The 230,686-nt window shown below is 71.3% G+C and carries 204 protein-coding genes, 6 tRNA genes and 1 riboswitch (2 of these 211 running past the window's edge); of the genes, 129 read left to right on the plus strand and 81 right to left on the minus strand.

The features are described 5' to 3' along the window. The 5 genes from EDF51_RS05130 to EDF51_RS05150 form a co-directional block, all read left to right on the plus strand. Positions 1-1,888, plus strand: the 3' portion of a protein-coding gene (locus EDF51_RS05130; RefSeq protein WP_243698029.1) for a trypsin-like peptidase domain-containing protein. Its footprint begins 164 nt before the window's first position; 1,888 of the gene's 2,052 nt are visible here — the last part of the coding sequence; its start codon lies beyond the left edge, outside the window; its stop codon occupies positions 1,886-1,888. A gap of 183 nt (positions 1,889-2,071) precedes the next feature. Beyond that, entirely contained in the window at positions 2,072-3,115 is a 1,044-nt protein-coding gene (locus EDF51_RS05135) for a glycosyltransferase family 2 protein (protein ID WP_123294079.1), read from the plus strand. Between the two features lie 4 nt (positions 3,116-3,119). Continuing rightward, on the plus strand, positions 3,120-3,941 hold the full coding sequence (locus tag EDF51_RS05140) for a CDP-alcohol phosphatidyltransferase family protein (protein ID WP_123294078.1): 822 nt from the start codon (positions 3,120-3,122) through the stop codon (positions 3,939-3,941). A 71-nt stretch (positions 3,942-4,012) separates the two neighbouring features. Continuing rightward, positions 4,013-4,921 (plus strand): glycosyltransferase, encoded by a 909-nt coding sequence (locus EDF51_RS05145; protein WP_243698044.1) that lies wholly within the window; start codon positions 4,013-4,015, stop codon positions 4,919-4,921. A gap of 54 nt (positions 4,922-4,975) precedes the next feature. Further along, positions 4,976-6,208, plus strand: a complete 1,233-nt coding sequence (locus tag EDF51_RS05150) for a CDP-glycerol glycerophosphotransferase family protein (RefSeq protein WP_133936882.1) — start codon at positions 4,976-4,978, stop codon at positions 6,206-6,208. A 17-nt stretch (positions 6,209-6,225) separates the two neighbouring features. Here the strand turns inward: EDF51_RS05150 and EDF51_RS05155 are convergent, their stop codons facing one another. The 4 genes from EDF51_RS05155 to EDF51_RS05170 all read right to left on the minus strand — a co-directional run bounded on the left by EDF51_RS05155 (position 6,226) and on the right by EDF51_RS05170 (position 8,979). Then, positions 6,226-6,528 carry a hypothetical protein gene (locus EDF51_RS05155; protein WP_111085009.1) on the minus strand — a complete coding sequence of 101 codons (303 nt, stop codon included), beginning with the start codon at positions 6,526-6,528 and terminating at the stop codon, positions 6,226-6,228. 116 nt (positions 6,529-6,644) lie between these two features. Next, complete coding sequence (locus EDF51_RS05160) at positions 6,645-7,415, minus strand: ABC transporter ATP-binding protein (RefSeq protein ID WP_133936880.1); 771 nt, start codon at positions 7,413-7,415, stop codon at positions 6,645-6,647. Beyond that, on the minus strand, positions 7,415-8,215 hold the full coding sequence (locus EDF51_RS05165) for an ABC transporter permease (RefSeq protein WP_123939022.1): 801 nt from the start codon (positions 8,213-8,215) through the stop codon (positions 7,415-7,417). Before EDF51_RS05165 ends, EDF51_RS05160 begins: the two co-directional genes overlap by 1 nt. Positions 8,216-8,283: 68 nt before the next feature. Continuing rightward, positions 8,284-8,979: a phosphocholine cytidylyltransferase family protein gene (locus tag EDF51_RS05170; RefSeq protein WP_111085011.1), complete on the minus strand. Its 696-nt coding sequence runs from the start codon at positions 8,977-8,979 to the stop codon at positions 8,284-8,286. A gap of 297 nt (positions 8,980-9,276) precedes the next feature. Between EDF51_RS05170 and EDF51_RS05175 the strand changes: the two genes are divergently transcribed. From EDF51_RS05175 to EDF51_RS05185, 3 genes are all read left to right on the plus strand, one after another. Next, the gene (locus EDF51_RS05175; RefSeq protein WP_243834026.1) at positions 9,277-10,617 is read left to right on the plus strand and encodes an ABC transporter ATP-binding protein; all 1,341 of its coding nucleotides are present in this window, start codon (positions 9,277-9,279) and stop codon (positions 10,615-10,617) included. Further along, positions 10,593-12,164 carry an ABC transporter permease gene (locus EDF51_RS05180; protein WP_133936878.1) on the plus strand — a complete coding sequence of 524 codons (1,572 nt, stop codon included), beginning with the start codon at positions 10,593-10,595 and terminating at the stop codon, positions 12,162-12,164. Before EDF51_RS05175 ends, EDF51_RS05180 begins: the two co-directional genes overlap by 25 nt. 61 nt (positions 12,165-12,225) lie before the next feature. Then, the gene (locus tag EDF51_RS05185; protein WP_111033217.1) at positions 12,226-12,486 is read left to right on the plus strand and encodes a DUF3039 domain-containing protein; all 261 of its coding nucleotides are present in this window, start codon (positions 12,226-12,228) and stop codon (positions 12,484-12,486) included. A gap of 98 nt (positions 12,487-12,584) precedes the next feature. Here EDF51_RS05185 and EDF51_RS05190 read toward each other — a convergent pair whose 3' ends face one another. Next, positions 12,585-13,874 carry a nicotinate phosphoribosyltransferase gene (locus EDF51_RS05190; RefSeq protein WP_133936876.1) on the minus strand — a complete coding sequence of 430 codons (1,290 nt, stop codon included), beginning with the start codon at positions 13,872-13,874 and terminating at the stop codon, positions 12,585-12,587. Between the two features lie 116 nt (positions 13,875-13,990). Here EDF51_RS05190 and murI point away from each other — a divergent pair, with 116 nt between their 5' ends. The 3 genes from murI to rdgB all read left to right on the plus strand — a co-directional run bounded on the left by murI (position 13,991) and on the right by rdgB (position 16,223). Then, positions 13,991-14,830, plus strand: a complete 840-nt coding sequence (murI, locus tag EDF51_RS05195) for a glutamate racemase (RefSeq protein ID WP_131878384.1) — start codon at positions 13,991-13,993, stop codon at positions 14,828-14,830. Positions 14,831-14,904: 74 nt separating this feature from the next. Beyond that, positions 14,905-15,636 (plus strand): ribonuclease PH, encoded by a 732-nt coding sequence (gene rph / locus EDF51_RS05200; protein WP_123340732.1) that lies wholly within the window; start codon positions 14,905-14,907, stop codon positions 15,634-15,636. Further along, positions 15,633-16,223 carry an RdgB/HAM1 family non-canonical purine NTP pyrophosphatase gene (rdgB, locus tag EDF51_RS05205; protein WP_133936874.1) on the plus strand — a complete coding sequence of 197 codons (591 nt, stop codon included), beginning with the start codon at positions 15,633-15,635 and terminating at the stop codon, positions 16,221-16,223. The genes rph and rdgB overlap by 4 nt, the downstream gene beginning before the upstream one ends. Positions 16,224-16,287: 64 nt before the next feature. Here the strand turns inward: rdgB and EDF51_RS05210 are convergent, their stop codons facing one another. The 3 genes from EDF51_RS05210 to EDF51_RS05220 form a co-directional block, all read right to left on the minus strand. Then, the gene (locus EDF51_RS05210; RefSeq protein WP_123294071.1) at positions 16,288-16,989 is read right to left on the minus strand and encodes a DedA family protein; all 702 of its coding nucleotides are present in this window, start codon (positions 16,987-16,989) and stop codon (positions 16,288-16,290) included. A gap of 118 nt (positions 16,990-17,107) precedes the next feature. Further along, positions 17,108-17,188: transfer RNA gene (locus tag EDF51_RS05215), tRNA-Leu, on the minus strand. Between the two features lie 177 nt (positions 17,189-17,365). Next, the gene (locus EDF51_RS05220) at positions 17,366-18,658 is read right to left on the minus strand and encodes an MFS transporter (RefSeq protein WP_123294070.1); all 1,293 of its coding nucleotides are present in this window, start codon (positions 18,656-18,658) and stop codon (positions 17,366-17,368) included. Between the two features lie 56 nt (positions 18,659-18,714). Here EDF51_RS05220 and mnmA point away from each other — a divergent pair, with 56 nt between their 5' ends. The 9 genes from mnmA (at position 18,715) to EDF51_RS05265 (ending at position 31,717) form a co-directional block, all read left to right on the plus strand. After that, entirely contained in the window at positions 18,715-19,821 is a 1,107-nt protein-coding gene (gene mnmA, locus EDF51_RS05225) for a tRNA 2-thiouridine(34) synthase MnmA (RefSeq protein WP_133936870.1), read from the plus strand. A 66-nt stretch (positions 19,822-19,887) separates the two neighbouring features. Next, on the plus strand, positions 19,888-22,221 hold the full coding sequence (ligA, locus tag EDF51_RS05230) for an NAD-dependent DNA ligase LigA (RefSeq protein ID WP_132099604.1): 2,334 nt from the start codon (positions 19,888-19,890) through the stop codon (positions 22,219-22,221). A 182-nt stretch (positions 22,222-22,403) separates the two neighbouring features. Beyond that, positions 22,404-23,771, plus strand: coding sequence for an alpha/beta hydrolase (locus EDF51_RS05235; RefSeq protein WP_123938932.1), 1,368 nt, complete (start codon positions 22,404-22,406; stop codon positions 23,769-23,771). Positions 23,772-23,972: 201 nt separating this feature from the next. Next, positions 23,973-26,294 carry a transglycosylase domain-containing protein gene (locus EDF51_RS05240; protein WP_133936868.1) on the plus strand — a complete coding sequence of 774 codons (2,322 nt, stop codon included), beginning with the start codon at positions 23,973-23,975 and terminating at the stop codon, positions 26,292-26,294. 145 nt (positions 26,295-26,439) lie between these two features. Continuing rightward, entirely contained in the window at positions 26,440-26,739 is a 300-nt protein-coding gene (gene gatC, locus EDF51_RS05245; protein ID WP_111085021.1) for an Asp-tRNA(Asn)/Glu-tRNA(Gln) amidotransferase subunit GatC, read from the plus strand. Beyond that, positions 26,736-28,280, plus strand: a complete 1,545-nt coding sequence (gene gatA, locus EDF51_RS05250) for an Asp-tRNA(Asn)/Glu-tRNA(Gln) amidotransferase subunit GatA (RefSeq protein ID WP_111085022.1) — start codon at positions 26,736-26,738, stop codon at positions 28,278-28,280. The genes gatC and gatA overlap by 4 nt, the downstream gene beginning before the upstream one ends. Further along, complete coding sequence (gatB, locus tag EDF51_RS05255; protein ID WP_123340738.1) at positions 28,280-29,785, plus strand: Asp-tRNA(Asn)/Glu-tRNA(Gln) amidotransferase subunit GatB; 1,506 nt, start codon at positions 28,280-28,282, stop codon at positions 29,783-29,785. The genes gatA and gatB overlap by 1 nt, the downstream gene beginning before the upstream one ends. A 133-nt stretch (positions 29,786-29,918) precedes the next feature. After that, complete coding sequence (locus EDF51_RS05260) at positions 29,919-30,998, plus strand: type III polyketide synthase (RefSeq protein ID WP_133936866.1); 1,080 nt, start codon at positions 29,919-29,921, stop codon at positions 30,996-30,998. Then, positions 30,995-31,717: a methyltransferase domain-containing protein gene (locus tag EDF51_RS05265; RefSeq protein ID WP_134194061.1), complete on the plus strand. Its 723-nt coding sequence runs from the start codon at positions 30,995-30,997 to the stop codon at positions 31,715-31,717. Before EDF51_RS05260 ends, EDF51_RS05265 begins: the two co-directional genes overlap by 4 nt. A gap of 3 nt (positions 31,718-31,720) precedes the next feature. Here EDF51_RS05265 and EDF51_RS05270 read toward each other — a convergent pair whose 3' ends face one another. Both EDF51_RS05270 and EDF51_RS05275 read right to left on the minus strand, forming a co-directional pair. Continuing rightward, positions 31,721-32,167 (minus strand): cytotoxic translational repressor of toxin-antitoxin stability system, encoded by a 447-nt coding sequence (locus EDF51_RS05270; RefSeq protein ID WP_208320941.1) that lies wholly within the window; start codon positions 32,165-32,167, stop codon positions 31,721-31,723. Next, entirely contained in the window at positions 32,160-32,603 is a 444-nt protein-coding gene (locus EDF51_RS05275) for a prevent-host-death protein (RefSeq protein ID WP_133936862.1), read from the minus strand. The genes EDF51_RS05270 and EDF51_RS05275 overlap by 8 nt, the downstream gene beginning before the upstream one ends. Positions 32,604-32,696: 93 nt before the next feature. Here EDF51_RS05275 and EDF51_RS05280 point away from each other — a divergent pair, with 93 nt between their 5' ends. Then, a complete protein-coding gene (locus tag EDF51_RS05280) occupies positions 32,697-33,647 on the plus strand; it encodes a DJ-1/PfpI family protein (RefSeq protein ID WP_133936860.1) in 951 nt (316 codons plus the stop codon). A 111-nt stretch (positions 33,648-33,758) separates the two neighbouring features. Continuing rightward, positions 33,759-34,763 (plus strand): type I glyceraldehyde-3-phosphate dehydrogenase, encoded by a 1,005-nt coding sequence (gene gap / locus EDF51_RS05285; protein ID WP_134194063.1) that lies wholly within the window; start codon positions 33,759-33,761, stop codon positions 34,761-34,763. A gap of 177 nt (positions 34,764-34,940) precedes the next feature. On the opposite strand, the gene EDF51_RS05290 is transcribed toward gap, so the two are convergent. From EDF51_RS05290 to EDF51_RS05320, 7 genes are all read right to left on the minus strand, one after another. Continuing rightward, positions 34,941-36,053 carry a BadF/BadG/BcrA/BcrD ATPase family protein gene (locus tag EDF51_RS05290; RefSeq protein WP_243837075.1) on the minus strand — a complete coding sequence of 371 codons (1,113 nt, stop codon included), beginning with the start codon at positions 36,051-36,053 and terminating at the stop codon, positions 34,941-34,943. Next, positions 36,017-37,324, minus strand: a complete 1,308-nt coding sequence (locus EDF51_RS05295) for a 6-phospho-beta-glucosidase (protein ID WP_123340745.1) — start codon at positions 37,322-37,324, stop codon at positions 36,017-36,019. The genes EDF51_RS05290 and EDF51_RS05295 overlap by 37 nt, the downstream gene beginning before the upstream one ends. Before the next feature lie 8 nt (positions 37,325-37,332). Next, positions 37,333-38,223: a carbohydrate ABC transporter permease gene (locus EDF51_RS05300; RefSeq protein WP_133936856.1), complete on the minus strand. Its 891-nt coding sequence runs from the start codon at positions 38,221-38,223 to the stop codon at positions 37,333-37,335. Next, positions 38,223-39,263 (minus strand): sugar ABC transporter permease, encoded by a 1,041-nt coding sequence (locus EDF51_RS05305; RefSeq protein ID WP_207913218.1) that lies wholly within the window; start codon positions 39,261-39,263, stop codon positions 38,223-38,225. Before EDF51_RS05305 ends, EDF51_RS05300 begins: the two co-directional genes overlap by 1 nt. Next, on the minus strand, positions 39,263-40,621 hold the full coding sequence (locus tag EDF51_RS05310; RefSeq protein ID WP_243837076.1) for an extracellular solute-binding protein: 1,359 nt from the start codon (positions 40,619-40,621) through the stop codon (positions 39,263-39,265). Before EDF51_RS05310 ends, EDF51_RS05305 begins: the two co-directional genes overlap by 1 nt. Before the next feature lie 143 nt (positions 40,622-40,764). Continuing rightward, entirely contained in the window at positions 40,765-42,006 is a 1,242-nt protein-coding gene (locus tag EDF51_RS05315; RefSeq protein WP_134194065.1) for an ROK family transcriptional regulator, read from the minus strand. Between the two features lie 137 nt (positions 42,007-42,143). Continuing rightward, entirely contained in the window at positions 42,144-43,193 is a 1,050-nt protein-coding gene (locus tag EDF51_RS05320; protein WP_123673174.1) for an alcohol dehydrogenase catalytic domain-containing protein, read from the minus strand. Between the two features lie 78 nt (positions 43,194-43,271). Here EDF51_RS05320 and EDF51_RS05325 point away from each other — a divergent pair, with 78 nt between their 5' ends. Beyond that, the gene (locus EDF51_RS05325) at positions 43,272-44,216 is read left to right on the plus strand and encodes a DUF3097 domain-containing protein (protein ID WP_123340804.1); all 945 of its coding nucleotides are present in this window, start codon (positions 43,272-43,274) and stop codon (positions 44,214-44,216) included. 71 nt (positions 44,217-44,287) lie between these two features. Further along, positions 44,288-44,941 (plus strand): spermidine/putrescine ABC transporter substrate-binding protein, encoded by a 654-nt coding sequence (locus EDF51_RS05330; RefSeq protein ID WP_133936852.1) that lies wholly within the window; start codon positions 44,288-44,290, stop codon positions 44,939-44,941. A gap of 108 nt (positions 44,942-45,049) precedes the next feature. Here the strand turns inward: EDF51_RS05330 and EDF51_RS05335 are convergent, their stop codons facing one another. Both EDF51_RS05335 and EDF51_RS20130 read right to left on the minus strand, forming a co-directional pair. Then, positions 45,050-46,063 carry a LacI family DNA-binding transcriptional regulator gene (locus tag EDF51_RS05335; RefSeq protein ID WP_131878405.1) on the minus strand — a complete coding sequence of 338 codons (1,014 nt, stop codon included), beginning with the start codon at positions 46,061-46,063 and terminating at the stop codon, positions 45,050-45,052. Further along, the gene (locus EDF51_RS20130) at positions 46,060-46,482 is read right to left on the minus strand and encodes a DUF3054 domain-containing protein (protein ID WP_235035981.1); all 423 of its coding nucleotides are present in this window, start codon (positions 46,480-46,482) and stop codon (positions 46,060-46,062) included. Before EDF51_RS20130 ends, EDF51_RS05335 begins: the two co-directional genes overlap by 4 nt. A 121-nt stretch (positions 46,483-46,603) precedes the next feature. Here EDF51_RS20130 and EDF51_RS05345 point away from each other — a divergent pair, with 121 nt between their 5' ends. The 9 genes from EDF51_RS05345 (at position 46,604) to EDF51_RS05385 (ending at position 56,700) form a co-directional block, all read left to right on the plus strand. After that, positions 46,604-47,554, plus strand: coding sequence for a hypothetical protein (locus EDF51_RS05345; RefSeq protein WP_131878409.1), 951 nt, complete (start codon positions 46,604-46,606; stop codon positions 47,552-47,554). Positions 47,555-47,838: 284 nt separating this feature from the next. Continuing rightward, the gene (locus EDF51_RS05350) at positions 47,839-48,996 is read left to right on the plus strand and encodes an extracellular solute-binding protein (protein ID WP_131878411.1); all 1,158 of its coding nucleotides are present in this window, start codon (positions 47,839-47,841) and stop codon (positions 48,994-48,996) included. Then, positions 48,993-50,033, plus strand: a complete 1,041-nt coding sequence (locus EDF51_RS05355; RefSeq protein WP_123294050.1) for an ABC transporter permease subunit — start codon at positions 48,993-48,995, stop codon at positions 50,031-50,033. Before EDF51_RS05350 ends, EDF51_RS05355 begins: the two co-directional genes overlap by 4 nt. After that, positions 50,030-50,842, plus strand: coding sequence for an ABC transporter permease subunit (locus tag EDF51_RS05360; protein WP_132099616.1), 813 nt, complete (start codon positions 50,030-50,032; stop codon positions 50,840-50,842). Before EDF51_RS05355 ends, EDF51_RS05360 begins: the two co-directional genes overlap by 4 nt. 26 nt (positions 50,843-50,868) lie before the next feature. Continuing rightward, positions 50,869-51,945 (plus strand): ABC transporter ATP-binding protein, encoded by a 1,077-nt coding sequence (locus EDF51_RS05365; protein ID WP_235036063.1) that lies wholly within the window; start codon positions 50,869-50,871, stop codon positions 51,943-51,945. Next, a complete protein-coding gene (locus EDF51_RS05370; RefSeq protein WP_133936850.1) occupies positions 51,942-53,540 on the plus strand; it encodes an inositol monophosphatase family protein in 1,599 nt (532 codons plus the stop codon). Before EDF51_RS05365 ends, EDF51_RS05370 begins: the two co-directional genes overlap by 4 nt. 430 nt (positions 53,541-53,970) lie before the next feature. Next, positions 53,971-54,792, plus strand: a complete 822-nt coding sequence (locus EDF51_RS05375) for a hypothetical protein (RefSeq protein ID WP_243648888.1) — start codon at positions 53,971-53,973, stop codon at positions 54,790-54,792. A 61-nt stretch (positions 54,793-54,853) separates the two neighbouring features. Further along, on the plus strand, positions 54,854-55,855 hold the full coding sequence (locus tag EDF51_RS05380) for an ATP-binding cassette domain-containing protein (RefSeq protein ID WP_123294046.1): 1,002 nt from the start codon (positions 54,854-54,856) through the stop codon (positions 55,853-55,855). Next, complete coding sequence (locus EDF51_RS05385) at positions 55,852-56,700, plus strand: ABC transporter permease (RefSeq protein ID WP_123294045.1); 849 nt, start codon at positions 55,852-55,854, stop codon at positions 56,698-56,700. Before EDF51_RS05380 ends, EDF51_RS05385 begins: the two co-directional genes overlap by 4 nt. A 70-nt stretch (positions 56,701-56,770) precedes the next feature. Here EDF51_RS05385 and EDF51_RS05390 read toward each other — a convergent pair whose 3' ends face one another. After that, a complete protein-coding gene (locus tag EDF51_RS05390) occupies positions 56,771-57,433 on the minus strand; it encodes a response regulator transcription factor (protein WP_131878417.1) in 663 nt (220 codons plus the stop codon). Next, positions 57,430-58,686: an ATP-binding protein gene (locus EDF51_RS05395; protein WP_133936846.1), complete on the minus strand. Its 1,257-nt coding sequence runs from the start codon at positions 58,684-58,686 to the stop codon at positions 57,430-57,432. Before EDF51_RS05395 ends, EDF51_RS05390 begins: the two co-directional genes overlap by 4 nt. A 114-nt stretch (positions 58,687-58,800) precedes the next feature. On the opposite strand from EDF51_RS05395, the gene EDF51_RS05400 reads away from it, so the two are divergent. From EDF51_RS05400 to EDF51_RS05415, 4 genes are all read left to right on the plus strand, one after another. Further along, positions 58,801-60,204, plus strand: coding sequence for a PspC domain-containing protein (locus EDF51_RS05400; RefSeq protein ID WP_165932312.1), 1,404 nt, complete (start codon positions 58,801-58,803; stop codon positions 60,202-60,204). Positions 60,205-60,215: 11 nt separating this feature from the next. Continuing rightward, entirely contained in the window at positions 60,216-60,488 is a 273-nt protein-coding gene (locus EDF51_RS05405) for a hypothetical protein (protein WP_131878423.1), read from the plus strand. Between the two features lie 155 nt (positions 60,489-60,643). Next, positions 60,644-62,545, plus strand: a complete 1,902-nt coding sequence (locus EDF51_RS05410) for an amino acid transporter (RefSeq protein WP_243692406.1) — start codon at positions 60,644-60,646, stop codon at positions 62,543-62,545. Next, the gene (locus tag EDF51_RS05415) at positions 62,542-63,510 is read left to right on the plus strand and encodes an EamA family transporter (RefSeq protein ID WP_134194067.1); all 969 of its coding nucleotides are present in this window, start codon (positions 62,542-62,544) and stop codon (positions 63,508-63,510) included. Before EDF51_RS05410 ends, EDF51_RS05415 begins: the two co-directional genes overlap by 4 nt. 36 nt (positions 63,511-63,546) lie before the next feature. Here the strand turns inward: EDF51_RS05415 and EDF51_RS05420 are convergent, their stop codons facing one another. After that, on the minus strand, positions 63,547-65,232 hold the full coding sequence (locus tag EDF51_RS05420) for a long-chain-fatty-acid--CoA ligase (protein WP_134194069.1): 1,686 nt from the start codon (positions 65,230-65,232) through the stop codon (positions 63,547-63,549). Positions 65,233-65,358: 126 nt separating this feature from the next. Between EDF51_RS05420 and EDF51_RS05425 the strand changes: the two genes are divergently transcribed. Further along, positions 65,359-66,282, plus strand: coding sequence for an oxygenase MpaB family protein (locus tag EDF51_RS05425; protein ID WP_134194071.1), 924 nt, complete (start codon positions 65,359-65,361; stop codon positions 66,280-66,282). Between the two features lie 94 nt (positions 66,283-66,376). Here EDF51_RS05425 and EDF51_RS05430 read toward each other — a convergent pair whose 3' ends face one another. The 4 genes from EDF51_RS05430 to EDF51_RS05445 form a co-directional block, all read right to left on the minus strand. Next, entirely contained in the window at positions 66,377-67,408 is a 1,032-nt protein-coding gene (locus tag EDF51_RS05430) for an aldo/keto reductase (RefSeq protein WP_134194073.1), read from the minus strand. Further along, entirely contained in the window at positions 67,405-67,971 is a 567-nt protein-coding gene (locus tag EDF51_RS05435; RefSeq protein WP_111086825.1) for a TIGR03086 family metal-binding protein, read from the minus strand. The genes EDF51_RS05430 and EDF51_RS05435 overlap by 4 nt, the downstream gene beginning before the upstream one ends. A 605-nt stretch (positions 67,972-68,576) precedes the next feature. Continuing rightward, on the minus strand, positions 68,577-69,137 hold the full coding sequence (locus tag EDF51_RS05440; protein WP_111086826.1) for a YceI family protein: 561 nt from the start codon (positions 69,135-69,137) through the stop codon (positions 68,577-68,579). Positions 69,138-69,246: 109 nt separating this feature from the next. Beyond that, positions 69,247-70,179, minus strand: coding sequence for a hypothetical protein (locus tag EDF51_RS05445; protein WP_134194075.1), 933 nt, complete (start codon positions 70,177-70,179; stop codon positions 69,247-69,249). 495 nt (positions 70,180-70,674) lie between these two features. Here EDF51_RS05445 and EDF51_RS05450 point away from each other — a divergent pair, with 495 nt between their 5' ends. From EDF51_RS05450 to EDF51_RS05485, 8 genes are all read left to right on the plus strand, one after another. Next, complete coding sequence (locus EDF51_RS05450; RefSeq protein ID WP_131845390.1) at positions 70,675-71,679, plus strand: aldo/keto reductase family protein; 1,005 nt, start codon at positions 70,675-70,677, stop codon at positions 71,677-71,679. Between the two features lie 282 nt (positions 71,680-71,961). Continuing rightward, positions 71,962-72,432, plus strand: a complete 471-nt coding sequence (locus EDF51_RS05455; RefSeq protein WP_243649870.1) for a GtrA family protein — start codon at positions 71,962-71,964, stop codon at positions 72,430-72,432. Continuing rightward, the gene (locus EDF51_RS05460) at positions 72,429-73,949 is read left to right on the plus strand and encodes a glycosyltransferase family 2 protein (protein ID WP_208321819.1); all 1,521 of its coding nucleotides are present in this window, start codon (positions 72,429-72,431) and stop codon (positions 73,947-73,949) included. The genes EDF51_RS05455 and EDF51_RS05460 overlap by 4 nt, the downstream gene beginning before the upstream one ends. Continuing rightward, the gene (locus tag EDF51_RS05465) at positions 73,946-75,934 is read left to right on the plus strand and encodes a glycosyltransferase family 39 protein (protein ID WP_132099623.1); all 1,989 of its coding nucleotides are present in this window, start codon (positions 73,946-73,948) and stop codon (positions 75,932-75,934) included. The genes EDF51_RS05460 and EDF51_RS05465 overlap by 4 nt, the downstream gene beginning before the upstream one ends. A gap of 182 nt (positions 75,935-76,116) precedes the next feature. Further along, entirely contained in the window at positions 76,117-76,938 is an 822-nt protein-coding gene (locus tag EDF51_RS05470; protein WP_134194077.1) for a DUF4397 domain-containing protein, read from the plus strand. 101 nt (positions 76,939-77,039) lie between these two features. Beyond that, a complete protein-coding gene (locus EDF51_RS05475) occupies positions 77,040-78,194 on the plus strand; it encodes a glycosyl hydrolase family 8 (RefSeq protein WP_123938903.1) in 1,155 nt (384 codons plus the stop codon). Beyond that, positions 78,191-78,889 carry a class F sortase gene (locus EDF51_RS05480; RefSeq protein ID WP_166673495.1) on the plus strand — a complete coding sequence of 233 codons (699 nt, stop codon included), beginning with the start codon at positions 78,191-78,193 and terminating at the stop codon, positions 78,887-78,889. Before EDF51_RS05475 ends, EDF51_RS05480 begins: the two co-directional genes overlap by 4 nt. Positions 78,890-78,934: 45 nt before the next feature. Further along, on the plus strand, positions 78,935-79,729 hold the full coding sequence (locus tag EDF51_RS05485) for a polyprenol monophosphomannose synthase (protein WP_123294027.1): 795 nt from the start codon (positions 78,935-78,937) through the stop codon (positions 79,727-79,729). Positions 79,730-79,908: 179 nt separating this feature from the next. Here the strand turns inward: EDF51_RS05485 and treZ are convergent, their stop codons facing one another. The 3 genes from treZ to glgX are packed head-to-tail and all read right to left on the minus strand — an operon-like array spanning position 79,909 to position 86,392. Further along, positions 79,909-81,663 carry a malto-oligosyltrehalose trehalohydrolase gene (gene treZ, locus EDF51_RS05490; RefSeq protein ID WP_134194079.1) on the minus strand — a complete coding sequence of 585 codons (1,755 nt, stop codon included), beginning with the start codon at positions 81,661-81,663 and terminating at the stop codon, positions 79,909-79,911. Continuing rightward, positions 81,660-84,161 carry a malto-oligosyltrehalose synthase gene (gene treY / locus EDF51_RS05495; RefSeq protein WP_134194081.1) on the minus strand — a complete coding sequence of 834 codons (2,502 nt, stop codon included), beginning with the start codon at positions 84,159-84,161 and terminating at the stop codon, positions 81,660-81,662. The genes treZ and treY overlap by 4 nt, the downstream gene beginning before the upstream one ends. Then, the gene (gene glgX, locus EDF51_RS05500) at positions 84,158-86,392 is read right to left on the minus strand and encodes a glycogen debranching protein GlgX (RefSeq protein WP_123294024.1); all 2,235 of its coding nucleotides are present in this window, start codon (positions 86,390-86,392) and stop codon (positions 84,158-84,160) included. Before glgX ends, treY begins: the two co-directional genes overlap by 4 nt. Positions 86,393-86,521: 129 nt before the next feature. Here glgX and EDF51_RS05505 point away from each other — a divergent pair, with 129 nt between their 5' ends. The 4 genes from EDF51_RS05505 (at position 86,522) to EDF51_RS05520 (ending at position 90,858) form a co-directional block, all read left to right on the plus strand. After that, positions 86,522-86,842, plus strand: a complete 321-nt coding sequence (locus EDF51_RS05505; protein WP_134194083.1) for a hypothetical protein — start codon at positions 86,522-86,524, stop codon at positions 86,840-86,842. Between the two features lie 99 nt (positions 86,843-86,941). Next, positions 86,942-87,053, plus strand: a riboswitch (TPP riboswitch). Then, a complete protein-coding gene (locus EDF51_RS05510; protein ID WP_134194085.1) occupies positions 87,049-87,687 on the plus strand; it encodes an ECF transporter S component in 639 nt (212 codons plus the stop codon). (Overlaps the previous riboswitch by 5 nt.) A 2-nt stretch (positions 87,688-87,689) precedes the next feature. Then, on the plus strand, positions 87,690-90,269 hold the full coding sequence (locus EDF51_RS05515; protein WP_243837077.1) for an ATP-binding cassette domain-containing protein: 2,580 nt from the start codon (positions 87,690-87,692) through the stop codon (positions 90,267-90,269). Continuing rightward, the gene (locus EDF51_RS05520; protein ID WP_133936829.1) at positions 90,262-90,858 is read left to right on the plus strand and encodes an ATP-binding protein; all 597 of its coding nucleotides are present in this window, start codon (positions 90,262-90,264) and stop codon (positions 90,856-90,858) included. The genes EDF51_RS05515 and EDF51_RS05520 overlap by 8 nt, the downstream gene beginning before the upstream one ends. Positions 90,859-90,942: 84 nt before the next feature. Here the strand turns inward: EDF51_RS05520 and EDF51_RS05525 are convergent, their stop codons facing one another. Further along, positions 90,943-92,310: an MFS transporter gene (locus EDF51_RS05525; RefSeq protein ID WP_134194089.1), complete on the minus strand. Its 1,368-nt coding sequence runs from the start codon at positions 92,308-92,310 to the stop codon at positions 90,943-90,945. Between the two features lie 102 nt (positions 92,311-92,412). Here EDF51_RS05525 and EDF51_RS05530 point away from each other — a divergent pair, with 102 nt between their 5' ends. Both EDF51_RS05530 and EDF51_RS05535 read left to right on the plus strand, forming a co-directional pair. Further along, a complete protein-coding gene (locus EDF51_RS05530) occupies positions 92,413-93,846 on the plus strand; it encodes an LLM class flavin-dependent oxidoreductase (RefSeq protein WP_134194091.1) in 1,434 nt (477 codons plus the stop codon). Continuing rightward, positions 93,843-95,108, plus strand: a complete 1,266-nt coding sequence (locus EDF51_RS05535; protein ID WP_134194093.1) for an acyl-CoA dehydrogenase family protein — start codon at positions 93,843-93,845, stop codon at positions 95,106-95,108. The genes EDF51_RS05530 and EDF51_RS05535 overlap by 4 nt, the downstream gene beginning before the upstream one ends. A gap of 141 nt (positions 95,109-95,249) precedes the next feature. On the opposite strand, the gene EDF51_RS05540 is transcribed toward EDF51_RS05535, so the two are convergent. The 5 genes from EDF51_RS05540 to EDF51_RS05560 form a co-directional block, all read right to left on the minus strand. Beyond that, positions 95,250-95,594 carry a metallopeptidase family protein gene (locus EDF51_RS05540; RefSeq protein ID WP_134194290.1) on the minus strand — a complete coding sequence of 115 codons (345 nt, stop codon included), beginning with the start codon at positions 95,592-95,594 and terminating at the stop codon, positions 95,250-95,252. A 125-nt stretch (positions 95,595-95,719) separates the two neighbouring features. After that, a tRNA-His gene (locus tag EDF51_RS05545) sits at positions 95,720-95,795 on the minus strand. A gap of 75 nt (positions 95,796-95,870) precedes the next feature. Further along, positions 95,871-96,509: an oligoribonuclease gene (orn, locus tag EDF51_RS05550; RefSeq protein WP_123294017.1), complete on the minus strand. Its 639-nt coding sequence runs from the start codon at positions 96,507-96,509 to the stop codon at positions 95,871-95,873. A gap of 788 nt (positions 96,510-97,297) precedes the next feature. Further along, complete coding sequence (locus tag EDF51_RS05555; protein WP_134194095.1) at positions 97,298-98,539, minus strand: MFS transporter; 1,242 nt, start codon at positions 98,537-98,539, stop codon at positions 97,298-97,300. Further along, positions 98,536-98,976 (minus strand): MarR family transcriptional regulator, encoded by a 441-nt coding sequence (locus EDF51_RS05560; RefSeq protein ID WP_123294015.1) that lies wholly within the window; start codon positions 98,974-98,976, stop codon positions 98,536-98,538. The genes EDF51_RS05555 and EDF51_RS05560 overlap by 4 nt, the downstream gene beginning before the upstream one ends. An 81-nt stretch (positions 98,977-99,057) precedes the next feature. Here EDF51_RS05560 and EDF51_RS05565 point away from each other — a divergent pair, with 81 nt between their 5' ends. After that, positions 99,058-99,348, plus strand: a complete 291-nt coding sequence (locus tag EDF51_RS05565; RefSeq protein ID WP_131845404.1) for an oligoribonuclease — start codon at positions 99,058-99,060, stop codon at positions 99,346-99,348. A gap of 29 nt (positions 99,349-99,377) precedes the next feature. Continuing rightward, positions 99,378-99,638 carry a thioredoxin family protein gene (locus EDF51_RS05570; RefSeq protein ID WP_123313641.1) on the plus strand — a complete coding sequence of 87 codons (261 nt, stop codon included), beginning with the start codon at positions 99,378-99,380 and terminating at the stop codon, positions 99,636-99,638. On the opposite strand, the gene EDF51_RS05575 is transcribed toward EDF51_RS05570, so the two are convergent. From EDF51_RS05575 to EDF51_RS05585, 3 genes are read right to left on the minus strand one after another with little or no spacing between them, the layout of a single operon-like run. Beyond that, a complete protein-coding gene (locus EDF51_RS05575) occupies positions 99,582-101,150 on the minus strand; it encodes a DUF6716 putative glycosyltransferase (RefSeq protein WP_134194097.1) in 1,569 nt (522 codons plus the stop codon). The two genes, EDF51_RS05570 and EDF51_RS05575, sit on opposite strands and share 57 nt — an antisense overlap. 56 nt (positions 101,151-101,206) lie before the next feature. After that, positions 101,207-102,079: an N-acetylneuraminate synthase family protein gene (locus EDF51_RS05580; protein ID WP_123294011.1), complete on the minus strand. Its 873-nt coding sequence runs from the start codon at positions 102,077-102,079 to the stop codon at positions 101,207-101,209. Then, a complete protein-coding gene (locus EDF51_RS05585) occupies positions 102,076-102,903 on the minus strand; it encodes an acylneuraminate cytidylyltransferase family protein (protein ID WP_134194099.1) in 828 nt (275 codons plus the stop codon). Before EDF51_RS05585 ends, EDF51_RS05580 begins: the two co-directional genes overlap by 4 nt. A gap of 112 nt (positions 102,904-103,015) precedes the next feature. Between EDF51_RS05585 and EDF51_RS05590 the strand changes: the two genes are divergently transcribed. After that, positions 103,016-103,088 (plus strand) — tRNA-Arg (locus tag EDF51_RS05590). Positions 103,089-103,184: 96 nt separating this feature from the next. Here the strand turns inward: EDF51_RS05590 and EDF51_RS05595 are convergent. Both EDF51_RS05595 and EDF51_RS05600 read right to left on the minus strand, forming a co-directional pair. After that, positions 103,185-104,501 carry a hypothetical protein gene (locus EDF51_RS05595; protein WP_134194101.1) on the minus strand — a complete coding sequence of 439 codons (1,317 nt, stop codon included), beginning with the start codon at positions 104,499-104,501 and terminating at the stop codon, positions 103,185-103,187. An 89-nt stretch (positions 104,502-104,590) separates the two neighbouring features. Then, entirely contained in the window at positions 104,591-104,857 is a 267-nt protein-coding gene (locus EDF51_RS05600; RefSeq protein WP_134194103.1) for a hypothetical protein, read from the minus strand. Between the two features lie 158 nt (positions 104,858-105,015). Here EDF51_RS05600 and msrA point away from each other — a divergent pair, with 158 nt between their 5' ends. The 3 genes from msrA to EDF51_RS05615 all read left to right on the plus strand — a co-directional run bounded on the left by msrA (position 105,016) and on the right by EDF51_RS05615 (position 106,597). After that, positions 105,016-105,543 (plus strand): peptide-methionine (S)-S-oxide reductase MsrA, encoded by a 528-nt coding sequence (gene msrA / locus EDF51_RS05605; RefSeq protein ID WP_123294007.1) that lies wholly within the window; start codon positions 105,016-105,018, stop codon positions 105,541-105,543. Between the two features lie 37 nt (positions 105,544-105,580). Beyond that, entirely contained in the window at positions 105,581-105,784 is a 204-nt protein-coding gene (locus EDF51_RS05610) for a methyltransferase (RefSeq protein WP_123294006.1), read from the plus strand. Between the two features lie 123 nt (positions 105,785-105,907). Beyond that, entirely contained in the window at positions 105,908-106,597 is a 690-nt protein-coding gene (locus EDF51_RS05615) for a single-stranded DNA-binding protein (RefSeq protein ID WP_134194104.1), read from the plus strand. 23 nt (positions 106,598-106,620) lie between these two features. Here EDF51_RS05615 and EDF51_RS05620 read toward each other — a convergent pair whose 3' ends face one another. Then, complete coding sequence (locus EDF51_RS05620) at positions 106,621-107,346, minus strand: hypothetical protein (protein ID WP_134194106.1); 726 nt, start codon at positions 107,344-107,346, stop codon at positions 106,621-106,623. 190 nt (positions 107,347-107,536) lie between these two features. Between EDF51_RS05620 and ettA the strand changes: the two genes are divergently transcribed. Then, positions 107,537-109,222 (plus strand): energy-dependent translational throttle protein EttA, encoded by a 1,686-nt coding sequence (gene ettA / locus EDF51_RS05625; RefSeq protein WP_111086790.1) that lies wholly within the window; start codon positions 107,537-107,539, stop codon positions 109,220-109,222. Between the two features lie 32 nt (positions 109,223-109,254). After that, complete coding sequence (locus tag EDF51_RS05630; RefSeq protein ID WP_131878467.1) at positions 109,255-109,710, plus strand: thioesterase family protein; 456 nt, start codon at positions 109,255-109,257, stop codon at positions 109,708-109,710. Here EDF51_RS05630 and EDF51_RS05635 read toward each other — a convergent pair. Continuing rightward, positions 109,697-110,560, minus strand: a complete 864-nt coding sequence (locus EDF51_RS05635; protein ID WP_123294002.1) for an acyl-CoA thioesterase II — start codon at positions 110,558-110,560, stop codon at positions 109,697-109,699. The genes EDF51_RS05630 and EDF51_RS05635 overlap by 14 nt on opposite strands. 47 nt (positions 110,561-110,607) lie before the next feature. On the opposite strand from EDF51_RS05635, the gene EDF51_RS05640 reads away from it, so the two are divergent. Together EDF51_RS05640 and EDF51_RS05645 are read left to right on the plus strand one after the other, a co-directional pair. Beyond that, the gene (locus tag EDF51_RS05640; protein WP_131878469.1) at positions 110,608-111,309 is read left to right on the plus strand and encodes a hypothetical protein; all 702 of its coding nucleotides are present in this window, start codon (positions 110,608-110,610) and stop codon (positions 111,307-111,309) included. A gap of 37 nt (positions 111,310-111,346) precedes the next feature. Beyond that, positions 111,347-112,189, plus strand: a complete 843-nt coding sequence (locus EDF51_RS05645; protein WP_134194108.1) for an NAD-dependent epimerase/dehydratase family protein — start codon at positions 111,347-111,349, stop codon at positions 112,187-112,189. A 181-nt stretch (positions 112,190-112,370) separates the two neighbouring features. Here EDF51_RS05645 and EDF51_RS05650 read toward each other — a convergent pair whose 3' ends face one another. The 3 genes from EDF51_RS05650 to pepN all read right to left on the minus strand — a co-directional run bounded on the left by EDF51_RS05650 (position 112,371) and on the right by pepN (position 116,586). Further along, entirely contained in the window at positions 112,371-112,865 is a 495-nt protein-coding gene (locus tag EDF51_RS05650; protein ID WP_279432377.1) for a globin, read from the minus strand. Next, positions 112,862-113,929 (minus strand): mechanosensitive ion channel domain-containing protein, encoded by a 1,068-nt coding sequence (locus EDF51_RS05655; RefSeq protein ID WP_123938881.1) that lies wholly within the window; start codon positions 113,927-113,929, stop codon positions 112,862-112,864. The genes EDF51_RS05650 and EDF51_RS05655 overlap by 4 nt, the downstream gene beginning before the upstream one ends. Positions 113,930-114,006: 77 nt before the next feature. Then, on the minus strand, positions 114,007-116,586 hold the full coding sequence (pepN, locus tag EDF51_RS05660) for an aminopeptidase N (RefSeq protein ID WP_131921650.1): 2,580 nt from the start codon (positions 116,584-116,586) through the stop codon (positions 114,007-114,009). Positions 116,587-116,708: 122 nt separating this feature from the next. Here pepN and EDF51_RS05665 point away from each other — a divergent pair, with 122 nt between their 5' ends. Further along, positions 116,709-117,374, plus strand: a complete 666-nt coding sequence (locus tag EDF51_RS05665) for a DsbA family protein (RefSeq protein ID WP_131878475.1) — start codon at positions 116,709-116,711, stop codon at positions 117,372-117,374. Between the two features lie 52 nt (positions 117,375-117,426). Here the strand turns inward: EDF51_RS05665 and EDF51_RS05670 are convergent, their stop codons facing one another. Continuing rightward, positions 117,427-117,954: a GNAT family N-acetyltransferase gene (locus tag EDF51_RS05670; RefSeq protein ID WP_134194110.1), complete on the minus strand. Its 528-nt coding sequence runs from the start codon at positions 117,952-117,954 to the stop codon at positions 117,427-117,429. Here EDF51_RS05670 and EDF51_RS05675 point away from each other — a divergent pair. Genes EDF51_RS05675 through EDF51_RS05685 form a run of 3 tightly spaced genes read left to right on the plus strand, consistent with a single transcriptional unit; the run spans position 117,953 to position 120,020 of the window. Further along, positions 117,953-118,561 carry an XRE family transcriptional regulator gene (locus EDF51_RS05675; RefSeq protein ID WP_123673322.1) on the plus strand — a complete coding sequence of 203 codons (609 nt, stop codon included), beginning with the start codon at positions 117,953-117,955 and terminating at the stop codon, positions 118,559-118,561. The two genes, EDF51_RS05670 and EDF51_RS05675, sit on opposite strands and share 2 nt — an antisense overlap. A 22-nt stretch (positions 118,562-118,583) precedes the next feature. Then, positions 118,584-119,081 (plus strand): ribose-5-phosphate isomerase, encoded by a 498-nt coding sequence (locus EDF51_RS05680; RefSeq protein WP_123293994.1) that lies wholly within the window; start codon positions 118,584-118,586, stop codon positions 119,079-119,081. A gap of 9 nt (positions 119,082-119,090) precedes the next feature. After that, complete coding sequence (locus EDF51_RS05685; RefSeq protein WP_123293993.1) at positions 119,091-120,020, plus strand: DNA-formamidopyrimidine glycosylase family protein; 930 nt, start codon at positions 119,091-119,093, stop codon at positions 120,018-120,020. Positions 120,021-120,026: 6 nt separating this feature from the next. On the opposite strand, the gene EDF51_RS05690 is transcribed toward EDF51_RS05685, so the two are convergent. Together EDF51_RS05690 and EDF51_RS05695 are read right to left on the minus strand one after the other, a co-directional pair. Beyond that, on the minus strand, positions 120,027-121,496 hold the full coding sequence (locus tag EDF51_RS05690; protein WP_134194112.1) for an amidohydrolase family protein: 1,470 nt from the start codon (positions 121,494-121,496) through the stop codon (positions 120,027-120,029). After that, positions 121,493-122,152 (minus strand): FMN-binding negative transcriptional regulator, encoded by a 660-nt coding sequence (locus tag EDF51_RS05695; RefSeq protein ID WP_134194114.1) that lies wholly within the window; start codon positions 122,150-122,152, stop codon positions 121,493-121,495. Before EDF51_RS05695 ends, EDF51_RS05690 begins: the two co-directional genes overlap by 4 nt. Before the next feature lie 158 nt (positions 122,153-122,310). On the opposite strand from EDF51_RS05695, the gene EDF51_RS05700 reads away from it, so the two are divergent. The 7 genes from EDF51_RS05700 (at position 122,311) to EDF51_RS05730 (ending at position 130,864) form a co-directional block, all read left to right on the plus strand. Beyond that, a complete protein-coding gene (locus EDF51_RS05700) occupies positions 122,311-123,897 on the plus strand; it encodes an ABC transporter substrate-binding protein (RefSeq protein ID WP_216834645.1) in 1,587 nt (528 codons plus the stop codon). An 11-nt stretch (positions 123,898-123,908) separates the two neighbouring features. Continuing rightward, on the plus strand, positions 123,909-125,330 hold the full coding sequence (locus EDF51_RS05705; protein WP_134194116.1) for a M14 family zinc carboxypeptidase: 1,422 nt from the start codon (positions 123,909-123,911) through the stop codon (positions 125,328-125,330). After that, positions 125,330-126,271 carry an ABC transporter permease gene (locus EDF51_RS05710; protein ID WP_123293990.1) on the plus strand — a complete coding sequence of 314 codons (942 nt, stop codon included), beginning with the start codon at positions 125,330-125,332 and terminating at the stop codon, positions 126,269-126,271. Before EDF51_RS05705 ends, EDF51_RS05710 begins: the two co-directional genes overlap by 1 nt. Then, positions 126,268-127,158, plus strand: a complete 891-nt coding sequence (locus EDF51_RS05715) for an ABC transporter permease (RefSeq protein WP_123938873.1) — start codon at positions 126,268-126,270, stop codon at positions 127,156-127,158. The genes EDF51_RS05710 and EDF51_RS05715 overlap by 4 nt, the downstream gene beginning before the upstream one ends. An 84-nt stretch (positions 127,159-127,242) precedes the next feature. Beyond that, the gene (locus EDF51_RS05720) at positions 127,243-128,652 is read left to right on the plus strand and encodes a serine hydrolase (protein ID WP_243837078.1); all 1,410 of its coding nucleotides are present in this window, start codon (positions 127,243-127,245) and stop codon (positions 128,650-128,652) included. Then, complete coding sequence (locus EDF51_RS05725) at positions 128,649-129,215, plus strand: MarR family transcriptional regulator (RefSeq protein ID WP_134194118.1); 567 nt, start codon at positions 128,649-128,651, stop codon at positions 129,213-129,215. Before EDF51_RS05720 ends, EDF51_RS05725 begins: the two co-directional genes overlap by 4 nt. Then, positions 129,212-130,864: an ABC transporter ATP-binding protein gene (locus EDF51_RS05730; RefSeq protein WP_134194120.1), complete on the plus strand. Its 1,653-nt coding sequence runs from the start codon at positions 129,212-129,214 to the stop codon at positions 130,862-130,864. The genes EDF51_RS05725 and EDF51_RS05730 overlap by 4 nt, the downstream gene beginning before the upstream one ends. A 66-nt stretch (positions 130,865-130,930) precedes the next feature. Here the strand turns inward: EDF51_RS05730 and EDF51_RS05735 are convergent, their stop codons facing one another. Beyond that, the gene (locus EDF51_RS05735; protein ID WP_134194122.1) at positions 130,931-131,512 is read right to left on the minus strand and encodes a hypothetical protein; all 582 of its coding nucleotides are present in this window, start codon (positions 131,510-131,512) and stop codon (positions 130,931-130,933) included. Positions 131,513-131,613: 101 nt separating this feature from the next. Beyond that, entirely contained in the window at positions 131,614-132,456 is an 843-nt protein-coding gene (locus EDF51_RS05740; RefSeq protein WP_166673496.1) for a helix-turn-helix domain-containing protein, read from the minus strand. Between the two features lie 133 nt (positions 132,457-132,589). Between EDF51_RS05740 and EDF51_RS05745 the strand changes: the two genes are divergently transcribed. Genes EDF51_RS05745 through EDF51_RS05755 form a run of 3 tightly spaced genes read left to right on the plus strand, consistent with a single transcriptional unit; the run spans position 132,590 to position 135,725 of the window. Beyond that, complete coding sequence (locus EDF51_RS05745) at positions 132,590-134,146, plus strand: sensor histidine kinase (protein ID WP_123293985.1); 1,557 nt, start codon at positions 132,590-132,592, stop codon at positions 134,144-134,146. 39 nt (positions 134,147-134,185) lie between these two features. Beyond that, positions 134,186-134,848: a response regulator transcription factor gene (locus EDF51_RS05750; protein WP_111084503.1), complete on the plus strand. Its 663-nt coding sequence runs from the start codon at positions 134,186-134,188 to the stop codon at positions 134,846-134,848. Between the two features lie 13 nt (positions 134,849-134,861). After that, entirely contained in the window at positions 134,862-135,725 is an 864-nt protein-coding gene (locus tag EDF51_RS05755; RefSeq protein WP_134194126.1) for an EamA family transporter, read from the plus strand. An 8-nt stretch (positions 135,726-135,733) separates the two neighbouring features. Here the strand turns inward: EDF51_RS05755 and EDF51_RS19800 are convergent, their stop codons facing one another. From EDF51_RS19800 to EDF51_RS05765, 3 genes are all read right to left on the minus strand, one after another. Next, a complete protein-coding gene (locus EDF51_RS19800; RefSeq protein WP_165901332.1) occupies positions 135,734-135,886 on the minus strand; it encodes a hypothetical protein in 153 nt (50 codons plus the stop codon). A gap of 102 nt (positions 135,887-135,988) precedes the next feature. Continuing rightward, positions 135,989-136,321, minus strand: coding sequence for a hypothetical protein (locus EDF51_RS05760; RefSeq protein ID WP_123293983.1), 333 nt, complete (start codon positions 136,319-136,321; stop codon positions 135,989-135,991). 101 nt (positions 136,322-136,422) lie between these two features. Further along, positions 136,423-137,454, minus strand: a complete 1,032-nt coding sequence (locus tag EDF51_RS05765; RefSeq protein ID WP_131845431.1) for a LacI family DNA-binding transcriptional regulator — start codon at positions 137,452-137,454, stop codon at positions 136,423-136,425. Between the two features lie 115 nt (positions 137,455-137,569). Between EDF51_RS05765 and EDF51_RS05770 the strand changes: the two genes are divergently transcribed. From EDF51_RS05770 to EDF51_RS05800, 7 genes are all read left to right on the plus strand, one after another. Continuing rightward, the gene (locus tag EDF51_RS05770; RefSeq protein WP_123293981.1) at positions 137,570-138,862 is read left to right on the plus strand and encodes a sugar ABC transporter substrate-binding protein; all 1,293 of its coding nucleotides are present in this window, start codon (positions 137,570-137,572) and stop codon (positions 138,860-138,862) included. Beyond that, a complete protein-coding gene (locus tag EDF51_RS05775) occupies positions 138,862-139,740 on the plus strand; it encodes a sugar ABC transporter permease (RefSeq protein WP_111084508.1) in 879 nt (292 codons plus the stop codon). The genes EDF51_RS05770 and EDF51_RS05775 overlap by 1 nt, the downstream gene beginning before the upstream one ends. After that, complete coding sequence (locus tag EDF51_RS05780; protein WP_207896044.1) at positions 139,737-140,711, plus strand: carbohydrate ABC transporter permease; 975 nt, start codon at positions 139,737-139,739, stop codon at positions 140,709-140,711. The genes EDF51_RS05775 and EDF51_RS05780 overlap by 4 nt, the downstream gene beginning before the upstream one ends. Further along, positions 140,711-142,114, plus strand: a complete 1,404-nt coding sequence (locus EDF51_RS05785) for a cellulase family glycosylhydrolase (protein WP_134194128.1) — start codon at positions 140,711-140,713, stop codon at positions 142,112-142,114. Before EDF51_RS05780 ends, EDF51_RS05785 begins: the two co-directional genes overlap by 1 nt. A 43-nt stretch (positions 142,115-142,157) precedes the next feature. After that, positions 142,158-145,157 carry a glycoside hydrolase family 38 C-terminal domain-containing protein gene (locus tag EDF51_RS05790; RefSeq protein ID WP_131845433.1) on the plus strand — a complete coding sequence of 1,000 codons (3,000 nt, stop codon included), beginning with the start codon at positions 142,158-142,160 and terminating at the stop codon, positions 145,155-145,157. 49 nt (positions 145,158-145,206) lie between these two features. Further along, positions 145,207-146,124, plus strand: a complete 918-nt coding sequence (locus EDF51_RS05795; RefSeq protein ID WP_131845434.1) for an endo-beta-N-acetylglucosaminidase H — start codon at positions 145,207-145,209, stop codon at positions 146,122-146,124. Positions 146,125-146,349: 225 nt separating this feature from the next. After that, positions 146,350-146,640: a DUF1905 domain-containing protein gene (locus EDF51_RS05800; protein WP_123673347.1), complete on the plus strand. Its 291-nt coding sequence runs from the start codon at positions 146,350-146,352 to the stop codon at positions 146,638-146,640. A 142-nt stretch (positions 146,641-146,782) separates the two neighbouring features. Here EDF51_RS05800 and EDF51_RS05805 read toward each other — a convergent pair. Continuing rightward, positions 146,783-146,853 (minus strand) — tRNA-Gly (locus tag EDF51_RS05805). Positions 146,854-146,906: 53 nt separating this feature from the next. On the opposite strand from EDF51_RS05805, the gene EDF51_RS05810 reads away from it, so the two are divergent. The 5 genes from EDF51_RS05810 to EDF51_RS05830 all read left to right on the plus strand — a co-directional run bounded on the left by EDF51_RS05810 (position 146,907) and on the right by EDF51_RS05830 (position 150,197). Beyond that, a complete protein-coding gene (locus EDF51_RS05810; RefSeq protein WP_134194130.1) occupies positions 146,907-147,182 on the plus strand; it encodes a hypothetical protein in 276 nt (91 codons plus the stop codon). 93 nt (positions 147,183-147,275) lie between these two features. Continuing rightward, a tRNA-Pro gene (locus EDF51_RS05815) sits at positions 147,276-147,352 on the plus strand. A gap of 52 nt (positions 147,353-147,404) precedes the next feature. Beyond that, positions 147,405-148,712 (plus strand): trigger factor, encoded by a 1,308-nt coding sequence (gene tig / locus EDF51_RS05820; protein ID WP_159572754.1) that lies wholly within the window; start codon positions 147,405-147,407, stop codon positions 148,710-148,712. Between the two features lie 169 nt (positions 148,713-148,881). Then, positions 148,882-149,511, plus strand: a complete 630-nt coding sequence (locus EDF51_RS05825) for an ATP-dependent Clp protease proteolytic subunit (RefSeq protein WP_111084515.1) — start codon at positions 148,882-148,884, stop codon at positions 149,509-149,511. 26 nt (positions 149,512-149,537) lie between these two features. Next, positions 149,538-150,197: an ATP-dependent Clp protease proteolytic subunit gene (locus EDF51_RS05830; protein WP_111075987.1), complete on the plus strand. Its 660-nt coding sequence runs from the start codon at positions 149,538-149,540 to the stop codon at positions 150,195-150,197. A gap of 62 nt (positions 150,198-150,259) precedes the next feature. On the opposite strand, the gene EDF51_RS05835 is transcribed toward EDF51_RS05830, so the two are convergent. Both EDF51_RS05835 and EDF51_RS05840 read right to left on the minus strand, forming a co-directional pair. Next, positions 150,260-150,865, minus strand: a complete 606-nt coding sequence (locus EDF51_RS05835) for a copper resistance CopC family protein (protein WP_166673497.1) — start codon at positions 150,863-150,865, stop codon at positions 150,260-150,262. Between the two features lie 50 nt (positions 150,866-150,915). Further along, a complete protein-coding gene (locus tag EDF51_RS05840) occupies positions 150,916-151,644 on the minus strand; it encodes a YcnI family protein (protein ID WP_131845437.1) in 729 nt (242 codons plus the stop codon). Between the two features lie 233 nt (positions 151,645-151,877). Here EDF51_RS05840 and clpX point away from each other — a divergent pair, with 233 nt between their 5' ends. Further along, complete coding sequence (clpX, locus tag EDF51_RS05845; RefSeq protein ID WP_017886000.1) at positions 151,878-153,158, plus strand: ATP-dependent Clp protease ATP-binding subunit ClpX; 1,281 nt, start codon at positions 151,878-151,880, stop codon at positions 153,156-153,158. A 199-nt stretch (positions 153,159-153,357) separates the two neighbouring features. Here clpX and EDF51_RS05850 read toward each other — a convergent pair whose 3' ends face one another. Together EDF51_RS05850 and EDF51_RS05855 are read right to left on the minus strand one after the other, a co-directional pair. Continuing rightward, positions 153,358-155,382, minus strand: coding sequence for a M3 family metallopeptidase (locus EDF51_RS05850; RefSeq protein WP_134194134.1), 2,025 nt, complete (start codon positions 155,380-155,382; stop codon positions 153,358-153,360). A 234-nt stretch (positions 155,383-155,616) separates the two neighbouring features. Beyond that, positions 155,617-156,216 carry a TetR family transcriptional regulator gene (locus tag EDF51_RS05855; RefSeq protein ID WP_131845439.1) on the minus strand — a complete coding sequence of 200 codons (600 nt, stop codon included), beginning with the start codon at positions 156,214-156,216 and terminating at the stop codon, positions 155,617-155,619. 122 nt (positions 156,217-156,338) lie between these two features. Here EDF51_RS05855 and EDF51_RS05860 point away from each other — a divergent pair, with 122 nt between their 5' ends. Then, entirely contained in the window at positions 156,339-157,175 is an 837-nt protein-coding gene (locus EDF51_RS05860; protein WP_131845440.1) for an alpha/beta hydrolase, read from the plus strand. A gap of 81 nt (positions 157,176-157,256) precedes the next feature. Here EDF51_RS05860 and EDF51_RS05865 read toward each other — a convergent pair whose 3' ends face one another. Beyond that, positions 157,257-157,508, minus strand: coding sequence for a hypothetical protein (locus EDF51_RS05865; RefSeq protein WP_123293970.1), 252 nt, complete (start codon positions 157,506-157,508; stop codon positions 157,257-157,259). 65 nt (positions 157,509-157,573) lie between these two features. Then, entirely contained in the window at positions 157,574-160,168 is a 2,595-nt protein-coding gene (gene valS, locus EDF51_RS05870) for a valine--tRNA ligase (protein WP_166673498.1), read from the minus strand. A gap of 213 nt (positions 160,169-160,381) precedes the next feature. On the opposite strand from valS, the gene EDF51_RS05875 reads away from it, so the two are divergent. Continuing rightward, the gene (locus EDF51_RS05875) at positions 160,382-161,626 is read left to right on the plus strand and encodes a glycosyl hydrolase (RefSeq protein ID WP_134194136.1); all 1,245 of its coding nucleotides are present in this window, start codon (positions 160,382-160,384) and stop codon (positions 161,624-161,626) included. A 153-nt stretch (positions 161,627-161,779) separates the two neighbouring features. After that, positions 161,780-163,366 carry a glycine betaine/L-proline transporter ProP gene (gene proP / locus EDF51_RS05880; RefSeq protein ID WP_243837079.1) on the plus strand — a complete coding sequence of 529 codons (1,587 nt, stop codon included), beginning with the start codon at positions 161,780-161,782 and terminating at the stop codon, positions 163,364-163,366. A 148-nt stretch (positions 163,367-163,514) separates the two neighbouring features. On the opposite strand, the gene EDF51_RS05885 is transcribed toward proP, so the two are convergent. From EDF51_RS05885 to EDF51_RS05900, 4 genes are read right to left on the minus strand one after another with little or no spacing between them, the layout of a single operon-like run. Further along, a complete protein-coding gene (locus tag EDF51_RS05885) occupies positions 163,515-165,209 on the minus strand; it encodes an ABC transporter ATP-binding protein (RefSeq protein WP_134194138.1) in 1,695 nt (564 codons plus the stop codon). Next, positions 165,206-166,102, minus strand: a complete 897-nt coding sequence (locus tag EDF51_RS05890; protein ID WP_243837080.1) for an ABC transporter permease — start codon at positions 166,100-166,102, stop codon at positions 165,206-165,208. The genes EDF51_RS05885 and EDF51_RS05890 overlap by 4 nt, the downstream gene beginning before the upstream one ends. After that, complete coding sequence (locus tag EDF51_RS05895; protein ID WP_134194140.1) at positions 166,099-167,100, minus strand: ABC transporter permease; 1,002 nt, start codon at positions 167,098-167,100, stop codon at positions 166,099-166,101. Before EDF51_RS05895 ends, EDF51_RS05890 begins: the two co-directional genes overlap by 4 nt. Positions 167,101-167,105: 5 nt before the next feature. After that, on the minus strand, positions 167,106-168,725 hold the full coding sequence (locus EDF51_RS05900; RefSeq protein WP_131845443.1) for an ABC transporter substrate-binding protein: 1,620 nt from the start codon (positions 168,723-168,725) through the stop codon (positions 167,106-167,108). Positions 168,726-168,757: 32 nt separating this feature from the next. On the opposite strand from EDF51_RS05900, the gene EDF51_RS05905 reads away from it, so the two are divergent. Next, the gene (locus EDF51_RS05905; RefSeq protein WP_134194142.1) at positions 168,758-169,357 is read left to right on the plus strand and encodes a TetR/AcrR family transcriptional regulator; all 600 of its coding nucleotides are present in this window, start codon (positions 168,758-168,760) and stop codon (positions 169,355-169,357) included. Positions 169,358-169,380: 23 nt separating this feature from the next. Here EDF51_RS05905 and EDF51_RS05910 read toward each other — a convergent pair whose 3' ends face one another. Further along, positions 169,381-170,415: a cation diffusion facilitator family transporter gene (locus tag EDF51_RS05910; protein WP_123938848.1), complete on the minus strand. Its 1,035-nt coding sequence runs from the start codon at positions 170,413-170,415 to the stop codon at positions 169,381-169,383. Between the two features lie 244 nt (positions 170,416-170,659). Between EDF51_RS05910 and ileS the strand changes: the two genes are divergently transcribed. From ileS to EDF51_RS05935, 5 genes are read left to right on the plus strand one after another with little or no spacing between them, the layout of a single operon-like run. Continuing rightward, a complete protein-coding gene (gene ileS / locus EDF51_RS05915) occupies positions 170,660-173,914 on the plus strand; it encodes an isoleucine--tRNA ligase (protein ID WP_134194144.1) in 3,255 nt (1,084 codons plus the stop codon). Next, positions 173,911-175,377, plus strand: coding sequence for a folylpolyglutamate synthase/dihydrofolate synthase family protein (locus EDF51_RS05920; RefSeq protein WP_208321820.1), 1,467 nt, complete (start codon positions 173,911-173,913; stop codon positions 175,375-175,377). Before ileS ends, EDF51_RS05920 begins: the two co-directional genes overlap by 4 nt. Beyond that, positions 175,374-175,790: a DUF4233 domain-containing protein gene (locus tag EDF51_RS05925; protein WP_134194147.1), complete on the plus strand. Its 417-nt coding sequence runs from the start codon at positions 175,374-175,376 to the stop codon at positions 175,788-175,790. Before EDF51_RS05920 ends, EDF51_RS05925 begins: the two co-directional genes overlap by 4 nt. Before the next feature lie 38 nt (positions 175,791-175,828). After that, a complete protein-coding gene (gene ndk / locus EDF51_RS05930; RefSeq protein ID WP_134194149.1) occupies positions 175,829-176,248 on the plus strand; it encodes a nucleoside-diphosphate kinase in 420 nt (139 codons plus the stop codon). 19 nt (positions 176,249-176,267) lie between these two features. Then, positions 176,268-177,116, plus strand: a complete 849-nt coding sequence (locus tag EDF51_RS05935) for a thioredoxin domain-containing protein (RefSeq protein WP_134194151.1) — start codon at positions 176,268-176,270, stop codon at positions 177,114-177,116. A gap of 72 nt (positions 177,117-177,188) precedes the next feature. Here EDF51_RS05935 and EDF51_RS05940 read toward each other — a convergent pair whose 3' ends face one another. Next, the gene (locus EDF51_RS05940; RefSeq protein WP_134194153.1) at positions 177,189-178,040 is read right to left on the minus strand and encodes a thioredoxin domain-containing protein; all 852 of its coding nucleotides are present in this window, start codon (positions 178,038-178,040) and stop codon (positions 177,189-177,191) included. 122 nt (positions 178,041-178,162) lie between these two features. Beyond that, the gene (locus EDF51_RS05945; RefSeq protein ID WP_243837081.1) at positions 178,163-178,765 is read right to left on the minus strand and encodes a vitamin K epoxide reductase family protein; all 603 of its coding nucleotides are present in this window, start codon (positions 178,763-178,765) and stop codon (positions 178,163-178,165) included. A 349-nt stretch (positions 178,766-179,114) separates the two neighbouring features. On the opposite strand from EDF51_RS05945, the gene EDF51_RS05950 reads away from it, so the two are divergent. Further along, the gene (locus EDF51_RS05950) at positions 179,115-182,021 is read left to right on the plus strand and encodes an Rne/Rng family ribonuclease (protein ID WP_133936708.1); all 2,907 of its coding nucleotides are present in this window, start codon (positions 179,115-179,117) and stop codon (positions 182,019-182,021) included. A gap of 2 nt (positions 182,022-182,023) precedes the next feature. Next, positions 182,024-182,986, plus strand: a complete 963-nt coding sequence (locus EDF51_RS05955) for a hypothetical protein (RefSeq protein WP_134194154.1) — start codon at positions 182,024-182,026, stop codon at positions 182,984-182,986. Between the two features lie 459 nt (positions 182,987-183,445). Here the strand turns inward: EDF51_RS05955 and EDF51_RS05960 are convergent, their stop codons facing one another. Continuing rightward, positions 183,446-183,718: a DUF4031 domain-containing protein gene (locus EDF51_RS05960; protein WP_123313478.1), complete on the minus strand. Its 273-nt coding sequence runs from the start codon at positions 183,716-183,718 to the stop codon at positions 183,446-183,448. A gap of 179 nt (positions 183,719-183,897) precedes the next feature. On the opposite strand from EDF51_RS05960, the gene rplU reads away from it, so the two are divergent. The 15 genes from rplU (at position 183,898) to EDF51_RS06035 (ending at position 200,310) form a co-directional block, all read left to right on the plus strand. Next, entirely contained in the window at positions 183,898-184,206 is a 309-nt protein-coding gene (gene rplU, locus EDF51_RS05965; RefSeq protein ID WP_111084536.1) for a 50S ribosomal protein L21, read from the plus strand. Between the two features lie 12 nt (positions 184,207-184,218). Continuing rightward, positions 184,219-184,470, plus strand: coding sequence for a 50S ribosomal protein L27 (rpmA, locus tag EDF51_RS05970; RefSeq protein WP_071257351.1), 252 nt, complete (start codon positions 184,219-184,221; stop codon positions 184,468-184,470). Between the two features lie 158 nt (positions 184,471-184,628). After that, the gene (gene obgE, locus EDF51_RS05975; protein ID WP_131878560.1) at positions 184,629-186,215 is read left to right on the plus strand and encodes a GTPase ObgE; all 1,587 of its coding nucleotides are present in this window, start codon (positions 184,629-184,631) and stop codon (positions 186,213-186,215) included. Between the two features lie 7 nt (positions 186,216-186,222). Next, entirely contained in the window at positions 186,223-187,041 is an 819-nt protein-coding gene (gene proB / locus EDF51_RS05980) for a glutamate 5-kinase (protein ID WP_216834657.1), read from the plus strand. A gap of 378 nt (positions 187,042-187,419) precedes the next feature. After that, positions 187,420-188,685, plus strand: coding sequence for a glutamate-5-semialdehyde dehydrogenase (locus EDF51_RS05985; protein WP_133936707.1), 1,266 nt, complete (start codon positions 187,420-187,422; stop codon positions 188,683-188,685). A gap of 41 nt (positions 188,686-188,726) precedes the next feature. Then, complete coding sequence (locus tag EDF51_RS05990; protein WP_123293955.1) at positions 188,727-188,927, plus strand: hypothetical protein; 201 nt, start codon at positions 188,727-188,729, stop codon at positions 188,925-188,927. A gap of 10 nt (positions 188,928-188,937) precedes the next feature. Beyond that, positions 188,938-189,537: a nicotinate-nucleotide adenylyltransferase gene (nadD, locus tag EDF51_RS05995; RefSeq protein WP_111084540.1), complete on the plus strand. Its 600-nt coding sequence runs from the start codon at positions 188,938-188,940 to the stop codon at positions 189,535-189,537. After that, the gene (locus EDF51_RS06000) at positions 189,534-191,057 is read left to right on the plus strand and encodes a hypothetical protein (RefSeq protein ID WP_134194156.1); all 1,524 of its coding nucleotides are present in this window, start codon (positions 189,534-189,536) and stop codon (positions 191,055-191,057) included. Before nadD ends, EDF51_RS06000 begins: the two co-directional genes overlap by 4 nt. A 131-nt stretch (positions 191,058-191,188) precedes the next feature. Continuing rightward, the gene (gene rsfS / locus EDF51_RS06005; protein ID WP_131921679.1) at positions 191,189-191,563 is read left to right on the plus strand and encodes a ribosome silencing factor; all 375 of its coding nucleotides are present in this window, start codon (positions 191,189-191,191) and stop codon (positions 191,561-191,563) included. A 108-nt stretch (positions 191,564-191,671) separates the two neighbouring features. Next, positions 191,672-191,747: transfer RNA gene (locus EDF51_RS06010), tRNA-Ala, on the plus strand. Positions 191,748-191,825: 78 nt separating this feature from the next. Then, the gene (locus EDF51_RS06015; RefSeq protein WP_134194158.1) at positions 191,826-192,749 is read left to right on the plus strand and encodes an aldose 1-epimerase family protein; all 924 of its coding nucleotides are present in this window, start codon (positions 191,826-191,828) and stop codon (positions 192,747-192,749) included. After that, complete coding sequence (locus tag EDF51_RS06020; protein WP_134194160.1) at positions 192,728-194,272, plus strand: anthranilate synthase component I family protein; 1,545 nt, start codon at positions 192,728-192,730, stop codon at positions 194,270-194,272. Before EDF51_RS06015 ends, EDF51_RS06020 begins: the two co-directional genes overlap by 22 nt. Before the next feature lie 36 nt (positions 194,273-194,308). Then, positions 194,309-195,199, plus strand: coding sequence for a hypothetical protein (locus EDF51_RS06025; protein ID WP_134194162.1), 891 nt, complete (start codon positions 194,309-194,311; stop codon positions 195,197-195,199). 34 nt (positions 195,200-195,233) lie between these two features. Next, positions 195,234-196,862, plus strand: coding sequence for a DNA polymerase Y family protein (locus tag EDF51_RS06030; RefSeq protein ID WP_134194164.1), 1,629 nt, complete (start codon positions 195,234-195,236; stop codon positions 196,860-196,862). Between the two features lie 22 nt (positions 196,863-196,884). Beyond that, positions 196,885-200,310, plus strand: a complete 3,426-nt coding sequence (locus EDF51_RS06035; protein ID WP_134194165.1) for an error-prone DNA polymerase — start codon at positions 196,885-196,887, stop codon at positions 200,308-200,310. A gap of 57 nt (positions 200,311-200,367) precedes the next feature. Here EDF51_RS06035 and EDF51_RS06040 read toward each other — a convergent pair whose 3' ends face one another. After that, positions 200,368-201,879: a HAMP domain-containing sensor histidine kinase gene (locus EDF51_RS06040; RefSeq protein ID WP_123293948.1), complete on the minus strand. Its 1,512-nt coding sequence runs from the start codon at positions 201,877-201,879 to the stop codon at positions 200,368-200,370. Next, on the minus strand, positions 201,876-202,553 hold the full coding sequence (locus EDF51_RS06045; protein ID WP_131845459.1) for a response regulator transcription factor: 678 nt from the start codon (positions 202,551-202,553) through the stop codon (positions 201,876-201,878). Before EDF51_RS06045 ends, EDF51_RS06040 begins: the two co-directional genes overlap by 4 nt. A 225-nt stretch (positions 202,554-202,778) precedes the next feature. Here EDF51_RS06045 and EDF51_RS06050 point away from each other — a divergent pair, with 225 nt between their 5' ends. Next, positions 202,779-203,117 carry a hypothetical protein gene (locus EDF51_RS06050; RefSeq protein ID WP_131845460.1) on the plus strand — a complete coding sequence of 113 codons (339 nt, stop codon included), beginning with the start codon at positions 202,779-202,781 and terminating at the stop codon, positions 203,115-203,117. Positions 203,118-203,185: 68 nt separating this feature from the next. Here EDF51_RS06050 and EDF51_RS06055 read toward each other — a convergent pair whose 3' ends face one another. After that, the gene (locus EDF51_RS06055) at positions 203,186-204,259 is read right to left on the minus strand and encodes an aromatic acid exporter family protein (RefSeq protein ID WP_123938833.1); all 1,074 of its coding nucleotides are present in this window, start codon (positions 204,257-204,259) and stop codon (positions 203,186-203,188) included. Positions 204,260-204,339: 80 nt separating this feature from the next. Here EDF51_RS06055 and EDF51_RS06060 point away from each other — a divergent pair, with 80 nt between their 5' ends. Next, on the plus strand, positions 204,340-205,584 hold the full coding sequence (locus EDF51_RS06060) for an aminoglycoside phosphotransferase family protein (protein ID WP_111084551.1): 1,245 nt from the start codon (positions 204,340-204,342) through the stop codon (positions 205,582-205,584). Between the two features lie 623 nt (positions 205,585-206,207). Further along, positions 206,208-208,334 carry a DEAD/DEAH box helicase gene (locus EDF51_RS06065; protein ID WP_165901102.1) on the plus strand — a complete coding sequence of 709 codons (2,127 nt, stop codon included), beginning with the start codon at positions 206,208-206,210 and terminating at the stop codon, positions 208,332-208,334. A 115-nt stretch (positions 208,335-208,449) separates the two neighbouring features. Here EDF51_RS06065 and EDF51_RS06070 read toward each other — a convergent pair whose 3' ends face one another. After that, positions 208,450-208,722, minus strand: a complete 273-nt coding sequence (locus EDF51_RS06070) for a mycoredoxin (RefSeq protein WP_134194167.1) — start codon at positions 208,720-208,722, stop codon at positions 208,450-208,452. A gap of 68 nt (positions 208,723-208,790) precedes the next feature. Here EDF51_RS06070 and EDF51_RS06075 point away from each other — a divergent pair, with 68 nt between their 5' ends. From EDF51_RS06075 to EDF51_RS06085, 3 genes are read left to right on the plus strand one after another with little or no spacing between them, the layout of a single operon-like run. After that, a complete protein-coding gene (locus EDF51_RS06075; RefSeq protein WP_134194169.1) occupies positions 208,791-209,117 on the plus strand; it encodes a helix-turn-helix transcriptional regulator in 327 nt (108 codons plus the stop codon). After that, entirely contained in the window at positions 209,114-209,953 is an 840-nt protein-coding gene (locus EDF51_RS06080; RefSeq protein ID WP_134194170.1) for a hypothetical protein, read from the plus strand. The genes EDF51_RS06075 and EDF51_RS06080 overlap by 4 nt, the downstream gene beginning before the upstream one ends. Then, positions 209,950-211,479, plus strand: coding sequence for a CYTH domain-containing protein (locus EDF51_RS06085; protein WP_133936701.1), 1,530 nt, complete (start codon positions 209,950-209,952; stop codon positions 211,477-211,479). Before EDF51_RS06080 ends, EDF51_RS06085 begins: the two co-directional genes overlap by 4 nt. A 90-nt stretch (positions 211,480-211,569) precedes the next feature. Here the strand turns inward: EDF51_RS06085 and EDF51_RS06090 are convergent, their stop codons facing one another. Then, a complete protein-coding gene (locus tag EDF51_RS06090; RefSeq protein ID WP_134194172.1) occupies positions 211,570-213,714 on the minus strand; it encodes a S9 family peptidase in 2,145 nt (714 codons plus the stop codon). Positions 213,715-213,723: 9 nt separating this feature from the next. After that, positions 213,724-215,136 carry a Fic family protein gene (locus EDF51_RS20135; RefSeq protein ID WP_134194174.1) on the minus strand — a complete coding sequence of 471 codons (1,413 nt, stop codon included), beginning with the start codon at positions 215,134-215,136 and terminating at the stop codon, positions 213,724-213,726. Positions 215,137-215,210: 74 nt separating this feature from the next. Here EDF51_RS20135 and EDF51_RS06100 point away from each other — a divergent pair, with 74 nt between their 5' ends. Further along, complete coding sequence (locus EDF51_RS06100; RefSeq protein WP_111084558.1) at positions 215,211-216,410, plus strand: amidohydrolase; 1,200 nt, start codon at positions 215,211-215,213, stop codon at positions 216,408-216,410. 111 nt (positions 216,411-216,521) lie between these two features. Here EDF51_RS06100 and EDF51_RS06105 read toward each other — a convergent pair whose 3' ends face one another. Continuing rightward, positions 216,522-217,412, minus strand: coding sequence for an aminodeoxychorismate lyase (locus EDF51_RS06105; protein ID WP_133936698.1), 891 nt, complete (start codon positions 217,410-217,412; stop codon positions 216,522-216,524). 63 nt (positions 217,413-217,475) lie between these two features. Next, on the minus strand, positions 217,476-217,826 hold the full coding sequence (locus EDF51_RS06110) for a tryptophan synthase subunit alpha (protein WP_123294181.1): 351 nt from the start codon (positions 217,824-217,826) through the stop codon (positions 217,476-217,478). Positions 217,827-217,890: 64 nt separating this feature from the next. Between EDF51_RS06110 and EDF51_RS06115 the strand changes: the two genes are divergently transcribed. Continuing rightward, positions 217,891-218,409, plus strand: coding sequence for an 8-oxo-dGTP diphosphatase (locus tag EDF51_RS06115; RefSeq protein ID WP_159573127.1), 519 nt, complete (start codon positions 217,891-217,893; stop codon positions 218,407-218,409). Positions 218,410-218,431: 22 nt separating this feature from the next. Here EDF51_RS06115 and EDF51_RS06120 read toward each other — a convergent pair whose 3' ends face one another. The 3 genes from EDF51_RS06120 to EDF51_RS06130 form a co-directional block, all read right to left on the minus strand. Continuing rightward, a complete protein-coding gene (locus tag EDF51_RS06120) occupies positions 218,432-218,719 on the minus strand; it encodes a hypothetical protein (RefSeq protein ID WP_123341059.1) in 288 nt (95 codons plus the stop codon). 230 nt (positions 218,720-218,949) lie between these two features. Then, entirely contained in the window at positions 218,950-220,338 is a 1,389-nt protein-coding gene (locus tag EDF51_RS06125; protein WP_134194176.1) for an ABC transporter permease, read from the minus strand. Between the two features lie 231 nt (positions 220,339-220,569). Next, positions 220,570-222,258 (minus strand): sodium:proton antiporter, encoded by a 1,689-nt coding sequence (locus EDF51_RS06130; protein WP_131878592.1) that lies wholly within the window; start codon positions 222,256-222,258, stop codon positions 220,570-220,572. Between the two features lie 117 nt (positions 222,259-222,375). Between EDF51_RS06130 and EDF51_RS06135 the strand changes: the two genes are divergently transcribed. The 3 genes from EDF51_RS06135 to EDF51_RS06145 all read left to right on the plus strand — a co-directional run bounded on the left by EDF51_RS06135 (position 222,376) and on the right by EDF51_RS06145 (position 225,733). Then, the gene (locus EDF51_RS06135; RefSeq protein WP_123938824.1) at positions 222,376-223,632 is read left to right on the plus strand and encodes an inorganic phosphate transporter; all 1,257 of its coding nucleotides are present in this window, start codon (positions 222,376-222,378) and stop codon (positions 223,630-223,632) included. Continuing rightward, positions 223,632-223,928, plus strand: coding sequence for a hypothetical protein (locus EDF51_RS06140; RefSeq protein WP_123293936.1), 297 nt, complete (start codon positions 223,632-223,634; stop codon positions 223,926-223,928). Before EDF51_RS06135 ends, EDF51_RS06140 begins: the two co-directional genes overlap by 1 nt. 314 nt (positions 223,929-224,242) lie before the next feature. Then, positions 224,243-225,733 carry an aspartate ammonia-lyase gene (locus tag EDF51_RS06145; protein WP_134194178.1) on the plus strand — a complete coding sequence of 497 codons (1,491 nt, stop codon included), beginning with the start codon at positions 224,243-224,245 and terminating at the stop codon, positions 225,731-225,733. Between the two features lie 28 nt (positions 225,734-225,761). Here EDF51_RS06145 and EDF51_RS06150 read toward each other — a convergent pair whose 3' ends face one another. Together EDF51_RS06150 and EDF51_RS06155 are read right to left on the minus strand one after the other, a co-directional pair. Further along, a complete protein-coding gene (locus EDF51_RS06150) occupies positions 225,762-226,847 on the minus strand; it encodes a YihY/virulence factor BrkB family protein (RefSeq protein WP_131878596.1) in 1,086 nt (361 codons plus the stop codon). A 237-nt stretch (positions 226,848-227,084) separates the two neighbouring features. After that, a complete protein-coding gene (locus EDF51_RS06155) occupies positions 227,085-228,404 on the minus strand; it encodes an MFS transporter (RefSeq protein ID WP_123293933.1) in 1,320 nt (439 codons plus the stop codon). A 69-nt stretch (positions 228,405-228,473) separates the two neighbouring features. On the opposite strand from EDF51_RS06155, the gene EDF51_RS06160 reads away from it, so the two are divergent. The 3 genes from EDF51_RS06160 to EDF51_RS06170 form a co-directional block, all read left to right on the plus strand. Next, positions 228,474-228,845 (plus strand): FKBP-type peptidyl-prolyl cis-trans isomerase, encoded by a 372-nt coding sequence (locus EDF51_RS06160; RefSeq protein WP_134194180.1) that lies wholly within the window; start codon positions 228,474-228,476, stop codon positions 228,843-228,845. Then, positions 228,845-229,681, plus strand: coding sequence for an aldo/keto reductase (locus tag EDF51_RS06165; protein WP_134194182.1), 837 nt, complete (start codon positions 228,845-228,847; stop codon positions 229,679-229,681). Before EDF51_RS06160 ends, EDF51_RS06165 begins: the two co-directional genes overlap by 1 nt. Positions 229,682-229,770: 89 nt before the next feature. Further along, positions 229,771-230,686: the start of an AAA family ATPase gene (locus EDF51_RS06170; protein WP_243837082.1), read on the plus strand. Its footprint extends 1,328 nt past the window's final position; 916 of the gene's 2,244 nt are visible here — the first part of the coding sequence; its start codon is at positions 229,771-229,773; its stop codon lies off the right edge, out of view.

The raw sequence follows: 230,686 nt of genomic DNA on the forward strand, positions 1-230,686 counted from the left end.
GCAGCCCGAGAACGCCGAGCGGTCCGACGACGCCACGAGCGCCGACCACACCGACGTGATCCCGTCGGCGACCGACCACCCCACGGACCGCTACACGGCCCCGTACCCGACGCTCTCGGGCGACCAGCAGCGCGATGCCGGCCAGCAGCCGGCCGGGTACGGCCAGCAGACCTCCCCGTACGGGCAGGCGTCCCAGTACGGCCAGCAGCCCGCCGCAGACCAGACGAGCCAGTACGGGCAGGCCCAGCAGAGCCAGTACGGGCAGAACCAGCAGCCGCAGTACGGGCAGGCCCAGCAGAGCCCGTACGGCCAGCAGTCGCAGTACGGCCAGGGCCAGCAGTCCCAGTACGGCCAGAGCCAGCAGTCCCAGTACGGTCAAAACCAGCCGAACCAGCAGTCCCAGTACGGTCAGCAGTCGCAGTACGGCCAGCAGGGCCAGTACGGCCAGGCCCAGCAGCCGCCGTACGGCCAGCAGCCGACCGCGGGCCAGCCGCGGTACGGCGAGTACGCCCAGCCGGCCTCCGCCGCTGCCCCCGCGTCCTCGTCGGAGTACGCGACGGCGTCGGCGCAGGCACCGCAGTCCGCCACGAGCGCCTTCGGCGACGTGGACGGCGCGAACCAGCGCAACGGCCACTACTTCGCCGACGGAACAGCGGGTGCCGCTGCCACCACGACCACCACCCGTTCCGGGCGCAGCAAGCTCGTCCTGCCGATCATCGCCGGACTGGTCGTCGCGGGTCTGGTCGGCGGCGGCGCCGGGTGGCTCGCCGGGTCGTCGCAGGGCGGCACCGTCACGTCGTCCTCCGGTTCGTCGCAGGGCGGCAACCTCACGGTCAACGACTACGACTCCGCGACGGTCGTCACCGCGGTCGCTGCTCAGGCGACGCCGTCGGTCGTGACGATCAACGTGTCGTCCAGCAACGAGGCCGGCACCGGTTCGGGTGTCGTGATGAGCAAGGACGGCTACATCGTCACGAACACCCACGTGGTGACGCTCGACGGCGACAGCTCGAACGGTTCGATCACCGTGACGACCTCGAACGGCAAGATCTACGAGGGCAAGCTCATCGGCACCGACCCGACGGTCGACCTCGCGGTCATCAAGATCGACGCGACCGACCTCAAGCCGATGGAGTTCGCCGACTCCACGAAGCTCAACGTCGGTGACACCGCGGTCGCGATCGGTGCGCCCCTGGGCCTGTCGAACACGGTCACGGACGGCATCGTCTCGACCCTGAACCGCAGCATCCAGGTCACGTCGAGCGCTCCCAGCGAGGGCGGCGACTCGAACGAGGGCGGCAACGGCGGCAGCGGCCCGTTCGACTTCTGGGGCAACGGCGACAACGGCAGCAGCTCGTCCGCGAACACCACGGTCTCGCTGCCCGTCATCCAGACCGACGCGTCGATCAACCCGGGCAACTCCGGTGGTGCCCTGCTCGACGCGAAGGGCAAGCTGATCGGCATCAACGTGGCCATCGCCTCGGCCGGCAGCTCGTCGTCGTCGGACTCGGCGGCCGGCAGCATCGGCGTCGGCTTCTCGATCCCGTCGAACCTGGTGAAGCGCGTCGCGAACGAGATCAAGGACAAGGGCTCGGCCACGCACGGCCTGCTCGGTGCCACGGTCGGCGACGCCTCGGAGAACGCGAGCGCGACCCAGATGGGTGCGCTCATCAAGTCGGTCTCGTCCGGCGGTGCGGCGGCCAAGGCCGGTCTGCAGAAGGGTGACGTCGTCACGAAGATCGGTTCGGCGACCGTCTCGGACGCCACCGACCTGACGGCGCAGGTCCGCTACTTCGCAGGCGGTGCGTCGACGACGATCAGCTACCTCCGGAACGGGCAGTCCCGCGAGGCGGACGTGACCCTGGGCACGTACGACAGCAAGGGCTGACGCCACCACGGACAGGACGGGAGGCCCGGTGCACGACGTGCGCCGGGCCTCCCGTCCGTCTGCGGGTCGCGTCGCGGGCGCCCCGCAGGTTCCGGGTTCGGGTCTTGATAGGCTCATGGTCGCTCTGCGGGGCGGCACCGCCCCGGTGCGTCCCGTGCACCCAGCCAGCACCCCGAGGTACGCATGCAGACAGACGGACAGCCCCTGCCGGGCGTCTCGTACGTGATGCCCGTGCTCAACGAGGTCACCGAGGTCCGCGCTGCGGTCGCCAGCCTGCTCGACCAGGACTACACCGGCGTGTTCGAGGTCATCCTCGCGCTCGGCCCCTCGATCGACGGCACGAACGAACTCGTGGCCGAGATGAGCGCGGCCGACCCACGCATCCGGGCGATCGACAACCCGGTCGGGTCCACGCCGGCCGGCCTGAACGTCGCGATCACGGCGTCGGTGCACCCCGTGGTGGTCCGCGTCGACGCGCACTCGGTGCTGCCACCGGACTACACGCGCATCGCCGTCCGCACCCTGCTCGAGTCCGGTGCGGACAACGTCGGCGGCATCATGCGCGCCGAGGGCCGCAGCCCGTTCGAGCGGGCCGTCGCGTTGGCGTACGGCAGCCGCGTCGGCCTCGGCGGCACCCCGCACCACGTCGGTGGGACCGCCGGCCCGGCCGAGACCGCGTACCTCGGCGTCTTCCGCCGCGACCGCCTGTTCGAGGTCGGCCTGTTCGACGAGGGCATCAAGCGCGGCCAGGACTGGGAACTGAACCGACGCCTGCGCCAGACCGGCGGCACGGTGTGGTTCACGCCCGAGCTGGTCGTCACCTACCGCCCGCGACCGAGCCTGAAGCGCCTGGTGCGGCAGTTCGTCGCCACCGGGTTGTGGCGAGGCGAGCTCGCCCGTCGGTTCCCCGCGAACAACGGCCTGCGGTACTTCGTGCCGCCCGCGATGGTCGCCGCCATGGCCGTCGGAATCCTCGCCGGCGTCGTCGGTGTCGTCGGCGCAGCCCTCGGCAGCCCGGTCGCCTGGGCGCTCCTCGGGTTCGCCGTGCCCGCCGTGTACCTGCTCTTCGTCGTCCTCGGGTCGGTCGCCGTCGCGCGCCGGTCCGGGGTGGCGACCTTCCTCTGGTTGCTCGTGGTGCTGCCCTGCATCCACGTGGGATGGGGGCTCGGTTTCATCATCGGGTTCCTCACCCGTACCTCCGAGCTGACCACCCACACCGGACGGTGACCCCATGACCGACCCCGCCACCCACGGCCGCGGATCCGCACGCCCGACGTCGATCGCCGAGCTGCGGGCCGTCGCCCAGCCGGACGAGGTCCGCGCCCGCGCCAACGCCGAGCACTGGACGGCGTCGCTGTACCTGCGCGACGTCTCGCCGTACCTGACCTGGGTGCTGCTGAAGACCCGCGTCAGCGCCAACCAGGTGACCGGCCTGATGATCCTGGTCGGGTGGAGCATCGCCGCGGCCCTGCTCATCCCCGGCATCTGGGGCGCAGCGCTCGCCCTGGTGCTCGGACAGCTGCAGATGCTCGTGGACTGCTGCGACGGCGAGGTCGCACGGTGGCGTGGCACCCGCTCGCCCGCCGGGGTGTTCCTGGACAAGGTCGGGCACTACACGACCGAGGGACTGATCCCGGTGGCGCTGGGCATCCGAGCCGCCACCTGGCCGATCCACGGCGCCGACTGGATGTGGACCACGATCGGCTGCGCACTCGGCCTGGTGATCGTGCTGAACAAGGCCCTCAACGACATGGTGCACGTCGCCCGGGCGAACGCGGGGCTCGACAAGCTCGTCGACCGACGCGACGCCTCGACCGCGCCGTCCGGCCGGAAGCTCGCCTCGCTCCGCCGCCTGGCGCGGTTCCTGCCGTTCCACCGCCTGTACCACTCGGTCGAGCTGAGCATGCTCGCGTTCCTGTTCGCGCTCATCGGACTGGCGATCGGCGACACGCTCGCCAGCCGGATCCTGGTCGGGGCGCTGCTGCCGCTGGCCGTGCTGGCGACCGTCGGACACTTCCTGGCGATCATCGCGTCCAAGCGGGTCAAGGCGTGACCGACGACGCGGTGCCCCACGACGCGGTGCCCCACGACGCGGTGCCCGACGGCGCGGTGACCGATGGCACCGTGACCCCGAGCACCGTTCGTCGCCACGCGGTCGCGCACCCGAAGCGACCCCGTGTCGCCGTCGTGAGCCTGTCGCAGGGCACCCGGCCCGACGACCTGCGCCGCGGGCTCGACAGCGTGCTCGCGCAGCAGGGCGTCGAACTCGACGTGGTCTGCGTCGGCAACGGCTGGGAGCCGACCGGCCTGCCGGACGGGGTGCGGACGCTGGCGCTGCCGGAGAACCTCGGGATCCCGGCCGGCCGCAACGCCGGTGCCGAGGTCGTCGACGGGGACTACGTGTTCTTCCTGGACGACGACGCCTCGATCCCCTCGGTGACGTTCCTGCAGGACGCCGTCGGCCGCTTCGAACGCGACCCCTCGCTCGGACTGCTCCAGCCCCGCGTGGTCGACCCGACCGGCGCTGCCAACCCGCGGCGCTGGGTCCCGCGCATCCGCAAGGGCGAGCCGGACCACTCGTCGCCGGTGTTCTCGGTGTGGGAGGGCGCCGTCGTGCTGCCGATGGACGTGTACCGGATCGTCGGGGGCTGGGGAGCGGAGTACTTCTACGCGCACGAGGGCATCGAACTCGCGTGGCGCGTGTGGGACGCCGGTCGACGTGCTTGGTACGCCGGCGACCTGGTCGCCCACCACCCGGCCATCGACCCGGCGCGGCACACCGAGTACTACCGCCTGAACGCCCGCAACCGGGTGTGGCTGGCCCGACGGAACCTGCCGGCACCGCTCCGACCGCTCTACGTCGGTTCGTGGGCCGCGATCCAGGTCGCGCGCTGGTGGCGACACCCGCGACGCCTGACGACGTGGTTCGCCGGCATCCGCGAAGGACGGACCACCGACTGCGGACCGACCCGACCGATGAGCTGGCTGACCGTCGCCCGGATGACGCTCGCCGGGCGCCCGCCCGTCGTCTGACCACCCCGAACCCCACCGCCACCGCCACCGCCACCGCAGAACGGGAGACAGTCCATGCCGATCACCAGTGACGTGCGGACCGCCGTGCGCCTGGCCCAGCGCCTGCTCGCCTCGCGCCGGAGCCGCCGGGAGCTCGCCCGTCGCCTGCCGTCGGTCGCGGCGCCGGCGCCCGGCACGATCGAGATCGCGGTCTACTTCGCCGACGGCCCCGTGAACATGTACCAGGTGCGCCAGTGGTACGCGCCGCTGGCCGAACTGGCGAAGACGCACCCGGTCGCGATCATCGCGCGCAGCCCGGGCACGATGACCACGCTCATCGACGAGTCGCCGGTCCCCGCCGTGTACGCCCGTCAGGTGGTCGACCTGGAGCAGTTCGTCGAGACCCAGGCGCCGAAGGTGGTGCTCTACGTCAACCAGAACGCCCGCAACTTCCAGATGATGCGGTACGGGCGCATGTGGCACGTCTTCGTCAACCACGGCGAGAGCGACAAGATGTACATGACGACGAACCAGTTCAAGGCGTACGACTACGCGTTGATCGCCGGGGACGCCGCACGTGGCCGGCTCGCCGAGGCGCTGTGGGACTACGACCTCGACGCCAGGACCATCGCGATCGGCCGCCCCCAGGCCGACCACTTCGCCGGCGCGGCACCGTACCCCGCCGACGACCGGACCGTCGTGCTGTACGCACCGACGTGGGAGGGCGACCGCGGCGCCGCAGCGTACGGCTCGATCGCGTCCCACGGCACCACCATCGCCGAGCAGGTGCTCGCGTCGCCCCGCCACCGCCTGGTGTACCGCCCGCACCCGCGGAGCGGCGTGCTCGACCCGGCGTACCGAACGGCACACGAGCGGATCGTCGCGGCGATCACGGCGGCGAACGCGGCCGACCCCACCGCGCACCACGTCCACGACGAGGGCGGCGAGCTCGGCTGGCAGCTGGCCGACGCAGACGTGGCGATCACCGACATCAGCGCGATGATCTACGACCGCCTGGCGGTCGGGAAGCCCCTCATCGTGACCCGCCCGGTGTCGCCGGAGGCCGATGTGGACGAACGCGGCTACCTGAGCGACGCCAACTGGCTGACCGCGGCCGACGCGCCGACTGTGCTCGCGCGGATCGACGCCGCCGTGGGGGACGCCGCCGAGCTCGCCAAGCTGCAGCAGTGGGTGGCGCGCTACTTCGGCGACACCACGCCCGGTGCCGCGACGGCCCGGTTCCACGCTGCCGTCGAGTGGCTGCTGGAGCGCTGGCGCACCGTCGCTGCCGAGCGCGGCGAACGCTGAGCCCCGTCCGGACACGGTCACGGGTGCAGCCCCTGACCGACCAGTGACATCCGCCACACGTACTCGGAGCGGTCCGGACGGCGCCAGCGGACGATCACGACGCCGGTGTCCTGCGGATCCGCGCCGAACACGGCGACGGACAGACGTCGACCCGGTTCGAGCCGGTGCACCGCCAGCGGCGGGCTGTAGCCGTTGCCGAGGTGGGTGAGGGTCAGGCCGTCGACCGGTTCGTCCCCGGTGTTGACGAGGTCGTACCGGCGCGGGGCCTGCGAGCGGTCGATGGTGAACGGGACGGCGTACGCGGGTGCTGGGTGGTGCATGGGGGGAACGCTAGGGGGAGGGTCCGACGGTGGGGCCCCGGCGCAGCACCCGGGAACCCGTCGCTGTGGAGGGGGCACCGTGGTGCCCTGGTTGTGTAGGGGGAGTACCCGACCGGTCAGACGCCGTAGTCGGCGGAGTACTGCGCCAGCGCTTCCTCGATGGTGCCGTCGAGCTGCAGCCGGCCCTTGTCGAGGTACAGACCGCGGTCGCAGAAGCGGCGCAGGTCCTTGTCGCTGTGGGACACGAAGAAGAGCGTCCGACCGCCGGCCAGGAGCTCCTCGATCCGCTTGTAGCACTTCTCGCGGAAGGCCTTGTCACCGACGGCGAGGACCTCGTCCACCAGGATGACGGGCTCGTCGAGCCGCGAGATCACCGCGAACGCGATGCGCACCTTCATGCCGCTCGACAGGTGCTTGTACGGGGTGTCGACGAAGTCCGCGATCTCGGCGAAGTCGATGATCTCGTCGAAGGCGGCACGGATCTCGGCGCGCGACATGCCGTGCAGGCCGGCGGTCAGGTAGACGTTGTCGCGGACGGACAGGTCGCCGACGAAACCACCGGTGATCTCGATGAGCGGCGCGACGCCGGCCCCGACGTCGATCCGGCCCTCGTCCGGCAGCATCACCTGCGCCACGAGCTTCAGGAGCGTGGACTTGCCCTGACCGTTGCGACCGACGACGCCGATCGCCTCGCCCGGACGGACGTCGAACGACACGTTGCGGAGCGCCCAGAACTCGTCGGCACGCTTGCGGCGGCCGCGTCCGCCGAAGAGGTCCTTGAAGTTGCGGCTCGCCCGTCGGTTGCGTTTGAAGCAGATGCCGGCGTCGCGCACAGTGATCACCGGCGCGACGGTCTCGGTACGTCGGGTCTGGTCGGTGGCGGTCATCACAGCTCCTTCAGCACGCGGTGCTCGCTGCGTCGGAACACCGCGAAGCCGATGACCAGGACGATGCCCGTGATGACCACCGACGCCCCGACCTCGAGCCAGTCGAGCTGGCTCGGGAAGAACGCGGCGCGGTACATCCCGAAGATGCCGGTGAGCGGGTTGACCGCGGCGATGGGGCGCAGGGCGTCGGGCAGCGCGTGCGTGCCGTAGATGATCGGCGATGCGTAGAACAGGAAGCGCAGGACGAGCTTGGTCGCCCGCTCGAGGTCGCGGAAGAAGACGACGAGCGGCGCGACGATCAGGCCGAGGCCGTACACCAGCGCGCACTGCAGCACGATCGCCAGCGGGAAGAAGACGACCTGCCAGTGCAGGTGCGCACCCGTCGCGATCGCGAACGCCGCCAGCACCGGCAGGCTCAGCAGGAACTCGATGCCCTTCGACGCGTCGATCCGCGCGACCCAGATGGTGCGGGGGATCGTCGTCGAGCGGATGAGCTTCGACTCCTTGATGAACGCCCGCGTGGAGTCCGAGACGCCCCCGGTGAACCACATCCACGGCAGCAGCGCGGAGAGCAGGAAGACGATGTACGGGTCTTCACCGACCGAGCCGCGGTGGAACACCTGGGTGAAGACGAACCAGTAGATCGCCGACATCACGAGCGGGTCGAGGATCGACCAGACGTACCCGAGCGCCGACGTCGAGTACCGGACCCGGAGGTCGCGGACGGTCAGCAGCCAGAGGGCATGACGGTAGCGCCGACCGGCGCTCCGGGTCGCCGCTGGTGCGGCAGCCGCGGGCACGGTCGGCGCGCTCGCTGTGGTCACGGTTTCCCTTCGGGCGGAACCGCCGAAGGGGTCCTGACGGAGGTTCAGGCGAACAGGTTGTTCGCGCGCTCGAGGTCCTCGGCGAAGTCGATCTCGACCGCGTACAGGTCGGAGATGTCGATCGGGGACCAGCGTAGCCCGTCCTCGGCGATGGCAGCCTCGATGCCGCCCTCGAAGTACTCCTGGTCGTCGACGCGACCGAGCTGACGGATGAGGGCCTGCTTGTCGTTCGCCGACACGTAGTTGATGCCGACGGCTTCGCCGAGCCCGCCGACGACCTGCTTGGAGAGCTTGTGGATGAAGCCCTCGGCGTCGACGGTGTACTTGACCTCTTCGTCGGAGACCTTGTCGGTGTTGACGCTGACGAACGAGTGGTCCTCGTCGATCATGTCGGCCGCTCGGACGAGCGCCATCGGGTCGAAGACCACGTCGCCGTTCATCCAGAGGACACCGCTCTTGCCGGTCGCCTTGAGGGCGCGCAGCAGGCTCTTCGAGGTGTTGGTGGAGTCGTAGGACTCGTTGTAGACGAAGGACGCGTCGGGGAAGGCCTCGACGATGTGCTCCGACTTGTAGCCGACGACGATCGTCACGCGGGCGCTCGAGCCGAACGCGGCGCGGATGTTGTCGAACTGCTGCTGCATGATGGTGCGGCCGTCACTGAGCTCCGTGAGCGGCTTCGGCAGGCTGCGGCCGAGCCGGCTGCCCATCCCCGCTGCGAGGATCACGATCTGCGTGGTCATGCTGGTCCCTTCTGGTGTCCGCCCGCGCGCCCTGGGGCACGGGCGGGCCTCGTCGAGTCTGCTCGCGGAACGTCCGAGTTCGCCGAGAACCGGACGCCGCGGGCCACGAGGGCGGCCGCTGCACGGTGTCGGAGAGCCCGCCGGAGCAGGTTTCCAAGTGGTGAACACTTCTTCGTGCCCTGGTGAATGATACGGAAACACCCGCTCAAGGGGTAGGTCCGCCGCGCTTCGTACTCATTTCGTGACACTGGAGCGGGCGGTTCCCCGCTGTCCGGAGAGCGTTGGTACGGTTGGGCGATGGCCGCCAGAGCAGAGAACGAGGACGTGTACGCCACGACCGACGCTGCCTGGATGACCGAAGCGAGTGACACCGACGAGCAGGACGCCGACGAGCGTGCCGCCGACCGGGTGGACGCCGCGGCGGGGGACGACGCCGACGACGACGACATGGGGGAACCGGATGCGCGCGACGCCTCCGTTGATGACGAGATGACCGACGACACCACGGCTGCCGACACCACGGCCGCCGACACCGATCCGGTCACCGAGCCGCAGTCGGACGCAGTGCCCGGTACCGCAGTGCCCGGTCCCGCGGCCCGTGCCGCGGCAGCGGCCCCGACGACGACCACCGGCGCCCGACCCGCCAAGGCGCGCACCACGAAGCAACGCACCAAGCGACCGGCGAAGGGCGCCGGCACGACCGGCACCGTGCCTCCCGGCCCCGCGTCGAGCGACGCGACGTCCGCGACGGACGCGACCGTGCACGCAGCGCAGGGCGCACCGGAGACGGACGCACCGGAGGCGGACGCCGCGACGAGCCCCGCCGCGAAGAAGCGTGCTCCCCGGGCCACCGCGCCCAAGGCCCCGCAGAAGCTGCAGCCCGTCGTGCTCGCCGCCGACGGCCTCGTCAAGCGGTACGGGCAGACCCTCGCCGTCGACGAGGTCGACCTCGAGATCCGCCAGGGCTCGATCTTCGGCGTGGTCGGCCCGAACGGCGCCGGCAAGACGACCACCCTGTCGATGATCACCGGTCTGCTGCGTCCCGACGCCGGGTCCGTGACGGTCCTGGACCACGACGTCTGGGCCGACCCCACGGCCGCCAAGCGCAGCCTCGGCGTGCTGCCGGACCGCCTGCGGCTGTTCGACCGCCTCACCGGTGCGCAGCTGCTCTACTACTCGGCCACCCTGCGCGGTCTCGACGGTGCCACGGCTCGTGAGCGCAGCACCGACCTGGCCGAGGCGTTCGGGCTCGGCGAGGCGCTCGGTCGCCAGGTCGCCGACTACTCGGTGGGCATGGCGAAGAAGATCGCCCTTGCCGCCACGCTCATCCACTCGCCGCGGGTCCTCGTGCTCGACGAACCGTTCGAGTCGGTCGACCCCGTCAGCGCTGCGACCATCACCGACATCCTTCGCCGCTACACGCGCGGTGGCGGCACCGTCGTGCTCTCCAGCCACTCCATGGAGCTCGTGCAGCGCACCTGCGACTCCGTCGCCATCATCGTCGGCGGCAAGGTCCTCGCCTCGGGGACCATGGCCCAGGTGCGCGGTCGCAAGAGCCTCGAGGACAAGTTCGTCGAACTCGCGGGCGGCCGCGTCGTGGCAGAGAGCATGGAATGGTTGCACAGCTTCTCCGGCTGAGGGCCGACCTGCTCGCGGGCGAGGTCCGCGGCAGCGCCCGCCGGTCCGTGCTCGTCGTGCTCGGCAGCCTCGTCGGGCTCCTCGCCGCCGTGTTCGTCGCGACGCAGACGGTCGCGCTGCGCTCCGCCGACCCCGACACGGCCCGTGCGGTCACCGTGCCGGTCGGCACGCTCATCGCGTTCGCGTTCACCGTCGTCCCGCTTGTCGTCGGACGGAGCGACCAGCTCGACCCGCGGCGCTTCGCGGTGTTCGGCATCGGCCGTCGCGGGCTCGCGATCGGCCTCGTCGTCGCCGGGCTGATCGGCGTCCCGGTGATCGGGGTCGTCGTCGTGGCCGTCGCCCAGTCGATCGCCTGGGCGCGTGACGCCGGCACCGGTGTGCTCGCGGTCATCGGCGGCTTGCTCGCGATCGCCACCTGCGCGCTCCTGGTCCGCGTGTGCTGCACCGTCGGCTCGCGGCTGATCGGTCCGCACCGGTCCCGCGACGCCGGGTGGCTCGTCGCGCTCGTGATCATCGTGCTCGCGATCCCGGCGGTCTCGCTGCTGCTCCGCGTCGACTGGCTCGACCCCGAGGGCACCGAGATGCAACGCGTCGCGGACGTCGCGGGGTGGACACCGTGGGGCGCCGCCTGGGCCGTGCCCGCCGAGGTCGCCAGCGGCCACGTCGGCACCGGGTTCCTCAAGCTGCTCGTCGCGATCGCCGTCGTCGCCCTGCTCACCTGGGCGTGGTGGACGCTCGTCGGTCGGGCGCTCGACACCGTCGACGGTCGCACCCGGACCCGGCGCTACCAGGGGCTCGGCTGGTTCGACCGGCTCGGCTCGACACCGGTCGCCGCCGTCGCCGCCCGCGCCCTGACCTACTGGGTGCGCGACCCGCGGTACCGCACCTCGTACCTGATCATCCTGTTCGTCCCGCTCGTCGTCATCCCGCTCGGGGTCGCCGGGGTGCCGTGGCACTGGACCGCGCTCGTGCCGTTGCCGCTCATGGCGCTGATCGCCGGGTTCCTGCCGCACAACGACGTCTCGTACGACAACACCGCGGTGTGGCTGCACGTCGCCTCCGGGGCTCCCGGGTGGAGCGACCGTCTCGGCCGTGTCGTCCCGGTCCTCGTCGTCGGTGCGCCGGCGATCGTGGCCGGCTCGGCGGTGTCCGCCTGGTTGTTCGACGACTGGACGGTGTTCCCGCTGCTGATCGGCGTGAGCGCCAGCGCCCTGCTGTCCGGACTCGGGCTGTCGAGCGTCGTGTCCGTCCTGCTGCCCTACCCGACCGTGCGGCCGGGCGACCACCCGTTCCAGCAGCCACAGGCCGCGGGTGTGACGGCGACGGTCGCGCAGTCGATGATGGTGATCGGCATCGTGCTCTGCACCGTCCCGGCGGCGTGGCTCGCGGTGCTGGCCTTCGTCCGCGGCGCCGAGCCGTGGTCGATGCTGACGCTCGCGGTGGGCATCGGGGTCGGCGTGGTCGTGCTCGTCATCGGGATCTTCGCGGGCGGGCGGCTGTTCGACCGGCGCGGCCCGGACCTGCTGGCCGCGGCGCAGCGCAACTAGCGTTCCGGAACGAGCGCGAGGTGCGCAGACCAACGTGCGCAGACCGTCGTACCCTGGACCCATGAGCATGACGGAACCAGGCGGCGGCCTCGACGTGATGGACCGGGAGCTCGAGAAGCTCCTCGAAGACGAAGCGATCGAACCCGGCGACCACGAGCGGTTCTCGCACTACGTCAAGAAGGACAAGATCCTGCAGTCCGCCCTGTCCGGCAAGCCGGTCAAGGCGCTGTGCGGCAAGAAGTGGATCCCGGGCCGCGACCCGGAGAAGTTCCCGGTGTGCCCGGACTGCAAGGCCATCTACGAGAAGATGAAGTCCGAGTAGGCGCAGCCTGCGCTTGGTGAGCAGAAATGGTCGGGTCACCTTCGGGGTCCCGACCATTTCTGCTCACCAAGCGATGCGCTGCGGCGCGCAGCGGCGCGCTAGATCACCAGGGTGGGGATCGCGGGGTCGCCGCGACCGATGCGCGCGGCGTCCGCCGGCAGCTCGGCCTTCGCCCGCTTGTGGTGCGCCCGCGCGGCCTCGACACCCTGTGCTCCGAGGAACGCCGGATCGACCTCGCCGCCGGTGACCACGGGCACGAGCAGCGGGCGCTCGTCGGGGCCGACCTGTCCGGCGGTGAGCACGACCTCGGCCGTGGCGACACCGTTGCGCAGGCGTCGGCCGGCTTCCTTGCGCCCGCCGATCGAGGCCTTGTCCGCCGACTTCTTCGCCACGGCGACCCAGTCGTCGCCGTCGGCGGACTGGTGCGCCACGAGCTTGAAGACCATGCCGGCGGCCGGGTGCCCCGAGCCGGAGACAACCGAGGTGCCGACGCCGTACGAGTCGACCGGGGCCGCACGGAGGGCCGCGATCGTGTACTCGTCCAGGTCGTTCGTGACCGTGATCTTGGTGTCGGTCGCGCCGAGCCGGTCGAGCTGCGCCCGGACGGCCGCGACGACCGAGGGCAGGTCGCCGCTGTCGATGCGGACACCGCCGAGCTTGCCGTCGGTCAGCCGGACGGCGGTCTCGACGGCCTGCTCGATGTCGTAGGTGTCGACGAGCAGCGTCGTGCCGTTGCCGAGGGCGTCGAGCTGCGACCGGAACGCCTCTTCCTCGGAGTCGTGCAGCAGGGTGAACGCGTGCGCCGCGGTGCCCATCGTCGGGATGCCCCAGGTGCGGCCGGCCTCGAGGTTGCTCGTCGCGCCGAACCCGGCGATGTACGCGGCCCGTGCTGCGGCGACGGCGTTCCACTCGCCGGTGCGGCGGGAGCCCATCTCGGCGAGCGGACGACCGTCGGCGGCGGAGACCATGCGCGCGGCGGCCGAGGCGATGGCGGAGTCGGCGTTGAAGACCGACAGGGCGAGCGTCTCGAGCACGACGGCCTCGGCGAACGTGCCCTCGACCTGCAGGATCGGGGAGTTGGGGAAGTACACCTCGCCCTCGCGGTACGCCCGGACGTCCCCGGTGAACCGGTAGTCGGCGAGGAAGGCTGCGGTGCCCTCGTCGATGACCCCGCGGTCGCGCAGGAACCCGATCTCGTCGTCGCCGAAGCGGAAGTCGCCGAGGGCGGTCAGGAACCGGCCGAGGCCGGCCGCGACGCCGTAGCGACGACCGTCGGGCAGTCGCCGGGCGAACACCTCGAAGACGCACCGCCGGTGGGCGGTCCCGTCCTTCAGGGCCGCGTCGACCATGGTGAGTTCGTACTGGTCCGTCAGGAGCGCGCTGGTCACGCTGTCGACACTAGTGACGTGACCTCCTGGAGGCCCGGATCGCCTCGGGCGCCCGGCCCGCGGCGCGCAGGCGGTCGGTCCCGACGTCCGCAGCGCGCGTCGGTACGCTGGTCACCGTGACGGATGCACCGATCGGAGTCTTCGACAGCGGGGTCGGCGGGCTCACGGTGGCCCGCGCGATCATCGACCAGCTGCCGCGCGAGAGCATCCGGTACGTCGGCGACACCGTGCACTCGCCGTACGGCCCGAAGCCCATCGCCGACGTCCGCCGCTACGCGCTCGAGGTCATGGACGACCTGGTCGAACTCGGCGTCAAGGCCCTCGTCATCGCCTGCAACACGGCGTCGTCGGCCGTGCTCCGCGACGCCCGTGAACGGTACGAGCAGGCGTACGGCATCCCGGTGGTCGAGGTCATCCAGCCCGCCGCCCGCGCCGCCGTGAAGCAGACCCGGACCGGGCGCATCGGCGTCATCGGCACGGTCGGCACCATCACCTCGCGCGCCTACGAGGACGCCTTCGCGGTGGCCTCCGACGTCGGCCTGACCCTGGCGGCGTGCCCGCGGTTCGTCGAGTTCGTCGAGGCGGGGGACACCTCGTCGCCGGAGCTGCGCGAGGTCGCCGCCGGCTACCTCGACCCGATCCGCGCCGCCGACGTCGACACCCTCGTGCTCGGCTGCACCCACTACCCGCTGATGTCCGCCGCCATCCAGTACGTGATGGGCCCGGACGTCACCCTGGTGTCGAGTGCCGAGGAGACCGCCAACGACGTGTACCGGCGGCTCGTCGAACACGGCCTCGAACGCACCTCCACCACCGCCCCGACGTACTCGTTCGAGTCGACCGGCGACGACGAGGACGGGTTCCTGCGGCTCGCCCGCCGGTTCCTCGGCCCCGAGATCGTCCGCGTCGGCCACCTCGAGACCGGCGCCATCACGCTGCCCCGTGGGCGGGCCTGAGCGGCGACCAGCCGCCAGCCGCCGCCCGCCCCGATGACCCGCACCGCGCCTCCAGGCCGGACCGAAAGGACACCATGACCACCCGCATCGACGGCCGCCAGGCCGAGGAACACCGTCCCGTCACCATCGAGCGGGGGTGGAGCACGCAGGCCGAGGGCAGCGCGCTCATCTCGTTCGGCAACACCAAGGTGCTCTGCACCGCCTCGTTCACGAACGGCGTGCCCCGTTGGCTCGCCGGCAAGGGCACCGGCTGGGTCACTGCCGAGTACTCGATGCTGCCGCGGTCGACGAACGAGCGCATGCAGCGCGAGTCGATCAAGGGCAAGGTCGGCGGCCGCACCCACGAGATCTCCCGGTTGATCGGGCGTTCGCTCCGCGCCGTGGTCGACACGAAGGCCCTCGGCGAGAACACCCTGGTCATCGACTGCGACGTGCTGCAGGCCGACGGCGGCACCCGCACGGCGTCGATCACCGGCGCCTACGTGGCCATGGTCGACGCGATCGAGTGGGGCCGGGGCAAGGGCTTCATCGGCAAGAAGGCCACCCCGCTCACCGACAGCGTGCAGGCGATCTCGGTCGGCATCGTCAAGGGGGAACCGATGCTCGACCTGGCGTACACCGAGGACTCCGCCGCCGACACCGACATGAACATCGTCACGACCGGGTCGGGCAAGTTCATCGAGGTGCAGGGGACCGCCGAGCACGCGCCCTTCGACCGCGACGAGCTGAACGTCCTGCTCGACCTGGGGCTGGCCGGCAACCAGTCGCTCGCGGCGATCCAGAAGACCGTGCTGGGGCTGGCGTGACCGGCACCGTCGTCCTGGCCACCCACAACCAGGGCAAGGTCGTCGAGCTCCGCGAGATCCTCGGGTCGGCGCTTGGCGAGGGTGTCGAGCTGGTCGGGTACGACGGCCCCGAGCCGGTCGAGGACGGCGACACCTACGCCGCGAACGCCCTGATCAAGGCCCGTGCCGCGGTCGCCCACACCGGACTGCCGGCGCTCGCCGACGACTCCGGCATCGCGGTCGACGCGCTCGACGGTGCCCCGGGCATCCACTCGGCGCGGTACGCGGGCACCCGGTCGGACGCCGACAACATCGCGCTGCTGCTGCAGAACCTCGACGGCGTCGTGGAGCGGACCGCCGCCTTCGTGTGCGCGGCCGCGTTCGTCACGCCCGACGGGTTCGAGCACGTGGTCGAGGCGGTGTGGAGCGGCGAGGTGCTGACCGCGCCGGTCGGCGACGGCGGACACGGCTACGACCCGGTGTTCCGGCCGGACGACGCCGACCGCTCGTCGGCCGAGCTCACCCGCGAGGAGAAGAACGCGCTGTCGCACCGCAGCAAGGCGTTCCGGGGCATCGCGCCGGTCGTGCGGGAGCACTTCGGGCTCTGAACTGCCCACCTGCGACGACGACAGGCCCACACCGAACGGTGTGGGCCTGTCGTGTTCGGTCCGGCTACAGCTGCGGGTCGACGGCCGTCGACTCGGCCTGGTGCTCGCGCTTCTTCGCCTTGCGGGCGTTCCGGATGTAGGTCAGCGCCATCGGCACGACGGTGACCAGGACGGCGGCGAGCAGGATGATGTCGATGTACTCGCGCACGATGTGGGCAACGAACGGGATGTGCCCGATGAAGTACCCGAGGAACGTCACACCGACGCCCCAGACGACGGCGCCGATCGCGTTGTAGAGCGAGTACTTCTTGTAGTCCATGCGGCCGACGCCGGCAGCGATCGGCGCGAAGGTGCGGACGACCGGCACGAAGCGCGCCAGGATCACCGCGAGCGGGCCGAACCGGTGGAAGAACGCGTTGGTCCGCTCGACGTTCGCCTTGGAGAACAGACCGCTCTCCTTGCGCTCGAAGATCGGCGGGCCGGCCTTCTTGCCGATGTAGTAGCCGAGCTCCCCGCCGAGGAACGCCGCAGCGCCGATCATCAGGGCCGCGACCCAGATCGGGATGCCGCCGATCTCGCCGCCGCGGTCGAACGCGAACAGGCCGGTGATGACGAGCAGGCTGTCGCCCGGGAAGATGAAGCCGATCAGCAGACCGGTCTCGGCGAAGACGATCGCACAGACGACGAGCACTGCGACTGCCCCGAAGTGGTCGAGGATGTACTGCGGATCCAGCCATGGGATCAGGGCGAGTGCGACGGAGTGCATGTCTCTTCCGGTCGTGCAGATGCGGTGACGGGAGGGTCACCCGCACGACGAGGGTACCGTCCGCGCGTGACCGGAACGTCCCTCGGTGGTATGAGATGCGCGAGCACGCAACGGTCGGTGCGGAAGGAGGGACTCGAACCCTCACGCCTGGGGCACAGGAACCTAAATCCTGCGTGTCTACCGATTCCACCACTCCCGCGAGCAGCGGCAGTCTACCGAGCGGCGCCTGGTCGGCGGACGTCGGCCGGCGTCGGCGGACGTCGGTGGACGTCGGTGGTGCGAGGTTGATCACTCCGTGCGGCGCAGAAAGCGCGCACCGAGTGGGCAACCTCGCACCGAGTCGTGGGAAACGGCTGCGCGCAGCGCGCGGCGCGCGTCAGCGGAGCTGGCGCGGCAGGTACCGCGGCACGTACCGCAGCAGCACACCGGCACCGATCAGGCCGAGCACGCCCATCACGCCGCTGGCCACCGCGATCGTCGCGACGGCCGTCACCCCGGAGATCACGAGCGGCGCAGCAGCGGACCCGAAGTCGCCGGTGAAGCGCCAGGCTCCGAGGAACGGCGCCGGGTCGTCGCGCGGGGCGAGGTCGGCACCGAGCGTCATGAGGATGCCGGAGCCGACGCCGTTGGCGAGCGACATCCCCATCGCGATCCCCACGAACCAGCCGACCCGCGCGTCGAGGTGCCCGCTCCAGGCGAGCAGGAAGTAGCTGATGCTCAGCCCGAGCATGCAGGGGAGTGCGCTCGCCAACCGCCCCCAGCGGTCCATGATCTGGCCGCTCGTGTAGAACAGCGCGAAGTCGACGGCACCGGCGATGCCGATGATCAGAGCGGCCGTCGAGTCGTTCAACCCGACACTGACCGCCCACAGCGGCAGGATCACCTGGCGTCCGGCGCGCATCGCGCCGATGAGCGCGGCGCCGCTGCCGAGCCGCAGCAGCACGGCCCGGTTCGTGCGCAGGGTGCGGAAGAGGCCGTGCGCCTCCTTGCCGACGAAGACCGCTCCGGTGTCGGTGGACGGCTCGGTCACGCCGGTCGCGTCCGACCCCGACCGGGAGGCCCGTGGCGGCAACCGCAGACCGCGTGCGCCCGTCGCCGGGTCGCGCAGCACCAGGAGCACGGTCGCCGCCGCCAGGCAGCACACGACGTGGATCCAGAAGGCGCTCGCGGTGGTGCCGGTCAGGTGGATCACGCCGGCGGCGAGGAACGGCCCGACGAAGTACCCGAAGCGGAACACCCCGCCCAGGCTCGACAGCGCCCGGGCCCGGATGCGGACGGGGATCGCGGTGGTCATGTACGCGTGCCGCGCCAGGGCGAACACCGCGGTCGAGACGCCGACCAGGAACACCCCGAGGGCGAGCACCCACGCGTTCGCCGCGGTCGTGCAGACGACGAGGCCGCCGACCGACACCAGGGCGGCGCCGATCATCGCGTTCCGCTCGCCGATCCGCGCGACGACGATGCCGGACGGCACGTCGCCGATGAGTTCGCCGACCAGGATCAGCGACGCGACGAAGCCCGCGAACGCCAGGGTCGCGCCGAGGGAGTCCGCGGCGATCGGGATGATCGGGATGATCGCGCCCTCGCCGATGGCGAACAGTGCCGCGGGCAGGAACCCGGACAACAGGACGGACCGGAAGTCGAATGAGTCGTTCCCCGTCGTGGCCATCGCTCGACCAACGGTACGCCAGCGGTACGGGTTCGTCGGCGGGTTACCCTGGAGGCATGCGTGTTCTGGCGGCGATGAGCGGTGGGGTCGACTCGGCGGTGGCTGCTGCCCGGGCGGTCGACGCCGGGCACGACGTGGTCGGTGTGCACCTGGCGTTGAGCCGGATGCCGGGCACGCTCCGCACCGGCAGTCGCGGGTGCTGCACGATCGAGGACTCGATGGACGCCCAGCGCGCCGCGTCCGCCCTCGGCATCCCCTACTACGTGTGGGACTTCTCGGCCCGGTTCAAGGAGGACGTCGTCGACGACTTCGTCGCCGAGTACCAGGCCGGCCGCACCCCGAACCCCTGCATGCGGTGCAACGAGCGGATCAAGTTCGCGGCGCTGCTCGAGAAGGCGCTGGCCCTGGGCTTCGACGCCGTCGCGACCGGGCACTACGCCTCGATCGTCACCGGCCCGGACGGCTCCCGCGAACTCCACCGATCGGCCGCGTGGGCGAAGGACCAGTCCTACGTGCTCGGGGTCCTGACCGCCGAGCAGCTGCAGCACGCGATGTTCCCGCTCGGGGCGACCCCGTCGAAGGACGAGGTCCGGGCCGAGGCCGCCGAGCGTGGGCTGACGGTCGCCCAGAAGCCCGACTCCTACGACATCTGCTTCATCCCGGACGGCGACACCCGCGGCTGGCTCGCCGACCGTGTCGGCAGCGAGACCGGCGACGTCGTCGAGCGCGACGGCACCGTGGTCGGTTCCCACGACGGCGCGCACGGCTACACGGTCGGGCAGCGCCGCGGACTGTCGCTCGGGCGCCCCGCCGCCGACGGCAAGCCGCGGTTCGTGCTCGAGATCCGCCCGAAGGACAACACCGTCGTGGTCGGTCCGAAGGAGGCCCTGGCCGTGTCGTCGATGTCGGGCTCCCGCTTCACGTGGGCCGGCACCGCACCGGCCGAGCCGCAGACGCCGTTCGCGTGCGACGTGCAGATCCGGGCGCACGCCGACCCGGTGCCGGCGACCGCGCGGGTGCAGGACGACGCGCTCGTGATCGACGTCGACGAGCCGCTGCACGGGGTCGCCCCAGGGCAGACGGCCGTGGTCTACGTCGGCACCCGGGTGCTCGGACAGTGCACGATCGACAGCACCGTCAGCGCCGTCCCCGTCGACGCCTGAGACCGCCGCTCCCGGGCGGTGGGTCCGCTGCACGCGCCGTCGGTGGCACACGGTAGAACTGATGGCATGAGCGAGACCGACGCCACGTTCGAGACCATCGACCCCGACGGGCTCGACGCCGCCCAGGCCGGGCGCGAGGTCGACCGGCTGCGGGCCCGCATCAACGAGCTGCGACAGGCGTACTACCAGGGCGACAACGGATCACCGGAAGCCGATGCCGACTACGACGTGCTGGTCCGACGGCTCGCCGCGATCGAGCAGCGGTTCCCGGAGCTCCTGACCGAGGACAGCCCGACCCAGACCGTCGGCGGGCAGGCGCAGACCACGCAGTTCGCGCCGGTCGAGCACGCCGAGCGGATGCTGTCGCTCGACAACGTGTTCAGCCCGGACGAGCTCACCGAGTGGGCCGTCAAGGTGCAGCGCGACGCCGGTGCCGAGCGTGTCCGGTTCCTGACCGAGCTGAAGATCGACGGCCTCGCGATCAACCTGCGCTACGAGCACGGCCGGTTGGTGTCGGCGGCGACCCGTGGTGACGGCGTCGTGGGCGAGGACGTCACCGGCAACGTCCGGACGATGGGCACGATCCCGGACCGGCTGTCGGGGACGGGCCACCCGCCCCTGGTCGAGGTCCGCGGCGAGATCTTCTTCCCGGTCGCCGAGTTCGACGAGCTCAACGCGAACCAGCGCGAGGCGGGGGAGCGCGTCTTCGCCAACCCGCGCAACGCCGCCGCCGGGTCCCTCCGCCAGAAGGAAGAGGGCAAGTCCGAGGCGAAGCGCGCGCTCATGGTCGACCGCCTCCGGCGCTTGCGGATGCTCGTGCACGGCATCGGCGCGTGGCCCGTGCGCGAGCTCGAGCAGGAGACCGACGTCCGCTCGCAGTCCGAGGTGTACGAGCTGCTCGAGACCTGGGGCCTGCCGACGAGCAGCCACTACCGGGTCTTCGACACGATCGACGAGGTGAACGCCTTCGTCCGCTCCACGGGCGACCGCCGTGCCTCGGTCGAGCACCAGATCGACGGCGTCGTCATCAAGGTCGACGACCTCGCCCTGCACGAAGAGCTCGGCTCGACGTCTCGTGCACCCCGGTGGGCGATCGCGTACAAGTACCCGCCGGAAGAAGTCCACACCAAGCTCGTCGACATCGTCGTCAGCGTCGGGCGGACCGGGCGAGCGACCCCGTTCGCGGTGATGGCCCCGGCCGAGGTCGCCGGGTCGGTCGTCCGCCAGGCCACCCTGCACAACCAGCAGGTGGTCAAGGCGAAGGGTGTCCTGATCGGCGACACCGTCGTGCTGCGGAAGGCCGGCGACGTCATCCCCGAGGTCCTGGGGCCGGTCGTCGACCTGCGCGACGGCACGGAGCGCGAGTTCGTGATGCCGACGCACTGCCCGGAGTGCGGCACCGAGCTCGCCCCCGCGAAGGAAGGCGACATCGACCTCCGCTGCCCGAACGCGAAGAGCTGCCCCGCGCAGGTCCGCGGTCGTGTCGAGCACATCGCATCGCGCGGTTCCCTCGACATCGAGGGCCTCGGCGAGGTCGCAGCCGCAGCGCTCACGCAGCCGCTGCACCCGGAGACCCCGCCGCTCGTGACCGAGGCCGGGTTGTTCGACCTGACGATGCAGGACATCGTCCCGATCGAGGTGATCGTCCGCGACGCCGAGACCGGCATGGAGAAGGTCGACGACGCCGGTGCCCCGAAGCGCGTGACCCCGTTCAGCCGCGCGCGCAAGAAGACCGACCCGCCGTTCGACCCCGAAGCGCGCGGTGCGGACTACACCGGCGAGCCGAGCCGCTTCCCGTCGAAGAACGCGTTCGAGATGCTCGCGAACATCGACGCGGCGAAGACGAAACCGCTCTGGCGCATCATGGTGGGGCTGAGCATCCGCCACGTCGGACCGGTCGCGGCGCGGGCGCTCGCGAACCACTTCGGGTCGCTCGACCGGATCCGCAGCGCCTCGCGCGAGGAGCTCGCGGCGGTCGACGGGGTCGGCGGGATCATCGCCGACGCCCTGCTCGCGTGGTTCGAGGTCGACTGGCACCGCGAGATCATCGACCGCTGGACGACGGCGGGCGTGCAGTTCACCACGCCGGACCACCCCGGCCCCGGGGGCGCGGCGGTGGAGGGCGGTGTCCTGAGCGGCGTCACGGTCGTGGCGACCGGGTCCCTCGAGGGGTACACGCGAGAGGGCGCGCTCGAGGCGATCATCACCGCCGGCGGCAAGGCGGCGTCGAGCGTCAGCAAGAAGACCGACTTCGTGGCCGCGGGTCCCGGGGCCGGGTCGAAGCTCACGAAGGCCGAGCAGCTGGGGCTCCGGATCATCGACGCCGAGCAGTTCCACCTGCTCGTGACCGAGGGGCCGAGCGCGCTCCCCGAGCCGGAGGTCGCCGCGCCCGAGGGGTGAGCCGGGGCAACGAGCACGCCGGCGACAAGGGCGCACACCGCGGCGCGCCGCGCGACGCACCCAGTTCGGGGGACAAGTTGCATCGCGCATGACCGATCCTCGGGCATTCTCCTTACACTCGACAGAGCATCACCCGTCGTCTGCAGGGAGACGGCGGGACGGCCTTCCAGGGGGAGACCCGATTGCTGCTCATCGCCGCGGCTCTGCTCACCGCCTCGATGCACTCGCTCGGAGTGATCGAGGCCCCCGTCGCGCCTCCGACCCATGCCGCCACGGCCACCGTGACGGTCGCGCTCGTCTCCGAGCGCCACGCGGTGCCCCAGCCGGTCATGACCGGGGGACAGATCGACGTCGACACCGTCGCCGACGCGCACGGTCGGGCGTTCCTCGACGACCTCGGGGTCCTCGGCGCCGGTGACCTGCGCCGCGCGGCCGACGACCGCCGTGTCGTGGCGACCGCGCAGGACGACCCGCCCGCGGCGGCCGTCGTCGCGCAGTGGTGGGCGGGACTCGGCGCCGACGAACAGGGCACGCTCCTGGTCCACGCGCCGTCGATCATCGGCAACCTCGAGGGCGTGCCGTACGCCGTCCGCGACCGCGCGAACCGGTCGACCCTGACCACGGGACTCGCCGACCCCGACACCGGAGCCGCGCACGCCGCGATGCTCGGACAGGTCCGGGACTCGTTGCGGCGCGAACCCGGTGACCCGCAGCGGTTCCTCATCACGCTCGACACCCGGGCGGCGGGCCGAGCGGCGATCAGCATCGGAGACCTCGACACCGCGGCGGACGTCACCGTCATCGTCCCCGGGATGTTCTTCACCGTGACCGGGCAGATGGCCGACTTCACGAACACCGCCAACGACCTGGCGAGCGAGCAAGCGACCCTCGCGCCGCTGGCCGCCGGTGGCTCCGGCGACGGGACGGGCGTCGCCGTCGTGGCGTGGATGGGCTACCGCACGCCCGACCTGTCGAACATCATGTCGCTCAGCCTCGCCGACTCCGGGGCGCAGCGACTCGAGCGCACCGTCGACGGCCTGCGGCAGATCCGCGACGGCGACCAGCCCCGGCTGAACATCGTGGCGCACTCGTACGGGTCGACGACGGCGCTCATGGCGCTCGCCTCCGGACGGATGAGCGCCGACACCCTCACCGTGCTCGGGTCACCGGGCAGTGACGTCCGGTCGGCGGCGGACCTGGACGTCGCCTCGGACGAGGTGTTCGTCGGTGTCGCGCACAGCGACCCGATCGCGGGGTCCGGGTACTACGGCACGGACCCGGGTGGTTCGTCGTTCGGCGCCACCGTGATGAACCTGGCCGGCGGTGCCGACGCGCTGGCCGCCGGCGACCTGTTCCGCCGTCCGGTCGGGCACAACGACTACCTCAAGCCGGGGACCGCATCGCTGCACGACGTCGCCCTGATCGGGATCGGCCGCGGTGACCTCGTCCGCGAGCAGGTCCGACGCGGCAGCACCGGTGACGACGGTGTCGTCGGTGCGTCGGTCGACATGTACCTGGTCCGTCCGCAGGACCTGCAGCCGCGCGACTGACGGGGCGAGGCCCTGGGCGTGACCGGATCGTGACCGGCGGCCGACGTGCCGGGGCCGCACCGGGCCTCCCGGCCGGATCCGCGACCCCGCGCGGATCGCGACCCGCGACAGGTGGTGCCTGAGCGGCAACCTGAGCGACGGCGCAGCCTCAGTCGGTTCCACGGCAGAACCAGTACAGCCCGCCTCCCTACGGTTCGGGGCATGCGTGTGGTGCGATGGCCTGGTGCTCTCCTGATGTTCGTGGTGATGTCCGTGCTCGCCGGCATGCTCGTCGCCGTCGCGGTGACGCCCGCGGTCGCCGTCGCGGGTGAGGGCACCTCGGGTGCGGTCGCGTTCTTCGAGGACCTCCCGAGCTACCTCGACGTGCAGACGCCGCAGCAGGTCTCGTCGGTGTACGCGACGAAGGGCGGCAAGCAGGTCAAGATCGCGTCGTTCTACGCCGAGAACCGGACGAACGTCACGGCCGACCAGATGGCGGACACGCTCAAGCAGGCCGCCATCGACACCGAGGACCCCCGCTACTACGACGAGGGCGGCATCGACGTCCTCGGCACGCTGCGCGGAGTCGCCGCCACCGTCGTCGGCGGCGACGTCCAGGGCGGATCGAGCATCACGCAGCAGTACGTCAAGAACGTCCTCGTGCAGCAGTGCGAGGAGCTCACCGGCAAGGACCAGGCCGCCACGGCGAAGAAGGTGGAGGCCTGCTACGAGGACGCAGCCGGCGTCACCCCGCAGCGGAAGCTGCAGGAGATGCGGTACGCGATCGCGGTGAACAAGAAGTACTCGAAGGACGACATCCTGACCGGGTACCTGAACATCGTCGGGCTCGGCGGTCGGGTGTACGGCGCCGAGGCCGGTGCCGAGTACTACTTCGGCGTGCACGCGAAGGACCTGTCGCTCGTGCAGTCGGCCACGCTCGTGGCGATCCTCAACAACCCCTCGAACCTGCGCATCGACGTGCCCGGTGACAAGGCGAACGGCCAGGCGAACGGCTACGCGCTCACCAAGGAGCGACGCGACTACGTGCTCCGCCGCATGCAGGCGCACGGGTCGATCACGAAGGCCGAGATGACGAAGGCCATCGCGACCCCGGTCACGCCGAAGATCACCGAGACCGCGAACGGCTGCTCGACCGCGGCGACGAACTACGACGCCGGCTACTTCTGCGACTACGTCCGCGACCAGGTGCTGCAGGACCCGGCGTTCGGCAAGACCGCCGCGGCGCGCATCGCGACGCTCGACACCAAGGGCCTGCAGATCCACACCTCGCTCGACCTCGACCTGCAGGGCCAGGCGCAGACCGCACTGTCGACCTACGTGCCCGCCACGATGGCGGGCGTCGACGTCGGCGGTTCCAACGTCACCGTCGAGCCCGGCACCGGACGCATCATGTCGATGGTGCAGAACACGTCGTACACGCAGGGCGACAACGCCGCAGCGGGGTCGACCGCGGTGGACTACAGCGCGGACTCCGGCTACGGCAACTCCGGCGGGTTCCAGACCGGCTCCACCTACAAGGTGTTCACCCTGGCCGAGTGGCTCGCGACCGGCCACACGCTCTCCGAGTCGGTGTCGACCACCGAGCACACGTTCCAGAACTCGGAGTTCACGAACTCCTGCCAGAACGTCAGCGGCGGGACGTGGCCGGTCGCGAACGCCGAGTCCGTGCCGGCGTCGATGACCGTGCAGGCCGCCACCGTCGAGTCGATCAACACCGCCTTCGGCGCGATGGGCAAGCAGCTCGACCTCTGCAAGATCGCGCAGCTCGCACAGTCGATGGGGATCCACCGCGCCGACGGCGGTGCCCTCGGGCAGACCCCCTCGTCGATCCTCGGCGTCAACGAGCTGTCGCCGATCGACCTGGCCGAGGCCTACGCCGGCTTCGCGAACGGCGGCGTCGTCTGCACGCCGACCGCGATCGACTCGGTCACCGAGTCGGACGGCACGAAGATCACCCCGACGCCGTCGTCCTGCACGCAGGGGGTATCGGCGGACGTCGCCGGCACCGTCGACTACGCGCTGCAGGGCGTGCTGTCCGGCTCCGGCACCGCCGCCAGTGCGAACCCCGGCGACAGCGTGCCGAAGTTCGCGAAGACCGGCACCACCGACGGCGACGTGCAGAACTGGCTCGTCGCGTCGTCGACGAAGTACACGAACGCCACCTGGATCGGGAACGTGCAGGGGAGCGTGAGCCTGGCGAACTGGCCGTTCCTGCAGGGCACCACCGGGTACAGCGCGAAGTTCGGGGTCGGGAAGTCGATGATGGCCTACCTGGACCAGACGGTCGGCGGGGACGCCCTGCCCACGCCGAGCCAGGCGATGATCGGGCAGGCGAGCCACCCGTCGCAGTCGTCGCAGTCGCAGTCCTCGGCGTCGTCGGGATCCGGCGCGTCGCAGGCCGACCAGTCGACGCCGACCACGCCGACGCAGACCGCTGCACCCGCTGCACCGGCTGCTCCGGCGGAACCGGCGGCACCCGCCGCCACGGCGGCTCCGACAGCGGGTGACCAGAACGGGAAGTGACGGCTCGGGTCCACGCCGACTGGAGGCCCGTCACCGGTCCGCCGGACCGGTGACGGGCCTCCAGGCAGCCGTCCACAGCCGCGCCTGCGTGATCGACCGCAGCCAATAGACTGTCGGACGTCCACGAACCGATCGACGGAGCACCATGCCTGACATCACGAGCGAGCAGGTCGCGCACCTGGCGAACCTCGCACGTATCGCACTCACGCCCGATGAGATCGAGAAGCTGACCGGGGAGCTGTCGCACATCGTCGAGAGCGTCGCCAAGGTCGCCGAGGTCGCGACCGACGACGTCCCGCTGACGAGCCACCCCGTGCCGCTCGGCAACGTCACCCGACCCGACGTCGTCGGCCAGACGCTGACGCAGGAGCAGGCGCTCTCCGGAGCGCCGGACTCCGACGGCGAACGGTTCCGAGTGACCGCCATCCTGGGAGAAGAACAGTGACCGACATCACGCGGATGAGCGCCGCGGCGCTCGCCGACGCCCTCGTGGCGCGCGACGTCTCGAGCGTCGAGGCCACGCAGGCCCACCTCGACCGCATCGCCGCCGTCGACGGCGACGTGCACGCCTTCCTGCACGTCAACCAGAACGCCATCGCCGTCGCGAAGTCGATCGACTCGCGTCGCTCGGCCGGCGACGACCTCGGGCCCCTCGCCGGTGTCCCGATCGCGATCAAGGACGTCCTGTGCACGCAGGACATGCCGACCACCTCGGGCTCGAAGATCCTCGAAGGGTGGATGCCGCCGTACGACGCCACCCCGGTCGCGAAGCTCCGCGCCGCCGGCCTCGTGCCGCTCGGCAAGACCAACATGGACGAGTTCGCGATGGGCTCGACCACCGAGTTCTCAGCGTACGGACCGACCCACAACCCATGGGACCTCGACCGCATCCCCGGCGGGTCCGGCGGTGGCTCGGCCGCTGCCGTCGCCGCGCACGAGGCACCCATCGCCCTCGGCTCCGACACCGGTGGCTCGATCCGTCAGCCCGGCGCCGTCACCGGCACCGTCGGTGTGAAGCCGACCTACGGCGGGGTCAGCCGCTACGGCGCGATCGCCCTGGCGTCCAGCCTCGACCAGATCGGCCCGGTCGCCCGCACCGTCCTCGACGCCGCGCTCCTGCACGACGTCATCGGCGGGCACGACCCGCGCGACTCCACCTCGATCCCCGACGCCTGGCCCTCGATGGCCGCCGCCGCCCGCGAAGGACTGCAGGCGGACACGCTGCGCGGCCTGCGCGTCGGCGTGGTGAAGGAACTCGCCGGGGGCGACGGCTTCCAGGCCGGGGTCACCCAGCGCTTCCAGGAGACCGTCGCGCTGCTCGAGTCGGCCGGTGCGGTCGTCGTCGAGATCGACGCCCCGTCGTTCGCCTACGCGATCAGCGCCTACTACCTGATCCTGCCGGCCGAGGCCTCGTCGAACCTGGCGAAGTTCGACTCGGTGCGCTTCGGCCTGCGCGTCACGCCGGAGAACGGTGCGACGGTCGAGGACGTCATGGCCGCCACGCGCGAAGCCGGGTTCGGTCCCGAGGTGAAGCGTCGCATCATCCTCGGCACCTACGCCCTGAGCGCCGGGTACTACGACGCCTACTACGGCTCGGCGCAGAAGGTCCGCACGCTCGTGCAGCGCGACTTCCAGGCCGCGTTCGACCAGGTCGACCTGCTCATCAGCCCGTCGGCCCCGACGACCGCGTTCCCGATCGGTGAGCGCATCGACGACCCGCTCGCGATGTACCTCAACGACCTCACCACGATCCCGGCGAACCTGGCGGGCGTGCCCGGCATGAGCATCCCGAACGGCCTCGCGCCAGAGGACGGCCTGCCCGTCGGCGTCCAGCTGATGGCCCCGCAGCGCGAGGACGCCCGCCTGTACCGCTACGGTGCGGCGCTCGAGCGTCTGCTCGAACAGCAGTGGGGAGCCCCGCTCATCGACCGGATCCCGGACCTCGACCAGAGTCAGCAGTCGGCTGCGCAGGAAGGTGTGATCTGATGGCGCAGAAGGACGCGCTCATGGACTTCGACGAGGCACTGGAGCGCTACGAGCCGGTGCTCGGCTTCGAGGTGCACGTCGAACTCGCGACGAAGACCAAGATGTTCTCGGACGCGCCGAACTTCTTCGGTGGCGAGCCGAACACGAACGTGACGCCGGTCGACCTCGGGCTGCCCGGGTCGCTGCCCGTCGTCAACGCGCAGGCCGTCCGGTACTCGATCCAGCTCGGGCTCGCGCTCGGCTGCTCGATCGCCGAGTCGTCGCGGTTCGCCCGGAAGAACTACTTCTACCCGGACAACCCGAAGAACTACCAGGTCTCGCAGTTCGACGAGCCGATCGCGTTCGAGGGCGAGGTCGAGGTCGAACTCGCCGACGGCACGATCTTCAACATCCCGATCGAACGCGCCCACATGGAAGAGGACGCCGGCAAGCTGACGCACGTCGGTGGTGCCACCGGCCGCATCCAGGGTGCCGAGTACTCGCTCGTCGACTACAACCGCGCCGGTGTGCCGCTCGTCGAGATCGTCACGAAGCCGATCTTCGGTGCCGAGCACCGTGCCCCCGAGCTCGGTGCCGCGTACGTGCAGGTCATCCGCGACCTCGTGCGCGCACTCGGTGTCTCCGAGGCCCGCATGGAGCGCGGCAACCTGCGCTGCGACGCCAACATCTCGCTGCGCCCCCGCGGCCAGGAGAAGCTCGGCACCCGCACCGAGACGAAGAACGTCAACTCGTTCCGTGCCGTCGAGCGTGCGATCCGCTACGAGATCCAGCGCCAGGCCGCGATCCTGGCCGACGGCGGCTCGATCACGCAGGAGACCCGTCACTGGCACGAGGACACCGGCCGCACCTCGGCCGGCCGTCCGAAGTCGGATGCCGACGACTACCGCTACTTCCCCGAGCCCGACCTGCTGCCGGTCGTGCCGGACCCCGCGGTCGTCGAGGAGCTCCGTGCGTCCCTGCCCGAGGCCCCGGTGGCTCGCCGCCGTCGCCTGAAGGGCGACTGGGGCTTCGCCGACCTGGAGTTCCAGGACGTCGTGAACGGTGGGCTGCTCGACCAGGTCGAGGGCACCGTCGCCGCCGGCGCCGCGCCGCAGGCGGCCCGCAAGTGGTGGACCGGCGAGATCAGCCGTGTCGCGAACGCCCAGGACGCCGAGCCCGGCGACCTCGTGTCGCCGCAGCACGTCGCCGAGGTCATCGCCCTCGTCGAGTCCGGCGACCTGACCGACCGCCTTGCCCGCCAGGTGCTCGAGGGCGTCATCGCCGGCGAGGGCTCGCCGGCCCAGGTCGTCGAGGCCCGTGGGCTCAAGGTCGTGTCCGACGACTCGGCGCTCACCGCCGCGGTCGACGAAGCACTCGCCGGCCAGCCGGACGTGCTCGCGAAGATCAAGGACGGCAAGGTCCAGGCCGCCGGCGCCATCATCGGTGCCGTCATGAAGGCCATGAAGGGCCAGGCGGACGCCGCCCGCGTCCGCGAGCTGGTGCTGGAGCGCGCGCAGCAGGCGTAGTCGCCGTTCCGTGCAGTTCCGTTCCGCGGAACCAGGTTCCGGACACAGCACCGTGGGAAACCACGGTGCTGTGTCCGTTCCGCGGTGTGGGAGAACCTGGGGACGCGTCAGCGACCCGGTGACAGGATGAGTCGTGTCCGCAACGATCCGCGCCATCGGAACCGCCGTCCCGGAGACGACGCTCGAGCAGGCTGCCGTGCGAGACCTCTTCGCTGCGCAGCCCGAGCTCGGTCGTCTCGGCCGGCGGCTCGTCCCCGCAGCCTTCGACGCCTCGGCGGTCGAGCACCGGCACACCGTGCTGGCCGAACTCGACCGGAGCCGTCCAGCGGGCGCGTTCCGCGACACGGACGGCGCGCTGCACTCGCCCTCGACGGGCACCCGCAACGACCGCTACCGCGAGCTCGCGCCGCCGCTCTTCGTCGAGGCTGCTCGTGACGCGTTGGCCCGCGCAGACGTCGACGCGGCCTCGGTCACGCACGTCGTCACGGTGTCGTGCACCGGGTTCACGCAGCCCGGCCCGGACCTGGACATCGTGATCGAGCTCCGCCTGCGCCGTGACGTCTTCCGCCACCACATCGGCTTCATGGGGTGCTGCGCGGCGTTCCCGGCACTCCGGATCGCGGCCGCGTTCGCCGAGGCGGACCCGGGCGCCGTCGTGTTGGTCGTCTGCGCCGAGCTCTGCACCCTGCACGTCCGCGCCAGCGACGACCCGGACCAGATCGTCGCGAACAGCGTCTTCGGGGACGGTGCCGCCGCCGTCGTGGTCACCGCCGACGGCCCCGGCCTGCGCCTCGACGCGTTCGCCACCGCCGTCGTGCCCGAGAGCGCCGGCGAGATGGCGTGGAACATCGGCGACGAGGGCTTCGAGATGGTCCTGAGCACCGCCGTGCCCAAGCTCGTCGGCAGCAGCGTCGCCGAGGCCGTCGCGTCGCTGCTCGACGGACCGGCCGCCGACGTGCCGGTGTGGGCCGTGCACCCCGGTGGGCGTGCGATCCTCGACCGCACGCAGCAGGCGCTCGACCTGCCGGACGCGGCGATCGCGGCGAGCCGGACGGTGCTGCGCGACCACGGGAACATGTCGAGCGCGACCGTGCTGTTCGTGCTCCGCGAGGCCCTCGACGCCGGGATCCCGGACGGTGCTGCCGTCGTGGCGCTCGCCTTCGGCCCCGGTCTCACGGTCGAGAGTGCGCGACTGACCATGGTGCGCACGTGAGCCGTCCCGACGGCGGCTCCACGGGCCTCCCGGTCCTCGACCTGCGCACGCGCGCGGTCGACCTGACCGAACTCATGGACGACCCGGACTGCGACCCGCGCGCGCTCGCGCGGACCTTCCGGCGCTTCGCGCTCGTCAACGCCCTGGTCAGCGGCTGGCGTTCGGCGTGGCGGACCCACGTCGTACCGGCCCTGCCGGTGCACGGCCGCGCCCGGGTCCTCGACCTCGGGTGCGGCGGCGGCGACCTGGCCCGGGCCGTCGTGCGGTGGGCGGCGAGCGACGGGTTCGACGTCGAGGTCGTCGGGGTCGACCCGGACCCGCGGGCGATCGACGCGGCGAACCGACGGGCACCGCGGGGTGTCACCTTCCGGCAGCAGTCGAGCGGTGACCTGGTCACGGCGGGCGAGCGGTTCGACGTCGTGGTGTCGAACCACGTCCTGCACCACCTGGGCGACGACGAGCGGAACGGGTTCCTGGCGGACTCGGAGGCGCTCGCGTCGGGTCGCAGCGTGCACTCGGACATCCGTCGGTCACGCGAGGCCTACCGGGCGTACGCGCTGGCGTCGCCGCTGGTGACCGCGGGGACCTTCGTCCGGGTCGACGGCCTGCGGTCGATCCGTCGGTCCTTCACCCTGGCGGAACTGCGGGACACGCTGCCGACCGGGTGGCGAGCGGAACGGGCATCGCCGCACCGGGTGCTGGCCGTCCGCGACGCCTGACGATCAGGACTGCTCGGCCGCCCGGCGCAGGAGCTCGGCGTGGAGTTCGGCAGCGCCGGCGGGTCCGAGGTCGAGGATCTCCGACTCGGGCACACCGAGGTCGTGGAGTGCCCGCACCAGGTACAGCGGGAGGGCGTTCGCGGGCGCCGGGTGCACGGGGCTGCCCCGGTCCGGCAGCGTGCCGTCGTCGACGCAGCGCCAGAAGGCCGGTGCATCGACCTGCAGCTGGTGGCGCAGGACGTGCGCCCACATGCGCGCACCGTAGGTCGACCGGTCGACGGGCTTCGAGATCCGGGTGCGCAGGACGCGTGCGTCCCAGAGCACGAGCTCGTAGGTGCGATGGTGCCGGACGGGCTGACCGGTGGCGCCGCGCACCAGTGTCCAGCGCTCGGTCGTGCAGAACGTGTCGTGGTGCTCGCGGTTCGGAGCAGGGTGCCTCGGGCTACTCACCGCCGCGCTCCAACCAGTCGCGCAGTTCGGCGTCCGTGGACAGCTTGACCAGTTGGACGAGCGCCCACGCGTCGTGGTGGTTCGGGGCGTGCTGGAGACGGTCTTCCCAGTCGACCGCGTACTCCCGCAGCGACAGGGCGAGGTCGTCGAGTGCGTCGTCGACGTCCGTCCCCTGGGCGACGAACGGGCGCCCCTCCATGAGGGCGACGACCGCGCCGGCCTCGCGGAAGACACTGATCCGCGGGGAGACGGTCCGGAAGAAGTGGTCGCGAAGCCGGTCGACGGGCAGCATCGCGGAGACGGCGCCGTCGCGGGCGACCGTCACGGTGCGGCCGGTCGCCGTGGCGTCGAGCATGTCCTTGAAGTGCTCGCGGGCGCGCGAGTACGTGGGGTAGTCGGCTGCGATGGGCACGAGGGCCTCCGGTGAGTACGGCACGTACGGAGCGTACGTGGTGTGCTGATCCTAGGGGAGGGGGCTGACAGATCTGTGGAGAACGCGAGGGTGACGTGTTCGGCTAGCGTCGCCGGTATGGCCCGGACCCCACTGCACCGCGTCGCGGTCCTGGTGCTCGACGGCGCGAAACCGCTCGACGTCGGGATCCCCGCGCAGGTGTTCTCGAACCGGCCGAGCATGCCCTACGAGGTGCGGGTCTGCGGCCCCCGGGTCGGTCGGATCACCGGCGGCGACGGGTTGGCCTACGCGGTCGACCACGGGCTGGAGGCACTGGACTGGGCGGAGACCGTCTTCGTGCCCGGCTACCGCCGCCCGTCGGACTCGGCGCCCCCGGCCGACGTCGTCGCGGCACTCGCGCGGGCGCACGACCGCGGCGTCCGCATCGCGGCGATCTCCACCGGGGCGTTCGCGCTCGCGGCAGCCGGGCTGCTCGACGGCCGCCGGGCGACGACGCACTGGCACTACACGCGGGTGCTCCGTGAGCGGTACCCCGAGGTGGACGTCGACGAGGACGTGCTGTTCGTCGACGCGGGCTCGGTGCTGACCAGTGCCGGCGCCGCGAGCGGGATCGACCTGTGCCTGCACATCGTCCGACAGGACCACGGCGTGGCGCTGTCGAACCACGTCGCGCGACGGCTCGTCAGTGCCCCGTACCGCAGCGGCGGCCAGGCGCAGTATGTCCCGCGGAGCGTGCCCGAGCCGCTCGGCGACGTGTTCGCCGACACCCGGGAGTGGGCGCTCCGGCACCTCGCCGAGCCGCTCACGCTCGAAGCGCTCGCGCGCAATGCCACGGTGTCGACCCGGACGTTCTCACGCCGGTTCGTGGAGGACACCGGGTACACGCCGATGCAGTGGGTGCTGCGGGCGCGCGTCGACCTCGCCCGGGAGCTCCTGGAGCAGTCCGACCTCGGCGTCGACCAGGTGGCCGAGCGCGCGGGCCTCGGTTCCGACGCGAACCTGCGGATGCACTTCCGGCGGATCCTCGGGACCTCGCCCACCGAGTACCGCCGGACGTTCCAGGACTGACCGCGCCGTCGCGGCGGTGGTGGCGAGATCCTTTCGGACGCTGGCTTCCCTGCCACTGGAGCCGTGCCTCCCGGCCCGTGAGCATGGACCACGGAACGAAAGGAACTCCACATGACCCGCATCGCCATCAACGGCTTCGGCCGCATCGGCCGCAACACGCTCCGCGCCCTGCTCGCACGGGGCGGTGACGACCTCGAGGTCGTCGCCGTGAACGACCTGACCGCCCCCGAAACGCTCGCGCACCTGTTCCGCTACGACTCCGCCCTCGGGCCGTTCGACGGCACCGTGGAGGTCGACGGCGACACGCTCGTCATCGACGGCCGCCGCGTCCGCGTGCTCGCGTCGACGTCGCCCGCGGACCTGCCGTGGGCCGAACTCGGCGTCGAGGTCGTCCTCGAGTCCACCGGACGCTTCACCGCACGCGACGCGGCAGCCGGGCACCTGACCGCCGGCGCCCGACGGGTCCTCATCAGTGCGCCGGCCACCGGAGCGGACGCCACCATCGCGTACGGCGTGAACTCGGACACGTTCGACCCGGCCGTGCACACGGTGATCTCGAACGCGTCGTGCACGACCAACGCGCTCGCACCCCTGGCGTCGGTGCTCGACGACCTGGCGGGCATCGAGCACGGGTTCATGACCACCGTGCACGCGTACACGCAGGAGCAGAACCTGCAGGACGGGCCGCACCGTGATCTGCGTCGGGCCCGCGCTGCCGGCGTGAACATCGTGCCGACGACGACCGGGGCGGCCAAGGCCATCGGGCTGGTGCTGCCCCGCCTGGAGGGCAAGCTGTCCGGTGACGCCATCCGCGTGCCGGTGCCCGTCGGGTCGATCGTCGAGCTGAACACCGTCGTGTCGCGGGACGTGACCGTGGACGAGGTGAACGAGGCCTACCGCGCCGCGGCTGCCGGTCCGCTCGCCGGGGTCCTGGCGTTCACGGTGGACCCGCTCGTGTCGACGGACATCACCGGGCGGCCGGAGTCGAGCATCTTCGACTCGCTGCTCACCCGCGTCGACGAGGGCCGGCACGTGAAGGTCGTCGCCTGGTACGACAACGAGTGGGGCTTCTCGAACCGCGTGGTCGACACGCTCGGGATGCTGGCGCGCGCGTAGGCCGCGGGCCGGTCGGCGCTGGGCCGGCGGGCGGGCGCTGGGCCGGCGCTGGGCTGGCGCTGGGCTGGCGCCGCCGGGTTTCGCGCTGAGCGACACTTCACGGGCTCATCGCCGCGTGAAGTGTCGCTCAGCGCGAAATGTGCGCGGCGCGGGCGGCCGCGCCGGGCCGCGCGCGCGTCAGCGGATCAGCGCGGTCGTGCTCGCGAAGGCACGGGAGCGCACGGCCTCGCGGTACCGCTCGAGCGCCGCGTCGTCGGCACCGACCGACTCCAGCGCCGCCAGCCCCGCGCCGAGCACCGGGGGATCGGTCACCCAGGTCGGCACCGCTCCGGGGACCCGGGCAGCGAGCCCGTCGACGACACCGTCCACGAGCAACGGGTGCCGAGCAGCGAGCACCCCGCCCCCGAGCACGACGGGCACCGGGTCGGCCACCGAACCTCCGAGGCCCAACCGCTCGAGCGCGACCGCGGCGAGCAGGACGATCTCCTCCGCCTGCCGCTCCACGACGCCCCGGGCCACCGCGTCGCCGGCTCCGGCCACGTCGAACAGCACCGGGCAGAGCCGGTTGAACACGCGCTGGTCCAAGCGGCCGAAGTGGATGGCCTCGGTGACCTCGCGGACGCTGCGCAGGCCCACCGCCGCCGGCACCGCGCCGACCAGCGCCGTCGCCGGGCCGCGCCCGTCGTCGGCCCGAGCCGCGTGCCAGAGCGCCCGGTTGCCGAGCCACGCGCCGCCACCCCAGTCGCCGGAGACGTCCCCGATGGCCGGGAACCGTGCGGTCGTGCCGTCAGCCCGCACCGCGAGGGCGTTGATCCCGGTGCCGCACACCACGGCCGCGGCGTCGGGGGACAGGGTGCCGGCCCGCAGCAGCGCGAACAGGTCGTTGTCCAGGACATGCGGTTCGCCGCCGTCATCGGCCCAGTGCGCGAGGGCCGCGGTCGCCGCGACGAGCTCGTCGTGCAGGTCGAGCCCGGCCAGGTACACGTGCGTCGTGCGGATGCGGCGGTCACCCAGCTCGCTGACCACCCGCGCACGGACGTCGTCGAGGATCGGGCCGGCGAGGTCCCAGCCCCGCGTCTGCGGGTTCGACCCCGGACCGCGCGCGTGCCCGACGATGGTCCCGTCGAGCGCGATCGCGACGACGTCGGTCTTGCTCCCGCCGCCGTCGACGGCGAGCACGACGTCGGTCGCGTCCGGTGGGACCGGCGCGGGCGGACGGGAGGCTCGGGCCGGGCCCGCCGCGCCGGTCCGGCTCAGCCCGCCCACGTCACCTGCTCCGATCGCGCCCACGGGATGTGTTCCGCGTTCGCGGCCAGGAGCAGGTCGGTGAGCTGCTCCGCCTTGTCCACCTGCCCGACGAGCGGGTGCGCCCACATCGCACGGAGCACCCGGTCGCGGCCACCGTGCACCGCGGCGTCGAGCGCGAGCCGCTCGTACCCGGCGACGTGCGACACGAGACCGACCATGTCCGGGTCGAGCGGGGAGACCGGCAACGGCGTGATCGCCTGGCGGGTGACGCGCGACGGCACCTCGATGACGTGGTCGTCCGGCAGGAACGGGAACGTGCCGTCGTTCCGCACGTTGAGGACCTGCACGTCGCCGCGGTCGCCGAGGATCGAGGACAGCACGTCGATCGCCGCCTCGGAGTAGTAGGCGCCGCCGCGCTGCTCGAGTTCGGCGGGCTTCGTCACGACGGACTCGTCGGCGTACTTCGCGAGCAGGGCCCGCTCGGTCTCCATGACGGCCTCGGCACGGGTGGGCTCGTGCAGCTGCTCCTGCAGCACGATGTCGTGCGAGTAGAAGTACCGCAGGTAGTACGAGGGGATCGCGTGCTGCAGGCGGAGGAGGTCCGGGTGCATGTGCACGCTCTCCGCCGTCCGGCCGAGGGCACCGTCCGACTCGGCGAGCAGGTCCGCCATGACGTCGCGCTCGACGCCGTCCGCGCCCGTGACGTGCACGCCGCGCTCCCACGTCAGGTGGTTCAGGCCGACGTGGTCGAGCCGGACGTGGTCGGGGGCGACGCCGAACTCCTTCGCGAAGCGGCGCTGGAACCCGATCGCGACGTTGCACAGTCCGACGGCGCGGTGTCCGGCCTCGAGCAGGGCGCGGGTGACGATGCCGACGGGGTTGGTGAAGTCGACGATCCAGGCGTCCGGCTTGGCGTGCTTCCGGACGAGTTCGGCGTACTCCAGGACCACGGGCACGGTGCGGAGCGCCTTCGCGAACCCGCCCGGACCGGTGGTCTCCTGCCCGATGCAGCACGCTTCGTGCGGCCACGTCTCGTCCTGCTGCCGTGCGGCCTGCCCGCCGATGCGGAGCTGGAACATGACGGCATCGGCGTCGGTGACCCCGGCGACGACGTCGTCGGTGACGTGGATCGTGCCGGGGTGTCCGGCGTGCGCGAACATCCGCTTGGCGACACCGCCGACGAGTTCACGGCGCACCGGGTCGGGGTCGACGAGCCAGAGCTCGTCGATGGGGAGCTGGTCGCGGAGCCGGGCGAAGCCGTCCACGAGTTCGGGGGTGTAGGTGGATCCGCCACCGACGACTGTGAGTTTCACTGGAGCTGCTATCCCTTCACGCCGGTGAGCGCGATGCCCTCGACGAATGCCTTCTGTGCGAAGAAGAAGATGATGACGACGGGGACCATGACGACGACGGTCATCGCCATCGTCATCGACCAGTCGGTGCCGTGCTGTCCGCGGAACGTGGCGAGTCCGTACGCCACCGGCCAGGCGGCCTGGTTCTCGGATGCGTACAGGAGCGGGCCGTAGTAGTCGTTCCACGAGTGGAAGAACATGAAGATCGCCGCCGACGCGATGCCCGGGCGGGCCATCGGGACGACCACGCGCCAGAGCACGCCCCACTCGCTGCAGCCGTCCATGCGGGCGGCGTCGCCGTACTCCTTCGGGATGGTCATGAAGAACTGGCGGAGCAGGAAGATGCTGAACGCGTCGCCGAGCAGGTTCGGCAGGATGAGCGGCCACAGGGTGCCGGTCAGGTGCAGGTGCGACCACATCACGTAGACCGGCACCGCGGTGACCTGCGGGGGCAGGAGCATCGCGACGATGATCACCGTGAAGATCAGGTTCGCGCCCCTGAACTTGATCTGGGCGAGCGCGTAGGCCGCGGGCACCGAGCTGAGGAGCATGAACGCGGTGGCGAGGACGGCGTACATCGACGAGTTGCCGAACCACTGCGTGAGCGGCAGCTCGGTGAACACCCGCGCGTAGTTCGAGAAGTCGAACGGCCGGGGCACGATCGACGCCGTGAGGGCCTGGTTGCTCGACATCAGCGAGGTCAGGACCACGAACACGATCGGGGCGATGGTCAGGACGCCGAGGGCCACCAGAGCGGCGTGCTCGGCGATCCACACCAGGGAGCGACCACGCGGCCTGCCGGTGCGGGGCGCTGGACCCCGTGGCGCCCGGGCGAGCGGGGACTGGGAGACGGCGGTCATCAGGACTCCTCCGGCCGGAACACACTGATCCGACGCATCGTGAAGACGAGCACCACGGCGGTGATCACGAACAGGACCACGGCCATGGCGGACGCGTAGCCGAACTGGAAGTTCGCGAACCCGTGCTGGTAGAGCAGCTCGGTGTAGGTGAGCAGCGAGGTGCCCGGGTAGCCGAGCTGGGCGGCGGTCCCGCCACCGATCGTCGCCTTGCCGCTCGCGACGCCCGAGGCGACGGCCGCCTCGGTGAAGTACTGCAGCGCGGCGATCACCCCCGTCACGGCGGCGAACCCGATCACCGGGGCGATCGTCGGCAGGGTGATGTGCCGGACCTGCTGGACGCCGTTCGCACCGTCGAGCGACGCGGCCTCGTACAGGTCGCGCGGCACGTCGAGCAGTGACGCCAGGAAGATGATCATGATGTCGCCCATCACCCAGACGCCCAGGATCACGAGCGACGGCTTCGACCACGCCGGGTCGTTGAACCACAGGGGGCCGTCGATGCCGAAGACCCGGAGGATCTGGTTCACCGGCCCGGTGCCCGGGTTGAAGAGGAACACGAACGCCACGACGCTCGCGACCGGCGGGACCAGGGCGGGCAGGTAGAACAGCGTCCGCCAGAACCCGGTGGCCGTCTTGGCCCGGCTGAGCAGCCCGGCCACCAGGAGTCCGCACACGATCCGGACCGGCACCAGGATGACGACGAACCACAGCGTGTTCACCACCGCGGGCCCGATCTGCGGGTCCTGGGTGAACAGGAACTTGTAGTTCAGGAACCCGACGAACTCGGGCTCCTGCAGCTGGTTGTAGCGCGTGAACGAGTAGAAGATCGACGCGACGAGCGGGTAGGCGAAGAAGATCACCAGGCCCGCCAGGGCCGGCGCGAGCATCGTCAGGGCGACGAGGCGGCGCCGGGACTCTGCGGAACGGGGCCGACGTCGCGGAGCCGTCGGGGGCACCGGACCGGACCCCGTCGGGCCCGTGGGCCGGGCTGCGCGGGCGAGCCGCGCCTCCCGGCCGGTCGTCTTGGTGGTGAGGCTCATCACGGACCAGCCAGCTGGTTCGCGTTGTCGATGTCGGAATCCAGCTTCTTCAGCTTCGCGTCGAGGTCGCCGCCGTTCTGCTGGTAGGCCTGCCAGAACTTCGTGAAGGTGCCGATGTAGGCGGCACCGTCCGCGGTGCCCGGCGAGGTCATGGTGTCCTTGTTGCCCGCGACGTCGACGAAGGTCTTGTAGTTCTCGTCGACCTCGAGGTCGGGGGACTCCAGCGCCGAGGTGAGCGTCGGGATGTTCTTCAGACCGTTGCCCATCGTGACCTGCGCGTCGGTGTTGGTGGACAGGTACTTCAGGAGCGCCCACGACAGCTCGGGGTTCTTGGACCCCTTCGCGATGCCCGCGACGTTGCCCGCGATGTACGTCGAGCCGTAGTTGCCGAGGCCGTCCATCACCGGGGTCGGGGACGTGCCGTAGTCGAGGTCCGGCTTCTGGTCCTTGAGGAACGCCGTGCGGTACCCGCCGTCGATCTGCATCGCGACCTGACCGGTCTGGAACGCGTTGTCGGCCGCGAACTCCTGCCCGAGGCCGGACGTGAAGGCCTTGAGCTTGTCGTAGCCGATCTCGTCGACGAAGCCCTTCTGCCAGGTGATGAGCTTCTTCCACGCGTCGGACGTGCCGATCACGCTGTTGCCGTCCTTGTCGAGCCACGAGCCGTCGACCATCGGCGCCCAGTGCTCGGGCGAGTTCTCGTAGAAGTCGATGAGCGGGTTGAAGCCGAGCTGCTTGATGGAGCCGTCGGCGTTGTACGTCGTCAGCTTCAGTGCGTCGGTCTTCAGCTCGTCCAGGGTCTTCGGTGGAGTCGTGATGCCCGCCTTCTCGAGGAGCGGCTTGTTGTACATGAGCGCGCTGACGTCGGCGAGGGCCGGCAGGGTGCAGCGCGTGCCCTTGTACTGCGTGTACGACTGCACCGCCTTCGGGATGTCGGACAGGTCGACCTTGTCGCGCTTGATGTACGGCGACAGGTCGCGGAAGGCACCCGAGGAGCAGAAGCTGCCGACGATGGCGGTCGAGTACGACAGGCCCACGTCGATGTTCTGGCCGGACGAGATCGCCTTCTGCAGCTTCTCGTCGTCCTGACCGGCGTGGATGTCGACGGTGACGTCGGGGTTGGCCTTCTCGAAGCCCTCGACGGCGGTCTTCACGACGCCGGCTTCACGGCCGGTGAAGAAGTGCCACAGGGACACGGTGCCCTTGAGCTCCTTCGGGGCGCTCTTCTCGATCGAGTCGGCGCTGCTGCCGGAGCTGCAGCCGGCGACGACGAGGGCACCGGCGGCGGCGACAGCCGTGGCGGTGGCGATGCGGCGGAACACCCGGCGGCGCGGGACGTTCGGTTCGGGGAGGGACAAGGCGGTACTCGCTCTCTGGTCTCGCTCCGTCGCCGTCCGTTTCCGGGCGCCGCCCGTTTCCGGGCGCTGCCCGTTTCCGGGCGCGACGAAGAGCCCTGTGACAGGGCTGGGTGATGGTGCCTCGAGTGGTGCGGGTGGAACGTTCAGGGGCGCTCGACGGGGTCCGGCGTCGGGGCATCGTCACTGATGCGCTCGAGCCGGTCCGCGAGCGCGGTGCGGACGACGTCGATGAGGACGTGCCGCGCACCGTGCAGGACGGGGGTGTCGGGGACGCCGGGCGCGACCACGGCGGTGGACCAGCGCGAGCGGGTCCGGAGCCAGGCGGTCACGGCGGCGGCCAGGGCGGGGCCACCGGCGATCCCGGTCGGGCCGTGCAGGACGACCGTCTCGGGATCGGCCACGGCGAGGGCTGGGAGCACGTTGTGCCCGACGCGCTCGCCGAGGGCGACGGTGAAGGGGTGCTGCTCGGGCAGGCCGGGCAGTTGCGGGAGCACCTGGCGCCAGTCGGCTGCGGTGCCGCCCGGTGCCGTGATCCCGTGCTCGGCGGCCAGGGCGATGATCGCGGACTCGGAGATGAGGTCCGCGACGATCGTGGCCGTCGGGTCGATGGAGCGTGCGTCGGCGGGCACGCTGAGGTAGCCGATCTCACCCGCGGCACCGGAAGCGCCGGTGTGCAGGTGACCGTGCAGGTCGAGGGCCATGCCGAGGCCCTCGGCCATCCAGAAGAGCGCGAACGACCCGGGTGCTCGACCGGCCCCCATGTTGCGTTCGGCGATGGCGGCGAGGTTGGCGTCGTTCTCGACGACGACGTGGACCCCGAGCTCGGCGGAGAGGGTCGCGCTGACCTGCTCGCGGGGCCAGCCGGGCAGTCCGTCGGTGAAGATGAGGGTGTCGGTGGCGTGGTCGACACTCGCCTGCACACCCACCGCGACCGCGGTGACGAGCTCGGGGTCCACATCGGCCGCGGCGGCTGCGCGGGAGATCGCTGCGGCGACGATGTCGGCGCCGGGGGAGCGCACCTCGGCCTCGGACATCCGGTGGGTGGCGACCGGGAACGTGCGACCGGCGGCGTCCACCACGGTCGACCGGACGTCGACGAGCTGGACGTCCACCGCGACACCGAGGTCGCGGTCGGTGATCGCTTCGTACACGACGGCGCTCGGCCCGCGGCGTCCGGCTTGGGTGTCCGTGCCGGCCTGGCGGATGAGGTCGGCCGACTCGAGCCGGCGGATGATCTCGGCTGCGGTGGGCTTGCTGAGCCCGGTGCGCTGGGCGATCTCGTTGCGGGTGAGCGGGCCGTCGTCGAGCAGCAGCTCGAGCGCCGCGCGGTCGTTCAGGACGCGCAGCAGACCGGGTTGGCCGGGGGTGCGTCCTCGTGTGGTCATGTCGAGGACTGTAACGGACAACCTTCTTTACTGAAAGGTTTGTTTACCGATTCGAAACACGCGTTCTGCTGCGCGAAACGTGCCGCCCCGACGGAGGCCCGCCGAGCGCCGGCCGGGTGCCCGCGAGCGACCGGCGCCTACGGCCGCAGCAGCACCTTGATCGCCCGACGCTCGTCCATCGCCCGGTACGCCTCGGCGGCCTCGTCGAGCGGCAGCTCCAGGTCGAACACGCGCCCGGGGTCGATCGCTCCGGACAGCACGTCGGGCAGCAGTTCCGGGATGTACTTCCGTGCCGGCGCCATGCCGCCCGCGACGGCGATGTTCGTGTCGAAGAGGTAGCGCGTACCGATCGTCGGCACGCCGTGCGGGACCCCGACGAAGCCGAGGTTGCCGCCCGCGCGCACCGAGTGCAGCGCCTGGTCCATGCTCTCCTCGGTGCCGACGGCCTCGACCGCGCAGTCGGCCAGGTCGCCGCCGAGCAGCTCGCGGATCGCCGCGACGCCCTCCTCGCCGCGCTCGGACACGATGTCCGTCGCGCCGAACTCGCGTGCCAGTGCCTGGCGATCGGCGTGCCGGCTCATGGCGATGATGCGCTCGGCTCCGAGTCGCTTCGACGCGAGCACCGCGGACAGGCCGACCGCGCCGTCGCCGACCACGACGACGGTCTTGCCCGGACCGACCGCCGCCGACACCGCGGCGTGGTGCCCGGTGGAGAAGACGTCGGACAGGGTCAGCAGCGACGGCACGAGCGCCGGGTCGACGGGGCCGGGCACCGCGACCAGCGTCGCGGACGCATCCGGGATGCGGACGTACTCGGCCTGCGCGCCGCCGACCGGGTCGCCGTACGCGTCCTTCCCGCCGAATCCGGACAGGTGGTCGCAGCCGCTGGTCATCCCGTGGCGGCAGGCCTGGCAGGTGCCGTCGTTCATGGTGAAGGGGGAGATCACGAAGTCGCCCTCGTGCAGGTCGGTGACCGCGTCGCCGACGGCGACGACCTCGCCGACGAGTTCGTGCCCGATCGGCCGGGGCTCCTTCGTCTTCGTGACGCCGCGGTACGGCCACAGGTCCGAGCCGCACACGCACGCGGCGACGACCTTGACGACGACGTCCTTCGGGGTGAGGACCGAGGGGCGGTCGCGCTCCTCGACGCGGATGTCGTTGGGGGCGTGGATGATCGCTGCGCGCACGGGAGGCCTTCCGTCGAGATGGTGGGTGTCGGCGCGGTCGACGTCGTCCGGGCCGACGTCGACAGTACCCTCGTGCGGGTGGACGACGACCGGTACGGCGGGGACGTGCTCTCGGGAGACTGGCGCTCCCGCGGGGTGAAGAAGGTGCGGCAGGTGCCGCTCGAACGCGACATGGTGCTCGAGGACCCGGACTCCGGGTGGGCCGGCGCCGTCGTCGGACTCGAGGCGGGCAACATCGCGCTCGAGGACTGGAAGGGCCGCACCCGTTCCTTCCCCTTCACCGGGCAGTTCCTGCTCGAGGGCGAGCTCGTGACGCTGGGCCGCCCGCAGGCGCCGGTCGGCCGGTCTGCCGCAGCCGCTGCCGGCTCGCCGGGCTCGCTGGGTTCCGTTCACTCGGACTGGAGGCCCGGGGCCGCGCCCGCCGTGCGGCAGGCGTCCGACGGTGGTCGCCTCCGCACCGCGTCCGGATCCTTCGCGGTGGAGTCGCAGCGTGCCCGGGTGGCTCTGCCCTCGCGCATCATGGTCGAGGGAAAGCACGACGCCGAACTGGTCGAGAAGGTCTGGGGAACCGACCTGCGCGTCGAGGGCGTCGTCGTCGAGGAGCTCTCCGGCGTCGACAACCTGGCTTCGGTGCTCGATGAGTTCCAGCCCTCGCGAGACCGTCGCGTCGGCGTGCTCGTCGACCACCTGGTGCCCGGGTCGAAGGAGTCCCGCTTCGCCGAGGCCGTGATGCGCGGCAAGTGGGGCGCGCACGTGCTCGTCGTCGGCCACCCGTTCGTCGACGTCTGGCAATCCGTGAAGCCCGCCCGCGTCGGACTGCAGGCCTGGCCGACGATCCCGCGGTCGATCGAGTGGAAGAAGGGCATCTGCCAGGCGCTCGGGTGGCCGAACGCCGAGCAGGCCGACATTGCCCGGGCGTGGCAGCGGATCCTCGGGCAGGTGCGCACCTTCGCCGATCTCGAGCCGCAGCTGCTCGGCCGTGTCGAGGAGCTCATCGACTTCGTGACGGAACCGAAGGCCTGAGAACCCGGCCGTTCTGGGCAGGCGCGCGGAATGAGCGGGTGATCCGCGCCTCCGCTCCGTATCGTTGGGGCATGGACGGCATCGACGGACGCGTGCGCAGCGCTGTCGACGTCTGGCTGCGCTGGCTGCCGCGCTGGCAGATCGGCACCGCCCGCCCGCGCACCCGCATCTGCCGGAAGTGCACCGGATCCCCGATCGCGAGTGCCGCCGGCTTCGGGCAGGACGTCCCGCACGCCGTCCAGCACGCGCTGATCGGCCGGATCTCGACCATCGTCGAGGACGAGGTCGACGACTACACCGCCAAGAACCTGCCGCTGCTGCAGCGGGAGCTCGAGCGGGCCGCGGCGCGGAAGCGGCACGCCGGGTACCAGCCGGCCGAGGGGCTGTCGCCCGAGTTCCAGGGCCTCGACGTCGATCCCGAGCCCTCGCCGGGTTCGCCGTTCCTCTTCACGCTCGGGGAGCTGGCGGGGACGGGCGCGGGGGAGCAGGCACCGCGGGAGCCGCTGTCGGACGAGGCGAAGGCGGCGCTCCGGCACGAGATCGAGCTGTCCGACGAGTGCGCTCGCTCGACCGGGACGGCGGTGTGCCTGGCGCTCATCGACCACCGGCCGCGCATCGCCGAGGCGGTCGAGCGTCTGGTCGAACCGCAGATCGAGGCGCTCGTGTCCGACATGTTCCGCGGGTTCGACGGACCGGACGAGGGGCCGCGCAGCGGGCTGTTCTAGCGGCGACGCGCGCGGGCGCGGGCTTCGCCCGGTGCGAGGTTGACCACGCCGTGCGCGCTTGTTGCGCTGCACCGAGTGGTCAACCTCGCACCGTGCGCGGTCCGTCGGTCAGCGGGGGAGCAGCGTGCGACCGGGCACGACGGTGCCCCGGAGTGAGCGGTGCTCGACGGCACGCGTCGGGTCGTCGATCCGGCCGATGACGAGGTCGATCGCCTCGCGGCCGATGCGTTCGATCGGCTGCTCGAGCGTCGTGAACCCGATCCAGTCGCTCGCGAGGGGGTACACGCCGTCGAACCCGGTGACCGACAGATCGTGCGGGACCCGGACACCGCGGCGTGCGAGCGCCTCGCACACGTCGAGCATGAGCCGGTCCGTCGGGCACATCACCGCGGTCACGTCCGACTCGTGCATCGCGTCGACCAGGTCGGCGGCGAGGTCGTCCGGTGGTCGCACGAAGCTGGCGTCGATGTCGATGACCCGGACACCACGTGCGCGGAGCCGTTCGACCATCGCCGTCGAGCGGGCGTGCTGCGTGATCGCGTTGTCGAGTGGGACGGTGAGTACGGCGACCGTGCTATGGCCGGCGTCGGCGACGGTGTCGGCGATGGTCGCGCCACCGTCCACCTCGTCGCAGTACACGCTGGACAGTGCCGGGTGGAGTTCGGGCCGGCCGGCGACCACGGTGGCGATCCGCGGGGCGAACTCGGCGATGTCGGCCGACGGCATCAAGCCGCTGCAGACCACGAGGCCGTCCACCCGCATCGACACGAGTGCGGCGAGTGCGGACTTCTCGTCCTCGACACGGCCGACACCCGTGGTGGTGACGACGCGGTAGCCCAGCTCGGACGCGCGGCGCTCCATCACGGCGTGCAGTGCGGTGTAGACCATCGACGACGCATCGCGGACGAGCATGCCGATGGTGTGCGTCCGACCGCTGACGAGCCCGCGTGCCATGGCGTTGGCGACGTACCCGAGCTCGGCTGCGGCGCGCTCGACCCGCTCGCGAGTCTCATCGGAGAACCGTCCGGTGCCGGAGAGGACACGGCTCACCGCGGACTTCGAGACGCCTGCTCGTGCGGCGACGTCGAGGATGGTCGGCTGGGACCCGCGGCTGGCGTTCACGCCTCGGTCGCGGCGGCGTCCTGCCGGGACCGCGACGCGGTGAAGCGCAGCACCCCGCGGGCGATCGCGCGCCAACCGAGCAGGAACACCCCGAGCACGATCGTGGCGACGATGACGAAGGAGATCGGCAGCGGGTTGCCGTCGACGTCGCCCTGACCCGTGGCGACGCGGATCGCCATGCCGACGAACACCGTGAGGATCCATACGACGACGCCGGTCGGCCAGAAGCGCAGCGGGCGGGCCCAGGCTCCACTCGTCACGTACCCGATCGCCCAGCCCGCCAGGAACGGGTAGACGGTGGTCCAGATCCCCAGTGCGGTGTTGCCCTCGCCGTGGGAGGAACGGCCGATGAGCGCGAAGACGACGATGAGGACGACGTCGATGACGGCTGCGAGCCAACCCCAGGTGCGTGTGTTCACCCGGACAGTCTCGCAGCCCGGACGGCTCCGGCCTCTCCACAGGCGGGCGTCGCCCTCGTCTTGTCCACAGATCCGCCGCCGTCCCGACGGCTCCCGTTCCCCGACCATCACCATCGTCGGGGTGAACCGTCAGATCGCCCTCGCCCCACTTCCCGCCGTCACCGTCCTCCGGACCTCGGCGCACCATCCAGCCGAGTCCGAGGTGATCAGGAGGCGGGCGGACGCGCAGGAGCTCGTCCGCATCGGGCGAGGGAAGTTCGTCGACGCTGCCGCTTGGGCAGCCCTCCGGCCAGCGGAACAGCACCTGGTCCGCGTCGGTGCGTCCGCCGATCGCATCGGACCCGACCAGGTCGTCTCACACGTCTCGGCGGCGGTCGTACTCGGTGTGCCGACGGTGTCGCCGCCGCCCGATCGAGTGCACGTGACCTCGGTCGGGAGTGATCGGCGGACCACGAATGCTTCCTTCGTCGTCCACGCCGACCTCGACCCGGTACCAGACCCGAACCGGATCAGCACGCCGGAAGGCCTGCAGCTGAGCGGACCTGTTCGGATCGCTGCCGACGTGGCCCTCACGCTCCCGTTCATGGACGCCGTCGTGGCGCTTGACGACCTGCTCCGTCGGGGTCTTCCCCGAGCAGCCGTGCGCGACACGATCGCGCGACGTGGCCCCAAGGGGCGCCGTCGCGCGCTCCGTGCGGTGGACTTCGCCGACTCCGCGTCGGACTCGCCGGGTGAGTCGATCGCGCGCACCCGGTTCGATCAGTTCGGCACGGAGGAGCCCGTCCTGCAGCACCGTTTCCGGTCGTCCGGGCAACCGGACATCGTGGTGGACTTCTGGTTCCCCTCGGCCGGCGTCGTGGTCGAGTTCGACGGCGAGGTGAAGTACCGGGACCCGACGATGCGGAACGGGCGTTCGGCGGAGGACGTGGTCATCGCCGAGAAGTACCGGGAGGACCGGCTGCGGTCCTTGCCCGGCGTCCGGCACGTCGTGCGGTTGCGATGGGCTGATCTCTGGGACGAGGCGACGTTGCGCGCGAAGCTGCGGCGGGCAGGCGTTCGGATGCGACGCTGAGCGCGCCGTGCGAAGTTCGCCACTCGGTGCGAGGTTGTTGCGGCGCACGGGGTGATCAACCTCGCACCAGAGCAGGCGCTGCGCCGGCCGCGGCCCCCGGAGTTCACCCGGCGGCGACGCCCGCGGCACCCGGCGTTCACCCGGCAGCGCCACACTCGACCTCGGCGCGGGAACGTTCCCACACGGCCCGCGCCACACCACCCCGCACGACCCGCACAACCCCCCCCACCCCGCACCACCCCACCCCGGACGACCCCACCCCACGGAACAGGGAGATCATCGACGTGAAGACCCGAGTCCTCGCCGGCCTCGCCATCGCGGCGGCCGCGACCGTCGCACTGTCCGGCTGCGTCCAGAGCGCCAACGCCTCGAACGCCGCGGACACGAGCGGCGGCACCACGAACCTCACCGTGTTCATCAGCGGCGACACGAACGTCCAGGACCTCTGGGACAAGTCGCTCATCCCCGCCTTCGAGAAGGCGAACCCGAAGATCCACGTCAGCACGAGCATCGACCTGCACGGCGAGCACGACGCGCAGACCCAGGCGAACCTGGCCACCGCGGTCAAGGCCGGCAAGTCCGTCGCGTACGACCTGGTCGACGCCGGCTTCGTCAGCACCGCGGGCAAGGCCGGACTGCTCAGCACGGTCAGCGACAGCACGATCCCGAACCTGAAGGACGTCCCCGAGGCCACGAAGCAGCAGGGCGGCGACAGCGCGATCCCGTACCGCGCCTCGAGCGTCCTGCTCGCCTACGACTCGAGCAAGGTGACGGACCCGCCGGAGAGCCTCGACGACCTCCTCGCCTGGATCAAGGCCAACCCCGGTCAGTTCGCGTACAACTCCCCGTCGTCCGGCGGCTCCGGCGGCTCGTTCGTCGCCACGGTGCTCGCGAAGTACCTGACCGCGGAGGAGCAGGCGACGATGCAGACGACGTACGACAAGTCGCTCGAGTCGAAGTGGGACAAGGGCTTCGCAGCGCTCAAGGACCTCGGCCCCTCGACGTACCAGAAGGGGGTCTACCCGAACGGCAACGACCAGGTCGTGCAGCTGCTCGGCAGCGGCCAGATCGCGATGGCGCCGGTGTGGAGCGACCAGTTCATCACCTCGCAGAAGACCGGCGTGATCCCGAAGACCGTCAAGGCGATCCAGATCACCGACCCGTCGTTCACCGGCAGCGCGAGCTTCCTCGGCATCCCGAAGACCGAGCCGAAGGCCAAGAAGGCCGCCGCCGAACAGCTCGCCGACTTCGTCCTGAGCTCCAAGGGGCAGCAACTCGTCGCGAGCGCCGTCTCCGGCTACCCGGTCATCCCGCTCGACAGCCTGCCGGCGTCGGTCGCGGAGCAGTTCGCCGACGCGAACCCCTCGCAGCTCCGCCTCGGGTTCCAGAGCGACTTCGCCGCCGACATGAACGCGGCGTGGGACGCGAAGGTCCCGCAGTGACCCAGACCGTCCAGGACGGCCCGGCAACTGACCGGGAGGCCCGTGGCGACTCCGCCACGGGCCTCCCGCCCGTCCCGTCGCCCTCCCACGGCACCGCGGACCCCGCAGGTCGGCTGTCCGTCCAGGAGCGGCTCGACCGCCGTCGGCGGTGGCAGGGCCTCGCCCTCGTCGCGGCGCCCGTCCTCGTCGTGGTCCTGTTCGTCGGCGTACCGGTGGTGAACGCCGCGCTGTTCAGCCTCGGGTTCACCGGCGGCCTGAACCAGGCACTCGCGGACATCGGCGGCGACACCGTGCGCGGCTTCTCGTTCGCGGTGTACGGCACCCTGCTCGGCAACGCCACGTTCCTGCGCGACCTCGTCGCGACGCTCGGGGTCACCGCGTTGTCGACCGGTCTGACCGTGGCGCTCGCCGTGGCGGTGGCGGTGATCCTCCGGCTCCGCGGTGGTTTCCTCGGCAAGAGCCTCAGCGTCCTGGCCGTGGTCCCGCTCTTCGTGCCGGTGGTCATCGCGAGCTGGTCGGTCCTGACGTTCACCGATGCGCAGGGCTTCCTCCGCAGCCTCGGTGCCCAGTTCGGCCTCGACGTCCCGGTGTGGGGCTACACCCTCGTCGCCGTGGTGTTCGGCAGCGTCTGGACGAGCCTGCCGTTCGCGGTGCTGATGATCGCCGGCGCGCTGCAGGGAACTCCGGACGCCCTGGTCGAGGCCGCGAAGGACGCCGGCGCGAGCACGTGGCGGGTGGTCTGGCAGGTGCTCCTGCCGATGGCGGCGACCCCGCTCGTCATCGCGACGACGTTCACCGTCATCGGGGTCCTCGGGTCGTTCACGGTGCCGTACTTCACCGGTCCGAACGCCCCGACGATGCTCGGCGTCGACATCTCGAAGTACTTCCAGGCCTACAACCGTCCGCAGCAGTCGACGGCGATGGCGTTCATCGTGTTCGCCTTCGCCGCGGCCGCGAGCGTGTTCTACCTGCGCTCGACGGTCCGGGCGAACGCCGGCGAGCTGCGGAAGCAGCAGCAGAAGCAGGAGCAGCCGTGATCAAGCGACTCACCGGGAACACCCTCGTCTGGGCGACCGCCGTCGTGCTGGCCGTCTTCGTGCTCGGTCCGCTCCTCTGGCTGGCGGCTCGTGCCTTCGCCACGACCTGGACGTACCCGAACCTGTTGCCCGACGGCTGGACGCTGCAGTGGTGGGGCACCGTGTTCGAGGACCGGAGCCTGGCGGTCGCCGTCCAGAACTCGCTCGTCCTCGCCCCGCTGACCGTGCTCATCGCCGCGGTGGTCTGCCTGCCGGCCGCGTGGGCGATCAGCCGCATCGAGTTCCCCGGGCGACGGCTCGTCCTGGTCGGGCTGTTCGCCACGAACGCGTTCCCGAAGATGGGCCTCTTCGTCACGATGTCGGCCATGTTCACCGCGCTGAACCTCATGAACACCGTGACCGGGATCCTGATCGTGCACGTCCTGGGCTGCGTCGTGTTCATGACGTGGCTGCCCGCCGCCGCGTTCTCGGCCGTGCCGCGGTCCCTCGAGGAGGCAGCACGCGACGCCGGAGCGAGCCGCTGGCGGACCTTCTGGCGGGTGACGTTCCCGATCGCGTGGCCGGGGATCCTCGTCGCGATGGTGATGTCCTTCCTCGCGTCGTTCGACGAGGCGCAGGGCACGTACCTGGTCGGAGCCCCGACGTACATGACGATGCCGACGGCGGTGTACTCGCTCGTCCTCAACTCCCCACGTCAGGTCTCGGCCGTGTTCGCGATCGCGTTGAGCATCCCGTCCGTGGTCCTGCTGCTGCTCGCCCGGAAGCACATCATGGGCGGCCGCCTGGCGGACGGCTTCCAGATCCGATGACCACCACCAGCACGAAAGGCGACCAGATGACGGACGCAACGCTCGTCGCGGAACGCACCACGGGCCTCCCGGCCGATGGCAGCACGACGGACCGGACCCGATCCGGCGGACTCAGCATCCGCGGACTGCGCAAGACGCTCGGCGGACGCGACGTCGTCGCCGGCATCGACCTCGACGTCGCGAAGGGCGAGCTCGTCTCGCTGCTCGGCCCGTCCGGGTGCGGCAAGACGACGACGCTCCGGATGGTGGCGGGGTTCCTGCCCGCCGACGGCGGCGTCGTGACGATGGGGGACCGCGACGTCACGTCGATCGGTCCGGAGCGTCGGCCGAGCGCGATGGTGTTCCAGAACTACGCACTGTGGCCGCACATGACGGTGACGCAGAACGTCGCGTTCCCGCTGCGGACCCGACGCGTGCCGAAGCAGCGGGTGGCGGAGCGGGTGCGGGAGGCGCTCGACCTCGTCGGTCTGAGCCACCACGCCGGGTCGAAACCGACCGCGATCTCGGGCGGTGAGCAGCAGCGGGTCGCCCTGGCGCGGGCGATCGTGCAGGAGCCCGACGTGCTGCTCCTCGACGAGCCTCTGTCGAACCTCGACGCGAAGCTCCGGGTGAGTGTCCGCGACGAGATCCGGCGCATCCAGCAGCGTCTCGGCATCACGACCGTGATCGTGACGCACGACCAGGACGAGGCGCTCAGCATCTCGGACCGGATCGCGGTCATGCACGACGGCCGCATCGAGCAGATCGCGACGCCCACCGAGCTGTACGCCCGCCCCGCGACCGGGTTCGTCGCGTCGTTCATCGGGTCGACGAGCCCCGTCACCGGCCGGTTCCTGGCCGGCACGTCGGTCAGCCCCACCGTGGCGGACACGGTCTTGATCCGACCCGAGCAGGTCGTGCTCACCGACGACTCGCCGATCCGTGCGACCGTCGCCCGCGTGCTGATGCGCGGGCACTTCGCCGAGGTCGTGCTGGCCGCCGACGGCGCCGAGCTCCGCGCGTTCGTCACCGGAGCACCCCCGACGGTCGGCACCGAGACCGGGGTCCGCCTCGGCGAGGTGCTCGTGTACCGCGACGGCGCCCTGCTCGAGGGCACCCGATGAGCGCCCCGGTGTCGGCGCCCGCCGACCAGGTGGTCGCCACCAGCCCGACCGGGAGGCCCGGCGTGCGTCCGCCACGGCTCGTCGCCCACCGCGGTGCGCCGCGCGTCCGGCGCGAGAACACCCTGCCCGCCATCGCGGTCGCCGAGGCGCTCGGCGCCGAGGTCATCGAGGTCGACGTCCGTCGCACGGCCGACGATGTCGCCGTCCTGCTGCACGACGAGACCCTCGGCCGGATGTGGGGCGATGCCCGCCGGGTGTCCGACGTCGCCTGGTGCGACGTCGCCCGGCTCGGCAACGGCCTCGACCGGATCCCGCGGCTCGACGCCGCCCTCGAACGGCTCGACGGCTGCCACTCGGTGCTGCTGGTCGACCTGACGGACGCGGCCGACGGACTCGTCGCCGCCCGCACCGTCGTGGGTTCCACCGCGTCCACCACCGTGGCGTGGTGCGGAGCGCCGGCGGCGATGGCCGCGGTCCGCTCGGTGCTGCCCGACGCCGACGTCTGGCTCGCGTGGGAGTCGCTCGACCCGCCCGCTCCGGCCGACCTGGAGGCCTTGACCCCGTCCACCCTGAACCTCGACATCGCGTTCCTCACCCCGCGCACGATCGAGGTCGCGCACGCCCTGGGGCTGCGGGTCGCCGTCTGGACCGTCGACGAGGCCGAACCGGCGCTCTGGGCGGCACGGCTCGGCGTCGACTCGATCACCACGAACGACGTCGGCGCGATCGGCGCCGCACTGTCGTCGGCGGAGCGGGACGGCTGGCCGGAACGGGACCGCGAACCGACCGAGACCGAGGTCGCCTCGCGCGCCCAAGCCCTGGCACACCGCATCGCGCACGAGGTCATCGCCTTCACCCGCGAGCACCCCGTCAGCGAGGTACGGACCAAGGCGAACCCCGCAGACCTCGTCACCGACGTGGACCGACTGGTCGAACAGCACGTCCGGTCCCGCGTCCGGATGGCGTTCCCGACGCACGGCTTCACCGGCGAGGAGTACGGCGACGCACCCGGCGACCGGCACCGCTGGTACCTGGACCCCGTCGACGGCACCACGAACCTGGCGAACGGCGTGCCCTGGACGTCGATGTCGCTCTGCCTGACCCGCGGTGGCCGGCCGCTCGTCGGCGTCGTGGCCGACCCGTGGCGGGGCGAGGTCCTCGAGGCTCGGCGCGGACGCGGTGCCACCCTGCGCGACCGTCCGCTCCAGCTGGACGACACCCCGCGGCCGCTCGCCGGGGCGGTTGTCGGCACCGAGCTCGACGGGCACCGGCCGTGGCCCGGGTTCGGTGCGTTCCTCGACGCCCTGGCCGACCGGTCGTGCACGCTGCGGCTGCAGGGCTCCGGCACGCTGACCATCGCGCAGGTCGCGGCCGGGCGGGGGATCGGTGGGTGCGTGTCGGCGTTCAACCCGGTCGACCACGGGGCCGCCGTGCTGCTCGTGCACGAGGCCGGCGGGATCGTGCTGACCCGCTCCGGTCCGGTCGAGGGCTTCCCGCCCGTGGGGGAGCCGTTCCTGGTGGCGCACCCCGGGGCCGCCGACGAGCTGCACGGGGTGTGGACGGCCGCGCTCGCCGTGGGCGCCGCGGCGGGCTGAGCCGGCGCGTGCGCGCGGCAGGTGTGGCCGGCGCACGGTGCGGGGTCCGCGTTCTGGTGCGGGGTTGGCCGCTGGGTGCTGTGCTGTAGGCGCGCACGGTGCTGCCGACCCGGCACGGGTCGTGCAGGTGCGCACGGTGCGGACTGGAGGCGCGGGGCGGGTCGGGTACGGCCCTCCCGTCGGGTGGGTGGTGCGCACGGTGCGGGGTCCGCGTTCTGGTGCGGGGTCGGCCGCTGGGTGCGGTGCTGTAGGCGCGCACGGTGCTGCCGACCCGGCACGGGTCGTGCAGGTGCGCACGGTGCGCCTGCGGGCGCGGCGGCGCACGGCTGACTCTGAGCGGGCGCTCAGTCAGCGGCCGACCGCGCTCCATAGGGTGGCAGGCCACGGGCGGTCCGACCGGATCACCCGTGCACCCGAAGGAGCATCGACCATGGGATTCCTCGACCGCCTGCTCGGACGTCCGGACCGCGACCGCACCGGTGACGCGCAGCAGTACGACGCGCAGCAGAACCAGTGGGGGCAGCCGCAGCAACCGCAGCAGCAGGGCTACCGGTACGGCCAGCAGTCGTACCACCAGCCCGCGCCGACGGGGGTGCCGGCCGGGCAGCAGCAGGGCGGCCAGTACGGCGTGCCGCAGTGGGGCGGTGCACCCGCGCAGCAGCAGGGCGCGGCGACCGACGACGAGCGCGCGGTGGAGCGGTACCGCTACCTGCTCCGCACGGCGCCGCCCGAGCGCATCGAAGAGGTGCACGCCGAGGCGTTCGCGAAGCTGACCGACGAACAGCGCCGCATGGTCTACGACGAGTTCACCCGCACGGCGCCTCCCGGCGAGGCCCCGCGCGGCGACGACCCCCGCTCGCTCGCGCAGTCGGCGACGCGGTCCGAGATCCGCCAACCGGGCTTCATGGAGCGCTCGCTCGGTGGCGTCGGCGGCGGTGGCCGCTTCGGTGGGCAGCGCGGCGGACCGTCGTTCGGCAGCATGATCGGTGCCTCGGTCCTCGGCACCGTGGCCGGCTACGTCATCGGTTCGGCGATCATGAGCGCCTTCCTGCCGGACCCCGGATCGTTCGATGGCGGTACTGACGCTGCGGGTGACGGTGGTTCGGAGGACACTGGAGCCGACTCCGGTGACGGCGGTGCGTCCGACGGTGGCGCGTCCGACGGCGGCGGGTTCGAGAGTGCGGGCTGGGGTGACAGCGGATCCGACTTCGGCGGTGGCTCCAGTGACTTCGGTGGTGACTTCGGCATCTGAGTGACCGGTCACGAGTTCCCACCGACCCACTGATATTCTCCGTGGTCGACAAGGGAGCGGCATGGCCATCATCGAAGCCTCCGGGCTGACCAAGACCTACCGGTCGAAGTCCGGGCCGGTGCACGCACTGGCCGGACTCGACCTGTCCGTGCCGCAGGGCACCGTGAAGGCGCTGCTCGGGCCGAACGGCGCGGGCAAGACCACGACCGTGAAGGTGCTCACCACCCTCATCACCCCGGACTCCGGGACGGCTACGATCGACGGCATCGACGTGATCGCCGACCCGCAGGCCACCCGGCGGTCCATCGGGGTGTCCGGGCAGTACGCCGCGGTCGACGAGAACCTGACCGGCTTCGAGAACCTCGAGATGATCGGGCGGCTCTACCACCTGGGCCGGAAGACGTCGCGGGAGCGTGCCCGTGAGCTCATCGACGTGTTCGACCTGGCCGAGGCCGGGGACCGCCCGGTGAAGGGCTTCTCCGGTGGCATGCGGCGACGGATCGACCTCGCCGGGGCCCTCGTGATGAACCCGCGCGTGCTGTTCCTCGACGAGCCGACCACGGGCCTCGACCCCCGCAGCCGGCTGGCGCTCTGGGGCATCATCGAGGACCTGGTGGCCGAGGGCGCCACGGTCCTGCTCACCACGCAGTACCTCGAAGAAGCCGACCGGCTGGCCGACGACATCGCGGTCATCGACGACGGCCGGGTCATCGCCGAGGGCACCGCCGACCACCTCAAGGCGCAGGTCGGCGGCCACCGGGTGGTCGTGACCCTGGTGGACGAGACCGACGGTGACGCCGTGACGACCGTCCTGCGGCGCTACGGTGTCGGCGACGTCGAGGCCTCTGGTGACGGCCGCACCCACGCCATCGCGGTCGAGGCCGGCCCCACCGCGCTGCAGCGGGTGCTCGCCGACCTCGGCGACGCCGGTATCGAGCTGCACGACGCGGGCATGCGCCGACCGACGCTCGACGACGTGTTCCTGCGGCTCACCGGCCACGCCGCGACGGAGGACGAGGCCGACGAAGCCGCCGCCACCAAGCAGAAGGAGACGGCCCGATGACCGCCACCACCATCGCGCCGGGTCGGCAGCTGCCCGTCGTCGTCACCTCGCCGGTCGCCATCTGGTTCGAGGACGGCTGGACCGTCACCAAGCGGAACCTCATCAAGATCAAGCGGTCGCCGGACATGCTCGTCTTCGCCGTGCTCCAGCCGATCATGTTCGTCCTGCTCTTCAGCCAGGTCTACGGCGGCGCGATCGCGGTCGAGGGCACCGACTACACGCAGTTCCTGATGGCGGGGATCTTCGCGCAGACCGTCGTCTTCGGGGCGACCTTCTCGGGGTCGGCGATGGCGCAGGACCTGAAGGAAGGCCTGATCGACCGGTTCCGCACGCTGCCGATGTCGGCGTCCGCGGTGCTCGTCGGCCGGACCAACTCCGACCTCGTGCTCAACTCGATCTCGATGGCGATCATGATGCTCACCGGGTTGGCCGTCGGGTGGCGGGTGAACTCGTCGCCGCTCGAGTTCCTGGCCGGCATCGCCCTGCTGCTGCTGTTCAGCTACGCGTTCAGCTGGGTGATGGCGCTGCTCGGCATGAGCGTCAAGACGCCGGAGGTCATCAACAACGCCTCGTTCATGATCCTGTTCCCGCTGACGTTCATCTCGAACGCCTTCGTGCCGAGCGACACGCTGCCCCTGGTGCTGCGGGTGTTCGCGGAGTGGAACCCGGTGTCGTCGCTCGTGCAGGCGGCCCGTGAACTCTTCGGCAACGTCGGGTCGGCGCCGGTGCCGGACATCTGGACGATGCAGCACCCGATCGTGACGGTGCTGATCGGGATCGCCGTGATGCTCGTCGTGTTCGTGCCTTGGGCGGTCAACAAGTACACCCGCATCAGCGCGAAGTGAGACCGTCGGGGCGGTGAACAAGACTGCACCATCCACAGCCAGGATCAGCGCGAAGTGACCGCGTGGGCGCTCAGAGCAGCTTGCGCTGCAGCGCCCACGCCGTCAGCTCGTGCCGGTTCGACAGCTGCAGCTTCCGCAGCACGCTCGACACGTGGGTCTCGACGGTCTTCACCGAGATGAAGAGCTCCGCCGCCACCTCCTTGTAGGCGTACCCACGCGCGATGAGGCGCATCACCTCCTGCTCGCGCGCCGACAACCGGTCGAGTTCCGCGTCGTGCTGCGCGGTCTCGCCGCTCACCGCACCGAAGGCGTCGAGCACGAAGCCGGCCAGGCGGGGCGAGAACACCGCGTCGCCCTCCGCCACCCGTCGGACGGCCTCGGCCACCTCGGCGCTCGACGAACTCTTCGTGATGTACCCGCGGGCCCCGGCCCGGATCACCCGCACGACGTCGTCGGCCGCGTCGGACACGCTCAGCGCGAGGAACAGCGTGCCCGGGTGCTCGGCAGCGGACTGCGTGATCACCTCGGCGCCGCCACCGCCGGCTCCGCCGGGCAGGTGGACGTCGAGCAGGACGACACGGGGTGCGGTGGTCGCCACGAGCGTCACGGCTTCGTCGACGGTGGCGGCTTCACCCACGACCTGGAGGCCCGGTGGCAGTCCGGCGCGCACGCCGGCTCGGAAGATGGAGTGGTCGTCGACGACGGCGACGGTGAGCAGGTCGGGCTCGGTCATGCGTCCTCCTCGTGGTGGGGGGCGGTGGGCGCGAGCGGCAGCCGGAGCCGGACCTCGGTCCCGGTGCGACCGGGCCCCGGGGCGATGGTCGCCCGGCCGCCGAGCCGGTGCAGCCGCCCGGTGATCGACTCGCGCACGCCGTACCGTCCCTCGGGCACGGCGTCGGGGTCGAAGCCCGGCCCACGGTCGCGGATGCTGACCTCGACGACGTCCTGCGCGGTCTCGGCGTACACGCTGATCGTGCCGCCGGCGTGCCGGGCGGCGTTGAGCATCGCCTCGCGGGCAGCGGCGACGACACCGTCGGGCAGGTCGGTGCGCGACGGGCCGACCGCGATGACGTCGATGCGGACCGGGTACTCGGCCTCGATGTCGGCGGCGGCGTCGCGCAGTTCGGCGCCGAGGTCACGGGCCGGCTCGGTCTGCTCGGCGAACAACCACGACCGCAGTTCGCGTTCCTGCGCCCGGGCGAGCCGTGCGGCATCGGAGCCGGGCTCGGCCTTCTGCTGGATGAGCGCGAGCGTCTGCAGCACCGAGTCGTGCAGGTGCGCGGCGAGTTCGGCGCGCTCGAGGTCGCGGACCCGTGCCGCGCGCTCGTCGGCGAGGTCCCGGACGAGCCGGACGACCCAGGGCGCGACGACCACGGCGACGCCGAGCAGCACCGCGACCGCTGCGCTGAGCACCGTCCACACGTTCGGCCGGTCGCTCGTGGTGAAGAACAGCAGGATGCCGAGCACGACGAGCACCAGTGCACCGAGCGCCCGGACGACCAGGGTCGACGACGCCGCGGCCCGGACGGTGCGCAGGGCGTCGAACTGCCGCCAGGCCAGGGCAGCACCGGTGGCGACCACGACGCCGGGCACTACGACCTCGAGCGGGACCTGGGCGCCGAGGCGCACAGCGACGATCGCGCCCCCGGCGGCGAGCAGTGCGAGTCCGAGCAGGATCTCCACGACGGGTGCTCGACGGCTCACGGTCACGGTCGCGTCGCCGTCGCCGTCGCCGTCGGCGTCGCCGTCGCCGTTCGCACGGGGCGCCGTGAGGACGGCCTTGAGCGGTGACGTCGCGGCCGACGTCGCGCTCGGAGTGGTGGCCCACAGCCACGCGTAGAGCAGGACCCCGGCCCCGCCGCACACGGCCAGGACCGCCGTCGCCGCCCGGACGGCCCCGAGTGGCAGACCGGTGTGCGTCGCGAACCCGCTGCAGACACCGCCGAGGACCCTGGGGGTCGGGCGGGTCATCCGAGCGGTGGCCATGGGCCAATCCTGGCACTCGGGCGCCCGCACCAGCAGGGATCGGGGCAGGGATCAGGGACCGGTCAGGGGGAACCCCGATGGTGTCGGCCACCGCGGGCCGGGATGCTGGAGACCATGACCGATCACCAGCACGACACGGCTCCCGGCCCGGCTGCCGGGAACGCCGACTCGACGGCCCGGTTCTTCGACTGGATCCGCGGACTCGACGTCGCCCGCACCGACGACCGCTGGCTCGCCGGCGTCTGCGGTGCCGTGGCCCGACGCACCGGACTCGACCCGCTCGTGGTCCGCGGCGTCGCGATCGTCGTCGCCCTGCTCGGCGGTCCGGTCTTCCTGGCGTACGCCGTCGGGTGGGCGCTGCTGCCGGACACCACGGGACGGATCCACGTCGAGCGGATGATCCGCGGCGTGCTCGACCCGGCGCTCATCGGGATCGGCGTCTTCGTGGTGCTGACCTTCGTGCCCGCGGTCCAGGGGATCTGGTGGCAGGGCGTGCCCTCGGCGTGGGGGATGCCCGGCTGGCTCGAGGCGACCCTGCGCACGGCGTGGAGCATCGCGCTCGTCGGCGGGATCGTCTGGCTGGCCGTGGTGGTCGCGCGTCGTCGCACCGACGGGCCGGCGCCCGACGCTGACGCCGCCGCGGCAGCGGGGACACGGCGCGACTTCTGGACGAGCCCCGACGACCCGCGCCCGGCCGGTGGAGCCGCGTGGACGGCGGACGCGGGGGAGGCGTCGGACGCGGGCCGGGCCTCCTGGCAGTGGAACGCCCCCGGTACCCCGCAGGACCGACAGCGACGACACGACGAGCGGATGCGCGCCGAACGGGAGCGGGCGGCCGCGTGGCGCGCGACCCGCGCCGAGCGACGGTCGAGCGCGGCGTACGTCGCCGTGTCGCTCGGGCTGGCGCTCGTCGCCGGGGCCGGCGTCGCGGTCTGGGCGCAGGCGGAGGCCTGGCCGGTGGCGGTGCTCGGCATCGCCGCGGCGGTCGCCGTGCTGGCGATCGCGACCATCGTCGCCGGGATCCGGGGACGCGACGACGGTGCCCTCGGCCTGTTCTCGACGATCGGGGTCGTCGCCCTGGTCGTCACCGGGGTGCTGCCCGCCGGCACGCAGGTCTCGCTGATCGGCGGGACCACCTGGCGGGTCGACAGCGTCGCCGCCGGGTCGGAACGGAACTACGCGATGCTCGTCGGCGGGCCGACCCTCGACCTGCGCGGCCTCGACGAGACCGACGCCGGCGGGGACGTGAACCTGTGGCTCGGCGCCGGCGGGGCCGAGGTGCTGCTGCCGACCGACGTGCCGGTCCGGGTCGAGGTGAGCGGCGTTGGGTACGGCGTCGACACCGACACCGACGGCGACTCCGGCGACGACGGCAGCGGCGGGCTGTTCGGCACGACCACCGTCGAGAACCGGGCGGCACGGTCCGCCGGTACCGATGCGGTCGGGACGACGACCGTGCACCTGTGGATCCTCGGGGGCGCCGCCGACGTGCCCCGTGCGCTGACCGTCAACGAGTGAAGGACGAGACGATGACGAACGACGACGAGACGACCCAGACGTTCCCACCTGCGGCGCCGGTACCGGCACCGGCACCGGAACCTGCGCGGGCGCGCCGTGGTGCACGCTTCGGCACGATCTTCTGGGGTGTGGTGCTGCTCGTGTTCGCGATCGCGATGGCCGTGAGCGCGATCCCGGTGTTCTCGGTCGACCCGACCACCCTGTTGCTGGCGGCCTGCCTGGCGGCCGGGGCCCTGCTGGTGGTGGCGGGGCTGGTGGCGGTGTTCACCCGGCCCGCGCGGTAGCCGGACCGGGTTGTCCACAGGGGCCGTCCGGGTGCGCGCGTGCGTCACCCGGACGGCTTAGCATCGTCCACGTGACCGCGACAGACGCCGAGCGGGCCGCCCAGCGCGACGCCACGGAGCCACCCCTCGACCGCAGCACCCGACTGCGTCGCTGGATGCTGCAGGGCGCCCACCAAGGGGCATCCCACCAGGGTCCGCACCAGGTCGAGGTCGAGAAGACCCACCCGTGGTGGCGGGTCATGTGCCTGACCGGCGTCGACTACTTCTCGACCCTCGGGTACCAGCCGGCGATCGCGGCGCTCGCCGCCGGTCTGCTGTCGCCGATCGCCACGATCGTGCTCGTGCTCGTCACGCTGTTCGGCGCGCTGCCGGTGTACCGCCGGGTCGCGAGCGACAGCTTCCGCGGTGCCGGGTCGATCATGATGCTCGAGAAGCTCCTGCCGTGGTGGGCCGGCAAGCTCCTGGTGCTCGTCCTGCTCGGGTTCGCCGTCACCGACTTCATGATCACGATGACGCTGTCGGCGGCGGACGCCACGGCGCACATCGCCGAGAACCCGTACACGCCGCACTGGTTCACCGAGATCCCCGTCCCGCTCACCCTCGCGCTGCTGCTGTTGCTCGGCGTCGTGTTCCTCCGCGGCTTCAAGGAGGCGATCGGCATCGCGGTCGGACTCGTCGCGGTGTTCCTCGCGCTGAACGCCGTCGTCGTGGTGGTCGCGCTCTGGCACGTCTTCGAGCACCCGATGGTCGCCAGCGACTGGTGGTCGGGGCTCACCGCGCAGCACAGCAACCCCCTCGTCATGGTCGGCATCGCGCTCGTCGTGTTCCCGAAGCTCGCGCTCGGCCTGTCCGGGTTCGAGACCGGCGTCGCGGTGATGCCGCAGGTGCGCGGTGACGCGTCGGACGACACGAGTGCCCGGCCCGAGGGTCGGATCCGCGGCACGAAGCGGCTCCTGACCGTCGCGGCCGTGATCATGAGCTCGTTCCTGATCACCTCGTCGATCGCGACGACGTTCCTCATCCCGCAGCACGAGTTCCAGCCCGGCGGCGGTGCGAACGGGCGGGCCCTGGCCTTCCTGGCGCACCAGTACCTCGGTGGGGTGTTCGGATCGATCTACGACTTCTCGACCGTCGCGATCCTGTGGTTCGCCGGCGCGAGCGCGATGGCCGGCCTGCTCAACCTGGTGCCGCGGTTCCTGCCGCGCTACGGCATGGCGCCGCAGTGGGCGCGGGCGACGCGGCCGCTCGTCATCATCTTCACGCTCATCGCCTTCCTGATCACGGTCGTGTTCCGCGCGAACGTCGACGCCCAGGGCGGGGCCTACGCCACCGGTGTGCTCGTCCTGATCACGAGCGCCGCGGTCGCGGTCACCCTGTCGGCTCGTCGCCGGCAGCAGAAGAAGCGCACCATCGCGTTCGGCGTCATCTCGGTCGTGTTCGTCTACACGACGGTCGCGAACGTCATCGAGCGGCCCGACGGCGTCCGGATCGCGGCGATCTTCATCATCGCCATCGTCGTGGTGTCGCTCGTCTCGCGGGTGCGCCGGTCGTTCGAGCTCCGCGCGTCGTCGATCGAGCTGGACGCCACGGCCCGGCAGTTCGTCGAGGCCGACGCCGACCAGTTCAGCGCGGTCTGCATCATCGCGAACGAGCCGGGTGCTGGCACCGCCGAGGCGTACCGGGCGAAGGGACGCGAGGAACGGCGCGACTCCGGCATCCCGGCGCGCGTCCCGACGATGTTCCTCGAGGTGCTGCCCGCCGACTCGTCCGACTTCGAAGAGGACCTGCTGGTCGAGGGGCACGTCGTGCACGGACACCGTGTGCTCCGGGTCCGGTCCGGCAACGTGCCGAACACCATCGCCTCGACCCTGCTCGCGATCCGCGACACCGCCGGGGTCGTCCCGAGCATCTACTTCGAGTGGAACGAGGGCAGCCCGATCCGGAACGCCCTCCGGTTCGTGTTCACCGGTGCCGGTGACGTCGCGCCCGTCACGCGCGAGGTCCTGCGCGAAGCCGAGCCGGACGTCCACCGCCGGCCGTCCATCCACGTCTCGTGACGGGTCCCGCCAGCGCGCGCCGGGTCCCGACGCCCGCCGGTGGGCTCGCCGCGGTGGTCGTCGCCGCCGCGGTCTGGGGGACCACCGGCACCGCGACGCACTTCGCCCCGGGCGTCCCCGCCTTCGTCTTCGGCGCGGTCACCTTCGGGATCGGTGGACTCGTGCTCGCCGCCGTCGCCGGACGTGGCACGCTCCGCGCCGTCGCCGAGCGTCGCACGCGGGGGTGGGCGCTGCTCGGCGCAGGGGCGCTCGTCGTCTACGCGGTCGCCTTCTACGCGGCCCTCGCCGACGCGGGCGTCGCCCTCGGCACCACCATCGCCATCGGGTCGTCACCCGTGTTCGCCGGGCTCGTGGAGTGGGTGTCGGACAGGAGGCCCGTCACCGGCAGGTGGATCGTCGCCACGCTGGTGAGCGTGGCCGGCATGGTCGTCGTGACCCTGGCGCGGTCAGAGCACGACGGCGGTGGTGGTGCACTCGCGCTCGGGATCGCCAGTGCCCTGCTCGCCGGACTCACCTACGCGCTGTACTCGTGGGCGGTGGCGCGGGGACTGCACGCGGCGGCCGGGGCGGTGTCGGTGCCCGGCGGGCCCGGGGTCGAAGCCGTCGTGGCGGGGCTGCCGAACGGCCGCGGGCTCGTCGGCGCCGTGTTCGGCATCGCTGCCGTGCCGCTCGTCGTGCTGGTGGTCGTCGCCGGCGCGCCCTACCTCGGCGAGGGCGACAACTGGCCGGTGTTCCTGTACCTGGCCCTGGTGCCGACGGTCCTCGGGCACTCGCTGTACGCCGTGGGGTTGCGGTCCGTCGGTGCCTCGGTCGCGACCCTGGTGTCGTTGCTCGAGCCCGTGGTCGCAGCGGTGCTCGCCGTGCTCGTCGTCGGGGAGCACCTCGGCGCGACGGGATGGCTCGGCATCGCACTCGTGGTGGCCGGGCTCGCCGTGCTCGCGGTGCCGGGGCGACGCCTGCGCTGACGCGCGTCGGGCACTGACGACGTCAGCCGTCAGCCGTCAGTCCTCGGCGAGGATCTGGTCCCGCACCTTCCGCCGCAGCACCTTGCCGATCATCGAGCGCGGCAGGTCCTCGACCACGACGACCCGACGCGGCACCTTGTACGCCGCCAGCTGGTCACGCGCCCACGCCCGCAGCGCCGCGGCGTCGAACGAGGACGGGTCCTTCGGCACGACGGCGGCGACGACCTGCTCGTTGCCGCCCTGCGTGATGCCGACGACCGCGACCTCCTTGACGCTCGGGTGCTTGAGCAGGGCGTCCTCGACCTCGGACGGCGACACGTTGAAGCCGCCCGTGATGATGAGCTCCTTCAGGCGGTCGACGATCCGGACGTACCCGTCGGCGCCGATGGCCACGATGTCGCCGGTGCGGAACCAGCCGTCGGGGGTGAAGACCTCGTCCGTGGCCTCGGCCTTGCCCCAGTAGCCGCGGAACACCTGCGGCCCGCGGACCTGCAGTTCACCGGGCTCGTCGACGCCGAGCACCTTCGTGCTGTCGTCGGGGTCGACCACGCGGGCCTCGGTGGAGGACAACGGCAGCCCGATGGAGCCGAGGCGACGCTCCGGGGACACCGGGTTCGCCATCAGCACGGGGGAGCACTCGGACAGCCCGTAGCCCTCGACCAGGTACCCGCCGGTCCGGGCTTCCCACGGCTCGACGATGTCCTGCGACAGCGGCATGGCGCCCGAGATGCCGATCTCGATGCCCTCGAGCGAGACCTTCGCCGAGTCGGCGGCGTGCTGCAGTCGGGCGTAGATCGGCGGGACGGCCGGCAGGAACGTCGGCGGGTGCTTCTTGATCGCGGTGAGCACGAGCGCCGGGTCGAACGTCGGGAACAGCACGAGCCGCGAGGCCATGCTCATCGCGAAGGTCAGGCACAGCGTGAGGCCGTAGGCGTGGAACATCGGCAGCACCGCGTACACGACGTTGTCGCCCCGACGGATCTGCGGCACCCAGGCGCGGGCCTGCGCGGCGTTGGCCAGCAGGTTCCGGTGCGTGAGGACCGCGCCCTTCGGCGTGCCGGTGGTGCCCGAGGTGTACTGGATCAGGGCGATGTCGTCCGTCGACGGGCGCGGGTGCCGCTTCGACAGCTTGCGGGTGTGGACCAGGTCGTCCCACTTCGTCGTGCCGCGCACTGCGGTGGTGAGCTTCGCGCGGGACTCGCGGGCCTTCGCCACCGGCAGGGCCAGAGCGAGCCGGGTGCTGCGGGGCATCGCGCGGGTCAGGTCGACCGACACGATCGCGTCGAGCTTCACGTCGGCGGGGAAGTCCTGCAGCGTCGCGACGGACTTGTCCCAGGCGATCGCGACCTTGGCGCCGTGGTCCTCGAACTGGTGGCGGAGCTCGCGCGGCGTGTACAGCGGGTTGTGCTCGACCACGATCGCGCCGAGGCGCAGGACCGCGTAGAACGCCACGATGTGCTGCGGGCAGTTCGGCAGCACGATCGCCACCCGGTCGCCGGCACCGACGCCGAGTTTGCGGAGGCCGTTCGCCGCGCGGAGGATCTGCTCCTGCAGGTCGGCGTAGCTGGTCGTCCGCTTGAAGAACTCGAGCGCGACCCTGCCCGGGAACCGTCGCGCCGATTCCTCGACCAGGTCGATCAGGGAACCGTGCTGTTCCTCGATGTCGTGCGGGACCCCCGGGGCGTACGAGGCAAGCCAGGGACGAGGCGTGTCGATGCTCACGCGTCCCAACCTAGCGGGCCACCCCGGCGCCCGCTGGGAAGCATCGGGCGGCATCGGCCGGCATCGGGCGCCATCGGGGTGCACGAAGCCGAGCGCGCTCCCAGGGGGCGGACGGACGATGACGCCATGCCCTCCGTCTCCGATGCCTTCCGCTCCCGCCTCAACGACACGTTCACCGGTGGGGCGACGAGCAAGCCGGAGTGGATCGACGAACTCGAGGCCGGCACCGACGCCGGCTTCTTCGGCCCCGGTTCCGCGACGTGGGCGGTGCACGGCGGCAAGCAGACGATCGTCGCCGGCGTCCGCGCACTCCTCGTGCAGGCCCTGCACCCGGGAGCCCTCGCCGGCGTCGCCGACCACTCGCGCTACCGCGAGGACCCGTTCGGCCGACTCGCCGGCACCATCCGGTGGATCTACACGGTCTCGCACGGCGACACCGCGACCGCCCGCGGAGCGAGCGAGTGGGTGCTGCGCCTGCACGAGCGCGTTCGCGGCCAGTACGTCGACGGCCACGGCGTCGCACGCGACTACGCGGCGAACGACCCCGACCTGGCCCGCTGGGTGCACCTGGCCTTCACCGACGCGTTCCTCCGGGCCGCGCAGCGCTGGGGTGGCCCGATCCCCGGCGGCGCCGACGCCTACGTCCGCGAGTGGGCGACCGCCGGCCGGCTCATGCGCGTCGAGGACGCCCCGGAGTCCGAGGCCGAGCTCCGCGCCCAGATGGACGGGTACCTCGACCGCGGCGAACTGGCCGTCACGGCCCGCACCCGCGACGTCGTCAAGTTCATCAAGAACCCACCGCTCGCGCTGATGCTGCGGCCCGGCTACCAGGCGCTGTTCCAGGGGGCCGTCTCGACGCTCGACCCCCGCCACCGCTCGATGCTCGGCCTGCGAGCACCCGCGATCGGCCCCGTCGAACTGCCCGTCGGCCGGGCGACCGGACTCGTGCTCGACGGGATCGGTGGGGTGCTCGGCAACCAGACGGGCACCGAGCGCGCTGCGCTCGTGCGCATCGCGCGCCTCGAACGCGAGCGCGGCGCCGTCGCCTGAAACGACGGCGTGTCACGTGTCGTGGACGGGACCGGAGACGGACGGGAGGCCCGTGGCCAGCTGGCCACGGGCCTCCCGTCCGCTCGTGGGGGCGTCAGAAACCGGACGGCACCCGGGGCGTGTACGCGGACTCGAGTCGCGTCACCTCGTCGTCGGTCAGCGTGATCGCGGCGGCCGCGACCGCGTCGTCGATGTGGTGCTCCTTCGTCGCACCGACGATCGGCGCGCTCACCGCGGGCTTGCCCGCGACCCAGGCGAGGGCGATCTGCGCCATGCTCACGCCGCGTTCACTCGCGATGGACTCGACGGCGCCCACGATCGCGCGGTTCGCGTCCTCGTCCTGGCGGTAGAGCGTCTTGCCGAACTCGTCGGTGCTCGCGCGCGAACCGGAGCCGTCGGCGTCCCACGGGCGGGTGACCTTGCCGCGGGCGAGGGGGCTCCACGGGATCACGCCGACGCCGGTCGCGTGCGCGAAGGGGTGCATCTCGCGTTCTTCTTCGCGTTCGAGCAGGTTGTACTGGTCCTGCATGCTGACGAAGCGCGTCCAACCGTGCAGGTCGGCGACGTGCTGCATCTGCGCGAACTGCCACGTCCACATGCTGCTCGCGCCGAGGTAGCGGGCCTTGCCGGCCTTGACGACGTCGTGCAGCGCCTCCATCGTCTCCTCGATCGGGGTCACCGGGTCGAAGCGGTGGATCTGGTACAGGTCGACGTAGTCGGTGCCGAGCCGGGTCAGCGAGGCGTCGATCTCGTGCAGGATCGCGGCACGGGAGAGCCCGGCGCCGTTCCGACCGGGGCGCATCCGGTTGAACACCTTGGTGAGGACCTGGACGTCCTCGCGCGGAGCGAGCTCCTTGAGGAGCGTGCCGGTGATCTCCTCGCTGGAGCCGTCGGAGTACACGTTCGCCGTGTCGAAGGTGGTGATGCCGGCGTCGAACGCGCGACGGACGAAGGGGCGGGCCTCGTCGATGCCGACGCTCCACGCGTGCGAGCCACGGTCGGGGGCGCCGTAGGACATCATGCCGAGGATCACGGTGCTGATCTCGAGGCCGGAGGCGCCGAGGCGAGTGGTGTCGGTCGTCGCTGCGGTGCTCGGTGCTGCGTTGCTCGGCGCTGCGTTGGTCATGCGCTCACCTTGGCATCGCGGCCTGTGACGGCGAGCAGGCGGACCTGGAGTGGGGCGTCCTCGTCGACGTCGACCGGGGCGGCGTACAAGCCGGTGGCCGCGAGGTCCTCGATCTGCGGCTCGAAGTACTCCCACACCGCCTGCACGAGCTCGTCCGGCAGGGACTCGTCCGTACCGGTCGCCCGCGCCAGGTCCCACGTGTGGATGGTGATGTCGCTGGTCTGCTCGGTGAGGTACTGGCCGGCCGGAACGACGTCGGTGCTGAGGTGGACGGGGGTGTCCTGCGGGGCGTTCCGCCAGGCATCGGTCGCCGCGGTCGCGAAGCGCTGCCACTCGGACACGAGGTCGTCGCCGATGGACTCGAGGTCGGCCTCGGCCTGGGCGTAGTCGCACCCGGTGAGGAGCTTCGGGATCCAGCGCTGCTCGTCGACCACGTGGGTCACGAGGTCGCGGGTGGTCCACTCGGAGTCGGGGGTGGCGGCGTCCCAGTCCGTCACGGCGGCGACGCGGCGGCCGAACTCGGCTGCCGCGAGGGCCTGCATCGCGATCCAGTCGGTGGCCATGGTGGTGCTCCTGTTCGTCGGGCTGGCGTGCGGTGCTTCGTGCGGGTGGTGCGTGGTGCGGGTGGTGTGTGCGGGTGGTGTGTGCGGGTGGTGCGTGTCGTGCGTGTGGTGCGTGTCGTGCGTGTGTCGTTGTAACTCGGGGGCCGGTGTGCGGATTCCCGCGCGTGCGGGCGTGCCCCTGTCCGCTGCCCAACGCTACGCCGAGGACCCCGGCCGAGCGGGCGAAATGCCGCGGTCGTGCGCGTACCCACCGGACGTTTCCGCCCGTTCACGCCGGCGCGGGGTCGGTGCGCACTGCACCCGCTGACACCGGAGGGGCGTGCCAGCGCGTGGTCCCTGAGCGAGCGGGCGGAATGCCGGGGTCGAGTTCGAGATGAGGCCGGCATTTCGCCCGTTCGCCCGGTTGCGCTCGCATGGAGCACCCGCTCGCGAGCGGCGAGCGGCGGCGAGCGGCGAGCGGCGGGCGGCGGGCGGCGGGCACGGACGCACCCCCGAAGCGCCGCGGGGACGACGAACGCCCCGGCTCCGTGGGGAGCCGGGGCGCGTGTCTCGGGTTCGGGTGGTGCTGTTCGGTGCCCTCAGTCAGGCAGCGAGTCCGAAGGGACTCAGGCCGCCTGGAGCACGAACTGGACGTCGAGGTTGATCGTCACGTCGTTGCCGAGGGTGAAGCCACCGGCCTCGAGCGCTGCGTTCCAGTTCACGCCGAACTCGGTGCGGTCGATCTTCGTGGTCGCCTCGGCGCCGAACTTGACCTGGCCGTAGCCGTCGGTCGTGAAGCCACCGAGCTCGGCCTTGAGGACGACGGGCTTGGTGACGCCGCGCAGGGTCAGGTCGCCAGCGATGTGCAGGTCGTCGCCCTTGGCCTCGATGCTCGTCGAGCGGAAGGTGAGCTGCGGGTGCTCCTCGGTGAGGAAGAAGTCGCTCGTCTTCAGGTGCTGGTCGCGCTGCTCCTGGCCGGTGTTGATCGACGCGACGTCGATGTTCGCCTCGACGGTCGACTCGAGGGGGTTCTCGGCGGTGACGACGGTGGCGTCGAACGTCTCGAACTTGCCCTTGACCTTGCTGATGGCGAGGTGGCGGACCGAGAAGGTGACCTCGGAGTGGGTGGGGTCGATCTTCCAGGTGCCGGTCTGGTAGCCGGGGATGGTCGTGGCGGTGAGCGTCATGGTGGTCCTTCTTCCGAACGAGAGTCTGTGGTGCGACGCGATCCATGCGCCTGCATCAACCTGATACTACGCCAGTGTGCACCCTTTTGGTTGAAGCGTCAACCATTGTTCACCGAAGCGTCGCGAAGCGGTGGTCGTGCGGTGCGCTGAGCCCGGCCTGCAGGAGGCGTCTCACACGCTGTACGAATCGATCGACACCTCGGCCGACGTCGTCCGCCGTGGCCCGGACCAACCACCAGTCCACGTCCTTCAAGTGCTCACCGCGGGTGAGGTCCTTCCGGAAGGTGGCCGGGTCGGTGCGGTGGAGATCGCTCTCGTACTCGATCGCCACCCGTGCTGCGGGGTAGGCGAGGTCCACGCACGCGATCCACCTGCCGTCCACGATCACGTCGTGGTTCAGGGCGGGTTCCGGGAGTCCCTGGCGGACGAGGGTCAGCCGTGCCCTGGTCTCACCCGGGGAACGAGAACCCGGCCTGATCTCGGCGAGAGCGTGGCGCAGCTTCACGACGCCCCGGAGCCCGCGCCGCCGGCCGACTGCCAGGAGCAGCTCGTCGAGGGTCGCCCATCCGAGCCACCCGACGAGGGCGTCACCCGCGATGATCAGTTCGTCGAGCGTCAACATCGTGCTCAGCGCGACGAACGTGTCCGCTGGCGTCGTCAGACGCACACCTCGGCAGGTGGTCGCACGGACCCTGCCGAGGTGGGCGCGGTGTCCGACGGCGCCGCGGACGCGAAGCGCCTGATCGACCCCGATCGTCGTGACGTGGAGCCGCGGCGAGCCCTCGAGCCGGCGGGGGAGCGGGATGCCGAGGATCGCGGCGGCCGTGACGTGGCTGAACACCTGGTCGGGGCGCAGCCGGGGAGCCAGTGCGCGGGCGCGTTCGTCGACGGTTCGCGGTGGAACCGCGGATCGGGTGCCGTGGAACGGGCGGACGAGGTCACGTGCCTCGAGGCGGCCGCGGGACACCCCTCGACGCAGTGCGTCACGGACGCGGAACGAGGCGTCCCGCAGCGCCAACGGGAGTCGGCGTCTGGCGGTCATCTCCACATCGTGGAGCCGAGCGGGCGCGACGGTGGCGAGTCGTGCCTCCAGTGTGGACGGCCCGCGATCCTGGCGCCCCTGTGGAGGAATCGCGCCGCGGTCGAGCGGGCGAAACACCGGGGTCCGGCTGCGTGGCGACCGCGGCATTTCGCCCGCTCGCGGGGGCGCCCGCCGGCGCGGACCGCAGCGCTGCCCGCCCGGCTGGTCCGCGCAGCGGTCGGGACCGCGGCGACGGCGTCAGCCCGTCCGTCGGGGGGAGGTTGCCGCGGTCGCGACATCGTCGACGGCGCGAACGGGCGTATTGCCAGGGTGTCGCCGTCGGGCACGCCGGCATTTCGCCCGCTCGCGGGACGGGATCCACCCTCGCGAGATCCGCGCTCGCGGCGGCCGACCGCACCGCACGCCCCCCCACCCCCGCCCCGCCCCGCCCCGCGGCGGGCGGCAGGCACTCGCGGGGCCCCTCACGTGTCGGCGGGCTCCAGTAGCGTCGGGACCATGGAATTCAGGTACCTGGGCAACTCCGGACTCAAGATCTCCGAGATCACCTACGGCAACTGGCTGACGCACGGCTCGCAGGTCGAGAACGACGTCGCCTCCCAGTGCGTGCGGGCAGCGCTCGACGCCGGCATCACCACGTTCGACACCGCGGACACGTACGCCAACACCGCCGCCGAGACCGTCCTCGGCGAAGCACTCAAGGGCGAGCGGCGTGCGGGGCTCGAGGTCTTCACGAAGGTCTACTGGCCCACCGGCCCCAAGCAGCACAACGACGTCGGACTCTCCCGCAAGCACATCCTCGAGTCGATCAACGGCTCGCTGACGCGACTGCAGACCGACTACGTCGACCTCTACCAGGCGCACCGCTACGACCACGAGACCCCCCTCGAAGAGACCATGCAGGCCTTCGCGGACGTCGTCCGCCAGGGCAAGGCGCTCTACATCGGCGTCAGCGAGTGGAACGCCGAGCAGATCCGCGCCGGCGCCGCGCTCGCGAAGGAGCTCGGCTTCCAGCTCATCTCGAACCAGCCGCAGTACTCGATGCTGTGGCGGGTCATCGAGGGCGAGGTCGTCCCCGCCTCGAAGCAGCTCGGCCTGTCGCAGATCGTCTGGTCGCCCATCGCGCAGGGCGTGCTGACCGGCAAGTACAAGCCGGGTCAGCCGCTGCCCGAGGGCTCACGGGCCACGGACGAGAAGGGCGGCGCCGACATGATCAAGCGGTTCATGCGCGACGAGGTCCTCGAGGCCGTGCAGCGCCTGCAGCCCGTCGCCGACCAGGCCGGCCTCACGCTCGCGCAGCTCGCGATCGCGTGGACGCTGCAGAACGACAACGTCGCCAGCGCAATCGTCGGTGCCTCGCGTCCGGAGCAGGTCACGGACAACGTGAAGGCAGCGGGCGTCACGCTCGACGCCGACGCGCTCGCCGCCATCGACGAGGCGCTGGGTGACCTCCCGGAGCGCGACGCGGCCAAGACCGTGTCCCCGGCGCAGCGTCCCGCCTGAGACGCGACCCACCATCGGACGGGAGGCCCGTGGCGACGCCGCCACGGGCCTCCCGTCCGCTTTTCGGTCGGCCGCACAGCCCTGTTGGCCTGCACAGACCGGTCCGGTCTGCACAGATCGGCCGTCCGTACCCCGGATGAACGGCACGTGTCGTGGAACTGGCAGAGGCCTGGGTAAGCCCGTACCCCACCCAAACCGCAGTCGCGTTACCCCCGAATCGGGGGCATGACCCGAACTGATACCCCCGTTCTGGTGTCACCCGACACCGGTACGGTGCCGACCGTGCGACCCGGCACGGTCTCGCGCCTGCTCGCCACCGCGAGGCAACTCGCGTCGTTCGGCACGATCGGTGCCGTCTGCTTCGTCATCGACCTGGGCATCTACAACCTGCTGCGCGCCACCGTCATGCCCGACGGTCCCATCGCCGCGAAGATCGTGTCGGCCGTCGTGGCGACCGCCGTGGCGTGGATCGGCAACCGCTTCATCACGTTCCGCGCCGAGCGCCAGACCGGCCGCCGCGAGACCGTGCGCGAGGGGCTGCTCTTCGCTGCCACGAACCTGATCGGGCTCGGCATCGCCGCGGCCTGCCTGTTCGTCTCGCACTACGTCCTCGGGTTCACCTCGACCTTCGCCGACAACGTCGCCGGCAACGGCGTCGGCCTCGTGCTCGGAACCGCCTTCCGGTTCGCCGCGTACAAGGCCCTCGTCTTCCGTTCCACCGATGCTCGTCGCACGAAGGGGCTCGCCGCATGACCATCTCCGCCACGCTGCTAACGGCCGCAGGGCCGCTGCTCCAGCCGAACGAGGGGACCGCTCCGTCGAGCGTCCCGAACCGAGGGACCACCGACGTCCCGACCGGAGGCTCCGGTGCCGTCCAGCAGGCCGCGTGGTCGCTGGGCGAGTGGATCGGCTACTCCGCGCTCATCGCGATCTCCGTGCTGCTCACGATCGTCGCGCTCACCACGCTGTGGTGGATGCTGCACGCATGGCGCTCGCGGGACGCGCTGAAGTCGACGAGCTTCAGCCAGACCCCGCGCCCGGCCGCGCACCGCTTCACCCTGCTGGTGCCCGGGCGGCACGAGCAGGAGGTCATGGGCCAGACGCTCGACATGCTCGCGAAGCAGGACCACCCCAACTTCGAGATCATCGCGATCGTCGGCGAGGACGACCCGGAGACGGACGCCGTCGTGCGCGCCGCCGCAGCCCGCCACCCCGAGCTGATCCGGGTGGTCGTCGACGACACCCTGCCGAAGAACAAGCCGAAGGCGATGAACCTGGCGCTGCAGTACGCGACCGGTGACGTCGTCGGCGTGTTCGACGCCGAGGACGAGGTCTACCCGCACCTGCTCACCCTGGTGGACTCGCGGTTCCAGGAGACCGGCGCCGACGTCGTGCAGGGCGGCGTGCAGCTGATGAACTTCAAGTCCAGCTGGTGGTCGCTGCGGAACGTCCTGGAGTACTACTTCTGGTTCCGCTCGCGCCTGCACTTCCACGCCGGCTCGAAGTTCATCCCGCTCGGCGGCAACACCGTCTTCGTGACGAAGGAACGCCTCGACTGGTCGAACGGCTGGGACGCGCACTGCCTCGCCGAAGACTGCGAGCTCGGCGTCCGGCTGTCCGCCGACGGCGCGAAGGTCGTCGTCGCGTACAGCCCCGAGGCCGTCACCCGCGAGGAGACCCCGCCGACCTTCGCCTCGCTGCTCAAGCAGCGGACGCGCTGGAACCAGGGCTTCCTGCAGGTGCTCGGCAAGGGGGAGTGGAAGAAGCTGCCGTCGTTCCGTCAGCGCTTCTTCGCCCGGTACATGCTGACCATGCCGTTCATCCAGGCGGCCACCGGTCTGCTCATCCCGCTCAGCGTCCTGATGATCCTGTTCGTCAAGGTGCCGACGGCGATCGCCCTGGTGTCGTTCATCCCGGTGGCACCGACGCTCATGCTGCTGGCCGTCGAGGTCGTCGGCCTCAACGAGTTCGGTCGCATCTACAAGGAGAAGGTCCGGTTCCGCGACTACGTGAAGCTCGTGCTCGGTCTCGTGCCGTACCAGATCTTCCTCGCCGCAGCAGCCGTCCGAGCCGTCGTCCGCCACGCCAAGGGGCAGAACGGCTGGGAGAAGACGGAGCACACGGGCCAGCACCGGAACGCCGAGCAGCCCGCCGAGGTCGTCGGCTTCGCGTCGGAGTTGACCGGGTCCGGGTCCGCGGGCGCGACGCCTTCTTCGTCTTCGTCTTCCGAGCGTGAGCTCGCCGGCACGACCACAGGAGGGACCCGATGACCGCCAGCATCACGAACACCACCGGCATCCCGATCCGCGGTGCCGTCGCGGGGAACCACACCGGCATCGGCGCTTGGTTCCGCCGGCACGCCGCGAGCCTGACGTGGCTGCTGCCCGTCGTCGCCGTCACCGTCATCGTGCAGGCGTGGAACATGTCCGGCACCCCGCAGCGGATCGACGACGAGGGCACGTACACGGCGCAGGCCTGGGCGATCATGCACCTCGGCGAGATCACGCACTACACGTACTGGTACGACCACCCGCCACTCGGCTGGATCCAGATCGCCGGCTACACCGGTCTGACCGGGGCGTTCGCGCGCTACCCGTTCGCCGTCGAGGCCGGCCGCGAGGCGATGGTCTTCTTCTCCGCCGTCTCGAGCATCCTGCTGTTCGTCCTCGCCCGCCGCCTCGGTGCCGGCCGGATCACCGCTGCCGCAGCCGGACTCGTCTTCGCGCTGTCGCCGCTCGCCCTGCAGTACCACCGCACGGTCTACATCGACAACGTCGCGACGCCGTGGTTGCTCGCCGCGTTCGTCCTCGTCCTGAGCCGTCGCCAGCAGCTCGCCGGGTTCGCCGGCGCCGCTGCGTGCCTCGGCATCGCGGTGCTCTCCAAGGAGACGTACCTGCTCGCCCTGCCGTTCCTCATCTGGATGGCGATCCGTCGCGCCGACAAGAGCACCCGCCGGTACACGCTGAGCGTCGCCGGCGCCGTCCTCGTCATCATCGGCGGCGGGTACCTGCTGCTCGCCGCGGTCAAGGGCGAGCTGCTGCCGAGCAGCGGTCGGGTCAGCCTGTTCGAGGGCATCACCTACCAGCTCGGCTCGCGCTCGGCATCGGGTTCGCTGTTCGACCCGGGCAGCCTGGCCAACGCCGCCGCGTCGCAGTGGTGGGCGCTCGACCCGGTGTTCATCGTGCTCGGCTCGGCCGCCGCGGTCGTCGGGCTCTTCATGCGACGGGTCCGTCCGATCGCCGCGATGCTCGTCTTCCTGCTCGCGATGATGTTCCGCCCGAACGGGTACCTGCCGGTGCCGTACGTCATCATGCTCATCCCCTTCGCCGCCCTGCTGGTCGCCTACACGGCCGAGCGTGCCGTCCTGGCGATCGCCGGTCGGGTCCGCACCCGGACCCGCCTCGGCGCCGGGACCCGTCGTGGTCTCGGCATCACCTGGGCCGTCACGACTGCTGTCGCACTCGTCGTGGCGGTGCCGCTCTGGGGAACACAGCTGCGCGGCTTCGTCCTGGGCAACCTCGACCTGCCGATGCAGCAGGCCGAGCAGTGGGTCGGGGACAACGTCTCGAAGTCCTCCCGACTGCTGGTGGACGACGCCATGTGGGTCGACCTCGTCGAGGACGGCTTCGCCCGGAACAACGTGGTCTGGTACTACAAGCTCGACACCGACGGAGCCGTGGAGCGGCAGTCGCCCAACGGCTGGAAGGACTCGGACTACGTCATCACGACGGACTCCATGCGGACCGGCGGCAACTCGTCGTCCGACATCCGCCAGGCGATCGAGAACTCGACGGCCGTCGCGACCTTCGGGTCCGGTGACCAGCAGGTCGAGGTCCGACGCATCCACGCCGAGGGATCGACGGCCGCACAGACCGCGATCACCCGGGCCAGCGACCTGCGGAAGACCATGGGCACCGAGCTGGCGTCGAACCCGGCGCTCCGGGCCGACGACGGCACGAAGTCGCAGTTCCGTGCGGGTCAGGTCGACTCGCGAGCGATGATCGCGCTCGGCCAGGTGCTCGCCGACCAGGACGTCCGCGTCGACCGGTTCACCCCGCTCACGGGCGAGACCGGCCAGCCGTTCCGCACCGCCGTCCTGCACACGAGCGACGCTGCCTCGGCGGAGCGCGTGGCCGCCACCCTCGAGGCGATGCCCGATTCGTTCCGGCCGGCGTCGGTCGAGCGTGAGGGCGAACGCCTCACCGTCACGTACACCCCGGCGGACCCGACCACGACCGCGACGAGCGCCTCGTGACCCGCCGCCCCGCCGAGCAGAGCGCTGCCCGGATCGCCGAGCGGGCGAAACACCCGGGTGCTCCGGGCGCCGACCCCGGCATTTCGCCCGCTCGCGGGGGCGCTCGCATCCACGGCCCCAGCACGGCCCGCAGCACCACCGCACACAACTCGACCAGCACCACGACCCGAAGGAGCACGACCATGACCGCACACACCCAGCGACGCCGCAGCGTCGTCGTCGGCGCACTCGCAGCGACCCTGGTCGCCGCGACCGTCGGACTCGCAGCACCCCAGACCGCCTCCGCCGCCACCGCCGACGAGGGCTGGCTCCGCGTCGGCCACCTCTCGCCCGACACCAAGGGCGTCGACGTCGAATTGTCCAGCCTGTCCGGCGGCAAGACGGTCTTCGAACTCGACGACGTCACGTACGGCCAGGTCAGCAAGTACCAGGAGCTCCCGGTCGGCACCTACGTGCTGTCGATGCGGGCCTCGGACGCCCCGGACTCCACGCCCGTGATCTCCACCGACGTCAAGGTCGACAAGGGCGACGCGAGCACGGTCGTCGCGTACGGCAAGAACACCGACCTCAAGACGACGGCGTTCACCGACGACCTGCAGCAGCCCGGTGACGGCAAGGCGAAGCTCCGGCTGGTCCAGGCCGCCACCACGGCGAAGCAGGTCGACGTGAGCACCTCCGAGGGCACCGCCATCGCCGAGGGCGCGAAGTTCGGCACCGCCACCAAGTACGCCACCGTCGACTCCGGCAAGTGGACGCTCGACGTCTCCGGCAGCGGCCAGCAGGGCACCGCCAGTGTCGACCTCGCGGGCAACACGGTCTCCACCCTGTTCGTCCTCGACGACAGCAAGGGCGACCTGACGGTCGTGCCGGTCACGGACGCCGCAGCCACCGCCGCGACGCCGACCGGCGGCGTGCAGACGGGTGGCGGCGGCGCAGCCGCCGACCGCCCGATGACGGAGGCCGTCCACACGGCCATCGCAGCGCTCCGCTCGCTGTACCGCTGACGCCCTGGCCGGGAGGCACGGATCACGTGCGCCGACACGCTCACGTGATCCGCCCCTCCCGTCCAGATCCATCGTCACCATCCACGGAAAGGCAGGCCAGCATGACCCGCAGGACCTGGATACCCGTCACCGCCGCAGCGGCGGTGGTCGTCGCCGTCGGCGTCGCGCTCATCGCGGTTCGCCCGTGGGGGCAGGACACCGAGGCCTCGAGCGGCTCGGTCGCCACCCCGACCTCGACCAGCGCGCCCGACGCGGCACGCTCCCCGAAGGAGCTCCGCACGGAGTTCCTCGACCGGTACGTGCAGGACGGCCGCGTCGTCCGCACCGACCAGGGCGACGACACCGTCAGCGAGGGACAGGCTTACGGGCTGCTCATCGCCTTCGCGAACGGCGACCGCGACCGGTTCGACGACATCTGGAAGTGGACGAAGACGCACATGCTGACCGACGACGACCTGCTCGCCTGGCGTTGGACGCCCGACGACGGTGTCGCCGACGAGCAGCCGGCCAGTGACGCCGACCTCGACGCCGCGCGGGCCCTGGTGCTCGCCGGCGACGCGTGGGGCGAGGACCGGTACACGACAGCCGGCAAGCGCATCGCCTCGGCGATCCTGGAACACGAGACCGCGACCACGGAGCTCGGCACGATCCTGCTGCCCGGGCCGTGGGCGGACTCCGAGCCGTACCGGTACAACGCCTCGTACGCGTCGCCGGCCGCCTTCGCGGTGCTGGCGAAGGCCACGGGCGACGACCGCTGGACCGCGCTGAACCGTGGGTCCCGCGCGGCGACCGCGGCGGTGCTCGACGAGTCGCAGCTGCCGAGCGACTGGTCGCAGGTGCACGCCGACGGCACCGTCGACCCGATGCCCGCCACCGGGGGAGACCAGCGCGTGCTGTACGGCTACGACGCGATGCGGACGCCCGTCCGCTACGCCGAGGCCTGCTCCGCCGACGACCGCGCCCTGGCCGGGTCGCTCGCCCCGACCCTGCGTCGGACGACGCAGCTCGCGGCGCAGCTCGACCTGGGCGGCACCGCCGTGACCGGGGACACGAACGCCCTGGCGTACACCGCCCGGGCCGCCGCCGAGTACGCGGCCGGTTCCTCCGGTGCGGCCGCCGACGACCTCGAGCGGGCCGACCGGACGGCTGCCACCACGCCGACCTACTACGGGGACGCCTGGGCCGCCCTCGGTTCGACCATGCTCACCTCGGACGTGCTCGGCGGCTGCGCGACGACGGCCGGAGGAGCATCGTGACCGGCCGACGGTCCGCCGGGCGTGGGACGGTGTTCGGACGTCGTGGCGTGGTGATCGGGGCCGTGCTCGCCGCGGTCGTCGTGGGCGGCGGCGTCACCGGTGTGGCGCTCGCGTCGACCGTCGGCAGCGACGGGTCGGACGGGCGGGCCGGTTCGGCGCCGTCGAGTTCGGCGTCGGCTTCGGCTTCTGCTTCTGCAGGGTCGGGCATCGAGGGGTTCCAGGACCCGGCCGTACCCGCTGCCCGATCCGCGGCGACCCCGGTCAGCGTCTCGATCCCCGCGATCGGCGTGCAGTCGAACCTCGAGGACCTGCACCGCGGCACGGCCGGCGAACTCGACCCGCCCGTCGACTGGGACAGCGCCGGGTGGTTCAGTGACGGCATCGTCCCCGGTGAGGTCGGCCCGGCAGTCATCGCCGGCCACGTCGACAGCCCGACGAGCGCCGCCGTGTTTTTCCGGCTCGACGAACTGGTCGCTGGCGACGAGATCCACGTCGCGATGTCCGACGGCAGCACCCGCACCTTCACCGTCGACCGCTCGGAACGCGCCGCCAAGTCGGCGTTCCCGACGAGCGACGTCTACGGCACCACCCCGACCCCCCAGCTCCGACTGATCACCTGCGACGGCGTGTTCGACACCGCCACCGGGCACTACACGGACAATCTGATCGTGTTCGCAGACCTCTCGTCGGACTGACCCAAACACCGACCGATACATTCGATGTGGAGCACGAGGAGCACCATGAGCGAGACCCTGGTCATCATCCCGACCTACGACGAGGCGGAGAACGTCCGTCCCATCGTCGAGCGCACGCTCGCCGCCACCGACGAGAACGTCCACGTGCTGGTCGTCGACGACAACTCGCCCGACGGCACCGGTGACATCGCCGACGCCATCGCCCGCGAGACCGACCGCGTGCACGTCATGCACCGCACGGTGAAGGACGGTCTCGGCGGCGCGTACCTGTCCGGGTTCGCCTGGGGCCTCGAGCACGGCTACGCCAAGCTCGTCGAGATGGACGCCGACGGCTCGCACCACCCCGAGTACCTGCCGTGGATGCTCGAGCTCGCGGACACGAACGACCTCGTGCTCGGGTCCCGCTGGATCAAGGGCGGCAAGGTCGAGAACTGGCCCTGGTACCGCGAACTGCTCTCCCGTGGCGGCAACCTCTACACGCGCCTGGCCCTCGGCATCGCCGTCCGCGACGCCACAGGCGGGTTCCGGGTCTTCACCTCGCGGGCGTTCGAGCGGATCGACCTGGCCGGCGTCGCGTCGAAGGGCTACTGCTTCCAGGTCGACCTGTGCTGGCGTGCCCTCGAGGCCGGTCTGCGCGTCGTCGAGACCCCGATCACGTTCACCGAGCGGGAGTTCGGCGTCTCGAAGATGAGCGGCAACATCGTGCGCGAGAGCCTGGCCCTCGTGACGAAGTGGGGCATCGACCGCCGCATCCGCGAGACCCGTTCCCTGGTCAAGGACCACCGGAAGCTGCCGTCCGTGCGCACGAACGCGCACGCCGTGGCCGACCACGCGGCCTGACCAGCTGGGTCGGCGTCGGCGTCGGCGCACGCCGTCGGCCCCCGGCAGCGGTACCGCGAAAGCGACAGTGTCCCGCGAACTGTTCGCGGGACACTGTCGCTTTCGCGGATCGGCCGCCCGTGGGCAAGCCCGGGCCCGCCCGTGGGCAAGCCCGGCCCGCCCGGACGACAGCGCAGCGACTAGCGCAGCACCACCACGCCCCGCCCGCGGAACCGCACGCAGTCCGTCGCCACCTCGGCCGCTCCGAACCGGTAGAGCTCTTCGCCGGTGGCACCGGGGACCGGCACCTCGGCAGCGTCGTCGAGGAAGTTCACCACGACGTGCACGGGTGCCACGTCCGGTCCGAGCAGCCCACGCGTGAGCACCAGCCACCGGCGGTCCTCGCTGAACCGCACGGCGTTCGCCTCGTACCGGTGGTCGACGAAGGCCTGGTCGGTCCGGCGCAGGGCGACGAGCACCCGGTAGGCACGCAGGATCGCCGCACCCCGCTCGGAACTGACGTCGGCCCAGTCGAGCTTCGAGTTCGTGAACGTCGTCGGGTCCTGCGGGTCCGGCACGGCCGACTCGTCCCAGCCGTGCTCCGCGAACTCGCGGATGCGGCCCTCGGCCGTCGCCTTGCCGAGCTCCGGCTCCGGGTGCGACGTGAAGAACTGCCACGGTGTCGTCGCGGCGAACTCCTCGCCCATGAACAGCATCGGCGTGAACGGGCCCAGCAGCGTCAGTGCCGCGGCGATGACGAGGCCTTCGTCGTCGAGCGTCGCCGCCAGACGGTCGCCCGCCGCGCGGTTGCCGATCTGGTCGTGGTTCTGGTTCGTGACGACCAGGGCCGTCGCCGGGGAAGTCCCGCGGTCGATCGGTTGCCCGTGGCGCCGGCCACGGAACGACGACCACGTGCCGTCGTGGAAGAACCCGTGGTCGAGCACCTTCGCGAGCGCCGACAGCGGTGCGAAGTCGGCGTAGTAGCCGTTCGTCTCGCCCGTCAGCGCCACGTGCACGGCGTGGTGGAAGTCGTCGGACCACTGTCCGGCGAGCCCGTACCCGGCGGCTTCCCGCGGGCGGAACATCACCGGGTCGTTGAGGTCCGACTCGGCGATCAGCGACAGCGGACGACCGACGAAGGAACCGTAGGCGTCCGTCTCGTCGGCCATCTCGGCCAGGACGTGCGGCCGCGTGGTGTCGCGGATCGCGTGCACGGCGTCGAGCCGGAGCCCGTCGACGTGGTGGTCGCGGAACCACATGCGCACGTTGTCGAGCACGTACCGACGGACCTCGGGGTGCTCGACGTTCACCGAGTCGCCCCACGTGTTCGCGAGCCCCTGCACCAGGTACGGCCCGAACAGCGGCAGGTAGTTGCCGCTCGGCCCGAGGTGGTTGTAGACGACGTCCTGGATGACGCCCAGGCCGAGTGAGTGCGCCGTGTCGACGAAGCGGTCGTAGGCGTCGGGACCGCCGTACGGGGCGTGCACCGCGTACCAGGCGACCCCGTCGTAGCCCCAGTTCCACTCGCCGTTCACCCCGTTCACGGGCAAGAGCTCGACGAACTCGACGCCGAGCTCGACCAGGTGGTCGAGCTTCTGCGCCGCCGCGTCGAGGGTTCCCTCCGGCGTGTAGGTACCGACGTGCATCTCGTAGATGACGGCACCGCGGGCCGGGCGTCCGGTCCACGACTCGTCGGTCCACGCGAAGCGCGCCGGGTCGACCACTGCCGAGGTGCCGTGCACGCCGTCCGGTTGGAAGCGACTGCGGGGGTCGGGTCGCACCGCGTCGTCGTCGCCGAGGCGGAACCCGTAGCGGGCACCGACGACCGGCATGATCGCGTCGGTCGACCACCAGTCGTCGTCGCCCCGGGTCAGCGGGTACTCGACGTCGTCGACGACCAGCCGGACGCGGTCCGGCTCGGGCGCCCAGACGGCGTAACGGTCGGGTGCGGTCATGCGTGACCCTCCAGGATGTCGATCTCCGCTTGCGCGTCGGACTCGGTCGCCGGGGTGGTCCGGGCGGTCGACCGGGAGGCCCGTTCCGCGCCGGACGCGTCGGTCACCGTGTCGGCGTGGCCGGGTTCCCCGACCGTGGCGGCCGGTACGAGCAGCGCGACCGGGTAGGTGGTGAGCAGGTCCGCGAGGGCGATGCCCCGGCTGGCCGCGAAGGTCCTGCCGGTGAGCAGGTCGACCCGGTCGACGGGGACGGCGTGCACGAGGGTGTCACCCCAGCCACCGACCTGTTCGAGGCCGATCGGCAGTCGCGTGGCGATCGTGACGGCACCGCCGCGGTCGAACGCGACGACGTGGTCCGCCGCGCTGCCCGTCGCCTCGAGCGCGAGGTACCGCGCGAAGAGCTCCGGGTGGTCGCGCCGGAGACGGAGTGCACGGGCGGTCACGAGGAGCTTCGCGGCGCCGTCGATCCCGATCGCCGGGAGGTCCTCGGGGCCGTCGTCGTCCGGACCGTCGATCTCGGCGAGGACGTGGCGCCGTTCGGCGTAGTCCACGGCCCGGCGGTTGTCGGGGTCGACGAGGGACCGGTCCCAGAACTCGGTGCCCTGGTAGACGTCGGGGACGCCGGGAGCCGTGAGCTGCACGAGCTTCTGCGCGAGCCCGTTCGACCACCCAGCCGCGTCGATCCGTTCGTCGAGGGCATCGAGCACGGCCACGACGGCGGGCTCGTCGAACGCCGCGTCGACGAGGGCGTGCATGCGCTCCTCGAACGCCGTGTCCGGCTCCGTCCAGGTGGTGCTGTCGCCGGCTTCGCGTGATGCCTTCTCGGCGTAGGCGTGCAGCCGCTCACGACTGGCGGGACGGGCACCGACGATCGCCTGCCAGAGGAGGTCGGCGAACACGCGGTCCTCGAGCGGGACGAGGGACTGCAACCGGTCGAGCGTTTCGGCCCACTCGCTGCCGAGCTCGGCCAGGACCGCGATGCGTGCGCGGGTGTCCTCGCTGCGCTTCGTGTCGTGGGTGGTGAGCGTCGTCATGGTGTGCGGCCAGCTGCCGAGCCGGTCGCGCTGCGCCTGGTGGAAGTCGGCCACGGACACTGCGAACACGCTCGGGTCACCACCGACCTCGCTCAGGGACGTCAAGCGGGACGTGCGGTAGAACGCGGTGTCCTCGACGCCCTTGGCCATCACCATGCCGCTCGTCTGCTGCAGGCGGATCGCGGCGGCGTTGTCCGGGTCGACGAGCGCCGGGGCGACCCGGTCGATGACGTCGTCGAGGTCGGGACGGGCCTCTGCCGCGCGTTCGAGCGCCGCGATGAGGTGGTGCGCGCCCTCGGGCAGGTAGGTGCGGTACACGTCGAACGACGCCACGACCTCGGCGAGGGCGTCGACGAGCCGTTCGTGCGTGATCGCGTCCGCTCCGGCGGTGACCGGCGCGAGCAGTCGGGCGAGTCGCTCGACCTCGCTGCCGAGGATCCCGTCGGCGATGCCGCGGCGGGTGTCGTGCGTGAGCTGCTGCCAGTCGGCGGGCTCCGCGCCCGATGCCGCGGTCAGCGAGGGTTCGCCCGCGGGGTCGACGAGAACGCGGTCCAGGACACCGAGGGCGTCGTACCCGGTCGTGCCGTCGACCGGCCACGAGCTCGGGAGTTCCTCGCCGGGTTCGAGGATCTTCTCGACGAGGGTGTACGCACCACCGGTCAGCTCGGCGAGGTCCTGCAGGTACCCGGCGGGGTCGTACAGTCCGTCCGGGTGGTCGATGCGCAGGCCGTCGACGAGGCCGTCGCGGAACCAGCCGCCGATGACGCCGTGCGACGCCGCGAACACCTCGGGTTCCTCGACCCGGATGGCCGCGAGCGTGTTCACCGCGAAGAACCGGCGGTAGTTGAGCTCGTGATCCGCACGCTTCCAGTGCACGAACGCGTAGTGCTGCAGCGCGTGCACGGCCTCGACCGAGTCGCCCGGGTGGGCGGTGCCCGGCGCGGTCGGGTACGCGGTGTCGCCGACCCGGAGCACCGGGTGCTCGGCGTCGGACGTGTCGAGTGTGACCGCGTCGAGCAGCCGGTCGTCGAGGACCGGCACCCGGACCTTGCCGTCGCCGGCGTCCCAGTCGACGTCGAACGCCCAGGCGACGGGGGAGCCCTGGCCGAGTTCGAGCAGGGACCACCACCACGGGTTGACCGCCGGGGTGGCGACCCCGACGTGGTTCGGGACGACGTCGACCAGCACGCCGAGCCCGACCGCGTGCGCGGCCTCGGCGAGGACCCGGAGGGCCTCGTCACCGCCGCGGTCGGTGTCGACGTGCGTGTGGTCGACGACGTCGTAGCCGTGGTTCGAGCCGGGCTCCGACTGCAGGACCGGCGACAGGTACAGCCAGTCGGCCCCGAGGTCGTGCACGTAGTCGACGAGGTCGCGTGCGGCGGCCAGGTCGAAGTCCGCCGAGACCTGCAGCCGGTACGTCGATACGGGAACGCGACGTCCGGCCCCCGTCGTGCCGGTCGTCATCGCGCGGTGCCGCTCGGTGCGGTGGAACCGGCCGGGTTGGCCGGGGTGACGGCGTCCTGCGGGGACCGGGGCTCGGGGGCGCCGTCGTGGTGCTGGACCTCGACCGGGGTGACCGAGACCTCGTGGTTCGGCTCGGCACGCAGGACGATCATCGAGCGCGCGGGCACGTCGAGCGGTGTGCCCGCCTCGACGATCTCGTCACGGGCACCGGGCTCGGCGGTGTCGATGCGGACCGTCCAGCCGGGTGCGTACTCCTCGGGCGGCAACGTGAACGTCACGACGTCGTCGTGGGCGTTGAAGTACGTGATGAACGCCACGTCGGTGACGCGCTCGCCGCGGGAGTCGCGCCCGCGGATGCCGTCGCCGTTCAGGTACATGCCGACGCTCTTGCCGAAACCGGAGTCCCAGTCCTCCGGCGACATCGCGTCGCCCTCGGGCGTGAGCCAGACGACGTCGGGCAGCGGCTCGTCCTGACCACGGCGCACCGGGCGCCCGTTGAAGTACCGGGTGCGACGGAACGTCGGGTGGTCGTGGCGCAGCTTGACCACGTCGGCCGTGAACTGGACGAGGTCGTCGTCCGCGGTGTCCCAGTCGATCCAGCTGAGCTCGGAGTCCTGTGCGTAGACGTTGTTGTTGCCGGACTGCGAACGGCCGAGCTCGTCACCGTGGGCGATCATCGGCACGCCCTGGCTGAGGAGCAGGGTCGCCAGGAAGTTCCGGCGGCGCTGGAGCCGCAGGGCGTTCACGGACTCGTCGTCCGTCGGACCCTCGGCGCCGGAGTTCCAGGACCGGTTGTGGCTCTCGCCGTCGTTGTTGTCCTCGCCGTTGGCGTCGTTGTGCTTCTCGTTGTAGGCGACGAGGTCGTACAGCGTGAAGCCGTCGTGCGCGGTGATGAAGTTGATGCTCGCCTTGGGCGTCCGGCCGTCGTGCTCGTAGAGGTCGGCCGAGCCGGAGATGCGCGACGCGAACTCACCGAGGGTCGACGACTCGCCGCGCCAGAAGTCGCGCACGGTGTCGCGGTACTTGCCGTTCCACTCGGACCACTGGGGCGGGAAGTTGCCGACCTGGTAGCCACCGGGGCCGACGTCCCACGGCTCGGCGATGAGCTTGACCTGCGACACGATCGGGTCCTGCTGCACGAGCTCGAAGAACGCGGACAGTCGGTCCACCTCGTAGAACTCGCGGGCGAGCGCCGAGGCGAGGTCGAATCGGAAGCCGTCGACGTGCATCTCGGTCACCCAGTAGCGCAGCGAGTCGAGGATGAGCTGCAGCGAGTGCGGGTGCCCGACGTTGAGCGAGTTCCCGGTGCCCGTGTAGTCCATGTAGAACTTCTTGTCGTCGTCGACCAGGCGGTAGTACGCCGCGTTGTCGATGCCGCGGAACGACAGCGTCGGCCCGAGGTGGTTGCCCTCGGCGGTGTGGTTGTAGACGACGTCGAGCACGACCTCGATGCCGGCGCGGTGGAGCTCCCGCACCATCGTCTTGAACTCCTGCACCTGCTGCCCCTGGTCGCCCGAGGACGAGTACGAGGAGTGCGGCGCGAAGAAGCCGATGGTGTTGTAGCCCCAGTAGTTCGACAGCCCCTTGTCCTGCAGGGTCGAGTCGTTCACGAACTGGTGCACCGGCATGAGCTCGAGCGTCGTGATGCCGAGTCGCTTCAGGTGCTCGATGACCGCGGGGTGCGAGACGCCGGCGTAGGTGCCGCGCTGCTCTTCGGGCACGTCGGGGTGGGTCTCGGTGAGGCCCTTGACGTGCGCTTCGTAGATGACCGTCTCGCCGTAGGGCGTGCGCGGTGCGCGGTCGCCCTGCCAGTCGAAGAACGGGTTGATCACGACGCCCTTCATCATGTGCGCCGCGGAGTCGTCGTCGTTCGTCGAGTCCGGGTCGCCGAACGTGTAGGCGAAGAGCGACTGGTCCCAGTCGATCTCGCCGCTCGTCGCCTTGGCGTAGGGGTCGAGCAGGAGCTTCGACGGGTTGCAGCGTGCACCGTTGTCGGGGTCGTACGGGCCGTGGACACGGAAGCCGTACTCCTGGCCGGGGCCGACGTTCGGCAGGTACGCGTGCCAGACGTAGGCGTCGACCTCGACGAGGGGGATGCACTCTTCGTTGCCGTCGGTGTCGAACAGACAGAGTTCGACGCGCTCGGCGACCTCACTGAAGAGCGCGAAGTTCGTGCCGCTTCCGTCGTAGGTCGCCCCGAGCGGGTACGGGTTGCCGGGCCAGGTGTGCAAACGGTCCTCCAGGTGATGGTCGCGCCAACATATCGGTGACACCCGTCCGCGTCCGCAGACAAGCACCAGCTGTGTACCCGTGCGCGCGTGGCCCGCCCTGTGGAGGAACGGACGAGTAGCGTCGCGCGCATGGCCAGCATCGTCACGCAGATCGCAGACAAGGTACGCCCGATCGGCGTCTCCACGAACTACGGAGACCCCGTCGAGGTCGGCGACCAGACCCTCATCCCGGTGTCCCTCGGCTGGTTCGGCTTCGGGGGCGGCGGGGACGACGAGAACGGCGGCGGCGGTGGCGGCGGCGCGTCGATCCCGGTCGGCGCGTACATCCGTCGCCCCGGCAAGGACCTCGAGTTCGAGCCGAACCTCATCTCGCTCGTCGCCGTGAGCATCCCGCTCGTCTGGGTGACCGGCACCGTGCTCCGCAAACTGGTGCGCGTCCTGAAGAAGTAGCGACACACCGGACGGGAGGCCCGTGGCGGACCCGCAACGGGCCTCCCGTCCGATGTGTGGTCGCGACCCGTCACGTGGTCGCGACCACGTCTAGACTGCTGGGACACACACGGGAGTCCGGGACCGCCGGGCTGAGAGGGAGCGAGTGGCGCTCCGACCGTCGAACCTGATCCGGATCATGCCGGCGCAGGGAGGAGTCCAGCACCATGTCTTCTGGCACGTCATCAACCGTCCACACCGCCCCGCGGCGATCGCTGCGCTGGCGGGTCGTCGACATCGTCGTCGCGAGCGTGCTCGCGGTGGCACTCGGCGTCGTCTTCCGGCTGTGGGAGTTCGGCTACGAACCCATCAGCGCCGTCATGGACCTCGTCCTCCCGGGCACGAAGGCCCTGTTCGGCGGAGTCTGGTTGCTCGCCGGGCCGCTCGTCGCGATCGTCGTCCGCAAGCCCGGCGCCGCGCTCTACGGCGAGATGGTCGCCGCGTCCGTCGAGGCACTGTTCGGCACGCAGTGGGGGTGGCTGACGCTCGAGGCCGGACTGGTCCAGGGACTCGGCGCCGAGATCGTCCTCGCACTCTTCCTGTACCGCGTGTACCGGCTGCCGGTCGTCGTCCTGGCGGGGGCCGCAGCCGGTCTCGCGCTCGGCATCAACGACGCCGTGCTGTGGTACCCGGGTCTCGACGCCGCGTTCAAGGTCGTCTACGTCGTGTGCGCGATCGTGTCGGGTGCCGTCATCGCGGGCGCCGGCTCATGGCTGGTCGTCCGGGCGCTCGCACGCACCGGCGTGCTCTCGTCGTTCGCGGCCGGCCGGGAGCACAGCCGGCGTCGGCCGCGCGAACTGGTGTGACGGTGTCCGCTCCGTCGTCGACGTCCCCGGACGTCGTCGGCGTGCGCGCCGCGCGCATCGCGTTCCGCGACTGGGGATGGCGTTACCCCGAACGTGCCGAGTGGGCCGTCCGCGGCGTCGACCTGACCGTCGAGGCCGGGGAGCGGGTCGCGATCGTCGGGCCGTCCGGCTCCGGCAAGTCGACGCTGCTCCGGGCAGTGGCCGCCGTGCTGCCCGACGAACCCGACCCCACCGACGACACCGCTGCGTCCGTGCAGGGCTCGGTCCTGGTCGACGGCGCCGACCCCCGCGCGGTCCGCGGGCGTGTCGGCCTCGTCATGCAGGACCCCGAGGCGCACACCGTGATGTCGCGGATCGGCGACGACGTGGCCTTCGGGTGCGAGAACCTCGGCGTCCCGCGCGACGAGACCTGGGCACGGGTGCGGTCGGCGCTCGCGGTCGTCGGGCTCGACCTGGCGCTCGACCGTTCGACCGCGATGCTCTCCGGCGGCCAGCGGCAACGACTGGCGCTCGCCGGGGTACTCGCGATGCGTCCGGGAGCCCTCGTGCTCGACGAACCCTGCGCGAACCTCGACCCGGCCGGCGTGGCCCAGGTGCACGACGCCGTCCGCGCACTGCTCGACGAGACGGGGGCGACCCTGCTCGTGGTGGAGCACCGGATCGGCACCTGGCTCGACCTGGTCGACCGCCTCGTGCTGCTCGAGCCCGGCGGCGGGGTCGTCGCGGACGGCGCGCCTGCCGAGGTGCTCGCGCGCCACGGCGCCGCGCTCACCGCGGCCGGGGTGTGGGTGCCCGGCGCCGAGCCGGAGCGTGGCGCGGCCCGCGGGCGGCCTGCTGTGGCTGCGGCTGCGGCTGCGCGAACGGGCGAAATGCCCGGGTCGGCCGCCGAGGGGACCGCGGCATTTCGCCCGCTCGGCGAAACGGCCGGAGAGGTGGCGGGCGACGAGTTCCGTGCGGCTGCGCGAACGGGCGAAATACCCGGGTCGGCTGCCGAGGGGACCGCGGCATTTCGCCCGCTCGGCGCGGGGGCGGGCTCGGGCGGCGGCGAGGGGGCGGGGGCGGGAGCGGGCGCGCTGCTCGAAGCGCGGGACCTCGGGACCGCCCGGGGCAAGCGACAGCGGGTGGGCAGCGGGATCGACCTCGAACTCCGAGCCGGACAGGTCCTGGCGATCACGGGGCCGAACGGGATCGGCAAGTCGACGCTCGGCCTCACGCTCGCGGGGCTCCTGCCTCCGGTCGCGGGGGAGCTCGCGGCCACGACGGACCTCGCCGCTGGCCTCCCGCCGGCGCCGCACACGTGGTCGAGCCGCGGACTCGCCGCCCGCATCGGCACCGTCTTCCAGGACCCCGAGCACCAGTTCGTCGCCGGCTCCGTCCGCGAGGAGGTCGAGGCGGGCCCACGCGCGATCGGTGCTCCGGACGCCGCGGGTCGGGCGGACGTGCTCCTCGGCGAGTTCGGCCTCGCCCACCTCGCCGAAGCCAACCCGTTCACGCTGTCCGGCGGCGAGCAGCGACGGCTCGCCATCGCCGCGGTCGTCGCCGCGCGGCCGCCGGTCGTCGTGCTCGACGAACCGACCTCCGGGCAGGACCGGTCCACGTGGGACGCCGTCGTCCGGCACCTCGGAGCACTCGCCGACGACGGCACCACCGTCGTCGCCGTCACGCACGACCGCGACCTGATCCGGGCGCTCGACGCCGACGAGGTCGTGCTCGCGGCGGACGGCGCCCGGCGCGTGGACCGCGACCAAGGGCGCGTGGAACGCGACCAGGGGGGTGCGACGGCGACCACCCCGGAGACGGTGCCGACGACGGCGGGCCGAGCCGCGCCTCCAGGCCGAACCGACCGAGCCGCCGTCCAACCGGTGGCCTCGCTCGTCGGCGTCCTCGCGCTCGGCGTGTGCCTCGTGCTGAGCCTGGACGTCATGTCCGCAGCCGTCGCCCTCGCGGTCGAGCTCGCGCTGCTGCCCCTCCTGCGGCTGCCGGTGCGGACCCTGCTGCTGCGGGTGTCACCGGTCCTGGTGGCCGTGCCGCTCACGGCGGTGAGCATCGCGCTGTACGGGCGACCCTCCGGACGGGAGTGGTTCGACTTCGGCTTCGCCCACGTCACCGACGGGTCGCTGACGCTCGCCCTGGCGACGGCGCTCCGCGTGCTCGCGGTGGGGCTGCCCGCGGTCGCGTTGTTCATCCGCGTCGACCCCACCGACCTGGCCGACGGGCTCGCGCAGGTGCTGCGGTTACCGGCGCGGTTCGTGCTCGGGGCCCTCGCGGCCATCCGGATGATGACGCTGCTGGTGGACGACTGGCGGCAGCTCGCGATGGCGCGGCGTGCGCGGGGTCTTGCCGACACCGGACGGCTGCGGCGCGGGGCGTCGATGGCGTTCGCGCTGCTGGTCCTGGCGCTGCGACGGGCGACGACGTTGGCGGTGGCGATGGAGTCGCGCGGGTTCGGGGCTCCCGGGCGACGCACGTGGGCCCGGGTCGCCCGGTTCGCGTGGCCGGAGTGGGCGATGGTCGCGGTGCTCGTCGGGATCGGTGTCGCGTCGATCGCGGTCGCCGTGGCAGCGGGGACCTGGCGTGCGTGAGTCGGCGGACCCGGCGGACCCGGCGGACCCGGCGGACCCGGCGGACCCGGCGGACCGGGCGGGCGGCGACGGTCTCGCCGCGGGTGTCGCCGCAGCCGCGGCCGGTGTTGCTGCGGCATCGGGCGGGCGCCTCGTGGTCCTCGTCGACGGCCGCTCCGGCACCGGCAAGACGACCCTCGGCAACCAGCTCGCGCAGGCGCTGGGGGCGCAGGTCGTGCACCTCGACGACGTCTACCCGGGGTGGGACGGACTCCGCGCGGCGGCCGACGCCGTGGTCCGCGACGTGCTCGGGCCTCCCAGCGGGTACCGCCGGTGGGACTGGGTGGCCGACGGCCCGGCGGAGTGGACCGCGGTCGACCCCGACCTGCCGATCGTGATCGAGGGCTGCGGGGCGGTGTCCCGGGCGTCGGCGCCGCTGGCTTCGTTGGCGGTGTGGCTCGAGGCCGACGACGCAGTCCGCTGGGACCGGGCGATCGGCCGCGACGGCGACACCTTCGCGCGCGAGTGGGACCGGTGGGCGGCGCAGGAGCAGGACTTCATCGCCTCCGAGGACCCGGCGTCCCTGGCCGACGTGGTGCTGCGGACGTAGCGGATCGGCCGGCGCGACCAGCTGGCCGCGCCGAGTCTCGGGCTGAGCGACAGTTCACGGACGCCCGAGCGCGAGAACTGTCGCTCACCGCGAGACTCGGCCCCGCGCACCGCCCCGCCCCGCGCCCCGCGCCCGCGCGACCGGGTCCACCGCGAACACCGCCGCCACGATGGTCAGCACCGCGTACACCCCGAGGTACCCGCACAGGATCCACGGCGAGCCCCCACCGAGCTCCACGAACACCGCAGCGAGCAGCGGCGTCAGCCCCACCGAGAAGATCGACCCGATCTGGTACCCGAGCGACATCCCCGAGTACCGCCGACCGGTCGGGAACTGCTCCGCGAACCAGGCCGCCTGCGGCCCGTAGATGCTGTCGTGGAAGACGCACATCCCGATCAGCGCCACGAGCGGCAGCAGCACGAGCGGCCCGGCGTCGAGGAACGCGAAGAACGGCCAGATGAGCACGGCGATGCCGACGGCCGACCAGATCGTGAGCACGCGGCGTCCCACCCGGTCGGACAGCCACCCCCAGAACGGCGTCGACACGAGCGACACCGCCGAGATGACGAGCACCGCCTGCAGACCGGCGTCCGAGCCCGCCGGTCCCCGTACGGCTGCGAGGTAGGTCAGCGAGTACGTCGTCAGGATCGAGTACAGCGCGGGCTGCACCAGGCGCAGCCCGGCGGTCACCAGGATCGCGCGCGGGTGGTGTCGGATCGCCTGCCAGACCGGGAACCGCTCGACCCCGCCGGAGGCCCGCAGCTCCTGGAACACCGGAGCGTCCTGCACGCCGAGCCGGATCACCAGGCCGACGGCCACGATCACCGCGGAGAACAGGAACGGCAGCCGCCAGCCCCAGGCCAGGAACACCTCGTTGCCGAGCAGGGACCGCACCAGGGTGAACACGCCGGTCGCGAGCAGCATCCCGCCCGCCGACCCCATCTGCGTGAACGCCCCGAACAGCCCGCGGTGCCGTTCGGGCGCGTGCTCGACGGACAGCAGCGCGGACCCGCCCCACTCCGCGCCGGCGGCGACGCCCTGCAGCAGCCGCAGGAACACCAGCGCGACGACGGCACCGACCCCGATGGTCGCCGCCGACGGCACGACCCCGATCAGGGTCGACGCGATGCCCATCAGCACCAGGGACGCGACGAGCAGCTTCTTCCGTCCGATGCGGTCGCCCAGGTGTCCGGCGATCACCCCGCCGAGCGGCCGCGCGACGAAGCCGACCCCGTAGGTCGCGAACGACGCGATCACGCCGATCGCCGGCGTCACCGACGGGAAGAACGTGGGCGCGAACACCAGGGCGGACGCCGTCGCGTACAGGTAGAAGTCGTAGTACTCGACCGTCGTGCCCACGAACGAGGCGAGAGCGACGCGACGGCGGGTCGAGCCCGTCGTCGGTTCGGCACGGCGGACGGGAGGCGCGGCAGCAGTGGTCGGGGTCGGCATGCCTCAGCAGCATGGTCGGCTCCGACGTCCGGTGGAACCAGCCGCGTAACGCGGTGTCACCTCACTGCCCCTCGTGACGGCACCACGGGGAACATGGGGTGCATGAGCGATGCACCGAACCGCCCGCTGCGCTTCGCGGCCTTCGTCATGAACACGACGTCGCACATCCAGCACGGCCTCTGGCGACACCCGGACGCCCGTCAGGCCGACTTCGACGACGTCACGCTCTGGACCGACCTGGCGAGGACCCTCGAGCGCGGCAAGTTCGACGCGATGTTCTTCGCCGACGTCGTCGGGACCTACGGACCGGGACGCGGCGACTACTCGACCAACCTGCGCGAGGGGCTGCAGATCCCCTCGAACGACCCCTCGGTGCTGCTCTCCGCGCTCGCCGTGTCGACCGAGCACCTGGGCCTGGCGTTCACGTCGAGCGTCATCCAGTCGCACCCGTTCGACTTCGCCCGCAAGGTCTCCACCCTCGACCACATCACCCGGGGACGGATCGGCTGGAACGTCGTCACGAGCGCGCTCGACAGCGCCGCCCGGAACTTCGGCGCCGACCGGCTCGAGGAGCACGACGAGCGCTACGTCTGGGCCGAGGAGTACCTCGAGGTCTGCGCGAAGCTCTGGGAGGGCTCGTGGGAGGACGGCGCCGTCCTGAAGGACCCGGTGCGTGGCTACGCCGACCCCGACAAGGTGCACCGCATCGACCACCACGGGAAGCGCTACGACGTGCAGGGGCCGCACCTGAGCGCGCCGAGCCCGCAGCGGACGCCGGTGCTGTTCCAGGCCGGCTCTTCGCCAGCCGGTCGGGCCTTCGCGGCACGGAACGCCGAGGCTCAGTTCATCCTGACCTCGAACCGCGACGCCACCGAGCAGCTCATCCGCGAGACCCGCGACCTCGCCCAGGCAGCCGGGCGTCGGCGGGAGGACATCGCGTTCTTCCTCGGGCTGACCTTCGTCACCGGGTCCACCGAGGCCGAGGCGAAGGCGAAGGAAGCGGAGATCGACGAGTACCTGGCGGCCGACGGCTTCCTGGTGCACTCGAACCTCGGCTTCGACCCGGACACCGGCGAGGCCCTCGACCCGGACACCCCGCTGTCCGAGGTCCGCACCCACGCCGGGCAGTCGCACCTGCAGTGGCTCCGCGAGGCCGCCGGCGACCGCGAACCCACGATCGCCGACCTCGCCCGCCTGTCCGCCAAGCTCCGTGCGCGGGTCGTCGGCACGCCCGACCAGATCGCCGACGAACTCGCGGACTGGCAGCGCGTCGGCGTCGACGGGGTGAACGTCATCAACTGGACGCTGCCCGGTTCGTACGAGGAGTTCGTCGACCGCATCGCGCCCACCCTGCAGGAGCGTGGCCTGATGCAGTCCGAGTACCGCGAGGGCACCCTGCGCGAGAAGCTCTTCGGGCACGCACAGCTGCCGGACTCGCACCCCGCCCGGCAGTGGCGCGGCGCGTTCACGGGCGGCGCGAGCGCGACCGGGACGGCGCCTGCGGACGCGGCACGTGCCGTGGAGGTGACCGCATGACGGACGCGACGACGACCGACGGACGGGTGAGGAGCCTCCCGGCCGATCGTCTGGCGACCCTGCGCGAACGCTTCGCACCCGTGTTCGCGACCATCCGCGAGGGCGCGGTCGAGCGCGAGCTCGCCTCCGGCACCCCCGGCGACCGGCCGTTGCCGCACGCCGAGGTCCGCGCACTCGCCGACGCCGGATTCGGCCGGCTGCGCGTCCCCGAGGACCGCGGCGGGTTCGGCGTGACCCTGGTCGAACTCGTGCAGCTGGTGGCGGACCTGGCGGCCGCGGACTCGAACATCGCGCACCTGTGGCGAGGGCACTTCGGGTTCACCGAACTCGTGCTGCTGCGGCCATCGTCGGCCGGACGGGACGAGTGGCGCCAGCGCATCGTCGACGGGGCGATCGTGGGGAACGCGACCTCGGAGCGGACCGGCACGACCCTGGCCGACATCTCGACGACGGTGACGCCTGTTGGTGATTCCCTCCGTCTCGACGGGCGGAAGTTCTACTCGACCGGCACGCTCTACGCCGACTGGATCTACCTGGCCGCGGACCGCTCGGGCGACCGCGTGACGTTCGCCGTTCCGGTCGACGCGCCAGGTGTGACGAGCGTCGACGACTGGGACGGGTTCGGCCAGCGGCTGACTGCGTCCGGCACCACGGTCTTCGAGGGTGTGCCGGTCGACCCCGCCGTGGTGTCGGCGTACAAGGACGCGCCGCTGTCGCACATCCAGGCCTTCTTCCAGCTGTACCTGCTGGCCGTGCTGGCCGGGATCGGACAGGCGGTGTCTGACGACGCGGTCGCCTTCGTGCGACCGCGGACCCGGACGTACATCCACGCGAACGCGGCAACGCCGGGCGAGGACCCGCAGGTGCTGGCGATCCTCGGTCGGTTGTCCGCGGGGGCGTTCACCGCGCGGTCGCTCGTCGTCGCTGCCGCGGGGCTGCTCGACCAGGTCGTCGCGACGAACGAGCCGGGGGTCGGGGTCGAACACGCACTGCTGGACGCCGCCGAGAACGCGGTCTACCAGGCGCAGGTCGAGATCGGGCCGCGGGTACTGCGGTCGTGCTCCGAGCTGTTCGAGGTCGGCGGGGCGTCCGCTGCCGACCGGACGCGCGCGCTGGACCGGCACTGGCGGAACGCCCGCGTCGTGGCGTCGCACAACCCGGCCGTCTACAAGGAGCGGCTCGTGGGGGAGTACGCGCTGCACGGGCGGGGGCCGGTGGACGCGTGGGAGAAGTACCACGAGGTGGGGCCGACGCGGTTCTGAGGGGGCGCTGCCGGGCGCGGCGCGGGCGCGGCGCGAACTCTCGCGGTGAGCGACAGTTCTCGCGCTCGTGCGCCCGAGGAGTGTCGCTGAGCCCGAAATTCGGGCGCCGGGTGCCGGGCGCCGGGTGCGCCGGGTGGGCGCCTACGCCCAGCCGAGCTCGTGCAGCCGCTCGTCGTCGATGCCGTAGAAGTGCCCGATCTCGTGCACGAGGGTGGTGTGCACCTCGTCCTTGAGCTCCTCGACGGTGTCGCACTCGGCCAGGTGCTGATTGCGGAAGACGACGATCCGATCGGGTAGCTCACCGAAGCCGTACTGCCCGCGCTCGGTCGCCGCGATGCCGTCGTACACGCCGAAGAGCTCTTCGCCGTTCTCCGGCTCGTCCTCGACCACGAACACCACGTTGTCGAGCCCGTCGACCATCTCGTCGGGGAGCAGGTCGAGTTCGTCGGTCACGAGCTGCTCGAAGTCGTCGGCGGACATCTCCATCACGCAGGGATCGTCCCACACCGCCCTGACCACTCGCGGCGAAGCCGCACGGCGCCGGAGGCGCCCAGACAAACACAGAGGGAGAGCCCCGGTTGCGTCACACGCAACTGGGGCTCTCCCTCGACTGGGGTGAATAACGGGTCTCGAACCCGCGACCTCCTAGACCACAACCAGGCGCTCTACCAACTGAGCTATATCCACCATGCACACACCGGCGGACCGGCGCGACCACTCAATAGTAGTACATGCTGCGGGCGGTGCCGACCACCCGTGTCGTCACTCGGCTGCGGGCTGCGCCAGGCGCGGTTCCCACTTCTCGACGACCTCGGCCTGGACGGCACGCACCTCGTCGGTGGTCGGCCCCGGCTCGGCGACGAAGCCCGCGCGGCGGTAGTACTCGAGCTCGCGGATCGACTCGAGGATGTCCGCGAGGGCACGGTGCCCACCGTGCTTCTCCGGAGAGTTGAAGTACACGCGCGGGAACCAGCGGCGGCAGAGCTCCTTGATGCTCGACACGTCGACGCTGCGGTAGTGCAGGTGGCCGTCGACGCGGGGCATGTACTTGGACAGGAACGCACGGTCGGTGCCGATGGTGTTGCCGGCCAGGGGAGCGGTGCCCTCGGCCGGGACGTGCTCGAGGATGTACTCGAGCACCTGGTACTCGGCGTCCGCCAGGCTGACGCCGTTCGGGATCTCCTCGATGAGCCCCGACGTGACGTGCATGTTCGTCACGAACTCGTTCATGTTGTCGAGCGCGGACTGGTCCGGCTTGATCACGATGTCGAATCCGGGGTGCACGGGCTCGAGGTCGAAGTCGGTGATGACCACGGCCACCTCGACGAGTTCGTCGACCTCGAGGTCGAGGCCGGTCATCTCGCAGTCGATCCAGACGAGGCGGTCATTCGCGGTTGCCATGTGCACGATCCTATTCCCGGCCCGCGCGCGCCCCGTGCGCAGGTGGTGCGCGGCCGGTGCGGGGGCGCGTCCGCGGCTGCGTCCGCGGCTGGTGCGCGGTCGCGTCCCCGAACCCGCGAGCGGGCGAAATGCCCGGGCCGCGTCGCGAGGCACCCTGGTGTTTCGCCCGCTCGCGGGCGCGGCCGTGCCGGAGGCGCGTGGGGCGGTGGTGGTGACGGCCTGGAGGCCCGATGGCGGTCCGTCGGGCGGGTGTCGGGCCTCCCGGCTGGTCGCGTCCAGCGCGCGCACCGTGAGCGGGCGAAATGCCGGGGTTGCGCGGCGGGGTGGCGGGGTATTTCGCCCGCTCGGCGAGACGCTCGGGAGGGGGCTGCGCTCCGGCCACTCCGCGCTTCCGCGAGCGGGCGGAATGCCACGGCCACGGCGGGAGGCACCCGGGCATTTCGCCCGCTCGCGGAGGCGGAGGCGGAGGCGGAGGCGGAGGCGGGCGCACGCCGGGTGGTGACTGCCTGGAGGCCCGGTGGCGGTCCGTCGGACTGGCGCCGCGCCTCCAGGCTGGTCGCGCCCAGTGCGCAGAGCGCGAGCGGGCGAAATACCCGGGACGCGTCCGGAGACACCCGGGTGTTTCGCCCGCTCGCGGACAGCTGGGCGGACGACGGCAAGCGGACGTGGTCGCGCCCAGTGCGCACAGCGCGAGCGGGCGAAATGCCCGGGCCGCGTCTGGAGACACCCGGGTGTTTCGCCCGCTCGCGCAGGAGGGGGCGGGGCGGGGAAGGGAAGGTCGAGGGGGGCTAGGACATCTCGCCGGCGCCGATGGCCTCGGCCTCGACTCGCTCCGGCTCGGCGCCGTCGTCCACGCGGCGCAGGACCTTCGTGGTGCAGAGGATCACGACGAACGCGACGGCGACGGACGCTCCGGCGAAGACGTAGGCGGCCGAGGGTGCGTACGCGTCGGCGAGCAGGGTCGCGACGGGCGGGGCGATGGCGCCGCCGATGAAGCGGACGGCCGAGTAGGCGCTCGAGGCGACCGAGCGGGGCAGGTCCGTGGCCTCCATGACGCACTCCGTGAGCACTGTGTTCAGCACACCGAGCACGAGTCCACCGATGATGACGCAGATGATGAGGCCGACCTGCGAGTCCACGACGACGGCCGCGGCGAAGAGGTCGAGTGCCAGCAGGGGCAGCGCGATCTTCAGCACCGTCGTCCTGCGGAGACGGGCGGTGAGCATCGGGGCGACCCAGACGGAGGTGATCGCGAGACCGAGGCCCCAGCCGAAGAACGTGAAGCCGATGCCGAGCGCACCGAAGCCGAGCGGGAACGGCGTGTAGGCGAGCAGGACGAAGAAGCCGATGTTGTAGAACAGCGCGGTCGCGGCGAGTGCGGCGAGTGCGGGACGGCCGAGGGCGCGGAACGGCGCCGAGAGCTTCGTGGGCGTGGGCTTCTCGAGGCTGCCGGTCTTGAGGAGGGCCACGATGGCGATGAACGCGACGGCCATCAGCGTGGTGACACCGAAGAACGGGCCGCGCCAGCTCACCGACCCGAGCAGGCCGCCGACGAGCGGGCCGACGGCGATGCCGAGGCCGAGTGCTGCCTCGTACAGGATGATCGCCGAGGCGGTCCCGCCCGACGCTGCACCGACGATGGTCGCCAGGGCGGTGGAGATGAAGAGCGCGTTGCCGAGGCCCCAGCCGGCACGGAAGTCGATGATGCTCCACACGCTGTTCGACGTCGCGGCGAGGACCGAGAACAGGACGATGAGCGCCAGACCGATGAGCAGGGTGCGCTTCGCGCCGATGCGGCTCGAGACCCAGCTCGTGAAGAACATCGCGACGCCGGTGACGGCCAGGTAGCTCGTGAAGAGCAGTTCGGTCTGCGCCGGGGTCGCCTTGAGCGATCCAGCGATCGCGGGGAGGATCGGGTCGACGAGGCCGATGCCCATGAAGGCGACGACGCAGGCGAAGGCGATCGCCCAGACCGCTGAGGACTGCTTGAGGATGGAGCCGGACTGGCCGGCAGGTGCGTGGGCGTTCACGCGGTGGTCTCCGTTCTGGTGGTCGTGCGCTGGGCGATCAGGACGGACGCGTGGTGCAGCACGTCCCAGTCGTCGTCGGTGAGGTCGGCGAACAACGGGCCGACCGTGTCGGTGAGCGTGGCGCGCCAGGCGGTGAGCCGGGCGCGGCCCGCGTCGGTGATCTCGATGAGCTGGCCGCGGGAGTCGTCGGGATCGACGCTCCGCGTGACCAGGCCGTCGGCGAGCATGCCCGTGACGAGCCGGGTCATCGTGGGCTGCGCCACGCGCGAGGCTGCCGCGAGTTCCCCGAGCCGGAGCGGCTCGTCGGACTCGAGGATGCCGAGCGTGCGCCAGACCGCGGCCGACGTGGTGTTGCCCGTCGACTGCGCGGCGCTGCGGATCAGGCGGTTGACGGAGACGAGGAGCGTCTCGATCGTCTGCGCACGCGTTGTTTCCATAGCTGAACTATATAGCGATGCTATGCATTGCGCAACAGGCCGCACCAGGCCGCAACAGGCACCGCCTGGTAGAAGGGACGCATGAGCGACATCACCATCCACGAAGGCGACGAGTACACCGCGATCTTCCACGGCGGACCCTTCGACGGCACGACCGACACCCGCACCGCGACGAGCGACGCGCTGGACGACGAGGTCACGGTGTTCGCCGACGTCGAGGGCCTGCAGACGGCCTTCACCTACCGCGCCACCAAGTCCCGTCAGGTCCTCGACCAGACCTCGGTCGAGTACACCTACGAGCCGGGGGAGTCCGACCCGGTGGACGACCTCGCCGACCGTGGCGACCGCAGCGGCGAGTTCGACCGGGAGTAGAACCCCGCCCCGCCGCGTTGCACGGTCACATGCAGCTCGACCTCTGGACGTCCGCCTTCTGTGCGCCGTGCGCCGCCGCCCGCCGGGTGTCGGCCGAGGCGTCGGCGCTCGTCCCCGGGCTCGCCGTGACCGAACGCGACGTGGCGTCGTACCCCGACGACGCAGAGGACCTCGGCATCCGTTCCACGCCCACGATCATCGTGCGGCGGGAGGACGGTGCCGAGGTCTTCCGTTCACCCGGGGTCCCCACCCGCGACCAGCTCCTGCTGGCGATCGCCAAGGCCCTCTGACCCGGCTGCGCCCGCAGCGCTGCCGGCGGCCGCCACGCGCTCGCCGACCGCGCCGCCCGCCGCCCGCTGCGACGTCGGCGCCGCCACCACGACCGGCTCCGGCGGGTCGACCAGCGCCCTGGCCTTCCGCGCCAGCCGCTTCGTCGTCCGGATCGGCGCCCCGATCACGAGCGCGAGCCAGCCCAGCGCCGAACGGTCCGCTCCGCCCAGGGCGTTCTTCCGCTCCCAGGCCCGGCGCAGCACCCCGCCTCGGCTGCGGCGTGCGGGTTCCCGGTCGACGAGCGTCCCAGCGTCGCGCTGCGCCATGAGCTCGGTGAGCCGGCGCTGCCAGTCGTCGTCCGACGCCGGGTGGAAGTAGTTGTCCTGCATCCAGCTCGGTCGGACCGTCCCGAACCGGCCGTCCACCAGGTCGACCGAGTCGCCCTCGAGGCCGCTCGACACGAACACCTCGTTGATGAGGTGGCGGCCGATGCCGAAGTCTGTCAACGTCAGCGCGGGCACACCACGTGCGGCCGCTTCGAGCACCGCCGTCGAGCTGATCGTCACGAGGGCCACCGCACGGTCGAGGTGTTCGGCCATCGGCCCGCTCTCGACCACCAGGTTCGCCGGTGCGTCGGCCGGCACGAGGTCGGGGTAGGGGTGTTCCTCGCGGTGCGTCTGGTGTTCGCCGGCGGCCGCGCGGGTCTTGACCACGATGCGCCACTCCGGGTGCTGCCGTGCGGTCGCGACGAGCCACTGCACGACGAGGGCCCGGTCGACGCGCTCCAGCGGGACGCTCGGCTGGGCGGCGAAGACGACGGCGTCGCGGACGGGCTCATCGGGCGCGCCGGTGCTGGCGCTGGCGGGCGCGCCCGTGCTGGCGCTCGCAGTCGCGCCCGTGCTGGCGCTGGCGCTCGCGCTCCGGGCGAAGGGCAGGGTGGCGAGCGCGAAGTGCGGCTCGACACCGCCCTCGATCGCCATCTCCTCGTACGCCCGCACCTCGCGGTGGCTGTGCAGCACGAACAGGTCGGCCCGCGCACGGAAGAAGATGCCCTTCCACTTCGCCGGGAACGAGATGCCCGGCAGGCCGGACACCAGCACCGGCCGGTCCGGGATCCGGCGGTGCACCTCGTCGATGACGAGTTCGGCGACCGGGCCGATCAGGGACACGAGGACGGCGTCGGGCGGATCGACGCGGAGCTCCTCGACGACGGCATCGACGTCCTTCGGCGACGGCGGAGCCGTCCGCAGGTGCGCGAGTCGTGCGTCGAGCCCGCGGAACGCCGAGCGCAGCTGCTTCGCGCTGGCCGAACGCGGCGTCGCGACGGTCCGCAGGTCGAGGTCCCAGCCGGCCGGTGCCGCCGCGAGCAGGTGGGCGCCCCACTTGGCGAACGAGTCGGTGTCGACCAGGGCGACCACACGTCGGCCGCGGGGTGACGGGCCGGACGGGAGGCGCGCCTCCCGTCCGACGGTCGACGCACCCCCGCCAGCCGGCACGTCCAGGGCGCCGGTCTCGTCGACCGGGCCGCTCACGTGCCCTCTGCTCACGTGGTCTCCGCTCACGCGGTCTCCGCTCACGTGGTCTCCGCTCACGCGCCGACGCGGCGCAGCTTCGCGAGCGGCGCCCGCTCGCCGGGGAAGATCCGCTTCACCCCGTCGCCGAGCGCGGTCTCGATGATGCGGATGTCCCGCGCCAGGGTCTTCAGGCCGTGCGGCTCGAGCGAGGCCGCGTGGTCCGAGCCCCACATCGTGCGGTCGAGCGTGATGTGCCGTTCGACCGCGGTGGCGCCGAGGGCGACGGCGGCGATCGAGATCTGCAGGCCCGGCTCGTGGCCGGAGTACCCGACGGGCACGCCCGAGTAGCGGTGCGCGAGGGTGTCGATCATGCGCAGGTTCGCCTCCTCGGCGGGGAGCGGGTACGTCGACGTGGCGTGCATGAGCACGAGGCGGTCGGTTCCGAGGGCGTCCACGGCGGCGTCGATCTGCTCGAGCGTCGACATGCCCGTCGACAGGATGACGGGCTTGCCGGTCGCGGCGACGGCGGCGAGCATCCCGAGGTCGGTCACCGACGCCGAGGCGATCTTGTACGCGACGACGTTGAGGTCCTCGAGGAAGTCCACCGACGGCTCGTCCCAGGGCGAGGCGAACCAGTCTAGGCCGCGCAGCGTCGCGTGGTCGCCGATCTCGATGTACTGGTCGCGGTCGAACTCGACGCGGTAGCGGTACTCCAGGTAGGTCATCTCGCCCCAGGGGGTGCTGCGGGGCGTGTTCTTCATGTGCTCGGGCGTGGAGATGGCCGGGGTGCGCTTCTGGAACTTGACGGCCTGCAGTCCGGCGTCGGCGGCGACGTCGATGAGCTGCTTGGCGATGTCGACGTCCCCGTTGTGGTTGAGGCCGATCTCGCCGATGAGGTACGCGGGGTGGCCCGCGCCGATCGTGGACGTGCCGATGGTGACGGTCATGGTGCTCCGTTCAGTGCGGGGGCTGCCCGCGTCGGGGATGGGTCGTGGTCCGGGATCTGGGGAGCGACGGCGTCGGCTGTGACTTCGGTCGTGGCGTCGTCTTCGGTTGCGGCCGTGGCATCGGCTGTGGCGTCGGCCGCGATTTCGGCTGTGGCGTCGGCCGCGATCAGGTCGGTCTCGTCGTCGATGTCGATCGCGCCGGCGGGGTCGACGGCGATGAGTTCGACGCGGCCGTGGAAGCGGTGCCGGTGCTGCCGGAAGCCGTCGGTCCGCATGACGTACGAGGCGCCGGTCTCGCGGTACTCGGCCGCGCGGTCCTGGCGACGCGGACGGGTGGCCGCGTCGTGGTTCACGGCGACGGCGGAACCGTCGTCGGCGATGCGCCACAGGAACGCGTGCGACGGCGCTGCGGCGAACACGACGTCGGCGTGCCCCTCTGAGACGCGCCGGATCGCCGTGTCGAGGTCGTCCGGGTCGATGAACGGCGAGGTCGCCTGCAGGAACACCAGGACCTCGGGCAGCGCATCGCCGGCGGCCTCGAGTTCGTCGAGCACGTGGAGCAGCGCGGACTCCGACGATGCCTGGTCGCCCGCGAGGTCGGCCGGCCGTCGGACCACGTCGGCGCCGGCGGCGCGGGCCTCGGCGGCGATGGCGTCACCGTCGGTCGTGACGACCACGGCGTCGATCAGTGCTGCGCTGCGTGCCGACTCCACGGCCCGACGGACGAGCGACCGACCTCCGACCGTCCGGAGGTTCTTGCCCGGGATGCCTTTCGAGCCGGCGCGTGCGGGGATGACGGCGAGGACGGTGGCAGAGGAGTGCATCCCCCGGACGGTACGAAGCGCGGGTGTCCCGGAGGCGAACTGCGGGCAGACGACGGCCGAACCGTTCCGGAACCGCTCGAGCGGCGGGTCCCGGTTAGAATCGACGTCGCTCGCCTCCGTAGCTCAGTGGATAGAGCAGGTGGTTTCTACCCACCGTGCCGCGGGTTCGATTCCTGCCGGGGGCACGACGCGAACGGGCCGCCATCCGATCGGATGGCGGCCCGTTGCTCGTTCGTGGGGGTGTCGGACGCTGCGTGCTGCGTGCTGCGTGTCCGCGCCCGCTACTCGTCGTCGTCCGCGGCGCGGCGGCGGAGTTCGGAGGCGCTGATCGGCTGAGTGTGCGTCGCCTCGGACGTCTCGTCCGCGTCCGTGGGCTCTGCCGGCGCCTGGGTGATGCGGGTCGGGATCGACGTCGTGTTCGTCGTGCCCGGGGTCTCGACCCTCGGAGCAGGAGCGGACGCCGGGGTCGTCGGTGCGCCCGGGGTGGTCGGGACGTCGTTGGCGGGCGTCCGGTTGACGTGGGCGTCGGCCGAGGTGGGCGCCGGCGTCGCGACGGTGGACGACGCGGGACGGTCGGTGCCGCGGGCCGGGGTCAGCCGGTCGGTGTCGCCGAAGGCCTTGGTGACGGTGTCGTCGTCCACCACCTCGGTGTCGTCGGTGCCGCGGCTCGGGATCGAGCGTGCGGGTGACGTGGGGGTTCCGAGTGCCGGGCGCACGGGCGGTGCGGCGTCGTCACCGTAGACGCGGGTGGTGTTCTCGCCGTACGAGCGGGTGGCGTTGGCGTCCGAGCCACCGCGGTTCACCGAGAACCCGGGCCCTGCGGTAGGAGCGGCGGCAGTGGGGGCGGACCCGGCGGCGGCAGCTGCGGCAGCGGGGGCGCCACCGGCGGGCGCCGACCCGGCGTTCGCCGGAGCCGACGGCGCGGAGGCGGGCGTGGTTCCCGGACGCTGTGCCGGACGCAAGGAAGTCGTCGTCGGCGTCGGGCGCTCGACGGGAGCCGCCGGGGCGGGAGCAGCCTGGGTCGGGGTCTGCGGTCGGGCGGCGCCGTTCTGGTCGGCGTTCCAGTCCTGCTGGCGCTTGATCAGGTCGGCGTCCGGGTCGGGGGACTCGAACTTCCAGCGCTCGAGGTCGGCCTTGAAGAGCTTGCGAGCGCGGCCCGGACGGGCCTGCCACTCGAGCAGGCGGTCGCGGAACTCGGCGAGCGACTGGTCGGCCTGGAAGCTGAAGGTCGACGAGTTCTTCTTGATGTCGGCGATCTCGTGTTGCGCCCAGCTGGCGGCGAGGGGCGCACCCTGCACGGGGAGCAGCCGGAGCCGGATGTCGGCGTCCTCTGCCAGGTGGTCCGCGTACCCGCGTTCGTCGTGCCCGAGCGAACCCCAGGCAGCGGCCTTGCGCGCCGCGGAGATGATCGCGGCGACGGCGGCGTTCTTCGACTCGCGCTCCTGCAGGGCAACGACCCGCTTGGTCGCACCCCGTCCGATGAGTGCCGCTATGACGCCGGCGACGACGATGGCGACGAAGGGGATCACGGCACCCGAGATCACCCGCCACCCGTCGTCGGACGAAGTCCAGTCGGTCAGGTCGTTCCACCAGTCCATGCGCGCACCATACTCACGAAACGGTCAGGCCCCGGGGAGGACGAACGGCGTTCCGCGCATCCGACCCGAGATGATTCCAATCTGGAACATCATGACCAACGGAGGCAGTCCACGGCGTCGTCGGCGGACCACACGTTCGGCAGCTCGACGAACCGACACTCGGTGGCGACGTAGCGACGGGCGCGGTAGGCGGTGTCACCGGCGACGTCGATGCGGTCGACGTAGCCGACGATCTCGCCGTTGGCGCGGGTCACGCGGCTCAGGTCATCGCGGACGTCGAGGATGCGGTAGTCGCCGCGCGACCGGGAGAGCGGGACGGTGCGGATCCGCAGTGCGGGTTCGGTCGTGGTCTGCATCGTGGCCTCCTGGTCGGTGTGGTCTCGACGCTACGGGCCACCACCGACACGCCGGGGCTCTGTCGACGCATCGTGGACGGCGGGACGAGCGGTGCGTGCTGTGGAGGGGGTGTCCCCTGTCCAACCCCGCACGGATGTCGGGGAGGTAGGTTGTGGCCATGACCACATTCGTGCTCGCAGGTGGGTGTTTCTGGTGTCTCGATGCCGTGTACCGCACGCTCCAGGGCGTGCAGGACGTGGAGTCCGGCTACATCGGCGGTCGGGTGGAGAACCCGTCGTACGAGTTGGTGTGCACGGGCTCGACCGGTCACGCCGAGGCCGTCGCGGTCACCTTCGACGAGACGGTGATCCCGGCCGAGGTCATCCTCGACGTCTTCTTCACGCTGCACGACCCGCGGCAGCTGAACCGGCAGGGCGCTGACGTCGGCACGCAGTACCGCTCGGCGATGTTCCCGGCGGACGACGCGCAGCGCGCGCTCTTCGAGCAGGCGATCCAGCGCGCATCCGACATCTGGGACGGCGGGATCGTCACCACGATCGAGCCGCTCACGACGTTCTACGCGGCGGAGGAGTACCACCAGGACTTCTTCGCGAAGAACCCCGGTCAGGGCTACTGCCTCGCAGTGGCGCTGCCGAAGGTGAACAAGGTCCGCAAGGCATACAGTCAGTACATCCTGGCGTCCTGATCCTCGGGCGTCGGGGCCACGAGGAGGTGGTCGAACGATGACGAACAACACCGGGACCTGGGTCGCGATCGGTCCGGCGGGTGCGGTGGGCAGCATCCACCGTGCCGCGGACGGCTTCCAGGTCGAGCTCTACGGACGAGGGCGCGCCGGCGGGCTCTACCCGTCGCTCGAGTCGGCGAAGGGCGCGGTCCACGCTGCGCTCGGCCCGCTCGCGGCGCGGCCCGAGTTCCGAGCGCACTAGCGGTCCAGGGCCGGACAGGAGGCCCGGGGGACTCGTCCTCCACAGGTCGCCTGATCGGGTCCACACGCCACAGATCGAGCCCGGGGCTGCTTCCGCAGCCCCGGGATCGATGACGATCGACGCATGAACGACATCATCACCGTCTGCGGAATCGTCGCCACGGAACCCCGTCACCTCGTCACCGAGACCGGCATCGCCATCACGAGCCTCCGGCTCGCCTCACCGTCACGTCGATGGGACCGGGCCAGCGCGGCCTGGGTCAACGGTGCGACCAACTGGTACACCGTCACCGCGTTCCGCTCCCTCGCGTCGAACGTGTTCAAGTCCCTGAAGAAGGGCGACCGCATCGTCGTCTCCGGCCGCGTCCGGATCCGCACCTGGGAGCGCGACGGCCGGGGTGGAACGTCGGTCGAGATCGACGCCGACGGCATCGGGCACGACCTGGCGTGGGGCATCAGCAACTGGGTCCGGGTGCCGCGGCAGGTGAACGACACGACGTCGGGGCACGGCGGGGTGCGGGGCGTCGATCCCCGGACCGGCGAGGTGCACGGCGGCGGGCTGGGCGCTGCTCCTGCGCTCGACGGTCCGCGGCACGAGCACGACACCGAGCACGAGGCCGAGGCTGGTGCCGGGGCCCACCGCGAGGACGAGGACGCACCCGGGACCGACCACGGGACCGGGGCCGGGATCGACGACGGACTCGACGAAGCCGACCCGGTCGGGCCGTCGGAGCGCATGCTCGAACAGGACGGTGCCGCGTTCGACCCCGAGTCGCCGGATGACGACGGACCCCTCGCCCGGGTCGCCGCGTGAGTCCGGTCAGACCCGCCGGACGGTCACCACTTCTGCGCGATCATCGCGATGCCGGACACCTGCTCGGTGTCCCAGTTCCCACCGCGCGGCAGCCCGGCGACCCGGCCGTCGATCTTGAAGGTCGCGCCCTGGATCCGCGGCTTGTTCGTCTGCGTCGCCTTCAGCCCGCGGAACGAGAAGCTCGTGTTCCACGTGCCGTTCAGGCCGGTCTGGCCCTTCCGGTCGCCGACGGTGATGCGCGTGTTCTGCACGGTCGAGTGCACGACGTCGCCGTTGAGTCGGGCGTTCGCTTCGGCGTTGAAGAACAGCCGGCCGTCCAGGTTGAGCTTGAGGGTGCCGATCGTCTTGTGGTTCACGATCATCGTCGCGACGTCGTTCTTGTACCAGCGCATCCCGATCGGCGTGAGCTTGTTCGTCGCCGGACCGAGGTAACCGTAGGTGAACTTGCCGTTCTGTACGCGCTCCCAGATGTAGCGCGGCTTGCCCTTGCTCTCGGGGGACCCCTTGTCCGACTGGATGCCGAAGGAGTAGGCGTTGTTGTGGGCGTCGTGGACGTTGATGTACGACGAGTAGCCCGTGCCGGATCCGTTGGCGCTGATGCTCGCCGTGTAGAGCAGGTACGGGTCGCCCTTCGGGACGGCACCGGCGGCCGATGCCGGCGCGGCCGGTGCGACGAGGGCGACGGTGAGCGCGATCGCTCCGACGAAGGGGAGCGCGAGTCGGCGCAGTCGTGTGGCGTGCCTGGTCATGGTTGTCATCCCGTCCGTGATCCTGAATCGGTCCGCGTCGTGGTGAGCGACGGTCCCCGAGGTGGTTGGCGAGGACAACCTACGTCGTCGCCAGGGATCCCGACAGACCCCCGTCCCGCCGGGTGCGCGAAGCGGCGATCCCGTCCCGGGCGCGCGACGCACCGACGGGGTCACTACACTTGGGGCCGATATGGCTGAGTACATCTACCAGATGGTCCGCGCCCGCAAGGCGGTCGGCGACAAGCTGATCCTCGACGACGTCACGATGTCGTTCCTCCCCGGCGCCAAGATCGGCGTCGTGGGACCGAACGGTGCGGGCAAGTCGACGATCCTGAAGATCATGGCCGGTCTCGACCAGCCGTCGAACGGTGAGGCGAAGCTCACGCCGGGCTTCACCGTCGGCATCCTCATGCAGGAGCCGGAGCTCGACGAGACGAAGACCGTCCTCGAGAACGTCCAGGAAGGCGTCGGCGAGATCCACGCGAAGCTCGCCCGCTTCAACGAGATCTCCGCGCTGATGGCCGAGCCCGACGCCGACTTCGACGCGCTCCTCGCCGAGATGGGCACGCTGCAGGAAGAGATCGACGCCGCCGACGCGTGGGACCTCGATTCGCAGCTCGAGCAGGCCATGGCCGCGCTCCAGTGCCCCCCGGGGGACGAGCTCGTCACGCACCTGTCCGGCGGTGAGAAGCGTCGCGTCGCGCTCTGCAAGCTCCTGCTCCAGAAGCCCGACCTGCTCTTGCTCGACGAGCCCACCAACCACCTGGACGCCGAGAGCGTGCAGTGGCTCGAGCAGCACCTGCAGCAGTACCACGGTGCCGTCCTCGCCGTGACCCACGACCGGTACTTCCTGGACCACGTCGCCCAGTGGATCGCCGAGGTCGACCGTGGTCGCCTCTACCCGTACGAGGGCAACTACTCGACGTACCTCGAGAAGAAGCGTGCGCGCCTCGAGGTGCAGGGCAAGAAGGACGCGAAGCTCGCGAAGCGCCTGTCCTCCGAGCTCGACTGGGTCCGCAGCAACACCAAGGGTCGTCAGGCGAAGTCGAAGGCCCGTCTCGCCCGGTACGAAGAGATGGTCACCGAGGCCGAGCGCACCCGGAAGCTCGACTTCGAGGAGATCGTGATCCCCGTGGGCCCGCGTCTGGGCTCGCAGGTCATCGACGCCGAGAAGCTGCACAAGCAGTTCGGTGAGCGCGTCATCATCGGTGACCTGTCGTTCACGCTGCCCCGCAACGGCATCGTCGGCGTCATCGGCCCGAACGGTGTCGGCAAGACGACGCTGTTCAAGACGATCGTCGGGCTCGAACCCCTCGACGGCGGCACGCTGAAGATCGGCGACACCGTCGACATCTCGTACGTCGACCAGAGCCGTGGCGGCATCGACCCGAACAAGAACCTGTGGGAGGTCGTGTCCGACGGGCTCGACTACATCCAGGTCGGCAAGACCGAGATCCCGTCCCGCGCCTACGTCTCGCAGTTCGGGTTCAAGGGCCCGGACCAGCAGAAGCGTGCCGGCATCCTGTCCGGTGGTGAGCGCAACCGCCTGAACCTCGCGCTGACGCTCAAGCAGGGCGGCAACCTGCTGCTCCTCGACGAGCCGACGAACGACCTGGACGTCGAGACCCTCGGCAGCCTCGAGAACGCCCTGCTCGAGTACCCCGGTTGCGCCGTTGTCATCACTCACGACCGGTGGTTCCTCGACCGCATCGCGACCCACATCCTGGCGTGGGAAGGCCTCAACGAGGACGGCACGCCGAACTGGTACTGGTTCGAGGGCAACTTCGAGGCGTACGAGGAGAACAAGATCGAGCGCCTCGGTGCCGATGCCGCGAAGCCCGGGCGCGCGACGTACCGCAAGCTCACCCGCGACTGACCCGCGTGGCGAGACTGCACGCTCCCATCCGCATGCGGTGGAGCGACATCGACGCCTACGGCCACGTCAACAACTCCGCGATGCTGCGCCTGCTCGAAGAGGCGCGCATCGTGGGGTTCTGGGGTCCGGACGCGGGTGAGCTGACGGCGGACGGCAGCCTGCCCGAGCCGATCATCGACGGTCGGCCGGGCTCCGGCACGATGACGGTGATCGCCGGACAGCGCCTCGAGTACCTCGCGTCGATCCCGTACCTGCGCCAGCCGCTCGACATCCAGATGTGGATCGGGCGGCTCGGTGGGGCGAGCGTCGACGTGTCGTACGAGGTCTGGTCGCCGGTCGGGCAGCAGCCGGCCGAGCTCTACACCCGGGCGACGACCGCGCTCGTCATGGTGGACGCCGCCACGAACCGTCCTCGGCGGCTGACCGCGGCCGAGCGTGCGGCGTGCGAGCAGTACCTCGAGGCCCCGGTGGAGTTCAGCCGCCCGTAGGGACCCGCATCATGCCCTCCTGCGCCACGGTCGCCAGCAGGCGTCCGTCGCGGGAGAACATCCGGCCGAACGCGAGCCCCCGGCCGCCCTGCGCGCTGGGGGACTCCTGCGTGTACAGGATCCACTCGTCGGCCCGACCGTCGCGGTGCCACCACATCGCGTGGTCGAGGCTGGCGCTCTTCACGCCGGGCGTGCCCCAGGCGACGCCGTGCCGCCGCATGATCGGTTCGAGGATCGACAGGTCGCTGGCGTACCCGAGGACCGCACGGTGCAGCGCCGGGTCGTCCGGCAGGTCGCCCTGCACACGGAACCAGACCGCCTGGTGCGGCACGTGCTCGCCCTGCACGTCGACGAACACCGGTCCCTCGACGTGCCGCAGGTCGATCGAGCGCTCGGCCCAGGCCTTGGCGACGGGGTGGTCGATGGTGGACAGGATCGACGCGGCGGACGGCAGCGACTCCGGTGACGGCGTGTCCACCGGGTACGGGTCCTGGTGCTCGACCCCGGTGTCCGGCACCTGGAACGACGCGATCATCGAGAAGATCGGAACTCCGCGCTGGTAGGCCTGCACGCGCCGTGTCGCGAAGGACCGACCGTCGTGGATGCGTTCGACGCCGAAGGTGATCGGCACGTCGATGTCGCCGGGACGCAGGAAGTACCCGTGCATCGAGTGGATGTCACGCCCCTCGATGGTGGCCTGCGCAGCGACGATGCACTGGGCGAGCACCTGGCCGCCGAACACCCGCCCGCCGGGGGACCAGTGGTTCGCGCCGGTGAGGATCGTCTCACCCGTGCTCGCACCGGTGTCCTCGAGTCGGAGTGTCCGCAGGAAGTCGGGTTCGCCGTTCACGTGGTGCAGTCTACGAACACAGGGTGCGCCGGTAGGATCGGTTCGACATGGGCACCTCGTTCACGCTTCCCGACGCCGCCTCCCTCGGGGACCTCCGCACGTACCTCGGACGTGCCGCTCGGATCGAGGACGGTTCGGTCCGGTTCATCGCCGACTCCGGTGTCCTCGCGGTCTACACGGCGATCCTGTACCCCCTCGGACTCCTCGACGAGCTGCCGACGGTGCTCGGCCTCCGCACGTTCTCGCTCACCGAGCCCGCGACGATCGACGCCGTGGTGCCGCTGCAGTCCCTGCTCGAGCGGCTCCGGCTCCTCGCCGAGGAACAGGACGCCGAGCACGCCGACGGCGCCGACCCGACGCGGGCCACACCGATCGAGGTCGAGCTCCCGCACGAGGTCCACACCGTGACGTGGGCGGCGATCTCCCCGCCCCGTGGCGGATGGGTGCCGCTGCCCGACGTCTCGCCGGAGCTGCTGCGCCGCGCCACCCGTGACGGCATCGCCGAGGTCGCCGACGCCGTCCCGACCAACGCGGGTGAGGCGATCATCCGCAAGGTGCGATCCGAGGTCTGGGGCCGTCCGGTGCCGGGCATCGAGCACCTGCCCGCTGGTGCAGGCTTCGCGGGGGAGAGCCTCGGCTTCCTCGGGCACGACCCGGTCCGCCTGTTCGAGACCGGTCCGTGGAGCCGTCTGACGACGTCGCGCGGGCACGTGCTCGTCAAACGCCGCGCCTGGACCCTGAACCTGTAGCGAACGTCCCGTCCTGGCTAGGTGGTTGGCTGGCCGCATGCACGTCTTGCTCACCGGTGCGTCCGGGTACATCGGCTCTTCCGTCCTCCGCGCCCTCGTCGCCCACGGGCACGAGGTGACCGCCATCGTCCGCTCCGACGAGAAGGCGCAGCACGTGCGTGACGCCGGTGGGCACGCCCTCGTCGGGGACGTCACCGACACCGAGGTCGTCGAACGACTGGTGCACGAGACCGACGGCGTCGTCCACACGGCGTCCGCGCCCGACGTCGACCCGGACTTCACCGCGACGGTCCTGCGCGCGTCCGCCGGCACACCGAAGCCGTTCGTGCACACCGGCGGCATCTTCACCTTCGGCAACTCGACGGACATCTCCGAGCAGTCGCCGATCGATCCGCCCGAGCTGACGTCGTGGCGCACGGCGAACGAGGCTGCCGTGCGGGCGAGTGACGTGCGGACCACGATCGTCGCCCCGGGCATCGTGTACGGGCGAGGTGCCGGCATCCCCACGATGTTCGTCAGCGACGGCACACAGCCGGTCACGCTGGTCGGTGACGGCTCGCAGCGCTGGACCACGGTGCACGTCGACGACCTCGGCGAGCTCTACGTCCTCGCGCTGGAGCGTGCCGAGCAGGACGGGTACATCGTCGCCGCGACGGGGGACAACCCGACGGTGCGCGAACTCGCCGAAGCGGGGGCGCACGGCGCACCGGTCGTCGCCGAGAGCGTCGATGCTTCGCGCGAGCGACTTGGCGGGGCCTTCGCCGACGCGCTGCTCCTGCACCAGGAGGCGTCCGGAGCCCACGCCCGCTCCGCCTTCGGCTGGAACCCGACGCACCCGGCCCCGGTCCATGACCTCGCCACCGGCTCGTACGCGCGCTGAAGGCGGACGAACGGCCCTTGACGACGGCGTCAGCGCCGTCGAGGTTCCACAACACGCCGCACGCCGTTCGCCGAGGTTCCACGAACGGGACGAAGCGCCGCCGAGATGTGCAGATTTCGGAACCTGGGCGGCAGTCGGAACCTGGACGGCAGTCGGAACCTGGGCGGCTGAAGAGCAGGCGTCAGTCGAAGGTGTTCGTCATGGCGTGCGCGGCGCGGTCGAGGTACGCCCAGAGCTCGGCCTCGTCGAGGGGTGCGAGCTGCAGGGACTCGACGGCCTCGCGCATGTGGTGCAGCCAGCGCTCGCGGGCCTCGGACGTGATGCGGAACGGGTTGTGCCGCATCCGGAGCCGGGGGTGTCCGCGTTCCTCGCTGTAGGTGCCCGGCCCGCCCCAGTACTGCTGCAGGAAGGCCGACAGGCGCCAGATCGCGCCCTCGAGGTCGTCGGCCGGGTACATCGGCCAGATGACGTCGTCCTGCTGCACGCCCTCGTAGAAGCGGCGCACGAGCCGGTCGAAGGTCGGGGCGCCACCGATGCGGTCGAAGAGCGATCCGGTGGCCGAGACCCCGTGCTCGCCGACCCGCAGCGTGATCGGCTGTGCCGGAACACCCGGCACGCCGGGCACGCCGAGACCAGCCCCGCCGGGACCGCTGCTCGGAGGTGTGGGATCGGTCACTGGGGGTCCTTCCCGCCGTCGTGGTGGTCGTCGGTCCGGATGGGTTGCCCGAGCACGTTGCGCTTGGGGCGGCGCGGCTTGGTCGGCGCCGGGGTGGGACGCGTCTGCACCGACCGCAGCCCGTTGATCGAGGTCGCGTTCTCCCAGCCCTCGGGCATGATCATCGCCATCGCCGGCAGGGTGACTCCGATCTCGTCGACGGCGTGCTTCAGGCGGGCGCGGAGTTCGCGGCCGACGACGTCGAGTTCGGAGGCGCGGGTCTTCACGACGAGGCGGAACACCATGCCGTCGGGGGAGACCGACTGCAGCCCCCAGATCTCGGGCTTCTCGACGATGCGCTGGCGCCAGCGGGGCTCCTGCGACATGGTGACGGCGGCCGCGAGCAGGGCGTCCTGCACGGCGTCGATGTCAGTGTCGTAGGGGACGGTGATGTCGACGAGGACGCGCGACCAGCCCTGGGACAGGTTGCCGACGCGCAGGATCTGCCCGTTCGGCACGAACCACAGGATCCCGTTGACGTCACGCACCTGCATGACACGGAGTCCGACGTTCTCGACGACGCCGGTGGCCTGCCCGGTGTCGACGACGTCGCCGACGCCGGCCTGGTCCTCGAGGATCATGAAGATGCCGGACAGCAGGTCCTTCACGATCGACTGTGCGCCGACGGCGAGGCCCGCGGCGACGAGCGACGCGCCACCGACGATGCCGACGGCGGCGTTCGGCACCAGGAGCGGGATGATCACGACCAGGGCGATCACCACGACGATGACCGTGGCCAGGTTCTGCAGGACGCTCCCGAGTGTGCGGGTGCGCTGCACGACGCGTGCGGTCTGCACCGGCGACGCGATGAGCGCCTGCGTGTCGGTCGCTCCCTGTCGCTTCTTGACGCCGGAGACGACGCGGTCGACGACCTGACGAATCACTCGGCGCAGGATCAGCCGGAGGATGATCGCGACGAGGATCGTGATCACGATGACGATCGCGTCGTGCCAGGTGGTGACGAAGTCGGTGAAGGCGTTGGAGACGGCCTTCGTGGTCTCATCGGTGGTTGCAGCGAGGCTCATGATCCGGTCGATGCTAGAGGGCGGGGCCTCGGCGTTCCATGAGGAACGCCAAGACCCCGCCGATCAGTCACTCGAGCTCAGGCGTCGGCAGCCTGCACCCGGAGCGCACGCTCCGTGCCCGCGACGCTCTCGGACACGATGCGCCGCAGCGCCGGGGTCTCCGGGTGCGCCTCGAGCCACGCGTGGGCGGCGTCGCGGAGCTCGGCCGACGCGAGCGGCGCCGGGTAGAGGCCCGAGACGATGGTGTCGGCCATGTGGTAGCTGCGCTCGGCCCAGATGCGGGTGAGCACCTCGAAGTACTTCGGCACGAGGCCTTCGAGCACGACGGGGCTGTTCACGTGTTGGAACCCGACCGTGGTCTGGCGCACGATCGCGTTCGGCAGCTCGGAGGAGTCGACGAGCGACGCGAAGGCGGCCAGCTTGCCCTCGGCGGTCGGGATCGTCGCACGGGCGCGGGCCGCGGCCTGCTCACCCGACGCGGTCTTGTCGGCCGCGAGTTCGGCGTCGACCTCGGCATCGGAGGCGGCACCGGCGAGCACGAGGCCCTCGAGCAGCTCCCAGCGCAGGTCGGTGTCGATCTCGAGCCCGTTCAGTGTGACCGAACCGTCGCGCAGCCCCTGCAGGGTGGCGACGTGCTCGGGCGTCGACGCGATCTGTGCGAAGAACTTCACGAACTGGAACTGGGCGTCCGACCCGGCCTCGGCCGAGGCCGCGAGCTGCCAGAGCGTCTCGCCCACCGTGCGGACCGTGGCGTCGACCTTCGACGGCGCCACGTAGTTGCGCGTCGTCAGGAGGAGCTGCGACAGGGTCGTGCGGATGGTCGTCGACTCGGATTCGGTCGCGATGTTGCCGAGCGCGAGCCGGACGTAGTCGCTGGCGGGCGATTCGGCGTCGCGCGTGGCGTCCCACATCGCACCCCACACGATCGAGCGCGCGAGCGGGTTCGCGATGGCCGCGAGGTGCTCGATCGCCGTCGTGCGGGACTGCTCGTCGAGACGGATCTTGGCGTAGGCCAGGTCGTCGTCGTTGAGGAGCACGAGGTCGCCGCGCTGCACGCCGACGAGCTCGGGGACCTCGGTGCGTGCGCCGTCGACGTCGATCTCGACGCGGTGCACGCGCTCGAGCTTGCCGCCGGACGACGCGGTGTCGGCACCGAACGGCGCGGAGTCGTCCGTCCCGAAGGAGTAGACGCCGATGGCCAGGCGGTGCGGGCGGAGCGTCGGGTAGTCGGCCGGCGCTTCCTGCAGGACGGCGAACGCGGTGATCGCGCCGGACGCGTCGACCTCGATCTCCGGGCGGAGCGTGTTGACGCCCGCGGTCTCGAGCCAGAGCTTCGACCACTCGGACAGGTCACGGCCGCTGGTGGCCTCGAGCTCGACGAGCAGGTCACGCAGCTCGGTGTTCGAGTGGTGGTGCTTCTTGAAGTAGGCCGAGACGCCGGCGAAGAACGCGTCGATGCCGACCCACGCCACGAGCTGCTTCAGGACGGAGCCGCCCTTGGCGTACGTGATGCCGTCGAAGTTGACCTGGACGTCCTCGAGGTCGTTGATCGTCGCGACGATCGGGTGGGTCGAGGGCAGCTGGTCCTGGCGGTAGGCCCAGGACTTCTCCATCGCCTGGAACGTGGTCCAGGCCTCGGTCCACTCGGTGGCCTCGGCGGTGGCGATCGTGGAGGCCCACTCGGCGAACGACTCGTTCAACCACAGGTCGTTCCACCACTTCATGGTGACGAGGTCGCCGAACCACATGTGGGCGAGCTCGTGCAGGATCGTGACGACCCGGCGCTCCTTGATGGCGTCGGTCACCTTCGAGCGGAAGACGTAGGTCTCGGTGAACGTGACGGCGCCCGCGTTCTCCATCGCGCCGGCGTTGAACTCCGGCACGAAGAGCTGGTCGTACTTCTCGAACGGGTACGGGACGTCGAACTTCTCCTCGTAGTAGGCGAAGCCCTTCTTGGTGGTCTCGAACACGTACTCGGGGTCGAGGTACTCGGCCAGCGACTTGCGCGCGAAGACGCCGAGCGGGATGGTCCGGCCGTCGCTGCTCGTGAGTTCGTCGCGGACGACCTCGTACGGGCCGGCGATGAGCGCCGTGATGTAGCTCGAGATGGTCGCGGTGGGCGGGAAGGCCCAGGTCGCGTTCTCACCGTCGACGTGGGGCTCGGGCGTCGGGGAGTTCGACACGACCTGCCACCGTGACGGCGCCGTCACGGTGAAGGAGAACTGTGCCTTGAGGTCGGGCTGCTCGAACACCGCGAACATGCGGCGCGAGTCGGGGACCTCGAACTGGGAGTACAGGTACACCTCGTCGTCCACGGGGTCGACGAAGCGGTGCAGGCCCTCGCCGGTGTTCGTGTACAGCGCGTCGCTGACGACCACGAGCTCGTTCTGCTCCTGCAGGTCGTCGAGCTGGATGCGGACGCCGTCGTTCACCGCGGCGACGTCGAGCGCGGTGCCGTTCAGGGTGACGGAGTGCACGGTCTTCGTGATCGCGTCGATGAACGTGGACGCACCGGCGGTCGCGGTGAAGCGCACGCGGGTGGTGCTGCCGAACGTCTCGGCGCCGCGGGTCAGGTCGAGCTCGACGTCGTACGTCTGCACGCTGACGATGCCGGCACGTTCCTGGGCTTCGGTTCTGGTGAGGTTCTCTCCGGGCACGCAACGCTCCATCTTCGCTGAGGACGCGGACGATCGTGGTCCGCGAGGGGGAGTCCCGGCACGGCGTCGTGCACCGGCGGGACGGTCATCCCCAGCCTAGCGACGCCGCGTACGCTCGGAGCGTGAGCGAGACGACTGTGGACAAGACGACGGAACACACGACGGAACACCCGACCGAACGCACCACCGTGGAGTTCTGGTTCGACCCGAACTGCCCCTGGGCCTGGATGACGAGCCGCTGGGTGGGCGAGGTCGCCGAGCACCGCGACCTCGACGTCACGTGGAAGGTGATGAGCCTGTTCGTCCTGAACGAGGACCAGGACATCCCCGACGAGTACCGCGAGCGCATCCACAAGGGGCAGCTCTACCCGCGCATCGTCACGGCGGCGCGGCTCCGGCTCGGCCAGGACATCGTGAAGCCGCTCTACGACGCCCTCGGTGAGCACATCCACCACCGCCAGGAGCAGGACCCCGACCAGGTGGTCCCCGCCGTGCTCGCGGAGCTCGGCCTCGACGCCGACCTGCTCGAGTACGCCTGGACGGACGAGGTCGACGCCGCCGTGCGCGTCAGCCACCAGGACGGCATCGACCGCGTCGGACAGGACGTCGGCACGCCCGTCATCGCCGTCGCCGGCACCGCGTTCTTCGGCCCGGTCATCTCCCCGGCACCCAAGGGCCAGGAAGCGCTCGACCTGTGGGACGGCGTCGTCGCCGTGGCGAAGTACCCCGGCTTCTTCGAGCTCAAGCGCTCGCGCACCGTCGGCCCGATCTTCGACACCACCGCCTGACGCTCCGGCAAGCGGACGGGAGGCGCGGCTCGCCCCCGCCCCTCGGCTCGCGTCAGGCGAGGGGCAGGCGCATGAGCGTCAGGTCCAGCCAGCGGTCGAACTTGCGTCCGACCTCGGGCACGACCGCGACCGTGCTGAACCCGAGCTTCTCGTGCAGCGCGATCGACCCGGTGTTCGTGCTGCAGATCCCGGCCATCATGACGTGCCGGCCCTCGGCGGTCGCCCGCTCGACGAGCGACCGCATCAGGGTCGAGGCGATGCCCCGACCGCGGAACGACTCGACCACGTAGACGCTGTGCTCGACGGTCAGCCGGTACCCGTGGTGCGGCCGCCACTGCGAGTACGTGGCGTACCCGGCCACGGTGCCGCCGACCTCGGCGACGAGCACCGGGTACCCGTCGCCCTGCCGCTCGGCCAGCCAGCCGTCGAAGTAGGCGCGGGGGTGCGGGGTCTCCTGCCAGATGGCGGTGGAGTGCAGCACGGCGTCGACGTGCAGGGCGTGCACGACGTCGAGGTCGCCGGGTCCGCAATCGCGCACCACGACCGGATCCGTCCCGCTCGTCGCATATGCTGTCGTCATGTCTCACATCGTAGACGACGAGCCGGGTCTCGCGGAACGTGCCCTCGGCGAGCGCCTCCAGCGCCTGCGCACCGAACGCAAGTGGAGCCTCACCGAGCTCGCCGAGGAGTCCGGTGTCTCCCGCGCGATGATCAACCGCGTCGAGCGCGGGGTGTCGAGCCCCACCGCGACGATCCTCGGCCGGCTCTCCGGCGCCTTCGGCCTGACGATCTCGCAGCTCCTCGACGAGGCCCTCGAGCACGAGGTGCCCAGGGCGACCGACCCCGACGACGCACGCGGCATCCAACGCGGCGCGACCGCGGAGTCCTGGACCGATCCCGACACCGGGTACCGCCGCCGTCCGGTCTCGAGTGCGGCGTTCCCCGCGGACGTCACTGAGGTGCGCCTCCCGGCCGGCCGCGAAGTGGCCTACCCGGCGTCCGCCTACGCGTTCCTGCGGCACTGCATCTGGGTGGTCGACGGCGTGCTCGAGCTCGTCGTCGGCGGCGAGCCGACGCGGCTCGCCGCGGGGGACCGGATCGAGCTCGGTGACCCCGCCGACGTGGTCTACCGGAACCCGGGCGAGGGGCCCACGCGGTACGTCGTCGTGGTGGTCCGGGGGCAGTAGTCGCAGGAATAGGATCGGTTCCATGCGCATCCACCTCGGAACGGACCACGCCGGCCTCGAGTTCAACCAGACCCTCGCAACGCACCTGACCGAAGCCGGTCACGAGGTCGTGGACCACGGACCGACCGAGTACGACGCGCTCGACGACTACCCCTCGTTCTGCATCAACGCCGCGCACGCCGTGGTGCAGGACCAGCGAGCCGGCGTCCAGGCGCTCGGCGTCGTGTTCGGCGGCTCCGGCAACGGTGAGCAGATCGCCGCGAACAAGGTCGAGGGCGTCCGCGCAGCGCTCGTCTGGAACGAGTCGACCGCACTCCTCGCACGCCAGCACAACGACGCCAACGTCATCTCGATCGGTGCGCGCCAGCACACCGAGGACGAAGCGATCCGCTTCGTCGACCTGTTCATCGCCGAGCCGTTCTCGGGCGAGGAGCGTCACGCGCGCCGCATCGCGCAGCTGGCCGAGTACGAGCAGACGGGGCACATCGCCGGCAAGCAGATCGACGGCTCGGCCGAGTAGACAGGTCCCATGCCCGAGGGTCACTCCGTCCACCGAATCGCCAACCAGTTCACCCGGCACTTCGTCGGCAAGCGCTGCGAGGTGTCCAGTCCGCAGGGGCGGTTCGCCGCCGGGGCCGCTCAGCTCGACGGCAAGCGGATGATCGCCGCCCGTGCCGTGGCGAAGCAGATGTTCCTCGAGTTCGAGGGCGACCTGTTCCTGCGCGTCCACCTCGGGCTCTACGGCGCGTGGGACTTCGCCGGCGACCTGTCGACCGCCACGGCGCTGTCCGCCGACGACGACGGCGAGGAGTCCCTCACGTCGATCGGCGCACCCCGACTGGCGCGGTACCGGATGGCCGAGCAGGAGAAGGTCGAGGACCCGATCGAGTCCTTCCCGCCGGACCCCGTCGGCCAGGTGCGCGTCCGGATCCTGACCGAGGACACCGTCGCCGACCTGCGCGGCCCGACGGCCTGCGTGGTGGAGACCCCGGCCGAGGTGCAGCGTGCCCTCGACAAGCTCGGCCCCGACCCGATGAACGACGACGGTCCCGAGGCCGAGAAGACGTTCGTGGACAACGTCCGGAAGCGGAACGTCGCCATCGGCCAGCTGCTCATGGACCAGTCCGTGGTGAGCGGCATCGGCAACATCTACCGGGCCGAACTGCTGTTCCGGCAGCGCATCGACCCGTACAAGGTCGGCAAGAAGATCACCGTCAAGCAGGCGAAGGCGCTGTGGGCGGACTGGTCGAAGCTGCTGCACGACGGCGTCCGCGACGGCCTGATGATGACGATGGACGGCCTGTCCGACGCCGAGTACAAGAAGGCGCAGCGGTCGCGCAAGGACCGGCACTGGGTCTACCACCGCCAGGGTGAGCCCTGCCGGGTGTGCGGCACCGAGATCCGGGTGGCCGACATGGCCGGTCGGAAGCTCTACTGGTGCCCGAAGGACCAGAAGTAGCGCGCTTCAGAGCTCTGAGTACGTGAACCGTCCGGCGATCGCGGTCGCGAGCACCCGCATCGACCGCAACGAGGACGACGACGCCGCCAGCGGGTCCGACTCGACGAGCACCAGGTCCGCGACGTCGCCGACCGCGACGCTGACCCGACCGTCCGTGGACCCCTGCCACGCGGCGAGCGCCGAGAGTCGTTCGGCGGGGTGCCACGGGTCGCGGCCGTCCCGGTCGCGTCCCACGGCCGCGGCCATCGAGATCCACGGGTCGAGCGGCGCGACGGGGGCGTCCGAACCGAGCAGCAGGCGCGCTCCGGCTCGGGCGAGCGACGCGAACGCGAAGGCGCGGTCGGTGCGGCCCGCCCAGTGCCGGTCGGCGATGTCGCGGTCGTCCATGGCGTGCTCGGGCTGCACCGAGGCGGCCACCCCGAGCCTGGCGAACCGGTCGACGTCGGTGTCGACGAGCAGTTGCGCGTGCTCGATGGTGCCGCGGGCGCCGACGGCTTCGAAGACGTCGAGCGCGAGGGTGTTCGCCCGGTCGCCGATGGCGTGGATCGCGGGGACGAGTCCGGCGTCGACGGCTCGGCGGGTGATCGCGACGAGGTCGTCGAACTCCCACGCCAGCACGCCGGAGCCGTCGGCCATGGCCGCGGTCCGGGTGCCGAGCGAGCCGTCGGTGACGACCTTGAACGGCCCCATCGTGAGCAGGCCGCGGGTCCGGTCGACGACGTCGCCGGTGCGGAGTCCGCGGTCGATCACGGCGTCGAGTTCCGCCGGGTAGACGCCCGACGACACCCGGAGGGCGTCGGTGCCGGCGTGGATCCGGCGCGCCCAGCGGTCGAGGCCGAAGCGCATCTCGAGGTCGACGATGCCCGTCACACCGCGGGCGGCAGCGGCCTCCGCGGCGTCGGCGACGTACCCGTCGAGCAGGTCGTCCGGCACCTGCGAGAGCGCACCGGTCACGTCGAAGGCGTCCTGCTCGCGCAGGATCCCGTCGTCACCCGCCTCGAGCGAGCGGCCGACGAGTGCGGAGAAGTGCGCGAGCGCGAGGGCGTTGCACCAGACGGCGTGCAGGTCACCGCTGATGACGACGGTCGGGAGGCCCGGTGCGGCCTGGTCGAGCAGCTCGCGTCGTGCGGGGGTCGGCCACAACCCGTCGCGGTAGCCGTGTCCGATCAGCACGCGGTCCGGCACCCCGGTCCGCGCGACCGCGGCGAGGAGGTCGGCGGTCGACTCCGCGGAGTCGCAGCCGGAGACGTCGACGCGGCGGCGCACCAGGGCCCACTGGTCGAAGTGCGTGTGGTGGTCGCGGAGGCCGGGGCCGAGCCAGGCGCCGGCCGCCTCGACGACCTCGGTGTCGGGGCCGGCGGGGTCGAGCGTGCCGGCCGGCGCGATCTCGGTGACCAGGCCGTCGACGATGCGGACGTCGGCAGGGGCCCCGGAGGTGCCCACCCTGCGGACGGTGCGGAGCAGGATCTCGCTCATCGCGCCTCCCGGCTGTCCGTCGTGGACCCGACGGACCGGACCCGCTCCATCTCGTCGGCGAGCGCCGGCGACGCGTAGGGGCCGTCGCCGCGCAGGCCGGCGATGATCCGGTCGACGACCTCGGGTGCCTTGTTCTGGGAGAGCTTCGCGCGGGCGTCGAACCGGGTGACCCGGATGCGGATGCCCACGGTGCCCTTCGCCATCCGGCGTGCGGTCTCCTCGTCGATCTCGAGGGACACCGGCTCGGGCATGACGCGCTCGAAGTGGTCGACGAGCTCGCCGAGTACCCGGAAGTTCTCGTCGTCGGACAGCAGCTCCGGCGTGCCCCACAGGTGGGCGGTGACGTGGTTCCAGGTCGGCACGAACTGCTCGGGTGGGTACCAGGCGGGGGAGACGTAGCCGTGCGGACCCTGCACCACGACCAGGACCTCGTGGCGGCCGAGTTCGTGCGCGAGTTCGTCGGGGCGGCCGACGTGCGAGACGAGGACGACCTGGTCGGGGTCGTCGTCCGGCCCGGGCATCTCGAGCAGGAACGGGTAGTGCGACGCGACGATCCCGGCGTCGGTGTGCGACACGATCGTGGCCCACGGGTTGCCGGCGACGAGGCGCTTGACCTCGTCGACGTCCGTCATCAGGAAGTGGGGTGTGTGCCGCATGGTCCGAGCGTGGCACACAGCCCCGGTTGAACGCGACACCTGTCGTTTCGCGAGTGTTTCAGAACGGTAAAAGTTTCAGAGTTCATTGAAAGAAGCATTGTGCCGGGTGCTCGAACGGGCCTAGCTTCACTCATCAACGACGACCCGAGGAGACCCCCATGCGACGCAGGACCATCGCCGCCCTGGCCACGGCAGCCACACTGGCGCTCGTGGTGACCGGCTGTTCGGCGAGCGGCACGGCCGACTCCGCCGGCGGATCGAGCCTGGTGTACGCCACCGGCGAGCCCGACCACCTGACGCCCGGACGACAGACCGTCGCGTTCGACCAGGTGCAGAGCCTGTTCGCGCCGCTGACGCAGACCGACGCGAAGGGCGAGCTCCACGACGTCGCCGCGAAGAGCGTCGAGAGCGACGACGCCACCACGTGGACCATCACCCTCCGGGACGGCTGGACGTTCCAGAACGGCGAGGCCGTCACCCCGGAGAGCTACGTGAAGGCCTGGAACCACGTCGCCTACGGCCCCAACGCGTGGGAGAACAGCGGGCAGCTCGCCGCGATCGTCGGGTACACGGACCTCAACCCGGCGAAGGGCACCCCGAAGACGAAGGAGATGTCGGGGCTGCAGGTCACCGGCAAGGACACCTTCACGGTGACGCTCACCCACGCCGACAGCCAGTTCCCGCTGCAGCTCAGCCAGGCCCAGACGGCGTTCTACCCGATGCCGTCGGCCGCCTACGAGGACCTGAAGGCGTACGACGAGAAGCCGATCGGGAACGGCCCCTACGAGATGCAGTCGGCGTGGAAGGCGGACAAGGAGTTCACCGTCACCGCGTGGAAGGACTACGAGGGCACGAAGCCGGTCACCAAGGACGTCACGTTCCGGAGCTACTCCGACATGAACACCGCCTACACCGACGTCCTCGCGGGCAACGCCGACGTGCTGTTCCTGCCGACCGACAAGATGACGAGCGCGAAGGCCGACTTCGGTGACCGCCTGCACTCCTTCGACGCCCCGGGCATCGACTACCTCGGCTTCCCGCTCTGGGACGACCGGTACTCCGACCCCGACGTCCGTCGCGCGATCTCGATGTCGATCGACCGCGACGAGGTGAACACCGCCATCTACGGCGGCCTGTACGAACCCGCCACCGCACTCACGCCCCCGTCGATGTCCGGCACCGAAGAGGGCATCTGCGGCGACGCGTGCGAGTTCGACCCCGCGGCGGCGAAGCAGCTCCTGGCGAAGTCCGGCGGCTTCGACGGCACGATCACGCTCGTCTACCCCGGCGGCAGCGGCCTCGACTCGCTCTACGAGGCGTACGCCAACCAGATCCGGCAGAACCTGGGCGTCGACACCGTCGCGAAGGCCACCACCGACTGGGCCTCGTACTACTCCGAGCTGACGGACAAGAAGGTCGCCGGCCCGCACTTCGGTCACTGGGGTGCGCTGTACATCAGCCAGCAGAACACCCTCCGCGCCCTGTTCACCCTGGCCGGCGGCTGCTCGCCCTGCACCGGGTACTACCAGTCCGACACCGTCGACGCGCTGCTGGCGAAGGCCGACTCGGCCGGCTCGCAGGACGAGGCGAACGAGTACTACACGAAGACGCAGGAGGCCGTGCTCGAGGACTTCCCCGTCGTCCCGACCTTCTTCGACAAGTACTCGTACGTCACGAGTGACAAGGTCACGAAGCTCCCCGCGGTCGCCGGCAGCCCGGTCGTCGCGCAGATCGCCGTGAAGTAGGGCACCACCACATGGACCAGCGCACCATCCTCCGCCTGGCGGCCGAGGTCCCCGACCACGACGGCTTCCCGCTCGTCGACGACCTGCACGCCCGGTTCGACGCGCTCGCAGCGTCCCACCCGGACCAGGTCACGGTCACCCGGATCGGCACCAGCCGGCTCGGCGAACCACTGCACTCCTACCGGATCGGCACCGGGTCGCACGCCGCCGTCGTGGTCGGCGGCGTGCACCCGAACGAACCGATCGGTTCGTGGACGGCCCTGCACCTCGCCGAGACGGTGCTCACCGACGACGACGTTCGTGCGCTCGACGTCACCTGGCACATCGTCCCGACGATCGACCCGGACGGCATGCGGCTCAACGAGGCGTGGCTCAACGACCCGCACGACCGGGTGTTCTACTCGCGGCACTTCTACCGCCCGGCACCGGACAGCCAGGTGGAGTGGACGTTCCCGAACAGCCACAAGTCGGTGTACTTCGACCAGGTGCTGCCGGAGACGCTCGCGTTCATGCGGCTCATCGACGACACCGAGCCGGACCTGCTGGTGTCGCTGCACAACGGCGAGATGGGCGGGGTCTACTACTACCTGTCCGAGGACCTGCCCGACGTCGTCGACACCCTGCACGCAGTCCCCGCCGCGCTCGGGCTGCCGCTCGACACCGGGGAGCCCGAGTCACCGTTCCTGCGCGAACTCGCCCCCGCGGTGTTCGCGATGGACGGGATCGAGACCGCGTACGACTACCTCGAAGGACTCGGGGTCGACCCGGGCGAGCACATCCACGGTGCGTCGAGCGCGGCGTGGGCGATGCGGCACGGAGCACTGTGCATGGTCGCCGAACTGCCGTACTGGAGCCACCCGGACGCCGACGACCAGACCCCGACCGACGAGTCGTACGCCGACCTGCTGCGCCGCTGCTCCGCCGAGCTCGGTGCCTCGGGCGAGGAACTCCAGCAGCTGCTCGACGAGGCGTCGCCGATGCTGTCGATCGAGTCGCCGTTCCTCGAGGCGTCGCGGGCCTTCGTGCCGATGCTCGTCGGCACGGCGGACACCGACCGCCGCCGGGCCGACCGCGAGCCGGCCGACCGGCGGGCCACCGTCGCGGAGCGCTTCGGCTGCGAGGACCTGGTCCGCTGCTTCCGGCTGCGCTACGGCGGCATGCTGCTGCGCGCGTTCGAGGCGGAGACCACCGCCGGTACGGCGTCCGCGCCGCTCCGGCGCCTGCGCGACCGCCTGGCGGAGCGCTACGCGCACTGGCAGGCCGACGCCGCCACCGAGGCGGACCCGATCCCGGTGCGGAAACTGGTGGGGGTGCAGTACGGGGCGATCCTCGCCTGCGCGAGCCACGTCGCCGAAGGCGACGACGGAAGGCACAGTGCGGACCCGACCCGTGCCTCCCGTCCGGTGTCGGCGGCCGTGTCGGGAGGCGCGTGATGCGTCCGACGCTCGCCGTCGGTCGCCGGCTCGGCGGCCTGGCCATCGTGTTCCTCGGGGTGACGTTCCTCATCTACGCGATGACGTTCGCGCTGCCCGGTGACCCGATCCGGGCGCTCGGCGGCGACCGGCCGCTCAGCGACGCGGTCGTCCGCACGCTCCGGGCCGAGTACCACCTGGACCAGCCGCTCTGGCTGCAGTACGTGCAGTACGTCGGCGGGCTGTTCCGCGGCGACTTCGGCACCGACTTCAACGGGCAGTCCGTCGGCGAGCAGATGGCCTCGCGGTGGCCCGTCACGATCACCCTGGCGCTCACCGCGTGGGCCCTCGAGATCGTCCTGGGCATCGGGCTCGGGGTGCTCTCCGCCCTGAAGCGCGGGACCGCCCTCGACAAGACGGTGCTGGTCGGCACCATCGTTGTCGGTGCGATCCCCGTGTTCGTCCTCGGCGTCGCCCTGCAGCTGGTGTTCTCGGTGCGGCTGCACTGGTTCCCGGTCGCCGGCGTCACCGCAGGCTGGCCGACGGCGTACATCCTGCCGGCGTTCGTCATCGCGCTGTTCGGGCTCGCCGCGGTGTCCCGGCTCACCCGTACTTCGATGATCGAGACCCTCGACGCCGACTACGTCCGGACCGCACGGGCCAAGGGGCTCGCACCCGGTCGGATCGTCGGCGTGCACGTGATGCGGAACTCGCTCATCCCCACCGCCACCTACCTGGCGACCGACCTCGGGTACCTGATGGGCGGCACCGTGATCATCGAGGGCATCTTCAACCTGCCCGGCGTCGGGAACCTGCTGTTCCAGGGCATCCGGTCGCACGAGGGCGCCGTCGTCGTCGGCATCTCGACCGCGCTCATCCTGGTGTTCCTCGTCACGAGTGTGCTCGTCGACCTGCTGCACGCCGCCCTCGACCCCCGCGTCCGGACCGGAGCAGCCGCATGACCACCTCAGCGCTCAGCGCCACCGTCGAACCCGTCGTCGGCGGCCGACGACGACCACTGCTGGCCGCGGCCCGTACCCCGGGCTTCTGGGTGCCCGCGTCGGTCCTGGTCGTCGTGCTGCTCATCGCGTCGTTCCCGCAGCTGTTCGCCGGACTGTTCGGCCACGGCGACCCCCGGGTGTGCGACCTCGGGCAGAGCGGCGCCTCGCCGACCAGCGGACACCCGTTCGGCTTCGATCTGCAGGGCTGCGACGTGTACGCCAACGTCGTGTACGGCACCCGGTCGTCGATCGCCGTCGCGGTGCTCACCACCGTGCTCGCCGGCATGGTCGCCGTCGTCGTCGGGACGATCGCCGGCATGGTCGGCGGCTGGGTCGACGCCGTGCTCGCCCGCCTGACCGACGTGTTCCTCGGCTTCCCGTTCCTGCTCGGCGCCGTCGTGGTGCTCAACAGCGTGGGGGAGCGGTCCGTGCTGACGGTGTCGCTCGTGCTCGCGCTGTTCGGGTGGCCGACGATGGCCCGGCTCGTGCGGTCGAGCGTCCGCAGCGTGCGGAACGCCGAGTTCGTGCTCGCCGCCCGCACGATGGGGCTGTCGACCTGGCGGATCACCACCCGGTACGTGCTGCCGTCGTCGATCTCGCCGCTGCTCGTGCTCGCGACCATCACCGTCGGCGGCGTCATCGTGTCCGAGTCGTCGCTGACCTACCTCGGCATCGGGCTCGAGAGCCCGGCGATCTCGTGGGGGCTGCAGCTCTCCGCCGCGACGTCGCAGTTCCTCCGCGCCCCGCACATGCTCATCGCACCCGCGGCGTTCCTCGCCGTCACGGTGCTCTCCGTCATCGCGCTCGGCGACACGCTGCGCGCCGCGCTCGACCCGCGTCGGCGCTGACCTGCACGGTGCACGCCGCGTCGCGGTGGGCACCGTCGCGACCGACGCGCCAGACTCGAACCACCGCCCTTCGAAAGGACCACCGTGACCGACACCCTCTCCGCGTACCGGAAGACCCTGCCCTACATCCACGAGTGGGTGTCGTACAAGGTCTGGCAGCTGCGGGTGCCGGGCGTGCAGGTCGCCATCGGGTTCGGCGGCGAGGTGCTGTTCGACGAAGCCTGGGGCTACGCCGACGTCGAGGCCGGGCGCCGCCTGACCACCACCGACCTGTTCCGCATCGCCTCGCACTCGAAGACCTTCACCGCGACGGCACTGCTCCAGCTCGCCGAGCGCGGGTCGCTCCGGCTCGACGACACCGTCGGCACGTACGTCCCGGCGCTGGTCGACGGCGGCTCCCCGCTCGCCGACGCCACGATCCGTGAGCTCATGGAGATGGGTGCCGGGGTCATCCGCGACGGCCACGACGGCGACTACTGGTCGCTTCTGCGCCCGTTCCCCGACGAGCAGGAGCTGCTGGCACTCGTGCTCGACCGCGGGCAGAAGGTCCCCACCGGGTCGTCGTTCAACTACTCGAACCTCGGCTACTCGCTGCTCGGGCTCGTCATCGCCGCGGTCTCCGGACAGTCCTACAACGACTTCGTCCGCGAGTCGATCACCGAACCCCTGGGCCTGCGGAACACCGGCCCGGACTGGGACCCCACGCGCGCCGACGACTTCGTGGTCGGGTACACCGGGTTCCACACCGCGCGGCAGCGGCAGCGCATCGACCACGTGGACACCCACGCCATGGCCGCCGCCACCGGGTTCCACGGCACCGCCTCCGACCTGGTCAAGTACTTCTCCCAGCACGTCATCGGGGCCGGCAGCCTGCTCGACGACCACTCGAAGCGACTCGCGCAGCGCAAGGCCTGGAGCGCCACCGACGACCCGGCCGCCCGCGGCTACGGCGCCGGGTTCATCGTCGACCGCATCGGAGGCCGCGACGTCCGCGGCCACTCGGGCGGGTTCCCCGGGCACATCACGCAGTCGCTGTTCGACCCGGCATCCGGACTCGTCGTGTCGGTCATGACGAGCGCCGCCGCGGGGCCCGCCACCCTCATCGCCACCGCCGTCGTGCAGATGCTCGACGCCGCGGCGGACACGTCCGCGCCGGGTACTCCCGTGCCCGACGACGTCGACACCGCCGCGTACACCGGACGCTTCGCCAACCCGTGGGGCGTCAGTGACATCGCCCGCATCGGCGACCGGCTCGTCGAGGTCGACCCGTCCGGACCCGAACCGCTCGACACCCCCACCCGGCTCGAGGTCGTCGACGCGGACACGCTCCGGATGACGCACGGCAACCGCTTCGGCTCGGTCGACGAGGACATCACCTTCACGCGCGACGCCGACGGTACCGTCCGGTCGATCCGCGCCGGCGGTGGCATGACCGAGGAACCGTGGGCGATCCCGACCGAGTCGCCCGAGGTCGCGGCAGGGCTGGCACCGTGAGCGACGTCGACGGTCGGGGCGACGGTGTCGGGCCCGACGACGTCGTGCTCGAACCCGAGCGTCAGGCGTTCGTCGAGGAGTTCGCCCTCATGCTCAACGACGGCGCCGGCATGCCCCTGACCGACGCCCGCGTGCTCGGCTACCTCATGATGACCCGCGCGCCGCACTCGTCGTCCGCCGATCTCCAACGTGCCCTCGGCGCCAGCTCGGGCTCGGTCTCGATGGCGACGCGCCGGCTCGTCGACTCCGGGTTCGTGAAGCGGCAGATCGTCGCCGGCGAGCGCAGCCACTACTTCCGCGCCGAGGCCGACGTCTGGGGCTCCTGGCTCGCCGGCGAACGGAAGTACCTCGACCGGCAGCGCGACATCATCGGACACGGCCTGGCGGTGGTCGAGCACGCCGGCCGCACCGGGGCGGGCGACGTCGACGCCGAGGTCCGCGAGCGCCTGCTCAACGGCCGCGACTACATGCAGTGGTTGCAGGGCCACCACCACAAGATGCTCGAGGACTGGGAGGCGTTCAAGGCCGCCCGCGACCGCACCGACCGCTCGGAGACCCCATGACCGACGTCCTGACCGTCGACCACCTGTCCGTGACCTTCGACGTCGACGGCGCCGAGGTCCGCGCGGTCGACGACGCCTCGTTCGCCGTCGGCCGCGGCGAGGTCGTCGCCGTCGTCGGGGAGTCCGGATCCGGCAAGAGCATGACCGCGATGACGGCGATGGGGATCGCGCCGGACGGCGCGCGCTCCTCTGGCAGCATCCGGCTCGGCGACCTCGAGGTGCTCGGCACCGACGAACGCACCCTGCGCGGGGTCCGCGGCCGCAGCGTGTCGATGATCTTCCAGGACCCGTCGGCCGCGCTCAACCCCGTGTTCACGGTCGGGTTCCAGCTGGCCGAGGCCGTCCGCCGCGCCGACGCCTCGCACGACCGCGCCGCCGTCCGTGCGCGCTCGCTCGAACTCCTGCGTGCCGTCGAGGTGCCGGAACCCGAACGCCGGCTGGGCCAGTACCCGCACGAGCTCTCCGGCGGTCAGGCGCAGCGGGTGATGATCGCGATGGCGCTCGCCGCCGACCCCGACCTGCTCATCGCCGACGAGCCGACGACCGCACTCGACGTCACGGTGCAGGCCGAGGTGCTCGACGTCCTGCGTGCGCTGCGCGAACGCACCGGCACCGCGATCCTCCTCATCACCCACGACATGGGCGTCGTCGCCGACATCGCCGACCGCGTGGTCGTCATGCGCCGCGGTCGCGTCGTCGAGACGGGCACCGTCGCCGCGGTCTTCGCCGCACCGTCCGCCGACTACACCCGCGATCTGCTCGCTGCGGTCCCACGCATGGGCACCGAGACCGGACGGGAGGCGCGGGTCGACCCCGCCACGGAGGCCCCGTCGGTCGTCCTCGACGTCCGGCACCTCGTGGTCGAGTACGGCGGTGCACTGCGCGGGCGGTTCCGCGCGGTCGACGACGTGTCGTTCACGGTCGGTCGCGGTGAGATCGTCGGACTCGTGGGCGAGTCCGGCAGCGGCAAGACCACCATCGGCCGCGCCGCCGTGGGGCTGGCACCGATCACGTCCGGTTCGATCGTCGTCGAGGGCACCGACGTGGCGGTCGCCCGGCGAGCAGCTCGTCGCGAGATGCGGCGACACGTCGGCGTGGTCTTCCAGAACCCGCTCCGGTCGCTCAACCCGCGCTACACGGTCGGACAGACCGTCGCCGAGCCGCTCCGGCAGATCCTGCGCCTGCCGTCTGCCCAGATCGACGAACGCGTGGACCGGCTGCTCGCCGACGTCGGCCTGGACGGCGGGTACCGCGAACGCTTCCCGCACGAGCTCTCCGGCGGCCAACGGCAGCGCGTCGCGATCGCCCGCGCCGTCGCGCTCGACCCCGCACTGCTCATCGCCGACGAGCCGACGAGCGCACTCGACGTCTCGGTGCAGGCGCGGGTGCTCGACGTCTTCCGGGAGCTGCAGGAACGCCTCGGCTTCGCGTGCCTGTTCGTCACCCACGACCTCGCCGTGGTCGACACGCTGTGCGACCGGGTCGTCGTGCTGCACGGCGGTAAGGTCGCCGAGCAGGGGACCCGCGACGCCATCCTCCGGTCGCCGCAGGACCCCTACACGCGTCGACTCATCCAGGCCGCGCCGGTACCCGACCCGGACGAGCAGGCAGTGCGCCGATCCGAGCGCCTGGCGGCACGGGTCGGCTGAGGGGCGCTCGCCGGCCCTGGTGCCCTGCGGCCGCAGCGGCCCTGCGGTCTCAGCGTCGTTGCGGAGTCAGCGCACCTCGGCCGAGGCCCAGAGCGCGTTCACGCCCCGACCCACCGGACGCAGGAGCGGGACCGCGACGAGCACCGTCGCCGCCAGGTAGGCCACGGTCTGCAGCAGCCCCGGGACGGAGAACGCGATGCCGAGTGCCTCCTGCGGCAGCGCCGTGAGGAGCACCGCGTTCGACAGCAGCGCGGTGACGAACCACAGTGACGCCGCCACGGTGACGACCCAGCCGAGGGCCCGCTGCACGCCGTCCTCGTTCCGGACGGTCAGCACGCCGAACGCCACGAGTGCACCCTGCGCGACGACGACGAGCACCGCGGTGGCCCAGCCCGGCGCCGGCCACAAAAGCGCGAACGCCAGGACCGACACCGCGAACGCGAGCGCCCGACGGTCCTGAGCGCGCACCGCGGCGACGAGCACGACCGCACCCGCCAGCCCGGCGAGCACCGTGGCGACGAGGAGCAGTCCGTTCGGCAGGTCCCACGGCGCGAGCCAGATCGTCCCCACCAGTCCACGCGCCCCGAACACGATCGCTGCGACGACCGCCGCGGCCGAAACCACCCGAACCCCCGTGATGTTCTGCATGCCCGCACACTACGCGCAGCCCGCGCGGCGGGGAAAGCATGTTCTGTCCGGGCGGCTGACGGTCCTGGTTCGCGAACCGCGGGACTCGTGAACCAGAACCGTCAGAACCTCCGAGGGAGGTCGGTGTCCGGTGCGTGGACCCGCTGGAGCGCGCGCCGCATGGAGGCGGTGGTGCTGAAGCCGAAGCGTGCAGCGACCTCGGCGGGAGGGTCACCCCGGGTGAGTGCACTCCGGACGCCGAGGCTCCGGAACCACCGCCCGAGCTGGGCCGGCGTGCAGCCCGTCGTCTCGAAGCACCGACGCTCGAGGGTGCGCGGAGACATCCGGACGCCGTCGAGCAGGTCCGCGGTCGAGTGTCCACCCGCCGGTTCGAAGAGCCGGTCGAGGACCCTCGCCAGACTGTTGTCGCGGAGCAAGGGCGGTGGGTTGTCGTGGAGCACGGTCGTGACCACGAGTCGCGCGAGCGCATCCTGCTGCACGCCGTGCCACCGGCCGCCGTCGAGGTGACCGACGTGCCGCAGCGCCAGCACGACGTCCGCCGACGGGAAGCCCGCGGGCTGGGTGGTGGCGATCGACGGGAGCGCGAGGACCTCGGCAGCGAGTGGCCCCAGCGTCGCCGATCCGACGACGACGCCGGTGTCGGCGAACAGGGCCTCGTGCGGGAAGTCGTACGAAGGAGCAGTTCGAGGCGGACCGTGCCGCTCGGGGTCGGAGCCGATCGACGTCGTCGGGTGCTGCTCGACCAGTGCGGCTCCACCAGCCTCGACGAACACGAGTGTGTCGTCGCGGTGGAGCCAGACCGGCCGGTGCCGGGTCGCGACCCAGGCGTGCGTACCGTCCGGATCGAGATCGAGCGTCCAGCGGTCGTCGTCGGATCGGATCTCCTCGCCGGGGCCGACCTCGAGGCCGACGGCGTCGATCAGTGCTCGGAGTGCGTCGCCCATCACCACGAGCATGTCCTGCGGGCCGTCCCGCGACGATCGGCCTCGGGAGATCTGTGGAGAGGGGGGATAACCCCACCCGGGGTGGGGAGGGGGCAGGATGGGGGAACGGCCCCGTGATCGCGAGGCTGGAGTCATGACCGACACCGACCGCCTCGACCAGGCGCGAACCGTCCCGCTGGACGACGTCACGCCCTCGCCCGACCAGGCCCAGACCGTCCCGCTGGGCGACTCCGTCCCACCTGGAGCCACCAAGCCGATGCCGCAGTACCCGCGACAGCACGACCAGCAGACGCCGCCGGCGTCGTGGGGAGCGACCCCGCCGAACGGATCGGCACCGGGTGGCGGCCGGGGCGGCAGCGCGGGCTCCGGCATGACCGCCGGCGCGTTCTACCGCGAGTCGTGGAAGCGCCTGCCGCGCGACTTCGGCTACATGGCCCTGACCGGGGTGCTGCTCTGCACGCTCTACTTCGCGTTCCCCGCGGCGATCTTCGGCGGCGGCTTCCGCGACCTGTTCAACCCGTTCGTGCTGCTGATGTTCTTCATCGCGCTGTTCGTGGCGCGGTGGCTCGGACAGTTCGAGAAGCTCCGCATCGGATGGGCAGACCGGCGTCCGATCCGCCCGGTGGACTGGACGCCCCGCTGGCAGCAGAACTGGTGGACGCGCACCGGTTCCGCGGTCGCCAACCCGCACTACTGGCTCTACCTGCTGCACGCAGCGGTCGTCTACCCGCTCGTCGCGCTCTTCACCGTGGGCGCCGGCGTCCTGCTGCTCGCCGGGTTCCTCTGGCCCGTCGGACTCGCGGTGGTCGCGTTCGCGAACGGCCTGAGCGCGCAGTACTTCGGGTGGGACATGACCTCCGTCGTCGGGTTCGGGTTCCTCGGACTGCTGTCGATGGCCGCCTCGGTCGTGCTGTTCCCGCTCTGGGCCCGTGGCTCAGTCATCGCGCACTACTGGGTGGACTTCGGTCTGCTCGGCGGGTTCCGTGCCGAGCAGCTCGAGCAGCGCGTCGCCGGACTCCAGGCCTCCCGTGCCGGTGCCGTGACCGCCGAGGGTCAGGCCCTGCGCCAGATCGAGCGCGACCTGCACGACGGCCCCCAGCAGCGCCTGGTGCGGCTCCGGATGGACCTGTCGGCAGCGGAACGCGCGTTCGAGAAGGACCCGCAGAAGGCGAAGCAGCTGATCGGCGAGGCCTCCGAGCACGCGCAGGACGCCCTCGACGAACTGCGTGCGCTGTCCCGCGGGTTCGCCCCGCCGATCCTGCTCGACCGCGGGCTCGTGGCGGCCCTCGAAGCGCTCGTCGCCCGCACCCCGATCCCGGTCGGCCTCGACGTCCGCCTGCCCGAGGGCCTCGAGCTCGCGACGGAGATCCAGCGCAACGTGTACTTCACGGTGAGCGAGCTCCTGACGAACACCATGAAGCACGCCGGTGCCACGACCGCCGGGGTGTACCTCGGCCTCGTGGTCGACGCCTCCGGGCTCTGGTACCTGACCGTCAGCGTGACCGACGACGGCCGCGGCGGAGCACGACCCCAGCAGGGCCACGGCATCGAGGGCCTGATCGGCCGGATGCGCGCGCTCGACGGCGACCTGGTCGTCGCGAGCCCCGAGGGCGGCCCGACCGAGGCCACGGCGCGGATCCCGCTCGGTGCCCTGAACGGCGTCCCCACGACGGCGAACCCGCGGTCGTGACCCCACGGGAGCGCCTGCGCTCCCACTAGGCTGGTCGGCATGACAGACGGCCCGGATGCAGCACGCATCCGGGCCGTCGTCGTCGACGACGCCGTCCTGCTGCGCGAGGGCCTGGCCCGCGTGCTCGACGAAGCCGGCATCGACGTCATCGGTCAGTACGCCGACGCCCGTGCGTTCCTCGCGACGCTGCCGGACGGCGCTCCCGACGTCGTTGTCATGGACGTCCGGATGCCGCCGACCTTCACCGACGAAGGCGTCCGCGCCGCCGTCGAGACCCGCCGGATCGCCCCGCGCACCGGGGTCCTGCTCCTCTCGCAGTACGTCGAGGCCACCTACGCCGAAGACGTCCTCGCCGCCGGTGCGACGGGCATCGGCTACCTGCTCAAGGACCGCGTCACCCGGCTCGAGGAGATCGACGACGCCGTTCGTCGGATCGCGGCCGGTGGCACCGTGCTCGACCCCGAGGTCGTCACGCAGCTGATGAGCCGGCGGCGCGACCCACTCGCCGCGCTCACCCCGCGCGAACGCGACGTGCTCGGCCTGATGGCCGAGGGTCGCACGAACGCAGCCATCGCCCGCGCCCTCGTCATCGGCACCGGCGCCGTCGAGAAGCACGTGTCGAGCATCTTCGGCAAGCTCGCGCTCGAGGACACCGGCGAGGACCACCGCCGCGTCCTCGCCGTGCTCGCCTACCTCGGATGAGCCGGTCCCGCGGATGAACCAGGCCCGCGGCACCGACCGGATCCCGGCTCCGCTGCTCGCCCTCACCGCGATGGTGTCCGTCCAGCTCGGGGCCGCGATCGCGAAGACCCACTTCGACGACGTCGGCGCGGTCGGGGCCGCGACGCTCCGGCTCGTCATCGGCGCGGTGGTGCTCGCGCTGGTCGTCCGTCCTCGCATCGGGCACTGGACCCGCGCGCAGTGGCTCGGCGCGGTCGGCCTCGGGCTGGCGCTCGGCGGGATGAACGTCTTCATCTACCTGTCGTTCGCGAGCATCCCGATCGGCGTCGCGGTGACGATCGAGTTCCTCGGCCCGCTCGCCCTGTCCCTCGTGCACACCCGGCGGTGGCGGGACGCGCTCTGGGCCGCCCTGGCGCTCGCCGGCGTCGTGCTGCTCGGGGTCGGCCCGAGCGCCGTGACCGAGGTCGGCGGCGTGGTCTGGGCCGTGCTCGCGGCGGCGTGCTGGGCGGGCTACATCGTGATGAACCGGCACGTCGGCGCCGCGATCCCGGGTGTCGACGGCCTGGTGGTGTCGATGGTGGTCGCGATGCTCGTGTCGCTGCCGTTCGGGCTCCCGTCCGCGATCGACGGCGTGGTCCGCGAACCCGTGCTCCTGCTCGTCTTCGGCGCCGTCGCCGTGCTGTCGAGCGTGCTGCCCTACGCCCTCGAGATGCTGGCGTTGCGGCGGATGCCGACGCGGGTGTTCGGCGTGCTGCAGAGTCTCGGCCCGGCGATCGCCGCGCTGGCCGGCCTCGTGGTGCTCAGTGAGGGGCTGTCCGCGCTGGAGACGGTGGCGCTGGTGTGCGTCACCGCTGCCAGCGTCGGCGTCACGCTGTCCGCGCGCCGCCGACGCCGCTGAACGACCGTCTACTCGTCGCCGAGGAAGTCGGCGTACGTGGGTTCCGTGCGCTCACCCGACAGCAGGGCCGGATCGTTGACCCGGGCCTCGACGTAGGCGCTGATGACCTCGGGCGGGGTGAGCACGTGGGCGACCCAGGACGGCACCGCTGTGTTCTTCATGGTGCCTCCTCGTCCCGGAGCGGCACTCGAACGAATGCCTCGATCAGTGAGTTACTTGCCGAACCGGTGTTCGACAAACCATCCTCGGGGTGCGAGTAGAAGTCAACGCGCTGCGTTCTGCGGACTCCGCATCGCGCGTTCCGCCTGGTCGGCACGCAGGGTGCGGTGCTTCACGGCCGACCGCCACACCCAGGCGTCCGCCTGCTGTCCGAACTGCGCCCACTCGACCATGACGGCATCACGGGTCCAGCTCTTCGCGAAGGCCTTCACCCGGACGTGGAAGGTCGGGAACTGGATCCACGCCCAGACCGGCACGGGCGTGACGGCGTGGCAGACGTCGGGCCCGCGGGCGTCCTCGGACAGCGAGTAGGCGCGCGGACGTTCGACCTCCGGGTGTTCCGGGGGCTGCCACCGGTTCTCGCGACGCCGTCCCACGACGGTATTCGAACGTGTGTTCGAACGGGAGTCAAGTCCGCCGCGCGCCGTTGACCTCGGCCGGACACCTGCTGGGCGTGTCGGATGGTGTCGACGGCGGGTCAGGACCCCGCGCGTGCCGTCGACTCCCGGACGCTGAGGGTCAGTGGTGGCCCGGGGCGTGACGGCAACGGGGCATCGGCGTCGATCTGCGCGCGCAGGAGCGTCGCCGCGCGCTGTCCGAGCTCCACGGTGTCGCGGGTCAGCGAGGTGATGGACGGCCGGACGAGCTGGATCATCGCCGAGTCGTCGAAGGACACGATCGAGACGTCGGTCGGCACCGCGACGCCCATCTCGCTCGCGACCCCGAGCCCGGCGACCGCCAGGACGTCGTTGTCGTACACGATCGCCGTCGGTCGGCTGCTGCGGGACAGCAGGGTCCGGGTCGCACTCGCGCCGGCCTCGGCCGAGTAGTCGGTCGGGATCGACACGGCGTCCGTGAGCCCCTCGGCCGCCGCGAAGGCCCGGACCCGGCCGATCCGCATGGCGGTGTGCTCGAACTCGGGGCGCCCGGCGACGTGCGCAATCCGCCGGTGCCCGAGCGCGTGCAGGTACCGCAGGACCGTGTCGGTCGCGTCGCCGTCGTCGATCCACACGCTCGGTGCGGAGCCCTCGGGTGAGGGGTGAGAGCCGACGACGACCGCGGGCATGCCGAGTTCGGCGAGCAGGGTGAGCCGGTCGTCGTCGCGCCGCGGGTCGATGAGGACGACGCCGTCGACCCGGTGCCCACGCCACCACGCCCGGTAGGTCTCGAGTTCCTCGGCCGCGTCGCGCGCCACGAGCAGGTTCATCCCGACGTGGGTGCCGGCGAGCCCGAGCTGGATGCCGGAGATCAGGTCGCCGAAGAACGACTCGGTGCCGAGTGTGCGGGCCGGCCGGTTCAGCACGAAGCCGATCGAGCCGGCCTTCGCGCCGCCCAGGGCGCGTGCTGCGGTGTGTGGTTGCCAGTCGAGTTCGCGGGCGATCGCGCGGACGCGTTCGCGGGTCTCGTCGGACACGCCGGGGCGGTCGTTGAGGGCGAAGGAGACCGCGCTGACGGACACGCCGGCACGCGCGGCGATGTCGGAGATCGTCGTTCGACGGTTCGTGGCCACGGGCTTGACTATAGCGTTTTAGTCGTTCATAGTCACTGCCACAAGCGGGTTCAGGGACAGGAACTGAACCGGTTCAGCACGATGACCACGCAGGATGACGAGGGAGTCAGACGCCATGAGGACCACCACACGTGCGACGAGGAGCCGCGCCGCAGCGCTGCTCGCAGGAGCTGCCGCCACGGCACTCGTCCTGACGGGCTGCTCGAGCGGCGGCAACGCGGCCGACACCGGCAGCGGGGAGATCAGCGGGTCGATCACGCTGCAGACGTGGGCGCTCACGCCGACGTACACGGGCTACCTGAACGGGGTGATCGCCGACTTCGAGAAGGCCCACCCCGACGCGAAGGTCAAGCTGCAGGACCAGCCAGGCGACGGCTACGCCGACAAGGTGCTCAGCCAGGCGTCGTCGAACTCGCTGCCCGACGTCATCAACCTGCCGCCGGACATCGCCCTGCCGCTCGCGAAGCGTGGGTTCCTGCAGGACGTCGCGAAGGACGACACGAAGCTCGCGAGCACGTACGTCGCCGGCGCGCTCGATTCCTACAAGTACAAGGGCGTCGACGGAACGTTCGGCTACCCCTGGTACCTCAACACCGACGTCGACTACTGGAACGCGACGATGTTCGCGAAGTGCGGCCTCGACGCGAAGAACCCGCCGAAGACCACCGACGAGCTGTTCACGCAGGCGAAGACCATGCACGAGAACTGCCCGACCGACTACCTGATGAGCCGGAAGCCCGGTCTCGGCGACTTCACCCTGGCCGGCGTGAAGGTCCTCAACGCGGACGGCACGAAGTTCACCTTCGCCGACTCGTCGAAGGCCGCCGACCTGATCGAGCGCTACAAGGACGCATACCAGGACGGCTACATGCCCTCGAACGTGCTGAACAGCGACTACCTCGGCAACTCCACCCTGTTCACGCAGCAGAAGGTCGCCTGGACCACGGGCGGCGCCACCTCGCTCGCCGACTTCGAGAAGAACAACCCGTCGCTCAAGGGCAAGGTCACCGTCAGCCCGGCCCTCGACACCCCGCCGCTCTACGTGCAGGGCCTGTCGGTGTCCGCCAAGTCGAAGCACCTCGCCACCGCCGAGGCGTTCGCGAAGTTCATGACGAACGCGGAGAACCAAGAGGCGTTCGCGCACAAGGTCAACATCTTCCCGTCGACCACGTCGTCGCAGTCCGACCCGTACTTCTCGAAGGACGACGGCACCGTCAACGGCGAGGCCCGTGTCCTGGCGAACGAGGCCCTGAAGACCGCGAAGGTCCTCAACCCGGTCGAGGCGAACTCCGCGATGACGGACTTCCTCGACCAGCAGATCGCCCTCGCCATGAAGGGCCAGGTCGCGCCGGAGAAGGCGCTGCAGACGGCCCAGACCAAGATGAACAGCCTGCTGGCCAACGGCTGATGCGCGCCAACCGCTGGTTCACGCCCTGGCTGCTCGTCCTGCCGGCCCTCGTCTGGCTCGTCGCGTTCAGCCTCTGGCCGTCGATCAACACCGTCCGGCTGTCGTTCACGAACGCCAGCCCGCTGGGGGGCGTGAGCCAGTGGGTCGGGCTCAAGAACTTCGAGACCCTGCTCGCCGATCCGCAGGTGTGGGAGGCGCTGCTCAACAGCGTCATCTACATGGCGATCTGCCTGCCCCTGCTGACCGTGCTGCCGCTGCTCATCGCGGTGCTCGTCCAGCAGAAGCTGCCGGGGATCGCGTTCTTCCGCACGGCGTTCTACACGCCGGTCATCGCGTCGGCCGTGGTCGTCGGGCTCATCTGGACCTGGATCCTCGACGACCGCGGCGTCATCAACGAGATGGCGCAGGCGCTCGGCGTCGTGCAGGGCAGCGTCCCGTTCCTGACCGACCGGTGGCTGCTGCTCCTCAGCGCGATCAGCCTGACGGTCTGGAAGGGCCTCGGCTACTACATGATCATCTTCCTCGCGGCCCTCGGGAACGTCGGCAAGGACCTGCACGAAGCGGCCGCCCTCGACGGCGCCGGATCGGTGCGCCGGTTCTGGTCGGTCACCATGCCGGGGGTCCGCGGCACCATGACGCTCGTCGGGATCCTGGTGTGCGTCTCCGCGCTCCGGGTGTTCAGCGAGCTCTACATCCTCACCAACGGCACCGGTGGACCCGGCGGGCAGGACAACTCGCTCGTCATGCTCATCCAGCAGTACGCCCGCGGCTTCACCGGCAACCTCGGCTACGCGTCCGCCCTGAGCCTCCTGCTCTTCGTCGTGACGCTGATCCCGATGCTCGCCCTCGCGCGGATGAACAGCAAGGCGGACAAGTGACGAACACGACGACCACCGAACCCGCCCTGGGCGGGGCGCGCGGTGCAGCCAGCCCGACGCCGGACGTGACGGGCGCGACGGACGCGGGACGGGCCTCCCGGCCGAACGGACGAGACGGACGCAAGCGCCGCCGCGCGGTCTGGGGTGTCATGTCCACCCGCGAGAAGGTCGTGCGCTACGTCCTGCTCATCGTGGTGCTCTTCATCACGATCGGCCCGTTCCTGTGGCAGCTGTCCACCTCGCTCAAGGGCGCCGGCGAGGACATCTACACCGCGAACCCGTCGTTCATCCCGACCGAGCCGACCATCGAGAACTACCTCAAGGTGGCCGCCGCGATCCCGGTCTGGCGCTACATCGGCAACTCGCTGCTCGTCGCCGCGATCGACGTGTTCGGCAACATCGTCTTCGCGACGCTCGCCGGCTTCGCCCTCGCGCGGCTGCAGTGGCGGCACCGCAAGCTCGTGCTCGGACTGTTCCTCGCCACCCTCGTCCTGCCCGGCGAGGCGACGATCATCTCGCAGTTCGTCACCGTCAAGGACCTCGGCCTCGCCGACAACCTGGTCGGCGTCGCCCTACCCGGCATGATCGCCGCACTCAACGTGCTGCTCATGTTCAACGCGTTCCGGCAGATCCCCGAGGAGATCGACCAGGCCGCGGTGATGGACGGTGCGAACGCGATGCAGCGGCTGCGGTACATCTCGTTGCCCGCCGTGCAGGGGACGATCGCCGTCATCGCGATCTTCTCGTTCATCGGGGCGTGGGACGACTTCCTGTGGCCACTCATCGTGCTGCAGTCGCCGGAGAACCTCACCCTGACCGTCGGGTTGCAGTACCTGCAGGGCACGTTCGCGACCGACCAGCGCATGATCGCCGCCGGCACCATGATCGCGTTCATCCCGATCGCCGTGATCTTCGCCGTCCTGCAGCGCTTCTTCTTCAAGGGCGTCGAAGAGGGCGGTGTGAAGGGCTGATGCGCTTCGGGGTCAACTACACGCCCTCGGTCGGCTGGTTCCACTCGTGGCTCGACTTCTCACCGTCGGACACCGCCAGAGACCTCGAGGCGATCGCCTCGCTCGGCGCCGACCACGTGCGGATCTTCCCGCTCTGGCCGGTGGTGCATCCGAACCGCACCCTCATCCGGGCGTCGGCACTGCAGGACGTCGCGACGGTCGTGGACATCGCCGGCTCGTTCGGACTCGACGTCAACGTCGACGCCCTGCAGGGGCACCTGTCGAGCTTCGACTTCGTGCCGTCGTGGCTGGACAGCTGGCACCGTCGGAACATGTTCACCGACCCGGACGTCGTCGCGTCGACCGCGGCGTACGTCCGGGCGCTCGCCGCAGCGGTCGCGGACAAGCCGAACCTCCTCGGCATCACCATCGGCAACGAGGTGAACCAGTTCGCGCACGCGCCGCACCCCGCCCCGCACGACATCACGGCGGAGCAGGGGCACGCGTGGGCGGCGGCGATGGTCGCGGCGGCACGGTCCGGGCTCGCGTCCGGTCCGTCCGGTTCGGCAGGTTCGGCAGGTTCGGCAGGTTCGTCCGGCCTGGAGGCCCGGGTCGACTCGTCCGCGTCGGCTCCGTCCGGCAGTGGGTCGCGTCCACGGCCGCTGGTCACCGTCGCGCAGTACGACGCGGCCTGGTACGACGACGCGCAGCCGTTCGGACCGGAGCACGCGGCGGACCACGGTGACGCCACCGTCACGCACTCGTGGGTGTTCAACGGCTCGGCGGCCCTGCACGGCGCACTCGGACCGGGATCGGTGCGGCACGGCGAGTACCTGCTCCAGCTCGCCGCCGCGTGGAACCGCGACCCCGCACGGCCGAACTGGCTGCAGGAAGTCGGGGCGCCCACCAACGTCGTCGCCCCGGAGGACGCCGCCTCGTTCACCGAGCAGACCATCCGGCACGTGCTCGGGGCGCAGCAGGTGCTCGGTGTCACGTGGTGGTGCTCGCACGACGTCGCCAGGTCGCTCGCCGACTTCCCGGAGCTCGAGTACGACCTCGGGCTCTTCACCAACGACGGCCGGATCAAGCCCGCGGGAGAGGCCTTCGCGGCCGTCGCACGGTCCGGCGCCACCGACACCGCTGCTGCGCCGCCGGCCACGGCGCTCGTGCTCGACGACGTGCTGCCCGACGGCTCGGACCGACACGGGATGCGTGCCGACTGCGCCCCCGGCGGACGGTTCGCCGCCGCCTGGCTCGCGGTCGCGTCGGCCGAACCGGACGGTCGCGGCCCGCAGGTCGTCCTGCGGTCCCGGCTCGGCGACACCGGGATGCTCGCCGCCCGTGGCATCGACCGGTGCGTCGACGTGCCCGCCGAGCTCGACTCCACCTCCATCCGCGTCGCGCACCCCGCGACCACGCGCTGACCCTCGACCACGCACTGACCCGCGCCCGACCCTGGAAGGCCCCATGCACGACGACATCCCCCTCACCACCGGACGGGTCCGCCGGGTCCTCGACGAGCGCATCACGCCGGCGGTGCACGCCACCGCGACGCCGCTCGAGACCGCCTGGCACGAGCTGCCGGGGGAGCCGATCCCGCCGGCGCAGGGACTCGCGCTCGAGTTCACGCCGTACGAGGTCGGCACACCCTGGGGTGCGGCCTGGGGGACGACCTGGTTCCGGCTGACCGGGACGGTGCCGAGCGAGTGGGCCGGACGCCGGGTGGAAGCCGTCGTCGACCTCGGCTTCGACAAGAACATGCCGGGGTTCCAGTGCGAGGGCCTCGTGTACCTGGCCGACGGCACGCCGGTGAAGTCGATCAACCCGCGCAACCAGTGGGTGCTGCTGACGGAACGGGCCGAGGGCGGCGAGACGATCGAGCTCTTCGTCGAGGCGGCGTCGAACCCGGTCCTGCTCGACTACCACCCCTTCCTCGTCACGCACGAGGGCGACGTCCAGACCTCGTCGTCGAAGCGGCTCTACACCTCGCGCCGGATGGACCTCGCCGTGTTCGAGTCCGAGGTGCACGAACTCGCGCTCGACATCGACGTCCTGCTCGAACTGCAGGCCGAGCTGCCCGAGGGGCCACGACGGATGCGGATCCTGCAGGCCCTCGACGACGCCCTCGACGCGCTCGACCTGCAGCACATCCCGGAGACCGCCGGGGACGCCCGTGCGGCGCTCGCCGAGGTGCTCGCCGCTCCCGCCGAGGCCTCCGCGCACACGATCTCGGCCGTCGGGCACGCCCACATCGACTCCGCGTGGCTCTGGCCGGTCCGCGAGACGATCCGCAAGGTCGCCCGCACCACCTCGACGATGACCGAGCTCATCGACCAGACCGACGACTTCCTGTACGGCATGTCGAGCGCGCAGCAGTACGCCTGGATCAAGGAACACCGCCCCGAGGTCTACGCCCGGGTGCAGGCCGCCGTCGAGGCCGGTCGGTTCCTGCCGATCGGCGGCATGTGGGTCGAGTCCGACACCGTGATGCCGACCGGTGAGAGCATCGTCCGCCAGTTCTCGCAGGGGCAGCGGTTCTTCGAGCGCGAGTTCGGCATCCGGCCCAAGGGCGTCTGGCTGCCGGACAGCTTCGGGTACTCGCCGGCACTGCCGCAGCTCATGCGCCGCGCGGGGTTCGAGTGGTTCTTCACGCAGAAGATCTCGTGGAACCAGGTCAACAAGTTCCCGCACCACACGTTCCTGTGGGAGGGCATCGACGGCTCACGGGTGTTCTCGCACTTCCCGTCGATGGACACCTACAACTCGCGCCTGTCCGGCAGCGAGGTCGCCAAGGCCTCCCGCCAGTTCCGTGAGAACCGGCTCGCCACCGGGTCGATCGCCCCGGTCGGCTGGGGCGACGGCGGTGGTGGTACCACCCGCGAGATGACCGGCACGGCTTCACGTCTCGCCGACCTCGAGGGCAGCGCGAAGGTCCGGTGGGAGCACCCGGACACGTTCTTCGACCGCGCGAAGGCCGAACTGCCGGACCCGCCGGTGTGGGTGGGGGAGCTGTACCTCGAACTGCACCGCGCCACCCTGACCAGCCAGCACGGCACCAAGCAGGGCAACCGCCGGTGCGAACAGCTCCTCATCGAGGCCGAGCTCTGGGCCGCGACCGCCGCCGCACACAGCGACTTCGCCTACCCGTACGACGAGCTCGACGCCCTGTGGCAGCAGGTGCTGCTCCAGCAGTTCCACGACATCCTGCCGGGCACCTCGATCGCCTGGGTGCACCGCGAGGCCGAGGTGAAGTACGCGGAGACGGCCGCGGCGCTGACCGCGATCATCGACCACGCGCTCTCGGCGCTCGCCGGTGCCGGAGACGCGGCCGTCGTCGTGAACCCGGCCCCGTTCCTCCAGGCCGGCGCACCCGCGCAGGGCGCCGTCCTGGCGACCGACGTGGCGGAACCGGCCGCTGTCACGCTGACGGGGCAGGACGGCGGGTACGTGTTGGCGAACGAGCTGGTGCGCGTGACCGTCACCGACCAGGGACTCGTCACGAGCGCCGTCGACCTGGCCAGCGGGCGCGAGGCGATCGCCGCCGGGCAGGCCGCGAACCTGCTGCAGCTGCACCAGGACTTCCCGAACATGTGGGACGCGTGGGACGTCGACCGGTACTACCGGAACCGGGTCGAGGACCTGGTGGACGTCTCGTCGCTCGAGGCCTCGGTCGACGACGCCGGTGTCGCCCGGGTCGTCGTGTCGCGGTCCTTCGGCGACTCGACCGTGCGGCAGGAGATCGTCCTCGCACCGGACTCCCGCACGCTCGAGTTCGACCAGACGACCGACTGGCACGAGACCGAGAAGTTCCTCAAGGTCGCGTTCCCGCTCGACGTCCGCGCTGAGCACACCGTCGCCGAGACGCAGTTCGGGGCGCAGAAGCGGGTGACGCACACGAACACCTCGTGGGAGGCCGCGAAGTTCGAGACCTCGATGCACCGCTACGTGCTCGTGTCCGAGCCGGGCTTCGGCGTCGCGCTCGTGAACGACTCGATCCACGGGTTCGACACCACCCGCGACGCCGTTGACGGGCACGTCACCACCACCGTGCGGCTGTCCCTGCTGCGGGCACCGCGGTTCCCAGACCCCGAGACCGACCAGGGCGTGCAGACGCACCGGTACGGCATCGTCATCGGGACCGACCAGCTCGGGGCCACGGCGGCAGGCATCCGGATGAACGCCGGCGCGCGGACCGTCATCGGGGCGCACGGGTTCGCGCCGCTCGTGCGGGTGTCCGGCGGGGTCGTGCTGTCGAGCGTCAAGCTCGCCGACGACCGCTCCGGCGACCTGGTCGTTCGGGTGTACGAGCCGGTGGGGCGCCGGGGGACCGGGGGAATCGCGGTCGACGGGCCGTTCGGACCGGCTGTCGAGGTCACCCTGCTCGAAGAGCCGTTGACCGACGCGGATGCGTCGTCGTTCGCCGTCGACGCGTACGAGGTGCGGACCTTCCGGTACCCGCGCGTCTGAGACCCCGGTCGGCGACCGCCGGCCGGTTCACCACTCGAAGGGGAGTGTCATGAAGAAGTCCATGAAGTTCGGGATCGTGGCGGCCATCGCCGCGATGGTGGCGGCACCGCTCGTGCCGTCCGCCGCGACGGCAGCACCGACCGCTGCAGCCGCCGCCGGCACTGCCGCCGCTACGAAGTCCGGGCCGACGAGCATCGCGTACGTCGAGGTCAACAACGACCAGCTCGCCAACGTCGGCCGCTACACGCTGTCCGGTGGGGCGAACGCCTTCGACGTCGCGATCATCTTCGCGGCGAACATCAACTGGAACGGCTCCAAGGCGGTCCTGGTCAACAACGACAAGGTGCAGGCGACCCTCGACAACGCCGCCACGCAGATCAAGCCGCTGCAGGCGAAGGGCATCAAGGTGTCGCTGTCGGTCCTCGGCAACCACCAGGGTGCGGGCATCGCCAACTTCCCGACCCAGGCGGCCGCGTCGGACTTCGCGTCCCAGATCGCCGCCACCGTGTCGAAGTACGGACTCGACGGCGTCGACCTCGACGACGAGTACTCCGACTACGGCGCGAACGGCACCCCGCAGCCGAACCAGCAGTCCATCGGCTGGCTCATCACCGCGCTGCGTGCCCAGATGCCCGGCAAGCTCATCTCGTTCTACGACATCGGCCCGGCCTCGTCCTCGCTGTCGTCGTCGAGCAGCACCGTCGGCTCGAAGCTCGACTACGCCTGGAACCCCTACTACGGCACGTACTCGGCGCCGTCGATCCCGGGGCTCGGCAAGGACCGGTTGTCCGCTGCCGCGGTCGACATCCAGAACACCTCGCAGTCGACGGCGGTGTCGCTCGCGCAGCGCTCGAAGGCGGACGGGTACGGCGTCTTCATGACGTACAACCTGCCGGGAGGTGACAAGTCCGCCTACGTCTCCGCCCTGACGCAGAAGCTCTACGGTCAGGCCGCGACGTACCGCTGACGCGTTCGCGCTGACGGCAGCTCGCGCCCCGTGCTCCCCGGTTCCGGCCTGGAAACACGGGGCGCGTCCGTCGTCCACGTCCCGCTGGCTCCGAGGAGGCACCAGTTCCTCCTCGCGCTTGACGGTTCCGGTTCGCAGATCCCGGTGATCGTGAACCGGAACCGTCACGGACCGAGATCGGAACCCGGTCCGGCGCGCTCGACGACGCGGCCGTACGATCGCGACATGGAGCTCGAGTTCCGCGGTGAGGTGATCGAGTGGCGCGGCCCGTCACCGTTCTTCTTCGCCGTCGTGCCGCCGGACGCCGCCGAGGTCATCGCCGACCTCGCGCCGATGCTCACCTACGGCTGGGGTGTGATCCCTGCCCGGGTGACGATCGGCGCCGTGACCTGGACCACCTCGTTGTTCCCGAAGGACGGCGGGTACCTCGTGCCGTTGCGTGCGGCGGAGCGCAAGCGTGCCCGGGTGGAACTCGGCGACGCCCCGCAGATCACGCTCGAACTCGGCAGTCCCTGACGACGCACGGTGCGCGCGTGTTCGCCCCGTGCGACGTTGATCGCTCGGTGCGCCGGAACAACCTCGCACTGAGCAAGCAACCGTGCACGGGCCGGAGAACACTGCACCGTGCGGCGACCGTAGACAGAGGGAGGAACGAGAGAGGGGATGACGGGAATCGAACCCGCGTGGCCAGTTTGGAAGACTGGGGCTCTACCATTGAGCTACATCCCCGCGCTGCGCACGTGTCGCAGCCCGACCATCGTAGCGGACGAACGAGTACCGACATGCCACCCCGTGTGATGCTCCCGCCGACCGACGCCGATGCACGGCGGATCAAGCGGTCGCGGGTGGTCTCCTACGCGCTGGTGGTCCTCGCCGCGATCGTGTTCTCGATGCGCCCGGAGCTGTTCGGCGATCCGCAGTCGCAGCCCGCGCACGCCCTGCTGCACCTGTGGCGGATCGTCGTCGGCATCGTGCTCGCGATCACGGCGCTCGGGGTCCAGGTGGTGGTCGGCGTGCGGTGGCGCAACGGCCTGCGACGCGCCGCAGCGGACGAGTGACGTCCCTCCCGGGAACCGCGCACCGGGGGACCGCTAGACTCATCGGCGTCGCATGCGCCCTTCGGCGCGCGCGGACACCCTGGCCCAGTCAAACGGGGCGTAGCTCAGCTTGGTAGAGCGCCCGCTTTGGGAGCGGGAGGTCGCAGGTTCAACTCCTGTCGCCCCGACCAGGTCCTCGAGAACCATCGACCACACGAACGTCAACCAACAGGAGAACATCCCGTGGCCACCAGCACCGTCGACAAGGTGAGCGACACCCGCGTCAAGCTCACCGTGAACGTGACGCCGGAAGATCTCAAGCCGAGCATCGACCACGCGTACAAGCACATCGCCGAGCAGATCAACATCCCCGGCTTCCGTAAGGGCAAGGTCCCGCCGGCGATCGTCGACCAGCGCGTCGGCCGTGGCGAGGTCCTGAACCACGCCGTCGGTGACGCCATCGACAACTTCTACCGCCAGGCGGTCGAAGAGCAGGAGCTGCGCATCCTCGGCCGTGCCGAGGCCGACGTCGCCGAGCTGCCGAACCTCGCCGACTTCGCGGGCGACCTCGTCCTCACCTTCGAGGTCGACGTCCGTCCCGAGTTCGACCTGCCGGACTACTCCGCGTACGAGCTCACCGTCGACGCCGTCGAGGTGTCGGACGACGAGATCGAAGAGGAGCTGCAGAACCTGCGCACCCGCTTCGGCACGCTCGTGACCGTCGACCGTCCGGCGAAGACCGGCGACTTCGCGCAGATCGACCTGACCGCCAGCATCGGCGACGACGAGGTCGACTCGGCCACCGGCGTCTCCTACGAGATCGGCTCCGGCGACCTGCTCGAGGGCATCGACGAGGCGCTCGAGTCCCTGACCGCCGGCGAGTCGACGAACTTCGAGTCGAAGCTCGTCGGTGGCGACCGCGAGGGCGAGACCGCCCAGATCGCCGTCACCGTCACCGCCGTCAAGGAGCGCGAGCTCCCCGAGGCCGACGACGAGTTCGCCCAGATCGCCAGCCAGTTCGACACGATCGACGAGCTCAAGGCGGACCTGAAGGAGCAGATCGCGAAGTCCAAGACCTTCGGTCAGGGTGCCGCGGCTCGCGACAAGCTCGTCGAGAAGCTCATCGAGGACGTCAACATCCCGATCTCGGAGCAGCTCATCGAGGACGAGGTGCACCGTCACCTCGAGCAGGAGAACCGCCTCGAGGACGACGAGCACCGCAAGGAGGTCTCCGAGTCCAGCGAGAAGGCCTTCCGCTCGCAGATCCTCCTCGACTCCATCGCAGAGAAGGAGGAGATCCAGGTCTCCCAGGAGGAACTGACCCAGTACCTCATCCAGGCTGCTGCGCAGTACGGCATGGAGCCGGCCGAGTTCATCAAGGTCATCGACCAGAACGGCCAGATCCCGGGCATGGTCGGCGAGGTCGCCCGCTCGAAGGCGGTCGCGACCGTCCTGTCGAAGGTGACCGTCAAGGACACCAACGGCGACGCAGTCGACCTGTCCGCCTTCACGGCGGGCGTCGCGCAGGCCCCTGCTGAGGACGCCGAGTAACGAACTCGACGCCACCAGCGATACAGACGGGAGGCACGGTGCCAGCTGGCACCGTGCCTCCCGTCTCGTGTTTTCCGCACCACCGCATTGCTGTCGGCGAACACACGCGAAGTGGTGCGTTGCAACCGATAAGTTCGACAACAAGCGACAACTGAACGGGAGCTTTTCCATGGCCGAAGCAACACTGAACCCCAGTGTTTTTGACCGCCTTCTGAGAGACCGGATCGTGTGGCTCGGCTCCGAGGTCCGCGACGACAACTCGAACGAGATCGCAGCCAAGCTGCTGCTGCTCGCCGCCGAGGACCCTGAGAAGGACATCTACCTCTACATCAACTCGCCCGGTGGCTCGATCACCGCCGGCATGGCGATCTACGACACGATGCAGTTCGTCCCGAACGACATCGTCACCGTGGGCATCGGCCTGGCCGCGTCGATGGGACAGTTCCTGCTGTCCTCCGGCACGCCGGGCAAGCGCTACATCACGCCGAACGCCCGCGTCCTGCTGCACCAGCCGTCCGGCGGGTTCGGCGGTACCGCTGCCGACATCCAGACGCAGGCCAAGGTCATCCTCGACATGAAGCAGCGCATGGCGGAGCTCACGGCCGAGCAGACCGGCAAGTCGATCGAGCAGGTCCTCAAGGACAACGACCGCGACAACTGGTTCAGCGCGCAGGAAGCCCTCGAGTACGGCTTCGTCGACCACCTGCGTGCCTCGTCGGCCGAGGTCGTCGGCGGTGGTGGCACCGTCGGTGACGGCGCGACGCCGACCGCGGCTGCCGACCCCGACGCCCAGTCCTGACCCCCACCGAAGAAAAGGAAACGAGAATGCATCTCCCAATGCTCGGTGGCGCGCAGAACGTCCCGGCTCCCTCCGATCGGTACATCCTGCCGAGCTTCGAGGAGCGCACGGCCTACGGCTACAAGCGCCAGGACCCGTACGCGAAGCTCTTCGAGGACCGCATCGTGTTCCTCGGTGTCCAGGTCGACGACGCGTCGGCTGACGACGTCATGGCCCAGCTGCTCGTGCTCGAGTCGATGGACCCCGACCGCGACATCGTCATGTACATCAACTCGCCCGGTGGCTCGTTCACCGCGATGACGGCGATCTACGACACGATGCAGTACATCCGTCCGCAGATCCAGACGGTCTGCCTCGGTCAGGCCGCCTCGGCCGCGTCGGTGCTCCTCGCCGGTGGCACGCCGGGCAAGCGTCTGGCCCTGCCGAACGCCCGCGTGCTCATCCACCAGCCCGCTGTCCAGCAGGGTGGCGGTCAGGCGTCGGACATCGAGATCCAGGCGGCCGAGATCCTCCGCATGCGCACCTGGCTCGAGGAGACGCTGTCGAAGCACTCCAACAAGACGCCGGCGGAGATCAACCACGACATCGAGCGCGACAAGATCATGTCCGCGCAGGAAGCCGTGGAGTACGGCCTGATCGACCAGGTCCTCACCAGCCGCAAGAACCTGCCGGCGCTCGTCAAGTAGCACCAGCAGGAACGACGAAGGCCCCGCACCGATCGGTGTGGGGCCTTCGTCGTGCGGCGGTGTCAGTCTTCGGTGTCGTCCGTCTGGGGCGCGGGGCGGCGCCGCAGGAGCAGCAGGACCGCGACGACCGCGGCGACGAGGACGACGCCTCCGGCGCCGATCCAGAGCGCGTCGGTCGCGGCCGAGTCGGTGTCACCCGAGGCGGTGCCGGTGGTGGCGGCCTCGGTGGAGTCGTCTCCCGCGGTGGCGCAGGTCGGCGGCGTGGCCGATCCCGAGGCCGCGGAGAAGCCGGACGGGGCCTTCCACGTGAAGGCGTACTCGTCGGAGACGGTGTGGCCGTCGGCGGAGACGATCTGCCACTCGACGGTGTACTTCCCCGAGTCGCCGAGTGCGGCGGGCGTGGTCATCGAGGGGCCGTCGATGTCGACGCAGCCGTCCTCGTAGTACTTCCCGTCCGGGCCCACGACCCGGAAGGCGAAGCCCGACCCGGAGTCGCCGATGTCGAGCAGCTTGTCGTTCGTGGTGATCTCGAACGCCTTCGGCAGGCTCGTGAGCGTGCCGCCGACCTCCGGCGTGGACGCGATCAGGTAGTTGTGCGCGCTGGCGGGACCCGCGAGCCCGAGGACCGCACCGCCCGCGATCGCGACGGCCGCGGCGGACCCGGCCACGAGCCTCCAGGCAGAGGACCGCAGCCGAGTCCGACGCGAGCCGCGCTGCGTCACTTGGCGGAGCTCCGACGACGCGTGCCGGCGACGGCGACGACCAGGGCGACGGCGCCGAGCACCAGACCGCCCAGGCCGAGGAAGCGGCCGACCAGGTCGGGGTCCGCGGGGGTCGTCGAGCCGGATGCGGCCTCGGCGGTCGGGGTGGTGGCGACCGGGTCACCGTCGTCGTCCGTGGCCTCGGCCGCGGTCAGCGTGATCGAGGGGGCCGGGTGCTCGGGCTCGGCCTCGCCGGCCTGCTGCTCCTGGTTCCACTCGACCGAGCCCTTCTCGCAGGTCTGGATCGCGGGGAACTCGACGAGGTCACCGGCCTTGCCGTCCGGCAGCGAGAAGGAGAGGGCGAAGGTGTCGCGCTCGTCGGCGGGGAGCGGGGTCTTCGCGGTGTAGGTGATGCTCGTGACGCGCTCGGCGGCGTCCTCGGCGTGCTCACCGTCGGCCGCGGCGGAGGGGCTCGTGTACGGCTCGGTCGCCTTCGTGATCTTCCAGTTCGGGTTCACGGTGGGGGTGACCTCGATGACGGACTCCGGCACCTGGAACTCGATCTTCGTGGTGGGGGAGCCGTCGCAGCCGTGCGGGACCGAGAAGGTCGCCGTGGTGTACGAGTTCGCGGCGGTCGAGGTGGCCGTCGCGGACACGTGCGCGCTGGCTGCGCCGGCGGTGCCGAGGACGATGACGGCCACGGCGCCGAGGGTGACGGCGCCGCCGGCGGCGAGACGCTTCTGCATGGGGATCCTTCGATGGTCGGGACGGTGTTTCTACAACTTGTAGAGAAGACTGGATCACGGTAGCAGGCCCGAACGCCCTGGGCGAACGCGCGCGCGAAATCCCGCGGCGCCGCACGGTCGGTGTCACCGGTTGCGGTTAGGCTCGTGTCCACGACGAGGTGCCCACCAGCAGCGGTGCACCAGCGGCCGGTGCGAGTGCGCGGGCCGGCACGTCCAACCAGGGAGGCACGGCAATGGCACGCATCGGAGAGAGCGGGGACCTCCTCAAGTGCTCCTTCTGCGGCAAGAGCCAGAAGCAGGTCCAGCAGTTGATCGCCGGTCCGGGTGTCTACATCTGCGACGAGTGCGTCGAGCTGTGCAACGAGATCATCGAGGAGCGTCTGGCAGAAGCCGGCGAGGACACCTCGAGCGGTGACTTCGAACTGCCGAAGCCCCGCGAGATCTTCGACTTCCTGCAGGAGTACGTCATCGGGCAGGACCCGGCGAAGCGTGCCCTCGCCGTGGCCGTCTACAACCACTACAAGCGCATCCGTGCGCAGGGGCAGATCACCGCTGCCGAAGACCGCGACGACATCGAGATCGCGAAGTCGAACATCCTGCTCATCGGCCCGACCGGCTGCGGCAAGACCTACCTGGCGCAGACCCTGGCGAAGCGCCTCAACGTGCCGTTCGCCGTCGCCGACGCCACCGCCCTGACCGAGGCCGGCTACGTCGGTGAAGACGTCGAGAACATCCTGCTCAAGCTGATCCAGGCCGCTGATTACGACGTCAAGCGCGCCGAGACCGGCATCATCTACATCGACGAGGTCGACAAGATCGCCCGCAAGGCCGAGAACCCGTCGATCACGCGCGACGTCTCCGGCGAAGGCGTGCAGCAGGCACTGCTCAAGATCCTCGAGGGCACGGTCGCGTCGGTCCCGCCGCAGGGTGGCCGCAAGCACCCGCACCAGGAGTTCATCCAGATCGACACGACGAACGTCCTTTTCATCGTGGCCGGTGCGTTCGCCGGGCTCGAGGACATCGTGTCCTCGCGCGTCGGCAAGCGGGGGATCGGCTTCGGGGCGCCGCTGCACAGTGCGACCGACCACCAGGACCTGTACTCCGAGGTCCTGCCGGAAGACCTGCACAAGTTCGGCCTGATCCCCGAGTTCATCGGTCGTCTGCCCGTCGTCACCACGGTGTCGCAGCTCGACCAGGCAGCGCTCATGCAGATCCTGACCGAGCCGAAGAACGCCCTGGTCAAGCAGTACCAGCGGATGTTCCAGATCGACGGCGTCGAGCTCGAGTTCGACCAGGGTGCGCTCGAGGCGATCGCCGACCTGGCTGTGCTGCGCCAGACCGGAGCCCGTGGTCTGCGCGCCATCCTCGAAGAGGTGCTCGGCCCGGTCATGTTCGACGTCCCGTCCGACGACGACGTCGCCCGCGTGGTGATCACCCGCGAGTCCGTGCTCGAGAACGCGGCGCCGACCATCGTGCCCCGGCCGCGGGCGAAGCGCGTCGAGAAGTCGGCGTAGCGCTCCGCTCGCGACGAAGCCCCGCACCGGATCGGTGCGGGGCTTCGTCGTGGTGGGGCGGTCGGCGCGGCGGACGACGTCTGGTTCTTCCCATGACGGCTGCGATGGAAGGTGAGATCGGGCGTACCTGGTCGGAAGTTCCGACCAGGTACGCCCGATTCGACGCGGTACGCCCGGAAGCGCCCGGTCCCGCAGCGCCCTACTCGAGCCCGCGGCGCCGCAGCAGCGGGCCGACCTCGGCGTCGCGGCCCCGGAAGTCGCGGTACGCCTCGAGCGGGTCCTTCGCGCCGCCGACACCCAGCAGCCGTTCCGCGAAGCGCCGACCGGCCGCGCGGTCCAGCCCGCCGTTGTCACGGAACCACTCGACCGTGTCGGCGTCGAGCACCTCCGACCAGATGTAGCCGTAGTACCCGGCGTCGTACCCGCCCGAGAACGTGTGCGCGAAGTACGTCGACGAGTAGCGCGGGGGCACGGCCTCGACGGCGATGCCGGCGGCGGCGAGGGCGTTCCGCTCGAAGTCCTCGACGGACGTGACCGCAGCGGCGTCGGCGGAGGACAGCCGGTGCCACGCCTGGTCGAGGAGCGCCGCGGCCAGGTACTCCGTCGTGCCGAAGCCCTCGTTGAAGCCCTCGGACTCGCTCAGGCCCAGGACGAGCTCGGGCGGCAGCGGGGCACCGGTCTCGTGGTGCTTCGCGTAGTTCGCCAGGACCGACGGCCACGACACCCACATCTCGTTCACCTGGCTCGGGAACTCGACGAAGTCGCGCTCGACGTTCGTGCCCGAGAACCGGGGGTACGTGGTGCGGGCGATGAGGCCGTGCAGCGCGTGGCCGAACTCGTGGAAGAGCGTCTCGACCTCGTCCTGGATGAGCAGCGTCGGCGACCCGGGTGCCGGCTTCGCGACGTTGAGGTTGTTCACCACGACGGGCAGCGTGCCGAGCAGCTCGGACTGCTCGACCACGGGGTTCATCCACGCGCCGCCGCGCTTGCCGTCGCGCGTGTACAGGTCGAGCAGGTAGAGCCCGACCGGTTCGTCGTCCTCGCCGGTGACCTCGAAGACACGGACCTCGTCGTTGTAGCCGTGCAGGTCCGGGCGCTCGGTGAAGGTCAGGCCGTAGAGGGCACCCGCGGCGTGGAAGACACCGTCGTGCAGGACCCGGTCGGCCTCGAAGTACGGTCGGAGCGCCGAGCTGTCCGCGGCGAACTGCTCGCCGCGCAGGATCTCGGTGGCGTACGCCCAGTCCCACGACTCGATGTCGAACCCGACCGTGCGGGACCGGACGGCCCGCTCGTCGTCGGCGTTCCGTGCCGCAGCGCCGACGAGCGACGACAGCAGGCCGTCGACGGCTTCGGGGGTCTTCGCCGTCTCGTCGGCGGTGACGACGGCGGCGTGGTTCGGGAACCCGAGCAGTTCGGCGCGCTCGGCACGGAGCCGCACGATGCGCAGCAGGACCTCGCGGTTGTCGTACTGGTTGCCGCGGCGGCCGCGGGCGAGCGAGGCGCGCATGATCCGCTCGCGCAGGTCGCGGTTCGCGAGCGACGGCAGCCACGGGTGGCCGGTGTAGAGCGGCAGGGTGATGAGCCAGCCCTCGAGGCCGCGGTCCGCAGCGGACCCGGCAGCGGCGGACTTCGCACCCCCGTCGAGCCCCTCGAGCTCGGCTTCGTCGGTGACGTGCACGGCGGAGTCGTTGGTGTCCTCGAGCAGGTTGCGCTCGAAGGTGGTGGTGAGCGTGGACAGCTCCTGGTTGATCGCGGTCAGGCGCTCCTTGCCGGCGTCGTCGAGCCCGGCGCCCGCCAGGGTCATCTCCGCGTGGGTGCGCTCGACCAGGCGGAGCGCTTCGCCCTCGAGCCCGGCGGCTGCGGCGCCGTCGAGCACGGACTGCACGCGGGCGTAGAGCCGGGAGTCCAGCGTGATCGCGTCGCGGTGGGCGGCGAGCAACGGCGAGACCTCGGCCTCGAGGTCGTGCAGCTCCGGCGTCGAGTCCGCCGACGACAGCGTGAAGAACACGTGGCTGACACGGGTCAGCAGCTGCCCGGAGCGCTCGAGGGCGATGAGGGTGTTCTCGACCGTCGGTGCGTGCGGATCGGTGGCGATGGCCTCGACCTCGGCGCGCTGCTCGGCCATGCCGGCCTCGAAGGCCGGTCGGTAGTGCTCGAGTCGCACGTCGCCGAAGGGCGGCAGGGCGTAGAGGAGGGTGCTCGGGACGTCGAACGGGGTTGCCATGGCAACCACCCTACGGACGTCGCGCCGCGACGGGGCGGACGGGAGGCCCGTGGCGGCCTGGCCCCGCGCCTCCCGACCGCCCTGTGGTCGCGTTCCTTCCCATCGCGACCGGACTGGAAAGCGGAATCGGGCGTACCTGGTCGGAAGAACCGACCAGGTACGCCCGGAACGACCAGGTACGCCCGGAACGGCCAGGTACGCCCGGAACGACCAGGTACGCCCGGAACGACCAGGTCAGCGGGACGGCCCCGTCGCGGCGTCGATCAGCGTCGACGCGGCACGGCGGGCGTGCGCTGCAGGTTCCGTGGTGCCGGCGATGGCAGCAGTGGTCTGCGCGCCCTCGGCGAGCAGGGCGAGCTGTGCGGCGAGTTCCTCGGCACGGTCCGGATCGGTGACGACCTCGGCGGTGAGCTCCTGCACGAACCGTTGGAACGAGTCCTTGTGGTCGCGGGCGATCTCGGCGACCGCGGGCGAGGTCGCACCGAGCTCCCCGAAGGCGTTGATGAACCCGCAGCCGCGGAACGTGTCGTCGCCGAACCACGACTCGAGGAAGTCGTACACGGCGAGCAGCTTGTCGCGCGGGGTCGTGGCCGCCTCGACCGCGCCGTGCACGCCGCGCTCCCACAGGTCGTGCCGCCCGGACAGGACGGCCGCGATGAGCTGCTCCTTGCCGGGGAACGCCGCGTAGAGCTTCTTCAGCGAGACGCCTGCGCCCGTGCGGATCTCGTCCATGCCGACGGACTGGATGCCGCGCGCGTAGAACAGCTGGTCGGCGACGTCCACGATGTGTGCGCGGACGTCGGCGTCGACCGTGCTGATGGTGCTGGTTGCCATGACGTACCCCGTTCGCTGCGTGTTCACCGTTCCCGAGTTGCGCCGGGAACGATCGTTCTCTAGTGTAAGGCACATCGACAGAGAACGAACGTTCTCCGCGAGGCTCAGGGAAGGAAACGATCATGGGTGCCATCACCGTCGGAACCGAGAACAGCGTCGACATCGAACTCCACTACGAGGACAAGGGAACCGGTCAGCCGATCGTGCTGATCCACGGCTTCCCCCTCGACGGCAACTCGTGGGAGGGCCAGACCCCGGCCCTGCTCGAGGCCGGCTACCGCGTGATCACGTACGACCGCCGCGGCTTCGGGCAGTCCTCGCAGCCGAGCACCGGCTACGACTACGACACCTTCGCCGACGACCTGCACACCGTCCTCGAGACCCTCGACCTGCGCGAGGTGATCCTGGTCGGTTTCTCGATGGGCACCGGTGAGATCGCCCGCTACATCGGCCGCCACGGACAGGACCGGATCGCCAAGGTCGCGTTCCTCGCCTCGCTCGAGCCCTTCCTGGCCATCACCGACGACAACCCCGACGGCGCCGGCCCGATGTCGTTCTTCGAGGGCATCGCCGCCGACGTCAAGAAGGACCGGTACGCGTACTTCACGAACTTCTACCAGGACTTCTTCAACCTGTCGGAGAACCTCGGCTCGCGCATCTCGGAAGAGGCCGTCCGCAACGCCTGGAACATCGCCGCCGGCTCGGGTGCGATCGCGTCCGCCGCAGCACCTCTGACGTGGCCGACCGACTTCCGTCAGGACATCCCGAAGGTCACCGTCCCGGCGCTCATCGTGCACGGCACGGCGGACAACATCCTGCCGATCGACGCCACCGGTCGCCGCTTCACCAAGGCCCTGCCGGCCGCGAAGTACGTCGAGATCGAGGGCGCCCCGCACGGCCTGCTCACCACGCACACCGCCGAGGTGAACGAGGTCCTGCTCACCTGGCTCGCCGAGTAGCCGCTCGCATCGTGAGCAGAAATGGTCGGGTTCCCACCGGGGACCCGACCATTTCTGCTCACCAAGCAACCTCGCCCCGCGCTAGTCCTCTTCCGCGGCGTCGTCGGGGTTCGTGACCTGGGCGTGCCCGGCATCGTCGAGGTGGATCGAGGTGCCGTCGTCGAGCTCGACGATCGGCTTGCCCTCGAGGAACGTCAGGGTCCAGCCCCAGGTCCCCGTGTCGACCGACTCGGCCGCCAGCTCGTCCTCGACCCCGCGCACGGCGACGACCATCGCCTCGGGCAGTCGCGCAGGCGGCTCCCCACCCACGCTCCATCGTGTGCCCAACTGCATCCGTGCCTCCTGTCCGGTGGTGGACGGGCCGGGTCGCCGACGCGACCCGGCCCGGACGACCGACGTTACGCCTGCTGTTCCGCCAGCTCGATCTCGGTGACGGCGAGCTCGTCGCCGTCGACGAACGACAGGTTCTCGATGCGGCCGACGGCCGCCAGGTCGACCGCCGCGCGCTCGATGAGCGCCCGCGTCTCGGCCGGCGCGGCGACGACGGCACGCGTGACGGGCGTCTTCTGGGACGCCTTCGCCGACGTCTTCGCGCCGCGGATCCCGATGAGCGCCTGTCCGACGGCCGCGAGCAGCCCGGTGGGGGCCGCGTCGGTGGGCAGGTCAGCAGCGGTCGGCCAGGAGGCCCGGTGCACGCTGGTCTCGTGGGTCCAGGCCCACACCTCTTCCGTCGCGTACGGGAGGAACGGTGCCAGCAGTCGGAGCAGCACGTCGATCGCGCCGCGCAGCGCCAGGACCGCGCTCGCCTGGGTCTCGTGCGTCGCGTCGGCCGCCGTGCCGTAGGCACGTTCCTTCACGAGCTCGAGGTAGTCGTCGCAGAAGGTCCAGAAGAACCGCTCCGTGATCTCGAGCGCGCGGGCGTGGTCGAAGCCGTTGAACGCGGCGGTGGCCTGCTCGACGACCGCACCGAGCTCGGCGAGCATGTCGACGTCGAGTGCTTCGGTCACGCTCGTGGCGCCCTCGGGAAGCGGGAAGCCGTAGACGAACTTGGCGGCGTTCAGGACCTTGATCGCCAGACGACGGCCGACCTTGATCTGCTTCGGGTTCTGCGGGTCGAAGGCCGCATCGGTGCCGAGCTTGGACGAGGCCGCCCAGTAGCGGACCGCGTCGGCACCGTGCTGCTCGAGGATCGACAGCGGCGTGACGACGTTGCCCTTCGACTTCGACATCTTCTTGCGGTCGGGGTCGACGATGAAGCCGGAGATGCTCGCGTGCTTCCACGGCACGGTGTCCGCTTCGAGCTGGCTGCGGAGCACCGTCGTGAAGAGCCACGTGCGGATGATGTCCTGTGCCTGCGGGCGGACGTCGTACGGGTACACCAGGTCGTACAGCGCCGGGTCGGTCTCCCACTTGCCCGCGAGCTGCGGGGTGAGCGACGAGGTGGCCCAGGTGTCCATGACGTCGAGTTCGCCCTGGAACCCGCTAGCGACGCCGCGCTGGTCCTCGGAGTAGCCGGGTGCCGGGTCGGACGACGGGTCGACGGGCAGCTGCGCCTCGGTCGGGACGATCGGCTGGTCGAACACCGGGTTGCCATCGGCGTCGAGCGGGTACCAGACCGGGATCGGCACGCCGAAGAACCGCTGGCGCGAGATGAGCCAGTCGCCGGACAGGCCACCGACCCAGTTGTCGTAGCGGACGCGCATGAAGTCCGGGTGGAACGCGATCTCCTCGCCGCGGGCGCGGAGCGTCGTCTTCAGGGCTTCGTCGCGGGCACCGTTGACGATGTACCACTGGCGGGTCGAGACGATCTCGAGGGGCTTGTCGCCCTTCTCGAAGAACTTCACCGGGTGGTTGATCGTCTTGACGTCGCCGACGAGCTCGCCGGACTCGGTCAGGGCGTCCACGACGACCTTCTTCGCCGAGAACACGGTCTTGCCGGCCATCTCGGCGTAGAGCGCCTTGCCGGTCGCCGACTCGATCCACGCGGGCTCGTCGGAACGGACACGGCCGTCGAAGCCGAGGATCGCGCGGTTCGGCAGCTGCAGCTCGCGCCACCAGACCACGTCGGTGGTGTCGCCGAAGGTGCTGACCATCGCGATGCCGGCACCCTTGTCCTTCTGCGCCAGGTGGTGTGCGAGCACCGGGACCTCGACGTCGAACAGGGGGGAGCGGACCGTGGTGCCGAACAGGTCCTGGAACCGCTCGTCGTCCGGGTGCGCGACGAGGGCGACGCACGCCGGCAGCAGCTCGGGACGGGTCGTCTGGATCACGACGTCGTCGCCGCCGTCCGCACGGTGGAACGCGATGCCGTGGTACGCGCCGGGCATCTCCTTGTCCTCGAGCTCGGCCTGCGCGACCGCGGTGCGGAACGTGACGTCCCACAGGGTCGGGGCGTCGGCCTGGTAGGCCTCGCCGCGCTCGAGGTTGCGGAGGAAGGCACGCTGGGCGCTGGCCCGCGAGGTGTCGTCGATGGTGCGGTACGACTGCGTCCAGTCCACCGACAGCCCGAGGGTGCGGAAGAGCTCCTCGAACTGCTGCTCGTCCTGCACGGTCAGCTGGTCGCACAGCGCGATGAAGTTGCGGCGCGAGATCGGCAGCTGGTCGGCGGCCTTCGACGACTTGCCGTCGCCGCCCTCGAACGGCGGCGTGAAGTCGGGGTCGTAGGGGAGCGTCGGGTCGCAGCGGACGCCGTAGTAGTTCTGCACGCGGCGCTCGGTCGGCAGGCCGTTGTCGTCCCAGCCCATCGGGTAGAAGACGTGCTTGCCCCGCATGCGCTCGAACCGCGCCTTGAGGTCGGTGTGCGTGTACGAGAAGACGTGCCCGATGTGCAGCGACCCGGAGGCGGTCGGCGGCGGGGTGTCGATCGAGTAGACGGCGTCGCGGTGGCCGGCGGCGTCACGGTCGAAGCGGTAGGTGCCGTCCTGCTCCCAGACCGGCCCCCAGACCTGCTCGAGTCCGTCGACGCTGGGCTTCTCGGGCATGGGCTTGGTCATGGCTGCGCCTTCCGTGCGTGTGTGCGGCACCGAGTCCGTGATGAGGTGCCTGAGTGTCCACGCCTGGTGCGTGGTGTCCCAAGGTTACCCGGTACCGGAGACCCGGAGTCGACCGCGGGAATGCTGGATGGGGAATTCTTTCGGCGGAAATACGCAAATGCCGCACGAATGCAATTGTTTGCATTGATCGGAAATGCTCGTAGGGTGCAATCCGTGAATACCTTCGAGAAAGTCGCGACCGCCTTCGTCGGTGTGGCCGCGCTGCTCCTGCCGATGTCCCCGCCGGTGCCGGCTGCGGCCGCGACCGGTTCGGCTCGGTTCGGGATCGGTTCCGGCATCGACACCACGGCGGACGGCGCGAAGGTGGCCCTCGCGGCGGGGCTCGGCGTGGGGACCGCTCGGGTCGACCTGTGGTGGACGGGCGTCGAGAAAGCCCGGGACGAACTCGTCATGCCCGCGTCGTACCGGAAGTCCGTCGACCGTCTCCGCGCGGCGGGGATCCGACCGCTCATCGTCCTCGACTACGGCAATCCCCACCACGACGGCGGTGGTGGTCCGACCACAGCCGCCGGCATCGCCGCGTTCGCGCGGTACGCGGGGTTCGTCGCCGCGACGTTCGGCCCGGACGTGGCGGGGTACGAGATCTGGAACGAGTGGCCGAACACCGTCGCGCCGGAGGCCAGCAGTGCTGCACGCTACGTCGCACTGACCCGGGCGGCGTCCGCGGCCGTCCACGCCGCGGCGCCGGGCTCCGTGGTGGCGGGTCCCGCCATGAGCCTGCTCGGGGCGGACGGCCTGCACCCGTGGCTCCGGCAGTGGCTCGCCGCAGGTGGTCCGGCGACGGTCGACGCGGTGTCGGTCCACGCGTACACCGGGACACGACCGCCGGAGACGACTCTGGGGCCCGCGATGCGGGAGCTCCGGACGGCCCTCACGGCGCAACACCGCTCCGTCCCGGTCTGGTGGACCGAAGGCGGCTGGCAGGCCGGTCCGCCGGGGCAGGCGGGTACCGTCACCCCCGCAGTGCAGTCCGCCTGGCTGGTGCGCTGGGGAGCGCTCGCCGCGCACCTCGGTGTCACGCTCGTCGTGCCGTTCACCCTGAACGACGCGGCGTCGACACCGACCGGGTACGGCCTGTACGGCTCAGCCAGTGGTGGGTACACGGCGCGGCGGGCTGCCGCGGCCTACGCGGTCCTCGTGCGCACCGTCGGTGATCGCCGGTTCGTGGCGGTCGAACGGGCCGGCACGGGCGGGGTCTGGATCGTCAGGTACGGCTCGGGCGGGGACGTGGTCCGCGTCGTCTGGTCGACGTCGGGAGTCCGCACGACGTCGGTCGGCATGCCGGGCGGCTCCTCGCTGGTCTCGGCGACCGGGGCGACGAGCCGGCTGACCGTGGTCCGCGGTGCGGCGTCGGTGCGGGTCCGGGCAGCCCCGGTGTTCCTCCGCTCCGATCGGTGACGCGTCGGAGCGGCGGTTACCACACCGACCTGTCGGACACGCCGGAGACCTGGTAGTCTGTCGGAGTTTGTCCGGCGAGCGCGGGTTCGCAGGAACTGCACCGTTGCCGTCCGCCGGACGCCCGAAGGACGCACCGCACACCGGAGGAACGACTTGGCACCGAACGACGCACCCCACCCGCACAGCGATCGGCCGTTGCCGCACGGCGACCGACCGCTGCGCTCGAAGGGCGCTGCGAAGCGCGCTCGGCGCAAGCTGACGAAGGACGACGTGACCGTCGTCGAGGAGTCGCTGCTCAAGCGCGCCGTGGCGGCCGCCGCCCTCGGCAACGCGATGGAGTGGTTCGACTTCGGCATCTTCGCGTACCTGACCGTCACGATCTCGCAGGTCTTCCTGCCGCAGGGCGACCCGGCCGCGAACATCGTCGCGACCTTCGGGTTCTTCGCCGCGGCGTTCATCGTCCGACCGATCGGTGGCGCCGTCTTCGGTCCGATCGGCGACCGGATCGGCCGGCAGAAGGTCCTCGCGCTGACGATGATCCTGATGGCCGCCGGCACGCTGATGATCGGCTTGATCCCGTCGTACGACTCGATCGGCTTCTGGGCTCCGGTCCTGCTGCTCGTGGCCCGCTTCGTGCAGGGCTTCTCGACCGGCGGTGAGTACGGCGGCGCCGCGACCTTCATCGCCGAGTACTCGCCCGACAAGCGCCGTGGGTTCATGGGCTCGTGGCTCGAGTTCGGCACCCTGGCCGGCTACGTGCTCGGCGCGTCGATCGTCACCGGCCTGCAGTTCGGCCTGTCCGAGGACGCCCTGCTCAGCTGGGGCTGGCGCATCCCGTTCATCATCGCGGGCCCACTCGGCCTGATCGGGCTGTACCTGCGCCTCAAGCTCGAGGAGACCCCGGCCTTCCAGAAGCAGCAGGAGCAGGCCGCCGAGCGCGAGGGGCAGAAGACCCCGTTCCTCAAGCTCTTCGCCGAGAACTGGCGCGCGCTCATCATCTGCATCGGCCTGGTCCTGGTCTTCAACGTGACCGACTACATGCTGCTGTCGTACATGCCGACCTACCTCGAGCAGAACCTCGGCCAGAACGCCACGTTCGGCCTCATCCTGATCGTCGTCGTGATGCTGCTCATGATGGTCGTCATCACGTTCGGTGGCCGGCTGTCCGACAAGTTCGGTCGTCGTCCGGTGCTCGCCGCCGGCTGCATCGGCTTCATCCTGCTGTCCTGGCCTGCCCTCAAGCTCGTCCAGACCGGCACGGGCGTCGGGGTGTTCTCCGGCCTGCTCATCCTCGGTGTCGTGCTCGTCACGTTCACCTCGACCATGCCGTCGACGCTGCCCGCGCTGTTCCCGACGATCATCCGCTACGGCGCCCTGGCGATCGCGTTCAACGTCTCGGTGTCGCTGTTCGGTGGCACGACCCCGCTCGCGACCTCGGCGCTCATCAACGCGGCGAAGGACGCCGGCTACGGCTGGGCCGAGGACATCCCGGCCTTCTACCTGATGCTGGCCGCCGTCATCGGGCTCGTCGCGGTGTACTTCACCAAGGAGACCGCCGCCACCCCGCTCATGGGCTCCGGCCCGACGGTCGGTTCCGAAGACGAGGTCGCCGGCGTGATCGACGACTACAACGACCCGAACTCGGAGTTCGCGCAGTCCGACTGGGCGAAGGAGTTCGCGACGAGTGAGATCCCGATCATCTCGGGTGACGCGGCGAAGAAGGAGTCCGCCGACTCCTGACCCCGGGGCCGCCCCGCGGCAACCCGCCCTGGAGGCCCGGTGCACGTCCGCCACGGACGCGCACCGGGCCTCCGGTCACGTTCAGAGCCGTGGGGGACGTCACGCGCGCAGCGACAGTTCGCGGACGCGGCACCGCGCGAACTGTCGCTCAGCCCGTGAAGTCGGCTGCGGGGCCCGCCGCCAGCCGCTCCGCGGCCTGCAGCAGGTGCGCGGTCACCGGGTGCGACGGGCGCGCGAACACCGTCGCGGCGGGGCCGTGCTCGACGACCGCGCCCCGGTGCACGACCAGCACGTCGTCGGCCATCCGGCGCACGGCCCGCAGGTCGTGCGACACGAACACCATCGCCACGCCGGTGTCGTCGCGGAGCCGCTCGAGCAGGGTCAGCACGGCGTCCTGCACGGTGGCGTCGAGGGCGGTGACCGGCTCGTCGAGGATGATCACCTCGGGGTCGGTGGCCAGTGCCCGGGCGATCGCGAGTCGCTGCCGTTGCCCACCGGACAGGGTCAGCGGCGACCGCGGCCGGAGCGCCGGGTCGAGGTCCACCTGCCGCAGGGCTGCGTCCACCCGGGCGACGAGGGAGCCACGGGCGCGGCGGTCGTCACCCCGCGAGAACGCGTCGGCGAGGACCCGCTCGACCGACCACCGCTCGTCGAACGTGGCGCCGGGGTCCTGCACGACGGCCGCGACCCGGTGGCGTCGGGGTCGTCGGTCGTGTTCGGGGAGCGGTACCCAGGGGGCTCCGTCGAGCGAGACCGTGCCGGCGTCGGGCGTCTCGAGCCCGAGGAGCATCCGCGCCAGGGTGGTCTTGCCCGACCCCGAGGCGCCGATCACCCCGAGCACTCGCCCGCGGTCGAGCCCGAACGACACGTCGTCGACGGCGCGGACGCCCTCGTAGTCGCGCGCGAGGTCCGCGGCGACGAGGACGCCGCTCGCACCGTGCGAGGTTGCGCGCTGGGTGCCGCGGTCGCCGATCGGCGCACGGTGCGTGGACGTGCGCTCGGTGCGAGGTTGCCCGCTCGGTGCGTCGTCAGAGGACTGCACGGAGCCATCAAACTCGCACCGGTCGACCAGATCGGCACCGTGCGCCGCGCGCACCAGGGCCTGCGTCGCGGCGTGCTGCGGATCCTGCAACACCGAGGCGACCGGACCCTGCTCGACGATCCGGCCCTCGTGCATGACGGCCACCCGGTCGGCCCACCCGGCGACGAGCCCGAGGTCGTGCGTGATGACGAGCAGCCCCGCCCCGCGCTGCTGTGCCGCCCGCAGCTGCTCCATCACGGTGACCGCGACCCCGGCGTCCAGTGCGGTCGTGGGCTCGTCGGCGACCACGAGCGCCGGCGACCCGATGGTGGCCGCGGCGATGAGGGCTCGCTGCCGCATCCCGCCCGACAGCGTGCCGGCGAGTCGGCCGTCGGTCGCGATGTCCGGGTCGAGGCCCACCGCGCGCAGGGCATCGCGCACGGCGTCCACGCGCTCGGCCGCACCCATCTCGGTGTGCAGGCGGAGGCTGTCGGCGACCTCGCGTCCGACGGGACGCAGCGGGTCCAACGCGCCCAGGGCCTCCTGGCCGACGTAGCCGACCCGAGACCCGCGCACCTGGCGCCACCGACGATCGGAGAACGCGCGGACGTCGAGTCCGGCGACGGTGAAGGCGTCGGCGCGGACGGCGGAGCCGGGCGCGGACAGGCCGAGTGCGGCGCGGGCGGTGACGGTCTTGCCGGAGCCGGACGCGCCGACCAGGGCGACGCACTCGCCGGCGTCGACCCGCAGGGCGACGTCGTGCACGATCGGCGTGCCCGCGATGGCGACGTGCAGCGCCTGGACCTCGAGGACGGTGGTCATCGGACGACTCCTGTTCGGCGGATCGCGCGACCGAGCACGGTGACGGCGGTCGCGAGCACCACGATGGCGAGCCCCGGGAAGGTGCTCATCCACGGTGCGGTCTGCAGGTAGGTCCGGCCGTCGGCGAGCATCGCGCCCCACTCCGGAGCCGGGGGCGGTGTCCCGACACCGAGGTAGCTCAGCGCCGAGGCCCAGACGATCGCCTGGCCGACGCCGAGTGTCGCGACCGCGACGACGGGCCAGAGTGCGGTGGGCAGGACGTGCCGGACCACGATGCGGACGGGGGAGCGGCCGAGCAGCACGGCGGTCTCGACGACCTGCGACGACCGGGCCGCGCGGACCAGGCCACGGACGATGCGGGCGTAGCCGGGGGCGGTGGCGAAGCCGACGGCGAGCACGGCGGGGACCGGGCCGGGGCCGGTGACGGCGATGACCACCAGGGCGACGAGCAGCAGCGGCAGGGCGAACGCGACCTCGGTGACGCGGCCGATCACGGCGTCGAGCAGTCGGCCGATGCGCCCGGCGCCGGCGCCCAGTCCGGCGACGACCCCGAGCACGACGCCGGTCCCGCCGCCGATCAGGGTCGCGGCGACACCGACCACGAGCGAGGCCCGCGTGCCGGCGACGACCCGGGACAGGACGTCGCGTCCGGATTCATCGGTGCCGAAGGGGTGCGCCCCGCTCGGCGCGAGGAGCGCCTCGGACGGGTGCACCGCGAGCGGGTCCGCGCCGCCGAGCAGCGCCGGCCACGCGGCCGCCACGACGGCGAGCACGACCACGGCGCCCGCGACGGCGCCGGGGACGCCGAGGCCCCGCCGCCGGCGACGTGCTGCTGCCGGTCGTCCGTCGACCGGTTCACCGGCCAGGAGGCTCGGCTCGGCGATGCCGCTCACCGCGCCGCCGCCTCGGGGCCGGGTCCACGGCGTCGCGCGGCTCGCGGAGCACGCGCGCGTCCTGTGCGCGGGGTGCCGGTGCGTGGGTCGACGACACGTTCGACGAGGTCCGCGACCGCGAGCACCACGACGTAGGCCGCGGCGGACACCAGCGCGATGCCGGCGACGAGCGGCATGTCCCGCTGCGTCACCGCGGTCACCAGGGCGCGACCGATGCCGGGCAGCGCGAACACGGACTCGACGACGACGGCGCCGGACACGAGGGACCCGAACGCCCAGGCGGACAGGGCGATCCCGGGCAGCGCCGCGTGGCGGAGCAGGTGCCGGGCGAACAGCCCGAGGCGGGTCTCACCACGGCCCCGGGCGGCGAGGGCGAAGGCGGACCGTTGCGCATCGACGACCCCGTCGCGGACGGTCTCGGCCAGGTACCCGGCGACCGGGACGGCCACCGTCAGCACCGGGAGCACCCAGCCGCGCACGGTGCCGTCGCTGACCGCGGGCACCCAACCGAGGGCGCTCGCGAACACCACGATGAGCACGCTGCCGAGCCAGAAGTGCGGCATCACGCTCGCGGTGACACTCAGCGCGCTCGTCAGCCCGGCCGCGAACCGACCGCGCTGCGTCGACCACCAGGCCGCGACGATCGCCAGGACCCAGGCGACGACGAGCCCGGCCACCGCCAGGGTGAGCGTGACGGGCAGCTGCTGGCCGAGCAACGTCGCGACCGGGGTGCGGAAGGCGTACGAGTCACCGAGCTGCAGGGTGGCGAGGCGTCCGAGGAACACCGCGTACTGCACGAGCACCGGCTGGTCGAGGCCGTACTCGTGCCGGACCTGGGCGACGGCCTCGGCGGAGGCCTGCGAGCCCGGACCACCGAGGATCGCGAGTGCGGGGTCGCCGGGGATGAGCCGGATCGCGACGAACACGATCGTCGCGACGGCCCAGAGCACGCCGATCCCGCCCGCGAGCCGTCGGACGGCCCACCACACCCAGGGCATCCGCGTCAGCGGTCGATCCAGGCCGTGCCGAACCAGGGCGTGGACACCGAGGTCGTCTGGATGCCGTGCACGGCCGAGCGCACCAGGAAGTGGTTCTGCTGGTCGTAGAGGGGCAGCACGGTGTCGCTCGCCAGGATCGTCTTCTGCGCCTGCTCGTACAGGTCGGCGCGCTCGTCGGCGTCCGAGGTGCGGGCCGCCTGCTCGAGCAGGGTGTCGAGCGCGGGGTCGTCGAGCTGCGCGAGGTTCGCGAAGTACCCGGACGGTGCCGGCTCGATGCTCGCGCTGTCGTACAGGATCCGCAGGACGTCGGGGCCGACCTTCGTGTACGGGGCGCTGACCACGTCGTACTCGTTCGCCGCGAGGGCCGCGTACCAGCTGGAGAGGTCGAGCTCGTCGAGCACGACCTTGAACCCGACGGCCTTCTCGGATGCCTGGATCTGCTGGAACAGGCTGCGCTCGGCCGGCACCGACTGGTTCGTCGACACCGGGAACGTCACGGTCAGCTGCTGGCCGTCCTTAACGCGGATGCCGTCCGACCCGACCTTCCAGCCGGCGTCGTCGAGCAGCTGCTTCGCCTTCGTCGGCGAGTAGTCGAACCGGCTCTTCTCCGAGTACGCCAGCGGTTCGGCACTCGAGAGCACGGAGTACGAGCGCTTCGCGGTGCCGAGGAACAGCGACTGCAGGCCGGGGTCGATCTCGGCACCCGCGATGAACGCCTGCCGCACGGCCTCGTCACGGAACACGCCGTGGCCGGAGTTCAGCTCGAGGCGGTTCGAGGCACCGGGGCGCGGGGCGTCGAGGTCGCGGATGGCGCCCTTCGCCGACGCTGCCTTGAGCTGGTCGGGCTGCGCGTTGTCGATGACGTCGACCTGGCCGGACTGCAGCGCCGCGTAGCGCGACGTCGAGTCGGGCAGGAACCGCCACGTGATGCCGGACAGGCGTGGCTTCGTCTTCCCCCAGTGGTCGCTGTTCTTCGTCAGGGTGACGCGGTCGCCGTGCTTCCACCCGGTGACCTCGAACGGGCCGGTGCCGACGGGCGCCTCGCAGTTCGTCGCCTGCTTGCGCTCGAGTGCCTTCGGGGACTCCATGCCGACCCACGGCTGCGAGAAGGACTCGAGCAGCGCGCTGTCCGGACGGCTCAGCGAGAGCGTCACGGTGTGGTCGTCGGTGGCCGTCGCCTTCGTGATGGACTGCAGCGCGAGGTACCCGGTGCTCGACGCGGTGGCCGGGTCCTGCACGTGCTCGATGTTCGCCACGACGGCGGCGGCGTCGAACGGGGTGCCGTCGGTGAAGGTGACGTCGTCGCGCAGCGTGAAGGTGAGGGTCTTGCCGTCGTCGCTCGTGGTCCACTTCGTCGCGAGCTCGGGCGTCGGCTCGCCGTCCTCGAGCCCGACGAGCTCCTCGATGTACTGCGTCGCCAGGAGCGCCTGCGGGTAGTTGCCGCCGACGTGCGGGTCGAGGCAGGTGGGCTCGGCGTCACCGGAGGCGTACGTCAGGGTCCCGCCGCTCACCGGCTTGCTGCTCGTGGTGCTCGTCCCCGCGCCGCTGCACCCCGCGAGGACGAGGACGACTGCTGTGGCGCTCGCGACGGCGGCGACGGTTTTCTGTACTGAGTCCAAGATCATGGCTGGACGAGTCTAGCGGTTTACTGGGGCCCATGGACGAACCGATCCGCCGCGGTGGCCGGCCCCGACGCTCGAGCGCCGAGGTCCTCGCGGACGCCGCTGCCGAGCTGTTCCTCGAGCAGGGGTACGGACGCACCACGGTCGACCAGATCGCCGTGCGTGCGGGGGTCAGTCGCGCGACGTTCTTCAACTACTTCACGGCGAAGTCGGACGTGATGTGGCTCGAGCTCGACGCCGCGGTCGCGGGGCTGCCCGGGTACCTGGCGGCCTCGACCGAACCCAGTGCGGTGCGTGCGGTGGAGCAGGCCCTGCTCGCCGCGGCCCGGGCCCACGACCCCGAGCGGGTGCCGTGGGCGGTCGCGCAGGCCGAGGTGATGGGCATCGGCTCCGAGCTCGTCGCCGGGGTCGCCGTCCGGGTGATGGCGCAGCACGGGGCCGTCGCCGCCTTCGTGGCCGGGCGCACGGGGGAGCAGCCGGGGTCGCTCTGGCCGCAGACGGTCTCGGGCGCGGTGCTCGGGGCGGCTGCTGCGGCGTTCGGGGTGTGGGTCGCCGACGGGGTGGCCCGCCAGCCGCTCGTCGAGTACGTCGCGGCGGCGCTGACCCCGGTGGTCGCCGGCCTCGACGCCCGCTGACGCCGTCGACGCTCGCCCGCGCGTCAGTCGGTGCGCAGCGTCCCGGCGCCGCCGGCGGCCACGTCCGAGGCCGTCCCGTCGCGCACCACCTCGGGCACCTCGTCGCTCGTCGGCCGCAGCGAGGCGTCGCCCGGGTAGCTCAGCGTCAGCACGGCTTCCTCGATGTACGGGCTGTCCTCGAGCGACTTCTCGACGTCGCGCAACCGCACCGCGACGTGCTCTTCGTTCTCGTTGCCCGTCAGGTCGACGGCGGCGACGAGGTACACCCGCGACGGTCCGACGAACTCCAGGTGCAGGTAGGTGACACGTTCGATCTGCGAGCGGCCGAGCAGCTCGACGAGCACCGCGTTCTCGAGCTCGGGCGACGTGCTCTCGCCGAGCAGGAAGCGGCGGTTGCGGTCGATGAGGATGATCGCCACGACCCCGAGCAGCAGGCCGATCGCGATGGACCCGATCGCGTCGAAGATCGCCAGGCCGGTGATCTGGTGCAGGAACACCCCGAGGAACGCGACGACGAGGCCGATGAGCGCAGCGGCGTCCTCGGCGAACACGGCCCGCAGCGTCGGGTTCGAGGACTGCAGCACGTGGCGCAGCACCGGCACCTTGCGCTTCGTCGCCGCTCCGTGCGCCTGGCGATAGGCCTGCAGGAAGCTCGTGCCCTCGAGGCAGAACGACAGCGCGAGCACGATGTAGTTGAGCAGGACGTCCTCGGCCGGACCCGTCTCGCCGAGCTCGGAGATGCCGTGGTAGATCGACACGATGGCGCCGGCGGTGAACAGCCCGAACGCGGCGAACATCGACCAGATGTAGGTCTCACGTCCGTACCCGAGCGGGTGTGCGGTGTCGCGCTTCCGCGCGCCCCGTCGTTCGGCGACGAGCAGGAAGATCTCGTTGCCGGTGTCCGCCCACGAGTGCGCTGCCTCGGCCACCATCGAGGCCGAACCCGAGATGAGCGACGCGATGGTCTTCGCGATCGCAACGAGCAGGTTCGCGCCGAAGGCGATGATGACGGTGAGGGAGGACTCCGGGCGTTCGCCGGAGGCAGAGTCGTCGGGCATCCCTCCAGCATGCTCCCGTCCGCTAAACTCGTGTCACACGAGCGTCGATCCGGCCATCACCGGGGAGCTCCCGGAAGAACGCGGTCCGCGCGAGCGGCTCGTCAGTAGAACCGGGCGGACCGGGCCGCACCGAACCCGAACACGAGCGGTCGTGACGTGCGGACAGCACGGCGTGGCAAGCGAGGTGGTACCGCGGAGCCTGCTCCGTCCTCGTGGAGATCGAGCGAACCCACAAGGAGTCCCGGTGCCGTACCCGTTGAACGCCGATGCCGATGGCGTCGTCCCCTCGCCGTCCTTCCCCGCCGTCGAGCGGGGGATCCTCGCCTTCTGGAAGGGCGACGACACGTTCCAGGCGTCCATCGACCAGCGCCAGGGCTGCGACGAGTGGACCTTCTACGACGGCCCGCCGTTCGCGAACGGCCTGCCGCACTACGGTCACCTGCTGACCGGGTACGCCAAGGACGTCTTCCCGCGCTACCAGACCATGCGCGGCAAGCAGGTGCACCGCCGCTTCGGCTGGGACACCCACGGGCTGCCCGCCGAGCTCGAGGCGATGCGCCAGCTCGGCATCACCGAGAAGCACGAGATCGACGAGATGGGCGTCGACGTGTTCAACGCCGCCGCCAAGAAGTCCGTGCTGCAGTACACCGACGAGTGGCAGCAGTACGTCACCCGCCAGGCGCGCTGGGTCGACTTCGAGGACGACTACAAGACGCTCGACACGACGTTCATGGAGAGCGTGTTGTGGGCGTGGAAGCAGCTCTGGGACAAGGGCCTGGCGTACGAGGGCTTCCGGGTCCTGCCGTACTGCTGGAACGACCAGACGCCGCTGTCGAACCACGAGCTGCGCATGGACGACGACGTCTACAAGATGCGCCAGGACCAGTCCGTCACGGTGTCGTTCCCGCTGCAGGGTGCGCGCGCCGAGTCGCTCGGGCTGGCTGGCGTGCGTGCGCTCGCCTGGACGACGACCCCCTGGACCCTGCCCACGAACGCCGCGTTGGCCGTCGGGCCTGCGGTCTCGTACGTGGTGCTCCCTGCGGGGCCGGGAGGCGCAGCTGACGGCGCCGACGCCGGTTCCGTCTCGTACCTGTTGGCTTCGGACACCGTGGCCGCCTACGCGAAGGACCTCGGCTACGAGACGGCCGAGGACGCCGCTGCCGCGGTCGTCCGCACCCTGACGGGTGCGGAGCTCGACGGCGTCGAGTACGAGCGCCTGTTCGACTTCCTCGCCGAAGCCGAGGGCATGGAGCACGCCTGGCGCATCCTGGTCGCCGACTACGTCGAGACCGGCGAGGGCACCGGCATCGTGCACCAGGCCCCGGCCTACGGTGCCGACGACCAGGTGGTCTGTGCTGCCGCCGGCATCCCCGTGGTGCTCTCCCTCGACGAGGGCGGGGTCTTCACCTCGCAGTTCGGCGAGGTCGCCGGCATGCTCTGGTCCGACGCGAACAAGCCCCTCACCAAGGCCGTCCGGGACGCCGGTCGTCTGCTCCGCCAGGCGTCCTACGAGCACAGCTACCCGCACTGCTGGCGGTGCCGGAAGCCCCTCATCTACAAGGCCGTGTCGTCGTGGTTCGTGCGGGTCACCGACTTCCGCGACCGCATGGGCGAGCTCAACCAGGACATCAACTGGGTGCCGGAGAACGTCAAGGACGGCCAGTTCGGCAAGTGGGTCGGCAACGCCATCGACTGGTCGGTGTCGCGCAACCGCTACTTCGGCACGCCGATCCCGGTGTGGCAGTCCGACGACCCCGAGTACCCGCGCACCGACGTGTACGGCTCGCTCGAGGACATCGAGCGCGATTTCGGCCGCCTGCCGCTGAACGCCGACGGCGAGGTCGACCTGCACCGCCCGTTCATCGACGACCTGACCCGTCCGAACCCCGACGACCCCACGGGGAACTCGACGATGCGCCGGATCACCGACGTGTTCGACGTCTGGTTCGACTCCGGGTCGATGCCGTACGCCCAGGTGCACTACCCGTTCGAGAACCGGGAGTGGTTCGAGTCGCACAACCCGGCCGACTTCATCGTCGAGTACATCGGGCAGACCCGCGGCTGGTTCTACGTCATGCACGTGCTGTCCACGGCACTGTTCGACCGGCCTGCTTTCAAGAACGTCATCAGCCACGGCATCGTCCTCGGCTCGGACGGCCAGAAGATGTCGAAGTCGCTCCGGAACTACCCGGACGTCTCCGAGGTGTTCGACCGCGACGGCGCCGACGCCATGCGCTGGTTCCTGATGTCCTCGTCGGTGATCCGCGGCGGCAACCTCGTCGTCACCGAAGAGGGCATCCGCCAGGGCGTCCGCGAGTTCATGCTCCCGCTGTGGTCGACGTACTACTTCTTCACCCTGTACGCGAACGCATCGGGGGCGTCGGGGTACCAGGCCACCCGTCGAACGGACAGCACCGACGTCCTCGACCGGTACCTGCTCGCGAAGACCCGGGTGCTCGTGTCCGACGTGCAGCAGCACCTCGACGCGCTCGACACCCCGCTCGCGGCCCAGGCCGTCCGTGACTTCGCCGACGTGCTGACGAACTGGTACGTCCGCCGGTCGCGCGACAAGTTCTGGACCGGGGCCGACGGTGCGGCAGGGGACGACGCCCGTGCGGCCTTCGACACCCTGTACACGGTGCTCGAGACCCTGACCCGCGTCGCGGCCCCGCTCGCCCCGCTCGTCACCGAGGAGATCTGGAAGGGCCTGACCGGTGGTCGGAGCGTGCACCTGACGGACTTCCCCGACGCGGCCGAGTTCCCCGCCGACGACGCCCTCTTCGCGGCGATGGACCGCGTGCGCGACGTCGCCTCGAAGGGCCTCGCGCTCCGCAAGGCGACCGGCAAGCGCGTCCGGCTGCCGCTCGCCACGCTCACCCTCGTGGTGCCGGACCCGGCGGCGGTCGAACCGTTCGCCGACATCCTGCGCGACGAGCTGAACGTCAAGCGGGTCGTGCTCGAGGCGCAGGCCGAGGAATCCCTGGCGCAGTACGGCATCGAGCGGAAGCTGACCGTCAACGCCCGCGTCGCCGGCCCGCGCATCGGCAAGGCCGTGCAGCAGGTGATCCCGGCCGCGAAGAAGGGCGACTGGACCGCGACCGAGTCCGGCGTGACCGTCGGCGGTGTCGACCTGGTCGAGGGCGAGTACACGCTCGACCTCACCGTCGCCGACCCGTCGGTCGCCGTGGCGTTCCTCGACGAGGGCGGCTTCGTGGTGCTCGACACCGTGACCACGCCCGAGCTCGAGGCCGAGGGGCTCGCCCGCGACGTCGTCCGTGCCGTCCAGCAGGCCCGGCGCGACGCCGACCTGGACGTCAGCGACCGCATCGTCCTGACCCTCGGGGTCGACGAGGCCGCCGACGCGTCGGTGCGCACCCACCAGCAGCTCATCGCGGGGGAGACCCTGGCGACGAGCGTCGAGATCGTGCCCCTCGGGGCAGGCGCCACCACCGATGTCGGTGACGGCGCGAAGGTGACCGTGGAGGTGTCACGCGCATGAGCGACGACGACCAGTACGACGAGCACGACCAGCACGACCAGCACGACGAGGACGGCATCCGGATCCCGGTGGGGCCGTCCGGAGACGCTCCGGTCGAGGCCGTGCCGTACGGCCGTGACGACGACGAGGTCAAGCGCGTCGAGGCCGCCCTGTACGCCCGGATCGGTGAGCAGTCGCCCGAGCACCGCCTGACCGCGACCCGTCGCGCCGTCGAGCTGCTCGGCGACCCGCACCTGGCGTACCCGGTGATCCACATCACCGGCACGAACGGCAAGACGTCCACCGCGCGCACGACCGAGAGCATCGTCCGTGCCCACGGTCTGCGCACCGGCCTGATGACGAGCCCGCACCTGGTGTCGATCCGGGAACGCATCGTCATCGACGGGCAGCCGATCGAGCCGAGCCGGCTCGTCGAGAACTGGGACGACATCGCCCCGGTCCTCGAACTGACCGACCAGGAGCTCACCGCCAAGGGCGAGCTCCCGCTCACCTTCTTCGAGGCACTGACCGTCCTGGCCCTGGCGTGCTTCGCCGAGGCGCCGGTCGACGTCGCCGTGATCGAGGTCGGCATGGGCGGCGAGTGGGACTCCACCAACGTCGTGCAGAGCCAGGTCGCGGTGTTCACGCCGATCGCCATCGACCACGCGAAGCAGCTCGGCAGCACCGTGGCGGAGATCGCGCGGACCAAGTCCGGGATCATCAAGCCGTCGTCCGCCGTGGTGTCGAGCGAGCAGGTCCCCGAGGCACTCGTCGAACTCGAGCGTGCCGCCGAGCTCACCGAGTCGACCCTCGCGGTCGAGGGCACCGGTTTCAGCGTCGTGGACGTGACGCCGGCGGTGGGCGGTCAGCTCATCACCGTGCAGGGGATCGCCGGCCGCTACGACGACCTGTTCCTGCCGCTGTTCGGTCGGCACCAGGCGCACAACGCGGCCGTGGCGATCGCCGCGGTCGAGTCGTTCCTCGGTCGGGGCACCCAGGCGCTCGACGAGGACGTCCTGTCCGAGGGCCTCGCCGGTGCCACCAGCCCCGGTCGCCTCCAGCCGATCGCCACTGACCCGACCGTCGTGGTCGACGCGGCGCACAACCCGCACGGTGCCAAGGCCCTGGCCGAGGCCCTGCCCGTGGCGTTCCCGTCCGAGCACGTCGTCGGCGTCGTCGGGATCCTCGGCGACAAGGACGCCCGCGGGTTCGTCCGCGCGCTGAAGGGCACCGTCGAGACCTTCGTCGTCACGCAGCCCCCGGGGGAGCGTGCCCTCGACGCGGACGCCTTCGCGAAGGTCGTCGTGGACGAGGTCGGCGCGGACCGTGTCGTCGTCGAACCGTCGCTCGCCGCCGCGCTGCAGCAGGCACGCGACCTGGCGGACGAGGCGGACGCCGAGGACGCCCTCGTGCTCGTCGCGGGCTCCATCGTGATGGTGGGTGCGGTCATGGACCTGGTCCACCGGGAAGGCGAGACGAAGTGACGAACGCACCCAGGGCCTCCCGTCCGACGCGCGCACCGCGCACCCGGAAGCCGCGACGCGACCGCGGGGCGCAGGAGAGCCTGCTGTCGATCGCGCTCGTGCTCGAGGCGATCATGTTCTTCTTCCCGATGCTCGTCGTGTTCGGCAAGGGGACCCTGCCGCCGGCCCTGGCGTTCGGCGGCGGCATCGGTGCGATGGTCGTGCTGGCGCTGGCCTCACGTCTGACCGGCAACCCCGCCGGTGTAGGGTTCGGGTGGCTGCTGCAGGCGGCCATCCTCGCCACCGGGTTCATCGAACCGTTCATGTTCGCGGTCGCCGTGGTGTTCCTGGCGCTGTGGGTCTTCTGCTTCGTCAAGGGCGGTCAGCTCGACCGCCAGAACGCTGCGCGCCGGGCCGCCACGGGCGAGGACTGACCACCCCTCCGATCCCGCGAACACACTAGGAGTACTGCGTGTCCGACCTCGAAGAGACCCTCGCCCTCGTCAAGCCCGACGGCGTCGCCCGCCAGCTCACCGGTGAGATCCTCCGCCGCATCGAGTCGAAGGGCTACGAGATCGTCGACCTGAAGATGCTCACCGCGCCGCGCGACCTGTTGGACGCGCACTACGAGGAGCACCAGGGCAAGCCGTTCTTCGAGCCGCTCGTCGAGTTCATGCAGTCCGGTCCGGTCGTCGCCGTGCGCGTCGCCGGCAACGGCGTGATCGCTGGCTTCCGGTCGCTCGCCGGCACCACCGACCCCACCAGCGCCGCGCCCGGCACCATCCGTGGCGACCTCGGTCGCGACTGGGGCCTCAAGGTGCAGCAGAACCTGGTGCACGGGTCGGACAGCACCGAGTCGTCCGCGCGCGAGCTCGCGCTCTGGTTCGCCTGAGACGCCGGGGGAACGACTCGTGACGAACAACGACCGACCCACCAAGAACGAGCGTCGCCAGCACGCGCGTGAGGTCTCGCGCCAGCGCGCCGATGCCGAGAAGCGTCGCAAGCGCCGCAACAAGTGGTTCCTGCAGGGCGGTATCGGCCTGGGCATCATCGCGATCGCCGCGATCATCACGCTCGTCGTGGTGAACGTGAACAACGCGCCCGCCGTGTCCGCTGCCGGGCCGAAGAACATGGCCACCGGCGCGATCCAGTTCACCGGCGAGGGCGGCGAGGTCACCCCGGTGACCACGAAGGCCGTCACCGCGAAGGGCACCCCGTCGGCAGTCCCGACGTCGAACACCGACGGTGCGGTCGCGGTCACCGAGTACGTCGACTGGGCCTGCCCGGTCTGCAAGCAGTTCGAGGCCGCCTACGCCGACCAGATCCTGGACAAGGTGAAGTCGGGCGACGCGACGTTGGCCATCCAGCCGGTGTCGATCCTCGACCGCAGCTACCAGAGCTCGCGCTACGCCAGCCGGGCCGCGAACGCCGCGATGTGCGTCGCGAACTACGCGCCGGACAAGTTCCTGGACGTCCAGACGCAGTTCTTCGACAACCAGCCCACCGAGGGCACCTCGGGCTTGACGAACGCCGCGATCGCGAAGCTCGTGAAGGCGGGCGGCGCGACCGGGTCGAACGTCTCCGAGTGCCTGTCGACCGAGCAGTTCAAGGGCTGGGTGACGAAGTCCACCAAGCTCGTCACCGCAGACGAGGCGCTGCAGGGCACGCAGGGCTTCGGCACGCCGACCGTGGTCGTGAACGGCAAGCGCCTCGACGACCTCAGCACGGTCATCACCGCGATCGACGCCGCGGCGAAGTAGCACCACCCGCACGAGCGAAGGCCCCCGCTTCCATCCGGAAGCGGGGGCCTTCGTCGTCGCGCTGCCTCTTGCCTACGCGGCGCCGCCGTTCTGCTCGACGAAGGACGCGAAGGCGTCGGTGTCGGTCAGGGAGCCGGTGAACTGCTTGCCGTTCACGATGATCGTCGGGGTGCTCGTCACCTTGTCGAGCGACGAGTTCGGGATCGGGTCGTTCATCACCCGGTTCGTGGCGTCGGCGACCCACCCGGCGAAGTGCTGCCCGGTGATGCACGAGGTGACCTTGCTGTTCGTCGCGCCGGCGTCCTTCGCCAGGGACGCCAGCTCGTCGTTCGTCAGGCCCTTGGTGCTCTCGGACGGCTGGTTCTCGTAGAGCGACGTGTTGTACGACAGGAACGCGTCGGGGTCGTAGTTCGCCACACAGGCGGCCGCGGCGGCGGAGCGGGTGGAGTACTTCGACCCGAGCGACACCCGGTCGAGCAGGTTGAACGGGTGCAGTTCGAGCGTCGCGGAGCCGGCCTTCACCCACTGCTCGATCTGGTCCATCTGCGCCGTCTCGAACTGGTTGCAGTACGGGCACATGTAGTCCGAGTACACGGTGATGTTCGCCACCGAGTCGTCCTGCTCCGTCGCCGTCGGGGTCCCACCGTCGGGTGTGGCCTTGGTCTCGACGGGCACGATCTCGCCGCTCTGGCCGGTGAACAGGATGCCGTCGCTCGCCATGTTCCGCGGCCCGGGCCCCGAGGGTTGCACCGAGTTCGCGATCACCAGGACGACCACGGCAACGACCGCCAGGCTGCCGACGATGATGCCGCTGATCCCGAGCGTCTTGTTGCGGCGACGTCGGGCCTGCTCCTGCACCCGGGCTTCGCGAGCGCGCTCTCGGGCGGCGTTGCGACGGACCTTCTTGCTCTCGTTCTCGCTCATCGAGATCGAGCGTAGGTGCTGCCCGGAGGTCGATCGGGCGTCCTGCCTGGGAAGCCCCCAGGAATTCGGTGACGCGTCATCGATACGTCATGGACGCCGCATCGGGGACGCCCAGCGGCGGATCAGAAGACCGTCAGGATAGTCGGGAACTTGATGATGATCGTCACGATGATGAACAGGTAGTTCGCCAGCGGGAACGCCCAGCAGAACGGGAGCAGTGCCCGGCCGATCCGCTGGGTGCGGGCACCGAAGCGGCCCTGCGCGGCGTTCCAGATCGTGAACACCCAGAACATCGGGATCGTCATCGACCACACGAGCATGCACCACGGGCACAGCGCGCCGATGAACCAGACGGTCTGGGTGAAGAGCCACGTCACGAAGACCCACGCCAGGAACACGCCGGCGTTGAACGCGATCCAGAACCATCGTGAACCGTTGCGGAAGCCCGCGAGCATCATCACCGCGACGGCGATCGGCGCCACGAAGCCCATCACGCCGAGCAGTGGGTTCGGGAACCCGAACAGGTGGCCCTGCCAGCTCGCCATCACGTCCGAGCAGCTGATGAACGGGTTCACGTCGCACGAGAGCACCGTGTCGGGGTCGGCGTACTTCTTGAACTCGTCGAGCACCAGGGAGAAGGACCCGTACAGGCCGACGAACCCGGTGATCAAGAGGAAGACGGCCATCGCGATCGGACGACGGGGGGCAGGCGCTGACGTGCTCACGCCGTCATCATCGCATGCGGCTTCCGGTCCTTTCCGGGAGCGGCGTGCGATACTGGCCGGAGGTCGTGCGGGCAACCGCAGACCGAAGAGAGCTTTCCGGGCAGTGCCCCACGGGGCAGTGTCCGGACGATCAGGTGCGGTGAGAGCGCACCGTGGTCGGGACAGCGTCACTCCGACGCCGAGCCGACCCGGGCCGGGTGCCCGGACCGGAACGGCAGCGGACGCAACGAGAAGTTGACGCAGACCGATCACGAAGACAGCGAGCGCGGGGCGTCGACGCCACCGCCACAACCAAAGAATTCCCGCCGCCTGACAAGGGTGCGAGTGGGGCCGAGGAGTGCGCCAGTCCATGGTGGAGCAGAACAACGACAACACGACCAACGACGAGAACGCCCCGAAGCGTCGGACCCGCCTGTTCGGCGGACGCCGCGCCCGGTCATCCGGCCAGCAGGTCGCGGCCGACGCCGTGCAGGTGCCGGCCGTCGACGAGCCCCTCGCGCTGACGGACGGGGCACCGGCGGACGGGGCACCGGCAGAAGCCGTGTCCGTCGCGGTCGAAGCCGTCTCCGCGCAGAGCGCCGAGCCGGACGACGTGAGCACGCTGACCGGCGACCTGCCGGTGGTCACGGCCGAGCCGACCGAGCCCGCAGCCGACGTGGCGGAGCCGAGTGGTGCCTCCCGTCCGACCGAGACCGAGCCGACGGCCGGGGCGAGCGAACCCGCCGCCCCCGCCGAGCCGTTCGTCCCGAAGGCGACGAGCACGCTCAGCCTGATCTTCCACGCCCCCGTCCTGCCGGAGCTGCCGCGTCGTGCCGCGCGGTACGAGCGCGACGAGGACGACCGAGACGACCGCTACGAGCGCTCCGACCGCTCCGACCGCTCCGAGCGATCCGAGCGCGAGGACCGGTTCGACCGCGATGACCGGTACGACACCGACGAGCGTGAGGAGCAGGGCGGATCCCGCCGGCGCTCGCGTCGTCGGGGGAGCAGCGCCGACCGCGAGGCCCGTGCGCCCCGCGAGCCGCGCGACCACCAGGAGCCCCGCCGCCGCGAGCCCGAGCTCATCACCGAGCCGCAGCGCATCAAGGGCTCGACCCGGCTCGAGGCGAAGAAGCAGCGTCGCCGCGACGGCCGTGACGCCGGACGCCGCCGCCAGGTCGTGAGCGAGGACGAGTTCCTCGCCCGCCGCGAGAGCGTCGACCGCCAGATGATCGTGCGCTCCAGCTCGTCGACCATCGAGATCGGCGTGCTCGAGGACGGCATCCTCGCCGAGCACTACATCACCAAGTCCGAGAACGTGTCGCTGATCGGCAACGTCTACCTCGGCAAGGTGCAGAACGTCCTGCCCTCGATGGAGGCCGCCTTCGTCGACATCGGCCGCGGCCGCAACGCCGTGCTGTACGCCGGCGAGGTCGACTGGAACTCGGTCGACACCAGCCACGGCCGTCGCATCGAGGCCGCGCTCAAGCCGGGCGACAAGGTCCTGGTCCAGGTCACGAAGGACCCCGTCGGCCACAAGGGCGCCCGCCTGACCAGCCAGGTCTCGCTGCCCGGTCGCTACCTGGTCTACGTGCCGAACGGCTCGATGAACGGGATCTCGCGCAAGCTGCCCGACACCGAGCGTGCGCGCCTGAAGAAGATCCTCAAGGAGGTCCTGCCGGAGCACGCGGGCGTCATCGTGCGCACCGCTGCCGAAGGTGCGACGGAAGAGCAGCTCACCCGCGACGTGCAGCGCCTGACCAGCCAGTGGGAGGCCATCCAGAAGAAGGTCGCCGGTGGCCAGGCCCCGGTGATGCTGCACTCGGAGCCGGACCTGCTCGTCAAGATCGTGCGTGACGTCTTCAACGAGGACTTCACGAAGCTCATCATCGACGGCGAGGCCGCCGGCGGCACCATCGACGAGTACCTGTCGGCCGTCGCGCCCGACCTGAAGGACCGCGTCGTCCGCTACGAGGGCCCGGACTCCTTCGAGGAGTACCGCCTGAACGAGCAGATCGACAAGGCGCTCGACCGCAAGGTCTGGCTGCCCTCCGGTGGTTCGCTCGTCATCGACCGTACCGAGGCCATGACGGTCGTCGACGTCAACACGGGCAAGTTCGTCGGCTCCGGGGGCAACCTCGAGGAGACGGTCACGAAGAACAACCTCGAGGCCGCCGAGGAACTCGTCCGCCAGCTCCGCCTGCGCGACATCGGCGGCATCATCGTCGTCGACTTCATCGACATGGTGCTCGAGGAGAACCGCGACCTCGTGCTCCGCCGCCTGATCGAGTGCCTGAGCCGCGACCGCACGAAGCACCAGGTCGCCGAGGTCACCTCGCTCGGCCTCGTGCAGATGACCCGCAAGAAGATCGGCGTCGGCCTGCGCGAGTCGCTCGACGAGGTCAACGCGAAGGTCAACGACAACAACGCCGACCCGGGCCCGAGCAAGGGGCGTCGCAAGGGACGCAGCGGTGCCGGCGGCAACGGCAGCGGCAGCAACGGCAACGGTGGCAACGGGCACGGCAACGGCGGGGGCAACTCCGGCGGTGGCTCGGGTTCCGGTTCGTCGAACGGGCAGTCGAGCCAGGCGCACCAGATCACCGACGACGTGAAGAGCGCGCTGTCGCGGATCGCCGCCTCGACGATCCCGCACGAGGACTCGCCGGCATCGCCGACCTCGGCGGAGGCACCGACCTCGGCCGACGTCCCCGCAGCGACGTCCGCGTCCGAGGACTCCGGAGCGGGCGAACAGCCCACCGGGTCGAAGCGTCGGCGCCGTGGCGGCCGTGGTGGACGGAGCGGTGAGCAGTCGAACGCTGCCGCGACCGAGGCCACCGAGGTCGCTGAGTCGGCGCCCGTCGCAGTCGAGGCGGAGGCCGCTGTCGAGACGAAGCAGGCCGAGCCGAAGCGCGACCAGCCGAAGCAGGCTGCGCCGAAGCAGGCGGTCGCCGAGGCTGCTGCTCCTGCCGTCGAGCCGAAGGCCAAGGCCCCGGCCCGCCGTCGGGTCAGCTCCAGCGCGACGGTGACTCCGACCGACAACACGGTCGCGATCCTGGACATCCCGCTCAACGCCGCCCCGAAGCGCGAGCCGCGTCAGGTCGCCCCGGACGCCGAGTCGCTGTTGGACTCCGTGCTCCAGGCGCTGCCCGAGCCGAAGCAGCCGGGTCAGGGCCGTTCGCGGTCCCGCCGGGTGTCGTCGCCGAGCATCAGTGCGCCGGCCACGACCGAGGGTGCGTCCGGCGAGGACACCGACGGCTCCGTCATCCTGGGGAACTGAGCGTGACGAACCCCGGTGACTCGCAGCAGGATCGTGGGTACTACGGTGCGGGCTGGCAGCAGCCCGCACCGCCCGGACCCGGGGGAGCCGGCGGTTCCGCGCCGCCGTACGGTGGGCAGCCTGGTGGGCAGCCGCCGTACGGTGGGCAACCTGGCGGGCAGCCTGTTGGGCAGCCGCCGCACGGCGTCCAGCCCACTGCCGGGGTGCCCTACGCCCCGCCGCGACCGCCCCGTGCGCCGGCCGATCCGCGTCGGGCCTTCGCGCCCGGCGCCTCGGTGAACAACACCGCCGGGGCGCTCATCGCCGTGGTGTCCCTCGTGCTGGTCGAGTTCGTGTCCGGCATCGTCGGGCTCATCGGGACGTCCCTCGTCGTCAGCCCGTTCGCGCACTACGGCGCGGGTGCCAGCCTGGTCGGCAGCTTCATCGCCTCGGTGTTCCTGGCGCCGTTCCCGTTCTACGCGGGGGCGTTCCTGGCGCTGGCGTTCCTGACCCCGATCGCCCGCCGCAGCCCGCTGCCGACCGTGCTGCTCCGCGCCGTGCTCGCCGGGGCTGCCGGGACGATCGCCCTCGCGCTCGTCGGTGTCTTCACGGGCGCGTTCGGGGCGATCACCTCGGGAGGTTCCCGACTCGTGATCGACGTCGTCACGAACCCGCTCCGCAACGGCGTGCCGTTCACGGTGATGCTCCTGGCGAGTGCGACCGCGGCGTGGCTGTGGCTCGGGCGCCCGCGACGGAACCGTGGCCCCGCGCCGACGTCCGGCCTGCCGGGGACGGTACGGCCCGCCGACGCCGTCCCGCCCGCGACCGTGCAGCCGGGGCCGCAGCAGCCGCAGCAGGGCCCGTACGGACAGGGTCTGGTCCAGCCGGACCCCCACGGGCAGTACGGCGGCCAGTACGGCGCACAGCCCCGTCCGGACCAGCAGCAGCCGCCGGCAGCCCCCTGGGGCGGTCCAGCGCCCCGCTGACCTCGCTTCGTCGCTCGTGCGGTCGTGTGGGCGGTCGTGTGGGCGCTGCACGGTGCGAGGTTGACCACATGGTGCGGCCTTCGTACCTCGCACCATGTGGGCAACCTCGCACGGTGCGCACGTGCCCGAGGCGCGACGGCGGCCCGGCGAGGTCATGCGCGGTGCGGCGTCCGCCTGTCGCCGCACCGTGCGGGGTTCACCGGGCGGTGCAGCGGCCGCGGCACGGTGCGAGCCTCTGGCGACGCACCGTGCTGCCGACCTCGCACGCTGTGGGCAACCTCGCACGGTGCGCACGTGCCCGAGACGCGGCCGCGCACCATGCGACAGGACGGACGTGGCGGGGGTGCGCCGGGCCTCCCGTCCGCACCGTGCGAGGTTCCGGACGCCGTGGGAGCCGGCGTGCGCCGCACCGAGTCCAGAACCTCGCACCGTGCGTGCCTGGCGCACCCGCGCGGCGCGTCAGTGGGCGCGCTTGTCGCGCTGCGCCACACGCAGGCCGCTGCGGATGAGCCGCAGCACGAGCTCCCGGCCGGACACCGCAGAGGCCCCCGCGGCGACCAGCTCGTCGTACTTCGCGAGCGGCACGTCGTAGTGGTCGTGGTCGAACGCACGACGCGGCACACCGGCGCGTGCAGCGAACGCGTGGAGTTCCGCGTAGGATTCATCACTGACGAGGTGCGACCACAGAGTGTCGTGAGCGGGCCACGTCGGTGGGTCGATCAACACGGTCACCGTGCAATCGTACGTGTGTCGCCGTTTGACCGGACCCATGGGGATCGAGTATTCTCGATCCCTGGTGTCAGCGGGCCGTTCTGCCTGCGTCGCCGATCGGGCCCGGCCTTCCGGGAGCCGCTCGTGCAGAAGTGGGCACCCGAGACTTCCCTCAAGCAGAGTTACGTAAGGATTTCCACGTGGTTTACGCAGTAGTGCGCGCCGGCGGCCGTCAGGAAAAGGTCGAGGTCGGCACCATCCTGACCGTCGACCGTGTCAAGGCGGACGACAAGGGCAACATCGACCTCGCCCCCGTGCTCCTCGTGGACGGTGACAAGATCACGTCGGCGGCTTCCGAGCTCGTCAACGTGACCGTCACCGCCGAGGTGCTCGACGACCTGCGCGGTCCGAAGGTCATCATCCAGAAGTTCAAGAACAAGACCGGGTACAAGAAGCGCCAGGGTTTCCGCGCTGAACTGACCCGCGTCAAGATCACCAAGATCGCGTAAGGGAGTCAGCTCATGGCACACAAGAAGGGTGCGAGTTCCACTCGCAACGGTCGTGACTCGAACGCACAGCGCCTCGGCGTGAAGCGCTTCGGTGGCGAGGTCGTCAACGCCGGCGAGATCATCATCCGCCAGCGTGGCACCCACTTCCACCCGGGCGCCAACGTCGGCCGCGGTGGCGACGACACGCTGTTCGCCCTCTCGGCCGGTTCGGTCGAGTTCGGCACCAAGGGTGGCCGCAAGGTCATCAACATCGTCAACGCGTAGTCGCGACGATCAGCTTCAGCGGGAGGGGCGGGCCGAGTGCCCGCCCCTCCTTCGCTTTTCCCGCCGACGGATCTCGTCGGCACAACGCGCTGACGGATCTCGTCGGCACAACGCGCTGACGGACCCCGTCGGCGCAACGATCTTCCAGGAGTGGAACCATGGCGACCTTCGTCGACCGCGTGACCCTGCACCTCAGCGCGGGGAAGGGCGGCAACGGTTGCGTCTCGGTCCGCCGTGAGAAGTTCAAGCCCCTCGCCGGGCCCGACGGTGGCAACGGCGGTGACGGCGGCGACATCGTGCTCGTGGCCGACCCGCAGGTCACCACGTTGCTCGGCTACCACCGCTCTCCGCACCGTTCGTCCAAGAACGGTCAGCCGGGCATGGGCGACCACCGCAGCGGCGTCAGCGGCGAGGTCCAGGAGCTCCCGCTCCCGATCGGCACCGTCGTGTACGACGAGGCCGGCGAGGTCATCGCCGACCTGACCGAGCCCGGCACGCGCGTCGTCGTGGCCCCCGGTGGCCAGGGCGGCCTCGGCAACGCGGCGCTCTCCACCACCAAGCGCAAGGCCCCCGGCTTCGCGCTCCTCGGCACCGAGGGCTGGGCGGGTGACATCAGCCTCGAGCTGAAGACCATCGCCGACGTCGCCCTCGTCGGGTTCCCGAGCGCCGGCAAGTCCTCGCTCATCGCCGCGATCTCGGCCGCGAAGCCGAAGATCGCCGACTACCCCTTCACCACGCTCACCCCGAACCTCGGCGTCGTCGAGTCGGGCGAGAGCCGCTTCACGGTCGCGGACGTCCCCGGGCTGATCGAGGGCGCGTCGGAGGGCAAGGGCCTCGGCCTCGAGTTCCTGCGGCACGTCGAGCGCTGCGAAGCCCTGCTGCACGTCATCGACTGCGCGACGATGGACCCGGGCCGCGACCCGATCAGCGACCTCGACGTCATCCTCGGCGAGCTCGAGCGTTACCCGGTTCCGGAGGGCCAGGTGCCGCTGCTCGAGCGTCCGCAGCTCATCGCGCTCAACAAGATCGACGTGCCGGACGCCGCCGAGCTCGCCGAGTTCGTCACCGCCGAGCTCGAGGGCCGTGGCTACCGCGTGTTCCCGATCTCCACGGCGTCGCACAAGGGTCTGCGTGAGCTGACCTTCGCGTTGGCCGAGGTCGTCGAGCAGGGTCGTGCCAAGCGCGCGGCCGAGCCCGTCGTCGAGCGCATCGTCATCCGCCCCCGTGCGGTCAACGACCAGGGCTTCACGGTCCGTGCCGAGGGCGGCGAGGAGCACCGCTTCTTCCGCGTCCGCGGCGCGAAGCCGGAGCGCTGGATCCAGCAGACCGACTTCACCAACGAGGAGGCGATCGGCTTCCTGGCCGATCGGCTCGCGAAGCTCGGCGTCGAGGACGGCCTGTTCAAGGCCGGCGCGGTGGCCGGCTCGACCGTCGTGATCGGTGGCGACGGCGGCATGGTCTTCGACTGGGAGCCGACGCTCACGTCCACCGCGGAGCTCATCACGAGCGCGCGCGGGACCGACGCCCGCATCGGTGCGACCTCGCGTCCGACCCGCAACGAGCGTCGCGAGGAGTACTTCGAGCGGATGGACGCCAAGGCGGCCGCCCGTGCCGAGCTCGAGCAGGAGCGTGTCTCCGGTCTCTGGGTGAACGACGAGGTCGTCACCAGCGACGACCCCGAGACCGGCGACCCCGAGACCGGCGTCGAGACCGGCGACTTCGAGACCAGCGACCAGAAGGACTGACCGCGGCATGACCGACACGACCGCCCGCACCGACCTCGGACCCGTCACCCGGCGAGAGGACATCCCGCGTGCGCGGCGGATCGTGGTCAAGGTCGGCTCGTCCTCGGTCAGCGGTGACGCCGCCGGCCAGATCGGTCCGCTGGTGGACGCCCTGGCCAGCGCCTACGGCCGTGGCACCGAGGTCGTGCTCGTGTCGTCCGGTGCGATCGCGACCGGGTTCCCGTTCCTCGGGCTCGAGGGCCGTCCCGACGACCTCGCCACGCAGCAGGCCGCCGCGGCCACCGGCCAGAACGTCCTGATGTTCCGGTACCAGAAGGAACTCGACCGGCACCGGGTCGTCGCGGCGCAGATCCTGCTGACCGCCGGCGACCTGCAGAACCCCACGCACCGGGTCAACGCGCAGCGCGCCATCGACCGGCTGCTCGCCCTGCGGGTGCTGCCGATCGTGAACGAGAACGACACGGTCGCCACGCACGAGATCCGCTTCGGTGACAACGACCGGCTCGCCGCCCTGGTGGCGCGGCTGCTCGGTGCCGACGCCCTGGTGCTGCTGTCCGACGTCGAGGCCCTGTACACGAAGCCGCCGGAGCAGCCCGGCGCCGAGCGCATCGACGAGGTACCGTTCGGCGACGAGCTCGCCGGCGTCACGTTCGGCTCCGTCGGCAAGTCCGGCGTGGGGACCGGGGGAGCAGGCACCAAGGTCGCGGCCGCACGGCTCGCGGCCGAGTCGGGTACGTCGGTCCTGGTGACCGCCACGGCCCTCGTCGACCGCGCCCTGTCGGGCGAGCACGTCGGCACCTGGTTCCACGCCGCGCCGCGTCCCTGACACGGGTCGGACCGCGCTCGGAGCGGTCACGACTCGCCGCCGGGACGGCGCCGACCGGTCAGGGACCGTCGGCGCGGGGGTCGCGGAGCGACGGTCTGCGACCGCTCGCGTGGCGCCGGCCGACGTGTCGTGACCGGTCGGCGTGGTGAACGCGACGGCCTGGAGGCCCGGCACGGGTCCCGGGGGCCGGTGCCGGGCCTCCAGGCGGTCACGACGCACCGACGGACTGCGTCGAACGGTCGGGACCGGTCGACGGGGTCGGCGCGAGGCGACGTGGTGCTACCGCTCGGCGGTCGTGGTGCAACGTGCCGTGACCGGTCGGCCGGCGAGACGCCGTCACGCCCGTCACGGGCCGACGAGCGGACCTAGACTCGGTCCATGTCGTCGATCGCGCCCGCCCCGACCCTGACCGACACGCTCGTGGCTGCCCGGACCGCCTCGTCGGCGCTGGCGACCGCGACGACGGCGGTCAAGGACGCCGCCCTGGTGGCGATCGCCGCCGGGGTCCGCGCCGCCACCGACGAGATCGTCGCCGCGAACCACGGTGACCTGGTCGCGGGCGAGGAGAGCGGCCTGTCCTCCGGCCTCGTCGACCGCCTCCGACTCGACCCCGCACGCATCGAGGCGCTGGCCACCGCGGTCGAGGACGTCGTCGGCCTGCAGGACCCGGTGGGCGAGCACCTGCGGGGCTCGCTGCTGCCGAACGGCCTGCAGCTCACCCAGGTGCGGGTGCCGTTCGGGGTCGTCGGCGCCATCTACGAGGCACGACCGAACGTCACGGTCGACATCGCCTCGCTCGCGCTGAAGTCCGGCAACGCGGTCGTGCTCCGCGGGGGTTCGGCGGCCCAGCGGACGAACGCCGTGCTCGTGGCCCGCATCCAGGACGCCGTCGAGTCGGTCGGCCTGCCGCGCGAGCTCGTGCAGACCATCGACGAGTTCGGCCGTGCCGGCGCCACCGAGCTCATGCGCGCCCGCGGCCTGGTCGACGTGCTCATCCCGCGCGGCAGCGCCTCGCTCATCCAGACCGTCGTCACCGAGTCGCAGGTCCCCGTGATCGAGACCGGTGCCGGCGTGGTGCACGTGTTCCTCGACGCATCGGCGCCCGAGCAGCGCGCCGTCGACATCGTCCTGAACAGCAAGGTGCAGCGGCCGAGCGTCTGCAACGCCCTCGAGACCCTCCTGGTGCACGAGCAGGCGGCCGAGCGGCTGCTGCCCGTGCTCGCGGACCGGCTCCGCGCCTCCGGTGTCACGCTGCGTGGTGACGACGCCACGCGGGCGATCGTGCCGGGCGTGCTGCGCGCCACCGACGAGGACTGGGCGACCGAGTCGATGGACCTCGACCTGTCGATCCGCGTCGTGCCGGACGTCGACGCCGCGATGGCGCACATCGCGCGCTGGTCCACCCACCACACCGAGTCGATCGTCACGAACGACGTCGACACGGCCGAGCGGTTCCTGGCGACGGTCGACTCGGCGGTCGTGATGGTGAACGCGTCGACGCGCTTCACCGACGGCGGGGAGTTCGGCTTCGGCGCCGAGGTGGGCATCTCGACGCAGAAGCTGCACGCGCGTGGCCCGATGGGGCTGCCGGAGCTCACGAGCACCAAGTGGATCGTGCGCGGGAACGGCCAGATCCGCGGCTAGACTGAACGGCGTCTTTCCCCGACCGAACGGAGCACCGAACGATGACCTTCCTCGCAGAAGCTGCGGAGCACGCCTCCGGGGCCCCGGCGTTCGTGTTCCCGCTCGTCGGCGCGCTGTTCTTCATCTTCCTGGGCTTCGTCACCTGGAGCTTCCGCGACGTGGCCTACCGCCACTCGCAGAAGTTCGAGGCCACCCGCCACCACGAGACGGGTGTCGACGAGTTCGGTCACACCAAGAGCTGATCTGCACCCGATGCTCGAGAGCACCGGACGACCGCGCATCGGGGTGATGGGCGGCACGTTCGACCCCATCCACCACGGTCACCTCGTCGCGGCGTCCGAGGTAGCTCGGGCGTTCGACCTGGACGAGGTCGTGTTCGTCCCCACCGGTCAGCCGTACATGAAGTCCGGCGTCACGGATGCCGAGCACCGCTACCTGATGACGGTCATCGCGACCGCGTCCAACCCGATGTTCACGGTGAGCCGCGTCGACATCGACCGCCCCGGCCCGACGTACACGGTCGACACGCTCCGCGACCTGCACGAACAGCGGCCCGACGCGCAGCTCGTCTTCATCTCGGGCGCAGACGCCGTTCAGCAGATTGTCGACTGGAAAGACCATGATGGTCTCTGGGACCTCGCGCACTTCGTCGCCGTGACGCGTCCGGGACACGACCTGAGCATCAGCGGACTCCCCGAGCGAGACGTAAGCTTGCTCGAAGTCCCCGCACTGGCCATCTCGTCGACCGACTGCCGCGACCGGGTGAGACGTGGTTCCCCCGTCTGGTACCTGGTCCCCGACGGGGTCGTCCAGTACATCTCCAAGCACCACCTGTATCGGAGCGTTGCATGAGTTCGTCCGACGCGCAGCCGCCCCTGTCGCGGCGCCAGGCGCGCGAGCGGGAGCGTGCCGCAGCAGCCGGTTCGCAGCCCGCGACGCCGCCGCCGACCGTCGCCGCACCCGCCGAGTCGACGGAACCCCGTCCTCGGCCCGGTTCGCACGTGGCACCCGCTCCCGGCGGTCCGGCCCAGTCCTCCGCTCCGGCGTCCGCCGCGACGGGCACGTCGGCACCGACGGGCACGCCGGCCTCGGCGCCCTCCGTGCCGGTGACCTCCGTCCCTGCAGCCGGGGTGTCGCCGTTCCCGCCCGCCTCGGCGACCGAGATCGTCCCCGGCAGCGGTGGTCTGACCCGCCGCCAGATCCGCCAGCAGCGCGCCGCCGAGAACCAGGCGGTCCTGCCGGTCCCGCTGCAGAACCCCACGCCGCAGTCCTCCGACCGCACCGTTGAGGACGTCCTCGGCTCGGTCGACACCATCGAGCCGACCTCGGCCACGCGCGCCGCGGACGAGCCGTCCGGTTCCGAGACCCCCACGGTGCTCGACGAGGCAGCGGTCGCCCAGGCCACCGAGGCCGACGGGTCGCCCGACGCCCTCGAGCCGCTCGACGAAGCCGCTGCGCACGCCGAGGAGCCCCGCCGCCACCGGTCGACCTGGTCGCCGCCCGCCGACGACGCTTCCGAAGCACAGCCCGAAGCCGGGGCCGCGGACGACGCTCCCGCAGGGACGTTCAGCGACCAGACGGGCACCGACGAGACGGGCGCCGACCAGACGGGCACCGACGAGACGGGCGCCGACCAGACGGGCACCGACGAGACGCAGGCCGACGCGGACGCCCCGGCCGACGTCGCCGCACCCGAGCACCCCTCGGCTACGCCGCTCCCGGGGATCCCGGACGGCGCGCCGTCGACCCCGGCGGTGTTCCCGCTGTCCCTCGACCCCGAGGACGACGACACCAACGAGGTCCCGATCCCGGAGCCCGCACGGACCGAGCCCCCGAAGGTCCCCGCGTCCTTCCAACGGCCGGCCGAGCCGAAGCCGATGACGACGGCCTTCGAGCCGCCCGTCGGGCACTGGTCGCAGCAGGCGCACGGCTCGAACGACGCCGAGGTGCACGACGACTCGACCGGCACCCGCCGGATCGCGGTCACCGACACCAACGCGATCATCCTGCCGAACTCGGCCCTGGCCGACCCGACCGGAGCGCTGAACGCGACGGGCGAGGTGATCCTCACGGGGTCCATCGACCTGCCCGCGTCGCTGTCCTCGACGGGGTCGCACCGACCGATCGACGGTGCCGAGGTCGACCGCCTGCTCGAGCAGCACGACGAGCAGCCCGAGACCGACGCCAGCCCGGTGCGCGCCAGCCGCGCGGTGTCCAGCCACACCTCGACCCGCCAGGTCGTCCTCGCCGCCGCGAAGCCGAAGGAGTCGCGCACGCCGCTCATCCTCGGCGTCACGGTCGGCGCCGTCGGTGTCGCCGCAGCCGCGGTCATCATCGTCGCGCTCGTCACGACCCACACCTTCGGCGGCTGACGCCCCGACCCGAACCACCGATCCCGACACCTGCGTCGGCCGCGGCCTGGCCGTGCGTCGGCGGGGTGGCTTATGATCGTGACCCATGAAGCGATCCGGCTCCCTGCCGGGTCGACGACCGGAAGGAATCCGTGACCGCCTCCACTCGCGCACTGGAACTCGTGCAGGCCGCCGCTCTCGCGGCGGACGCCAAGCAGGCCGAGGACCTCGTCGCGCTCGATGTGACCGGGCCGTTGCAGCTCACGGACGTGTTCCTGCTCGCAACCGGTCGGAACGAGCGCAACGTGCAGTCCATCGCCGATGCGGTCGAGGAGCGCCTCCTCGAGCTCGGCGCCAAGACCCTCCGCCGCGAAGGCCGGAGCGAGGGCCGCTGGGTCCTCATCGACGTCGGCGACATCGTGGTGCACGTCTTCCACGACGAGGACCGTCAGTACTACTCGCTCGAGCGGCTCTGGGCAGACTGCCCGACCATCCCGCTCGCGCTCCCGGTGGACCACACCGCCTGATCAGCGACGCGCCCGGGTGACGGCTTCGATTTCGTTGCCCGGCGTTCGCATGGTGTACGCTTCTATGGTGCCTCCGGGGAACCGGTCGGCACGGATGCAACACAATCTGGGTCTGTGGCGCAGCTGGTAGCGCACCTGCATGGCATGCAGGGGGTCAGGGGTTCGAGTCCCCTCAGATCCACCAACAACCCCCGTCGTTCCCCGGAACGACGGGGGTTTCCTCGTGGTGCGGGTGGCCGCACGTGCCCGATACGCTGAGCGCATGAGCAACGATGCGCCGCTGTCCGGAACCCCGCTGACGATCTCCGCCGCCGGGTACACGGCCGATATCGCCACGGTCGGTGCGACGCTGCGGACCCTGCGGCACGAGGGTCGCGACCTGATCGTGCCGTTCGCCGCCGACGAGGTCCGACCGGCGTTCCGCGGTGCCGTCCTCGCTCCGTGGCCGAACCGCGTGGTCGACGGCGAGTACTCGTTCGGCGGTGTCGACCACGAGCTCGCGCTCACCGAACCGGCACGGCACCACGCCCTGCACGGACTGGTCGCGTGGACCGACTTCCGGGTCGAGGCGCAGGAGTCCGACCGCGTGGTGCTCGCCACCACCGTGCAGGCCCAGGCGGGCTACCCGTACCGTGTCGAGGTCCTGGTCGAGTACCGGCTGGACGACGCCGGGCTGCACACGACGATCACCGGCACGAACTCCGGCGCGGACGACGCCCCGTGGGGGACCGGCCCGCACCCCTACCTGGTCGCCGGCCCCGGCACGGTGGACGACTGGACCCTCACCCTGCCCGCAGCCGAGGTGCTCGAGGTCACCCCGGACCGACTGATCCCGACCGACCTGGTCCCCGTGCACGACGAGTTCGACCTGCGCACCGCCACACGCATCGGCGACCGGTTCATCGACCACGCCTTCACCGGCTTCGACCGCGACGCCGACGGGGTCGCGACCATCGCCCTGACCGCTGCGGACGGCCGGGGTGTCCGCGCGACCTTCGGTCCGGAGTGCCCGTGGGTGCAGGTGCACACGGCCGACCACGTCGTCCCCGAATACCACCGCGCCGGCCTGGCGGTCGAGCCGATGACGTGCGCTCCCGATGCCTTCAACGACGGTGTCGACCGCGGTCTCGTGGCGCTCGCCCCCGGTGCGTCCCACGCCGCTGCATGGACGATCTCCGCGATCTGACCGGTCCGTCGGCCGGCGCCCGCGTCGAGGTCCGCCGGCTCGATCCGGTCCCCGACCTCGGCGCGCTGGCCGCCGCGGTCGAGGGCGACCTGGTGTGGCTCGACTCCGCGCTGCCGGACGGCGCACCCGACGCCGCTCGACCACGGGCGCGATGGTCGGTGCTGACGTGGACGGACGGGCCGTTCGGGGCCCGGTTCCGGCACCAGGACCGGCAGGCGTCCGTCGAGGTCGCCGCGCCCGCTGCCGGCTGGTTCGGCCCGTCGTCGTCCGACGACCGCCCGGCCTTCGCCGTGCTGGCCGACCTCCTGGCGCGGACGCCGCAGCTGCCCGAGCCGATCGCCGGCTGCGGCTTCGCACTCGGCTGGGTCGGGTTCCTCGGGTACGAGCTCGGTCGCGAGTCCGGCGGCCCGGACCGCACCGCCGACGGCCACGCCGACGCCGACCTGCGGTTCGTGGACCGCGCCGTGGTCGTCGACCACACCGGTGGCGCCTGGGCGCTGACGCTCGTCGCCGACGCGGAACCGGCGGCCAGCGCGCAGAACCGGGCGTGGCTCGAGACGGTGACCAGGTCGCCGTCGACGGCCGACGTGGCGGACGCGGCCACGGGCCTCCCGGCCGGGGTGTCGTCAGCGGTCGGACGCACGTCGCGAGCCGACCACGAACGCGCCGTCGACGCGTGCCGCGCCGAGATCCGCGAGGGCAACGCGTTCCAGGTCTGTCTCACCACCTCCTTCTCCGTGCCGGGCAGGGGCCGGGAGGCCCGGGTCGGCCCCGGCACGGACCCGCACCTGTCCGACTACCTCCGGATGCGGGCGTCGGACCCCGTCCCGTTCGGTGCGTACCTGCGGCTCGGCCCGCTGCGCGTGGCGAGCCGGTCGCCGGAGCGGTTCCTGCGGATCGCCGCGGACCGCACCGTGCTGGCGGAACCGATCAAGGGCACGCGGCGACGACTCGCCGACGCTGCTGCCGACGCGGCCGTGCGGGACGAACTCGCGGTGAGCGCCAAGGACCGTGCCGAGAACGTGATGATCGTGGACCTGCTGCGGAACGACCTGCTGCGGACGGCGATCCCCGGGTCGGTGCACGTCGAACGGCTGTGCGCGGTCGAGACCTACGCGAGCGTGCACCAGATGGTGTCGACGATCGGTGCCGTGCTGCCGTCGGGGACGTCGCCGGCGGACGTGGTGCGGGCGGCGTTCCCACCGGGGTCGATGACCGGCGCGCCGAAGATCAGCGCGATGGCGATCGCCGACCGGCTCGAGGGCGCGCCGCGCGGGGTGTACTCGGGGACGATCGGGTACTTCTCGGCGAGCGGTGCGGTCGACCTGTCGGTGGTCATCCGGACACTGGTGACGGTGGTGGACGCCTCGGGCGGCGGGGTGGATCCGGTCGAGGTCCGGTCGCGGACGCTCGGGGCCGGGGGAGCGGTGACGTGGTCGTCGGTGGCGTCGGACGAGGCGGACGAGGTCGTGACGAAGACGCGGTCCGTGCTCGGCGCGGTCGGTGCGGTGGCGACGTGGTGAGCTGACCGAACACGCGTTCGACCCGATTGTCCACGGATGTCGGACGCGATTGACATCATCGAACACATGTTCGAATATGAGGGCATGCAGACGGCGGCGGCACTCCGGTCGCCCGGCCCGGACCGGGTCGGGCGGGGCGGTGCTGCGCGCGGGGGTTCGGGTGCTGCGCGCGCGGGCACGGGTGCTGCGCGTGGGGGCGGCGCGGGCGCTGCGGACCACCTCGGTGACGCCCGGGCGGCGCTCGACCGCATCACGTCCCTGCGGTCCCGGGTCACCGACATGGAGTCCACCCGTGTCGACACCGCTGGGCTCCCGACCGCCTCCGCTCTCGAACCCCTGCTGCCCGGCGGTGCGATCCGGGTCGGCGGCACCTACGCCGTCCCCGAGTCGGTGCTGCTCGCGATCACCATGCTGCAGGCGGCCTCGGCGTCCGGTGCGTGGTGCGCGGTCGTCGGGGTGCCGTCCTTCGGGATCGAGGCCGCGGCCGCCGCGGGGATCGACCTCGAGCGGCTCGTGCTCGTCCCCGATCCGGGCGACCAGTGGCTCGCGGTGACCGCGGCGATGGCCGATGTCGCCCAGATCGTGCTCACCCGGCCGCTCGGCCGGGTGGTGCCGGGCGACGTCGCCCGCCTGTCGGCCCGGCTCCGGCAACGCGGCGGGGCCCTCGTCGCGCTCGGGTCCTGGCCCGGTGCCGACGTCACGCTGCGGATCACGTCGTCGGTGTGGAGCGGCATCGGGCAGGGCCACGGGCACCTGACCGAGCGTCGCGCCACCGTGACGGCGACCGGTCGTGCGGGTGCGGTGCGCCCCACGAGCGCCGAACTGCTCCTGCCCGCGGCCGACGGCACGGTCCGGACGGCGACCCCCGTGCCGTCGGTGGGGTCCGGCGACACCCGGGTGCTGCGGCCCGTGGCGGTGGCGTCGTGACCGCCGCGGTGCTGCTGTGCGTGGCGGTGGCGTCGTGATCGCGCCGGGGCGTGTCCGTGCCGACGCGATCGCCCGCGGCGGGGCGCTGCCCGAGCCACCGCCGACCCGCACCATCGTGCTCTGGTGTCCGGACTGGCCGGTGATCGCGGCGGCCCGCGCGGCCGGGGCACCGCCGGAGCAGCCCTTCGCCGTGGTCGCGAAGGGCCTGGTGTTCGCGAGCTCCGCGTCCGCACGGCAGCACGGCGTCGTCCGGGGCATCAGGGTGCGCGAGGCACAGGCGCGCTGTCCGGAGCTCGTCGTGCACCCCTACGACGACGCCCTCGACCACCGCGCGTTCGAACCCGTCATCCGCGCGGTCGAGGCCGCCGTCCCCGGGGGCGAGGTACTGCGGCCCGGCACCCTCGCCCTGCGTGCCCGGGGACCGGCGCGGTACTACGGCGGCGAGCGGGCGGCCGCGGCGACCCTGGCGGGGATCGCGGCCGACCACGGTGCCCCGGCGGTGCGGGCCGGTGTGGCGGACACCCCGTTCGCAGCGGAGCAGGCGGCACGGGCTCGGCCGGTGCGTCCCGGCGAACGGGTACGGATCGTGCCGGTCTCCGGCTCGTCGGACTTCCTGGCGGCCCTGCCCCTCGGTGTGCTCGGCGACCCCGAGCTCGCGACGGTGCTCGACCGGCTCGGCATCACCACGCTGGGCGATTTCGCGTCGCTCAGTGACGAGCAGGTCCGCGACCGGTTCGGGGTCGCCGGGGCGTTCCTGCACCGGCTGGCCGGCGGACGCGACCCACGGGAGATCTCGGCGCGCGCGATCCCGCCCGAGCTCCGGATCGAGGCCGCCTTCGAGCCCCCGCTCGACCGTGCCGACCAGATCGCGTTCGCGTTCCGGCGCTCCGCCGACGACTTCGCCGCACGCCTCCGCGCCGCGGGGCTGGTCGCGACGACCATCCGGGTGGGGATCGTCGACGAGCGGGACATCCTGCTCGAACGCACGTGGGCGCACCCCCGGTGGTTCGACGCCGCCGACGTCGTCGACCGGGTGCGGTGGCAGCTCGCCGGCGGGGTCGACCCGACCGGGCTCGAGGCCCCCGTCACCTCGGTCGTGCTCGAGCCGGTCGCCGTCGACGACATGGCGAACCACGAACGCGGACTCTGGGGCTCCGGACCGGACGAGCGCGTGCACCACGGGCTGGCCCGGATCCAGGGCATGGTCGGGCACGACGGGGTGGTGAGCCCGCGGGTCGGTGGTGGCCGGACACTGTCCGAGCGGGTGGTGCTCGTGCCGTGGGGCGACGCCCCGCCCGGCGGCGAGCGTGCCCTGGCCACCGTGCGCGACCGCCCCTGGCCCGGCAAGCTGCCCGGCCCGCCGCCCGCCACCGTCCTCGAGCGTCCCCGGCCGGTCGACGTGGTCTCCGGCGACGGCGCGAGCGTCGACGTCGACGACCGCGGCGTGCTGTCCGGCGCGCCCGAACGCTTCCGCGCCGAGGGGGACCGGGGCGGCGGGTTCGCACCCGTCACGGCCTGGGCGGGCCCCTGGCCGCTCGTCGTGCGGTGGTGGGAGTCCGGTGGTCGACGACTGCACCGGCTGCAGCTCGTCGACGCCGAGGGTCGTGCCTGGTACCTGGTGCTGGCGGACCACCGGTGGTGGGCGGAGGCGATCGCCACGTGAACCGATCCAGGAGCAGGACCTGATGGGCTACAGCAACCCACCCGTGCCGTGGTCGCAGTTCGAACGCGCCCTGTCGGACAAGCGCAGTCCGGGGACGGCGAAGGCCGGCGACGGCGGGGACAGCCCGGCGTGGTCGCGGAAGCGCGAGCCGTACGTGCCCACGGACCAGCCGGCGGCTGCGGACGACGGCCCTCCGGTCGTGCCGTACGCCGAGCTGCACGCGCACTCGGCCTTCAGCTTCCTCGACGGCGCCAGCCAGCCCGAGCAGCTGTTCGAGGAAGCCGCACGGCTGCGCCTGCACGCCCTCGCCCTCACCGACCACGACGGCTTCTACGGTGCCGCCCGGATGGCCGAGGTCGCCGAGGCGTACCCGCAGGTCGGCACCGTCTACGGCACCGAGCTCTCGCTGGGCCTGACTGAACCGCAGAACGGCGTCCCCGATCCCGAGGGCTCCCACCTGCTCCTGCTCGCCGACGGGCAGGGCGGCTACCACCGGCTCGCGGGCGCGGTGACGAGTGCGCACCTCGCGGCCGGGTCCGAGAAGGGCAGCCCGCGCTACGACCTCGACGAGCTCGCGGGACGGGCCGACGGACACTGGCGGGTGCTCACCGGGTGCCGGAAGGGCACCGTCCGGCAGGCGCTCGAGCAGGGCGGGGAGTCCGCGGCGGAGACCGCGCTGCGCGTGCTGCTCGACCGCTTCGGGCGCAGCAACGTCGTGGTGGAGCTCCTCGACCACGGCGACCCGCTCGACAGCGCGCGGAACGACGTGCTCGCGACCCTCGCCGAGCGGTACACGCTGCCCCTGGTCGCGACCGGCAACGTCCACTACGCCACCCCGGACCGGTTCCCGGTGGCGACGGCGCTGGCCGCGGTCCGGGCCCGGCGCAGCCTCGACGAGATCGACGGGTGGCTGCCGGCCGCCGACACCGCGCACCTGCGCTCCGGCGCCGAGATGACCCGGCGGTTCGGGCGGTACCCGGGGGCGATCGAGAACACCGTCACACTGGCCGACGAACTCGGGTTCCGGCTGCGCACGGTCAAGCCCGGGCTGCCCGACCTCGACGTGCCGGACGGCCACACCGCGATGTCCTGGTTGCGGGAGCTCACCTGGACGGGTGCACGTCGGCTCTACCCCGGCAGTGCTGACGGCGTGGAACCGCAGAAGCGCGAGCGCATCGAACGCGAGCTCGCGGTGATCGAGGACAAGAACTTCCCCGGCTACTTCCTGATCGTGCGCGACATGGTGCAGTACGCCCGCGGCCGGGGGATCCTCTGCCAGGGGCGGGGCTCCGCCGCGAACTCCGCTGTCTGCTACCTGCTGGAGATCACCGCGGTGGACTCGATCCGCTACGGCCTGCCGTTCGAGCGGTTCCTGTCGGCGATGCGCGACGAAGAGCCCGACATCGACGTCGACTTCGACTCGGACCGCCGCGAAGAGGTGATCCAGTACGTCTACGAGAAGTACGGCCGGTACAACGCCGCCCAGGTCGCGAACGTCATCACGTACCGCCCGAAGGGTGCCGTCCGCGACATGGCGAAGGCCCTCGGCCACAGCCCGGGGCAGCAGGACGCCTGGTCGAAGCAGGTCGAACGGTGGGGCTCGGTGACCGAGAGCCAGGACCACGACATCCCACCGGCGGTCGTCGGGCTGGCGAGCGACGTCCTGGGCTTCCCACGCCACCTCGGCATCCACTCGGGCGGCATGGTGCTCACCGACCGGCCGGTGGGCGAGGTCGTGCCGATCGAGCACGCGCGGATGGACGGCCGCACGGTGCTGCAGTGGGACAAGGACGACTGCGCCTTCATGGGGCTCGTGAAGTTCGACATGCTCGGCCTCGGCATGCTCGCGGCGCTGCAGTACTCGTTCGACCTGGCGGCGGAGCACTGCGGGGAACGCTGGGAGATGCACTCCATGCCGAAGGAGGAACAGGGCGTCTACGACCAGCTCTGCCGAGCCGACACCATCGGGGTGTTCCAGGTGGAGTCCCGCGCGCAGATGGGCACCCTGCCCCGGCTGCTCCCACGGCGGTTCTACGACCTGGTGATCGAGGTCGCCCTCGTCCGCCCCGGCCCGATCCAGGGCGGTGCCGTGCACCCCTACATCCGGCGTCGGACCGGCGAGGAACCGATCACGTACATCCACCCGTCGCTCGAACCGGTGCTCGAACGCACCCTCGGCGTGCCGCTGTTCCAGGAGCAGCTCATGCAGATGGCGATCGCGGTCGGCAACTGCTCGGGCGACGACGCCGACCTGCTGCGGCGGGCGATGGGGTCGAAGCGCGGCCACGAGAAGATCGACCGGCTGCGCGACAAGCTCTACGCGGGCATGTCGGACAACGGCATCCACGGCGAGGACGCCGACGCGATCTACGCGAAGATCCAGGCGTTCGCGAACTTCGGCTTCGCGGAGAGTCACTCGATCAGCTTCGCCCTGATCGTCTACGCGAGCGCCTGGATGCGCCTGCACTACCCGGGGGCGTTCCTGGCCGCGCTGCTCCGGGCGCAGCCGATGGGGTTCTACTCACCGCAGACCCTGGTCGCCGACGCCCGTCGGCACGGCGTCCAGGTGCTCCGACCGGACATCCTCCGCTCGGGTGTCGACGCCACGCTCGAACCGCTCGGCGACGACCAGGTGGTGCCCCCGTGCGGTGACGACGCCTGCCTGCACACCGAGCAGCCGCCGGTGCTGCCCTTCGACAAGGCACTGCCCGACGACACCGCACGGCACCGCCGCGACGGCGCGTTCGCGGTCCGGCTCGGACTCGCCGAGGTCGCCTCGCTCAGCCGGAAGAGCGCCGAGAAGATCGTCGCCGAGCGTGACGCGAACGGTCCCTTCGTCGACATGTCCGACCTGGCCCGCCGGGTGGGGCTGACGACGGCGCAGCTCGAGGCGCTCGCCGCCGCCGACGCCTTCGCCCCGTTCGACATCGACCGCCGCGGGGCGATGTGGTCGGCGGCGCAGGCCGCTGCGGAGCGCGCCGACCAGCTGCCGGACACGCAGGTCGTCGTCCAACCGCCGCTGTTCGGGCAGATGACGAGCGGCGACGTCCTGATCGCCGACATGTGGTCGACGGGAATGACGACCGACGACCACCCCGTCCGGCACGTGCGCGACCGGCTTGCCGCCCGCCGGGTGCTCAGCGTGCAGGACACCGCGACGGCCGAGACCGGGCGGCGGGTCGAGATCGGCGGGATCGTCACGCACCGGCAGCGTCCGGCGACGGCATCGGGGATCACGTTCATGAACGTCGAGGACGAGACCGGGCTGGTCAACGTCATCTGCAGCGTCGGGGTGTGGGGCCGCTACCGCCGGGTGGCCCGGGAATCCCCGGCGGTGATCGTCCGCGGCATCCTCGAGCGGTCGCCCGACGGCGTGGTCAACCTGGTGGCGGACCGGATCGAGCACCTGTCGTTGTCCGTGCGCACGCGGTCGCGGGACTTCCAGTGAGTGGTCGCGGGCAGCGGTCCGCGCGCGGCGGGCGGCGGGCGCGGAGGAGGCGCGCGGCTACTCGACCTCGGGCAGTCGCACCGTGACCTCGAGTCCGCCGGAGCGCACGTTCCGCAGCGACGCCGTCCCGCCGGCGCGCTCGGCCACCGCGCGGACGATCGCGAGCCCCAGCCCGGATCCACCCGGCAGGGCGATCGCACCGGTGGCCGGATCGGGGTTCGGGCGCGACTTCCGGGCCTCGTCCGGTCGGGTGAACCGGTCGAACGCCACCGGGATGAACGACTCGGGGACACCGGGGCCGTCGTCGGTGACCTGCAGGACGCCCTCGCCGCCGGTGCTGCGCCAGGACACGAAGATGCCGCCACCGCGGGGGAGCGCCGACACCGCGTTGCCCGCGATGTTCGTGACGAGCTGCGCCATGCCACCGGTGTCGAGCCGGTAGCGAGGCTCGTGGGTCCCACCGCCGATGCCGGGCCCGGAGCCACCGACGGCCACCGGGGCCTCGAGGTCGAAGTCGACGGTGACGTCCTTGGCCGATGCGATGAGCCGGACCCGGTCGACGGCCGCCATGACCTCGTCACCGAGGTCGGACCAGGCGGTCTCCGGGCGCTGGTCGCCGTCCTGTTCCCGCCGTTCGGACTCCTCGATCCGGGACAACGCGAGCAGGTCGTTCGCCAACCGGGAGAGCCGGGCGACGCTGTGCTTGGCGCGCTCGATGTGGGCGGCCAGGGCAGCGGCGTCGTCACCGTCGAGCGACGCCAGGTCGAGCTGGGTGGTCAGGATCGCGAGCGGTGTGCGGAGCTCGTGACTGGCGTCGGACACCATCTGCCGTTCCCGCTCGGTGGCCTGGCGCGTACGGGCGAGGAAGGCGTTGAGGGTCGTGGCGAGGGACGCGAGTTCGTCCTGCGCGGGGCCGACGGGCAGCTCGGCCCGTTCGGGCGCGACGGACAGCCGCTCGGCCTCTCGGCGCATGCGATTGACGGGACGGAGTGCCGCGGTCGCCAGGATCCACGAAGCGACGCCGAAGGCGAGCAGGATCGCGACGCCGGTGAGCGACAGGGTCGAGGTGAGGTCGTCGACCACGATCGCCTCGGCCTGCGAGTTCCGGGCGGCGACGACCGTCCACCGGCCGGCCTGGTTCACGGGGTGTTCGACGACCACGCGGTACTCGGACCCGGACACCCGGATGATCGAGGTGCCTGCCGGTGTGGAGGTCAGGCTGCCGAGGGCGCTCTCCACCCGCGTGGGCATCGTCGAGAGCACGATGTCGCCGGACGGTGAGACCACGGCGACGAGCTGCGCGTTGCCCGGCGGGGACAGGTCGGGATCGCTGTCCACCTCGAGCGTGGCGACGTACGGGTCGGCGTCGGCGTCCAACAGGGTGCGGGTCGCACTCGCGACGACGCTGACTACCTGGAACCGCATCACCAGCACGAGCAGCACGATCACGACCGCGGCGATCGCCGTCGAGCCGATCGTGATCCGTGCCCGCAGCGACAGCAGGCGCAGGGGGCGGACCAGACCGCGTCGTGGGCGGTCCGGACCCGGGCGAGCGGAGGCCCCGCTCACGCCCCGAGCAGATCCAGGCGGTACCCGCGGCCGCGCACGGTGGCGATCGCGACGGTGGCCTCGTGGGCGACGAGTTTCTTGCGGAGGTACGAGATGTACTGCTCGACGACGTTCGGGTCGACGTGCTGCGAGCCGTCCCAGACCTCTTCGAGGATCTTCGGCCGGTCGACCACGTTGCCGGCGGAGCGCGCCAGCAGGCGGAGCAGCGCGAACTCGGTCGGGCTGACGGCGACGCGCTGGCCCTTGATCGAGATGCGACGGGCCTCGGAGTCGATCGAGACGTCGCCGACCTCGATCGTGCGGGGTGCCCCGGCGGACTCGCGGCGACCGAGGGCGCGGAGCCGGGCGGTGAGCTCGGCGAACGCGAACGGCTTGGTGAGGTAGTCGTCCGCGCCGGCGTCGAGGCCGAACACGCGGTCGTCCACGGCATCGCGCGCGGTGACGAGCAGGATCCGCACGGGGTCCTCGCGCTCGCGGATGCGTCGAGCGAGCTCGAACCCGGACATGCCGGGCATCATCACGTCCACGACGGCCAGGTCGAACGCCTGCTCGCCGAGGGCGATGAGCGCCTCGACCCCGTTCTCCACCGCCGTCACGCGGTACCCCTCGGCAGCGAGACCGCGCTCCATCAGGGCACGCATCTCGTCGTCGTCCTCGACCACCAACAGCCGCATAGTGGACCTCCTCGGACCCATCGTGGCATCGAACGGGCGCGGAGGGTCGATGCCCGGGCCGAACTCACTGAATCTCGTCACAGGAGCGGGTACCGTGGTTGCCAGGCCACCGGGCAGAACGGTCTGTCCCGCGTTCTAGGGACATGAGGACTTCTTGCTTCATTGGTAGGATCACCTGGCGGACAGCGCTTACCCGAAGGGCGGTCCGTTGCACCAGGGGGCACCATGAACGACCCGATCGACCACGCGTCCGTCGACCACCCGTCCGTCGACCACCCGGCCATCGTCCGTCTCCGCGCGGAGCTCGACGCCGCGTGGAAGGGCATCGGCGCACTCGGCCAGATGGAGGGCGTCCGCCGCGACCGCGTGGTGGCCGAACTGCGGACGGCCGTCCCCGACGTGGCGAGCCGCGCGGCTCGCGAGGTCGGCACCGAGGCCGTCGTCGCGGAGATCAGCCGGTTCGCCGACGTCGGCGTGCCCGGCACCGATCCCGCCGTGCCGGCCGCGGTGATCTGGGGCGACGTCGTGCAGACGGCGGCCGAAGCCGCACGCGCCACGCGCTGACCGGCACCGGCACGCCGCGCCCGAGCGGCGCCGGCACTGGCACGCCGCGACCGACCGACTGACCGGCGTCAGTCGTCCTCGCCGAGCAGCTCCTCGCGCACGCGCCGGACGTCTTCGAGCAGGGCGCCGATGAGCACCCAGTGCCGTGAGTTCGGTCGGACGATCTCCATCGGTGCCGTCAGCGCGGGTTCCGCGGTCGCCACCCCGGCATCGTCCCGACCGGCGCCCGCAGCGAACGACGGGTCCAGCCGTGTCGACTCGACCCGGGCGCTCAGCGCGCGGACGTCCGAGCCGATCCGGGCCACCTCGGTCGCGATGCCGCCGACCACCGGGTCGGCGCGCAGGTCTGGTGCGGTGTTGTCGTGGATCGCCCGGGTCATGCCGGTGACGCGCGTGACCAGGACGCGCAGGTGCTCGGTGATGGCGACGTCGCGGTCGAGGATCGTGCGGTGCCGGCCGCCACGCGGGTTCATCGTCAGGGACTCGCGGGCCGCGTTCAGCGATGCCTCGGTCTTCGCGTGCTGCTGCCGGAGCGCGCGGGCCCGCACCAGGGCGTCCTGCCACCGGTCGCGGTCCCACCCCTCGGTCAGTCCGATCGCGACGCGTTCGAAGGCCACGGCGGTGTCGCGGGCGAGTCGGGCGACGGCGAGGTGCGCCGGCTCGAGCAGGACCGGCGGGATGATCAGGGCGTTCACGACGAGGGCGACGACCGCACCGATCACGGTCTCGAGGATCCGGTCGGCCGAGTAGTTCGGTGTGACGACCCCCGCGGTGAGCACGAGCATCCCGCTGATGCTGACCTGGGTTGCCGAGGTCGGGGTCAGCCGGAGCACCCAGGCGATGAGGATGGCGAGCACGACCACGAGCAGGACGACCCACACCGAATCGCCGAGCAGCAGGTGGAACCCGGTGGCGAGCAGCACGCCGAGCACGACACCGGCGCTCCGCTCGAGGCCCTTGACGAACGACTGGTTGATGCTCGGCTGCACGACGAGCAGCGCGGCGATCGCGGCGAATGTCGGGAACGGTCCCTGGATCAGCAGCCGGCACAGCAGCACCGCCGCGACGACCGCGACCGCGGTCTTCACGACCTGCAGGAACGGCGTGCGACTGGAGCTGCGGAGACGCGCGACCGGGTTCACCTCGACCACGCTAGCCACCGCCCGCACGCCGAGCCGTGCACGAACGCGACGAAAACGTCCGGACACGGTTGACTGATGTCGTGTGGCCCAACCATGAGCGCGTCATCCCGCAGGCCTTCGCCGGCTCCGGGACCTCCGTCGTGGCCGCACGGGCGCACTCCGTCGAGCCCTCGGGCAACGGCTACCTGTACGGCTACGAGGTCGACACCGTCGACCGGAACGGCCAGCGCGCCACCGTCCTGACGTACGTCGACACCGGCGGCGCGCACGACCAGAACAGTGCGATCGTCACCGACCCCGCGACCGGCGAACCCGTCTCGGTGTGGGCGTACCCGAACGACCCGGGTCTGCCGGTGCTGCCGCAGGTGACCTACCGCGACGCGGTCGCCGAGCTCCTGACGACGCTCGGCATGCCGGTCACCGACCCGGTGCTCACGGTGGCCGCGTACCGACCGGGCAAGCGTGCGGTGGTGCGGGTGGACGCCCCCGAGCGCACTCTGTTCCTGAAGATCGTCCGTCCGCACCGGGTCGCGCCGATCGTGAAGTCGCACGAGCAGTTCGTGGCGGCGGGCCTGCCGGTGCCCCGGGTGCTGTCCAGTCGCGGCGACGGGCTCCTTGTGCTCGAGCGGATCCGCGGCGTGCCGGCCGGCAGTCGCATCCTCGACATCGCCGACGACCCGCGGTTCGTCGCGTCGCTGGCCGCCCTGAGCGGTCGGGTCGCGACCGTCCCGATGACCCAGCAGGCCCGTGCCGACGCCATGGACCACGCCGACTGGCACCGCCGCACGCTCATCGCCGCGTTGCCGCAGGACGCCGACGAGATCGACCGCCTGTACGACGCCATCGGCCGCCGGTCGATCGGCTGGACGAGCGCGACGAAGCAGGTCGTGCACGGCGACCTGCACCTCGAGCAGGTCTTCGTCGACGAGGACGAGCCCTGGCGCATCTCCGGCCTGCTGGACATCGACACCGCGGGGTGGGGCTTCCCGGTCCGCGACATCGGGGCAGTCGTCGCGCACCTGGTCGTCACCGGCCTCTGGCACCGATCGCGCGGAGACGCCGACCGCGGAGCCGCGGCCGAGCGCCTCGCCGACGCGATCGCCCGTGACTGGGTCGCTCGCAACCCGCGCGAGGCCGACCGCATCGGGCCCGCCATCGGTGCCCAGCTGCTCGCCCACGCCGGTGGCCAGGCGACCACCGGCTCCGCGAACGGCATCCAGACCGCCGAGCAGCTCCTCGCGGCGACGCGGGCCGCGTTGGCCGAGGCTGCTCCGGTCCTGCCGGCGGCCGGCCTGGTCCGCCCGCGGTCCGCGCCCCGCGTCTGACGGCTCGCGGCCCCCGTCGCGAAAGCGACAGATCTGCGCGGAACGTTGGCGGCAATCTGTCGCTTTGGCGGGGTGGTCGGCGTGGGGGTCCGGGATCTGTCGCTTCGGCGAGGTGGTCGGCGTGGGGATCCGGGATCTGTCGCGTCGGCGGGGTGGACGCGACCGGCGTCGGACGGGAGGCGCGTGGCGGGCCCGCACCGTGCCTCCCGGCCGGCACACGGGGCATTCCAGGAGGCGCGACGCGCGCGGGCGACGAGGAGTCGCCTCTGTCGGGGGTCGGGGAGTAAACTGAGCGCGCACGCACCGCGTTCCCGCGTGCCGCGTCGATTCCGGACGCAGCCGTCGATCACTTGATCGACGCGGGAACCGGGCCGTGACCGCCCCGCGGGGGCGTCACGTGCGTGTGACGACGCCGGATCCCGGCGCGGACCGTCGCACCCGGCGCCGAGCAGGCGCTCGCGGTGGAACGGTCCGCGGGACTCCACCGGACGTCCCGAAGCGGGGACCGGCGATGCGGTGGGCCACGGTGGCCCGCAGCCGAACCGGAGCCGTGTCAGGCCCCGGTGCAGGACTTCCGCCCCACGGGCGGCTCGCCCCGATGCGTGGGCGGAACAGGAGGAGCGTTGGCTCGATCAGGCACCCGGCGAGCTGCCGGCGGGACGCGGACCGCGTCACGTCGGACGAGGCCGCTGGACAACGACGGCGTGATCCCCGTCCTCGCCCGCGCGGTGCGCGAGGTCGAGGCGGCGGCGCAGCGCGGACCGCTCAAGGCGACGAACCGGACGAAGTTCCAAGCCGTCGCACTGCTCATGCGCGAAGAGCGCGCACGGGTGAAGGGCGACACCGACCTCACCGACTCGCAGCGCGCCGAGCAGCTCAAGCGGCTCGACGGCGTGGCGACGATCCTCGCGAAGACCGCGGCCCGCGACACCAGCGTCATCCAGCTGCTGGCAGAAGAGGTGCAGGTCTCCGAGGCGACCCGCGCCGTCAAGCGCGACATGATGATCGCCGGCGGCATGGAGCTGCAGCCGGAGGACCTCGTCATCGCGGCGGAGCCCACCCCGGTCGCCGAGACCCCGGTGCGCGCGGTCACCCCGCAGGCGGTCGTGCAGCGTCAGCTCGCCAACCCGTTCCTGCCGCCGGACTTCGCACTCGCCGACCAGCCGGTCGCGCACCCGCGTCGCCTGGCGAACTGGGAGCTCTTCGGTCCGCTGTTCAAGTCGTTCGAGTACGGCGCAGGCGGGGGAGCGGCGACGATGCCGCTGCCCGAGCCGACCTCGCTGCACTCCCGCTCCGGCACCACGCTGATGAAGCACCAGGCCGAACTGGTCGCCGCCGCGTCGCAGGGGCACCGCACGTTCCTGCTCGCCGACGAGCCGGGCCTCGGCAAGACGGCGCAGTCGCTGCTCGCCGCCGACGCCGCGAACGCGTTCCCGCTGCTCGTCGTCGTGCCGAACGTCGTCAAGACGAACTGGGCGCGCGAAGCCGAGCGCTGGGTGCCGAACCACCGCGCCACCGTCATCCACGGAGACGGCAACGACCTCGACGGGTTCGCCGACATCATCATCGTGAACTACGAGATCCTCGACCGGCACGCCGGCTGGCTCGGTGGCTTCGGCTTCAAGGGCATGGTCGTCGACGAGGCGCACTTCATCAAGAACAAGGACTCGCAGCGGGCACGGTTCGTGCTGCAGATCGCCGACCGCATCCGGCAGCGCACCGCAGCACCACTGCTCATGGCGCTGACGGGCACCCCGCTCATCAACTCGGTCGAGGACTTCCGCACCATCTGGGAGTACCTCGGCTGGATCGACGACAAGAAGCCCCGCGCGAAGCTCATGAACGAGCTCGAGGAGATCGGGCTGACCCCCGCCGACCAGGGCTTCTTCGTCGAGGCCCGTCGTGCCGTCATCGACCAGGGCATCGTCCGACGCCGCAAGGTCGACGTCGCCGCGGACATCCCGGCCCGCCGGATCGCCGACATCCCCGTCGAGCTCGACGGCGACGAGGGCCGCTCCATCCGCGACGCCGAGCGCGAGCTCACCGCGAAGCTCGTCCGCCGGTACCACCAGGCGCTCGACGCCCGTACCGGGCAGGACCCGGTCGTCGGCATCGACCACAAGCTCGTCCGGCAGGTCGCCCGCTGGGAGCTCGAGGACCAGGACGCCTCGTCGACCGGTGAGAACGTGTTCTCGATGGTCCGACGCATCGGCCGCGCCAAGGCCCAGCTCGCAGCGGACTACGCCGCGCAACTCGCGTCGAACGTCGGCAAGGTCGTGTTCTTCGCGAAGCACCTCGACGTGATGGACCAGGCCGAAGAGGTCTTCGCTCGACGTGGCCTGCGCACCGCCACGATCCGCGGCGACCAGACGGCCACGCAGCGCACGGCGCAGATCGACTCGTTCGTGAACGACCCCGATGTCGCCGTGATCGTCTGCTCGCTCACCGCGGCCGGCGTGGGCCTGAACCTGCAGGTGGCGTCCAACGTCGTGCTCGCCGAGCTGTCGTGGACGAGCGCCGAGCAGACCCAGGCGATCGACCGTGTGCACCGCATCGGGCAGGAAGAGCCCGTCACCGCGTGGCGCATCATCGCCGCGCAGACGATCGACACCAAGATCGCCGAGCTCATCGACTCGAAGGCGTCGTTGGCCGCCCGCGCGCTCGACGGCTCGGACGAGGAACTCGTCGACTCCGGTGACATCCAGCTCGACGCCATGGCCGCGCTGCTGACCGAGGCGCTCGGGGGCTAGGGACCGCGGCGCGCGGCGCGCACCCGTTCAGCACGACCAAAGTCCGTCCGAACCACGTGATCACGCGGTTCGGACGGACTTCGGTTGTGCGGGGCTTCGCGCCAGGGGGCGTCGCTCAGATGCGGGACTGCACCTCGGCCAGCGACGGGTTCGTCGCCGTGCTGCCGTCGGGGAACACGAGCGTCGGAACGGTCTGGTTGCCGACGTTGACCTCGGCGACGAGTTCCGCCGTGCCCGGGGTCTGCTCGATGTCGACCTCGGTGAAGGGCACGCCGGCCTTCGTCATCTGGTTCTTCAACCGGGCGCAGTAGCCGCACCACGTGGTCGTGAACATCGTGACGCCGCCGGCTTCGGGGGTGAACTGCTCGCGGGTGATCGTGTCGCTCATGGCGCCAGGCTAACCCCGCTTTCTGGACGGCCTTGACGCGCTTATCCGATATAGCTAGGTTAAGCCGCATGGATCCGATCCAACGCATCACCGCCCCGACGCTCGACGTGCTCGACGCGCTGCTGACCGTCGACGGCCCGGCATGGGGGCTGCTCGTCATCAAGGCCACCGGGCGCCAGGCTGGCACCGTCTACCCGATCCTCGAGCGACTCGAGCGGCAGGGGTGGATCACGTCGTCGTGGGACGACGAGACCAGCCGGCCGGGGCCGCGTCGTCGGCTCTACGAGTTCACGCTGGACGGGGTCGACGCCGCACGCGACCTCGTCGCCGCGCGTCCGTCCGCCGCGACGCCCGCTCGTCCGGCTCGCTCGGCCCACCGGCCGGTGACCTCGTGAGCGCGCTCGACCGGGCGCTCGTGGGGGTCGCCGTCGCCGTCTCACCCGCAGCACACCGCGCCGCTCGCCGCGAGCAGTGGCTCGCCGACGTGCGCGATGCCCACGAACTCGACCTCTCACCGACTGCACTCGCGTTCGGCGCGTTCACCACGGCGCTGTTCCACCGACGCGCCGGCCACCGTTCCACCTGGGGGGACACCATGACCGCACTGCCGACACCCGTCCGTTCTGCACCGCACACCATCCGCACGATCCCGGTCCTCATCGCGCTCGCGGTGCTGTCCTACGTCGTCTCGGTGGGCGTCCTCGCGCTCCTGCAGCGGTACAACGGCCTGCCGGAGGCGCGCCTCGTCTTCGACATGGTCGGGATCGGGCTCGCGGTGGTGCCGGGCGCCGCTGTCGCGACGAGCGTCCTGCTGGTGTCGGGCGTCGCACGCCGCCGCCGGGTCCTCGGCGCCGTTGCCGTGTTCGCCATCGCCGCAGTGTGGTGGGCGATCACGAGCGGTTCGCTCAACGTCCCCGTGTACGTCCCGGTCCAGGTCGGCGTCATCGCGGCTGGGCTGCTCGCGGTCTGGCTCGTGGTGCTCCGCCGACCGGTGTGGACGTACTCGCTCCTCGTCCTGCCCGTCGTCGCTGCCGTGCTGGTGTTCCCGCTCGCAGAAGCAGCGAACGGCTCGGGGATCCCGTACTCCGCGATGGCGCTGGTGTCGTGGATCGGGCAGCTCGTCCCGTTCCTGGTCGCCGTCGTCGGAGCCGTGGTGGCGTCACGGTTCTCCACCGATGCGCCCGCGGTGGTCGAGGCGCACGGTGAAGCCCTGGTAGACAAGACCGTGTGAGTGACACCCACCTCGAGATCGAGCGCACCTACGACCTGCCAGAGGGCGGTGCCCTGCCCGACCTCGTCGGCGCCGGTGGCATCCTCCGTACCGAGCACCAGGAGCCGTTCGAGCTCGATGCGACGTACTGGGACACCGAGCGGTACGACCTGGTGGCGGCGCGGGTCACGGTCCGCCGGCGGACCGGCGGCCCCGACGCCGGGTGGCACATCAAGCGCTCCGAGTCGGACACGGTCCGCCACGAGCAGCACTTCCCGCTGACCGACGACGCCGACACGGTGCCGACCGAGGTCCTCGCGGCGCTCTTCACCGAGCGACGCGGCCGTGGCCTGCGCCCCGTGGTCCGCATCACGACCACCCGCACCGTGACCCGCCTGCTCGACGAGGACGGCGACCAGGTCGCCGAGCTCGCCGACGACCAGGTGACCGCTCAGCGCCTCGACGACGACGCTCCGGAGACGCCGCGCACCTGGCGCGAGGTCGAGGTCGAGGCCGTCGCGGGCGTCGACCCGCAGGTCGCGCACGAGCTCTTCGCGGCCCTCGATGCGCGCTTCGCGGCCGTCGGCGCCGGCCCCGCCGCCGTCGCGTCCAAGCTGGCACGCGGGCTGGCAGGAGCACCGGCACCGCGCCTCCAGACCGAGGAGAAGCCGGACAAGGGCACGACCGCACGCGTCCTCGCGAAGCGACTGCGGAAGCTGCGCGCTGCGCTGCTCGGCCAGGAATCGCGGCTCCGCTCCGGCGACGCGGCCGACCTCCGGCAGACGGCTGAGACCGCCCTCGAGATCGCGTCGATCCTCGGCGCCTACCGTCCGGCGTTCGCCGCCGGCGACACCGTCGACCGCGCCGCCGAGGCGGCCGACGGCCTGGCTGCCGTGACCGCACGCGCAGCACTCAACGAGTACCTGATCGACCGGTTGCCGCGCGCGTCGACCCCGGCGCAGGACGACCTGGTCGACTCCATGACCCGCGAACGCATCCTGGCCTCGACCCGTGAACGCCGCGACCAGTCGGTGCGGGACGTCGTCGCGTTCGTGCACGGTGAGCCGTTCCTCGAGCTGCTCGACGCGCTTGACGACGCCGTCGAACGGCCGACCCCGACCGAGTGGTCGCTCCGATCGCCGAAGAAGGTCGCGCAGGACGTCGGCGCCGTCGTGAAGCCGCACATCCGCGAGCTCGTCCGGGCCGCGGTCGCCGACGACACCTCGGACACCGCCGCCGAGCGCGAGGCCGCCGACCGTGCGACCACCGAAGCCGCCTGGCAGGGCACGATGCGGGCGCGGATGGCGATGGACGTCCTCGGCGACGACGCGTTCCCGCACGCGCTCTGGAAGCGGATCGGCAGCGCGGCCGACGTGCTGACCGAGCGGGTCCGATCGCTGCACGCCCTCGACGCGCTGCGGACCAACGCGGCGATCGCCGAACGCGGCGGCGAGGGGACGTTCGGCTACGGCGTGCTCGCGGGGGACCGGGTGCGCCTGGCCGAGGAGTCCTACGACGAGGCGGTGCACGCGCTCAACCGCGTGTGAGTCGCGGGTCGCGGGCCGCGGGCGTTCGCTTCGTGAGCAGAAATGGTCGGGTGCCCGCGGGCAACCCGACCATTTCTGCTCACCAAGTCATCAGGCGGCGGGCGCCTCGTCGGCCAGCCCGAGCACGTCGAGCAACCAAGCGAGCTCGAACGCCCGCTCCTTCCACGAGGCGTACCGACCACTCACGCCAGCGTGGCCCGCGGACATCTCGGTCTTCAGCAGGACCGGCGCCCCGACCTCGCGCAGCTTCGCGGTCCACTTCGCCGGTTCGACGTAGAGCACACGGGTGTCGTTGATCGACGTCACGGCGAGGATCCGCGGGTACTGCACGTCGTCGCGGACGTTCTCGTACGGGGTGTACTCGCTCATGTAGCGGTAGACCTCGGCGTCGTGCAGCGGGTCGCCCCACTCGTCCCACTCGATGACGGTCAGGGGCAGGTCGGGGTCGAGGATGCTCGTGAGCGCGTCGACGAACGGCACCGCGGCGACGATCCCGGCGAACCGGTCCGGTGCGATGTTCGCCACCGCACCCATCAGGAGCCCGCCGGCGCTGCCGCCCTCGGCCACGAGCCGGTCCGCGGTGGTGCGGCCGGACTCGATCAGGTGGTCGGCGACCGCGACGAAGTCGGTGAACGTGTTCTTCTTCGTCAGCGTCTTGCCGTTCTCGTACCAGTGGCGGCCCATCTCGCCGCCACCGCGCACGTGGGCGACCGCGAAGACGACGCCGCGGTCGAGCATCGACAGGCGCATGACGCTGAAGCCCGGGTCGATCGAGTGCTCGTACGAGCCGTAGCCGTACAGGTGGAGCGGCGAGGGGGTGTCCGCGTCGACGGCGTCGCGGCGCCAGACGAGCGAGATCGGCACGCGGGTGCCGTCCGACGCGGTGGCCCAGTCGCGCTCCTGCGCGTAGTCGGCGGGGTCGTAGCCGCCGAGCACCGGCTGGCGCTTCAGGACCGTCACCTGGCCGGTCGCCAGGTCCAGGTCGCTGACCTCGGACGGGGTGACGAACGAGGTGAACCCGATGCGGAGCGTCGGCTGGTCCCACTCGGGGTTGCCGCCGAGCCCGGCCGAGAACAGTGCTTCGTCGAAGGGGACCTCGTGCGCGTCGCCGTACTCGTCACCCTCGATGGGGATGATCGCGATGCGGGGGAGTGCCTCGGAGCGGTACTCGAGCGCGAGGTGCCCGGCGAAGGCGTCGACGGACTCGATGCGGCGCTCGGTGTGGTGCGCCACGACGACCCGGCGGTCGCGCTCGGACGTGGGGTCGTCGGCGGGGACGTCGACGAGTTCGAAGTTCTCGGCACCGTCGTTGTGCAGGACCAGGAACCGGTCGCTGCCGCCGACGATGGCGTGCTCGATCTCGTACTCGACGCCGTCGCGTCGTGGCCACACGACCTGGAACTCGCCGGTCGGGTCGGCGGCGTCGAGCACCAGGGCCTCGGACGTGATCTTCGACCCGAGCTCGATGACGATGTACTGCGACGACCGGGTGACGCCGACGCCGACCCAGTAGCGGTCGTCGGGTTCCTCGAAGACCAGGACGTCGTCGGACGCGGCGGTGCCGACCGCGTGCCGCCAGATCTTGTCCGGGCGCCACGACTCGTCGACGGTCGGGTAGAAGACGTAGCGACCGGCCGGGTCGAAGGTCGCGCCGGCCCCGGTGTTCGGGATGGCGTCGCCCAGGTCGGTGCCGGAGGCCAGGTCGCGCACGTGCAGGGTGTACCGCTCGTCGCCCTCGACGTCGATGCCGTAGACCAGGCGGGTGCCGTCGTCGCTGATGTCGTAGGTGCCGAGGGAGAAGAACTCGTGGCCGTCGGCCAGCGCGTTGCCGTCGAGGACCACCTGCTCGCCGGGGAGGGTCGACTCGCCCTCGACGACGGCAGGCGGGGTCCAGTCGTCCGGACCGGCGATCGGCGCACGGCAGTGCACGCCGTACTGGCTGCCCTCGGCCGTGCGGGTGAAGTACCACCAGTCGCCCATGCGCACCGGCACTGAGAGGTCGGTCTCCTGCACACGGTTCTTCACCTCGGCGAAGACGCGGTCGCGCAGCGGGGCGAGGTGGTCGGTGGCGGCGTCGGTGTAGGCGTTCTCGGCCTCGAGGTAGGCGAGGGTGTCCGGCGACTCCTTGTCACGCAGCCACTCGTAGTCGTCGACGAAGTCGATGCCGTGGTGGGTCCGCGTCACGGGCCGCTTGGCGGCGGTGGGCGGGGTGGCCTGGGAGTGCTCGGTGCTCACCGTCCCACCCTATGCGCACGGCCCCGTGGCGAGCCGGGCGTCACGCCGCCCGGAACCGGTCGCGCCGCGTCCGCCGGCCGCCCCGTCCGGAACCGGTCGCACCGCGTCCGCCGACCGCCCCGCCCGGAACCGGTCGGACCGCGTCCGCCCCGCCACCCCCGCGCGGACCCGCTGCTCGAAGGCCTCGAGCTCGTCCACGACGGCCGGTGCGACCCAGGCACGGTCACGCCGCCGCTCGGTGACCGGACGCAGCACCCCGGCGTGGACGAGTTCTGCGGCCACGCAGCCGGCCAGGTCCTCGTCGACCGGTCCGTCGTCGACACCGGCGAGGAGGTCCTGCAGTCGGGCCTCGGTCAGGACCGGGTCGTCGGAGAGCGCCCGTCCGACGACGGCGTGGGCTCTCGTGGCACACGGACCCGCCATCCGGTCGGCCGCGTGCTCGTCGAGCAGCAGGGCGGTCACGGTTGCCTCGTCGCACACGGTGCCGATGGCGATCGCGACGTCTGTCACGAGGGCGTCCACGACCCCGTCGCGGTACCGCGCGAGGTGCCGGAAGTACCGGCCCCGATCCGCGGCGAGCGCGGTGGCGATCGGCGCGGTCACCGTCGTCGTGACGCCCCGGCGTCGCAGCACGGCGCTGATCAGCGCACGCCCGATCCGGCCGTTGCCGTCGGTGAACGGGTGGATCGACTCGAACTGGGCGTGCCCGATCGCGGCCTGGGCGATCGGGTGCAGGTCCGTCCGGTGCAGGAACGCGAACAGGTCGGCCATCAGGGGCGCGACCAGCTCCGGCGGCGGCGGGACGTACGTCGCCAGCCGCGGGGTGTCACCGCCACCGATCCAGTTCTGGACGCTGCGGTAGCGCCCGGCGTACCGCCCGTCGACCGGGTCGTCGCGCATGAGCAGCCGGTGCGCCTCGAGCAGCGCGGCCTCGGTGATCACGCCCGTGTCCGCTGCCGCGACCAACCCCTCGATCGCTCCGGCGGCGCGGACGACGACGGTCGCACTCGGGTTCGCGCGGATGCCCACGAGGGCTCGGGCGCAGTCGTCGAGCGACGCGGACTCGTCCTCGATCCGCGACGAGGCGACGGCCTCGGTCCGACCGATCACCGACCCGAGCGGCGCGAGCCGGGAACCGTGGTGGACGTCGAGCGACCGGAGCGCCGCGGCTGCGCGGTCGAGCAGCGCCTCGGTCCGGGCGTCGGGCACCCACCGAGCACGAGCGATCCGCGGCGGCAGCGACACGCGGACGGACGTGGTCATCCGGTCGGCGCGGGAACCCCGGCGGGCGCTGCGCCACGGACGCTCCGCGCTGCCGTGCACGGGCCATCCGCGGTGCACGAGCACGCCGCTGTGCGCGGTCTGGTCCCCGAGCGCGGTCGAGCCGTCGTGGACGTCCGGGGTCTCGTTCCGATGCACCATGCCGGGAGCGTAGGGACCCCCGGGCGCCCGACGCCAGGAATTCGTATTTCGCCGGCCCGCGTAGCGTTGGTGGCATGAGCAACTCCTTCGCGATCACCGGTGCCCACGTCGTCCCCGTCTCCGCCCCCGCCTTCGACGGCGGCGCGGTCGTCGTCGAGGACGGCCGCATCACCGCGATCGGCCCGGACGTCACACCGCCCCCGGGGATCACCGTGGTGGACGCCGCCGGTGCGTGGCTCGTCCCCGGGTTCGTCGAGTCGCACGGCCACGTCGGCATCCACGAGGAGGCGAACGGCGAGGCCGGCAACGACACGAACGAGATGACCGGCCCGAACATGGCCGGGGTCCGTGCGATCGACGCGATCGACATCGACGACGAGGGCTTCCGCGACGCGCTCGCCGGGGGCATCACGAGCATCGTCGTGAAGCCGGGGTCCGGCAACCCGATCGGCGGCCAGACCGTCGCCATCAAGACCTGGGGCGGGCGCACCGTCGACGAACAGCTGATCTCGGACTCGGTGAGCATCAAGAGCGCGCTCGGCGAGAACCCGAAGCGGGTGTACGGCGGCAAGGGCCAGACGCCGTCGACGCGCCTGGGCGTCGCGAAGATCATCCGTGACGCCTTCGTCGAGGCCCAGAACTACCGCGCCGCCCGTGACGCCGCCGCCGCGAAGGGTGAGCCGTTCGCGCGTGACCTGACGAAGGAGGCACTCGTCCGGGTCCTCGACGGCGAACTCGTCTGGGACCAGCACACCCACCGCCACGACGACATCGCGACCGCCATCCGGCTGTCCGAGGAGTTCGGGTACCGACTCGTCGTGAACCACGGCACCGAGGCGCACAAGATCGCCAGCCTGCTCGCCGAGAAGGACATCCCGGTCATCTACGGCCCGCTGTTCACGAGCCGCTCGAAGGTGGAGCTCCGTGACCGCGGCATCCCGAACCTCGCCACCATCGCCGCAGCCGGCGTCCGGGTCGCGATCACCACCGACGCCCCCGTCGTGCCGATCGGCATGCTCGTCGACCAAGCCACGGCCGCGGTGAAGGAGGGACTGCCCGCCCAGACCGCGCTCGAGGCGCTCACCGTCAACCCGGCCGAGTTCCTGGGCTTCGGTGACCGTGTCGGTCGGCTGGCCGTGGGCCACGACGCCGACCTCGTGCTCTGGGACGGCGACCCGCTCGACGCGACCAGTCGCGCGACACGTGTCTGGATCGACGGCCGGCAGGTCTTCGAGTGGGCGGACGGCGTCGGCGTCACCACCCCGCGCTGGTAGCGGGGGAGAGCCGGGAGGCCCGGATCGCGACGTGCCCGCACGTCGCGATCCGGGCCTCCCGTCCGTGGCGCCGGGGGCGCTGGGTGGTGACGGCCGGCGGGCCCGGCGGGCTCAGACCTCGCGCGCCAGCAGGAACTCGTTGATGCGGTCCGTCAGGTCCGCGTCGATCGCGCGGGCGTCGCCGTTCACGGAGCGGATCGGCGCCGCCTGCCGGACGCTCGACACGAGCCAGAGTGCGTCGGCGGCCTGCAGGTCGGCGAGCGTGACGAGTTCGTAGGCGGTCTCGATGCCCTCCTGCTCGGCGAAGCGGAAGACGTCGGCCTGCGTCGTGCCGGCCAGGATCCCGATGTCGGTGCGCGGCGTGACGAGCCGGTCGCCGACCTTCAGGATCAGGTTCGCGCGCGTGCCCTCGAGCACGTAGCCGTCGCTCGACACGAACAGGGCGTCGTCGGCACCGCGCCGGCCAGCCTCGCGCAGGGCGGCCATGTTGACCGCGTACGACAGGGTCTTCGCGCCCTGCAGCAGCCACGGCGAGGTGCGCTCGACGTCGTGTCGGTAGCCGCGGTCCAGCACGACGACGGAGATGCCCTCGGTGCGCGCGGCGGTCGAGTCGACGGACGGTGCGGCGTAGACCCAGCCGGTGGGTCGGTCGGTGCCCTCGACGCCACGGGTCAGGACGGTCTTCGCGAAGGCCTCGCGGACCGGGTCGAGCCGGGCGCAGACGGCCTCGATCGCCTGCCGCCAGGCGTCGGGGTCCGGCGCGGGCAGGTCGAGCATCGCGGCGGAGCGGCCGAACCGGTCGAGGTGCGCCTCGAGGGCCTGCGGACGACCGTCGACCACCGTGATCGTCTCGAACACGCCGTCGCCCCGGGTGATGCCGAGGTCCTGCACCTGCAGGTGCTCCTCGAGCGGCTTCGCCCAGGTGAAGGCGTCCGCTGCGGGGTCGTGCGGCGCGGCGTCGCGGGAGGGCTGGTTGAGGATCGCGAGCACGGTTTCGGTCATGCGCCCATCCAACCGCACGCGCGTCCGCGCACGTTGTGCGTGGGCGCGCTTCGGGCGTGGGCGTCAGCTCGCGTCGGGCAGGGCGCCCATGAGCTTCCACACCGCCTGGGTGAGCTCGGGGTGCTGCAGCGCGATCCGGCGCAACCGGTGGTACTCCTCGCCGAGGACGGTGCCCTGACCGGACGCGGGGTGCATCGACCACTGGGCGTGCCGCTTGCCGATCGCGGCGTCGAGGTCGACCGCGTCGGCCCGGAGGATGAGCACGACCTGCTCGTCCACCGTGGGGAGCGTCGGCATGAACTCCCACGGGTCCTCGCCCTGACGGCTCCGGTGCTCGACGAGCATCGAGATCTCCTCGGCAGCCTCGGCGCGCAGCACTTCGAGGCTGCGCCCGGTCCTGCGGGGCTCAGCCATGGTGCCCCCGCAGCACGCCTGCCATGGGAAGAGCGTACGACACATCTTCGGCCAGACTGGACGGGTGACCCCGCGCGACGAGAGCAAGTCCCAACACCCCCGAGTGGTCGTCGTCTACCTGCTGCGCGACGGCGCGAGCGGGCCCGAGGTCCTGCTCGGGGAGAAGCGCCGCGGCCTCGGCACCGGCCGGCTGGTCGGCCCGGGCGGCAAGCGGGAGCCCGGTGAGACGGCGGTCGAGACCGCCGTGCGCGAGGTGCGCGAAGAGGTCGGCCTGCGTCTCGAGACGGTCGACCTGGAGGCCCGTGGCACGTTGGACTACCGGTTCCCGTACCGGCCATCCTGGTCCCAGGTCTCGGACGTCTTCGTGTGCCGCCGCTGGCAGGGCAGCCCGTCGGGCTCCGACGAGCTCGAACCGCGGTGGATCCCGGTCGCCGACGTCCCCTACGAGGCCATGTGGGACGACGCGAAGTACTGGCTGCCGGCGGTGCTCCGTGGGGGTGCGGTGCGTGCACGCTTCACGTTCGCCGACGACGACGCGACGGTCGCGGGCTTCACCGGGACGGGTGTCGAGACCCCCGCGTAGAGCGGGTCAGCGGGCCAGCGGATCAGCGGATCTGCTGGGTGCGGGTGCTGCCGGTGCGTGCTTCCTCGGCGGCGGCGATGACCTCGGCGTCCCCGCTGCGACCGCCGAGGGGCCGGACGAAGAAGTCGATGATCCCGAACACGATCGCGCCGACCATGGCGAACATCGCCCAGCCGACGAAGAGCCCGGCGGTGTTCCGGCCGTCGGCGGGTGCGAGCACGATGCTCGCGACGTAGAAGCCGACCGTCAGCACGAGGAGCACGACGACGACGGTGACGAGGACGCGGTGCCAGGTGATGCGGGGGTTCATGCCCCCCAGGATACGCGCCGCCGACGCCTCACCGGTCCGCGTGCCGGCACGGACGATGCACGTGCATCATGCGACAGAGCACGCGTCGATCGACTGGTGCATCGTCGGAACATGCGCACGCAGTCGATGCATGTGCATCATGCGACAGAGCACGCGTCGATCGACTGGTGCATCGTCGGAACATGCGCACGCAGTCGGTCTGCGCGAGCGGTGCGATCCTCAGGAACGAGCTACCGGTCCGCGTGCCGGCCGTGCGGCGGCTCGTCCCCGACGTCGACTCGGGCCGACGTGTCGGACCGAGCCGGCGCCCTGGAGCCCCCGGTGCGTGGGACGGGACGGGTGCGCGGTCCGGTCCCCGCGCCTCCCGTGCGGTCCCCGGTCCGCTGCACGGGGATGCGGCCGGTGGGGGTGGTCTCGGTCTCGAGGCCGTCACGGCCGCCCGTGAAGACGTCGCCGCCGACGCGGGCGTCCTCCCAGTCGTCGTCACTCAGGACGCTCAGGGTGCCCGTCTCGGTGGACTCGAGGCCGTGGCGCTCGAGCTCGGCGTCGCGTTCCTTGCCGAGGAACTCACGGTTCGCGGTGTTGGCGTCCTGGAACATCGTGGTCCGGCCCGTGACGATGGCGCGGATGCGTCGGCGTTCCCACCACTTCTTGCCGAAGTACATGAGCACGAGGCCGACCGCGGCGTAGCAGCCCATCGTGATCAGGCCGCGGGCCGGGCCGGGGCCGACGCCGTAGATCTGGTGCTTGATCATGTCGACCATGCTGGAACCGACGACGACGTTGTTGAGCCAGGCGAACGGCTCCGGCATGAACCACTTCGGGTACGCCCCGCCGGACGACGGCATCGACAGGAACACGAAGCAGATCATGGCGGGCGCGGCGATGAACCGGCCGACGAAGTAGCTCAGCCCGTTGACGGCGAGGCCGATCGCGACGATCCACCCCCACGCGATGAGCACGAGCTGGATCCAGTGGCCGTGGATGGCGCCGACGACCGGACCGGCGAGCGTGTTCGTGATGAGTGAGATGACGAGCCCGCCGACGACGATGACGGTCATGCGGGTGCGGTGCCGGAGCGGGCCGCCCATGATCCCGATGAACATCGCGACCATGTAGCCGCCGATGCACCAGGCGAGCATCACGTACATCGGCACGGTGCCGTACTCGTCCCACGCGGGCAGGGGAGCGAGCTCGGTGATCTTCGGGGTCGCGACCCCGATCCCGGTCAGGACCGCGGTCAGCGTCGCCGGTACGAGGCTCGCGACCTGGAACTGGTGGGCGCTCGCCTTGAAGAACTCGTTCGTCGCGGGGTCGTAGGCGACCGCCATCGAGCCGGCGATGACGTCACGTTTCGCCGCGGCCAGGGAGTCGTAGGTGTGGAACACGAACTCGCCCGGCAAGGCCTTCTGCACGGCGGCGACGAGGGTCGGGTCACTGCCGACCAGGGCGATCGGGACGTCGTGCGGGTGCGGTGCGTGGAACGCGAAGACGTAGCAGAGGCAGAAGCCGACGATGAAGAACAGCGGCATCCAGAGCTGCAGGCCGATGAGCTGGAGCGAGGGGTGCAACGTCGAGTACCAGCGGCGGTACGCACTGTGCTGCTGCGGTGCCGGCACGGGTGCCTGTCGGCGCGGAGCCGGTCGGGTGGAACCGGCGACCTTCGCGCCGCGACGGGGCTTGGTCCCGCGGGCCGAGGGCCGGGTGCTGCGTGGCTTCGGCGCCGACGTCGGCCGGGACCCTCCGGGACGTTCCGGGGTGTCGTCGTTCCTGTTGACGTCGTTCCGCGGCGTGCTCACTCGGCGCTGTGCTCCTGTTCTCGGACGGAGCGCCAGGATACGCCGAGGCCCTCAGGAGCGGCTGCGTGACGCCTGCGCCGAGTCCATCGCGAGTTCTTCGGCGTCGAGGGTCACGAGCACGCGGCGCATGACCTCTTCGTCGAGGTTGCCCTTCTCGCGCTCCTCGAGCACGATCTCGCGTCGTCGGTCGAGCAGCTCGCGCCGGATGTCCTGGATCTGCGAGCCACGCAGGCGCATCGGGGCGTTGCGCTCCTCGACCTCTTCCTCGAGGGCGTCCTGCCGGAACGTCTCGACCTGCCGCTCGAGCCGTGCCTTCAGCCGGTTCACCACGGAGTCGACGGCGACGGCGCCGTACTGCTTCGACCAGTCCGGACGGCGCTTCTCGAGCAGCTCGATGGCGGCCTCGGTCGTGCGCTGGTTCAGTCGCATCTCGCTCCGGACGTCCTCTTCGCCCTCGGCCGGGTCCTGCACCTTGAGTGCACGGATGACGAAGGGCAGCGTCAGGCCCTGCAGCAGCAGCGTGCCGACGGTGACGAAGAACGCGATGATGAAGATCGTGTCCTGCGCGGGGATCTGCGTCGGGCTCGCGACCACGGACACCGCGGCGGCGAGGGTCACCACGCCGCGCATGCCGGTCCACGAGATGACGGTGAGCTCGCGCCAGTTGAGCTTCGGCTCGGCCGTCCCGCGCATCCACCGCAGTGACGGGTGGCCGCGGGAGAGCTTGATGCGCAGCGGACGGAGCCATCGCCCGTTGAAGCGGTTGCGCACGTACGACTCGAAGATGAAGAGGGGCCGCACCAGGATCACGACGCCGAGCACCACGGCCGCGGCGGTGAGCGTCTGGCCGAGACTCCGTTCGCTCTCGACCAGATCCTGCACCACGGTGTTGAGCTGCAGGCCGATCAGGGCGAAGACGAAGCCCTCGAGGATGACGTCGATGCTGGTCCAGAGCGGGCGCTCCTGCAGGCGGGTGGCGTAGCCCTCCTTCGGCGAGTTGTAGCCGATGTACAGGCCGGCCGTGACGACCGCGATGACGCCGGAGCCGGAGAGGTCCTCGGCCAGGATGTACGCGACGAAGGGCAGCAGGATGCTCATGATCGTCTCGACCACGGGGTCGTTGAGCCGCATCCGGATCCAGTGCACGACGACGCCGAGCACGATGCCGACGGCCAGGCCGACGCCGATCGCCAGGCCGAAGATGCCGAGGTCCTGCCAGATGGTGAGCGACGTCCCCGCGATGATCAGGGTGAACACGCGCACCAGGGTCAGGGACGCGGCGTCGTTGATCAGGCTCTCGCCGGACAGCACCGTCATCACCCGGCGGGGGAGCCCGAGCTTGCGACCGATCGCGGCGGCGGACACCGCGTCCGGCGGGGCGACGATCGCACCGAGCAGGATCGCCGCGGGCAGGGTCATGTCCGGGATCAGGAAGTACGCCACCGCGCCGACCACGAGTGCCGTCACGATGACCAGGAAGATGCCGAGACGCCGGATCTGCTTGATCGACGTCCGGAAGCTCTGCCACGACACGTCGAGCGCCGCCGAGTAGAGCAGCGGCGGCAGGATCACCGTCAGGATCACCTCGGAGTCGATCTCCATCGCGGGGAGCCCCGGCAGGAACGACGCTGCGAGCGCGACCGCCGTCACGAGCAGGGGAGCGGGGAGCCCCTTCGCCCGTGCGAACCCGGTCACCGCGAGCGATCCGACCAACAGGATGAGGAGCTCGACGGTGTCCATGGGACTCATTCTCGCATCGGCATGGTTCCGAATCTGAACGAGTCTGAAGCTCCGGTGAACAGCAGGTTGCCGATCAGGTTTGCTCCGGAGGCCGTCGATGGGGAACACTGGCCCGCGGTGGACATCACACTCATAGTCGTCCTGGTCATCGCGTTGGCCCTCTTCTTCGACTTCACAAACGGTTTTCACGACACCGCCAACGCGATGGCGACTCCGATCGCGACCGGGGCCATGAAGCCCAAGGTCGCGGTCACGGTCGCCGCGGTGCTCAACCTCGTCGGTGCGTTCCTCAGCACCGCGGTGGCGACCTCGATCTCGCACGGCCTCATCAACGAGGGCCCGGGCGGCGTCGCGATCTCACCGGAGATGATCTTCGCGGGGCTCATCGGAGCGGTCGTGTGGAACATGATCACGTGGCTCCGCGGGCTGCCCTCGTCGTCGTCGCACGCGCTGTTCGGCGGACTGATCGGAGCTGCGATCGTCGGCGCCGGGTTCCAGTCCGTGAACTACGTCGCGCTGCTGACGGTCGTCATCATCCCGGCCTTCGCGTCGCCGGTGATCGCGTCGCTCGTGTCGTTCCTGTCGACACGCATCGCGTACCGGATCACGAAGCGCCCGGTGTTCCCGAACGAGCGCGGCGGCTTCCGTGTCGGGCAGATCTTCACCTCGTCGATGGTGTCGCTCGCCCACGGCACGAACGACGCCCAGAAGACGATGGGTGTCATCACGCTGACGCTGATCGCCTCGGGGGCGCAGTCGTCGAACCAGGGCGTGCAGTTCTGGGTCGTCGTCGCCTGTGCCCTGGCGATCGCGCTCGGCACCTACACGGGCGGGTGGCGCATCATCCGCACGCTCGGGTCCGGCATCACCGAGATCCGGGCCACCCAGGGCTTCGCCGCCGAGGCCTCGACCGCCGCGACGATCCTGGCGTCCAGCCACCTCGGCTTCGCGCTCTCGACCACGCAGGTGTCCTCCGGCTCGATCATCGGCGCCGGACTCGGCCGCCGCGGCTCGAAGATCCAGTGGTCCACCGCCGGCAAGATCGTCATCGCCTGGTTCATCACGCTGCCCGCCGCCGCAGCCGTGGGCGCGGTGGCGTCGGGCATCGCACGTCTGGGCGTCATGGGGCTCGTCATCGACGCCATCGTCGGCGCCGCCGTGATCCTCGGCCTGTACCTGTGGTCGCTCCGGAAGCCGCACGAGGGTGCCTCGGCCATCGAGGTCGACGTCGCCGCGAACGCCGTGTACACCCGCAAGGAACTGCGCGACCTGCAGCGCAAGAAGCGCGCCGACGCCGTCGCGGACCGCCGCGCAGCACTGAGCCGCGAGCGCACGCTCCGCCGCATGGCCGCACGCAAGGGAGGCCGTCGCTGATGGGAATTGATTGGTTCGCGTTCGTCACCGTGGCGCTGGTCGCCGTGGTCTCGTCGTGCTTCGTCGTCGCCGTGTACTCCGTCGGTCTCCGGTTCTGGAGCGCCGCGGACACCCGCGCGGGCAAGTTCACCGTGAAGGACGACGGCACGATCGGTCCGGCGACCGCCGGGTTCCCGAACCCCGCCGGAGCGACGACCGCGGTGCGTGCCTTCCGTGCGCTCGCGATCCTCTGCTACGCGGTCTGCGGCGCCGTCGTGCTGTACGGCATCTACCTCATCGTCCCCCAGTTCCACTGACGCGGGGCGCGCGCGACGCGCGCTTCGTGAGCAGAAATGGTCGGGTGCGTTCCGGCGACCCGACCATTCCTGCTCACCATCCACGGGCACGCGCTCGCTCGCGTCCACCGGACGGGAGGCCCGTGGCGGCCTGGCACCGTGCCTCCCGTCCGGCTGGGTGTGGGCGGCGCTGTCGCGACGCGCGTTTCGTGAGCAGAAATGGTCGGGTGCGTTCCGGCGACCCGACCATTCCTGCTCACCATGTGCGCGCCCCCGCCCGGCACACCCCGAGCTCGCTCCCGGACCGGCCGGACGGACTGGGCTAGCCTCGACGTGTGACCGGCAACGAAGCAGCACAGGCCCCCACCGAGGCGCAGACCCGTACCGAGAGCGACTCGCTGGGGTCGCGCGAGGTCCCGATCGACGCCTACTGGGGCATCAACACCCTGCGGGCCCTGGAGAACTTCCCGATCACCTCGGTGCCGATCTCGGTGTACCCGGACCTCATCGAGGCGCTCGCCACCGTCAAGCAGGCGGCAGCGCGGGCGAACCGGGCGATCGGGGTCCTCGACGACGAGCGTGCCGACGCCATCGACCGTGCTGCGCAGGAGGTGCGGGACGGCGCCCTGCGTGAGCAGTTCCTCGTCGACATCGTGCAGGGCGGCGCCGGTACGAGCACGAACATGAACACGAACGAGGTCCTGGCGAACCGGGCCCTCGAGCTCCTCGGCCACGAGCGGGGCGACTACGGGTACCTGCACCCGATCGACCACGTGAACCGCAGCCAGTCGACGAACGACACGTACCCGACGAGCATCAAGATCGCGATGATCTTCTCCGCCCGGCGACTCATCGAGCAGCTCGAGCAGCTCTCCGCGGCGTTCGCCGAGCGGGGGAACGCGTTCTCCGACGTGCTCAAGGTCGGCCGGACGCAGCTGCAGGACGCCGTGCCGATGACCCTCGGGCAGGAGTTCACCGGCTTCTCGCACACGATCCAGGAGGACGCCGACCTGCTCCGCAAGGTCCTGCCGCTGCTGGCCGAGATGAACCTCGGTGCGACGGCGATCGGCACCGGGATCACCGCGGACCCGCTCTACCGCGACGAGGTCCGCCGGCAGCTGCAGGACGCCAGCGGCATCGACGTCGTGACGGCACCGGACCTGATCGAGGCGACGAGTGACGCCGGCGCCTTCATGACGCTGTCCGGCACGGTGAAGCGCAGTGCCGCGAAGCTCTCGAAGATCTGCAACGACCTGCGGCTGCTCGCGTCGGGGCCGCAGGCGGGACTCGGCGAGATCACCCTGCCGGCGCGCCAGGCAGGCTCGTCGATCATGCCGGGCAAGGTGAACCCGGTGATCCCCGAGGTCGTGAACCAGATCGCGTTCGCCGTGGTCGGCGCTGACACCACCGTGACGATGGCGGCCGAGGGCGGTCAGCTCCAGCTCAACGCGTTCGAGCCGATCATCGCGCACTCGATCCTGCAGTCGCTGCAGTGGATGTCACGGGGCTGTGCGACGTTGCGCGAGCACTGCGTGACGGGCATCGAGGCGAACGAGGCGAAGCTCGCGGCGCAGGTCGACACGAACGTCGGCGTGGTCACGGCACTGACCCCGTACATCGGCTACGCGGCTGCGGCGTCGATCGCGCACACGGCGCTGACCACGTCGACGCCGATCTCGACGCTCGTCGTGGCCGCCGGCCTGATGGACGAGGACCAGGTGCAGCGCGTGCTGAGCCCGGCGCGGCTGTCCGGCATCGAGCTCGCGACCGGTGCGATCCCGGTGGTCACCGAGGAGATGCTGGACCGAGCGGCACGCGAGCGCTAACGCAACCAGCGCGACCAGCGCAACCACCTCAGGGCATCGGCGCCTCGCCGACGCGCACCTGCTGGGCGACGTCGCGCAGGTGTTCCTGTGCCGGGGTCGGCTCGGCGTCCTCGTCGGCGGCGACCTGGGCCGCGGTGGTCCGGACGTTCCGCGCCGCGGCGATGTCGGCGTCCCGCCAGCGGGCGAGGGTGAAGTTGCGCGTGACGTCGCGCAGCGGCAACCGGATCGACTCGTCGGCCTCGATGCCGGCCAGGAGCTGCCGCATCCGGATCACCTCGGAGTCGAGCTCACCGCCGACCACGAGCACGAAGTTCGAGATGTACAGGTAGACGAGCAGCAGGATCCCGCCGCCGAGCCATCCGTACGCACGGTTCCCGCCGCCGATCGTCTCGACGTAGACGGCGAAGCCGAGGGTCGCGAGCGCCCAGGTGACGATGGCGAACGCGGCACCGGCGGACACCCACCGCAGCTGCGGCGTCTTCACGTTCGGGGTCGCGTAGTACAGGACCGCGACCATCACGACGAGGTCGGCAGCGAGCACGGGCCACTTCACGACGTTCCACACGTCGTCGATCCACGGCGCCCACCCGAACGACGCGACGATCGCCGCCGAGATCGTCGGGGTGCCGAGCAGGATCACGATCGCGATCGCCCCGCCCGCCATCACGAGCAGGGTCACGAGGAGCATCATGCTGCGGAACTTCCAGATCCGCCGACCCTCCTCGACCTCGTACGAGGTGTTCATCGCCCGCCCGAACGCCGTCGCGTACCCGGACAGCGACCACAGCGTCAGCACGACGCCGGTCGCGAAGCCGAGCCACGGGTTGTCGAGGGTCAGCAGCTGGCGCAGCGGGGTCTCGAGGTGCTGCGCCGTCTCCGGGCGCAGGATGAACCCGAGCACACCGATGATGTCGGCCAGGCTGTCGCCCTTGCGGTCGACGATCGACAGTGCGGAGACCACGGTCAGCGCGGTGGGGAACACGGTCAGCAGCGCGAAGAACGTCAGCGACGCCGCCGCGTCGACGACGCGGTGCCGGATGACCGAGTGGTAGGTGCGCCGGACGACGGCGCGGACTCCCGTCCGCTGGAGGTCGCGCGATGCGCTGTCCGGCATGCGTTGTACGGTACCCGACACGTGACGTCACGCCGTGCCGTGGTCGCGCCGCGGTGCGGACGGGAGGCCCGTGGCGGGCCCGCCCCGCGCCTCCCGTCCGCCCTTGGTCGCGTCGACCCCGTCACAGCGACACGATCCCGCCATGGTCTGCCGTCCGTCTCGCGAAAGCGACAGACGTCCGCGGAAGGTTCGCGCAGATCTGTCGCTTTCGCGGGAGGCCCTGCGGCCGCTCGCCGGTCAGTTGGCGTGGGGGTGCAGGGCGTCGTAGCGGCGGAAGGAGGGGACGAGGCGGAGGAGCAGCGCGACGAGCGCCACGATGAGCACGCCGCCGATGATCGGCGGGTACGCGATGCCGGCCGCGACGACCAGGCCCGCGTAGAGGTCACCGAGCCGCGGGCCTCCCGTGACGACCACGATGAAGATGCCCTGCAGCCGGCCGCGCATGCCGTCCGGCGACGCCGCTTGCAGGATCGTGTTCCGGAACACCGAGCTGACGTTGTCCGCACCGCCGGCCGCCGCCAGGAACAGCGCCGCCAACCCGAGCGCGGGCAGGATCCCGACCGAGAACGACTCGCCCGAGCGTCCGCCGAGCACGTGCGCGAGCGCGATGACGACGCCGAACGCCGCGATCGCTGCGCCGTACGCGGTGATGGCCCAGCCGACCGCCTCGCCCTGGCGGCGCACGTGCCCGAGCGGCCCGGAGAAGACACTCGACAGTAGCGCGCCGATCGCGTAGGCGGCCGTGAGGGTGCCCACGGTGATCGATCCGCCGCCGATCACGAGCGCCCCGATCGCGGGGAACAGGACGCGGGGCTGACCGAACGTCATCGCGACGATGTCGAGCACGAACGTCATGGTGATGTTGCGCGACCTCCGCAGGAACCGGGCGCCCTCGACCAGGGAGCTCAGCCCCGGGCGGAGGGCACCGTGGTCGGCCGCCATCCGCGGCAGCGTGAACACCCCGAGGAACGCGAAGGTGAACAGGACGACGTCGATCGTGTAGGTCGGCGCGAACCCGACGCTCGCGATCAGGACGCCGGCGACGGCCGGTCCGACGGTGACCTGGAACCCGGAGGCGATCCCGCCCAGGGCGCTCGCCGCGGGCAGCAGGTCGGTGCCGACGAGTCGCGGGACGATCGCCGAGCGCGAGGCGTTGCTCACGGTCGCCGCGACGGCGTTCACGGTCGCCAGGACGTAGAGCAGTGGGACGCTGTGCAGTCCGAGCCACGAGTGGGTGGCGATGAGGGCGACCGCGACCCAGGCGATGATCGACGACACGAGTGCGACGGTGCGCCGGTCGAAGGCGTCGGCGAGCATGCCGCCGTACAGGCCGGCGACCACCATCGGCAGCAGGGCGATGACCCCCACGAGCGCCACCGCGAAGGTAGAGTGCGTGATCTCGTACACCTCGAGCCCGACCGCCACCGTGGTCATCTGCGTGCCGATGCCGGCGATCGCGGTGCCCGCCCAGAGCCGGGCGAAGGCGGGGGATCGGCGGAGCGGGGTGAGGTCGGCGAGCAGGCGGCGGCGCGGCGGTGCGGGAGTGGGTCGTGTCACGGTGGAACCATTCTGCGGCCTGGGTGGCCGTTGCGTCTGCCGTTGCCGCGCTCTGGTTGACTGGATCGCATGACTGACCTCAACAGCAAGCCCGAGTTCGACGCGCCCGAGGGCCCGGCCCCCACCGATCTCGTCATCACCGACATCGTCGAGGGCTCCGGCGAGGAAGCGTCCGCCGGCTCGACCGTCAATGTGCACTACGCCGGCGTCGAGTACGAGACCGGCGAGGAGTTCGACAGCTCGTGGAACCGCGGTGAGCCCATCGACTTCCCCCTCGCGGCGCTGGTGCGCGGCTGGCAGGAGGGCATCCCCGGCATGAAGGTCGGCGGTCGCCGCAAGCTCGTCGTCCCGCCGGAGCTCGCCTACGGTCCCGCCGGTGGCGGCCACTTCCTGTCCGGCAAGACCCTGATCTTCGTGATCGACCTGCTCGGGGTGCGCTGATGCAGGTCGGTGCCCCGACCATCGAGCTGAACGACGGCCACCGGTTCCCGGAGCTCGGCCTCGGCACCTACGGCCTGAACGGCGACGAGGGTGCGGCCGCGGTCGGCACCGCGATCGCGAGCGGCTACCGGCTACTCGACACCGCACTGAACTACGGCAACGAGGACGCCGTCGGCCGTGCCGTCCGCGAGTCCGAAGTCGCGCGTGAGGACCTCGTCGTCACGTCGAAGCTCCCCGGCCGCCACCACGGCTACGACGAGGCGCACCGTTCGATCGACGAGACCCTGGGCAACCTGGGGCTCGACCACGTCGACCTGTACCTGATCCACTGGCCGAACCCGTCGGTGGACAAGTTCGTCGAGACGTGGAAGGCGTTCGTCGACCTGCGCGACAGCGGCAAGGTCCGCTCGATCGGCGTCTCGAACTTCACCCCGGAGCACCTGCGCCGCATCATCGACGCGACCGGTGTCGCACCGGCCGTGAACCAGGTCGAGCTGCACCCGTACTTCCCGCAGGCAGAACTGCGGAAGGTGCACCAGGAGCTCGGCATCGTGACCGAGAGCTGGAGCCCGCTCGCCGTCCGGTCGGAGCTCCTCACCGAGCAGCCGATCACCGACGCCGCAGCGGCCCACGGTGTGACCCCCGGCCAGGTCGTGCTGCGGTGGCACGTCCAGCTCGGTGCCGTGCCGGTACCGAAGTCGGCCGACGCCACCCGGCAGCGCGAGAACCTCGACGTGTTCGGCTTCGAGCTGACCGACGCCGAGGTGCAGGCCATCTCCGGCCTCGAGCGCGGCCGGCTGTGGGACGCAGACCCGGACACGCACGAAGAGATGTGACCAGCCGGTCCTGATCGGCACGACCCTTCGGGAACTGCGGGCCTCCAGCGGGCAGTACACTGGATTCCCCTCTTCCCGAAGGGTTGCGTGTGTCCGAACCGACCGAGATCGACCGCGAGCGCGGCTACGTGGACGGCCTCTTCCGCCGTCTCGACGAGCTGACCGCCGAGGCCGAGCAGCGTCTCGCCGAGACCCGTCGTCAGGCGGTCGGCGGGAACCACCAGAGCCGCAGCGAGCGCGACGCGTACGCCCGACTCTACGAAGACACCGTGGCGACGCTCGAGCGCGTGGGGGACCGTCTGGTCTTCGGCCGCCTCGAGGTCTCCGAGCCCGACAGCTCCGAGGACGCCTTCCGCTACATCGGCCGCGTGGGCCTCCGTGACGCCGACCACCGCCCGCTCCTGCTCGACTGGCGGGTGCCCGGTGCCAGCGCGTTCTACCAGGCCACCGCGGCGCACCCGATGGGCATGCGCTCGCGTCGCCACCTGTCGCTCGAGGGCCGTCGGGTGGTCGGCGTCGAGGACGAGGTGTTCGACGCTTCGCTCTACGACGACGAGCGCACCCACCTGCAGGGCGAGGGGGCGCTGCTGGCCGCCGTGACCGCCGAGCGCACCGGCCGGATGACCGACATCGTCGCCACCATCCAGGGCGAGCAGGACCGCATCATCCGCTCCCCGCTCGAGGGCGTGCTGATCGTGCAGGGCGGCCCCGGCACCGGCAAGACCGCCGTGGCGCTGCACCGTGCGGCGTACCTGCTGTACTCGTACCGCGAGCGGCTGCGGGGCTCCGGCGTCCTGATGGTCGGCCCGTCGCCGGCGTTCCTGACGTACATCGAACAGGTCCTGCCGTCGCTCGGTGAGACCGGCGTCGTCATGGCCTCGCTCGGTTCGCTCTACCCGGGGGTGCACGCGACGACGCACGACGCCCGCGACGTCGCCGCCGTGAAGGGCTCCGCGCAGACGGCCGCACTCCTGCGCCGCGCCGTGCGGTCCCGCCAGGTGGTGC

This window comes from Curtobacterium sp. PhB25, assembly GCF_004365375.1.
GTDB lineage: Bacteria > Actinomycetota > Actinomycetes > Actinomycetales > Microbacteriaceae > Curtobacterium.

Coding starts and splice junctions, on each gene's coding strand:
- EDF51_RS05535 (WP_134194093.1), top strand. CDS start 93,843: ATGACGGACGCGACGACGACCGACGGACGGGTGAGGAGCCTCCCGGCC.
- EDF51_RS05140 (WP_123294078.1), top strand. CDS start 3,120: ATGACCGACCCCGCCACCCACGGCCGCGGATCCGCACGCCCGACGTCG.
- EDF51_RS05855 (WP_131845439.1), bottom strand. CDS start 156,216: ATGGCAACCAGCACCATCAGCACGGTCGACGCCGACGTCCGCGCACAC.
- EDF51_RS05775 (WP_111084508.1), top strand. CDS start 138,862: ATGCGCGCCAACCGCTGGTTCACGCCCTGGCTGCTCGTCCTGCCGGCC.
- EDF51_RS05840 (WP_131845437.1), bottom strand. CDS start 151,644: ATGCAGAAGCGTCTCGCCGCCGGCGGCGCCGTCACCCTCGGCGCCGTG.
- treY (WP_134194081.1), bottom strand. CDS start 84,161: ATGACGACCGGCACGACGGGGGCCGGACGTCGCGTTCCCGTATCGACG.
- EDF51_RS05675 (WP_123673322.1), top strand. CDS start 117,953: ATGTCTCACATCGTAGACGACGAGCCGGGTCTCGCGGAACGTGCCCTC.
- EDF51_RS05985 (WP_133936707.1), top strand. CDS start 187,420: ATGTCGTCGATCGCGCCCGCCCCGACCCTGACCGACACGCTCGTGGCT.
- EDF51_RS05375 (WP_243648888.1), top strand. CDS start 53,971: ATGGGATTCCTCGACCGCCTGCTCGGACGTCCGGACCGCGACCGCACC.
- EDF51_RS06120 (WP_123341059.1), bottom strand. CDS start 218,719: ATGAACCCCCGCATCACCTGGCACCGCGTCCTCGTCACCGTCGTCGTC.
- EDF51_RS05990 (WP_123293955.1), top strand. CDS start 188,727: ATGACCTTCCTCGCAGAAGCTGCGGAGCACGCCTCCGGGGCCCCGGCG.
- msrA (WP_123294007.1), top strand. CDS start 105,016: ATGACCACATTCGTGCTCGCAGGTGGGTGTTTCTGGTGTCTCGATGCC.
- EDF51_RS05810 (WP_134194130.1), top strand. CDS start 146,907: ATGCCACCCCGTGTGATGCTCCCGCCGACCGACGCCGATGCACGGCGG.
- EDF51_RS05390 (WP_131878417.1), bottom strand. CDS start 57,433: ATGACCGAGCCCGACCTGCTCACCGTCGCCGTCGTCGACGACCACTCC.
- EDF51_RS05785 (WP_134194128.1), top strand. CDS start 140,711: ATGCGCTTCGGGGTCAACTACACGCCCTCGGTCGGCTGGTTCCACTCG.
- EDF51_RS05615 (WP_134194104.1), top strand. CDS start 105,908: ATGAACGACATCATCACCGTCTGCGGAATCGTCGCCACGGAACCCCGT.
- EDF51_RS05745 (WP_123293985.1), top strand. CDS start 132,590: ATGACCGACACCGACCGCCTCGACCAGGCGCGAACCGTCCCGCTGGAC.
- EDF51_RS06140 (WP_123293936.1), top strand. CDS start 223,632: ATGGGAATTGATTGGTTCGCGTTCGTCACCGTGGCGCTGGTCGCCGTG.
- EDF51_RS06000 (WP_134194156.1), top strand. CDS start 189,534: ATGAGTTCGTCCGACGCGCAGCCGCCCCTGTCGCGGCGCCAGGCGCGC.
- EDF51_RS05510 (WP_134194085.1), top strand. CDS start 87,049: ATGTCTTCTGGCACGTCATCAACCGTCCACACCGCCCCGCGGCGATCG.
- EDF51_RS05755 (WP_134194126.1), top strand. CDS start 134,862: ATGAACCAGGCCCGCGGCACCGACCGGATCCCGGCTCCGCTGCTCGCC.
- EDF51_RS05640 (WP_131878469.1), top strand. CDS start 110,608: ATGGGCACCTCGTTCACGCTTCCCGACGCCGCCTCCCTCGGGGACCTC.
- EDF51_RS05445 (WP_134194075.1), bottom strand. CDS start 70,179: ATGACCGCCAGACGCCGACTCCCGTTGGCGCTGCGGGACGCCTCGTTC.
- EDF51_RS05280 (WP_133936860.1), top strand. CDS start 32,697: ATGGCCCGGACCCCACTGCACCGCGTCGCGGTCCTGGTGCTCGACGGC.
- EDF51_RS05670 (WP_134194110.1), bottom strand. CDS start 117,954: ATGACGACAGCATATGCGACGAGCGGGACGGATCCGGTCGTGGTGCGC.
- EDF51_RS05705 (WP_134194116.1), top strand. CDS start 123,909: ATGGACCAGCGCACCATCCTCCGCCTGGCGGCCGAGGTCCCCGACCAC.
- EDF51_RS05940 (WP_134194153.1), bottom strand. CDS start 178,040: ATGAGCGAGAACGAGAGCAAGAAGGTCCGTCGCAACGCCGCCCGAGAG.
- EDF51_RS05895 (WP_134194140.1), bottom strand. CDS start 167,100: ATGCCCTGGGTGTGGTGGGCCGTCCGACGGCTCGCGGGCGGGATCGGC.
- EDF51_RS06110 (WP_123294181.1), bottom strand. CDS start 217,826: ATGGCTGAGCCCCGCAGGACCGGGCGCAGCCTCGAAGTGCTGCGCGCC.
- EDF51_RS05305 (WP_207913218.1), bottom strand. CDS start 39,263: ATGAGCCTCACCACCAAGACGACCGGCCGGGAGGCGCGGCTCGCCCGC.
- EDF51_RS05220 (WP_123294070.1), bottom strand. CDS start 18,658: ATGGCCACGACGGGGAACGACTCATTCGACTTCCGGTCCGTCCTGTTG.
- EDF51_RS05900 (WP_131845443.1), bottom strand. CDS start 168,725: ATGATCTTGGACTCAGTACAGAAAACCGTCGCCGCCGTCGCGAGCGCC.
- treZ (WP_134194079.1), bottom strand. CDS start 81,663: ATGACCGCACCCGACCGTTACGCCGTCTGGGCGCCCGAGCCGGACCGC.
- gatB (WP_123340738.1), top strand. CDS start 28,280: ATGGCGCAGAAGGACGCGCTCATGGACTTCGACGAGGCACTGGAGCGC.
- EDF51_RS05570 (WP_123313641.1), top strand. CDS start 99,378: ATGCAGCTCGACCTCTGGACGTCCGCCTTCTGTGCGCCGTGCGCCGCC.
- EDF51_RS06020 (WP_134194160.1), top strand. CDS start 192,728: ATGGACGATCTCCGCGATCTGACCGGTCCGTCGGCCGGCGCCCGCGTC.
- EDF51_RS05505 (WP_134194083.1), top strand. CDS start 86,522: ATGGCCAGCATCGTCACGCAGATCGCAGACAAGGTACGCCCGATCGGC.
- proB (WP_216834657.1), top strand. CDS start 186,223: ATGACCGACACGACCGCCCGCACCGACCTCGGACCCGTCACCCGGCGA.
- gatC (WP_111085021.1), top strand. CDS start 26,440: ATGCCTGACATCACGAGCGAGCAGGTCGCGCACCTGGCGAACCTCGCA.
- EDF51_RS05365 (WP_235036063.1), top strand. CDS start 50,869: ATGACGGACGCAACGCTCGTCGCGGAACGCACCACGGGCCTCCCGGCC.
- EDF51_RS06130 (WP_131878592.1), bottom strand. CDS start 222,258: ATGGACACCGTCGAGCTCCTCATCCTGTTGGTCGGATCGCTCGCGGTG.
- EDF51_RS05655 (WP_123938881.1), bottom strand. CDS start 113,929: ATGAGCCTCGCTGCAACCACCGATGAGACCACGAAGGCCGTCTCCAAC.
- EDF51_RS05440 (WP_111086826.1), bottom strand. CDS start 69,137: ATGACGCTCACCGCCACGACCATCCCCGGCTACCAGACCGGCACCTGG.
- EDF51_RS05795 (WP_131845434.1), top strand. CDS start 145,207: ATGAAGAAGTCCATGAAGTTCGGGATCGTGGCGGCCATCGCCGCGATG.
- EDF51_RS06100 (WP_111084558.1), top strand. CDS start 215,211: ATGAGCAACTCCTTCGCGATCACCGGTGCCCACGTCGTCCCCGTCTCC.
- EDF51_RS05860 (WP_131845440.1), top strand. CDS start 156,339: ATGGGTGCCATCACCGTCGGAACCGAGAACAGCGTCGACATCGAACTC.
- EDF51_RS05910 (WP_123938848.1), bottom strand. CDS start 170,415: ATGCCCGACGACTCTGCCTCCGGCGAACGCCCGGAGTCCTCCCTCACC.
- EDF51_RS19800 (WP_165901332.1), bottom strand. CDS start 135,886: ATGAAGAACACAGCGGTGCCGTCCTGGGTCGCCCACGTGCTCACCCCG.
- EDF51_RS05580 (WP_123294011.1), bottom strand. CDS start 102,079: ATGACCGTCACCATCGGCACGTCCACGATCGGCGCGGGCCACCCCGCG.
- EDF51_RS05210 (WP_123294071.1), bottom strand. CDS start 16,989: ATGCACTCCGTCGCACTCGCCCTGATCCCATGGCTGGATCCGCAGTAC.
- EDF51_RS05715 (WP_123938873.1), top strand. CDS start 126,268: ATGACCACCTCAGCGCTCAGCGCCACCGTCGAACCCGTCGTCGGCGGC.
- EDF51_RS05830 (WP_111075987.1), top strand. CDS start 149,538: ATGCATCTCCCAATGCTCGGTGGCGCGCAGAACGTCCCGGCTCCCTCC.
- EDF51_RS05430 (WP_134194073.1), bottom strand. CDS start 67,408: ATGACCAACGCAGCGCCGAGCAACGCAGCACCGAGCACCGCAGCGACG.
- EDF51_RS05400 (WP_165932312.1), top strand. CDS start 58,801: ATGACCGATCACCAGCACGACACGGCTCCCGGCCCGGCTGCCGGGAAC.
- EDF51_RS05175 (WP_243834026.1), top strand. CDS start 9,277: ATGGCCGCCAGAGCAGAGAACGAGGACGTGTACGCCACGACCGACGCT.
- EDF51_RS05735 (WP_134194122.1), bottom strand. CDS start 131,512: ATGCAGAACATCACGGGGGTTCGGGTGGTTTCGGCCGCGGCGGTCGTC.
- EDF51_RS05150 (WP_133936882.1), top strand. CDS start 4,976: ATGCCGATCACCAGTGACGTGCGGACCGCCGTGCGCCTGGCCCAGCGC.
- EDF51_RS05385 (WP_123294045.1), top strand. CDS start 55,852: ATGACCGCCACCACCATCGCGCCGGGTCGGCAGCTGCCCGTCGTCGTC.
- EDF51_RS05155 (WP_111085009.1), bottom strand. CDS start 6,528: ATGCACCACCCAGCACCCGCGTACGCCGTCCCGTTCACCATCGACCGC.
- EDF51_RS05645 (WP_134194108.1), top strand. CDS start 111,347: ATGCACGTCTTGCTCACCGGTGCGTCCGGGTACATCGGCTCTTCCGTC.
- EDF51_RS05905 (WP_134194142.1), top strand. CDS start 168,758: ATGGACGAACCGATCCGCCGCGGTGGCCGGCCCCGACGCTCGAGCGCC.
- EDF51_RS05790 (WP_131845433.1), top strand. CDS start 142,158: ATGCACGACGACATCCCCCTCACCACCGGACGGGTCCGCCGGGTCCTC.
- EDF51_RS05315 (WP_134194065.1), bottom strand. CDS start 42,006: ATGACCACACGAGGACGCACCCCCGGCCAACCCGGTCTGCTGCGCGTC.
- EDF51_RS05620 (WP_134194106.1), bottom strand. CDS start 107,346: ATGACCAGGCACGCCACACGACTGCGCCGACTCGCGCTCCCCTTCGTC.
- EDF51_RS06160 (WP_134194180.1), top strand. CDS start 228,474: ATGACTGACCTCAACAGCAAGCCCGAGTTCGACGCGCCCGAGGGCCCG.
- EDF51_RS05685 (WP_123293993.1), top strand. CDS start 119,091: ATGCCCGAGGGTCACTCCGTCCACCGAATCGCCAACCAGTTCACCCGG.
- EDF51_RS05460 (WP_208321819.1), top strand. CDS start 72,429: ATGACCATCTCCGCCACGCTGCTAACGGCCGCAGGGCCGCTGCTCCAG.
- EDF51_RS05920 (WP_208321820.1), top strand. CDS start 173,911: ATGAGCGACGACGACCAGTACGACGAGCACGACCAGCACGACCAGCAC.
- EDF51_RS05560 (WP_123294015.1), bottom strand. CDS start 98,976: ATGGAAACAACGCGTGCGCAGACGATCGAGACGCTCCTCGTCTCCGTC.
- EDF51_RS05540 (WP_134194290.1), bottom strand. CDS start 95,594: ATGGAGATGTCCGCCGACGACTTCGAGCAGCTCGTGACCGACGAACTC.
- gap (WP_134194063.1), top strand. CDS start 33,759: ATGACCCGCATCGCCATCAACGGCTTCGGCCGCATCGGCCGCAACACG.
- EDF51_RS05425 (WP_134194071.1), top strand. CDS start 65,359: ATGCCCTCCGTCTCCGATGCCTTCCGCTCCCGCCTCAACGACACGTTC.
- EDF51_RS05825 (WP_111084515.1), top strand. CDS start 148,882: ATGGCCGAAGCAACACTGAACCCCAGTGTTTTTGACCGCCTTCTGAGA.
- EDF51_RS05695 (WP_134194114.1), bottom strand. CDS start 122,152: ATGCGGCACACACCCCACTTCCTGATGACGGACGTCGACGAGGTCAAG.
- EDF51_RS06015 (WP_134194158.1), top strand. CDS start 191,826: ATGAGCAACGATGCGCCGCTGTCCGGAACCCCGCTGACGATCTCCGCC.
- clpX (WP_017886000.1), top strand. CDS start 151,878: ATGGCACGCATCGGAGAGAGCGGGGACCTCCTCAAGTGCTCCTTCTGC.
- EDF51_RS05730 (WP_134194120.1), top strand. CDS start 129,212: ATGACCGACGTCCTGACCGTCGACCACCTGTCCGTGACCTTCGACGTC.
- EDF51_RS05610 (WP_123294006.1), top strand. CDS start 105,581: ATGACGAACAACACCGGGACCTGGGTCGCGATCGGTCCGGCGGGTGCG.
- EDF51_RS05600 (WP_134194103.1), bottom strand. CDS start 104,857: ATGCAGACCACGACCGAACCCGCACTGCGGATCCGCACCGTCCCGCTC.
- rpmA (WP_071257351.1), top strand. CDS start 184,219: ATGGCACACAAGAAGGGTGCGAGTTCCACTCGCAACGGTCGTGACTCG.
- EDF51_RS05240 (WP_133936868.1), top strand. CDS start 23,973: ATGCGTGTGGTGCGATGGCCTGGTGCTCTCCTGATGTTCGTGGTGATG.
- EDF51_RS05585 (WP_134194099.1), bottom strand. CDS start 102,903: ATGCACTCCTCTGCCACCGTCCTCGCCGTCATCCCCGCACGCGCCGGC.
- EDF51_RS05300 (WP_133936856.1), bottom strand. CDS start 38,223: ATGACCGCCGTCTCCCAGTCCCCGCTCGCCCGGGCGCCACGGGGTCCA.
- valS (WP_166673498.1), bottom strand. CDS start 160,168: ATGACCAAGCCCATGCCCGAGAAGCCCAGCGTCGACGGACTCGAGCAG.
- EDF51_RS05370 (WP_133936850.1), top strand. CDS start 51,942: ATGAGCGCCCCGGTGTCGGCGCCCGCCGACCAGGTGGTCGCCACCAGC.
- EDF51_RS05185 (WP_111033217.1), top strand. CDS start 12,226: ATGAGCATGACGGAACCAGGCGGCGGCCTCGACGTGATGGACCGGGAG.
- EDF51_RS05750 (WP_111084503.1), top strand. CDS start 134,186: ATGACAGACGGCCCGGATGCAGCACGCATCCGGGCCGTCGTCGTCGAC.
- EDF51_RS05485 (WP_123294027.1), top strand. CDS start 78,935: ATGAGCGAGACCCTGGTCATCATCCCGACCTACGACGAGGCGGAGAAC.
- EDF51_RS05565 (WP_131845404.1), top strand. CDS start 99,058: ATGAGCGACATCACCATCCACGAAGGCGACGAGTACACCGCGATCTTC.
- EDF51_RS05530 (WP_134194091.1), top strand. CDS start 92,413: ATGAGCGATGCACCGAACCGCCCGCTGCGCTTCGCGGCCTTCGTCATG.
- EDF51_RS05180 (WP_133936878.1), top strand. CDS start 10,593: ATGGTTGCACAGCTTCTCCGGCTGAGGGCCGACCTGCTCGCGGGCGAG.
- EDF51_RS20135 (WP_134194174.1), bottom strand. CDS start 215,136: ATGGTGCATCGGAACGAGACCCCGGACGTCCACGACGGCTCGACCGCG.
- EDF51_RS05330 (WP_133936852.1), top strand. CDS start 44,288: ATGGACGGCATCGACGGACGCGTGCGCAGCGCTGTCGACGTCTGGCTG.
- EDF51_RS06035 (WP_134194165.1), top strand. CDS start 196,885: ATGGGCTACAGCAACCCACCCGTGCCGTGGTCGCAGTTCGAACGCGCC.
- EDF51_RS05170 (WP_111085011.1), bottom strand. CDS start 8,979: ATGACCACGCAGATCGTGATCCTCGCAGCGGGGATGGGCAGCCGGCTC.
- EDF51_RS05525 (WP_134194089.1), bottom strand. CDS start 92,310: ATGCCGACCCCGACCACTGCTGCCGCGCCTCCCGTCCGCCGTGCCGAA.
- EDF51_RS05475 (WP_123938903.1), top strand. CDS start 77,040: ATGACCCGCAGGACCTGGATACCCGTCACCGCCGCAGCGGCGGTGGTC.
- obgE (WP_131878560.1), top strand. CDS start 184,629: ATGGCGACCTTCGTCGACCGCGTGACCCTGCACCTCAGCGCGGGGAAG.
- orn (WP_123294017.1), bottom strand. CDS start 96,509: ATGGCAACCGCGAATGACCGCCTCGTCTGGATCGACTGCGAGATGACC.
- EDF51_RS06075 (WP_134194169.1), top strand. CDS start 208,791: ATGGATCCGATCCAACGCATCACCGCCCCGACGCTCGACGTGCTCGAC.
- EDF51_RS05450 (WP_131845390.1), top strand. CDS start 70,675: ATGGAATTCAGGTACCTGGGCAACTCCGGACTCAAGATCTCCGAGATC.
- EDF51_RS05465 (WP_132099623.1), top strand. CDS start 73,946: ATGACCGCCAGCATCACGAACACCACCGGCATCCCGATCCGCGGTGCC.
- EDF51_RS05410 (WP_243692406.1), top strand. CDS start 60,644: ATGCTGCAGGGCGCCCACCAAGGGGCATCCCACCAGGGTCCGCACCAG.
- EDF51_RS06050 (WP_131845460.1), top strand. CDS start 202,779: ATGAACGACCCGATCGACCACGCGTCCGTCGACCACCCGTCCGTCGAC.
- EDF51_RS05435 (WP_111086825.1), bottom strand. CDS start 67,971: ATGGCCACCGACTGGATCGCGATGCAGGCCCTCGCGGCAGCCGAGTTC.
- EDF51_RS06025 (WP_134194162.1), top strand. CDS start 194,309: ATGTCGGACGCGATTGACATCATCGAACACATGTTCGAATATGAGGGC.
- nadD (WP_111084540.1), top strand. CDS start 188,938: ATGCTCGAGAGCACCGGACGACCGCGCATCGGGGTGATGGGCGGCACG.
- EDF51_RS05800 (WP_123673347.1), top strand. CDS start 146,350: ATGGAGCTCGAGTTCCGCGGTGAGGTGATCGAGTGGCGCGGCCCGTCA.
- EDF51_RS06150 (WP_131878596.1), bottom strand. CDS start 226,847: ATGCCGGACAGCGCATCGCGCGACCTCCAGCGGACGGGAGTCCGCGCC.
- EDF51_RS05395 (WP_133936846.1), bottom strand. CDS start 58,686: ATGGCCACCGCTCGGATGACCCGCCCGACCCCCAGGGTCCTCGGCGGT.
- EDF51_RS06165 (WP_134194182.1), top strand. CDS start 228,845: ATGCAGGTCGGTGCCCCGACCATCGAGCTGAACGACGGCCACCGGTTC.
- EDF51_RS06045 (WP_131845459.1), bottom strand. CDS start 202,553: ATGCGGCTGTTGGTGGTCGAGGACGACGACGAGATGCGTGCCCTGATG.
- EDF51_RS05680 (WP_123293994.1), top strand. CDS start 118,584: ATGCGCATCCACCTCGGAACGGACCACGCCGGCCTCGAGTTCAACCAG.
- EDF51_RS05850 (WP_134194134.1), bottom strand. CDS start 155,382: ATGGCAACCCCGTTCGACGTCCCGAGCACCCTCCTCTACGCCCTGCCG.
- EDF51_RS05740 (WP_166673496.1), bottom strand. CDS start 132,456: ATGGGCGACGCACTCCGAGCACTGATCGACGCCGTCGGCCTCGAGGTC.
- EDF51_RS06070 (WP_134194167.1), bottom strand. CDS start 208,722: ATGAGCGACACGATCACCCGCGAGCAGTTCACCCCCGAAGCCGGCGGC.
- EDF51_RS05630 (WP_131878467.1), top strand. CDS start 109,255: ATGCGGTGGAGCGACATCGACGCCTACGGCCACGTCAACAACTCCGCG.
- EDF51_RS05160 (WP_133936880.1), bottom strand. CDS start 7,415: ATGACCGCCACCGACCAGACCCGACGTACCGAGACCGTCGCGCCGGTG.
- EDF51_RS06105 (WP_133936698.1), bottom strand. CDS start 217,412: ATGACCGAAACCGTGCTCGCGATCCTCAACCAGCCCTCCCGCGACGCC.
- EDF51_RS05700 (WP_216834645.1), top strand. CDS start 122,311: ATGCGACGCAGGACCATCGCCGCCCTGGCCACGGCAGCCACACTGGCG.
- EDF51_RS05135 (WP_123294079.1), top strand. CDS start 2,072: ATGCAGACAGACGGACAGCCCCTGCCGGGCGTCTCGTACGTGATGCCC.
- EDF51_RS05710 (WP_123293990.1), top strand. CDS start 125,330: ATGCGTCCGACGCTCGCCGTCGGTCGCCGGCTCGGCGGCCTGGCCATC.
- EDF51_RS05405 (WP_131878423.1), top strand. CDS start 60,216: ATGACGAACGACGACGAGACGACCCAGACGTTCCCACCTGCGGCGCCG.
- ettA (WP_111086790.1), top strand. CDS start 107,537: ATGGCTGAGTACATCTACCAGATGGTCCGCGCCCGCAAGGCGGTCGGC.
- EDF51_RS05865 (WP_123293970.1), bottom strand. CDS start 157,508: ATGCAGTTGGGCACACGATGGAGCGTGGGTGGGGAGCCGCCTGCGCGA.
- EDF51_RS05950 (WP_133936708.1), top strand. CDS start 179,115: ATGGTGGAGCAGAACAACGACAACACGACCAACGACGAGAACGCCCCG.
- EDF51_RS05770 (WP_123293981.1), top strand. CDS start 137,570: ATGAGGACCACCACACGTGCGACGAGGAGCCGCGCCGCAGCGCTGCTC.
- EDF51_RS05595 (WP_134194101.1), bottom strand. CDS start 104,501: ATGGACTGGTGGAACGACCTGACCGACTGGACTTCGTCCGACGACGGG.
- mnmA (WP_133936870.1), top strand. CDS start 18,715: ATGCGTGTTCTGGCGGCGATGAGCGGTGGGGTCGACTCGGCGGTGGCT.
- ligA (WP_132099604.1), top strand. CDS start 19,888: ATGAGCGAGACCGACGCCACGTTCGAGACCATCGACCCCGACGGGCTC.
- EDF51_RS05470 (WP_134194077.1), top strand. CDS start 76,117: ATGACCGCACACACCCAGCGACGCCGCAGCGTCGTCGTCGGCGCACTC.
- EDF51_RS05690 (WP_134194112.1), bottom strand. CDS start 121,496: ATGAGCGAGATCCTGCTCCGCACCGTCCGCAGGGTGGGCACCTCCGGG.
- rph (WP_123340732.1), top strand. CDS start 14,905: ATGACCACCCGCATCGACGGCCGCCAGGCCGAGGAACACCGTCCCGTC.
- EDF51_RS05380 (WP_123294046.1), top strand. CDS start 54,854: ATGGCCATCATCGAAGCCTCCGGGCTGACCAAGACCTACCGGTCGAAG.
- EDF51_RS05885 (WP_134194138.1), bottom strand. CDS start 165,209: ATGACCACCGTCCTCGAGGTCCAGGCGCTGCACGTCGCCATCGCGGGC.